Source organism: Humitalea sp. 24SJ18S-53 (assembly GCF_050632385.1).
In the GTDB taxonomy this organism is placed as follows: domain Bacteria; phylum Pseudomonadota; class Alphaproteobacteria; order Acetobacterales; family Acetobacteraceae; genus Humitalea.
This window is the reverse complement of sequence record NZ_CP192599.1, coordinates 1,511,448-1,735,369: the sequence shown is the minus strand read 5'-3', so window position 1 is coordinate 1,735,369 and position 223,922 is coordinate 1,511,448. Positions and strand designations below refer to the sequence as shown.

Annotated in this window: 214 protein-coding genes and 2 riboswitches (2 of these 216 cut by a window edge); of the genes, 104 read left to right on the top strand and 110 right to left on the bottom strand. The window is 69.3% G+C overall.

The genetic code is table 11. From position 1 onward, the window contains the following. Nucleotides 1–792, bottom strand: the 5' portion of a protein-coding gene (locus ACQW02_RS08415) for an NAD(P)H-hydrate dehydratase (RefSeq protein ID WP_431284821.1). 627 nt of this gene lie to the left of the window's left edge; only the first 792 of its 1,419 coding nucleotides appear in the window; the start codon lies at nt 790–792; its stop codon lies beyond the left edge, outside the window. An 83-nt stretch (nt 793–875) separates the two neighbouring features. On the opposite strand from ACQW02_RS08415, the gene ACQW02_RS08410 reads away from it, so the two are divergent. Beyond that, entirely contained in the window at nt 876–2,195 is a 1,320-nt protein-coding gene (locus tag ACQW02_RS08410; RefSeq protein ID WP_431284820.1) for a sulfite oxidase, read from the top strand. 6 nt (nt 2,196–2,201) lie between these two features. Further along, the gene (locus tag ACQW02_RS08405) at nt 2,202–2,735 is read left to right on the top strand and encodes a hypothetical protein (protein ID WP_431284819.1); all 534 of its coding nucleotides are present in this window, start codon (nt 2,202–2,204) and stop codon (nt 2,733–2,735) included. A 263-nt stretch (nt 2,736–2,998) separates the two neighbouring features. Here the strand turns inward: ACQW02_RS08405 and ACQW02_RS08400 are convergent, their stop codons facing one another. Beyond that, the gene (locus ACQW02_RS08400) at nt 2,999–4,063 is read right to left on the bottom strand and encodes a WcbI family polysaccharide biosynthesis putative acetyltransferase (RefSeq protein WP_431284818.1); all 1,065 of its coding nucleotides are present in this window, start codon (nt 4,061–4,063) and stop codon (nt 2,999–3,001) included. Nucleotides 4,064–4,407: 344 nt separating this feature from the next. Here ACQW02_RS08400 and ACQW02_RS08395 point away from each other — a divergent pair, with 344 nt between their 5' ends. From ACQW02_RS08395 to ACQW02_RS08350, 10 genes are all read left to right on the top strand, one after another. Beyond that, a complete protein-coding gene (locus ACQW02_RS08395) occupies nt 4,408–4,857 on the top strand; it encodes a host attachment protein (protein WP_431284817.1) in 450 nt (149 codons plus the stop codon). A gap of 88 nt (nt 4,858–4,945) precedes the next feature. After that, nucleotides 4,946–5,581, top strand: coding sequence for a ParA family partition ATPase (parA, locus tag ACQW02_RS08390; RefSeq protein WP_431284816.1), 636 nt, complete (start codon nt 4,946–4,948; stop codon nt 5,579–5,581). Between the two features lie 10 nt (nt 5,582–5,591). Further along, nucleotides 5,592–6,056 (top strand): CopD family protein, encoded by a 465-nt coding sequence (locus ACQW02_RS08385; RefSeq protein ID WP_431284815.1) that lies wholly within the window; start codon nt 5,592–5,594, stop codon nt 6,054–6,056. After that, nucleotides 6,053–6,463, top strand: a complete 411-nt coding sequence (locus ACQW02_RS08380) for a GNAT family N-acetyltransferase (protein WP_431284814.1) — start codon at nt 6,053–6,055, stop codon at nt 6,461–6,463. Before ACQW02_RS08385 ends, ACQW02_RS08380 begins: the two co-directional genes overlap by 4 nt. Before the next feature lie 147 nt (nt 6,464–6,610). Continuing rightward, entirely contained in the window at nt 6,611–7,486 is an 876-nt protein-coding gene (gene yghU / locus ACQW02_RS08375; protein ID WP_431284813.1) for a glutathione-dependent disulfide-bond oxidoreductase, read from the top strand. Nucleotides 7,487–7,610: 124 nt separating this feature from the next. Further along, nucleotides 7,611–8,780: a YeeE/YedE family protein gene (locus tag ACQW02_RS08370; RefSeq protein WP_431284812.1), complete on the top strand. Its 1,170-nt coding sequence runs from the start codon at nt 7,611–7,613 to the stop codon at nt 8,778–8,780. 69 nt (nt 8,781–8,849) lie between these two features. Beyond that, entirely contained in the window at nt 8,850–9,140 is a 291-nt protein-coding gene (locus ACQW02_RS08365; RefSeq protein ID WP_431284811.1) for a c-type cytochrome, read from the top strand. Next, nucleotides 9,137–10,405: an FCSD flavin-binding domain-containing protein gene (locus ACQW02_RS08360; protein ID WP_431284810.1), complete on the top strand. Its 1,269-nt coding sequence runs from the start codon at nt 9,137–9,139 to the stop codon at nt 10,403–10,405. Before ACQW02_RS08365 ends, ACQW02_RS08360 begins: the two co-directional genes overlap by 4 nt. Beyond that, nucleotides 10,402–10,824: a thiosulfate oxidation carrier protein SoxY gene (locus tag ACQW02_RS08355; protein WP_431284809.1), complete on the top strand. Its 423-nt coding sequence runs from the start codon at nt 10,402–10,404 to the stop codon at nt 10,822–10,824. The genes ACQW02_RS08360 and ACQW02_RS08355 overlap by 4 nt, the downstream gene beginning before the upstream one ends. Further along, on the top strand, nt 10,821–11,150 hold the full coding sequence (locus ACQW02_RS08350) for a thiosulfate oxidation carrier complex protein SoxZ (RefSeq protein WP_431284808.1): 330 nt from the start codon (nt 10,821–10,823) through the stop codon (nt 11,148–11,150). Before ACQW02_RS08355 ends, ACQW02_RS08350 begins: the two co-directional genes overlap by 4 nt. A 182-nt stretch (nt 11,151–11,332) precedes the next feature. Here the strand turns inward: ACQW02_RS08350 and ACQW02_RS08345 are convergent, their stop codons facing one another. Next, the gene (locus ACQW02_RS08345; protein ID WP_431284807.1) at nt 11,333–12,175 is read right to left on the bottom strand and encodes an IclR family transcriptional regulator; all 843 of its coding nucleotides are present in this window, start codon (nt 12,173–12,175) and stop codon (nt 11,333–11,335) included. A gap of 23 nt (nt 12,176–12,198) precedes the next feature. Further along, nucleotides 12,199–13,371, bottom strand: a complete 1,173-nt coding sequence (locus ACQW02_RS08340; protein ID WP_431284806.1) for an alpha-hydroxy acid oxidase — start codon at nt 13,369–13,371, stop codon at nt 12,199–12,201. Nucleotides 13,372–13,519: 148 nt separating this feature from the next. Here ACQW02_RS08340 and ACQW02_RS08335 point away from each other — a divergent pair, with 148 nt between their 5' ends. Genes ACQW02_RS08335 through ACQW02_RS08325 form a run of 3 tightly spaced genes read left to right on the top strand, consistent with a single transcriptional unit; the run spans nt 13,520 to nt 15,714 of the window. Then, nucleotides 13,520–14,503, top strand: coding sequence for a Bug family tripartite tricarboxylate transporter substrate binding protein (locus ACQW02_RS08335; RefSeq protein WP_431284805.1), 984 nt, complete (start codon nt 13,520–13,522; stop codon nt 14,501–14,503). Nucleotides 14,504–14,515: 12 nt separating this feature from the next. Continuing rightward, on the top strand, nt 14,516–15,301 hold the full coding sequence (locus ACQW02_RS08330; protein ID WP_431284804.1) for a fumarylacetoacetate hydrolase family protein: 786 nt from the start codon (nt 14,516–14,518) through the stop codon (nt 15,299–15,301). Beyond that, nucleotides 15,298–15,714 (top strand): nuclear transport factor 2 family protein, encoded by a 417-nt coding sequence (locus tag ACQW02_RS08325; RefSeq protein ID WP_431284803.1) that lies wholly within the window; start codon nt 15,298–15,300, stop codon nt 15,712–15,714. Before ACQW02_RS08330 ends, ACQW02_RS08325 begins: the two co-directional genes overlap by 4 nt. Nucleotides 15,715–15,721: 7 nt before the next feature. Here the strand turns inward: ACQW02_RS08325 and ACQW02_RS08320 are convergent, their stop codons facing one another. The 3 genes from ACQW02_RS08320 to ACQW02_RS08310 form a co-directional block, all read right to left on the bottom strand. Next, the gene (locus ACQW02_RS08320; RefSeq protein WP_431284802.1) at nt 15,722–16,759 is read right to left on the bottom strand and encodes an NAD(P)-dependent oxidoreductase; all 1,038 of its coding nucleotides are present in this window, start codon (nt 16,757–16,759) and stop codon (nt 15,722–15,724) included. A 290-nt stretch (nt 16,760–17,049) separates the two neighbouring features. Further along, on the bottom strand, nt 17,050–18,018 hold the full coding sequence (gene dctP, locus ACQW02_RS08315; RefSeq protein WP_431284801.1) for a TRAP transporter substrate-binding protein DctP: 969 nt from the start codon (nt 18,016–18,018) through the stop codon (nt 17,050–17,052). A 19-nt stretch (nt 18,019–18,037) separates the two neighbouring features. Beyond that, the gene (locus ACQW02_RS08310; RefSeq protein WP_431284800.1) at nt 18,038–18,931 is read right to left on the bottom strand and encodes a DMT family transporter; all 894 of its coding nucleotides are present in this window, start codon (nt 18,929–18,931) and stop codon (nt 18,038–18,040) included. 100 nt (nt 18,932–19,031) lie between these two features. Here ACQW02_RS08310 and ACQW02_RS08305 point away from each other — a divergent pair, with 100 nt between their 5' ends. The 4 genes from ACQW02_RS08305 to metC are packed head-to-tail and all read left to right on the top strand — an operon-like array spanning nt 19,032 to nt 22,430. Continuing rightward, entirely contained in the window at nt 19,032–19,676 is a 645-nt protein-coding gene (locus ACQW02_RS08305) for an NUDIX domain-containing protein (protein WP_431284799.1), read from the top strand. Then, nucleotides 19,673–20,392, top strand: coding sequence for an alanyl-tRNA editing protein (locus ACQW02_RS08300; RefSeq protein ID WP_431284798.1), 720 nt, complete (start codon nt 19,673–19,675; stop codon nt 20,390–20,392). The genes ACQW02_RS08305 and ACQW02_RS08300 overlap by 4 nt, the downstream gene beginning before the upstream one ends. Then, entirely contained in the window at nt 20,392–21,234 is an 843-nt protein-coding gene (locus ACQW02_RS08295) for a sulfurtransferase (RefSeq protein WP_431284797.1), read from the top strand. Before ACQW02_RS08300 ends, ACQW02_RS08295 begins: the two co-directional genes overlap by 1 nt. Continuing rightward, nucleotides 21,231–22,430, top strand: a complete 1,200-nt coding sequence (gene metC / locus ACQW02_RS08290; RefSeq protein WP_431284796.1) for a cystathionine beta-lyase — start codon at nt 21,231–21,233, stop codon at nt 22,428–22,430. The genes ACQW02_RS08295 and metC overlap by 4 nt, the downstream gene beginning before the upstream one ends. A 265-nt stretch (nt 22,431–22,695) precedes the next feature. Here the strand turns inward: metC and ACQW02_RS08285 are convergent, their stop codons facing one another. Together ACQW02_RS08285 and ACQW02_RS08280 are read right to left on the bottom strand one after the other, a co-directional pair. Continuing rightward, nucleotides 22,696–23,034 carry a hypothetical protein gene (locus tag ACQW02_RS08285; protein WP_431284795.1) on the bottom strand — a complete coding sequence of 113 codons (339 nt, stop codon included), beginning with the start codon at nt 23,032–23,034 and terminating at the stop codon, nt 22,696–22,698. Between the two features lie 29 nt (nt 23,035–23,063). After that, on the bottom strand, nt 23,064–24,176 hold the full coding sequence (locus tag ACQW02_RS08280) for an S-(hydroxymethyl)glutathione dehydrogenase/class III alcohol dehydrogenase (RefSeq protein ID WP_431284794.1): 1,113 nt from the start codon (nt 24,174–24,176) through the stop codon (nt 23,064–23,066). Between the two features lie 62 nt (nt 24,177–24,238). Between ACQW02_RS08280 and ACQW02_RS08275 the strand changes: the two genes are divergently transcribed. Next, on the top strand, nt 24,239–25,387 hold the full coding sequence (locus tag ACQW02_RS08275; RefSeq protein ID WP_431284793.1) for a TIGR03862 family flavoprotein: 1,149 nt from the start codon (nt 24,239–24,241) through the stop codon (nt 25,385–25,387). A gap of 121 nt (nt 25,388–25,508) precedes the next feature. Here the strand turns inward: ACQW02_RS08275 and ACQW02_RS08270 are convergent, their stop codons facing one another. The 3 genes from ACQW02_RS08270 to ACQW02_RS08260 form a co-directional block, all read right to left on the bottom strand. After that, entirely contained in the window at nt 25,509–26,435 is a 927-nt protein-coding gene (locus ACQW02_RS08270; RefSeq protein WP_431284792.1) for a Hint domain-containing protein, read from the bottom strand. Between the two features lie 251 nt (nt 26,436–26,686). Continuing rightward, the gene (locus ACQW02_RS08265) at nt 26,687–27,634 is read right to left on the bottom strand and encodes a radical SAM protein (RefSeq protein ID WP_431284791.1); all 948 of its coding nucleotides are present in this window, start codon (nt 27,632–27,634) and stop codon (nt 26,687–26,689) included. A gap of 77 nt (nt 27,635–27,711) precedes the next feature. Beyond that, complete coding sequence (locus ACQW02_RS08260) at nt 27,712–28,293, bottom strand: hypothetical protein (RefSeq protein ID WP_431284790.1); 582 nt, start codon at nt 28,291–28,293, stop codon at nt 27,712–27,714. A gap of 165 nt (nt 28,294–28,458) precedes the next feature. Between ACQW02_RS08260 and ACQW02_RS08255 the strand changes: the two genes are divergently transcribed. Both ACQW02_RS08255 and ACQW02_RS08250 read left to right on the top strand, forming a co-directional pair. After that, a complete protein-coding gene (locus tag ACQW02_RS08255; RefSeq protein ID WP_431284789.1) occupies nt 28,459–29,289 on the top strand; it encodes a transporter substrate-binding domain-containing protein in 831 nt (276 codons plus the stop codon). An 88-nt stretch (nt 29,290–29,377) separates the two neighbouring features. Then, nucleotides 29,378–29,839 (top strand): AraC family ligand binding domain-containing protein, encoded by a 462-nt coding sequence (locus ACQW02_RS08250; RefSeq protein ID WP_431284788.1) that lies wholly within the window; start codon nt 29,378–29,380, stop codon nt 29,837–29,839. Between the two features lie 39 nt (nt 29,840–29,878). Here ACQW02_RS08250 and ACQW02_RS08245 read toward each other — a convergent pair whose 3' ends face one another. Continuing rightward, complete coding sequence (locus tag ACQW02_RS08245; RefSeq protein WP_431284787.1) at nt 29,879–30,358, bottom strand: hypothetical protein; 480 nt, start codon at nt 30,356–30,358, stop codon at nt 29,879–29,881. A gap of 206 nt (nt 30,359–30,564) precedes the next feature. Here ACQW02_RS08245 and ACQW02_RS08240 point away from each other — a divergent pair, with 206 nt between their 5' ends. The 6 genes from ACQW02_RS08240 to ACQW02_RS08215 all read left to right on the top strand — a co-directional run bounded on the left by ACQW02_RS08240 (nt 30,565) and on the right by ACQW02_RS08215 (nt 36,395). Further along, a complete protein-coding gene (locus tag ACQW02_RS08240; protein WP_431284786.1) occupies nt 30,565–31,062 on the top strand; it encodes an ureidoglycolate lyase in 498 nt (165 codons plus the stop codon). A gap of 68 nt (nt 31,063–31,130) precedes the next feature. Next, complete coding sequence (locus ACQW02_RS08235; protein WP_431284785.1) at nt 31,131–32,096, top strand: formylglycine-generating enzyme family protein; 966 nt, start codon at nt 31,131–31,133, stop codon at nt 32,094–32,096. A gap of 206 nt (nt 32,097–32,302) precedes the next feature. Further along, nucleotides 32,303–33,976: an arylsulfatase gene (locus ACQW02_RS08230; protein ID WP_431284784.1), complete on the top strand. Its 1,674-nt coding sequence runs from the start codon at nt 32,303–32,305 to the stop codon at nt 33,974–33,976. 80 nt (nt 33,977–34,056) lie between these two features. Continuing rightward, on the top strand, nt 34,057–34,581 hold the full coding sequence (locus tag ACQW02_RS08225; protein ID WP_431284783.1) for a hypothetical protein: 525 nt from the start codon (nt 34,057–34,059) through the stop codon (nt 34,579–34,581). A 72-nt stretch (nt 34,582–34,653) separates the two neighbouring features. Then, nucleotides 34,654–35,682 (top strand): HAD family hydrolase, encoded by a 1,029-nt coding sequence (locus ACQW02_RS08220; RefSeq protein WP_431284782.1) that lies wholly within the window; start codon nt 34,654–34,656, stop codon nt 35,680–35,682. A 98-nt stretch (nt 35,683–35,780) separates the two neighbouring features. After that, nucleotides 35,781–36,395 carry a DUF1345 domain-containing protein gene (locus ACQW02_RS08215; RefSeq protein ID WP_431284781.1) on the top strand — a complete coding sequence of 205 codons (615 nt, stop codon included), beginning with the start codon at nt 35,781–35,783 and terminating at the stop codon, nt 36,393–36,395. Nucleotides 36,396–36,403: 8 nt separating this feature from the next. Here the strand turns inward: ACQW02_RS08215 and ACQW02_RS08210 are convergent, their stop codons facing one another. Next, nucleotides 36,404–37,351, bottom strand: a complete 948-nt coding sequence (locus tag ACQW02_RS08210) for a Gfo/Idh/MocA family protein (protein ID WP_431284780.1) — start codon at nt 37,349–37,351, stop codon at nt 36,404–36,406. Nucleotides 37,352–37,518: 167 nt separating this feature from the next. On the opposite strand from ACQW02_RS08210, the gene secD reads away from it, so the two are divergent. The 4 genes from secD (at nt 37,519) to ACQW02_RS08190 (ending at nt 42,744) form a co-directional block, all read left to right on the top strand. Continuing rightward, nucleotides 37,519–39,105: a protein translocase subunit SecD gene (gene secD, locus ACQW02_RS08205; RefSeq protein ID WP_431284779.1), complete on the top strand. Its 1,587-nt coding sequence runs from the start codon at nt 37,519–37,521 to the stop codon at nt 39,103–39,105. A 10-nt stretch (nt 39,106–39,115) separates the two neighbouring features. Further along, entirely contained in the window at nt 39,116–40,093 is a 978-nt protein-coding gene (secF, locus tag ACQW02_RS08200) for a protein translocase subunit SecF (RefSeq protein ID WP_431284778.1), read from the top strand. Then, nucleotides 40,093–41,100 (top strand): Bug family tripartite tricarboxylate transporter substrate binding protein, encoded by a 1,008-nt coding sequence (locus ACQW02_RS08195; protein WP_431284777.1) that lies wholly within the window; start codon nt 40,093–40,095, stop codon nt 41,098–41,100. The genes secF and ACQW02_RS08195 overlap by 1 nt, the downstream gene beginning before the upstream one ends. A 375-nt stretch (nt 41,101–41,475) precedes the next feature. After that, nucleotides 41,476–42,744 (top strand): EAL domain-containing protein, encoded by a 1,269-nt coding sequence (locus tag ACQW02_RS08190; RefSeq protein ID WP_431284776.1) that lies wholly within the window; start codon nt 41,476–41,478, stop codon nt 42,742–42,744. A 9-nt stretch (nt 42,745–42,753) separates the two neighbouring features. On the opposite strand, the gene ACQW02_RS08185 is transcribed toward ACQW02_RS08190, so the two are convergent. Further along, nucleotides 42,754–43,923 carry an iron-containing alcohol dehydrogenase gene (locus ACQW02_RS08185; RefSeq protein WP_431284775.1) on the bottom strand — a complete coding sequence of 390 codons (1,170 nt, stop codon included), beginning with the start codon at nt 43,921–43,923 and terminating at the stop codon, nt 42,754–42,756. A 310-nt stretch (nt 43,924–44,233) separates the two neighbouring features. Between ACQW02_RS08185 and dps the strand changes: the two genes are divergently transcribed. Next, a complete protein-coding gene (gene dps / locus ACQW02_RS08180) occupies nt 44,234–44,716 on the top strand; it encodes a DNA starvation/stationary phase protection protein Dps (RefSeq protein ID WP_431284774.1) in 483 nt (160 codons plus the stop codon). 68 nt (nt 44,717–44,784) lie between these two features. On the opposite strand, the gene ACQW02_RS08175 is transcribed toward dps, so the two are convergent. Beyond that, nucleotides 44,785–47,007 carry a heavy metal translocating P-type ATPase gene (locus tag ACQW02_RS08175; RefSeq protein WP_431284773.1) on the bottom strand — a complete coding sequence of 741 codons (2,223 nt, stop codon included), beginning with the start codon at nt 47,005–47,007 and terminating at the stop codon, nt 44,785–44,787. Between the two features lie 72 nt (nt 47,008–47,079). Continuing rightward, a complete protein-coding gene (locus ACQW02_RS08170) occupies nt 47,080–48,372 on the bottom strand; it encodes an Nramp family divalent metal transporter (protein WP_431285877.1) in 1,293 nt (430 codons plus the stop codon). 129 nt (nt 48,373–48,501) lie between these two features. Here ACQW02_RS08170 and mntR point away from each other — a divergent pair, with 129 nt between their 5' ends. Next, nucleotides 48,502–48,945 carry a manganese-binding transcriptional regulator MntR gene (gene mntR / locus ACQW02_RS08165; RefSeq protein ID WP_431284772.1) on the top strand — a complete coding sequence of 148 codons (444 nt, stop codon included), beginning with the start codon at nt 48,502–48,504 and terminating at the stop codon, nt 48,943–48,945. 5 nt (nt 48,946–48,950) lie between these two features. Beyond that, on the top strand, nt 48,951–49,427 hold the full coding sequence (locus ACQW02_RS08160) for a MerR family transcriptional regulator (RefSeq protein ID WP_431285876.1): 477 nt from the start codon (nt 48,951–48,953) through the stop codon (nt 49,425–49,427). A gap of 12 nt (nt 49,428–49,439) precedes the next feature. On the opposite strand, the gene ACQW02_RS08155 is transcribed toward ACQW02_RS08160, so the two are convergent. The 18 genes from ACQW02_RS08155 to ACQW02_RS08070 all read right to left on the bottom strand — a co-directional run bounded on the left by ACQW02_RS08155 (nt 49,440) and on the right by ACQW02_RS08070 (nt 67,679). Further along, nucleotides 49,440–50,261 (bottom strand): hypothetical protein, encoded by an 822-nt coding sequence (locus ACQW02_RS08155; protein WP_431284771.1) that lies wholly within the window; start codon nt 50,259–50,261, stop codon nt 49,440–49,442. A gap of 14 nt (nt 50,262–50,275) precedes the next feature. After that, entirely contained in the window at nt 50,276–51,214 is a 939-nt protein-coding gene (locus ACQW02_RS08150) for a glycosyltransferase (RefSeq protein WP_431284770.1), read from the bottom strand. Nucleotides 51,215–51,236: 22 nt separating this feature from the next. After that, nucleotides 51,237–51,854 carry a 30S ribosomal protein S4 gene (gene rpsD, locus ACQW02_RS08145; protein ID WP_431284769.1) on the bottom strand — a complete coding sequence of 206 codons (618 nt, stop codon included), beginning with the start codon at nt 51,852–51,854 and terminating at the stop codon, nt 51,237–51,239. A gap of 203 nt (nt 51,855–52,057) precedes the next feature. Further along, the gene (locus tag ACQW02_RS08140) at nt 52,058–53,545 is read right to left on the bottom strand and encodes a DUF1254 domain-containing protein (protein ID WP_431284768.1); all 1,488 of its coding nucleotides are present in this window, start codon (nt 53,543–53,545) and stop codon (nt 52,058–52,060) included. Between the two features lie 153 nt (nt 53,546–53,698). Continuing rightward, nucleotides 53,699–54,436 carry a DNA repair protein RecO gene (gene recO / locus ACQW02_RS08135; RefSeq protein ID WP_431284767.1) on the bottom strand — a complete coding sequence of 246 codons (738 nt, stop codon included), beginning with the start codon at nt 54,434–54,436 and terminating at the stop codon, nt 53,699–53,701. 282 nt (nt 54,437–54,718) lie between these two features. Beyond that, the gene (gene era, locus ACQW02_RS08130; protein WP_431284766.1) at nt 54,719–55,639 is read right to left on the bottom strand and encodes a GTPase Era; all 921 of its coding nucleotides are present in this window, start codon (nt 55,637–55,639) and stop codon (nt 54,719–54,721) included. A 27-nt stretch (nt 55,640–55,666) separates the two neighbouring features. Then, nucleotides 55,667–56,377 carry a ribonuclease III gene (rnc, locus tag ACQW02_RS08125; protein ID WP_431284765.1) on the bottom strand — a complete coding sequence of 237 codons (711 nt, stop codon included), beginning with the start codon at nt 56,375–56,377 and terminating at the stop codon, nt 55,667–55,669. Next, nucleotides 56,378–57,160: a signal peptidase I gene (lepB, locus tag ACQW02_RS08120; RefSeq protein WP_431284764.1), complete on the bottom strand. Its 783-nt coding sequence runs from the start codon at nt 57,158–57,160 to the stop codon at nt 56,378–56,380. It abuts the gene before it with no gap. Nucleotides 57,161–57,183: 23 nt separating this feature from the next. Continuing rightward, nucleotides 57,184–57,600, bottom strand: coding sequence for a holo-ACP synthase (gene acpS / locus ACQW02_RS08115; RefSeq protein WP_431284763.1), 417 nt, complete (start codon nt 57,598–57,600; stop codon nt 57,184–57,186). After that, a complete protein-coding gene (locus tag ACQW02_RS08110) occupies nt 57,597–58,982 on the bottom strand; it encodes an FAD-dependent oxidoreductase (RefSeq protein WP_431284762.1) in 1,386 nt (461 codons plus the stop codon). Before ACQW02_RS08110 ends, acpS begins: the two co-directional genes overlap by 4 nt. Continuing rightward, complete coding sequence (locus ACQW02_RS08105) at nt 58,979–59,587, bottom strand: cysteine hydrolase family protein (RefSeq protein WP_431284761.1); 609 nt, start codon at nt 59,585–59,587, stop codon at nt 58,979–58,981. The genes ACQW02_RS08110 and ACQW02_RS08105 overlap by 4 nt, the downstream gene beginning before the upstream one ends. After that, nucleotides 59,584–61,617, bottom strand: coding sequence for a hydantoinase/oxoprolinase family protein (locus tag ACQW02_RS08100; protein ID WP_431284760.1), 2,034 nt, complete (start codon nt 61,615–61,617; stop codon nt 59,584–59,586). Before ACQW02_RS08100 ends, ACQW02_RS08105 begins: the two co-directional genes overlap by 4 nt. Then, nucleotides 61,614–63,242, bottom strand: coding sequence for a hydantoinase B/oxoprolinase family protein (locus tag ACQW02_RS08095; RefSeq protein ID WP_431284759.1), 1,629 nt, complete (start codon nt 63,240–63,242; stop codon nt 61,614–61,616). The genes ACQW02_RS08100 and ACQW02_RS08095 overlap by 4 nt, the downstream gene beginning before the upstream one ends. Before the next feature lies 1 nt (nt 63,243). Beyond that, nucleotides 63,244–63,957: an ABC transporter ATP-binding protein gene (locus tag ACQW02_RS08090; protein WP_431284758.1), complete on the bottom strand. Its 714-nt coding sequence runs from the start codon at nt 63,955–63,957 to the stop codon at nt 63,244–63,246. After that, nucleotides 63,950–64,687 carry an ABC transporter ATP-binding protein gene (locus ACQW02_RS08085; protein WP_431284757.1) on the bottom strand — a complete coding sequence of 246 codons (738 nt, stop codon included), beginning with the start codon at nt 64,685–64,687 and terminating at the stop codon, nt 63,950–63,952. The genes ACQW02_RS08090 and ACQW02_RS08085 overlap by 8 nt, the downstream gene beginning before the upstream one ends. Next, nucleotides 64,684–65,598, bottom strand: a complete 915-nt coding sequence (locus tag ACQW02_RS08080; protein WP_431284756.1) for a branched-chain amino acid ABC transporter permease — start codon at nt 65,596–65,598, stop codon at nt 64,684–64,686. Before ACQW02_RS08080 ends, ACQW02_RS08085 begins: the two co-directional genes overlap by 4 nt. Continuing rightward, nucleotides 65,595–66,473, bottom strand: coding sequence for a branched-chain amino acid ABC transporter permease (locus ACQW02_RS08075; protein ID WP_431284755.1), 879 nt, complete (start codon nt 66,471–66,473; stop codon nt 65,595–65,597). Before ACQW02_RS08075 ends, ACQW02_RS08080 begins: the two co-directional genes overlap by 4 nt. A 6-nt stretch (nt 66,474–66,479) precedes the next feature. Next, nucleotides 66,480–67,679 (bottom strand): ABC transporter substrate-binding protein, encoded by a 1,200-nt coding sequence (locus ACQW02_RS08070; RefSeq protein ID WP_431284754.1) that lies wholly within the window; start codon nt 67,677–67,679, stop codon nt 66,480–66,482. A 272-nt stretch (nt 67,680–67,951) separates the two neighbouring features. Between ACQW02_RS08070 and ACQW02_RS08065 the strand changes: the two genes are divergently transcribed. Further along, nucleotides 67,952–70,123, top strand: a complete 2,172-nt coding sequence (locus ACQW02_RS08065) for an anthranilate synthase component I (protein WP_431284753.1) — start codon at nt 67,952–67,954, stop codon at nt 70,121–70,123. A gap of 59 nt (nt 70,124–70,182) precedes the next feature. Then, on the top strand, nt 70,183–71,199 hold the full coding sequence (locus ACQW02_RS08060) for an alpha/beta fold hydrolase (RefSeq protein ID WP_431284752.1): 1,017 nt from the start codon (nt 70,183–70,185) through the stop codon (nt 71,197–71,199). 272 nt (nt 71,200–71,471) lie between these two features. Here ACQW02_RS08060 and ACQW02_RS08055 read toward each other — a convergent pair whose 3' ends face one another. From ACQW02_RS08055 to ACQW02_RS08040, 4 genes are all read right to left on the bottom strand, one after another. Continuing rightward, nucleotides 71,472–72,503 (bottom strand): magnesium and cobalt transport protein CorA, encoded by a 1,032-nt coding sequence (locus tag ACQW02_RS08055; protein WP_431284751.1) that lies wholly within the window; start codon nt 72,501–72,503, stop codon nt 71,472–71,474. 83 nt (nt 72,504–72,586) lie between these two features. Then, on the bottom strand, nt 72,587–73,561 hold the full coding sequence (locus ACQW02_RS08050; RefSeq protein WP_431284750.1) for a Bug family tripartite tricarboxylate transporter substrate binding protein: 975 nt from the start codon (nt 73,559–73,561) through the stop codon (nt 72,587–72,589). 39 nt (nt 73,562–73,600) lie between these two features. Continuing rightward, nucleotides 73,601–74,959 (bottom strand): MmgE/PrpD family protein, encoded by a 1,359-nt coding sequence (locus ACQW02_RS08045; RefSeq protein WP_431284749.1) that lies wholly within the window; start codon nt 74,957–74,959, stop codon nt 73,601–73,603. Between the two features lie 2 nt (nt 74,960–74,961). After that, entirely contained in the window at nt 74,962–75,984 is a 1,023-nt protein-coding gene (locus ACQW02_RS08040; protein WP_431284748.1) for a Bug family tripartite tricarboxylate transporter substrate binding protein, read from the bottom strand. 202 nt (nt 75,985–76,186) lie between these two features. Between ACQW02_RS08040 and ACQW02_RS08035 the strand changes: the two genes are divergently transcribed. The 4 genes from ACQW02_RS08035 to ACQW02_RS08020 all read left to right on the top strand — a co-directional run bounded on the left by ACQW02_RS08035 (nt 76,187) and on the right by ACQW02_RS08020 (nt 80,710). Continuing rightward, nucleotides 76,187–77,194 (top strand): Bug family tripartite tricarboxylate transporter substrate binding protein, encoded by a 1,008-nt coding sequence (locus tag ACQW02_RS08035; protein WP_431284747.1) that lies wholly within the window; start codon nt 76,187–76,189, stop codon nt 77,192–77,194. A 79-nt stretch (nt 77,195–77,273) separates the two neighbouring features. Continuing rightward, nucleotides 77,274–78,992, top strand: coding sequence for a methyl-accepting chemotaxis protein (locus ACQW02_RS08030; RefSeq protein WP_431284746.1), 1,719 nt, complete (start codon nt 77,274–77,276; stop codon nt 78,990–78,992). Nucleotides 78,993–79,067: 75 nt separating this feature from the next. Further along, a complete protein-coding gene (locus ACQW02_RS08025) occupies nt 79,068–80,033 on the top strand; it encodes a Bug family tripartite tricarboxylate transporter substrate binding protein (RefSeq protein ID WP_431284745.1) in 966 nt (321 codons plus the stop codon). Then, nucleotides 80,033–80,710, top strand: coding sequence for a carboxymuconolactone decarboxylase family protein (locus ACQW02_RS08020; RefSeq protein WP_431284744.1), 678 nt, complete (start codon nt 80,033–80,035; stop codon nt 80,708–80,710). Before ACQW02_RS08025 ends, ACQW02_RS08020 begins: the two co-directional genes overlap by 1 nt. Before the next feature lie 8 nt (nt 80,711–80,718). On the opposite strand, the gene ACQW02_RS08015 is transcribed toward ACQW02_RS08020, so the two are convergent. Then, the gene (locus tag ACQW02_RS08015) at nt 80,719–81,162 is read right to left on the bottom strand and encodes a hypothetical protein (protein ID WP_431284743.1); all 444 of its coding nucleotides are present in this window, start codon (nt 81,160–81,162) and stop codon (nt 80,719–80,721) included. Nucleotides 81,163–81,332: 170 nt separating this feature from the next. Here ACQW02_RS08015 and ACQW02_RS08010 point away from each other — a divergent pair, with 170 nt between their 5' ends. After that, nucleotides 81,333–81,938 carry a nitroreductase family protein gene (locus tag ACQW02_RS08010; RefSeq protein WP_431284742.1) on the top strand — a complete coding sequence of 202 codons (606 nt, stop codon included), beginning with the start codon at nt 81,333–81,335 and terminating at the stop codon, nt 81,936–81,938. A gap of 8 nt (nt 81,939–81,946) precedes the next feature. Here the strand turns inward: ACQW02_RS08010 and ACQW02_RS08005 are convergent, their stop codons facing one another. The 6 genes from ACQW02_RS08005 to ACQW02_RS07980 are packed head-to-tail and all read right to left on the bottom strand — an operon-like array spanning nt 81,947 to nt 88,371. Continuing rightward, nucleotides 81,947–82,867: an NAD(P)-dependent oxidoreductase gene (locus ACQW02_RS08005; RefSeq protein ID WP_431284741.1), complete on the bottom strand. Its 921-nt coding sequence runs from the start codon at nt 82,865–82,867 to the stop codon at nt 81,947–81,949. Nucleotides 82,868–82,883: 16 nt separating this feature from the next. Further along, a complete protein-coding gene (locus ACQW02_RS08000) occupies nt 82,884–84,083 on the bottom strand; it encodes a CaiB/BaiF CoA transferase family protein (RefSeq protein ID WP_431284740.1) in 1,200 nt (399 codons plus the stop codon). Further along, on the bottom strand, nt 84,083–85,048 hold the full coding sequence (locus ACQW02_RS07995; protein ID WP_431284739.1) for a tripartite tricarboxylate transporter substrate-binding protein: 966 nt from the start codon (nt 85,046–85,048) through the stop codon (nt 84,083–84,085). Before ACQW02_RS07995 ends, ACQW02_RS08000 begins: the two co-directional genes overlap by 1 nt. 33 nt (nt 85,049–85,081) lie before the next feature. Then, on the bottom strand, nt 85,082–86,038 hold the full coding sequence (locus ACQW02_RS07990) for a DUF4214 domain-containing protein (RefSeq protein WP_431284738.1): 957 nt from the start codon (nt 86,036–86,038) through the stop codon (nt 85,082–85,084). Continuing rightward, nucleotides 86,035–86,556 (bottom strand): gamma carbonic anhydrase family protein, encoded by a 522-nt coding sequence (locus tag ACQW02_RS07985; protein WP_431284737.1) that lies wholly within the window; start codon nt 86,554–86,556, stop codon nt 86,035–86,037. Before ACQW02_RS07985 ends, ACQW02_RS07990 begins: the two co-directional genes overlap by 4 nt. A 54-nt stretch (nt 86,557–86,610) precedes the next feature. Next, a complete protein-coding gene (locus ACQW02_RS07980) occupies nt 86,611–88,371 on the bottom strand; it encodes an ABC transporter ATP-binding protein (RefSeq protein WP_431284736.1) in 1,761 nt (586 codons plus the stop codon). An 85-nt stretch (nt 88,372–88,456) separates the two neighbouring features. Beyond that, a riboswitch (glycine riboswitch) is annotated at nt 88,457–88,549 on the top strand. A 4-nt stretch (nt 88,550–88,553) separates the two neighbouring features. Next, nucleotides 88,554–88,648, top strand: a riboswitch (glycine riboswitch). 48 nt (nt 88,649–88,696) lie between these two features. Here ACQW02_RS07980 and gcvT point away from each other — a divergent pair. The 15 genes from gcvT to ACQW02_RS07905 all read left to right on the top strand — a co-directional run bounded on the left by gcvT (nt 88,697) and on the right by ACQW02_RS07905 (nt 101,362). Then, nucleotides 88,697–89,809, top strand: coding sequence for a glycine cleavage system aminomethyltransferase GcvT (gene gcvT, locus ACQW02_RS07975; protein WP_431284735.1), 1,113 nt, complete (start codon nt 88,697–88,699; stop codon nt 89,807–89,809). Nucleotides 89,810–89,820: 11 nt separating this feature from the next. Next, entirely contained in the window at nt 89,821–90,189 is a 369-nt protein-coding gene (gcvH, locus tag ACQW02_RS07970; protein WP_431284734.1) for a glycine cleavage system protein GcvH, read from the top strand. Then, nucleotides 90,189–93,101: an aminomethyl-transferring glycine dehydrogenase gene (gcvP, locus tag ACQW02_RS07965; protein ID WP_431284733.1), complete on the top strand. Its 2,913-nt coding sequence runs from the start codon at nt 90,189–90,191 to the stop codon at nt 93,099–93,101. The genes gcvH and gcvP overlap by 1 nt, the downstream gene beginning before the upstream one ends. Further along, a complete protein-coding gene (locus ACQW02_RS07960) occupies nt 93,098–93,664 on the top strand; it encodes an NUDIX hydrolase (protein ID WP_431284732.1) in 567 nt (188 codons plus the stop codon). Before gcvP ends, ACQW02_RS07960 begins: the two co-directional genes overlap by 4 nt. Before the next feature lie 138 nt (nt 93,665–93,802). Next, nucleotides 93,803–94,093: a hypothetical protein gene (locus ACQW02_RS07955; protein WP_431284731.1), complete on the top strand. Its 291-nt coding sequence runs from the start codon at nt 93,803–93,805 to the stop codon at nt 94,091–94,093. A gap of 79 nt (nt 94,094–94,172) precedes the next feature. Next, complete coding sequence (locus tag ACQW02_RS07950) at nt 94,173–94,655, top strand: hypothetical protein (RefSeq protein ID WP_431284730.1); 483 nt, start codon at nt 94,173–94,175, stop codon at nt 94,653–94,655. Nucleotides 94,656–94,661: 6 nt separating this feature from the next. Then, nucleotides 94,662–95,291, top strand: a complete 630-nt coding sequence (locus ACQW02_RS07945) for a ribonuclease HII (protein WP_431284729.1) — start codon at nt 94,662–94,664, stop codon at nt 95,289–95,291. 124 nt (nt 95,292–95,415) lie between these two features. Beyond that, nucleotides 95,416–96,447, top strand: a complete 1,032-nt coding sequence (locus tag ACQW02_RS07940; RefSeq protein WP_431284728.1) for a site-specific DNA-methyltransferase — start codon at nt 95,416–95,418, stop codon at nt 96,445–96,447. A 79-nt stretch (nt 96,448–96,526) separates the two neighbouring features. After that, on the top strand, nt 96,527–96,718 hold the full coding sequence (locus ACQW02_RS07935) for a CsbD family protein (RefSeq protein ID WP_431284727.1): 192 nt from the start codon (nt 96,527–96,529) through the stop codon (nt 96,716–96,718). Nucleotides 96,719–96,826: 108 nt separating this feature from the next. Next, nucleotides 96,827–97,795: a TRAP transporter substrate-binding protein DctP gene (dctP, locus tag ACQW02_RS07930; protein ID WP_431284726.1), complete on the top strand. Its 969-nt coding sequence runs from the start codon at nt 96,827–96,829 to the stop codon at nt 97,793–97,795. 16 nt (nt 97,796–97,811) lie between these two features. Continuing rightward, nucleotides 97,812–98,381: a TRAP transporter small permease gene (locus ACQW02_RS07925; RefSeq protein WP_431284725.1), complete on the top strand. Its 570-nt coding sequence runs from the start codon at nt 97,812–97,814 to the stop codon at nt 98,379–98,381. Next, the gene (locus ACQW02_RS07920; RefSeq protein ID WP_431284724.1) at nt 98,378–99,655 is read left to right on the top strand and encodes a TRAP transporter large permease; all 1,278 of its coding nucleotides are present in this window, start codon (nt 98,378–98,380) and stop codon (nt 99,653–99,655) included. The genes ACQW02_RS07925 and ACQW02_RS07920 overlap by 4 nt, the downstream gene beginning before the upstream one ends. 18 nt (nt 99,656–99,673) lie before the next feature. Continuing rightward, on the top strand, nt 99,674–100,003 hold the full coding sequence (locus ACQW02_RS07915; protein WP_431285875.1) for a carboxymuconolactone decarboxylase family protein: 330 nt from the start codon (nt 99,674–99,676) through the stop codon (nt 100,001–100,003). Between the two features lie 49 nt (nt 100,004–100,052). After that, complete coding sequence (locus ACQW02_RS07910) at nt 100,053–100,553, top strand: hypothetical protein (RefSeq protein ID WP_431284723.1); 501 nt, start codon at nt 100,053–100,055, stop codon at nt 100,551–100,553. Further along, nucleotides 100,493–101,362, top strand: coding sequence for a GDSL-type esterase/lipase family protein (locus ACQW02_RS07905; protein WP_431284722.1), 870 nt, complete (start codon nt 100,493–100,495; stop codon nt 101,360–101,362). Before ACQW02_RS07910 ends, ACQW02_RS07905 begins: the two co-directional genes overlap by 61 nt. 18 nt (nt 101,363–101,380) lie before the next feature. Here ACQW02_RS07905 and clpA read toward each other — a convergent pair whose 3' ends face one another. From clpA to ACQW02_RS07890, 3 genes are all read right to left on the bottom strand, one after another. Then, nucleotides 101,381–103,735, bottom strand: coding sequence for an ATP-dependent Clp protease ATP-binding subunit ClpA (clpA, locus tag ACQW02_RS07900; protein WP_431284721.1), 2,355 nt, complete (start codon nt 103,733–103,735; stop codon nt 101,381–101,383). A gap of 189 nt (nt 103,736–103,924) precedes the next feature. Then, on the bottom strand, nt 103,925–104,344 hold the full coding sequence (gene clpS / locus ACQW02_RS07895) for an ATP-dependent Clp protease adapter ClpS (protein WP_431285874.1): 420 nt from the start codon (nt 104,342–104,344) through the stop codon (nt 103,925–103,927). 319 nt (nt 104,345–104,663) lie between these two features. Further along, the gene (locus tag ACQW02_RS07890; RefSeq protein ID WP_431284720.1) at nt 104,664–105,218 is read right to left on the bottom strand and encodes a phasin family protein; all 555 of its coding nucleotides are present in this window, start codon (nt 105,216–105,218) and stop codon (nt 104,664–104,666) included. A 354-nt stretch (nt 105,219–105,572) separates the two neighbouring features. Between ACQW02_RS07890 and ACQW02_RS07885 the strand changes: the two genes are divergently transcribed. Further along, the gene (locus ACQW02_RS07885; RefSeq protein ID WP_431284719.1) at nt 105,573–106,730 is read left to right on the top strand and encodes a D-alanyl-D-alanine carboxypeptidase family protein; all 1,158 of its coding nucleotides are present in this window, start codon (nt 105,573–105,575) and stop codon (nt 106,728–106,730) included. Nucleotides 106,731–106,780: 50 nt separating this feature from the next. On the opposite strand, the gene ACQW02_RS07880 is transcribed toward ACQW02_RS07885, so the two are convergent. Then, nucleotides 106,781–107,917 (bottom strand): ATP-grasp domain-containing protein, encoded by a 1,137-nt coding sequence (locus tag ACQW02_RS07880; protein ID WP_431284718.1) that lies wholly within the window; start codon nt 107,915–107,917, stop codon nt 106,781–106,783. A 14-nt stretch (nt 107,918–107,931) separates the two neighbouring features. Here ACQW02_RS07880 and ACQW02_RS07875 point away from each other — a divergent pair, with 14 nt between their 5' ends. Then, a complete protein-coding gene (locus tag ACQW02_RS07875) occupies nt 107,932–108,789 on the top strand; it encodes a CoA-binding protein (RefSeq protein WP_431284717.1) in 858 nt (285 codons plus the stop codon). A gap of 4 nt (nt 108,790–108,793) precedes the next feature. Here ACQW02_RS07875 and ACQW02_RS07870 read toward each other — a convergent pair whose 3' ends face one another. Then, on the bottom strand, nt 108,794–109,750 hold the full coding sequence (locus ACQW02_RS07870) for a Bug family tripartite tricarboxylate transporter substrate binding protein (RefSeq protein ID WP_431284716.1): 957 nt from the start codon (nt 109,748–109,750) through the stop codon (nt 108,794–108,796). A gap of 95 nt (nt 109,751–109,845) precedes the next feature. On the opposite strand from ACQW02_RS07870, the gene ACQW02_RS07865 reads away from it, so the two are divergent. The 7 genes from ACQW02_RS07865 to ACQW02_RS07835 are packed head-to-tail and all read left to right on the top strand — an operon-like array spanning nt 109,846 to nt 116,373. Continuing rightward, the gene (locus tag ACQW02_RS07865) at nt 109,846–110,808 is read left to right on the top strand and encodes a Bug family tripartite tricarboxylate transporter substrate binding protein (RefSeq protein WP_431284715.1); all 963 of its coding nucleotides are present in this window, start codon (nt 109,846–109,848) and stop codon (nt 110,806–110,808) included. After that, nucleotides 110,805–111,761 (top strand): NAD(P)H-dependent flavin oxidoreductase, encoded by a 957-nt coding sequence (locus ACQW02_RS07860; protein WP_431284714.1) that lies wholly within the window; start codon nt 110,805–110,807, stop codon nt 111,759–111,761. Before ACQW02_RS07865 ends, ACQW02_RS07860 begins: the two co-directional genes overlap by 4 nt. Next, complete coding sequence (locus tag ACQW02_RS07855) at nt 111,758–112,387, top strand: enoyl-CoA hydratase/isomerase family protein (protein WP_431284713.1); 630 nt, start codon at nt 111,758–111,760, stop codon at nt 112,385–112,387. The genes ACQW02_RS07860 and ACQW02_RS07855 overlap by 4 nt, the downstream gene beginning before the upstream one ends. Next, the gene (locus ACQW02_RS07850; RefSeq protein WP_431284712.1) at nt 112,384–113,574 is read left to right on the top strand and encodes a CaiB/BaiF CoA transferase family protein; all 1,191 of its coding nucleotides are present in this window, start codon (nt 112,384–112,386) and stop codon (nt 113,572–113,574) included. Before ACQW02_RS07855 ends, ACQW02_RS07850 begins: the two co-directional genes overlap by 4 nt. Beyond that, nucleotides 113,571–114,308 carry an enoyl-CoA hydratase/isomerase family protein gene (locus tag ACQW02_RS07845; protein ID WP_431284711.1) on the top strand — a complete coding sequence of 246 codons (738 nt, stop codon included), beginning with the start codon at nt 113,571–113,573 and terminating at the stop codon, nt 114,306–114,308. The genes ACQW02_RS07850 and ACQW02_RS07845 overlap by 4 nt, the downstream gene beginning before the upstream one ends. Beyond that, nucleotides 114,305–115,933 carry an AMP-binding protein gene (locus ACQW02_RS07840; RefSeq protein WP_431284710.1) on the top strand — a complete coding sequence of 543 codons (1,629 nt, stop codon included), beginning with the start codon at nt 114,305–114,307 and terminating at the stop codon, nt 115,931–115,933. Before ACQW02_RS07845 ends, ACQW02_RS07840 begins: the two co-directional genes overlap by 4 nt. Next, complete coding sequence (locus ACQW02_RS07835; RefSeq protein WP_431284709.1) at nt 115,930–116,373, top strand: MarR family winged helix-turn-helix transcriptional regulator; 444 nt, start codon at nt 115,930–115,932, stop codon at nt 116,371–116,373. Before ACQW02_RS07840 ends, ACQW02_RS07835 begins: the two co-directional genes overlap by 4 nt. Here ACQW02_RS07835 and ACQW02_RS07830 read toward each other — a convergent pair. Then, nucleotides 116,370–117,695: an LLM class flavin-dependent oxidoreductase gene (locus ACQW02_RS07830; protein WP_431284708.1), complete on the bottom strand. Its 1,326-nt coding sequence runs from the start codon at nt 117,693–117,695 to the stop codon at nt 116,370–116,372. The genes ACQW02_RS07835 and ACQW02_RS07830 overlap by 4 nt on opposite strands. A 109-nt stretch (nt 117,696–117,804) precedes the next feature. Between ACQW02_RS07830 and ACQW02_RS07825 the strand changes: the two genes are divergently transcribed. The 3 genes from ACQW02_RS07825 to ACQW02_RS07815 all read left to right on the top strand — a co-directional run bounded on the left by ACQW02_RS07825 (nt 117,805) and on the right by ACQW02_RS07815 (nt 122,200). Then, the gene (locus tag ACQW02_RS07825; RefSeq protein WP_431284707.1) at nt 117,805–118,779 is read left to right on the top strand and encodes a Bug family tripartite tricarboxylate transporter substrate binding protein; all 975 of its coding nucleotides are present in this window, start codon (nt 117,805–117,807) and stop codon (nt 118,777–118,779) included. 88 nt (nt 118,780–118,867) lie between these two features. Then, nucleotides 118,868–121,015, top strand: coding sequence for an excinuclease ABC subunit UvrB (gene uvrB, locus ACQW02_RS07820; RefSeq protein ID WP_431285873.1), 2,148 nt, complete (start codon nt 118,868–118,870; stop codon nt 121,013–121,015). A gap of 6 nt (nt 121,016–121,021) precedes the next feature. Then, entirely contained in the window at nt 121,022–122,200 is a 1,179-nt protein-coding gene (locus ACQW02_RS07815; protein ID WP_431284706.1) for an MFS transporter, read from the top strand. Here ACQW02_RS07815 and ACQW02_RS07810 read toward each other — a convergent pair. Further along, complete coding sequence (locus tag ACQW02_RS07810) at nt 122,177–122,770, bottom strand: HAD family hydrolase (RefSeq protein WP_431284705.1); 594 nt, start codon at nt 122,768–122,770, stop codon at nt 122,177–122,179. The genes ACQW02_RS07815 and ACQW02_RS07810 overlap by 24 nt on opposite strands. Next, a complete protein-coding gene (locus ACQW02_RS07805) occupies nt 122,767–124,350 on the bottom strand; it encodes a CocE/NonD family hydrolase (RefSeq protein ID WP_431284704.1) in 1,584 nt (527 codons plus the stop codon). The genes ACQW02_RS07810 and ACQW02_RS07805 overlap by 4 nt, the downstream gene beginning before the upstream one ends. A 125-nt stretch (nt 124,351–124,475) precedes the next feature. Here ACQW02_RS07805 and ACQW02_RS07800 point away from each other — a divergent pair, with 125 nt between their 5' ends. After that, nucleotides 124,476–125,102 carry a tyrosine-protein phosphatase gene (locus ACQW02_RS07800; RefSeq protein WP_431284703.1) on the top strand — a complete coding sequence of 209 codons (627 nt, stop codon included), beginning with the start codon at nt 124,476–124,478 and terminating at the stop codon, nt 125,100–125,102. A 10-nt stretch (nt 125,103–125,112) separates the two neighbouring features. Here the strand turns inward: ACQW02_RS07800 and ACQW02_RS07795 are convergent, their stop codons facing one another. Then, on the bottom strand, nt 125,113–125,787 hold the full coding sequence (locus ACQW02_RS07795) for a hypothetical protein (protein WP_431284702.1): 675 nt from the start codon (nt 125,785–125,787) through the stop codon (nt 125,113–125,115). 112 nt (nt 125,788–125,899) lie between these two features. Between ACQW02_RS07795 and ACQW02_RS07790 the strand changes: the two genes are divergently transcribed. Continuing rightward, entirely contained in the window at nt 125,900–126,424 is a 525-nt protein-coding gene (locus ACQW02_RS07790) for a hypothetical protein (protein ID WP_431284701.1), read from the top strand. A gap of 76 nt (nt 126,425–126,500) precedes the next feature. Here ACQW02_RS07790 and ACQW02_RS07785 read toward each other — a convergent pair whose 3' ends face one another. Genes ACQW02_RS07785 through ACQW02_RS07765 form a run of 5 tightly spaced genes read right to left on the bottom strand, consistent with a single transcriptional unit; the run spans nt 126,501 to nt 133,707 of the window. After that, nucleotides 126,501–126,869 (bottom strand): hypothetical protein, encoded by a 369-nt coding sequence (locus ACQW02_RS07785; RefSeq protein ID WP_431284700.1) that lies wholly within the window; start codon nt 126,867–126,869, stop codon nt 126,501–126,503. 47 nt (nt 126,870–126,916) lie between these two features. Continuing rightward, nucleotides 126,917–129,001 (bottom strand): hypothetical protein, encoded by a 2,085-nt coding sequence (locus tag ACQW02_RS07780; protein WP_431284699.1) that lies wholly within the window; start codon nt 128,999–129,001, stop codon nt 126,917–126,919. Continuing rightward, a complete protein-coding gene (locus tag ACQW02_RS07775; protein ID WP_431284698.1) occupies nt 129,001–131,820 on the bottom strand; it encodes a DUF4159 domain-containing protein in 2,820 nt (939 codons plus the stop codon). The genes ACQW02_RS07780 and ACQW02_RS07775 overlap by 1 nt, the downstream gene beginning before the upstream one ends. 1 nt (nt 131,821) lies before the next feature. After that, nucleotides 131,822–132,679, bottom strand: coding sequence for a DUF58 domain-containing protein (locus tag ACQW02_RS07770; RefSeq protein WP_431284697.1), 858 nt, complete (start codon nt 132,677–132,679; stop codon nt 131,822–131,824). Between the two features lie 2 nt (nt 132,680–132,681). Then, on the bottom strand, nt 132,682–133,707 hold the full coding sequence (locus ACQW02_RS07765; RefSeq protein WP_431284696.1) for an AAA family ATPase: 1,026 nt from the start codon (nt 133,705–133,707) through the stop codon (nt 132,682–132,684). Between the two features lie 284 nt (nt 133,708–133,991). On the opposite strand from ACQW02_RS07765, the gene ACQW02_RS07760 reads away from it, so the two are divergent. From ACQW02_RS07760 to ACQW02_RS07745, 4 genes are all read left to right on the top strand, one after another. After that, on the top strand, nt 133,992–134,501 hold the full coding sequence (locus ACQW02_RS07760; protein ID WP_431284695.1) for a DUF1285 domain-containing protein: 510 nt from the start codon (nt 133,992–133,994) through the stop codon (nt 134,499–134,501). A gap of 47 nt (nt 134,502–134,548) precedes the next feature. After that, nucleotides 134,549–135,169, top strand: coding sequence for a CoA pyrophosphatase (locus ACQW02_RS07755; RefSeq protein WP_431284694.1), 621 nt, complete (start codon nt 134,549–134,551; stop codon nt 135,167–135,169). Continuing rightward, entirely contained in the window at nt 135,169–135,420 is a 252-nt protein-coding gene (locus ACQW02_RS07750; protein ID WP_431284693.1) for a hypothetical protein, read from the top strand. Before ACQW02_RS07755 ends, ACQW02_RS07750 begins: the two co-directional genes overlap by 1 nt. A 62-nt stretch (nt 135,421–135,482) precedes the next feature. Continuing rightward, the gene (locus tag ACQW02_RS07745; RefSeq protein ID WP_431284692.1) at nt 135,483–136,643 is read left to right on the top strand and encodes a CCA tRNA nucleotidyltransferase; all 1,161 of its coding nucleotides are present in this window, start codon (nt 135,483–135,485) and stop codon (nt 136,641–136,643) included. Here the strand turns inward: ACQW02_RS07745 and ACQW02_RS07740 are convergent. From ACQW02_RS07740 to ACQW02_RS07720, 5 genes are read right to left on the bottom strand one after another with little or no spacing between them, the layout of a single operon-like run. Continuing rightward, nucleotides 136,640–137,131, bottom strand: a complete 492-nt coding sequence (locus tag ACQW02_RS07740; protein ID WP_431284691.1) for a YaiI/YqxD family protein — start codon at nt 137,129–137,131, stop codon at nt 136,640–136,642. The genes ACQW02_RS07745 and ACQW02_RS07740 overlap by 4 nt on opposite strands. Next, nucleotides 137,124–138,764, bottom strand: a complete 1,641-nt coding sequence (locus ACQW02_RS07735; RefSeq protein ID WP_431284690.1) for a hydantoinase B/oxoprolinase family protein — start codon at nt 138,762–138,764, stop codon at nt 137,124–137,126. Before ACQW02_RS07735 ends, ACQW02_RS07740 begins: the two co-directional genes overlap by 8 nt. Continuing rightward, nucleotides 138,761–140,827, bottom strand: a complete 2,067-nt coding sequence (locus ACQW02_RS07730) for a hydantoinase/oxoprolinase family protein (protein WP_431284689.1) — start codon at nt 140,825–140,827, stop codon at nt 138,761–138,763. Before ACQW02_RS07730 ends, ACQW02_RS07735 begins: the two co-directional genes overlap by 4 nt. Further along, a complete protein-coding gene (locus ACQW02_RS07725; protein WP_431284688.1) occupies nt 140,824–142,092 on the bottom strand; it encodes a Zn-dependent hydrolase in 1,269 nt (422 codons plus the stop codon). Before ACQW02_RS07725 ends, ACQW02_RS07730 begins: the two co-directional genes overlap by 4 nt. After that, the gene (locus tag ACQW02_RS07720) at nt 142,092–142,880 is read right to left on the bottom strand and encodes an SDR family oxidoreductase (RefSeq protein ID WP_431284687.1); all 789 of its coding nucleotides are present in this window, start codon (nt 142,878–142,880) and stop codon (nt 142,092–142,094) included. Before ACQW02_RS07720 ends, ACQW02_RS07725 begins: the two co-directional genes overlap by 1 nt. A 107-nt stretch (nt 142,881–142,987) precedes the next feature. On the opposite strand from ACQW02_RS07720, the gene ACQW02_RS07715 reads away from it, so the two are divergent. From ACQW02_RS07715 to ACQW02_RS07700, 4 genes are all read left to right on the top strand, one after another. Beyond that, complete coding sequence (locus ACQW02_RS07715; RefSeq protein WP_431284686.1) at nt 142,988–143,944, top strand: 2-hydroxyacid dehydrogenase; 957 nt, start codon at nt 142,988–142,990, stop codon at nt 143,942–143,944. Between the two features lie 5 nt (nt 143,945–143,949). Continuing rightward, nucleotides 143,950–144,909: a 2-hydroxyacid dehydrogenase gene (locus ACQW02_RS07710; RefSeq protein WP_431284685.1), complete on the top strand. Its 960-nt coding sequence runs from the start codon at nt 143,950–143,952 to the stop codon at nt 144,907–144,909. Between the two features lie 76 nt (nt 144,910–144,985). Then, complete coding sequence (locus tag ACQW02_RS07705) at nt 144,986–145,627, top strand: flavin reductase family protein (RefSeq protein ID WP_431284684.1); 642 nt, start codon at nt 144,986–144,988, stop codon at nt 145,625–145,627. Between the two features lie 93 nt (nt 145,628–145,720). Beyond that, nucleotides 145,721–147,391: an ABC transporter permease gene (locus ACQW02_RS07700; RefSeq protein WP_431284683.1), complete on the top strand. Its 1,671-nt coding sequence runs from the start codon at nt 145,721–145,723 to the stop codon at nt 147,389–147,391. A 262-nt stretch (nt 147,392–147,653) separates the two neighbouring features. Here the strand turns inward: ACQW02_RS07700 and ACQW02_RS07695 are convergent, their stop codons facing one another. The 6 genes from ACQW02_RS07695 to ACQW02_RS07670 form a co-directional block, all read right to left on the bottom strand. Next, on the bottom strand, nt 147,654–148,694 hold the full coding sequence (locus tag ACQW02_RS07695) for a Fe(3+) ABC transporter substrate-binding protein (RefSeq protein WP_431284682.1): 1,041 nt from the start codon (nt 148,692–148,694) through the stop codon (nt 147,654–147,656). Between the two features lie 78 nt (nt 148,695–148,772). Beyond that, nucleotides 148,773–149,564, bottom strand: coding sequence for an HpcH/HpaI aldolase family protein (locus ACQW02_RS07690; RefSeq protein WP_431284681.1), 792 nt, complete (start codon nt 149,562–149,564; stop codon nt 148,773–148,775). 50 nt (nt 149,565–149,614) lie between these two features. After that, nucleotides 149,615–151,210 (bottom strand): cisplatin damage response ATP-dependent DNA ligase, encoded by a 1,596-nt coding sequence (locus ACQW02_RS07685; protein ID WP_431284680.1) that lies wholly within the window; start codon nt 151,208–151,210, stop codon nt 149,615–149,617. Next, entirely contained in the window at nt 151,207–152,244 is a 1,038-nt protein-coding gene (locus ACQW02_RS07680; RefSeq protein ID WP_431284679.1) for a ligase-associated DNA damage response exonuclease, read from the bottom strand. The genes ACQW02_RS07685 and ACQW02_RS07680 overlap by 4 nt, the downstream gene beginning before the upstream one ends. A 45-nt stretch (nt 152,245–152,289) precedes the next feature. After that, nucleotides 152,290–153,279, bottom strand: coding sequence for a Bug family tripartite tricarboxylate transporter substrate binding protein (locus tag ACQW02_RS07675; protein WP_431284678.1), 990 nt, complete (start codon nt 153,277–153,279; stop codon nt 152,290–152,292). Nucleotides 153,280–153,302: 23 nt separating this feature from the next. Further along, complete coding sequence (locus ACQW02_RS07670; protein WP_431284677.1) at nt 153,303–153,986, bottom strand: GntR family transcriptional regulator; 684 nt, start codon at nt 153,984–153,986, stop codon at nt 153,303–153,305. 215 nt (nt 153,987–154,201) lie between these two features. On the opposite strand from ACQW02_RS07670, the gene ACQW02_RS07665 reads away from it, so the two are divergent. Further along, nucleotides 154,202–155,923, top strand: coding sequence for an IlvD/Edd family dehydratase (locus tag ACQW02_RS07665; protein ID WP_431284676.1), 1,722 nt, complete (start codon nt 154,202–154,204; stop codon nt 155,921–155,923). A gap of 66 nt (nt 155,924–155,989) precedes the next feature. Here the strand turns inward: ACQW02_RS07665 and ACQW02_RS07660 are convergent, their stop codons facing one another. The 5 genes from ACQW02_RS07660 to ACQW02_RS07640 all read right to left on the bottom strand — a co-directional run bounded on the left by ACQW02_RS07660 (nt 155,990) and on the right by ACQW02_RS07640 (nt 160,097). Next, nucleotides 155,990–156,223 (bottom strand): phage baseplate assembly protein V, encoded by a 234-nt coding sequence (locus ACQW02_RS07660; RefSeq protein ID WP_431284675.1) that lies wholly within the window; start codon nt 156,221–156,223, stop codon nt 155,990–155,992. Nucleotides 156,224–156,374: 151 nt separating this feature from the next. Next, nucleotides 156,375–156,980, bottom strand: a complete 606-nt coding sequence (locus tag ACQW02_RS07655) for a transglycosylase SLT domain-containing protein (RefSeq protein ID WP_431284674.1) — start codon at nt 156,978–156,980, stop codon at nt 156,375–156,377. A gap of 234 nt (nt 156,981–157,214) precedes the next feature. Further along, complete coding sequence (locus ACQW02_RS07650) at nt 157,215–158,444, bottom strand: class I SAM-dependent methyltransferase (protein WP_431284673.1); 1,230 nt, start codon at nt 158,442–158,444, stop codon at nt 157,215–157,217. A 58-nt stretch (nt 158,445–158,502) separates the two neighbouring features. Beyond that, on the bottom strand, nt 158,503–159,375 hold the full coding sequence (locus ACQW02_RS07645; RefSeq protein ID WP_431284672.1) for a metal ABC transporter permease: 873 nt from the start codon (nt 159,373–159,375) through the stop codon (nt 158,503–158,505). Nucleotides 159,376–159,377: 2 nt separating this feature from the next. Next, a complete protein-coding gene (locus tag ACQW02_RS07640; RefSeq protein WP_431284671.1) occupies nt 159,378–160,097 on the bottom strand; it encodes a metal ABC transporter ATP-binding protein in 720 nt (239 codons plus the stop codon). 169 nt (nt 160,098–160,266) lie between these two features. Here ACQW02_RS07640 and ACQW02_RS07635 point away from each other — a divergent pair, with 169 nt between their 5' ends. Then, the gene (locus ACQW02_RS07635) at nt 160,267–161,547 is read left to right on the top strand and encodes a DUF445 domain-containing protein (protein ID WP_431284670.1); all 1,281 of its coding nucleotides are present in this window, start codon (nt 160,267–160,269) and stop codon (nt 161,545–161,547) included. On the opposite strand, the gene ACQW02_RS07630 is transcribed toward ACQW02_RS07635, so the two are convergent. Then, nucleotides 161,544–162,014: a nucleoside deaminase gene (locus tag ACQW02_RS07630; RefSeq protein WP_431284669.1), complete on the bottom strand. Its 471-nt coding sequence runs from the start codon at nt 162,012–162,014 to the stop codon at nt 161,544–161,546. The two genes, ACQW02_RS07635 and ACQW02_RS07630, sit on opposite strands and share 4 nt — an antisense overlap. Nucleotides 162,015–162,171: 157 nt before the next feature. On the opposite strand from ACQW02_RS07630, the gene ACQW02_RS07625 reads away from it, so the two are divergent. Next, a complete protein-coding gene (locus ACQW02_RS07625; RefSeq protein WP_431284668.1) occupies nt 162,172–163,194 on the top strand; it encodes an LLM class flavin-dependent oxidoreductase in 1,023 nt (340 codons plus the stop codon). Nucleotides 163,195–163,443: 249 nt separating this feature from the next. On the opposite strand, the gene ACQW02_RS07620 is transcribed toward ACQW02_RS07625, so the two are convergent. The 4 genes from ACQW02_RS07620 to ACQW02_RS07605 all read right to left on the bottom strand — a co-directional run bounded on the left by ACQW02_RS07620 (nt 163,444) and on the right by ACQW02_RS07605 (nt 167,077). Next, the gene (locus ACQW02_RS07620; RefSeq protein ID WP_431284667.1) at nt 163,444–164,796 is read right to left on the bottom strand and encodes an LLM class flavin-dependent oxidoreductase; all 1,353 of its coding nucleotides are present in this window, start codon (nt 164,794–164,796) and stop codon (nt 163,444–163,446) included. A 128-nt stretch (nt 164,797–164,924) separates the two neighbouring features. After that, complete coding sequence (locus ACQW02_RS07615; protein ID WP_431284666.1) at nt 164,925–165,434, bottom strand: VOC family protein; 510 nt, start codon at nt 165,432–165,434, stop codon at nt 164,925–164,927. After that, the gene (locus ACQW02_RS07610) at nt 165,434–166,102 is read right to left on the bottom strand and encodes a glutathione S-transferase family protein (protein WP_431284665.1); all 669 of its coding nucleotides are present in this window, start codon (nt 166,100–166,102) and stop codon (nt 165,434–165,436) included. Before ACQW02_RS07610 ends, ACQW02_RS07615 begins: the two co-directional genes overlap by 1 nt. A 78-nt stretch (nt 166,103–166,180) precedes the next feature. Further along, nucleotides 166,181–167,077: a LysR substrate-binding domain-containing protein gene (locus ACQW02_RS07605; RefSeq protein ID WP_431284664.1), complete on the bottom strand. Its 897-nt coding sequence runs from the start codon at nt 167,075–167,077 to the stop codon at nt 166,181–166,183. 72 nt (nt 167,078–167,149) lie between these two features. Between ACQW02_RS07605 and ACQW02_RS07600 the strand changes: the two genes are divergently transcribed. Genes ACQW02_RS07600 through ACQW02_RS07590 form a run of 3 tightly spaced genes read left to right on the top strand, consistent with a single transcriptional unit; the run spans nt 167,150 to nt 169,873 of the window. Continuing rightward, the gene (locus ACQW02_RS07600) at nt 167,150–168,154 is read left to right on the top strand and encodes a Bug family tripartite tricarboxylate transporter substrate binding protein (protein WP_431284663.1); all 1,005 of its coding nucleotides are present in this window, start codon (nt 167,150–167,152) and stop codon (nt 168,152–168,154) included. A gap of 13 nt (nt 168,155–168,167) precedes the next feature. Beyond that, nucleotides 168,168–168,854 carry an RraA family protein gene (locus ACQW02_RS07595; RefSeq protein ID WP_431284662.1) on the top strand — a complete coding sequence of 229 codons (687 nt, stop codon included), beginning with the start codon at nt 168,168–168,170 and terminating at the stop codon, nt 168,852–168,854. Then, nucleotides 168,851–169,873, top strand: a complete 1,023-nt coding sequence (locus ACQW02_RS07590) for a C-terminal binding protein (RefSeq protein ID WP_431284661.1) — start codon at nt 168,851–168,853, stop codon at nt 169,871–169,873. Before ACQW02_RS07595 ends, ACQW02_RS07590 begins: the two co-directional genes overlap by 4 nt. A 22-nt stretch (nt 169,874–169,895) precedes the next feature. On the opposite strand, the gene ACQW02_RS07585 is transcribed toward ACQW02_RS07590, so the two are convergent. From ACQW02_RS07585 to ACQW02_RS07565, 5 genes are read right to left on the bottom strand one after another with little or no spacing between them, the layout of a single operon-like run. Beyond that, on the bottom strand, nt 169,896–170,825 hold the full coding sequence (locus tag ACQW02_RS07585) for a 3-keto-5-aminohexanoate cleavage protein (RefSeq protein WP_431284660.1): 930 nt from the start codon (nt 170,823–170,825) through the stop codon (nt 169,896–169,898). A gap of 5 nt (nt 170,826–170,830) precedes the next feature. Continuing rightward, nucleotides 170,831–171,736, bottom strand: a complete 906-nt coding sequence (locus tag ACQW02_RS07580) for a 3-hydroxyacyl-CoA dehydrogenase (RefSeq protein ID WP_431284659.1) — start codon at nt 171,734–171,736, stop codon at nt 170,831–170,833. Next, a complete protein-coding gene (locus tag ACQW02_RS07575; RefSeq protein WP_431284658.1) occupies nt 171,733–174,240 on the bottom strand; it encodes an ATP-binding cassette domain-containing protein in 2,508 nt (835 codons plus the stop codon). Before ACQW02_RS07575 ends, ACQW02_RS07580 begins: the two co-directional genes overlap by 4 nt. 6 nt (nt 174,241–174,246) lie before the next feature. Continuing rightward, entirely contained in the window at nt 174,247–175,122 is an 876-nt protein-coding gene (locus tag ACQW02_RS07570) for a branched-chain amino acid ABC transporter permease (protein WP_431284657.1), read from the bottom strand. Between the two features lie 54 nt (nt 175,123–175,176). Beyond that, on the bottom strand, nt 175,177–176,400 hold the full coding sequence (locus tag ACQW02_RS07565; protein WP_431284656.1) for an ABC transporter substrate-binding protein: 1,224 nt from the start codon (nt 176,398–176,400) through the stop codon (nt 175,177–175,179). A 71-nt stretch (nt 176,401–176,471) separates the two neighbouring features. On the opposite strand from ACQW02_RS07565, the gene ACQW02_RS07560 reads away from it, so the two are divergent. Then, complete coding sequence (locus ACQW02_RS07560) at nt 176,472–177,155, top strand: GntR family transcriptional regulator (RefSeq protein ID WP_431284655.1); 684 nt, start codon at nt 176,472–176,474, stop codon at nt 177,153–177,155. Nucleotides 177,156–177,157: 2 nt separating this feature from the next. Next, the gene (locus ACQW02_RS07555; protein WP_431284654.1) at nt 177,158–177,913 is read left to right on the top strand and encodes an SDR family oxidoreductase; all 756 of its coding nucleotides are present in this window, start codon (nt 177,158–177,160) and stop codon (nt 177,911–177,913) included. Between the two features lie 86 nt (nt 177,914–177,999). Here ACQW02_RS07555 and ACQW02_RS07550 read toward each other — a convergent pair whose 3' ends face one another. Together ACQW02_RS07550 and ACQW02_RS07545 are read right to left on the bottom strand one after the other, a co-directional pair. After that, nucleotides 178,000–178,569, bottom strand: a complete 570-nt coding sequence (locus ACQW02_RS07550) for a hypothetical protein (protein WP_431284653.1) — start codon at nt 178,567–178,569, stop codon at nt 178,000–178,002. A gap of 86 nt (nt 178,570–178,655) precedes the next feature. Further along, nucleotides 178,656–179,732: a hypothetical protein gene (locus ACQW02_RS07545; RefSeq protein ID WP_431284652.1), complete on the bottom strand. Its 1,077-nt coding sequence runs from the start codon at nt 179,730–179,732 to the stop codon at nt 178,656–178,658. A gap of 163 nt (nt 179,733–179,895) precedes the next feature. Between ACQW02_RS07545 and ACQW02_RS07540 the strand changes: the two genes are divergently transcribed. Then, a complete protein-coding gene (locus ACQW02_RS07540; protein ID WP_431284651.1) occupies nt 179,896–180,465 on the top strand; it encodes a fasciclin domain-containing protein in 570 nt (189 codons plus the stop codon). On the opposite strand, the gene ACQW02_RS07535 is transcribed toward ACQW02_RS07540, so the two are convergent. The 6 genes from ACQW02_RS07535 to ACQW02_RS07510 form a co-directional block, all read right to left on the bottom strand. Beyond that, entirely contained in the window at nt 180,452–181,120 is a 669-nt protein-coding gene (locus tag ACQW02_RS07535; protein WP_431284650.1) for a hypothetical protein, read from the bottom strand. The genes ACQW02_RS07540 and ACQW02_RS07535 overlap by 14 nt on opposite strands. 43 nt (nt 181,121–181,163) lie before the next feature. Next, the gene (locus tag ACQW02_RS07530) at nt 181,164–181,496 is read right to left on the bottom strand and encodes a hypothetical protein (RefSeq protein WP_431284649.1); all 333 of its coding nucleotides are present in this window, start codon (nt 181,494–181,496) and stop codon (nt 181,164–181,166) included. 18 nt (nt 181,497–181,514) lie between these two features. After that, nucleotides 181,515–181,823: a hypothetical protein gene (locus ACQW02_RS07525; RefSeq protein ID WP_431284648.1), complete on the bottom strand. Its 309-nt coding sequence runs from the start codon at nt 181,821–181,823 to the stop codon at nt 181,515–181,517. 41 nt (nt 181,824–181,864) lie between these two features. Then, on the bottom strand, nt 181,865–182,323 hold the full coding sequence (locus ACQW02_RS07520; protein WP_431284647.1) for an NfeD family protein: 459 nt from the start codon (nt 182,321–182,323) through the stop codon (nt 181,865–181,867). Beyond that, nucleotides 182,308–183,360, bottom strand: a complete 1,053-nt coding sequence (locus ACQW02_RS07515; protein ID WP_431284646.1) for an SPFH domain-containing protein — start codon at nt 183,358–183,360, stop codon at nt 182,308–182,310. The genes ACQW02_RS07520 and ACQW02_RS07515 overlap by 16 nt, the downstream gene beginning before the upstream one ends. Nucleotides 183,361–183,476: 116 nt before the next feature. Next, the gene (locus ACQW02_RS07510; protein WP_431284645.1) at nt 183,477–183,722 is read right to left on the bottom strand and encodes a hypothetical protein; all 246 of its coding nucleotides are present in this window, start codon (nt 183,720–183,722) and stop codon (nt 183,477–183,479) included. A 103-nt stretch (nt 183,723–183,825) separates the two neighbouring features. Between ACQW02_RS07510 and guaA the strand changes: the two genes are divergently transcribed. Both guaA and ACQW02_RS07500 read left to right on the top strand, forming a co-directional pair. Further along, on the top strand, nt 183,826–185,400 hold the full coding sequence (guaA, locus tag ACQW02_RS07505) for a glutamine-hydrolyzing GMP synthase (protein WP_431284644.1): 1,575 nt from the start codon (nt 183,826–183,828) through the stop codon (nt 185,398–185,400). A 43-nt stretch (nt 185,401–185,443) separates the two neighbouring features. Continuing rightward, nucleotides 185,444–185,791: an ArsC family reductase gene (locus tag ACQW02_RS07500; protein ID WP_431284643.1), complete on the top strand. Its 348-nt coding sequence runs from the start codon at nt 185,444–185,446 to the stop codon at nt 185,789–185,791. Here ACQW02_RS07500 and ACQW02_RS07495 read toward each other — a convergent pair. Continuing rightward, a complete protein-coding gene (locus ACQW02_RS07495) occupies nt 185,788–186,846 on the bottom strand; it encodes an alpha/beta hydrolase (RefSeq protein ID WP_431284642.1) in 1,059 nt (352 codons plus the stop codon). The genes ACQW02_RS07500 and ACQW02_RS07495 overlap by 4 nt on opposite strands. Nucleotides 186,847–187,005: 159 nt before the next feature. Here ACQW02_RS07495 and ACQW02_RS07490 point away from each other — a divergent pair, with 159 nt between their 5' ends. Continuing rightward, nucleotides 187,006–188,052 (top strand): amino acid ABC transporter substrate-binding protein, encoded by a 1,047-nt coding sequence (locus tag ACQW02_RS07490; protein WP_431284641.1) that lies wholly within the window; start codon nt 187,006–187,008, stop codon nt 188,050–188,052. A 47-nt stretch (nt 188,053–188,099) separates the two neighbouring features. Here the strand turns inward: ACQW02_RS07490 and ACQW02_RS07485 are convergent, their stop codons facing one another. Further along, a complete protein-coding gene (locus ACQW02_RS07485; RefSeq protein ID WP_431284640.1) occupies nt 188,100–191,492 on the bottom strand; it encodes a tetratricopeptide repeat protein in 3,393 nt (1,130 codons plus the stop codon). 557 nt (nt 191,493–192,049) lie between these two features. On the opposite strand from ACQW02_RS07485, the gene ACQW02_RS07480 reads away from it, so the two are divergent. Next, nucleotides 192,050–194,923, top strand: coding sequence for a tetratricopeptide repeat protein (locus tag ACQW02_RS07480; RefSeq protein ID WP_431284639.1), 2,874 nt, complete (start codon nt 192,050–192,052; stop codon nt 194,921–194,923). A gap of 230 nt (nt 194,924–195,153) precedes the next feature. Here the strand turns inward: ACQW02_RS07480 and ACQW02_RS07475 are convergent, their stop codons facing one another. The 3 genes from ACQW02_RS07475 to ACQW02_RS07465 form a co-directional block, all read right to left on the bottom strand. Next, a complete protein-coding gene (locus tag ACQW02_RS07475) occupies nt 195,154–197,148 on the bottom strand; it encodes a PhoX family protein (RefSeq protein WP_431284638.1) in 1,995 nt (664 codons plus the stop codon). A gap of 401 nt (nt 197,149–197,549) precedes the next feature. Next, entirely contained in the window at nt 197,550–199,067 is a 1,518-nt protein-coding gene (locus ACQW02_RS07470; RefSeq protein WP_431284637.1) for a PhoX family protein, read from the bottom strand. Nucleotides 199,068–199,114: 47 nt separating this feature from the next. Further along, the gene (locus ACQW02_RS07465) at nt 199,115–201,403 is read right to left on the bottom strand and encodes a molybdopterin-dependent oxidoreductase (RefSeq protein ID WP_431284636.1); all 2,289 of its coding nucleotides are present in this window, start codon (nt 201,401–201,403) and stop codon (nt 199,115–199,117) included. Between the two features lie 80 nt (nt 201,404–201,483). On the opposite strand from ACQW02_RS07465, the gene ACQW02_RS07460 reads away from it, so the two are divergent. Then, nucleotides 201,484–202,563 carry a TauD/TfdA family dioxygenase gene (locus ACQW02_RS07460; RefSeq protein ID WP_431284635.1) on the top strand — a complete coding sequence of 360 codons (1,080 nt, stop codon included), beginning with the start codon at nt 201,484–201,486 and terminating at the stop codon, nt 202,561–202,563. Beyond that, nucleotides 202,563–203,510, top strand: a complete 948-nt coding sequence (locus ACQW02_RS07455; RefSeq protein WP_431284634.1) for a Bug family tripartite tricarboxylate transporter substrate binding protein — start codon at nt 202,563–202,565, stop codon at nt 203,508–203,510. The genes ACQW02_RS07460 and ACQW02_RS07455 overlap by 1 nt, the downstream gene beginning before the upstream one ends. Before the next feature lie 250 nt (nt 203,511–203,760). On the opposite strand, the gene ACQW02_RS07450 is transcribed toward ACQW02_RS07455, so the two are convergent. Further along, nucleotides 203,761–204,648, bottom strand: coding sequence for a LysR substrate-binding domain-containing protein (locus ACQW02_RS07450; RefSeq protein ID WP_431284633.1), 888 nt, complete (start codon nt 204,646–204,648; stop codon nt 203,761–203,763). A 70-nt stretch (nt 204,649–204,718) separates the two neighbouring features. Between ACQW02_RS07450 and ACQW02_RS07445 the strand changes: the two genes are divergently transcribed. Continuing rightward, nucleotides 204,719–205,468 carry a sulfite exporter TauE/SafE family protein gene (locus tag ACQW02_RS07445; protein WP_431284632.1) on the top strand — a complete coding sequence of 250 codons (750 nt, stop codon included), beginning with the start codon at nt 204,719–204,721 and terminating at the stop codon, nt 205,466–205,468. A 58-nt stretch (nt 205,469–205,526) separates the two neighbouring features. On the opposite strand, the gene ACQW02_RS07440 is transcribed toward ACQW02_RS07445, so the two are convergent. The 3 genes from ACQW02_RS07440 to ACQW02_RS07430 all read right to left on the bottom strand — a co-directional run bounded on the left by ACQW02_RS07440 (nt 205,527) and on the right by ACQW02_RS07430 (nt 208,449). Continuing rightward, nucleotides 205,527–206,957, bottom strand: a complete 1,431-nt coding sequence (locus tag ACQW02_RS07440) for an NAD-dependent succinate-semialdehyde dehydrogenase (protein WP_431284631.1) — start codon at nt 206,955–206,957, stop codon at nt 205,527–205,529. A gap of 269 nt (nt 206,958–207,226) precedes the next feature. Continuing rightward, nucleotides 207,227–207,457, bottom strand: coding sequence for a tautomerase family protein (locus ACQW02_RS07435; RefSeq protein ID WP_431284630.1), 231 nt, complete (start codon nt 207,455–207,457; stop codon nt 207,227–207,229). 56 nt (nt 207,458–207,513) lie between these two features. Beyond that, entirely contained in the window at nt 207,514–208,449 is a 936-nt protein-coding gene (locus ACQW02_RS07430; RefSeq protein WP_431285872.1) for a polyprenyl synthetase family protein, read from the bottom strand. Between the two features lie 253 nt (nt 208,450–208,702). Between ACQW02_RS07430 and ACQW02_RS07425 the strand changes: the two genes are divergently transcribed. The 4 genes from ACQW02_RS07425 (at nt 208,703) to ACQW02_RS07410 (ending at nt 211,149) form a co-directional block, all read left to right on the top strand. Beyond that, complete coding sequence (locus tag ACQW02_RS07425) at nt 208,703–208,912, top strand: DUF2007 domain-containing protein (protein WP_431284629.1); 210 nt, start codon at nt 208,703–208,705, stop codon at nt 208,910–208,912. Next, on the top strand, nt 208,909–209,628 hold the full coding sequence (locus ACQW02_RS07420) for a tRNA1(Val) (adenine(37)-N6)-methyltransferase (protein WP_431284628.1): 720 nt from the start codon (nt 208,909–208,911) through the stop codon (nt 209,626–209,628). Before ACQW02_RS07425 ends, ACQW02_RS07420 begins: the two co-directional genes overlap by 4 nt. A gap of 49 nt (nt 209,629–209,677) precedes the next feature. Further along, on the top strand, nt 209,678–210,064 hold the full coding sequence (locus ACQW02_RS07415; protein WP_431284627.1) for a VOC family protein: 387 nt from the start codon (nt 209,678–209,680) through the stop codon (nt 210,062–210,064). Between the two features lie 68 nt (nt 210,065–210,132). After that, nucleotides 210,133–211,149 carry a DUF4892 domain-containing protein gene (locus ACQW02_RS07410; protein WP_431284626.1) on the top strand — a complete coding sequence of 339 codons (1,017 nt, stop codon included), beginning with the start codon at nt 210,133–210,135 and terminating at the stop codon, nt 211,147–211,149. Nucleotides 211,150–211,401: 252 nt separating this feature from the next. Here the strand turns inward: ACQW02_RS07410 and phnE (ACQW02_RS07405) are convergent, their stop codons facing one another. From phnE (ACQW02_RS07405) to phnD, 4 genes are read right to left on the bottom strand one after another with little or no spacing between them, the layout of a single operon-like run. Continuing rightward, a complete protein-coding gene (gene phnE / locus ACQW02_RS07405) occupies nt 211,402–212,205 on the bottom strand; it encodes a phosphonate ABC transporter, permease protein PhnE (protein ID WP_431284625.1) in 804 nt (267 codons plus the stop codon). Beyond that, the gene (phnE, locus tag ACQW02_RS07400) at nt 212,202–212,972 is read right to left on the bottom strand and encodes a phosphonate ABC transporter, permease protein PhnE (RefSeq protein ID WP_431284624.1); all 771 of its coding nucleotides are present in this window, start codon (nt 212,970–212,972) and stop codon (nt 212,202–212,204) included. Before phnE (ACQW02_RS07400) ends, phnE (ACQW02_RS07405) begins: the two co-directional genes overlap by 4 nt. Beyond that, entirely contained in the window at nt 212,969–213,724 is a 756-nt protein-coding gene (phnC, locus tag ACQW02_RS07395) for a phosphonate ABC transporter ATP-binding protein (protein WP_431284623.1), read from the bottom strand. Before phnC ends, phnE (ACQW02_RS07400) begins: the two co-directional genes overlap by 4 nt. Nucleotides 213,725–213,726: 2 nt before the next feature. Beyond that, nucleotides 213,727–214,779 (bottom strand): phosphate/phosphite/phosphonate ABC transporter substrate-binding protein, encoded by a 1,053-nt coding sequence (gene phnD / locus ACQW02_RS07390; RefSeq protein ID WP_431284622.1) that lies wholly within the window; start codon nt 214,777–214,779, stop codon nt 213,727–213,729. A 213-nt stretch (nt 214,780–214,992) separates the two neighbouring features. Here phnD and ppa point away from each other — a divergent pair, with 213 nt between their 5' ends. The 5 genes from ppa to ACQW02_RS07365 all read left to right on the top strand — a co-directional run bounded on the left by ppa (nt 214,993) and on the right by ACQW02_RS07365 (nt 219,652). Beyond that, entirely contained in the window at nt 214,993–215,526 is a 534-nt protein-coding gene (ppa, locus tag ACQW02_RS07385) for an inorganic diphosphatase (RefSeq protein ID WP_431284621.1), read from the top strand. Next, nucleotides 215,526–216,146, top strand: a complete 621-nt coding sequence (locus ACQW02_RS07380) for an acetyltransferase (protein WP_431284620.1) — start codon at nt 215,526–215,528, stop codon at nt 216,144–216,146. The genes ppa and ACQW02_RS07380 overlap by 1 nt, the downstream gene beginning before the upstream one ends. Nucleotides 216,147–216,237: 91 nt before the next feature. After that, nucleotides 216,238–216,648 carry a hypothetical protein gene (locus tag ACQW02_RS07375; protein WP_431284619.1) on the top strand — a complete coding sequence of 137 codons (411 nt, stop codon included), beginning with the start codon at nt 216,238–216,240 and terminating at the stop codon, nt 216,646–216,648. 51 nt (nt 216,649–216,699) lie between these two features. Continuing rightward, complete coding sequence (locus ACQW02_RS07370; RefSeq protein ID WP_431284618.1) at nt 216,700–217,584, top strand: alpha/beta hydrolase; 885 nt, start codon at nt 216,700–216,702, stop codon at nt 217,582–217,584. Between the two features lie 91 nt (nt 217,585–217,675). Beyond that, nucleotides 217,676–219,652, top strand: coding sequence for an elongation factor G (locus tag ACQW02_RS07365; protein ID WP_431284617.1), 1,977 nt, complete (start codon nt 217,676–217,678; stop codon nt 219,650–219,652). A 126-nt stretch (nt 219,653–219,778) separates the two neighbouring features. Here the strand turns inward: ACQW02_RS07365 and ACQW02_RS07360 are convergent, their stop codons facing one another. The 3 genes in view from ACQW02_RS07360 to ACQW02_RS07350 are tightly spaced (at most 23 nt apart) and all read right to left on the bottom strand, a layout consistent with a single transcriptional unit that may run on beyond the window. Beyond that, the gene (locus ACQW02_RS07360; RefSeq protein ID WP_431284616.1) at nt 219,779–220,654 is read right to left on the bottom strand and encodes a hypothetical protein; all 876 of its coding nucleotides are present in this window, start codon (nt 220,652–220,654) and stop codon (nt 219,779–219,781) included. A 5-nt stretch (nt 220,655–220,659) separates the two neighbouring features. Continuing rightward, complete coding sequence (locus ACQW02_RS07355; RefSeq protein ID WP_431284615.1) at nt 220,660–222,546, bottom strand: glycosyltransferase; 1,887 nt, start codon at nt 222,544–222,546, stop codon at nt 220,660–220,662. A gap of 23 nt (nt 222,547–222,569) precedes the next feature. Beyond that, a protein-coding gene (locus tag ACQW02_RS07350) for a class I SAM-dependent methyltransferase (protein ID WP_431284614.1) crosses the window boundary here: on the bottom strand, nt 222,570–223,922 show its 3' portion. The gene runs 1,347 nt beyond the window's last position; the window shows 1,353 of its 2,700 coding nt (coding positions 1,348–2,700); the start codon falls outside the window, past its right edge; its stop codon occupies nt 222,570–222,572.

The window sequence follows — 223,922 nt, the reverse complement described above, 5'->3', positions numbered from 1 at the left end:
CAGCCCAGCGCCGGCGCGGCGGGCGGCGGCGGCGGCCAGGCGGGCGGCGCCGGGCATGGTGGGGCCGGCGAGGATGGTCACGTGTCCGCGGGCGTATTTGTGGGATTCGGGGCCGGGCGTCGGCAGGCGCCAGAGCCAGGGACCGTTGCGCCAGAGGCGCGGGGGCGGACCGACGGCCGGCATGCCGATATCGGCCAGGACCAGATCGCCGCACAGCGCCCGTCCTGGCAGCAGCAGGTGGCCAGGCTTGCGGCGCCAGAAGGTGACGGTCAGTGCGGCGGGGCGGACGGCCCCCAGCGCCCGCCCGGTCAGGCCGCAGAGGCCGGAGGGCACATCCACCGCCACCACCGGCCCGCTGGCGGCGGCCAGGACGGCGGCGACCTCCGGCGCCAGGGGGCGGGTCAGCCCGGCGCCGAAGACGGCATCGACCAGGATTTTGGCGCGGGCGGCCTCGGCGGGGGTGAAGGGGAGGATGGGGCCGCGGTAGCGGGCGGCGGCCTCGGCGGCGGCGGTGCCGGGGCGTGGCGGGGCCAGGGCCGCGACCGCGACCGGCCAGCCGGCCTGGTCCAAAAGCCGCGCCGCGACCCAGCCATCGCCACCATTGTTGCCGGGCCCGGCGAGCACCAGCGTCGGCGCGGGCCGAAAGCGGGCGCGGATGGCGCGGGCCACGGCGCGGCCGGCGGCGGCCATCAGGGTTTCGATGGGCACGCCGGCCAGGACGGCGGCGGCATCGGCCAGGGCGGTTTCGGCCGGGGTCGCCAGGAACTCGATGTCGGGGTGTGGCGTTTTCATGCGGGCAGCATAATCGGATTGCCGCCCCTCCCGCTGCGGGGTGGTCGCGCCTAATGTTCTTTGGAAGAATTGGAGGATCCGACATGTCACGAGAACGCCCCGCGACGGAACGCAGCCTGAACGAGCTGTACCGCGACGACCCGGAACGCGCCGATGCGCTGGCCTGGGGGCGCCGGGGTGCGTTGAAGGGGGCTGCCCTGGCCAGCATGGGTGCGGCGCTCGGCGCCAGCATGCCCTTTGGCGGCAAGCTGCCCACCGGCGTGATCCCGGCGGCCTTGGCCCAGGCGCCGGCGGCGGCCCCGGCCGTGCTGCGGATGGATGGCAAGGCGCCGCTGATCGTGCTGGGCGAACGCCCGCTGGTCGCGGAAACGCCGGAGACCATGCTGGATGACGCGGTCACCCCGACCGACAAGATGTTCATCCGCAACAACGGCCAGATCCCCACGCCCTTCGCCGGCGACCCGAAGACCTGGCGGCTGAAGATCGACGGCGAGGTGAACACCCCGCTGGACCTCACGGTCGGCGATCTCGAAGCCCGCTTCCCGCTGGTCACCATGCAGTTGCAGTTGGAATGCGGCGGCAATGGCCGGTCGGCGTTCAGCCCGGAAACCCGCGGCAACCAATGGGGCAATGGCGCGATCAGCAACGCCGCCTGGACCGGCGTGCGGCTGCGCGATGTGCTGGCGGCGGCGGGGCTCAAGGACACCGCCCGCTTCACCGGTCAATCCGGCGCCGATCCGCATTTGTCGGGGGCGACGGACCGCGCGTCGATCAGCCGCGGCATGCCGATCGCCAAGGCGCTGGACGAGGATACGCTGATCTGCACCCGCCTGAACGGTGCCGCGATCCCCAATATCCACGGCTTCCCCTTGCGCCTGGTGGCGCCGGGCTGGCCGGCCAGCCTGAGCCCGAAGTGGTTCAACCACATGGTGCTGCTGCCGGTGCCGCATACCGGCCAGGGCATGGGCGGGACGTCGTATCGGCTTCCGGTGAACCCGATCGTGCCGGGGTCGAACAATGATGGCGCGAGTTTCGCCGACATGACGTCGATGCCGGTCCGCTCGGTGCTGACCAACATCGCCCATGGCAGCCGGCTGCCGGCGGGGACGCGGGCGCTGGACCTGCGGGGCGCCGCCTGGGCCGGGGACCTGACGGTGGGGGCGGTGCATGCATCGGTCGATTTTGGCGCGACATGGGTGCCGATGACGGTCGCGGCCCCGGCCAACCGCCACGCCTGGCAGCGTTGGGAAGGCCGCGTCACCCTGCCCTCGGATGGGTATTTCGAGGTCTGGTACCGCGCGACCGACAGCCAGGGTCGGATGCAGCCGCATCTGGCGGCGAACTGGAACCCGCAGGGCTACGGGGCCAACCCAATCAGCCGCGCCGCCGTGCTGGTGGGCTGATCCGGCATGCGATTGACGCTGACAGGGGTGGTGATCGGGTTCCTGATCGCCACCACGGTGGGGCTTTTTGGCCAGAAGGCGGGGTTTTGGGGGCGGCCGACGGTCAGGGTCGTGGCGGTGGCGCCGGTGGTTGCGCCTCCGGTGCCTGCGCCGGTCGCGGTTCCCGCCCCGGCCCCGGTGCCTGCGCCAGTGGCGGCCCCCGCACCGGTCCCGGTGGCCGCACCCGCGCCCGCCCCGGTCGTCGCCGCCGCCGCCCCATCCGCCCCCCCCACCGGTGAGGAAACCGTCGATATCCTGCCCGAGGGCCCGGGGCGCGAAGAGACCTTCTTGGCCTGCACCGCCTGCCACTCCACGGCATTGATCCGGCGTTCCGGCTTCAACCGCGAGTCCTGGGATGGGCTGATGGACTGGATGGTGGAGAAGCAGGCGATGAACCCGCTGGATCCGGACATGCGCCGCGTGATCGTGGACTACCTGGCGGCCAGTTTCCCGCCCCGCTCAGCGCCGCGAGGGCGCGGCAATCCCTTCGCGACGCAGTAGCAGGCTGTCGAATAGAGGGGAGGTTGCGCCGTGGAGAGGGCTTCGCCCCCTCCACACCACCCCCACCAGGGGCCGCCCCCCTGGACCGGCACGATGTATTGGTAAAATAAAGGGAGGGGCATGTCGCAACATCGGCGAATGAACTGCCGATGAAGCCCCTCCCTTTATTTTACCAAATCGCGTGGGTTCCAAGAGGCCACTGCCCCTTGGTGGGGAGAGTTTGAGAGGGGCGAAGCCCCTTTCAAAGCGCCACCCCCATGTCTTCAGCCCGACCGCGCCCGCATCGTTGCACGGGTCGCGCCGAATTCGGCTGACGCGATCAGGCGCCGTCGCAGTGTCGCCATGTCGTCGTGCTGTGCCGCGTGCCATTCGGCGACGGCGTCGCTTTCGCAGTCGCGGCCCAGGATGAAGCGATAGGCGATCCGCACGTCCTCCGCCGTCAGCGCCGGCGGCGGCGGCCGCCCCAGCACGTGTTCGCGCAGGAACGCGCGCGCGCGTCCAACCGCCGGCGGCGCCACCCCGCCCCAGGCCGCGGGGCCGGCGCGGCCATAGGCGACGTAGGAAGCCTCAAGCATCGCAGGCAGGGTGAAGTCACGCCCGTAGACCGAGAAATCCAGCCCGCCCGGGCAGCCCAGCCGCCGCGCGAGTTCGGGATAGACCGGCCACCGGCAGCATTCGACGAAATCATCCCGCGGCACCGGGGCGTCGCGCGGCGCGATCCCGGCGCGCAGCAAGGCCGACCGTGCGATCGCGAACAACACCGCCAGCTTCGGGTGGTTGGGCGAATGCATGAACTCCGCCGGCGCATCGGCGGTGATCTCGTCGAAATCATACCCCTTCGGTGCCAGCCAGCTGCTGGCGAAGGCGCGGTCATGCGCGAAGGTGTCGAAATACCCCAGGGCGGCATAGGTGAAGCCGTTGAACAGCCGCAGCAGGCGCGCGACCGGCACGCCCTCGATGAAGCCGGCCATCGCCAGCGCGGAGTGATACGGGCCCATCGGGCCGATGGGGGCGCCGCTGCCCTCCGGCACCAGCACCACCCTGTCCGGATGGAAGCCGCGAAACACAAAGGCCGGCAGGATGATCGCGCGGCGCGCCCGTGGTGCGAGGTGCTCGGTCGCGAGCGGTCCGAACGGCCCGTTCTCGATCGGTTGGGTGAACAGCACGTCGCAGGACGCCAAGGCATCGGCGAAGCCGGCCAGATCGCCGTGCTTGTCGTTGGTGTCGAGCCGCACGACGACGCGATCCGCCTGCGGCGCCAGCACCGCGAAGCTGGTGGCGAAGCCGGCCGCCTGACAATTCCCCAGCACGCCGATCCGCAAATCCAAGGTCTCCAGCAGCCGGCGAAACTGGCGGCCATGCCCCAGGTGGTCAAGGCGGGTGCGGCTGGATCCGGATCGGGTGCAACAGCGGCCGTGCTGATCCGGATCAAGGACAGCCGCCCGCCGGCGCGCCACAGATCATGCCGTCGGTCCACGCCGGAACAGCCCGGCAAAGGCCGTGGAGCATGGTCCGGATCGGCGGGATCGCCGCGGCGGTGAACCATGCCAGCAGCAAGGGTTGGGCCGTTCCCGCCTGACGGCGCACGGCCTGGCCGAAGGGAGGATTTCGAGATGCCCCTTTGCCGGAACACCCCGAACCGTGCCGCGCAACGCCGCGGCGGGCGGCACGCATGACGGGCGCAAGCACGGAATGGATCGTCATCGCCGATGGCGAACACGCGCGCTTCCTGACCCGGACAGCGCATGGGGCGTTCCACACCTTCAAGACCCTGGAATCGGAAACCGCCGGCCTGCGATCATCGGATTTGACCAGCGACGAACCGGGCCGCGCTTTCGAAAGCGGGGATGTCGCGCGCCACGCCATCGCCCCGCGTGAGGATCCGCATCTGCGGGAGAAGCATCGCTTCGCCGCCCTGGTCGCGGCGCATGTGAATGCAGCGGCGGGGGCCGGGCTGTTCGGCCGCCTGGTGCTGGTCGCCCCGATCCGCACGATGACCACGCTGGACAGCGAACTCGACGAACCGGCGTCGACGCGCGTGACCCATCGCATCCGCAAGGACCTGACGAAGGTGCCGGACGGCGACCTGGCGCCGCATCTGCCGCCCTGGCCGGCGGGATAAAGGCTGCGCGCGGGGGTTCGCGTCACTCCGGGCTTCGCCCGGCATGGCGCAGCCCCTAGCATGGCGGTTCGCCGCCGGAGTCGCAGCCATGGCCTTCGTGATCGCCGTCGCCCAGCGCAAGGGCGGCGCGGGCAAATCCACCATCGGGGCCAACCTCGCCACCGCGCTCGCCGAGACAGGTGAGAAGGTGACGCTGCTGGACACCGACCCGCAGGCATCGCTGACCCGCTGGCATGCGGAACGCAGCGCCAATGCTTCGTCCCGCCGCCTGCCGCTGGTGTTCGAGACCTTGTCCGGCTGGCGCGTCGCCCAGGCGATCGACCGCCAGAAGCGCGGCCCGGGCTTTGTCGTGATCGACACGCCGCCGCATGCGGACACGGATGCGCGCAACGCGATCCGCGCCGCCGACCTGGTGCTGGTGCCGTTGCAGCCATCCGCCGCCGATCTGTGGGCGATGGATGCGACCTTGGAGGTGACGGTCGCGGAGCGTCGGCCGGTGATCGTGATGCTCAATCGCCTGCCGGCCTCGGGCAAGCTGCGCGACCAGATCGCGGCGGAGGTCGCGCGTCGTGGGCTGCCGCTGCTGTCGGGCGCCTTCGGCAACCGCACCGCTTTCGCCGCGGCCTTCGCCCTGGGGCTGGGGGCGGTGGAACACGCGCCCAAGGGGGCGGCGGCGAGTGAGGCGCGGGCGCTGGCGGAAGCCATCGCAAGAGAATCGAAATGAAGGAAATCGCATGATCACGGGTCCACTCGCCTTCGCCCTGCATGTCCTGGGGGCGGTGCTCTGGGTCGGCGGCATGGTCTTCGCCATCGTCGTGCTGCGCCCCGCCTTGGGGCTGCTGGCGCCGGCCGACCGGCTGGCGCTGCTGGGGCGCACGCATAAAAAATTCTTCCTGATCGTGTGGCATGCGATGCCGATCACCATCGCCTCCGGCTACGCGCTGATGCTGACCTGGTATGGCGGTTTCGCCGGGGCCGCGTGGCATGTGCACCTGATGCACCTGACCGGGCTGATCATGGCCGGGGTATTCCTGGCGATCTTCTTCGGGCCGTGGCGGGCGATGCGCACGGCACTGGCGGCCGGGGTGCTGCCGGATGCCGCCGCCGCCAACGACCGCATCCGCCAGATGGTCACGGTGAACATGGCGCTTGGCCTGCTGACGGTGGCCGTCGCCGCCTGGGGACGATTTGGCGGGTGATCGTCGTCGAAACCCCGGGCGGGCCGGCTGAAGCCGAAATCCTGGCCGGCCTGATCGCGCACAATGCCGAAGCGACCGGCAGCGGCCAGCGGCATCCCTTGCTGCTGGCGCTGCGGGATGATGCCGGGGCGCTGATCGGCGGGTTGAAGGCCGAGGTGGTGCACGGCTGGCTGTTCGTGGACAACCTTTGGATCGCCGCCGCCGGGCGCGGCCGGGGCCAGGGCGCCGCCCTGATGGCCAGGGCCGAAGCCGCGGGACGTGCGTTGGGCGCGGTCGGTGGGCATCTGTACACCAGCACCTTCCAGGCGCCGGGCTTCTACGAAAAGCTGGGCTATCGGGAGATCGGGCGCCTGCAAGGCCGGCCGGCCGGGCATGACCGGATTTGGATGGCGAAGCGCTGGGGCTGATCCCGGTGCCCCCCGCAAAACTGCGGCCTCGGCATTCGCGCCATGCGCGTATGGGCGGTGGCGGTCGCCACTTTTCGCCCCACATGTGACGCGCGGCGATCGCGCCGCGACATGGCCGATGCCTGCGCACCACCCGGAGCCTGAAGCATGAGCACGAATTCCGACTACACGCCCGACAAGGTCTGGGCCTGGAACAAGGCCAATGGCGGCCGCTTCGCGAACATCAACCGCCCGATCGCCGGGCCGACGCATGACAAGGAACTCCCGGTCGGGCGCCATCCCCTGCAGCTCTATTCGCTGGGGACGCCGAATGGCGTGAAGGTCACGATCATGCTGGAGGAGCTTCTGGCCCTCGGCCACCAGGGCGCCGAATACGATGCCTGGCTGATCAGGATCGGCGAAGGGGATCAGTTCGGCAGCGGCTTCGTCGCCATCAATCCCAATTCGAAGATACCGGCCCTGATGGACCGCAGCGGGCCGAAGCCGATCCGGGTCTTCGAATCCGGCGCGATCCTGATGCACCTGGCGGAGAAGTTCGGCGCCTTCCTGCCGGTGGAACCCGCCGCGCGCGCCGAATGCCTGTCGTGGCTGTTCTGGCAGATGGGCAGCGCGCCCTACCTGGGCGGGGGCTTCGGCCATTTCTACGCCTATGCGCCGACCAAGATGGAATACCCGATCGACCGCTTCACGATGGAGGTGAAGCGCCAGTTGGACGTGCTGGACCGCCGCCTGGCCGAAAGCCCCTACCTGGCCGGCGACGACTACACGATCGCCGATATCGCCGTCTGGCCCTGGTATGGCGGGTTGGTGAACGGCTGGCTCTACGGTGCCGCGGAGTTCCTGAAGGTCGAGGACTATACCCACGTCCGGCGCTGGGCCGATGCGATCGGCGCCCGGCCGGCCGTGCAACGCGGGCGCATGGTCAACCGTGTCAGCGGCGATCCGTCGAGCCAGTTGCACGAGCGGCATGAGGCCAGCGATTTCGCGACGAAGACCCAGGACAAGCTGGCCGAAGTGAGCTGAGGAACGGGAATCCCGCCCCCGTCTTTCCCTCCAGCACCGGCCGTGCTGTGACCGCGCCGGCCCGGATGGGCGACCACGCGGCCGGCCGGCGCGCCGGGGGAAACGCCAGGGGGCAGGTCAAGGCATGGCAGTCGCGGTGAAGCTTGGCCTGGCCGCGGCCATGCTGCTTGTCGGTGCATGGACCCTGGGTGCCATGCAGGGCTGGCGGATGGCGGTGCTCTGGTGTCTGGGGGCCGGGCTTGGGCTGGTGCTGTTCCGTGCCAGCTTCGGCTTCGCCGGCGCCTTCCGCCGCTTGATCCTGGACCGGCGCGGGCTTGGGCTGCGGGCGCAGATGGTCATGCTGGGCCTGGCCGTCTGCCTGTTCCTGCCGGTGCTGGAGGCCGGCAGCCTGTTCGGCACGCCGGTGCGGGGCTTCGTCTTTCCGCTCGGCGTCGCGCTGCTGCTGGGTGCCTTTCTGTTTGGCATAGGCATGCAGCTTGGCGGGGGGTGCGGGTCCGGCACGCTCTATGCCGCGGGGGGTGGGCAGGAGTCCCGCATGTGGATCACGCTCGCCGCCTTCATCGCGGGCGCCACGCTGGCGGCCTGGCAGGGGGAGCTTTGGCTGGATTGGCCCGCCCTGCCCGCGATCTCGCTGCTGGACCGGCTTGGCGCCGGGCGGGCCATTGCCCTCAGCCTGGCCGTATTCGCGCTGGTCTGGTGCGCTTCGGCCATCGTCGAGCAGCGGCGCCACGGCGGCGTGGAAGCGCTGCAGTGGCGTGGGACCGGGCGGATGGTCTGGCGCGGCCCGTGGTTGCTGGTCTGGGGTGCCGTGGCGCTCGCGGTGCTGAACTTCGCGACCCTGGCGATCGCCGGACGGCCCTGGGCCATCACGGCGGCCTTTCCGCTTTGGGGCTCGCGCGGTGTGGAATTCATGGGCTGGGACGAACCGGCCTTCTGGACCTATTGGGAAGACCCGACACGGACCGAGGCGCTGCTGCGTCCACTGGTCGCGGATCGCATCGGGGTCATGGATCTGGGGCTGATGCTGGGCGCTTTTTGCGCCGCGGCGCTGGCGCGGCGGCCGGCGGATTGGCGGCTGCCGCGACCGGGGGCCGTCGCGGCCTCGGTCGTCGGCGGGCTGCTGCTTGGCATTGGCGCGACGCTCGGTTCCGGCTGCAATATCAGCGCTTATTTTGGCGGCATCGCCTCCGGCAGCCTGCACGGCTGGGTCTGGATCCTGCCCGCTTTGGCGGGCAATTGGGTGGGGGTGCGGCTTCGCCCGGCTTTCGGCCTGGACACCTCATCGCCTATTTGACAGATGGGGTTCGTGTTTTATATAAATCCACTCAAGAATAAAACACACACCACATCGCCGAGGACGATCATGCCGACACCGCGCAATGCCCTGGTGCTCCTGATGGCCCTGGCCCCCTTCACAGCTCAAGCCCAGCCCCTGGTCGCGGAAGGATGCGTCGGCTGCCACGGGCCGAACGGGTCCGGCAGCGGCGGCATTCCCGCCCTGGCCGGCCGGCCACAGGCGGAGTTGGTGGCGCTGATGACCGCCTTCCGCGCCAATGAACGCCCGGCCACCATCATGGGCCGTGTCGCGCGCGGCTATACCGACCCGGAGATTGCCGCCGCCGCCGCCCATTTCGCCGGGCAGGCACGGCCATGAGCGTTACCCGACGCAGCCTGATCGCTGCCGCGGCGCTCGCCGCCCCCCTGCCCTTGCGCGCCCAGACCCAGGCCCGGTTGCTGGTCATCGGCGGCGGCTTCGGCGGCGCCTCGGCCGCCAATTTCGCCCGCCGCAGCTTCCCCTGGCTGGAGGTGACGCTGGTCGAGCCCAGGACCCGCTTCGTCACCTGCCCCTATGGCAACCTGGTGCTGGCCGGCACAAGGCAGATCGGCGACATCTCCCATGGCTATGACGGGCTGCGCGCGCGCGGTGTCCGCGTGGTGCACGACTGGGCCACCGGCATCGACCCGGCCGCCAGGCAGGTGCGCCTGCGGGGTGGCGAGACGCTGGCCTATGACCGGCTGATCCTGTCGCCCGGCATCGCGCTGCGCTGGGATGCGCTGCCAGGCTACGACGAGGCCGCCGCCGAACGGCTGCCGCATGCCTGGGTGCCCGGCGATGGCGCCCAGACCCTGCTGCTGCGCCGGCAGTTGGAGGAGATGCCCGATGGCGGCGTCGTGGGCCTGGCCATCCCGGCCAACCCGTTCCGCTGCCCGCCCGGCCCGTATGAGCGGATCAGCATGATCGCCTCCTACCTCAAGCGGCATAAGCCGCGGGCGAAAATCCTGGCGCTGGATGCGAAGGATGCCTTCAGCAAGCAGGCGCTGTTCCAGGATGGCTGGAACGCGCTCTACCCCGGGCTGATCGAATGGGTGCCGGCCAATCGCGATGGCAAGGTCACCCGCGTCGATGCCGCCGAGCGCGTGCTGGAGACGGAGTTCGGCACCCGGCACAAGGTCGATGTGGGCAATGTCATCCCGCCGCAATCCGCGGCCCGGATCGCCATCGACACGGGGCTGGCCGATGCCTCCGGCTGGGTGCCGGTGAATCCCGTCACCTTCGAATCCCGCGCCGCCCCGGGCATCCATGTGGTGGGGGATGCGAATATCCCGGGCCCCATGCCGAAGTCCGGCTATGTCGCCAACAGCACCGCCAAGCAGGCCGTCGCCAGCGCCGCCGCCAGCCTGCGCGGCGAGGCACCGCCGACCGCGATCTATTACAACACCTGCTATTCGCATGTCGGCGAGGATTACGGGATCTCCGTCGTGGGCATCTATCGGCCGAATGCCGAGGGCAGCGCGATCGTGGAGGTGCCGAATTCCGGCGGCGTCTCCCCGCGCGGCGACCTGCCGGACCAGCGCCGGTTGGAGGCGCAATACGCCGATGGCTGGTACGCCAGCATCACGCGGGACATGTTCGGGTGATCCATCGCCGCGCGACCCTGTCGCTGGTGCTGCTGCCGTGGCTGGCGCTGGCCGAGGCCGAGCCGCTGGCCGAAGCCATCCGCGCGCAGATCGGCGATGCCGAGCCCGAGGAGGGCGGCATCGCCCTGCGCACGCCCACGATCGCCGAGAACGGCGGCCAGGTGCCGCTGACCGTGCTGGTGGACAGCCCGCAGACCGCGGCCGAGCATGTCACCGCGATCCACGTCTTCGCCACGCGCAACCCCACCCCCGGCGTCGCGACTTTCCGCCTGACGCCGCTGCTGGCGCGGGCGGAGGTGCAGACGCGCATTCGCCTGGCCGAACACCAGGCCATCATCGTGCTGGCGCAGATGAACGACGGCACCGTGCGGCGCGCCACGGCCGAAATCCGCGTCACCACCGGGGGTTGCCTGTCATGAGCGGCAGCATCGGCACGCCCCGCCTGCGTGTGCCCCGCACCGCGCGGGCCGGCGAGGTCGTGGAGATCCGCACCCTGATCGAACACCCGATGGAAACCGGGCTGCGGCAGGAGGGCGGTCGCACCGTGCCACGCGACCTGCTGAACCGCGTCACCGTCCGGGTGAATGGCGAGACGGCGCTGGTCGCCGAATTGCGCAATGGCACGTCGGTCAACCCGTACCACGTCTTCTTCCTGCGGATCGAACGGACCAGCGACCTGGATTTCACCTGGACGGATGAAGCCGGCCGCATGGTGCGAAGTACGGCGCGGATCATCGTCGCGTAGAAGCGGCCATCACCGCCGGCGGCGAGGCCCGGCACATGATCACGCTGATGCTCGCGGTCAGCCGGCGCCTCGCCCGGGCCGGCAGCACGACGCGCGCTGGCATTTGGGGGCGCGAGACCCCTCGGCCGCGCATGTGACCAGCGGCGAATGCGGCCGGCAGGCTCGCTCGGGTGCCCCGAACGCTACTGCGCGCCGATCTGCGCGGCACAGGCCTTGAGTTCCTCGATGAGGCCGCCTGGTCCCTCTTGCGGGAGATCTTCCCTGGCCAGGATTCGCGTCAGGCTGGCGCGTACCTCACCTTCGCCGCGAGGCGGCAGCGGAACGGCCACGGCGGCGAGGAGCGGATTGAACTGGCCGATGGTCACGACATGACCGTCGCGCCGTATCGCCGTCAGCTTGCTTCGATAGGTCTTCCAGTCCGAGGCCAGGCGAGCCTCGCTGATTTCGGACTGGTGGTTCAGGTACAGCGACCTGACGCGATGCGCCGGCTGGAACGCCAGGATGGCCAGCGACGCCGCGCCGTAGAACAGGGGCAAGGGGAATCCACGGGACCGCAGCAGGCGGATTTTCTGGTGGTCGGCGGTGATGACCTCCGGTCCCACCTTGTGGACGCACAGGACCCGGTCGCCATACAGGCTCGACAACAGGACGACGCTGTTCGGGTTGGAGGCCAGCAGCGCCGGCATCTCGACATGTCCCACCCTCAGCAGCGGGTCGGTGAGGCACATCAGCCGCTCAAGCTCGACGATGCGCGGCCCTAGCGAATAGAGCCCCCCGCCGGCATTCGCGACAAAGCCCACGTCGCAGAGGCCCTTCAGATAGCGATAGGCCGTGGATTTGGTGTAGCCCAGTCGCTCCATCACGTCCTCGACGCGAATGAGCGGCAGATCGGTGGAAAACAGGTCGAAAATGTCGAAGACGCGACCGATGCTGCCATCGGTGCGCGCGTCCGGACCCTGCCTCGGGCCAGGCCGGTCCTCCGCATGCAGCGGATCGGCTTCGGCGCCGACAAGGCTTCCTGTCACTCCATGCTCCTCATTCAGGTCCGTCACGCGGTCGCCGCCGGGCCGGGCGCGTGCGGCATACACAGCACGTCACGCGACAGGGCGTCCACTGTGCGGCTCCCGACCTGCCCCATCACGCGGCGAGTCTCCTCCTTGAGGATGGCCAGGATCTGTTCCGCCCCCGCCTGGCCGCCGGTCGCGACGCCCCAGAGCGGCGCACGCCCCACCAGGACGGCCTTGGCGCCCAGCGCCAGCGCCTTGACCACGTCGCTGCCGCGGGTGATCCCGCTGTCGAGCAGCACGGGAACCCGGCCGGCAACCCGCTCCAGGATCGCGGGTAGCGCCATCACGGGCGGAATGGCGGCATCGAGCACACGGCCGCCATGGTTGCTGACGATGATGCCGTCCACGCCGCATGCGACCGCGGCTTCGGCATCCGCAGGGTGCAGCACACCCTTGATGAGCAATTGCCCCGACCACAGGCGGCGCAGATCGCGCAGGTCATCCCAGCTCAATGAATCCGCCTTGGGCATGGCCTTGCCCATGGGGGCTGCGGTCATCTTCTGCTGCATATCCGTGGGATAATTGCGATAGCGCGGCATGCCCGTCGTCAGCAGGTAGCGACCGAGCACGCCGCAGAGCCAGCGTGGATGCAAGGCGACATCGACGATGTTCTTCGATGTGAAGCGGAAAGGCACGGTGAAGCCGCTACGCAGATTGTATTCGCGGTTGGAGGGCACCGCCGTATCCACGGTGACCACCAGCGCCTTGAACCCCGCCTTGCGGGCACGCTCGACCAAGGCATGCGACATGCTGCGATCCGGCCACATGTAGAGCTGGAACCAGAGATTGCCACCGGCTTCCGCCGCCACGCGTTCCATGGCCGTCAGCGATCCGGTGGCCAGGGTGAAGGGCAGGCCCGCCTTGGCCGCGGCGCGCGCGAGGGCGATCTCCCCCTCGAACCACAAAAGCCCGGCGGCGCCGGTCGGCGCCACGACGATCGGCGCGCTGACCGCCTGCCCGAACAAGCTCGTCGCCGGATCGCGTCCGGACACATTGGCGAGGACGCGCGGCACCAGCTTGATGTCGCGAAAGGCCTGCCTGTTCGCATCGAGCGCGAATTCATCCTCCGCGCCCCGATCGACGAAGTCGAACAGGCCGCGCGGCAGCCGCTGGCGGGCTTTCCGCCGGACATCATGTGCGTTGTAGGCGGGCATCGTGCTCTTGCTCTCCCTGCGTCAAATGCGTTCGGCACCGATCAGGGCTGCAAATATACTCTTTCCTATATATAGGGAATATGTCTATTTCTCCAAGCGCCCAACGACGGTGCGACAGGGATGGAGGATCCGGATGCCGCCTGACACCATGAAACACATTGCGAAAATCGGACGCCGTGCGTTCCTTGGCAGCGCCGCGGCAGCCGCCATCCTGCCGGCCCCGGCCGTGGCCCAGGCCTTTCCCGCGCGGCCCATCCAACTGGTCGTGGCCTATGCGCCCGGTGGCGCCACCGACCTTGTCGCCCGCGTCCTGGCGCGCGACCTGGGGCGCCGGTTCAACCAGCCCGTCACCGTGGACAATCGTCCTGGCGGCGGGACGCTGATCGGCACGCAATACGTGCAGCGCGCGGCGCCCGATGGGCTGACCTTGCTGTTCGGCACCAATGCGCTCGTCAACAACTCGCTGATGCTGCCTGGGCGACCGTATGATGCGGTGACGTCCTTCGCGCCCATCAGCATGGTGTCGATCCAGCCGCTGTTCGCGATGGTGCGGCCGCAGTTGGGTGTGTCGAACATCCGGGACTTCATCGCGCTGGCGAAGCGCCGGCCTGGCGCGCTGAACTTCGCCTCCTCCGGCAATGGTTCCGGGCAGCACATCGCCGGCGAGTTGTTCCGCCAGCAGGCGGAGATCGACATCGTGCACGTGCCGTATCGCGGTGCGGGCCCGGCGTTGAACGATCTCCTGGCGGGTCAGGTGGATGTGATGTTCACCTCGCTGTTTGGCCTGACCGACCATGTGGCCGATGGCCGCCTGCTGCTGCTCGGCAGCAGCGGCACGGCGCGATCCCCGGCGACGCCGAATGTGCCGACGATCGCGGAGCAGGGCCTGCCAGACTACACGCATATCTCCTGGCAGGGCATGCTGGCGCCGGTGGGCACGCCACCCGCGATCATCACGGCGTTGAACCAGGCGATACGGGAGATCGGCGCGACCCCGGCCTTCGCCGAGACGCTGGCCGCGCAGGCGCTTGAAGTCGCGACCGATACGCCCGAGGCGATGCGGGCCATGCTGGTGCATGAGCGCGACGTGGTGGCCCGGATCATCCAGGCGACGGGCATCAAGATCGAATAGGGGACCGCTGCGATGAGATGGCTTCGCTACTCCGCGCCTGGCGTGGACGAGACCTATGGCATGGTCGAGGGCGACCGTATCCGCGAGGTGCGCGGCACACCCTTCGACCAATGGGAGCCGACCGGGCGCATGCACGACCTGGCCGCGGTCACGGTCGCGGTCCCGTTCATGCCCCGCACCTTCTACGCGGCGGGCCTGAACTACGCCCGGCATATCCGCGAAGCGGCGGAGCGGCGCGGCGAGGTGCCGAACCTGCCCGCCAAGCCCGACATGGGGTATCGCGCGGTGAATGCGCTGATCGCCCATGACGCGCCGGTGATCATCCCGTCCGACGCGACCAGGATCCACTACGAGGGCGAGATCGCTGTCGTCATCGGCAAGACGGCGCGCCACCTGTCGGAGGCCGAGGCGCTGTCCTGCGTGCTGGGCTATACCATCGGCAATGATGTCAGCGAGCGGAACTGGCAACGCAGCGACCGCACCTTCTGGCGTGCGAAGAACACCGATACCTTCAAGCCCATGGGGCCGTGGATCGAAACCGACCTCGACCTCGACGCGGCCGAGACGACGGTGCGGCTGAATGGCGAGGTCACCATCCGGTTTCGCACCAATGACATGCTGTTCGGCATTGCCACCTTCATCAGCGCGATGACCCGCTACCTGACCTTGCATCCGGGCGATGTGATCTGGATGGGGACCGACGGCACCTCGCCCGATCTCAAGCCCGGGGATGTGGTCGAGGTCGAGATTTCCGGCATCGGCACCCTGCGCAATCCGTTCATCGGCGAGGCGACGTGACCGTGGATATCCTGTTGCGCGCCGCCCTGGTCACGACCTGCCAGCAGGCCGTGCTGCGTTTCTTCAGCGCGCTGGATGGCGGACGCTGGGACGAGGTGGCGGGTTCGCTTGCCGAGGACGGGGTCTGGCATCGCCAGGGCAAGGCGCTGCGCGGGCCGGATGCGGTGCGCGCGGCGATGGCCGACCGGCCGGCGGGTCGTGTCACCGCGCATCTGGTGCAGAACCTGGTCATCGAACTGGACGGCGAGAGGGCTGCCACGGCGCGCTTCATGGCGCTGACGTTCCGACACGATGGCGGCACCCCCGCGCCGATCGGGTTGCCGCTGTCGATCGCGGCCTATGCGGATCGCATGCGCCGCGACGGTGACACCTGGCTGGTGGTCGAACGCCGCGGGATACGCGTTTTCGGCTGATGCGGCGCTAGGCGCCGATCGTCGCGCGGCGCGCGACGAAGGCCGCGGTGACCTCGGGGTTCATCATCCGGACGGGCGGCTTGCCGGCCGCGGCCAGGACAAAAGCCTCGGCCGCCATGCGGGCGACGCGTTCGCGGCTTTCATGCGTCACGCCAGCCGTATGCGGGCTGACCAGCACCGCGGGATGGGCCAGCAGCGGATGGTCCTTCGGCGGGGGCTCACGTTCCCAGACATCCAGTCCTGCGGCGGAAAGATGGCCGCTGTCGAGGGCGGCGGTCAGCGCCACTTCGTCATGGATGCTTCCGCGGGCGGTGCTGACGAAGATGGCGCCCGGACGCATCGCGGCGAAGGCCCCTGCGTCGAACAAGCCGCGCGTCTCGGCGGTCAGCGGGCAATGCGCCGAGACGATGTCGCTGATCGACAGAAGTTCGTTGAACGCCACCTTCTCGGCGCCGCGTTGCTGGCAGGTGGCCGCGTCCAGGTATGGGTCGTGCACGACGATGCGGCAGCCGAAGGCGACGCGCAGGATCTCGGCCACCCTTGTGCCGACATGGCCAAGGCCGATCAGCCCCACCGTGCGGCCGCTCAACTCACGCCCCAGGAAGGCCTCGCGCCGGACGACCGTTCCGGCGCGCATCGCCACCCCGGCTTCCGGCATGCGCTTCAGCAGGCCGAGCATCATGCCCACGGCGTGTTCGGCGACACCTTCGGCATTGCCGCCGGCCTGGTTCACCACGATCACGCCCGCTTCGGTGCAGGCCGGCACGTCGATCGTGTCGTAGCCCGCGCCATAGCTGGCGACGACGAGCAAGGATGGCATGGTGGCGAGCAGCGCCGGCGTCACGTGCCAGGCAAGCGGCAATTCATCCCGCGCCGCCCGGGCGTAGTAGCCGTGGCACGAGGCCAATGCGGCGCGGACCCGGTCATCCCCATCCGCCAGGTCGATGCGCAGCAGATCGATGTTCGGATCGGCTTCCATGACGTCGATGAAGCTCTGGTGCATCGGGCGTTCGATGTAGCCGACACGAAAGATGGGCTTGGTCACGCTGTGCTGTCCCTCACGATGGGCATGGATGTCAAAGCCGACTCACCATGGCGCCTCGCCACCACGGTGACATCCCTTCGGTTCATGCCGCCTGACGCCCCCCAGTTCCGGCCGGGAGCGGGTGCAGCATATGCTCAAGAATGGCGAAATCCTACAATACGGGAATTATTGAATTTCCACTGGCGGCAAAAGAATCCCGAACGCGCCCGAAGCCCATCGTCCACGGGCCCTGGCAGGCATTCTTCAGCAGCGCGCCGATGGAGAGGCGACGCCCCCCATTTTCCGCACCCCTACCGCCGCTGCGCCTGGTCCAGCAGGTCCGCGCCGGCGGCCCCGGCCGTCCGCGCCCAGGCCTGGGTCACCGGCCCCGCCGCCGCGCGCAGCGCCGCGGCCAGGCTTGCATCGGGTTCGATCTGCCGCACCCCGGCCGTGGCCATGCGCGTGGCGTTTTCGGCTATGCGCGTGTCCAGCGCGCGCCATTGGCGGGTTTCGGTCGCCTGCGCGGCGCGGCCGAGCGCGATCTGCGCGCTGGCCGGCAGCGCCGACAGCGGATCATTGCCGCAGAAGGCCAGGCTCAGCGGCCAGGCCCAGTCCAGGCGGGTGAAATGCGGCAGGCTTTCCCAAAGCCGGGCCCCTGCCCCGCCATCGCCCGACGACAGCACCGCGTCGATGGTGCCCGCGCGCACGCGGGGCAGCGCGTCGGCGAAGGAAATCGCCTCGGCCGTCGCACCGGCGGCGCTGAAGGTCGCGGTCGAGGTCGCATCGAAGGTCCGCACCCGCAGCCCGGCCAGGTCGGCGGCGCTGGTCACCGGGTTGCGCGACCAGATGCCGGCCGGCGGCCAGGGCGTGACATACAGCAGCCGCAGGCCCCGCGCGGACAGCAGTTCGACCACTGCGACGCGCGTCAGCGCCCATAGCTTGCGCGCATCCTCGGCCGAGGCGGTCAGGAAGGGCAGCGCGAAAATACCCAGCAAGGGCATCGCGGGCGCCATCGCGCCGGCGAAGGCATCGGCCGCCGCCACCACGCCATCGGCGACGGCGCGCGGCATGCTGGCGGAGCGCAACCCGCCCGGCGCATCGAACCCCGCGGTCACTGTCAGGTCGCCGCCGGTCGCGGCCTGGGCGAAATGGGCGATGCCTTCGCCGGGCAGGCTGGTCGCCGGATATTCGGTGACGATGCTCCAGGTGGTCGCGGCCCGCACGGCGGGGGCGGCGAGAAGGCAGGGGATGGCAAGGCCGAGGCCGCGTCGATGGATCATGCGATGCAGTCTGGCATGCTCATCGCGCCCGGCCCAACACCATCTCGCGCCACCAGATGAACAGGCCCGATCCGACCAGGATCGCCATGCCGGCCAGATCCCAGCCATCCGGCCATTCGGCCCAGAGCAACGCACCAAGCAAGGTGGTCCAGAGGATGCCCGAATACTCGAAGGGTGCCAGCAAGGTGGTGTCCGACCGGCGATAGGCCGCGGTCATCAGCAATTGCGCCACCGCGGACACCGCGCCCAGGCCGAACAGCAGCAGCCATTGCCGGCCATCGGGCCAGATCCAGCCCGGGATCGCGGCCAGCCCCGCGACTCCGCCGGCGCCGATGGCGAACCACAGCACGATGGCGACGCTATTCTCCCCGGCCTCACCCAGGCGGCGGATCGAGATCATGGCCAAGGCCCAGCCCAGCGCGCCCAGCAGCACGAGGCTGACCGCGACGGGGGGGTAGCTGCCGCTGCTGGACCAGGGTTGCAGCATCACCAGCACGCCACAAAACCCGACGACGACGGCGGACCAGCGCCGCCAGCCGACCCGCTGCCCCAGCAGCGGCACCGACAGCGCGGTCAGGAAGAAGGGCATGGTGAAACCCAGCGCGGTGACCGTCGCCAAGGGCATCACGGCATAGCCGTAGAAGGCGCCCAGCATGCCGAACAACCCGAACAGGCAGCGCTGCACATGGCCCCATGGGTGTTTGGTGCGCAGCGCGGACAGGCCGCCATTGGCCGCCAGCACGGGCAGCAAGGCGGGCAAGGCGAAGACATTGCGGAACAGGATGACCTGCGCGACGGGAATCGCGCCGTCCATCGCCTTCACGCAGGCCGCGGCCAGGGCAAAGGTGCCGGCAGCACCCAGCACGCAGAGGATGGCGCGCGAGGACCGCGCCCTGTCACCACCGCCTGCCATGCCGCCCCCCGTGTCGGCACAGCTTAGCACCCTGGGCGCTGCGCGAAACCGCCCCCGGCCCCATGTTCAGCGGCGGCCGAACGGCGCTAAACATGCGCCAGTGACCGACCGACACCCCAAGGCGCCCCGCGTGCCGGCCCATCCGCTGATCGACCTGCAAAGCGACGAGGTGGCCTATGCCGGACGCTTCGCGATGCAGATCGTGAAGTTCCGTTATCGCAAGTTCGATGGCGCCTGGTCGCGCACGAAAACCTGGGAGTTGTGGCGGCGCGGCGATGGGGTGATGTCCCTGCCCTACGACCCCTGGACCGATCGCGTCGCGCTGATCGAACAATTCCGCCTGCCGGCGCTGGCCGCGGGGCTGGACCCGGTGATGCTGGAATGCCCCGCCGGGCTGCTGGAAGCCCACGAAGACCCGGCCGAGGCCACCAGCCGCGAAACCGCCGAGGAAACCGGCCTGGTGCCCGACCGCTACCTGTCGCTCGGCCGCTTCATGCTGATGCAGGGCGGCTGCGATGAAATCTCCCACCCCGCCATCGCGCGGGTGCGGCTGCCCGACCTCGGGCGCCTGCCCGATGCCGGGCTGGAGACCGAGGATGAGAGCACCCGCGTGATCGTGGTGCAGGCCGAGGAGGCCTTTGCCATGGTCGCCGACAACCGCATCCTGAACATGCCCGCGGCCTTCTGCATCCAGGCCCTGCAACTGCGACGCCCCGTGCTGCGCGCCGAATGGACCCGCCCGTGACCCAATTGCTGTTCCGCGACGATGCCTATGTGCGCGAGGCCAGCGCGACCGTGCTGGCCGTGGGGCCGGAGGGCGTCGTGCTCGACCGCACCCCCTACTACGCCCGTGCCGGCGGCCAGCCGGGCGATGCCGGCACCCTGGCCTGGGATGGCGGCGAGACGTCGGTCGTCGAGGCCCGCAAGGGCGAAGGCGATGCGGTGCTGCATGTCCTGCCGGAAGCCGCCATCCCGCCGCCGGTTGGGTCCATCGTGACCGCGCAAATCAACTGGGCGCGGCGCCACCTGTACATGCGGATGCACACCGCGTTGCATTTGTTGTGCGCGGCGCTGCCCGGCGTCGGCGTCACTGGCGGCCAGATCGGTGCCGACAAATCGCGCCTGGATTTCGACATGGCCGAACCGCCGACGAAGGAAGCGTTGGAGGCGGCACTGAACGCGCTGGCCGCCGGCGGGCATGCCGTGTCCGATCGCTGGATCACCGCCGAGGAACTGGACGCGATGCCGTCGCTGGTCCGCACCCTGTCGGTGCAGCCGCCGCGCGGCGCGGGCTTCATCCGCCTGGTGCGGATCGGGCCGGAGGATGCGCCGATCGACCTGCAGCCCTGCGGCGGCACCCATGTCGCCAATACCGCCGAGATCGGCACGATCCGGGTGACCAAAATGGAAAGCAAAGGGCGGCAGAACCGCCGCGTTTCAATTGTGCTGGAGGAAATCTGATGGGTCCCACCGTCTCGGTCGCCTGGCTGGCGGCCCATATCGCAGAGCCTGACCTCGTGATCTTCGACGCCACCATGTATTTGCCGACCGAAGGCAAGAATGGCGCGGCCGAATTCGCCGCCGCCCATATCCCGGGCGCGCGCTTCTTCGACATCAATGTCGTCGCCGACCAGGACACGAGCCTGCCACATATGGCCCCCACGGCCGGGCGCTTTGCCGCGCTGATGGGTGCGATGGGTGTGACCAACACCTCACGCGTCGTCTTCTACGACCAGACCGGCATGACCCGCGCGCCGCGCGGCTGGTGGCTGTTCCGGCTGTTCGGGCATGAGCAGGTCGCGGTGCTGGATGGCGGCCTGCCGGCCTGGCGGGCGGCCGGGCAGCCGGTCACCGATGCACCCCCTGCCCCGCCGGTGGCCGCGACCTATGTCGCCGACCTGCGTGCCGAACGGTTGAAGGGTATCGGCGATGTGAAACGCATTGTGGCGGATGGCTCGGCCGCCGTCGTCGATGCGCGGGCGCGCGGGCGCTTCGAAGGCACGGCGCCGGAACCGCGCCCCGGCCTGCCGTCGGGGCATATGCGGGGCGCGGGCAATCTGCCGGCGACCGAGATCACCGGCCCGGACGGCCTGCTGCTGCCCGCCGCCACTCTGCGCGCCGCCTTCGCCGCCGCAGGCGCGGATGGCCAGAAGCCCATCGTCACCACCTGCGGCACCGGGGTCACCGCCTCGGCCATCGCACTCGCGGCGGTGGTCGCGGGGCTGCCTGAACCGGCCGTCTATGACGGCTCCTGGACCGAATGGGCCGCGCGCCCGGAAACCGAGAAAGTTGCATCCGCATGACCGAGGACAGGTTTGAGACCCGCATGAGCCATGCCGGGCGCGCGGGCACGCGTGCCTATGGTTTTGTGAACCCGGGCGTGCATCGCGGTTCGACCGTGCTGTTCCCGAATGTCGCGGCGCGGCGCGAAGCGGCCAAGCACCGCTTCGACCAGGTGATGACCTACGGCACCCAGGGCGGGCCGACCCACTACATGCTGGAGGACGTGGTCGCCGAGATCGAGGGCGGCACCCGCGCGCTGATCGTCGGCACCGGGCTCGCCGCCGTCGCGGTGCCGTTGCTGGCCTATCTGAAGGCGGGCGATCACTGCCTGATGCCCGACAGCGTCTATGGCCCGGCGCGCAACCTGGCCGAAGGGCTGATGAAGGGCTGGCACATCGGCACGACCTTCTACGACCCGACCCTGGACGAGGCCGGCATCGCCGCGCTGATCCAGCCGAACACCAAGGTCGTCTACACCGAAGCCCCCGGCAGCCATACCTTCGAGATGCAGGACATCCCCGCCATCGCGCGCGCGGCCCATGCCGCCGGCGCCAAGGTGTTGATGGACAACACCTGGGGCCTGCATCACTTCCAGCCGTTCAAGCATGGCGTCGATGTGTCGATCCAGGCGCTGACCAAGTACCTGGTCGGCCATTCGGATGCGCTGCTGGGCAGCGTGACCGTGAACAACGATGACGACTGGCAGGCGGTGCGCGGTGCCGCCAACGCCATGGGGCATTTCGCCAGCCCCGATGACGTGTGGCTGGGGCTGCGCGGCGTGCGCACCATGCCGGTGCGCATGAAGCGCCAGGAGCAGAGCGGCATCGAGGTCGCGACCTGGCTGGAATCCCAGCCCCAAGTCGCCCGCGTGCTGCACCCCGCCCTGCCGAGCCACCCCGGCCACGCTATCTGGAAACGCGATTTTACGGGTGCCGCGTCGCTGTTCGGCGTGGTGCTCAAGCCGGACTACACCGACGAACAGGGCGTCGCCTTCATCGACAGCCTGCGGCTGTTCGGGATCGGCGCGTCCTGGGGCGGGTTTGAATCGCTGGCGATCCCGACGACGGGGTTTGTCACGCGCACCGCGACGCCGACCGAACTGGGCGGCTTCACTGTGCGCCTGCACATCGGCCTGGAAGACCCGGCGGACCTGATGGCCGATCTGGCGCAGGGCTTGGCGGGGCTGAACGGCGAGGCACCGGCGGCGTTCGACTGAGGGGGTTGAAGTAACGGGGATGTTGCGCCGTGGAGGGGGCTATTCGCCCCCTCCACACCACCCCCAACCAGGGGCCGCCGCCCCTGGACCGGCGGGGTATTGGTAAAATAAAGAGAGGGGCATCACAGGCGTTCGACTGATCGAGGTCACGCGATGCCCCTCTCTTTATTTTACCAACCAGCGTGGGTTCCAAGGGGCCACGGCCCCTTGGTGGGGAGAGTTTGAGAGGGGCGAAGCCCCTTTCAAAGCGCGCCCCCCCGTTACTTCAACCCCGCGCCGGCAACCAGGCGAAGACGGCATAGGCCGCCAGGGTCAGCAGTCCTGGCGGTGTGGCGAAATCGGCCAGCCATTCGGCCAGATCCCAGCCGCGCAGTGCGACGCCCGCCAGGAACTCCAGCACCAGCAGCAGCGCCAGCGCGCAGAGGCCCATCGCCAGCCTGGCGCGCACGGCGAAACGCCGGATGATGCGCGGCGCGATCCAGGCGCAGAACAGCAGCAGCAGCGGCAGTTCCACCAGCAGCGCCCCGATGCGCCCCATCGCGGGCACCAGCAAAAACTCGCGGATGGGGCCGAGGACGAAGCCGGCGGCGAAAGCCGCCAGCATGTAGACGACCGCGCCGCGAAGCGTTGGGCTCAGAACACGACCACGCTGCGGATGCTTTCGCCGGCGTGCATCAGGTCAAAACCCTTGTTGATGTCATCCAGCGGCATGACGTGGGTGATCAGCGGATCGATCTCGATCTTGCCGTCCATGTACCAGTCGACGATCTTCGGCACATCGGTGCGACCGCGCGCGCCGCCAAAGGCCGTGCCACGCCAGTTGCGGCCGGTGACGAGTTGGAAGGGCCTGGTGCTGATCTCCTGCCCCGCCGCGGCGACGCCGATGATGATGCTGGTGCCCCAGCCGCGGTGCGTGCATTCCAATGCCTGGCGCATCACCTGCGTATTGCCGATGCATTCGAAGGAGAAATCGGCGCCGCCATCGGTCAGGTCCTGGATCGCCTGCACGACCTTGTCCCGGCCGACCACGTCGGGGTTGACGAAATGGGTCATGCCGAAGCGGCGGGCCATCTCCTCGCGCGCGGGGTTCAGGTCCACGCCGATGATCTTGTCGGCGCCGACCATGCGGGCGCCCTGCAACACGTTCAGCCCGATGCCGCCCAGGCCGAAAACCGCGACGGTCGCCCCCGGCCAAACCTTGGCCGTGTTGATCACCGCACCAATGCCGGTGGTGACGCCGCAGCCGATGTAGCAAATCTTCTCGAAGGGCGCGTCCTCACGCACTTTCGCCAGGGCGATTTCCGGCAGCACCGTGAAGTTGGCAAAGGTGCTGCAGCCCATGTAGTGCATCACCGGCTCGCCATCGCAGCGGAAGCGCGACGTGCCATCGGGCATCACGCCCTTGCCCTGGGTGGCGCGGATGGCGGTGCAGAGGTTCGACCGCTGCGACAGGCAGGTTTTGCAGCCACGGCATTCCGGCGTGTAGAGCGGGATGACATGATCCCCCGGCTTCAGACTCGTCACCCCCGCGCCGATCTCGCGCACGATCCCCGCACCCTCATGCCCCAGGATGGCGGGGAACAGGCCCTCGGGGTCCGCGCCCGACAGGGTATAGGCGTCGGTGTGGCAGAGGCCGGTCGCCATGACTTCGACCAGGACTTCCCCCGGCTTGGGGCCGTCGATATCCACCATGCCGATGCTGAGCGGGGCGCCTGCTTTCCAGGCGATGGCGGCGCGGACTTTCATGCGATGGAATCCCTTGGCTATCGGCACGATGGATCGGGTGCCGCGCGCGTGGCGTCAAGGCCATGACGGTGCTGGTGATCGGCGCGGGGCCGGCCGGGCTGATGGCGGCAGAAACCATCGCCGCCGCGGGTCGTGCGGTGGTGGTGGCGGATCGCATGCCCTCGGTCGCGCGCAAGTTCCTGATGGCGGGGCGCGGCGGGCTGAACCTGACGCATGGCATGCCGATGCCGGGGTTCCTGGATGCCTATGGCGCGGCGCGTGAACGGATGGCGCCCTTCATTGCGGCGTTTTCCCCGGCCGACCTGATCGCCTGGTGCGAAGGGCTGGGCCAGCCCGTTTTCACCGGCAGCAGCGGGCGGGTGTTTCCCAAGGCGATGAAGGCATCGCCGCTGCTGCGCGCCTGGCTGGCGCGGCTGGAGGGTTTGGGCGTGCGGGTGCTGACGCGGCACGAGTGGCAGGGGTTTGCCGCCGATGGCGCGGCACTCTTCGCCGGGCGGGATCCGATCCCGGCCGAGGCCGTGGTGCTGGCGCTGGGCGGAGCCTCCTGGCCGCGCCTGGGCAGCGATGGGGCCTGGCAGCGGCACTTTTCGGCGGAGGACATCGCCCCCTTGGTGCCGAGCAACTGCGGGTTCCGCGTCGACTGGTCGCCGCATTTCGCCGGGAAATTCGCGGGCTCCCCGTTGAAGCGGATCGCGCTGACCTTTGGCGGCCGTAGCATCCGGGGCGAGGCGATGATCACCGCGGAGGGGATCGAGGGCGGCGCGATCTATGCGCTGTCGGCGGCGATCCGCGATGCGGGCGGCGGGGTCGTGTCGATCGACCTGCGGCCCGACCTGCCTGGGTTGAACCTGCCGGCGGACCGCCGGGGTCAGTCGCTTTCGACCTTCCTGCGCAAGGCGGCGGGGCTGTCGCCGGTCGCCGTCGGGCTGGTGCAGGAGGCGCTGCGGGCCGGGGCGCCGGGCGATCTGCTGGGGTTGGTGAAGGCGCTGCCGCTGCGTTTGGGGGCGCCGATGCCGATCGCGCGGGCGATCTCCTCCGGTGGGGGGCTGCGCTGGGGGGCTGTGGATGATGCGCTGATGTTGCGCGCCCGCCCCGGCGTTTTTGTCGCGGGGGAGATGCTGGATTGGGAGGCGCCGACGGGCGGCTTCCTGTTGCAGGGCTGCCTGGCGACCGGCAGGGCCGCCGGGCTTGGGGTGCTGGCCCGGGGTTGAGCGCTGCTTTCGCGTGATGATCAAAAATAACCATCGCAAATAAAAAATGGCGACACTTTCGGGGCGCCATTCTGAGGTAGGGATGAAACTCTGGTATTATGCGATTATTTAGACACCCCACTCACGCAGCAGCGGCACGATCCCCGGCGAGCAGGACCGCATGGGCGGCGATGCGGGCGCGGATTACCGCCGGCACCTGGCGCAGGCTCATCGCGCGGGGCTGGGGCAGTTCGTCCATCGGGCGGCCTTCGGCACCGTAGAGCGCTGCGAATTCGGCAAAGTTGTCGAACCGGCGGCGCGTGACGTTGTCGATGAAGGTCTCGGTGGCGGCGCCCTCGGCGACGATGATCTCGTGGTGCTCGGTCTCGATGTGGAAGACCGTGAAGCGGTCGCCCAGATCGGCCAGCGGCATGCGGATGATGCTGCTGCCGTTGACCAGGGCACCGGCCTGCACCAGCACGCCGTCGATCAGCATGGCATGATCGGCGGTCACGCCCAGGTCGCGGACGGGCAGGTTGTTGCCCAGCGCGCCGGCGCGGATCAGCACGGGGTGGCGCGTCTCGGTCATGCCGAACATCGTCGAGACGGTCTGGCGCCCCAGCCACATCACCGGCACGGCGCGACCATCGGCCGCCAGGACCATGTCACCGATGGCGAGGGTTTCGACCGCGGCCTGGCCGGACGGGGTGGCGACCAGGGTGCCGGCCATGAAGCAGACGAAGTTGGCCGGCGTCGACGGGGAGGTGAGCGGGTTGCCGACCGGTTCGCCACTGCTGTTCTGGCCCTGCGAGACGACCCGGAACTCGTAGGTGTCGTTCGGCAGCGGCGTGTAGGTCCAGGAGGCCTGCTGGTTCAGCCCGAGGATGTTCGGGAGGTTGACCGTGGTCGTCGCCACGTCGGTCCAGGTCGCGCCGCCGTCATGCGACGTCTGCAGCGTGAGCGCGGCCGTTGGCGTGTCTCCAATTTCAAACGAATTGAAGGTTGCCGAGGCGGTGCCAACATCGTTGTCCAGCGCACCGTTCCTGAAATTTATGAAAAGCAACGGCATCGACCATCTCCCAAAATTCGCAGAAACGCTTCCTGTTTCTACATTTCGGGACGATTAACATCGATGATGAAGCCACGCGAGTTTCATAAGTGATCGTTCACGTATTTTTGTTCACCAAAAAGCCGCACTGTCGGCAGAAAATAGTGTTTTTCGATATTTATATCTTTTTTTATCCGCCGTGAACAAAAAAGGGCCTGTTCCCGACCGTCGCCCTGCGGCTCATCCGCGCAGCAATCGCGCCGCCCCAAACCTTATCGGGAGCAGGCAGCCCCGCCGAGAACACAGAAGGACGCGCAATGTGGATGGTTCAGCGCCACCGGCCGCGCGGCCTCGGCCAGGGTCTGCCCCAGTTCGAACTGCGGCTCGTAGGGGATCAGGGTGCAGGCCAGCACCGCCGGCTTGTCCGCGCCCCGCCGCTTCACGACCATGCGGGTCGTGGCGCACATCACGCTTTCAGGCGCGCGGTGCAGGATGCCCCAGCAGGCCTCGGTGATCTCCGGCACGTCGGTGGTCGCATCCATCGGCGGGAACAGCATCAGGGCGACCGGGTCGGTCGCATCCACCGGGATCTTGGCGGCCGCGAAAAGCGCGGCGTAGCCGGCGCGGGCCGCCTGCTCCGTCTCACCGCCAAAGCCCGCACGACCGGCGATATCGACACAAAAACCTTCCGCGGCCAGCCAGCGCAGCCCGTCCATGGCGATGGCGAAACTTCCCTGCCCCCGTTCGAAATCGTGCCCGGCGGCGCTGTGGTGGTCCAGCGAGACCCGCAGGGTCAGCCGGTCGCCGAAGCGGTCACGCAAGCCGCGCAGGTCTTCCTCATGCTGGCGCATCGGCTTCATCGCATTGGTCAGCACCAGCGCCGAAAAACCGCGCGACAAGGCGTCATCCAGCATGGACGGCAGCCAGCGGTTCATGAAGGGCTCGCCGCCCGTGAAGCCGATCTGGCGGGTCGGGTGGCTGTCGCGGATGATTTCGTCGAGGAAGGCCGCGACCTCGGCCGCGGTGATATAGGCCAGGCGGTCGTTGCGCGGGCTGCTTTCGATGTAGCAGGTGGCGCAGGTGATGTTGCACAGCGTGCCGGTGTTCACCCACAGCGTCTGCAGCCCGACAGGATGCACGACGGCCCGCCGTTCGCCCCTGGCCGTCACCGCCGGGTCGCGGAATTTCAGGGGGTCGAGCGGGCGGGCGTCGAGCGGCATGGGCATCCCTTTGGCGGCGGCTGCGGCGAAACTGGGCCGCGCACCCGTCGCCGGCAAGGCTGCCCCGCCGCTGAGGATCAGCGCGTGCGGGGCTGCCGTGGCTGGACGCGCTGGTAGCCCTCGGGCGGCTGGAACTGGGCGGGGTCCTGCGGCGCGTAGGTCACCGTCACCGCCTCCACCCCGCCGCTGATGCCCCCGGTGGTGCCCTGGCTGCGCAGCATCACCCCATCCGCCGTCAGGCAGATGCGGCCCTGGTCCGCGCCCTCCTGGTAGCGCCAGATGGTGCAGCCCTGGCCGGCGACGCGGTCATTGCCTTCGCGCGTGAAGGTCGCGGCGGGGCTGGGGCCAAGCTGGCGCGACACGACCTGCGGCGGCAGCGGCAGGATGCGTCGCTCCTCCTCGACCACCATGAAGCCGGTGCCGGCGCGGTGGTCGGCGACCGACCAGCCGATCCCCGGCACATCCGTGCGCAATTGGCGCGCGGCCGCGAGCCAGGACATGCGCAGGGTCCCGGGCGGTGCATCCCCGCCGATGCTGCGGTAGCTGACCGCCACATCCCGTGTCGCGACCATGTTGGGTGCGGTCTGGGACGCCGCCGGCTGCGCGAGCATCGCGGCGACCAGGCTTGCCACGGAAAGGATCGGACCCCGGTTTGTCATCGCATCGGCCTCCCCGCCGGCGCGCGCCGGCGGAAGGCCGGGCGCGGTCCCGCAACGGCGCAAAGGTTACGTATCGGCGGCGCCGCCAGGTCGCAAGCATTCCGTCGCCTTCGGGCTGGACGCGGCGTGGCGGATCGCCATCCTCCGTATTGGGAGGACAATGTCATGAAACGACGCAGCCTGATTGCCCAAAGCCTGCTTGTGCCGGGTTTGCTGCCACTGCTGGCCAGGCCCGGGATGGCCCAGCCGCGCGACCCGGCGGCGCTCGCCGAACTGGCCCCCGCCGGGCGGTTGCGGATCGGGGTCGGCATCGCGCCCGTCGGCTCGGCGTTTTGGGCGACGCCGGGGCCGGATGGCGCGCCGCGCGGGGTGACGCTGGAACTGGCCGCGGCACTTGGGACCGCACTCGGCCTGCCGGTCGAGATCGTGCGGTTCCGCTCCTCCTCCGAAGTCACCGACGCCGTCGCGTCCGGCAACCTGGAAGTGGGCTTCATGCCGGTCGATGCGGAGCGTGCCGCGCGCGTCGCCTTCGGGCCGGACTACTACCTGACCACCAGCACCTATTGGGTGCCACCGGGATCGCGCATCCAGACGCTGGCCGAGGTCGATGCCCCGGGTGTGCGGGTCTATGGCGTCGCCGGCACCACCACCATCCGCGGGGCGGCGCGATCGTTGACCCGCACGCAGCCGATCGCCGAGGCCTCGGTCGATGCGATCCTGGCGAAGGTGCCGGCCGGTGAGGTCGATGCCGTGGCGCTGGGGCGGGAATCCCTGGCGACGCTGGCGCCGCGTTACCCCGGATCGCGCATCCTGGATGGGTATTTCCATTCGCTCGGTACCGCGATCGCCGTGCCGCCTGGGCGGCCGAAGGCGCTGGCGCTGGTGACGGCCTGGATGGAGCAGGCCAAGGCCGATGGCACGGTGCGGCGTGCGCTGGATGCGCATGGCATCGGCGGACCGGTGGCCCCGGCCGGATCACGCACCGCCGGGGGCTGACGCCCCGCCCGCGTCGGCGGTGAGAGAGGGCCTGGCTCGCCGCCGAATTGCGCCTATCGTCGCCAACGCATCATCAAAAGGAAACGCCATGCGCCTTCCCCTCCTCTGCGGCGGCTTTGCCGCGGCTTTCGTGGCTGGTGTCCTTGTCACCAAGATCGTGCCGCATGCCGAAGCGCAGTCCGCGCCGCCGGCGATGGCGCCGCAGATCATCAACGTCCTGACCATGACGGATGAGGAGATCGGGCCGCTGATCGGCAGCACCGACCTGCGATCCCGCCCGCTGGTGGTCACCGAATTCGGCACGGTCGGGGTGCAGAGCGGGAATGTCGCGCGGCATTTCCACGCGGAGGCGCATGAGATCCAGTTGATCCTGGATGGCGCCGGGTCGTTCTGGCTGGGCGATCGGGAGGTGCAGGTGCGTGCGGGCGACCTGATCATCATCCCCAAGGGCACGGCGCATGCCGGATCGCGCGCCACCACCGGCCGCTTCCGCGCGCTGGCGATCAAGCTGCCGCCGCAGCGCGCGGGGGATACCGTCCCGGTGCCGTGATCGCGCAAGGGCCGGGGCGACGTGCCCCGGCCGGCCAGGCTACGGCACGATTTCGGAAATGCGCAGTTGCGCCGGCACGCTGGACCCGCGCTGGTAGTGGCCGATCCAGATGTCGTACTGGCCCGACTGCGGGTTGCGGAAGATCAGGCCCGGATCGGTGCCGCGGAAGTCGTCGTTGCAGGCCCATTGCCCGTTCGGCAGGTTGACGACCAAGGTCACATCCGCCCGCGACGTCGCCGAAAGATACAACGGCAGCCCCTGCCCCGCGCGATAGTTCAGCCGCACGTCCGGCGCATCGGCGATGGTGCCGAGGCAGGCCGACCCGCCCAGCCGTTCGGCCGGGATGTTGCCACCGGCGGTGACGTTCACGACAGTGGGGTCGGGCGCGAAATTGGCCGACAGGTTGACCGTGCCAAAGGCGGGCCGGCGATTGAAATTCTGGGCGACGACCGGGCCGATGGCCACGGCGCCGACGGCCAGGGCCGTGATCGCCGCGATGGCGAGGGTGCGATGCTTCATGCGTTCCTTCCTTACCCTTGGTGCAAAATCCGGAATCGGAAATTGTGGCGCCGGGCGACTCTTTTTTTGGCACGGCCGCCAGACGTCCTTAGTTTCAAGCATCGATTGCAGCAACTTGACGGCCGGTAAAAGCGCGCAAAAAGGCACGAATGGCCCGGGATTTGCCTGCCAACTCGCCGTTCCATCCAGCAGGAGACCCCACCCGCATGTCCGACCCCGCGCCGCGCACCATCGACATGATCCCCCAGACCGCGACCACGGCCGGAATCGCCCCCTTCGGGACCTTGATCCTGCCGGGTGAGGATGGCGCGCCCTTCGGCGATGCGGATGCGCAATTGGCGCTCGGCGCCGGCACGCCGCGGTTCTACATCATGCGCTTGGCGCATCGCCCGATGGGGGTGGTCGGCATCACCCGGCATGTGAAGGTGACGCAGGTGCTGGCTTCGGCCGATGGGCAGCCCTGGTTCATCTGCCTGGCGCCGCCCGGTGACGCGACGCAGCCCGATCCCGCCAGCATCGCCTGTTTCCGCATCCCGCCCGGCGTGGGCCTGGCGCTGCATCGCGGCACCTGGCACGCGGGGCCGTATTTCCAGGCGGCGCAGGCGGATTTCTTCAACCTGGAACTCTCCGACACCAATATCGACGACCACCACACGGTCCGGCTGGACCAGGTGTTTGGCTTGCGGCTACGCATCGCGGCCTGACGCGGGGGGCGCCAGGGCAGCGTCGGTGGCCTATGCTCGGCGTCGCCACTGCCACCGGACGGGCTGCCATGCCGGACCCCATGCAAACCACCGGACCCGACACCGCGCCCGCCGGCATGTGCCGCATTCCGGGCGGCGAATTCCTGATGGGCAGCGACCGGCACTACGCCGAGGAAGCGCCCGCCCATCGCGTGCGCCTGCGCGGCTTCTGGATGGATGCGACCACCGTCACCAATGCCCAGTTCGCCCGCTTCGTCGCCGCCACCGGCTACGTGACCGTGGCCGAACGACCGCTGGACCCGGCGATGTATCCCGGGGCCAAGGCGCGCGACCTGAAGCCCGGGGGGCTGGTGTTCCGCATGACGGCGGGGCCGGTGCCGACCGACGACTACCGCCAATGGTGGGCCTGGACGCCGGGCGCCTGCTGGCGCCACCCCGAGGGCCGCGGCACCGGCATCCAAAGCCGCCCCGATCACCCGGTGGTGCAGGTCGCCTATGAGGATGCGGCCGCCTATGCCGCCTGGGCCGGTCGCGCATTGCCGACCGAGGCCGAATGGGAATTTGCCGCGCGAGGGGGGCTGGACGGCGCGGATTTCGTCTGGGGCGACGAATTGGCGCCGGGGGGCGTGCATCTGGCCAATACCTGGCAGGGCGGGTTTCCCTGGCAGAACACCGCCGAGGATGGTTTTACTGGTGCCGCCCCGGTCGCCTCCTATCCGCCCAATGGCTACGGGCTCCATGACATGGCCGGCAATGTCTGGCAGTGGACCACGGATTGGTTCGCGGCACGCCACGCCGCCGATCCGCAGAAATCCTGCTGCACCCCGGCCGATCCGCGCGGCCCGGCGATGGAGGCGTCCTTCGATCCCGATCAGCCGGCCATCGCGATCCCGCGCCGGGTGGTCAAGGGCGGCTCCTTCCTCTGCGCGCCGTCCTATTGCCGCCGCTACCGCCCCGCCGCGCGCCATGCGCAGATGGTGGACAGTGGGATGAGCCACCTCGGCTTCCGCTGCATCCTGCGCGACCCGGCCTAGCCACGGCTCCGTCCGGTCGGCATCGCCGGGGCCTTTGGCGTGTTTTTCGGCGGGGCGCCGCCTGACCGATTCGTTGCAAATCGGACAGCTACGTTTTTGGCATAGCCGCCAATTCGTTCCGTCACGAACAATCGCGCGTTGGAAGCCCGGCCGTCGCCGTCGCCAGCCGGTGCAGAACCGCAAACGACGTACGAGGAACCCAGATCATGAACCCCACCCTCCCCCGAAAGGGGTGGCTGGCCGGAACACTCGGCGCGCTGGCGCTGTCGTGGCCGCTGGCTGCCCAGACTCCCGCTACCCAGCCTCCCGCCACGCCGGCGCCGACCCAGCAACGCCCGAACATCCTGGTCATCATGGGCGATGACGTCGGCATGTGGAACATCGGTGCCTATCACCGCGGCCTGATGGCGGGACGGACGCCGAACCTCGACCGCCTGGCCGCCGAGGGGATGCTGTTCACCGATTACTATGCCGAAGCCTCCTGCACCGCCGGCCGCGCCAACTTCATCACGGGGCAATTGCCGATCCGCACCGGCATGACGACGGTGGGCCAGGCGGGTTCGACCATCGGGCTGCCGGCGGAGGCGCCGACCATCGCGACCGCCCTGCGCGCCCAGGGCTATGCCACCGGCCAGTTCGGCAAGAACCATCTGGGCGACCTGAACCAGTTCCTGCCCTGCGTGCATGGCTTCGACGAGTTCTTCGGCTACCTTTACCACCTCGACGCGATGCAGGACCCGTTCTCGCCGAACTATCCGCAGGCGCTGCTCAACCAGGTCGGCCCGCGCAACCTGGTGCGCTGCACGGCGACCACCGCCGATGACGCGACCGAACAGCCGCGCTGGGGCCGCGTCGGGCGGCAGCGGATCGTGGACGAAGGGCCGCTGCCGCCGCATCCGCGCCCCGGCATCACCTACAACATGGAGACCTTCGACGAGGTCATCCGCGACAACGTGATCCAGTTCATCGATCGTTCGATCGCGGCCAACAGGCCCTTCTTCGCCTGGATGAACCCGACGCGCATGCATGTCGAAACCCATCTGTCGCCGGAATACCAGTCGCGCCGGACCGGTGAGAACGGCTGGTCGATCCAGGAAGCCGGCATGGCCCAGATGGACGACAACATCGGTGCCGTGATGGAGCACCTGCGCGGCCGCGGGCTGGACCAGAACACCATCGTCGTCTTCACCACCGACAATGGCGCCGAGAACTTCACCTGGCCCGATGGCGGCAACACCCCCTTCGCCGGCGGCAAGGGGACCGCGTTGGAAGGCGGCTTCCGCGTGCCGATGATCGTGCGCTGGCCGGGGCAGATCGCGCCGGGCACCGTGCAGAATGGCATCATGTCCGGGCTGGACTGGTTCCCGACCTTGGTGGCGGCGGCCGGCAACCCGAACATCGCGGCCGAATTCCGCGCCGGGCGCAACATCGGCGGGCGCGACTATCGCGTCTATCTGGACGGCTACAACCAGTTGCCGATGCTGCGCGGCCAGGGCGCATCCGCGCGGAACGAGATTTTCTACTTCACCGAAAGCACGCTCTCGGCCACGCGGATCAACGACTACAAGTATCGCTTCACCGATCAGCCGCAGGGCTGGCTCGGCGGCACGGTGCGGGTGGATTGGCCGATCATCGTGAACCTGCGGCTTGATCCGTTCGAACGGATGGGCCTGCCGAATGGCGCGCAGGGTTCGTTGAATTTCTACAGCTTCTTCCTCGACAATTTCTGGCGCTTCGTCTTCGTCCAGCAGGAAGTGGCGCGGTATGCGCAGTCCTTCATCGAATTCCCGCCGATGCAGCGCGGGGCTTCGTTCAACATGGAGGCGGTGAAGGCGCAGATCGAGGGCGCCATCGCGGCCGCGCGGGCGCGGTCCAACTAGCGGCCGCCGCGACCCCTGCCACCCCGCCGGCGCAGCCTATGCGCCGGCGGGTTTTTCTGGTTTAGACAGGACGGAACAACTTGGCCGCATCCGCGATGTTTGCCTTCATCTTCAAGGAACTGCGGGAACTGATCCCGCCGACGGTGTTCTTCGCCGTCGGGTTCAACCTGATGGTGGGCACCGAGCACCTGCTGTTGTCCAACTACCCCATGCAGTTGTTCAACTTCGTGTTCGCGACGACGCTGGCGCTGATCATCGGCAAGGCGGTGTTGCTGGCGAATGCGATGCCGCTGCTGCGTCGCTTCGACGCGTCGCCGCTGATCATGCCCGTGCTGTTCAAGACGGTGGTCTATTCCATCGCAGCACTCATCCTGCAGGTCCTGGAACGGCTGGTGGAATACTGGGTCGGCGGCGGTCACCTGGTGGGGACATTGCGGCACCTGACCGACGGCGTGTCCTGGAACCGCTTCGCCGCCGTGCACCTTTGGACCACGGTGCTGCTGCTGATCTACACGGCCGCCAACGAGACGAATGCGCGGCTGGGTAAGGGCGTCCTGTTCCGGATGTTCTTCGTATCCGACCCAGGCCGGCGGCCCCTGCCCTGAGGCATGCGCCATGTTTTTCGTTGCGCGCATAGTGCATGGGGCAGCAGCATTCCGCCTGGAGAGGACAATGCCATGACCCAACCCTTCTTCACCCTGACGCGGCGCGCGCTGGCCGCCACAGCGTTGACGCTGGCCGCGGCGACCGCGGCCGAGGCCCAGGCCCCGGTCAACGACCCCCTGCCATCCTGGCGCGACGGCGCCGCCAAGCGCGCCATCTTCACCGCCATCCGCCGCACCGTGCGCCAGGGCACGCCCGACTACGTGCCGCCGGGCCAACGCGTCGCGGTCTTCGACAATGACGGCACGCTCTGGGTCGAACAGCCCGTGTATACGCAGTTCACCTTCGCCATCGACCGGCTGCGGGAGATGGCCGGGCGCGACCCGTCGCTGGGCGAACGCGAACCGATGAAGGCGGCCCTGGCCGGCGACATGCGCGGGGTGATGGCCAGCGGCGAAAAGGGCCTGGCCGAGATCATCGCCATCACCCATGCCGGCATGTCGCAGGACGCCTTCAACGACATCGTCACGCGCTGGCTCGCGACCGCGCGCCACCCGCGCTTCAACCGGCCCTACACGCAGTTGATCTACCAGCCGATGCTGGAGGTGATGCGCCTGCTGCGCCGCGAAGGCTTCGCCGTCTGGATCGTCACCGGCGGCGGGCAGGAATTCGTGCGCGCCTTCAGCGAGCCGACCTATGGCGTGACGCTGGATCGCGTGGTCGGTTCGATCGGCAAGACCGAATTCCGCCTGCAAGCCGGCGGCACCTCCGAACTCTTCCGCCTGCCGGCGATCGAGGCGATTGACGATGGCCCGGGCAAGCCGGTCGGCATCGGCCGCTTCATCGGCCGTCGCCCGCACATGGCTTTCGGCAATTCGGACGGCGATATCGAGATGCTGGAATTCACCACGACCGGCCCGCGCGCCGGGCCTGGGTCGGGGCTTGGCCTGTTCGTGCACCACGATGATGGGGTGCGCGAATACGCCTATGATCGTGAGTCGCACATCGGCAAGCTGGATCGCGGCTTCGGCCTCGCCGCGCGCAACAACTGGTCGCTGATCTCGATGAAGAACGACTGGCTGCGGATTTTTCCGGGCGGCTGATGGCGGGGTGCGCGATTGTCGCGCACATCGCCCGGTTCTACGCTGAACACGAAGGAATATCGCGCCAAGGTTCGGGTTGCGCGGGTGATGGGGAATTGATGTTGCGCGGATCTAATGCCTTTCCGCTGGTTGCGATCTCGGCCTCCGTCATGCTCGGTGTCGCCCTCGGGGCCGGGTCCTTGCCGTCCGTCCACCTGCGTGGCGCGCTGCTGATGGGCTGGTGCGCGGGGGCCGCGACGCATGCGGGGCTGCTGGTCTGGCGCCTGATGCGGCTTGGGCCGGACTCGCCGCGCAGCGATGCGCACCAGGTGCTCCAGAACACATGGGGCACGATCGGCGGCGCCGTCGTCGCGGCGCTGGCGGCGCTGGGCGGCGTCGTCTGGGAAATCGGCGGCGGGGCGCCGACCGCGGCCTTCTCCCTGCCGCTCGGCGTTGTCACCATCGCGCTGTCCTGGGCCTTCCTGCATGTGCTCTTCGCGTATCACTACGCGCATGCCTATTGGTCGCTGGGCGGGGGCCTGGCTTTCCCCGGTGACGAGCCGCCCGACGGGTTCGATTTCCTCTACTTCGGCTTCACGGTCGGGGTGACGGGGGCGGTGTCGGATGTGAACAACACGTCCCGCGTGATGCGCCGCCTGGTGCTGGCGCAGACCCTGACGTCCTTCGCGTTCAACGCGGCGATCGTGGGGGCGGCGGTGAACGTGCTGGCCTGACGGGCGCCTCAGCCCGCCGCGATCGCGGCCTCCACCGCCAGGGCCACGGCCAGGGCCCGCCGCCCGGTCGCGCCATCGACGACCAGCGGCGCGCCATCCAGGACCGCGGCGGCGAAGCTGTCGTGTTCGGCCTCCAGGCTGTCATGGTCGGTCCAGCCGCCGCGGTCGATGCCGCTGCCGGGCATGGTCGCGACCGGCTCGGCACCGCCGCGCCGCAAGGTCGCCAAGGTGCGGTCGAGGAAGTTGACCGAGGTTTCCCCCTCAGTACCCAGGATCCGCAGCCGCCGTTCCAAGACGAGCGAGACCCGCGACGCGGTGATGGTCGCCGCGCGGCCGCCCGGGAAGGTCAACCGGGCGACGGCGAAGTCGGGGCGATCGGAGGCGACGGCGGCCCCCACCGCCTGGATATCGGTCGGGGATTCGCCCGCCAGGGCCAGGACGAGGTCGATGTCGTGGATCATCAGGTCCAGCACGACCGAGACATCCAGGCTGCGCGGACGGAAGGGGGCGGCACGAACGGCCTCCCACGACAGGGCACGACCACCGGTTTCGGCGCCGACCACGGCCTGGAACGCGGCGGAGAACCGTTCGATATGACCGACCGCCAGCGGCAGCCGGCGTTCGGCCGCGAGTGCGATCAGCGCATCGGCCTGCTCCAGGGTCGCCGCGATCGGCTTTTCGATAAAGACGGGCTTGCCGGCGAGCAGCGCGGCGCGGGCGAGGTCGAAGTGAAAGGCGGTGGGGGCGGCGATGACGATCGCCTCGGCCGCCGCGATCAGGGCGGCCTGGTCCAGCACGGGGCAGCCGGCCTCGGCCGCGACGGCGGCCGCGCGGGCGGGGTCGGCGTCATGCAGCCCGACCAGGCGGGTGCGCCGGCCGGCGCTGAGTTTCAGCGCGTGGAAGCGCCCGAAATGCCCAGCACCCAGAAGCCCGATGCCGAGTTGCCTGTCCGCCATGCCGTCCGACCCCTATTTCCACGCCGGGGGATAGGCGCCGCGCCGCGCCGCCGCCAGCCCCCGTGGGGTTGCGAACTTGCATCCGACGACCTGCTTCGCCATGTTCCGGCCTGCAAGTCGCCGGGGGCAAGCCCGGATGCTGACGTGTGGGAAAGCCTGACCAACCCATGATGTACTTCGCGCGGTGGAAGATCGCCGCGATCATTTCCGTCTGCGTCCTCGGACTGCTGGTGTGTATCCCCAACCTCGTGCCCCGCTCGGCGATGCCGGAGTGGCTGCCGGCGCGCCAGGTGAACCTCGGGCTCGACCTGCGCGGCGGATCGTATCTGCTGCTTGAGGTCGATGTGAACGCGGTGGTGCGGGAACGGCTTGAGGGCCTGGCCGATGGCGCCCGGACCCGGCTGCGCACCGCCAATGTCGGCTATGTGAACCTGGCGTCGGACCCCGCCCAGCGTCGCCTGACCTTCCGCGTGCGCGACCCCGCGCAGATCCCGGCCGGGATCGCCGCGATGCGCGAACTGGCCAATCCGGTTGACCTCGGCGGTGGCGCCACGGCGCCGGATATCGACGTGACCTCCAACCCCGACGGCACGATCACCGCGACCCTGACCGAGGCGTCGCTGCGGGCGAAGGCCTCCGGCGCCGTCGAACAGTCGATCGAGATCGTCCGCCGCCGCATCGACGAAACCGGCGTGTCGGAATCCCTGGTCGCCCGCCAGGGCCAGAACCGGATCCTGGTGCAGTTGCCGGGGGTCGAGGACCCCAACCGGATCAAGCAACTGCTCGGCCAGACCGCGCGGATGACCTTCCATTTGCTGGATGAGGCGGCGAACCTGACGGCCCCCTCCCCGCCGCCGGGCGTGATGTTCCTGCCCGGCGACCGCGACGGCCAGCGCTATGCGGTGCGCCGGCGGGTCGAGGTCGATGGCGCCAACCTGTCCAACGCCCGCGCCGGGCAGAACGGCCAGACCGGCGAATGGGTGGTGAACTTCACCTTCGACAGCATCGGCACGCGGCGCTTCGCCGAGGTGACCCGGGCCAATGTGAACCGGCCGTTTGCCATCGTGCTGGACGACAAGGTCATCACCGCCCCGGTCATCCGCGAACCCATCACGGGTGGATCCGGGCAGATCAGCGGGTCGTTCAACGCCCGTTCGGCCAATGACCTGTCGGTGCTGCTGCGCGCCGGCGCCCTGCCCGCGCCGCTGACGGTGGTCGAGGAACGGACCGTCGGGCCGGAACTCGGGGCGGATGCGATCCGGGCGGGCATGATCTCGCTCGGCGTCGGGACGATCTTTGTCTTCCTCTACATGGGCCTGGCCTATGGACTGCTTGGCTGGTTCGCGAATGTCGCGCTGTTCGTGAACATCATCCTGCTCTTCGCCTGCCTCAGCCTGCTTGAGGCGACGCTGACCCTGCCTGGGATCGCCGGCATCGTGCTGACCCTGGGCACGGCGCTGGACGCCAATATCCTGATCAACGAACGCATCCGGGAGGAGGTCGCCGCCGGGCGCACGCCGCTGAATGCGCTGGAGACGGGGTTCACCAAGGCCTCCGGCACCATCATGGACAGCAACCTGACCAACCTGATCGCCATGGCCTGCCTCTACGCCTTCGGTTCCGGGCCGGTTAAGGGATTTGCCGTCACCGTCGCGATCGGCACCGTGGTCCAGATGTGGACTGCCACGACATTGGTGCGTTTGATCGTCTCCTTCTGGTATCGCTGGCGCCGCCCGCGCGTGCTGCCGGTCTGAAAGAACAAGAATGTTCGGTTTTCTTGCCCGCCCACTGTTCCGCCTGGTGCCTGACAACACCAAGATCCAGTTCATGCGCGGCCGTATCGCGGGGCTCGTGGTCTCGGCCGTGCTGTCCAGCGCCTCCGTGATCCTGGCGATCACGCCGGGGCTGGAGAAGGGCATCGACTTCAAGGGCGGCATCACGATGGAGGTGCGGACCCCCGGGCCCGCCGACCTGCCGGCCGTGCGCGCCGGGCTGGGCCGCCTGCCGGTCGGCGATGTCGGGGTCCAGCAATTCGGCGACGCATCGACCCTGCTGCTGAGCATGGCCGCCCCGGAGCGGGAGGATCAGACCCAGGCCGCGGTCAGCGCCGTGCGCACAGCGATCGAACAAATCGTGCCGGGCGTGCGCATCCTGCGGGTGGAAGCGGTCGGCAACCGGGTTTCCGATGAATTGTTCCGTGGCGGCATGATCGCCCTGGCGATCAGCCTGGGCGCGATGCTGCTCTACATCTGGTTCCGCTTCGAATGGCAGTTCGGCATCGGCGCGGTCGTGACCCTGATCCTGGATACGACCAAGGTCGTGGGCTTTCTCGCGGTCACCCGGATCGACTTCAGCCTGACCACGGTGGCCGCGATCCTGACGATCGTGGGCTTTTCGGCCAATGACAAGGTCGTCGTCTATGACCGGATGCGGGAAAACCTGCGCAAGTTCAAGACGATGCCGCTGCGCGAACTGATCGACCGCAGCATCAACGAGACCTTGAACCGCACCCTCGGCACCTCGATGACCCTGCTGCTGGCGGCGCTGCCGCTGGCGCTGTTCGGCGGCGATACGCTGGCGGGTTTTGCCTGGACGATGTTGTTCGGGATTGTGGTCTCGGCTTCATCTTCTATCTTCATTGCGGCGCCTATCTTGTTGTTCCTGGGCGATAATCGCTTGCGCCGGGGAACGGACGCGCCCGTCGTGCCAAAGCCGGGCACCGCCCCGGCCCGGCCCGGCTGATGCGCCCGGCGACCGCATCCGGCCGGCGGGCCTGGCTTGCCGGGGCATTCGGCCTGGTGCCGGGCTTGGCCTTGGCACAGGCCGACCGGCCGGAACCGTCGTCCTCCGCAACCACCTCCGCCAAGGGCGGCGCGCGGCCGCCGCGCAGCCTGACCCTGCTGGTCGGCGGCGCCCCGGGCGGCATCGCCGATGTTTGGGCGCGCGGTTTCGCCCCCTATCTTGAACGCCAGTTGCCGCGCGCGACCGTGGGCGTGCAGGCGATAGCAGATACCGGCCCGCTGACCGCGGCGCGGATGCTGGCGGCCTCACCAGCCGATGCGCAGTTGATCGGGGCGGTGTCCGCGCCGGTCCTGCTGGCGCGTGCGATCGAGGCCGGGGATGCGGCCCTGCTCGAACGGCTCGACTGGCTGGCCGGCATCGCCGAGGAACCGGTCATCCTGGTCGCCCCCCCCGCGACCGGGGATTTCGCGGCGCTGCGTGCCTTGGGGGCCAACGCGACCCTGGGCGTGCCGCCATCCGGCACGGCGCCCGGGCTGCTGGGCGATGCCCTGCGCGACCAGCTTTCCATCGGCACGCTGACCTTTCCCTCCGCCGCCGCGGCGCGGCAGGCCGCCATCGCGGGCCATGTCACCGCCGCCGCCCTGACCCTGCCGGAAGCCCTGGCCCCTGTGCGGGACGGCCGGCTTGTCGCCCTGGCCCTGGCCACGCGGGACCGCTGCCCGCTGCTGCCGGATGTGCCGACCCTGACCGAACGCGGCGTGGCGCTGGTCGCGCAATTGCAGCGGGGCTTCGTGCTGCCGCTTGGCGTCCCGCAACGGCAACGCGAACGACTTGCCGCGGCCTTGCAGGCGGCCGTGGCCGACCCCGAGTTCATTGCCCGTGGCCAGGCCGCGGGCTTCATGCCGCGCTTCAGTGGTCCCGACACCTGGCCGGCCGAGGTGCAGGCCTCCACCGCCAGCCTGAGCCGGCGCTGGACCCAGGCCCCCTGGGCGATCGGGCGGGGTTAGATCGGCGGCGTCGCTAGACCGTGATACGCTCGCATTCGCTCACGCGTCACAGTCCAGCTTGTTGTTTTGTCGCGTGATTCAGCCCTGCGGCGCATTTGCGCCTACGGCCATTACGCTCCAGAGGTAAAATCGCGGATTCGGCCACAAGCCGCTGACCGGCCCGGCGCGAAAGCAGCGACCGTCGGACAACCACGCGTCGTGCCGGGTATCGTTTCGGCGACCGGCTTCACCTGCCGCGACCGCACCGCACCATGACGCAATCAAGACCATAAGCGTCCGGCAACCAATTTACTGCGTTTTTCGCGTGTAATGAGACAAGGGCTGGTAGCCCCGGATCGTTCGGCGTAGCGTGTAACCGCTGTCGGAGAATTGATCATGCTGAGGCGCGGCCCTGGAGCGCCATCCCCTGCGCAATTGCGGCCAGTCCCCCTGGCCCATGGGAACGCGCGTGCCGAGGTCCCGGCCGCCACGCTGCTGCTGCTGGCGCGCGACCAGCGCGTGCGCAATGCCGCGCGCGGCGCGGCGCGCCTGCTGCAAGCCGATGCCCCGCACGACATGGCGACGATCCGCGAGGCGCTGGCCCGCGTCATGGCACCCGGCCGGCGCGTGCCGCGACTCGTCATGCAGGAAGGCGACGCAGGCTACGCCTGGCCCGCCCTGCTGGCCCTGGCATTGGACCCCTTCGCGCCGGGCACCCTGGTGCTGGTCCAGCCGGACGACGCCCCGGGCCACAACGGCATCTGCACCGCCAGGGCCGAGGAAGCCCCGATCGCCGCCGCCATCGCGGCCCTGGCCAAACGCCTGCCGGCGACGACTGCCCAGGAGACCGGCGCCCAGGGGACAGGCGTCAACGGGACAAACGCCCACGGGACCGCCGCCCAGGACGCCGACGAATTGCTGCGCGGCCTGCACCGTGGCGAGATCGTGCTGCGCTACCAGCCCATCGTCCGCCTGTCGGATGGCCGGCCGCTGATGCTGGAGGCGCTGGCCCGCTGGCAACGCATGACCGTGCCGCTGCCGCCCGATGCCTTCGTGCCCTTGGCGGAGCGCAGCGGCCTGGGACGCCTGCTGTCGATCGTGGTGGCACGCCGCGCCGCGACCGAGATGGGGGGCCAGACGGAGGGCGCGCGGCTGCCCGTGTCGATCAACCTGCCGCTGGCCGTGCTGCTGGAACAGGATATCGTCGCCTGGTTGCGCCATGCCATGAAGGGCACCGGCATGGCGCCGGCCGACCTGATCCTGGAATTGACCGAGACGACGCCGGTGCGCGACCTGAGCGCGCTGCGCCGCGCCCTGACCCGGCTGCGCCATGCCGGGCATCGCGTGTTGCTGGATGACCTGTCGCTGGATGATGGGCGGCTGCTGCTGATCGGCCTGCCCTTCGATGGGGTGAAGATCGATCGTGATTTCACGGAAGCCCTGCCGCATAGCCACCGCGCCCGCGCCGCGGTGCGGCGCATCGTGCGGCTGGCGCATGCACGCGGCATGACCGTGACGGCCGAAGGCGTCGCTGATGCGCGGCTGTGGCGGACGGTGGCGGCGCTGGGCGTGGATCATGCACAGGGCTGGGCCGTGGCCCGGCCGCTGCCGGCGGCGGCACTCGGGGCCTGGATCGCGTCCTGGGCGATGGTGCAGCCGAGGTAGCCTCGGCCCTCAGTTGCCGTAGGCTTGGCGATAGAGCCCGATGATCGCCTCCGCATCCGGCACCGCGGGGTTGTTGGCGGGGCTGCCGCTGGCCAGTGCCTGCGCCGCCATGGTGGGCAGCAGCGCCGCCCAGCGATCGGCCGGAATGCCGTAGGCCGCCGGGGTCGGCACCCGCAGTTCCTCGTTCAGCGCCCGCAACTCGGCCAGCAGCTTTTCGCCAGCGGAGGTATCGTCGTCGGCCGTGGTGGCGACGCCCATGGCGCGGGCGGCATCGGCGTAGCGCGCGCGCCCGGCCTCCAACCCAAAGGCCGTGACGGCCGGCAGCAGCATCGCGTTGGACAACCCGTGCGGCACATGGAAATGCGCCCCGATCGGACGGCTCATGCCATGCACCAGCGCGACCGAGGCATTGCTGAAGGCCAGGCCCGCCAGGGTCGCGCCCGCCATCATCGCCTCACGCGCCGCCGCATCGGCGGGGTGGTGGAAGACGCGGCGCAGGTTGGGCGCGATCAGCCGCATCGCGGCGCGGGCGTAGTCGTCGGAGAAGATATTGGCGCGGCGGGAGACGAAGGCCTCCAGCGCATGGGTCAGGCTGTCGATGCCGGTATCGGCGGTGGTCCGCGCCGGCAGGCCCATGGTCAGTTCATGATCGACGACCGCTGCCATCGGCAGCGCACCCAGCCCCGCGATCAGCATCTTTTCGTCGCGCGCGACGTCGGTGATGACGGTGAAGCGGGTGACCTCGCTGCCGGTGCCCGCGGTGGTCGGCACGCAGACCAGCGGCAGCGCGCCGCGATCGGCGACGGCGGGCGCCTTGAAGGATGCGATCGGGGTGCCGTCGGGCGCGGCGGCCAGGATGTTGATCGCCTTGGCCGTGTCCATCGGGCTGCCGCCGCCGAAGCCGATCAGGCAGTCGGCGTCGGTCGCGCGCAGGGCCGCCAGCGCGGCCAGCACCACGGTATCGGTCGGGTCGGGCACGGTGTCGCTGAACACCACGGGGGCGATGCCGGCGGCGCGCAGCGGGGCCAGCAGGCGCTCGGCCAGGCCGGAGGAGACCATGAAGGGGTCGGTCACCACAAAGGGCCGCGACACGCCGAGCGAGGCGAGGACCGCGGCGACCTCGGCCACGGCGCCGCCGCCGATGCGGATGATGCGGGGGGCGACCAGGGTGACGGTCATGGGGCGTTCCTCCAGCTTTTTCTCCTCGCGGCTTAGCCCGCGGCGGCGGCGGGGGCTAGACCGCGATACGGTCGCATTCGCCCAAGCATCGCGGTCTAGCTTGTTGTTTTGTCGCGTGATTCAGCCCTGCGGCGCATTCGCGCCTGCGGCCATCACGCTCCAGGCTTGCGGCCCCGGCCCCGGCCGAGGCGACGCGCGACATCGCCACACCGCCAAAAGCGAACGAATGTCATGCTGGCGCGTTGTGGGGGGAGGCTGCATCGCGCGGCCGCTGCGCTACATTCCTTCAGGACTTTCAACAGGAGTTCCCATGGCCAAGCTTCACAAGACCCGCAACGACCTTGGCGCCAATGCCAAGAAGGCCTCGGTCGAGGTGCTGAACGCGACCCTGGTCGATACCATCGACCTGACCAACGCCGTCCGCATGGCGCATTGGACGGTGAAGGGTCCGCAGTTCATCGGGTTGCACGAATTGTTCGGCGGCTTCTACGACGCCCTGGGCAAGACCACGGACGATATCGCCGAACGTTGCGTGCAATTGGGCGGCACGCCGGAGGGCACCACCCAGGCGATCGGCGCCGGGACCAGGATCGCCCCCTACCCCGCCGACCTGACCGACGGGCTGGCGCATGTGGCGGCGCTGGCGGAACGCTACGCAGCCCTGGCCGCGACCGTGCGGGCCGGGATCGACACGACGGATGAAGCCGGCGATGCCGATACCGCCGACCTGCTGACCGGGCTCAGCCGGCAGTTGGACAAGAACCTGTGGATGCTGGAAGCGCACCTGGCCTGATCGGGCGGGGGCCTGACCGGGCGGGGGCCTGACCGGGCGGGGTCGGTGCCGTGGCGGGGGTTTCCCCCCTACCGCGGCACCCACCGCAGCAGGCGCAGCGCATTCAGCGTGACCAGCACCGTCGCCCCGGTATCGGCCAGGATCGCGGGCCACAGCCCGGTGATGCCGGCCAGGGTGGTGACCAGGAACACCGCCTTCAGCCCGACCGCGACCGCGACATTCTGCTTCACGTTGGTCATGGTCGCGCGTGAGAGCGACACGAGGTCCGCGACCCCGGTCACGCGATCCTTCAGCACCGCGGCATCGGCGGTTTCCAGCGCGACATCCGTGCCACCGCCCATCGCGACCCCGACCGAGGCCGCGGCCAGGGCCGGCGCGTCGTTGATGCCGTCGCCCACCATCACCACCGGGCCTTGCGCCCTGAGCCGGGCAATTTCGCGCAGCTTGTCGTCCGGGCGCAGCTCGGCCTTCACCTCCAGGCAGAGCGACTCGGCGATCGCGGTGCCGGTGCGCTGGTTGTCGCCGGTCAGCATCACCGAGCGGATGCCGAGCGCCGCCAGCGCCGCGACCCCGTCGCGGGCATCGGCGCGGGGTTCGTCGCGCAACGCGATCAGGCCCAGCAGCGCGCCATCGATCAGCGCGATGGCGACGGTCTTGCCCTCCCCCTCCAGCCGCGCGAGGTCGGGGGCGAGGTTGCCCAGGGTCACGCCGGCCTCGGCGGCATGGCGGGGGCTGCCGATGCTGATGCGCTGGCCGGCGATGGTGGCGAGCACGGCCTGGCCGGGGATGGCGGCCTGGCCCTCGGCTGCCGGCACGGCGATGCCGCGGGCCAAGACCTCGGCCAGGATCGCCTTGGCGAGGGGATGGGCGGACCCCTGTTCCACGCCGGCCGCCAGGGCCAGCACCGATTCGGCCGAATACCCCGGGGCGGCCAGGACCTCGGTCACGCGGGGCTTGCCGTCGGTCAGGGTGCCGGTCTTGTCGAAGGCGACGGTGCGTGCGGCGCCGAGTTGTTCCAGGGCCGCGCCGCCCTTCACCAGCAATCCTCGCCGCGCCCCGGCCGACAGGCCGGAGGCCATGGCGGCCGGGACCGAGATGACCAGCGCGCAGGGGCAGGCGATCAGCAGCACCGCCAGCCCGCGATAGAGGCTGGTCCACCAGTCCCAGCCCAATGCGAAGGGCGGGACCAGGATCACCAGCAGGGCGACGACCATGGCGCCCGGGGTCCAGTATTCGGAAAAGCGTTCGATGAAGCGCTGGGTCGGCGCGCGGGAGGCGGTCGCGTCCTCCACCATGCGGATGATGCGGGCGATGGTGTTGTCGGTCGCGGCGCGGGCGACGCGAACGCGCAGGGCGCCATCGGCGTTGATGGAGCCCGCGACCACCGGCTCGCCAGGGCCGCGGGCGATGGGGATGCTTTCGCCGGTGACGGGGCTTTCGTCGAGGGCGGAGGTCCCGTCCTCGATCACCCCGTCGCAGGGCACGCGGTCGCCGGGGCGGATCAGCACCAGGTCACCGATCGCGAGCCGGTCGGCCGGGATGGTTTCGCTAACGCCATCGGCGCCGAGGCGCAGGGCGACGCGCGGCATCAGGCTGGCCAGGGCGCGGATCCCGGCGCGGGCCCGGCCGGCCGCGACGTTTTCCAGCAACTCGCCGACCGCGAAGAGCAGCACGACGACGGCGGCTTCCTCGGCGGCGCCGATCACGGTGGCGCCGGCGGCGGCGGTGACCATCAAGGTTTCGATGGAGAAGGGACTTCCGACGCGCGCCAGGGCCAGGGCGCGGCGCCCGAAGGGCACCAGGGCGACCAGGGTCGCGGCGAGGAACAGCGGATAGGTCAGGTTTTTCGGAAGCAGCAGGGAGAGCGCGTAGGCGCCGAGCACCAGCCCGCCGAGCAGCCAGACCAGCTTGGCCTTGCCGGTGGCCCACCAGGGCTTTTCGGCGTCGGCGGGGGAGTCGTCGTGCTGGCCATGGGCATGGGGGGCGTGGTCATGGTCATGGTCATGGTCATGGTCATGGTCGTGATGCGCATGGTCATGCGCGGGCGGGCTTGGCGCCGGCGCCGGGCCGGTCAGGGCCGTCGCGGTGTAGCCCAGGATCTCGACCTGCTTCACCACCGCCTCGGCCGTCGTCCCGCCCGTGGCGAGCGAGGCCGACAGGCGTTCGGCCATCAGGTTCACCTCGACCTCGGTCACCCCTGGCAGGCGTTCGATCGCCCGCGTCACCTTGGCAACGCAGGAGGCGCAATCCATGCCCTCCACCCGCCACGACAGCTTTGTCACCGTGCCCATGCCCGTTACCTCATCATCCGGGCAGGGTATGGAACCTCCAGCGGCTGGAGGTTCAAGGGGTTTTTCGCGGATCTATTCACCGAAGGCGGCGTCGAACAGCAATTTCAGATTCAACCCGACGATCACCGCCGCGGTCGCCCAGCCCAGGGCGATCTGCCAGCCTGGCGCCGTGAAACTTCCCAGTCGCTTGCGGTCCTGCGCGAAGAGCATCAACGGAATGACGGCAAACGGCAGTTGGATCGACAGGATCACCTGGCTGAGGATCAGCAACCGCGCCGTTCCGCTGGCGCCGTAGATCCAGGTGACGATCACGGCCGGGATGATGGCGATCAGCCGCGTCACCAACCGCCGAAGCACCGGCGGCAAGCGAAACCGCAGAAACCCCTCCATGACCACCTGCCCCGCAAGCGTCGCGGTCACCGTGGCGTTCAGCCCGCAGAGCAGCAGCGCCACGCCGAAGGCCGTGGCGGCGATGCCGGCGCCCAACAGGGGCGTCAGCAGTTGGTAGGCCTCGCCGATCTCGGCGACCTCGGTATTGCCGGTGGCGTGGAAGGTGGCGGCCGCGGTGATCAGGATCGCGGAATTGATCAGTAGGGCCAGCGTCAGCGCCAGGCTGCTGTCGATGGTGGCGAATTTGATCGCCTCCTTCTTGCCGGCATCGTCGAGGTTCCAGGACCGCGACTGCACGACCGCCGTATGCAGATACAGGTTGTGGGGCATCACGGTGGCACCAAGAATGCCCATGGCGATGTAGAGCTGCGTCTGGTTCGTCACGATCGACACGGCGGGGACGTAGCCATTCAACACCGCCGCCCAATCCGGATTGGACAGCACGATCTGGATGCCGAAACAGCCGACGATCAGCATGATGAAGCCGAAGATCAGCGCCTCCAGCCAGCGCATCCCCTTGTTCTGTAGCCACAGGATGAGAAAGGCGTCGAAGGCGGTCAGGAAGACCCCATAGAGCAGCGGTATCCCGAATAGCAGTTCGAGCGCGATGGCGGTGCCGATCAACTCGGCCAGGTCGGTCGCGCAGATCGCGACCTCGGCAAAGAACCACAGCGGATAGGCGACGACCTTGGGGAATCGCTCGCGGCAAAGCTGCGCCAGGTCGCGCCCGGTCGCGACGCCGATCCGCACGCAAAGCGCCTGGAGCAGGATGGCCATCAGCGAGGAGGTCAGCGCAACGGCCAGCAGCGTGTAGCCGAAGGCGGACCCGCCGGCGAGCGAGGTCGCCCAATTGCCCGGGTCCATGTAGCCGACCGCGACCAGGTAGCCCGGCCCCATGAAGGCGAAGAGCTTGCGCAGGAAGCCGCCCGCATTGGGGACGGCAACCGAACGATGGACTTCGGGCAGGCTGGGCATGCCTGCCGGAGGCGGCAGGGCCGCCGCTTCGGATGGTGGGGTCACGCATACCCTCCAAAACTTAGTCTTGACTATAACATTGTGAGCGCGCCCTCGCTGATGTCAAGCAAAGGCCTTACACTCCAGCCCATGCCCCGCACCGCCCGTCGTCCCCTGCCCCCGCCCGAGGATCATGCCGCCCGCTTCGCGCAGCAGCGCGAGGCCGACCGGACGGCGATCGCGGAGGATTATGTCGAGTTGATCGCCGACCTGCTTCACGAGGGCGGTGAGGCGCGGGCCGTGGACATCGCCCGGCGCATGGGGGTCGCCCAGGCGACGGTCGCGGCGACGGTCGCGCGGTTGCAGCGCGATGGGCTGGTGGATACCAAGCCTTACCGCGGGCTGTTCCTGACCGAGGCCGGCCAGGCGCTCGCTTCAGCCGCGCGGGCGCGGCATGAACTCGTGGTGCGCTTCCTGCTGGCCGTGGGCCTGGACCAGGAGACGGCCGAGGCCGATGCCGAAGGGCTGGAACACCATGCGAGCGAGAAGGCCCTGGTCGCCTTCGCGCGCTTCCTGGCGGAACGGGAGCGGTGAGCGCGATGTTGTCGATCGGCGACCTGGCCCGCGCCACCGGCGTGAAGCAGACCACCATCCGCTTCTACGAGGCCGAGGGGCTGCTGCCGGCACCGACGCGCAGCGAGGGGGGGCATCGCGTCTATGAGCGGGCGCATCTGGACCGGCTGGGCTTCATCCGCCACGCGCGGGAATTGGGTTTCGCGATGGAGGATATCCGCGAGTTGCTGCGCCTGGCCGATGCCGCGCCGGATGCCCCCTGCGAGGGGGCGGATGCGATCGCGCGGCGGCACCTGGATGCCGTGCGCGACCGCCTGGCACGGCTGCGATCGCTGGAGGCGGAGTTGGTGCGCATGACGGCCTGCGACCACGGGCGGATCGGCGATTGCCGGGTGATCGAGGTGCTGGCCGATGCGGCGCATGGGCATTGCGCCGACCCGGCGCATGGGCGGGGTGATGCCGACCCGGCGCATGGTCGGGGTGACCCAATGCCGCGGGGCTGACGCGGCCCTGCCTCAGGCGGTCATCCCGCCCTTCCGCCAGATACCAAAACCGACCGCGACCACGCCGACCAGGGCCAGGGTGGCGGCGATGGCGGGCACCAGTTCGAAACGCAGCGCCGGCGCGAAGCCCGCGGTCGCGGGCGCTCCGACCGCGGCCAGGCCCAGATTGGCCAGCAGCACCGCCGTCAGCCCCCAACCCGCCGCGAGCAGATACCAGGGATCGCCCCGCCCGGTCCGCAGCATCAGGGCGGCCACGGCACCGATCAGCAGGATGATGATCGCGGAGAGCCAGGGATCGGGGTCCACCCCAGCCACCTTGAACGCCCCCGCCAGATTGACGAAGACCGCCGCCGTCACCCAGCCGGCGAAGAGCCCCAGGAAGGGCCGCAGCACCCAGCGCGAAAACCCGCCATCGGGTAGGCGCCGCGCCTCCGGCACAAAGGCCCAGAAGGCCGCGCCGACGCCGACCGCCAGGATCAGCACCAGATGAATGCCGTTGCTGCTGAATTGCGCGACCAGCATCCACAGGCTGTTCATCGCGAAGGCCAAGGCCAGCGGCGGGCGCAGGCGCATGGTCACCGGGTCCTGCGCCATGCTGGGCATCGCCTGGCGGATCGCCCAGATCAGCGACAGCACGAAAATCGGCGTCCAGATCGTGAAGGCATAGGAGGCCGGGGTGACAGCGGTCAGGCTGGCAGCCGACATGGCGCCGACCGGATGGCCGATGCCGATCACCGGCAGCAAGGCAACGACCGGCTGCGACAGCGCCAGCCCCAGCACGACCCAGGCCAGCTTGGGGGTGGCGGGGTGCGGCGGCGGGAGGATCTCTGACATCGGCGGGCTCCGGTTCAAATGGCCGAGGGCACGGGGGGCAGCTGGTCCAGGCGCGTGTACAGCGCCTCGATCCGCTCAAGCCCCGCCAGGCAGGCGGCTGCACTGGCCAGGGAGGCACCAAGCCGCAAGGTGAGCAAGCCCGGCATGGCGGCCGGCAAGGCCAGGGGATGGTGGCGGCGCAGCCAGCGCAGCGCCCGCGCCGCGTTGCGCCCGGTGCCGTAGCGCAATGCCGAGAGTGGCAGCCCAAGCCCCGCCTGGCGCGCCAGCACGGCCGCGAGGTAGCGGAACACATCCGCCTCGTTCGACGACAGCCGCCCTGCCCGATCCGTCGGCAGCACGCAGACGGTATCGGCGATGCGGCCCCAGGGGTGGCCGGCGGCGACGAGGCCGAGGGCCAGCGCGTAGTCCTGGCACTGGCGCCACTGCCGTGGCAGCGGCAGCACGGCGCGCAAGGCGCTGGCGCGGAACAGACTGGCGGAGGGGTTGGTGCCGAAATTGCGGATCAGCGTCCGCAGCGGATTCCTGGGGATCTCGCAGGCGCCGGATTCGGCCACGGGGCCAAGGCGGCTGGCCTCGCGTTCCTGCATTTCGGCGGCGATGGCGCCGCCATGGACGAAGCCCAGGCCGAAGCGGTCGAGTTCGGCCGCAAGGCGCGCCGTGCCGCCGGGCACCAGCACGTCATCGGCATCGAGCAGCTTGATCAGGGGGAAACGCGCGGCGGCCAGCACCGCATTGGTCGCGGCGAAAAGCCCGCGATTGGGTGGCCCGCCCATGAGGGTGATGCCGAGGCGCTGGGACAAGTCGCGGACGATATCGGGGCCGCTGTCGCGGGAGCCATCGTCCCAGACCAGGATTTCCCCGCCGGTCCGGTCGCGTTCGATCGCCGCGGCCCGGAGGACAGCGGCGATGAACGGGCCCTTGTCGTAGAGCGTGACACAGTAGGAGACGGCCATGCGCGACCGTCCCCGATAGCAATCAGCGCGAGTAGAACTCGACCACCAGGTTCGGTTCCATCTGCACCGGATACGGCACATCGCTCAGCTTCGGCGCGCGCAGGAAGCGGCCACGCATCGCGCGGTGATCGATCTCGATGTACTCGGGCACATCCCGCTCGCCGGACTGGGTCGCATCCAGGACAGCGGTCAGCTGCTTGGACTTTTCCTTGACCTCGATCTGGTCGTTGTCCTTGACGATGTAGGACGGAATGTTGAGGCGCTTGCCGTTCACGGTGATGTGGCCGTGGTTGACGAACTGACGCGCGGCGAAGGGCGTGACCGCCAGCTTCATGCGGTAGATCACCGTGTCCAGGCGCCGTTCCAGCAGCTCGATCAGAGTCTCGCTGGTGTCGCCCTTCCGGCGCACCGCTTCCTCGTAATACTTGCGGAACTGCTTCTCGCCGATGTTGCCGTAGTAGCCCTTCAGCTTCTGCTTCGCCATGAGCTGGATGCCGAAGTCGGTCGGCTTCTGCTTGCGGCGCTGGCCGTGCTGGCCGGGGCCATAGGCGCGCTTGCCGATCGGGGACTTGGCGCGGCCCCAGAGGTTGACGCCGAGGCGGCGATTGATCTTGTACTTTGACTCAAGACGCTTGGTCATGAAGGCATTTTCCCGCGCGGCTCGCCGTCGCGGTCCTCTTCGACAGATGTGTCCCGGTAGTCCGTCCCTGATACGCCTTGCGGTGCATAGGGGGGCGGGCGCGAACCCCGAAGGTCCGTCCACATTCCCAGGAATGACGGGCGTATGACGGCCGGGGGGCCAGAAGTCAATGCACTGCGGGCTGGGTTGCAGCGGCAGGACCGCTACGTCAGTGGCAACCGACGAATGCCGGTTGGCCGCCAAGTCCCTTGCCCGACCGGGAGAATCGAGGGCGGCGTCTCCTTGGGCCAATAGAGGCGCATGACCAGGTAGATTGGGCCGTCGGGCGCCGGCAGCCAGTTGGCTTCCTTGTCCGCGCCTGGCGTCTTGTTCTGGATGTAGAGGGTCAGCGAGCCGTCCGCGCCCTTTGTCATGGACGGGACCATCGGCGCGTTGATCAGGTAGCGGTTGATCGGGTTCTGGATCAGGAGCTGCGTCCTGCCGTCATACATCGTCACCGACCAGAAGGCGTTGACGGGCGGGGTTGCACCCGGCGCGAAGGTCAGCGTGTAGTTGTTCTTGCCGCCATCGAGCGTCTGGCCGTCGGTGTCGATGCGAGTCAGCGGATAGGTCGCCTCCTCCGGATCGTTGCCGTAGATGCCGCCCTGCGCGGCGGTGGCCCGGGTCAGCCAGTCGCCGTTGTAGCGGGCGGCATCGCCGAACAGCCCGGAAACGCGCCAGCCGTTGACGTTGGCGCCGGCCGCCGCAAGCGCCTGTTCGACCTTGCGATGCCCCGCCTCAAGGCCGGCCACGATCTCCTGCTTATGCTCGCGCGGGAGGTCCTTGAAGTCGAAGGTCTTGCCGGGACCGACACCAATGCGCGCCAGGTCGGCGCGGATCGCCGCCTCGTTCGCGGCCGGCGGCCCGAACTGCATGGCGAAGTCGAGGAATTCGAAGAAGTTGCTGCGTGCCAGCGCTGCATTGATCGGCGGGAAGGCGATGGCGGGCGCGGCTGCCGGCGGCGGGCGTCGCAGATAGGCCGAAAGCGGCTGCGCCTTGTAGCCAGCTTGCACGGCCACGACGTTCGGCATGTCGTCCGGATTGAAGAGCTGGGTCCGGTAGAGCAGGAGGGAGAATGCCGTGCTCGACCGGAACACCTTCTTGATGCCCGGCGGTGTTTCGCCTTGCCAGGCCGGCCCGACAACCATGTAGTCGCCAGCCTCGGGGCCCGTCGTCCGCGTTCCGATATAGCCGTAGTTGTAGGTGTTGCCGTCGACGAGCTGCACGGCGTAGTAGCGCGAGCGCTCCACAGCGGGGACGGACAGGACAATCGGTTCCGCCCGAAGGTCCGCCCAGACGATAGAATACGGCGTATCGCTGTTCGGCGTGACGACAGCCGTATCCCGGTAGGTGAAAACGCGGGCTTCGTTGTTGATCTCGTTGAACGGCGCCTTGAACTGCGGGGATGAGCGGTCCACCGCGAATTCATACATGACGCCGTAATTCATCACGATCGGCAGGCCGAAGATGTAGCCCGCCTCGGCGATGCGCCGCGTTTCGGCCGGGCTCGGCCAGGTCGTGCCCGCCTGGGCGCTCGCCGTGACGGGGCGAAGGATGGCCGGCGCCGCCGCCCCCACCGCCGCCGTGGTCAGTACCTGCCTACGCGTTGACATGGCTTCATCTCTCACTGTCTGGCGGCCCGCCTCGATCATTCCGCGCGCCGTGGCAATATTCGCGTCGCCGTTTGCCAGGGCGTCAAGATCGCCAGACGCTTGCCTGATACGATGACGCTATCATTCAGGGCGTCGGCACCGAAAAGACGATTGGATGACCCCCCGCCCCAGGGAGGGGTCAGGCCGGCAGGGTCAGGCCGGGCCGACCAGCCCCGCGACCCGGTCCGCCAGCCTCTGCCGCGCCCCGGGCACTGGCCGGTTGCGGGCGCCAAACACGTCCTTTTCCAGGAAATGCCCGGTCAGGCGGAAGCCGGCCACCCAATCGGCCGGGGTCGAGGCCGCTTCATCATCGCGCAGAAAAGCCGGCAGCGGCAGCAGGCGATCGCGAAACGCCCCTGCCCCAGCCTCCGACACCGCCCGCCCGGTGCGGGGGGAGACATAGGGCAGGTCCACAGCCTCACCCGTCACGGCACAGGAGGTGAGGTCGAGCCCGTAGCCGAGTTCAGCCAGCAACTGGACCTCCCACCGCACGGCATCGGCCACGGCGGCCTCCGTATCGCGCGCCAGGGTCGCGACCAGGGCGACCGTGTCGTGGAACAGCACCGGGTGCGGCTCGCGTTCCGGGAGCGCCTCGGCCGCGATGGCGCAGACCGAGGCGAGGATGGCCAGGGCCAGCGGGTCGTCCATGGCCAGGGCCGCCGCGGCATGGACCAATTCCCCCGACAGCGCGCCCAGGCTGTCCGGCGTGCGGCCCACCCACCGCGCCTCAATCAGGTTCCCAGGCTGCCACAGGGCCGCCTGGCCACGGCTGGCACCGCCCATGACCAGCCCCGCATGGCGGCCAAGTTCCTCGGTCATGACCGAAACAACGGCCCCGCTTTCCCCATGGGGGCGCGTTTCCAACACAATCGCCGGGGCCTCCCAAGCCATCAGGTCTGGCAGGGGGCTGGCATTGGGAGGTTGCGCTTTGAGAGGGGCTTTGCCCCTCTCAAACTCTCCCCACCAGGGGCGGCCGCCCCTGGACCGGCGCGATGTATTGGCAAAAGAAAGGGAGGGGCATCACTGATGCACCCCGCGGGAGGCGCGGTCTCGCCCCTCCCTTTCTTTTGCCAAATCCCGTGGGTTCCAAGGGGCCACGGCCCCTTGGTCGGGGAGGTGTGGAGGGGGCGAAGCCCCTTCCTCGGCGCAACCTTCCCCATTGTCGGTCCCCTGCTAACCGAGGTCTTCCAGGCCCAGCGCGCGGATGCGGGCTTTCTCTTCGTCCCAGCCGGCGCGTTCTTTGACGTTCAGGAACAGGTGGACGCGGCGTTCCAGCAGGGCTTCGAGTTCGGCGCGGGCGCGGGTGCCGATTTCCTTGATGCGGGCGCCGCCGTCGCCGATGACGATGGCTTTCTGGCCGGCGCGGCCGACGTAGATCGTGCATTCGACGCGGACGCTGCCATCGGGCTTGTCGACCCAGGATTCGGTTTCGACGGTGGCGTGGTGGGGCACTTCTTCATGCGTCTGGCGCAGGATTTGTTCGCGCACCGCCTCGGCCGCCATCATGCGTTCGGGCAGGTCGGACAAGTCGTCGTCGGGGAAGAGCCAGGGGCCGGGCGGCATGGTCGCGGCGACCGCGTCGAGCAGCGCCTGCACGCCATCGCCCTTGGCGGCGCTGACCATATAGGTCTCGGTGAAGGGCAGGATCGCATTGAGTTCCGCGATCAGCGGCAGAAGCTTTTCGGCCGGGATGGTGTCGGTCTTGTTCAGCACCAGCCAGGGGGATCGCGCGGCCTTGGCCAGGCCGCCGACGATGCGGCGCACCGGGTCGGTCAGCCCGGCCTTGGCGTCGACGATCAGCAGGGCGAGGTCGGCATCCTGCGCCCCGCCCCAGGCGGCGGCGACCATGGCGCGGTCCAGGCGGCGGCGGGGGGTAAAGATGCCGGGGGTGTCGGTCAGCACGACCTGCGTCGGCCCCTGCATCACCACGGCGCGGATGCGCATGCGCGTGGTCTGCGGCTTGGGGCTGACGATGGTGACCTTGGCCCCGGCCATGCGGTTGACCAAGGTGGATTTGCCGGCGTTCGGCGCGCCGAGGACGGCGACGATGCCGCACCGGGTCGGGAGATTGGGAGCGGGTGTTTGTTCAGACATGCGCCTGCTTTAGGCGCTTGGCCGCGGTTATGCCACGCCCGACAGCCAGGCATTCGCGGCGGCCTGCTCCGCGCCGCGCCGGGTGTCGGCCAGGCCCTGGGCGGTGCGGCCATCGGCCGACACCTCCACGACAAAGGCAGGCGCATGGGCCGGGCCGCTGGCGGAGAGCACCGTATAGACCGGCAAGGGGCGGCCTCGGCCCAGCAGATGTTCCTGCAACCGGCTTTTGGCGTTCAGCGGCGGTGGCGCGTCGGGCGCCAGCATGGCGGCCCAGGCATCGCGGATGAAGGCACGGGCGGGGTCGAGGCCGCCGTCCAGGTAGAGCGCGCCGATCAGCGCCTCCGTGCCATCGGCCAGGACCGTGGCGCGGGTCCGCAACCCGGTGCGGCCCTCGGCGGGGGGGATGCGCAGGGCGGCGGCCAGGCCGATGCGGTCGCCGACCTCAGCCAGGGTTTCGGCCGAGACCAGCAGGGACAGGCGCTTGCCCAGGGCCCCTTCCCGCTCCTGCGGGAAGCGTTCGGACAGCCATTCGGCCATCACCAGGCCCAGCACCCGGTCGCCCAGGAACTCCATGCGTTCGTTGGAATCCAACTGGCCGCGCGTGGCATCGGCCGACGAGCGATGCGTCAGCGCCTGGCGCAGCAGTGCCGGATTGGCGAAGTCGTGGCCGAGGCGCGCGACCAGGGCGGCGACGGCGGGCGCGTCATCCGTGGTCTGTTCGCCGCGCCGCCGGGCCATTCAGCGCACCGCTGTCAGCAGCCGGTTCCAGCGGATCGAGAAGGGCCAGGTCCAGGGTTGCCACCAGACCGCGCCCTCATCCACCGAGAAGAAGATGAACTCGGCACGGCCGACAAGGTTATCGACGGGGATGAAGCCGACCATGTTCTGCGCCCGGGAATCGAGGCTGTTGTCGCGATTGTCGCCCATGGCGAAGACATGGCCCTCGGGCACCAGGAATTCCTGGGTATTGTCGAAGGGGCCGTCGTCCGTGGCCTCCAGGATATCGTGCGCGACCGCCGGTTGGCCGCCGATCGCGGGGATGGTTTCCCGCCAGCGGCGCACGGTGATGCGGGGCCCATCGCCCTCGACCGTATAGGGCCCCAGGTTTTCGCGCCGCACGGCGACGCCGTTCACATGCAGGACGCCCTGGCGCACCTGGATGCGGTCGCCCGGCAGGCCAATCATGCGCTTGATGTAATCGGTCGAGCCATCGCGCGGCAGCTTGAACACAGCCACATCGCCCCGCCGCGGCAGGCTGCCGAAGATGCGGCCCTGGAACAGATTGGGGCTGAACGGCATCGAATGGCGCGAATAGCCATAGGAAAACTTCGAAACGAACAGGTAATCGCCGACCAACAGGGTCGGGATCATCGAGCCGGAAGGGATGTTGAACGGTTCGAAGGCGATGGTCCGGATGCCGATCGCGATCAGCGCGGCGTAGACGATCGTCTTGATGCTTTCGAGCAAGCCACCGGGCTTCTTCTTGACCATATTGTCCAGGATTCCGTGATTCGGGGGCATAGGGGTTCCCGAACCGGCCCCTGTCAAGGAAGCACCGGCAGAGGCGGGTCGGCGGAGATGATGACGATGGCCTCGGCGTAAGGATATTCGTCGGTGATGGTAACCGCGATGCTGGCCACCAGGCCCCTCGGCGTGATCTCGGCCAGGCGCAGCGCCGCCCCCCCGGTCAGCGCCATGGTGGGCTGGCCGGAGGGCAGGTTGACCACCCCCATGTCGCGCCAAAAAACCCCTGCACGGAAGCCGGTGCCGAGCGCCTTGGAACAGGCTTCCTTGGCAGCAAAACGCTTGGCGTAGGTGCCGAGGCGGGTGACCGGGCGGCGTTCGGCGCGGGCGACCTCATGCGGGGTGAAGATGCGTTCGATGAAGCGTTCGCCGTGGCGCTGCAGGGCGCGTTCGATGCGGCGAATGTCCACCATGTCATTGCCGATGCCGAGGATCATCCGGCCGCTCCTTGGCCTGCGAGGCGCCCCAATACCACGGCGGTCAGGAGGCCGTTGCCGGAGAGGTAGCCCCCCGCCTCCGGCCCGCTGACCCCGCAGGCGGCGCCGCCCGCGGCGAAAAGATTGGGGAAGGCGCTGCCATCCGGACGCAGCACGCGGGCGCTGGCGTCCACGGCCAGGCCACCCTGGGTGTGGAACAGCGTGCCGGTGACGCGGACCGCGTGGAATGGCGGCACCAGGGGCGCGCGGCCGGACCAGTCGCGGCCGAAGGCGTCGGTGGCACCCTGGGCCTTGCCGGCATCGACGCTGGCCATCGTGGCAGGCAGGCCGGGCAGGTTCAGGCGGGCCGCCAGGGCTTCGGGCGTGTCGGCCGTGACGATGGCGCCGGCGGCTTCGGCGCTACGAAAATCCTCGAACTGGCGGGCGATGGCGGCGATGCGGGCGTCAAAAATGTCGAAGGCGATGCCGTCGGGTTGGGACAGCACGGCCTCGGCCGATTCCGAATAGCCCTGGGATTCATCCCAGAAACGGTCGCCGGCGGTGTTCACCTGGAAGCCGCCCTCGGTGATGACGGCCCAGGTGATGAGGATGGCGGCGGGATGGGCGACCGAGCCATGGCCCTGGTGGCCGGTCATGTCGCGCAGCCCGGCGCCGAGGGCGTCGCCCCAGCGCACCGCATCGCCGGTATTGCCGGGATGGCCGAAGTAGACCGCCTTGGCCAGGCTCGGTATATAGCGCGCGACCAGCGCCGGATCGCCGCCGTAGCCGCAGCAGGCCAGGACAAGGGCGTCGCAGCCGATGGCCTCTTCCGAGCCATCGGGGCGGCGGGCGATGACGCCGCGAATGCGCCCGTCGGTGTCGGCGACCAGGGTTTCGGCCAGGGCCTCGGTCAGGATCGCGACGCCGGCCCGTTCGGCGGCGGCGCGCAGCCGGTCCACGAGTTCGGCGCCGGAGCGCGACGGCAGCCCGTGCATCCGCCGTGCCGAATGGCCCGGGTAGTCGAAGTCATGGACGACGGAAAACGCCAGCCCATGCCGGTCGGCCAGCCATTCGATGGCGGGCGCGGCGTTCTCGGACACGGCGGCGACCACGGCCGGGTCGGCGCGGTCATGCGCCTTCTTCTGGATATCGGCGGCGAAATGCGCCGGTGCGTCGGCGATGCCTCGGGCCGCCTGGAACCGCGTGCCCGCCGCGGGGATCAGCCCGGCCGACAGGCTGGTGGACCCTTGCGGGACAGGGTCGCGTTCGATCACGAGGGGTTCGGCCCCCGCTTCCTGCGCCGCCAGCGCCGCGCAGAGCCCGGCCGCCCCCGCGCCGATGATCACCACCGGGACATGGGCCGTGGGGCAAAAGCCGGCGGCGGGCAGGAGGCGGGCCGTCATTTCAGTTCGGCCATCGCCTCAGCCACCGTCATCACCCGCGCGATCGGCCAGAGGGCCGCGATGGCGGTTTCGTGCAATTCGGCGCTGAAGGCGGCGCAGCCATCCGACAGCACCGTGGGGGCGAATTCGCGCACATGCGCGTCCCGCACGGTCGAGGAGACGCCGCCATTGGTCACGATGCCGCTGACCACGACGCGGCGGATGCCGGCCTTGCGCAGCAGCCATTCCAGCCGCGACATGTGGAAGGCCGAATAGGCCACTTTCTCGACCATGAAATGCGCCGGCTGCAATTCATCGACCAGCGCCTGGCCCCAGGATCCCGGCGCGAAATCGCCGCGCGTCAGGAAGGGTCGCAGGCGCTTCAGATGCGGGTCCATCATCGGATCGCCGTTGCGGTCGGGCACCAGGGTGAAATGCGTCGAGATGATGCTGCCCCCCGCCGCCGACAGCGCGCGGGCATAGGGCAGCAGTCGCGCCGGCAGGTCGCCGATGTAGCTGTTGGACAGGCCGGCGCGGCCATAAGCGCCGTCCGGATGCAGGAAATCGTTCTGCAGGTCGCAGATCAGCAGCGCCGTCTGGCTGGGGGGAAACATCTCTTCGCTCATGCGGCGCGCTCCAGGATGATATTGCCGAGGCCATCGACGCGGGCGGCAAGGCCGGGATTCACGACCACCGTCGCATCCGGCTGTTCAAGGATGGCCGGGCCCTGCACCACGGCGCCCACCGGCAGGTCCAGCCGCGACCAGATGGCTGTCTCCTGCCAGCGGCCGCCGAACCAGGCCGGGCGAGTGCCGCGGGCGGCTGCGTCCAGGCTGCCGCCGGCGGGGGCCAGGGCCGTCAGGTCGAAGGGCGGGCGGCGGCCGATAGCGGCGGTGCGCAGGGTGACGATGCGCACGGGGATGCCCGGCAGCAGGCGGGAGAAGACGCGGCCATAGGCGGTTTCGAAGGCCGCGCGGACCTGAGCCTCGGTGACCGCTTCGCCCAGCGCCACGGGCAGAGGCACCGCGACGGTATGGGTCTGGCCGGCGTAGTGCATGTCGAGTTCATAGACGACATCGATGCCGGTGACGGGGATGCCCGCGGCCTCGGCGGTCGCGTGGGCGGAGCGGCCTTCCTCGGCCAGGCGCGCGGACAGGGCCGCCGCGTCCAGTCCATCGAGGTTCAGGTTCAAGGTCCGCACCCGGTCATGCCGCACATCGGCGATGATGCAGCCCAGTGCGGAGGTGACGCCGGGGAAGCGCGGCACCAGCGCCGCCGCCAGGCCGCATTCCAGCATCAGGGCACCCGCGTGCAGCGCGCCGCCACCGCCGAAGGGCAGCAAGGCAAAGGCATTCGGGTCGTGGCCGCGTTCGATCGAGACCAGCCGGATGGCGCCGGCCATCTTGGCATCGGCGACGCGCACGATCGCCTCGGCCGCCGACATGGCATCGAGGCCCAGCGGGTCGCCCACGTGTTCCGCAATGGCGGCACGCGCGGCGGCGACATCCAGCCGCGCCAGCGCGCCGCCGATGGGGCGTTCGGCGTTGATGCGGCCGAGCACGATATTCGCGTCCGTCAGGGTCGGCCGGGTGTTGCCCTGGCCATAGGCGACCGGCCCTGGGCGCGAGCCGGCGCTTTCCGGCCCGACCTGCAACAGCCCGCCGGCATCGACCGAGGCGATGGAACCGCCGCCGGCGCCGATGGTGGTGATCTCGATCATCGGGTTGCGGATGACCAGGCCGAAATCGATGGTCGCCTGCGCCGCCAGCGCCATCTGGCCATCGACGACGAGCGACACATCGAAGGACGTGCCGCCGAGGTCACCCGTGATGACGTTCGGAAAACCGGCCGCACGCGCGATGGCGGCGGCGGCGATGACCCCGGCAGCGGGGCCGGACAGGGCCGTGCGCGCGGGGAATTTCTGGGCCGCCGCCGTCGGCATGACGCCGCCGTTGGACTGCACGATATGGAACCGGCCCGCAAAAGCACGCGATGCCAGGGCCGCATCCAGTCGCGCGATGTAGTCGGCGACTTTTGGTTGCAGGTAGGCGTTCAAGGCGGTGGTCGAGGCGCGTTCGAATTCGCGGATTTCCGGGAGGATTTCCGACGACACGCTGACATGCGGGTTGGGCCAGACGTCCCGCACGACAGCGGCGGCGGCGGCTTCGTTGGCGCCATTGGCATAGGCGTTGATGAAGACGATGGCGCAGGCCTCGCAGCCCTCGGCGACCAGTTTCTGGGCCGCCGCGCGGACGGCATTGAGGTCAACGGGCGTGCGGATGCTGCCATCGGCCAGCACGCGTTCCGGCACGCCGATGCGGAGGTGCCGCTCGGCGATGGGCGTGAAATCGCCCCAGAGGCCCCAGGTATGCGGGCGATCGCGGCGGCGCATTTCCAGCACGTCGGAAAAGCCATCGGTGGTGATGACGCCAAGCCGGCAGCCCTTGCGTTCCAGCAGCGCGTTGGTGCCGACCGTCGTGCCATGCACGATGGCCGTCAGGATCGCGGGGCCGCCCACGGCATCGAGGCCGGCCAAAAACCCAGCGGCTTCGTCACCGCGATTGGAGGGAACCTTGGCGACCTGGAATTGCCCGGTCGCGGGATCGAAGCGGAACAGGTCGGTGAAGGTGCCACCGACGTCGACGCCGACGATCATGACTGCAACCCGTGGCGCTTGTCGGCCGCGGCCGCTTCCGGGTCGCGTTTCGCAGGATCACCCCACCCGCCCCCGCCTGGAGTTTCCAGGCGAATGCGCTGGCCCTTTTCAATGCGAACACCGACGATCTTGCTGGCCATGGGGGGTGAGGCCCAGCCGTCCTCGGTCTGCCAGGAAAACTTGTTGAGCGCTGCGGACCCGCCCCCCAACACACCAAACGGCGCGTGCCGGCCGCGTTCGCCAAGCAAAAAAACTTCGGTCACGCCGGAGGCCAGGGCTTCGATTTCATAGATCGCGCCGTAGCCGCCGCGGTGTTCGCCGGCGCCGGCGCTATCGGGGCGCAGCGCCCATTGAGTGAACATCACGGGCGATTGCGATTCCAGGATTTCGGCGGGGGGCATGGTGGCGGTGCTGATCGGGTTATTCGCGTGGTTGAGGCCATCGCTCTGCGGATTGCCGCCCATGCCGCCACCGAAGAAGGAGAACAGCACGAAGCGACTGCCATCGGCGCGGTGCCCGGCCATCGACAGCGCGTTGATCGTACCGAAGGGGGCCGCCGTCGCGCGCGACGGATCGGCCTGGGCCAGGGCGCCGAAGACCACCCCGATGACGCGCAGGATGGTCTCGGTATAGCCACCCACCGGGCGCGGCACGGACACGCCGAGCAGTGACGTGTCGGGAATGTCGAAACCGATCGGCCGCAACACGCCCGCATTCGCCGGCACCATCGGGAAAGCATGCTTCAGCGCGACATAGCAGCAGGCGATGGCGGTGGAGCGCGCGATGTTCAGCGGCCCCTGGCAGGCCGGCGAGGAGCGGGAGAAATCCAGCATCGCCTCGCCGCTGGAAATGGTCATGTCCAGCGCGATGGTCAGGCGTTCGTCGGTGATGCCGTCATTGTCGAGGTAATCCTCGAAACTGTAGCGCCCGTCCGGCAATGCGCTCAGCGTCGCACGCATCAGCACCTCGGCGCGGTCGAGGAGGGCCGCGAAGGCTTCGTCCACCACCGCCTCGCCATGCTCGTCCAGCAGCGCGTGCAGCCGGCGTTCGCCGAGGTCCAGCGCATTCAACTGGCCGTTCAGATCGCCCCAGTTGGATTGCGGCGTGCGCGAATTGGCGGCGAGGATATCGACGATGTCCTGGTCCAACACGCCGTCGCGCACCAGGCGCACCGGCGGCAGGCGAAAGCCTTCCTGCAAGGATTCGGTCGCGCGTGCGTTGAAGTTGCCGGGCACATTGCCGCCGACATCCAGCCAGTGCCCGACACTGGCCAGCCAGCAGAATAGTTTGCCGTTCCGGAACACCGGGCGCACCAGGCGCATGTCGTTCAGATGCGTGCCGCCGAGGTAGGGGTCGTTGAAGGCCCAGGTCTCACCCGGCCGCGCCGGCTGGGCGCGTTCGATGACGGCCTGCACGGCAAAGGACATCGCGCCGACGAAGATCGGCAGGCCCTTGGTGCCCTGCACCAGCGTGTCGCCGGTGGTCGCGTGGTAGAGGCCGTGGCAGGCGTCGCGTGCCTCGGCGATGATCGGGTTGAAGGCGGAGCGATACAGTGTCGCATCCATTTCATCCGCGATCTGTTCCAGACGCCCCTTCAGCACAGCAAGGGTCACAGCGTCGATCATTTCACATTCCTAAATACGCGCGGGCCAGGCCCGCATCGGCACGCACATCCGCCGCCGTACCTGACAGCACGAAGCGCCCCTGTTCCAGCACATGCGCGGCGTCGGCGATATCCAGCGACTGCGCGACATTCTGTTCCACCAGCAGGATGGTCATGCCCTGCCCATTCAGCCGCCGGATCAGGGCGAACATCTCCTCAACCAGCAAGGGGGACAAGCCCAGCGAGGGTTCATCGAGGATCATCAGGCGCGGTTCGGCCATCATGCCGCGCCCGATCGCGAGCATCTGCTGTTCGCCACCCGATAGCGTGCCGGCGGATTGCCCGGCGCGTTCGCGCAGGCGGGGAAAGGTGTCCATCACGCGGGCCAGGTTTTCGCGGCGGCGCGCGCCGGCGCGGCGATAGCAGCCGAGGTCCAGGTTCTCCCGCACCGACAGGTTGGGGAAGATCTTTCGACCCTCCGGCACCTGCACCAGGCCGGCGGCGACGATGGCGGCGGGGCTGGCGCCGGTGATGGGCGCGCCCGCGAAATGGACGGTGCCGGCGCGCGCGCGGACGATGCCGGACAGCACCATGTTCAAGGTGGTCTTGCCCGCGCCATTGCTGCCGAGCACGGCGACGATCCCGCCCTCCGCGACGTCGAGGTCCACGCCCGCCAGCACCGAGGTGCCGCCGTAGCCCGCGACGATGCCGCGCACGGAGAGGATGGGCTCAGCCATTCGCGGCCAGCTTCTGGGCGGCACCGCGGCCGAGGTAGGCCTCGATCACGGCGGGGTCGCGCACGACAGCGGCCGGGGAGCCTGCGGCGATGATGCGGCCCTGGGCCAGGACATGCACGGCTTCGCAGAGGTTCATCACCGCCTGCATCACATGCTCGATCATCAGCACCGTCACGCCGCCGTCACGGATGCCGCGGATGACCGGAATGATGTCGCGGATTTCGGAGGGGTTCAGCCCGGCGAGGACTTCGTCCAGCAGGATCAGCCGTGGTTCGGTCGCGAGCGCGCGGGCCAGTTCCAGCCGCTTGCGCCCGGCGACGGTCAGGGAGGATGCCTGCTTGTCCAGCATCGGCGCCAGGCCGACGCGCGTGGCGACGGCATCGGCGGCAGCCAGCGCATCGGCACGGCGCGGGTGGCGCAGGAAGGCGCCGACAGCGATGTTTTCGCGCACCGACAGGCCAGCAAAAGGCTGCACGATCTGGAAGGTCCGTGCGAGCCCGTCGCGTGCCAGCAAATGCGCGGTGCGGCCGGTCACGTCGCGGCCGTCGAAGATCACGCGCCCGGCGGTCGGCGTTTCGAAACCCGCGATCATCGCGAATAAGGTGGTCTTGCCGGCGCCATTCGGGCCGATCAGCCCGGTGATCGAACTTTTGGCGACCGTAAAGGACGCGGCATCCACCGCCAGCAACCCACCAAATCGCTTCGTCGCCCCCTGCACATCCAGGATCATGTGCGCCGCCACAGGTTGCGGGGTGGGTAGCGCACGACGAGAATCAGCACGACGCCGAACAGCATCAAATCGACGCCGGGGATGCGGCCGAAGAGGTGGCGCGTCACCTCGCCCAGAGCATGCAGCAGGATCGCGCCCATGACCGGGCCGAAGACGGTGCCGGCGCCGCCGATGATGGGGGCGAGCAACGCCTCGACCGAGATCCAGGTGCCATAGGCGATGCTGCTGTCGATGTAGAGGAAGTATTGCGCGTAGAACCCGCCCGCCGCCGCGGTCACCGCCGCCGATAGCGCGATGGCGCGGAGTTTCACGGCAAGCACGTTCACGCCGAGCGCGCGGGCGGCGGATTCATTCTCCCGCACCGCCACCAATTGCGCGCCAAGCCGCGACCGCGACAACCACAGCGACAACAGCAGCGTCGCGACCACCAGCCCCAGCCCGATCCAGTAGAACCCGGCGCGCGAGGCGAACTGGAAGTTCTCGGGCCGCACATCCAGCGGGATCAGCAATCCCGCTGCGCCGCCCGTAAAAGCGGAACTATTCGCCAGCACACGAAAAACTTCCGCAAAGGCCAGGGTCACCAGGGCAAAATACGATCCGCGCAACCCCGCGCGAAAGGCCATCGCCCCGATCGCCGCACCGACGATGGCGCCCAGCGCGATGCCTACGGCGAAGGCGGCATAGGGGTTCACGCCGTAGCGGATTTGCAGGATCGCGACGGCATAGGCGCCAGTGCCGAAGAAGGCCGCATGGCCGAAGGAATACTGCCCGCCAAAGCCGCCCAGGATGTTCCACCCCTGCGCCGCCAAGGCCACAATCAGGGTGAAGACAGCGAAGTTCAGCACCGTGTTGGCAGTCACGAAGACCGGCAGCAGCGCCGCGATGGCAGCGAAGAGCAGGATGGGCTTCATGCGCGCGCGCCGAACAACCCGGTCGGCCGCACCAGCAGCACCAGGATGAAGATGGCAAAAATGCCGATCTGGCCGAGGGATTCGCCGAGATACAGTCCGGACAGGCTTTCCACCACGCCGATGAACAAGCCGCCCAGCAAGGCCCCCGGCACCGAGCCCATGCCCCCCAGCACGACGATGGTGAAGGCCACCAGCACGAAGGCATTTCCCACGCGGGGGTTCACATAGAAAGACGGCAGCAACAGGCAGGCGGCGACCGCAAGGCATGCGGTGCCGATGCCAAAGGTGATCGCGTAGATATGCGCGACATCGATGCCGACCAGCGTGGCGCCGGTGCGTTCCTTGGCGACCGCGCGGATCGCGCGACCAGTGGAACTACGTGCCAGGAACAGGAACAGCAGCAGCGCCACCAGGCAGGCGACGACGAAGCCGATCGCGCGCGGCGCGGGAATCAGCATCGGTCCCCATTCCAGCATCTCGTTCGCCAGCGGGATGCGGACGCTGCGCGTGTCCGACCGGAACACCGCCAGCATCAGGTTTTCCAGCACGATCGACAGGCCCAGGGTCACCAGCAGGATATTGCTGTCATCCCCCCGTGCCGCCGGGCCGATCACCAGCCGTTGCAGCAGATAGCCGAAGCCGAAGAAGACCGGCACCAGCACCGGCAGGGCCCAGTAGGGATCGATCCCAAACGCTTCGTGCAGCACGAAGACGCCGAACATGGCGGCCGTCAGCAGCGCGCCATGGGCGAAGTTGATGATGTGCAGCACGCCATAGACCAGCGTCAGGCCGAGTGCGACCAGCCCGTAGACGCTGCCGGTCAACAGGCCGTTCAGCACGACCTCCGCCACGATCTCCAGCGGGTAGGAGGCCAAGCCGGATCAGCCGGTCACGGGAAAGATCGGCCGGGCGTCGGCAAAATCGTTGGGGAAGATCACCTTGATGTCGCCACCCTGCACCTGGGTATTGACCGGTGCGCCCGACTGGTTCTGGCCATTGACGAAGCGGGTCGGGCCATAGGGCATGATGTGCTTGGTGAACTCGGGGCCGGTCGCGGCCAGCGCCTCGATCACGGCATTCCGGTCGGGGCGGCCGGCGCGTTCCAGCGCATCGGCCATCAACTGCACGGCGGAATAGTTCAGCGCGACGTTGTAGAGCCAGAACCGCCCCATCGCCTCGACCGCCGCACGCACGCGGGCCGTCGCCGGCTTGCGGGGGTCGGCCCAGTGGTTGCAGTCCATGACGGCCTGCGCGGCATCGGGGAATTCGCGCACGAAGCGGAAGTTGGACGCGGCGCCGTTCAGCACAGCATAGACGCCCTTCGGCCGGATCCGGCGCTGCTGCATGGTCTGCGCCAGCAGCACGAATTCGGCGTAGTAGGACGAGGGGATCACGAGGTCCGGGTTCAGCGCGCGGATGCGCAGCGCCACATTGCTCATGTCGCGCGACGGGGATGGATGTGGGATCGTCTCCAGCACCTGGAACCCGAGCTTGGGCAGTTCGGTGTTCATCAACCGGGCCAGGCCCGTCCCAAAAAGCCCGTCCTCATGCACCAGCACCACGGTGCGGGCGGGCTTGCCGGCGGCATCGTTCAGCGCGACCAGGTTTTCCAGCGCCTTCTGGGTCACCATCCCGAAGCCCGGGCCAAAACGGAAGGTATTGCGCAGGCCGCGGGTGACGATGGTATCGGCGACGCCGACATCGACGATATAGGGCAGGTCGTAGCGCGACGCCGCCTGGCTGGCCGCGAGGCAGATCGGGCTGGCGAAGCCGCCGACGACGCCGACGACGCCCTCGGCCTGCATGCGCTCCACCTCGGCCACGCCGCCCTCGGGTGTGCTGCGGGCGTCGCCGAAGACGGGGTCGATGCGCAAGCCGCGGATGCCGCCGGCCTCATTGATCTCGCGGATCGCGATCTCGGCGCCGATCTTGCCGTATTCGCCATCCTGCGACAGCCCGCCGGTCATCGGCTGCAGGATGCCGATTTTTACGGTGCCCGCCTGGGTCCAGCCGGCACGGGGGGCGATGAAGGGGGCGGCGATGGCGGTCGCCATCAGCGTGCGGCGGGTGGCAGTCGACATGGCGAACGTCTCCGGCTGGGTCGTCCATCACATGCCGCGCCGGCGCCCCCCGTGCAAGCGGCGCCTGGTCACCCGGTTGACAGGCGCCCTGCCAGCGCCGCAGGTTGTCGTCATGACCACCCTGCCCCGCACCCTCTGGCGTTGGCGTTGGCCCCTTCCGGGTGGCCTGGGCACGCGCGTTTAGCGTTTAGCCCCGCCGCCCCCTCCGCGGGCGGCCTTGTCAGTTTTCTCCGTCCGCGCGATCCCCCCTCTGCTTCAGGATCCTGCGACCCATGTCTGAAACCTCCGTCACCTACCGCACCGCCGCCGGCATCGCCGTGATGCGACGCGCGACCCGCGTTGCCTATCCCGATGCCGCCGAACCCCTGATTGGTGAGATCGAGGCCCGGCGCGGGGCACTCTTCGCCTCCTCCTTCGAACAGCCCGATCGTTACACCCGCTGGGACATCGGCTTTTCCGACCCGCCGCTGGCCGCGACGGTGCGCGGGCTGGAGGTCACGTTCGAGGCGCTGACCCCGCGCGGCGCCGTGCTGGTCGCGGCGATTGAGGCCGCACTGCGCGCCGACCCGCTGGTCACAGTCCAGACCGGCCCCGATGCCGCGTGCCTGGTCGCCCACCCCGCCCCTGCCCCGGTCGATGATGCCGAGGAAATGCGGTCCCGCCGCCCGACGGCCTTCACAGTGCTGCGCGCCGCCATGGCGGCCTTTGGCGCCCAGGACGACCATCACCTCGGCTTCTACGGAGCCTTTGGCTACGATCTGGTGTTCCAGTTCGAACCCTGCGACCTGGTCCGCCCCCGCGCGCCCGACCAGCGCGACGCGGTGCTCTATCTGCCCGACACCATCCTGGTGGTGGACCACCGGCGGGAGGAAGCGACCCGCTACGACTACGACTTCTGGTATGGCCCGCGCGGCACGGTCGGCATGGAACGCCCGCAGGTTCCGGCCCCCTACGACCCGACACCGCCCGTCGTGTTGCCGCCTGTTCGCGACCATTCGCCCGAAGCCTACCAGGCCAATGTCCGCGCGGCGCAGGAACGCTTTGCCTGCGGCGATCTGTTCGAGGCGGTGCTGAGCCAGACCTTTGCCCGCCCCTGCCCCGTGCAGCCGGGCGAGGTCTTCCGACGCCTGCGCGCCCGCAACCCGGCACCCTATGGCGCGCTGATGAACCTCGGCGACGGCGAATTCCTCGTGTCGGCCAGCCCCGAGATGTATGTGCGCGTCCAGGGCAAGCGGGTCGAAACCTGCCCGATCTCCGGCACCATCTCGCGCGGCGGCGATGCGCTGGAGGATGCGGCGCGACTGAAGATGCTGCTGAACTCGGACAAGGACGAAGCCGAGTTGACGATGTGCACCGACGTCGATCGCAACGACAAGGCGCGCATCTGCGAACCCGGCAGCGTGCGCGTGATCGCGCGGCGCCAGGTGGAGGCGACGCCGCGGCTCTACCACACCGTCGATCATGTCGAGGGCACCCTGCGCGACGGCTTCGACGCGCTGGATGCCTTCCTGACCCATGCCTGGGCGGTGACGGTCACCGGGGCGCCCAAGGTCTGGGCGATGCGCTTTGTCGAGAAGATGGAGAAGACCCCGCGCCTCTGGTACGGCGGCGCGATCGGCTGGCTGGGTTTCGACGGCGCGCTGAACACCGGGCTGACCCTGCGCACCGCGCGGCTGAAGGATGGCGTCGCGCAAGTGCGCGCCGGCGCGACCCTGCTGCATGACAGCGACCCGGCCGCCGAGGATGCGGAATGCGGGCTGAAGGCCTCGGCGCTGCTCGATGCCGTCATCAATGCCGCGGCGCCGCAGAAGGCGGCGGCGGGCAGTGGCGCGAAGCCCCTGGCCGGCAAGCGCGTGCTGCTGGCCGACCACGAGGACAGCTTCGTCCATACCCTGGCCGACTACCTGCGCCAGACCGGCGCCAGCGTCGAAGTCCTGCGCGCGCCGGCCGTGCGGGCGCGGCTGACCAATGGCCATGCGCCGGACCTGGTCGTGCTGTCGCCCGGCCCCGGCAAGCCCACGGATTTCGGCCTGTCGGAAACCATCGATGCGGCGCTGGGCAAGAACGTGGCGGTGTTTGGCGTCTGCCTGGGGCTGCAAGGGATCGTGGAGCATTTCGGCGGCACGCTCGGGCAATTGCCGACGCCCGTGCATGGCAAGCCATCGACCATCCGCGTGCTGCAGCCCGGGCGGTTCTTTGGCGGGTTGCCGAGCCATCTGACCGTCGGGCGCTACCATTCCCTGTTCGGCGCGCCCGAGGCGATGCCGAACAGCCTGACCGTCACCATGGCGACCGAGGAGGACGGCATCCCCATGGCGGTCGAACACGCGAGCCTGCCGGTCGCCGCGGTGCAGTTCCACCCGGAAAGCATCCTGTCCGCCGCCGGCGCGCAGGGGCTGGCGCTGCTGGCGGGCAGCCTGGGGGCCCTGCTGGAAAAGCGCTGACTGACGCTTCCCCGATTGGCCACGTCTGACAAGATGCGGCCAATCGGAGGAAGACACACATGTTCAGGACAATCCTGGCGGCACTGCTGATCGCCACACCGCTCGCGGCCCAGACCACGGGCCCGATCACCTTGGAAAATTTCGGCTCCTTCCATGTCGGCGGACGGGTGGTGGAATTGTCGGGTCGGCCGGTGCGCGAGTATCTGCCGACCGTGGGCGGGGCGCCGCTGCGCATCGACCCGAATGGCGGCCATGTCGTCGGCCAGATGTATGCGCAATTCATGGTGCCGAGTCCGCAGCGCGGGACGGCGCCGCTGATGCTCTGGCACGGCGCCTACCTGACCGGCGTCACCTGGGAAACCACGCCCGATGGACGTGAGGGCTGGCAGCAGTTCTTTGTCCGTCGCGGTTGGGCGACCTATGTCACCGATGCCGTCGAACGCGGCCGCAGCGGGGCGGCAATGTCGCCCGAGATCTGGGCGGCGCCGCTGCACTTGCCGACCTCCAACCCATGGGAGCGGTTTCGCATCGGCGATGGCGCCGGGTCCTTCGCACGCGGCACCTTGCTGCCGGGCAACCAGTTCCCCGCGACGCCGGACAACTACATGTCCTTCATGCGGCAGGTCGTGGCGCGGTATCTCGACACCGATGCCGATGTGATCGCGGCCTATATCGCGCTGCTGGAACGGGTGGGGCCGAGCGTGGTCATCGCGCATAGCCAGGGCGGCGCCTTCGCCTGGCAGGTCGCGCAACAGCGGCCGGATCTGTTCCGCGCACTCGTGCTGATCGAACCCGCCGGCACCGGCGTGGTCGCCGAAGCGGCGCGGGTGAAAGACATTCCGCAACTGCTGGTCTACGGCGACTACGTGGACGCCGATCCACGCTGGTCGGTGATCCGCACCAATGCAAGGCGCTTTTCCGCGGCGGTGCGGGAGGCCGGTGGCACAGTCGATGACGTGGACCTGCCGAGCCGCGGCATCAGCGGCAATAGCCACATGCTGATGATGGACCGCAACGGCGATGCGGTGGCGGCGCTGGTGCAGGACTGGCTCGCGGCGAAAGGGCTCTGGCGCTAGCGGGTTGCTGAAAAACGGGGGCCGGCGCCAGTGGAAGGGACTTCGCCCCCTCCACACCTCCCCCACCAGGGGCCGCCGCCCCTGGACCGGCGGAGTATTGGCAAAATAAAGAGAGGGGCAGCGATCGCCTTTGTTCGGAGGCGCGCCATTGACGCCCCTCTCTTTATTTTGCCAAATCGCGTGGGTTCCAAGGGGCCACGGCCCCTTGGTGGGGAGAGTTTGAGAGGGGCAAAGCCCCTTTCAAGGCGCGCCCCCCGTTTTTCAACACCCTGCTAAAGCCAGCCCTTCCGGCGAAACCGCCAGAACAGCATGCCGCAGACGCTAGCGATGACACCCAGCAGGGCGGGATAGGCCCAGGCCACTTTCAGCTCGGGCATATCTTCGAAGTTCATGCCGTAGATACCGGCGATGGCGGTCGGCACGGCCAGGATTGCCGCCCAGGCGGCCAGTTGGCGCATGGTCTCGTTGGCTTGCGCCTGGCCGGTCAGCAGGCTCGCTTCGAAGGCGAAGGCCAGCACCTCCCGCAGCGCCGCGATTTCATCCTGCACGCGGGTGATGTGGTCGGCGACATCGCGGAACAGCGGCTGCATCGCGGGGTCGATCGCCATCGCCTCGGCATGCTCTAGCCGCCGGCAGACTTCGACCAGCGGGGATGCCGCCATGCGCAGCCGCAGCAGGTCGCGCCGCAGGAGGTACAAGCGTTCGACATCCGCCTTGGCGAGGCGGGAGGCGAGCACCGTATCCTCGATCGTCTCGACCTCTTCCTGCACTGCCTCGAGCACCGGGGCGTAGTTGTCCACGATGAAATCGAGGATGGCATACAGGATGTAGTCTTCGCCATGCGACAGCGTGGTCGGGCACGCCTCGCAGCGTTCGCGCACGGTGCGGTAGGTCGCCGACGCGCCGTGACGGATCGAGACGACGTAGCCGCGACCGACGAACAAATGCGTTTCGCCAAATTCGACGCGGCCTTCGAGCATCTGCGCGGTCCGCGCGATGATGAAAAGGCTGTCGCCGTATTGTTCGATTTTTGGGCGCTGGTGGCGCTTCCCGGCATCCTCCAGCGCCAGGTCGTGCAGGGCGAATTGCGTGCCGACGCGGGCGAGCAAGGCGTCCGAGGGTTCGTGCAAACCGATCCAGACGACGTGGCCGGGCTTCCTGGCCCAGACCCCCGCCTCATCGATCGCGACCTCCGCGATGCGCTTGCCGCCGAGATAGACGTGGGACGCGACGACGCCCGGCTCGAGGCCCGGGCCGGAGGAGGCCGCCGGGGCGGGCGGTGTCGGCTTGGACATGTCGTTCATGGCGCCTGCCTCCGCATGCAGCCCATTGCATGCCGGAGCCTAGCGCATGCGGCGCTGCCTTACGATGACCCTTTCGGAAGCCCCTACCCCGCCGTCACCCCCGCCTGACGCAACACCGGCCCCCAGCGATCGTATTCGCGGCGCACGAAGGCGTCGGTGTCGGAGGGGTTCAGCCACAGGGCTTCCGACGCCAGTGCATCCAGCCGCGTCTTCAGGCTGGCATCGACCAACAGCCGCTTCGTCGTGTCGGCGATGCGGTCGCGGATCTCGGCGGACGTGCCGGCCGGGGCGAAGAGCCCGGTCCAGGAGCGCACGGCGTAATCCGGCACGCCCTGTTCCTGCACCGTCGGCAATTCCGGACGGATGGAAACGCGGGTGTCGCCGCAGACGGCGATGATGCGCAGGCGCCCTTCCAGATGCGCCGGCAGCACGGTCGGCAGGTTCTGGAACGACAGCTTGATCGTGCCCGACAGCATATCGGCCAGGGCCGGTCCGCCGCCGCGATACGGAATATGCGTAAGTTCGACGCCGGTGCGCAGGCGGAATAGCTCCCCAGCCAGGTGGTTCGTGCTGCCGACGCCGGAGGAACCGAAGGCCATCCCGCCCGGTGTCGCCTTGATCAAGGCGATCAGCCCCTGCACGTCGGTGACGTTCAGCGACGGATGCACCACCAGCGCATTCGGCACGTCCACCAGCATCGAGATCGGCGCCAGCGCGTCGCGCACGTCGTAGCCCTGGTCGGGGATGACGAAGGGGTTGATGACGTGGTTGCTGGCCGAGGAGATCAGCAAGGTGTGTCCGTCCGGCCGCGCCCGCACGACCTGCGTCATGCCGAGCGAGCCGCCGCCGCCAGGCCGGTTTTCCACCACGAAGGGCCGGCCGAAGGTTTCCGCCAGCCCTGGCGCCATCAGCCGCGCGACGACGTCATTCGACCCACCCGGCGCCCAGGGCACCAGCAGCGTCACCGGGCGGTTCGGCCAAGGTCCGTCCTGCGCGCGGGCGATGGTGGGCAGGAATAGCGGGGCCGCGAGGGCGGCCAGGCTACGGCGTTGGATCATGGAGCAAGTTTCCTGTGGGTTTTTTCTTCGAAAGGTCGGTCAGGCGGCGCGCCGCGCATGGATCATGGCGATCTCGCCAGGCACGGCGCGGCCGGTCCACAGGTTGTGCAACAGCGCATCCGCCGGCCCCTGCCCGATCACCGGCACCGTCAGTTCCATGAATTTCTGGCCGAGTTGCGCATCGGACAGCGGGGCATCCGGGTCGCCGATCCGGGTCGGCTGAAAGTGCTTCAGCACGCGGCCATCGGCCAGGGTGATCGTGACCGTGGCGCTGCGTCGGCCGGGGAATGCGGCCTCGGCTTCCGGGTCCAGCACCACCGACACGCGGGGCATGAAGCCGCGCAGGACGGGGTCCGCCAGCCGCTCCGGCGTGAAGGCCTCCAGGCGCACGCCGCCGAGGTAAAGCAGGGCGGCGATGCAGTATTGCGCGGAAAAGCGCGCTTCCTGCTCGGTCGCGGCTTCGGGCCGGTCGCAGAGCCCCTTGGTCGCGCCATAGCCCGCGACCTCGATGCTGCGGATGTCGTCAGGGCCGAAGCCATGCGCGTCGCGCAGCACCGACACGGCGTCCAGTGCAGCAAAAATATGGCCGCAGCAGCCGTGGTTCTTGATGGTCATGCGTTCGATCGCGAACCAGTCGTCGAGGCCGACGAAAGCGGTCTCCCACCTTCCGGTGGAATCCGATGTCGCGGCGGCGAAGCCGGCGGGGCCGTGCAGCACGTTGGGCGCGCCGGTGACGCCGGCGGCGGCGGCGATGGCGGCCAATGAACCGGCATCGGCCGCATGGCCTGGGTGCATCGGCTTGCTCATGCCGCTGCCGGCGAAGGCTTCGCGCAGACCGCCCGCCATGGTCGCGGCGGTGGCGATGGCATGGCCCATTTTTTCCGTGTCGCAGCCAAGAAGAAGTGCGACTGCCGCCGTCGCGCCAAAGGTGCCGACGGTGCCCGTGGTGTGCCAGTGCCGGTAGTGGCTGGGGGCCACGGCAAGACCGATGCGGCAGGACACCTCATACCCCGCGATGATCGCGCGCAGCAGGCCGTCCATGTCGGCGCCCGTGTCCTGCGCCGCCGCCACGGCGGCCCCGATCACGGGGCAGCCCGGGTGGTAGCCGGCATCGCGGAAGATGTCGTCGAATTCGACGATGTGACTCGCGGTCGCGTTCAGCAGCGCGGCGTGGCGCAGCGCGCCACGGGTGCCATCGACGTAGCAGATCGCCCGCCCCGGCCCGCGCGACGGCGCCAGCGCCGCCGCGAGCAGGCTGGCCGGCGCGCGGTCGCAGCCGGGGATCAGGGCCGCGAACCAATCGACCAGCGCGCGCCTTGCGTGATGCGCGAGCGCGTCGGGCAAGGGGCGCGTGGCCCAGGACGCACCATGGGCGGCGAGGATGGGGAGAGGGTTCATCGTCAATCGATCTTGATGCGGGCCTCGCGCACAACGCGCTGCCACTTGGTTGCTTCGTCACGGATGAAGGCGCCGGTGGCCTCCGGGTCCAGCCAGGCGGCGTCGACGCCGGCAGCGGCCATGCGGCGCTGCACCGCGGGATCGGCGAGGCTTTCGCGCAAGGCGCCCGACAGGGTGGCGATGGCGGCGGCCGGGGTCGCGGAGGGCACCATGATCGCGCCCCAGGATGTCGCCTCGGCGCCGGCCACGCCGCCCTCGGCCAGGGTCGGCACATTCGGCAGCAGCGGGTGGCGCTGCGAACCCGTGACCGCCAGCGCACGCACCCGCCCGTCCAGGATCTGCGGCGCGGCGCCCGCGACTTGCACCATCATGAAGGGCAAGGTGCCCGACAGCAGGTCGTTCATCGCCGCCCCGCTGCCGCGATAGGGCGCGTGCTGCGCGTCGATGCCGGCGGCCAGGCAGAACAGCGCGGCCGAGGTATGCGTCGTTGCGCCATGGCCGGAGGAGCCATAGGTCAGCGCCCCCGGCTGGGATTTCGCCAGGGCGACGAACTCGGCCAGCGTCTGCACCGGCATGCTGTTGGTGACGACGAGCACAAGGTCGGAGACATAGGTCAGCCCGACCGGCGCCAGGTCCTTCCCGGGATCGAAGCCCATGTTCGCGTAGAGGATGGGGTTGGTGCAGAGCAGCCCGGTCACGCCCATCAGCATGGTATGGCCATCGGGGGCGGAACGCGCGACCTCCGCCCCGCCAAGATTGCCGCCGGATCCGCCGCGATTATCGACCTGGATCGGGCGGCCCAGCACGCTGGCCATGCGTTCGGACACGATCCGCGCGCCGACATCGGTGGATCCGCCTGGCACGAAGGGCACGACCATCCGCAGCGGCCGGTTCGGCTGCCAGGATTGCGCCGCCGCCGGGACGGTAAGGGTCATCGCGGGCACCGCGAGGGCCACGGCCGGCGCGGCCAGCATGGCCCGGCGCGACAGCGCGGTATGGCCCATGGAATCCTTCAGACGCGACATCACCATCCCTCGAACTTGTTGGCCCGCGATGGCGGGCAAATGAATGTTCCGACAAAATCCGCGGCCGCGCCAGCAGGGCGCGCCGCCTGGGCTATGCCGGATGCGATGACGAGCGGCGCAGTGCGGTCTATCGGCACACCCGCTGCACGAGGCTATGCTGTCGTTGCCAGGGCCAAACAGGATGCCCGGCGGGAGATGATGCGTGTCCAACCAAGCCACTACCCCGGCGTTTCCGCGCCGTGCGATCCTGCCGCTCGTCGCGGCTGTCCTCGGCGCGCCGGCGCTGGTGCGTGCCCAAGGCGCCACCTGGTCGCCGGACCGGCCGATCCGGCTGGTCGTGCCCTTCACCCCCGGTGGCACCACCGACATCCTGGCCCGGTTGCTGTCGCCCTTGCTGGGCACGGCACTCGGCCAGACCGTGGTGGTGGAAAACCGCGGCGGCGCCGGCGGGACCGTGGGTGCGGAGATGGTGTCCCGCGCGGCACCTGACGGCACGACGATCATGATGGGCCACATCGGCACCCTGGCGGTGAACCCGGGGCTTTACCCGCGGCTCGGCTACGATCCGCTGACCGGGCTGACGCCGATCGGGCAGATGGCGGTGGTGCCGAACGTGATGGTGGTGAACCCGACGAAGGTCGCGGCGCGCGACATCCAGGCGCTGATCGCCGCCGCCAAGCGCGCGCCGGGCAGCATTTCCTACGGTTCGGGCGGCAACGGGTCGGCGGCGCATATCGCGATGGCGGCCTTCGCCGATGCGACGGGGACCGACTTCCTGCATGTGCCCTATCGCGGCACCGGGCCGATGATCAACGACCTGCTGTCCGGGGCGCTGGACATGACCATGACAGGCGGGCCCGCCGTGCTGCCGCAGGTGCGCGACCGCCGCCTGGTCGCCCTGGGCGTGTCCTCTCTGACGCGCTCCGCGGCGGCGCCGGAGATCCCGACCATCGCCGAACAGGGCCTGCCCGGCTTCGAGGCGACGCAATGGTATGGGCTGGTCGGCCCGGCCAACCTGCCGGCGCCGATCGTCGCGCGGTTCAACACGGAACTGAACGCGGCGCTGCGCGATCCCGAACTGCTGCGGCGGATGTCGCCCGAAGGCGCCGATCCCGCGCCATCGACGCCAGCGGCCTTCGGCACCTTCATCCAGGCGGAGATGGCGCGCTGGGGTGCCTTGATCCGCAAGACGAACATGCGGGCGGACTGAATCGCGGGGGGCCTTCACGGTGCGTTAGGCGCGGCATTGTTACAATTGCTGCGCCCACGCAATGATGAGAGCCCCCCTCATGACAAGCCCCGCCCATACCGTCCCGCCCGCGAGCCTGCTGCAGCGGATGTCCATCCGGACCAAGTTGGTGACATCCTTCGCCATCCTGCTGGTGCTGACCGGCGTGCTCGGCGCCTTCGCGCTGATCCAGGTGCAATCGGTCCGCGCCGTCGCCGTGGACCTTGAGCGGAATTGGCTCGCGAGCGTGGAGGCGATCGGCAACCTCGAAACCATGGCCGGGCGGCATCGCTTTGTCGTGGCCACCCATGCGATGAACAGCGACCCGGCGGTCAAGGCCGAGCGCGAGACGCGCGTCGCCGAGTTCGCGCGCGACGCCCAGGCGGCACAACGCAACTACAGCGCCCTGGTCAGCTCGCCGCGTGAACGCGAATTGAGCCAGACGCTCACCACGGTCTGGCAGGCGTATCTGCAACAGGCCGATGCGGTGCTCGCCCTGTCCCGCCGGAACGAGAATGAAGCGGCCACCAGCCTGATCACCCAGCGCCTGGTGCCGGCCTACCGGACAGTCCAGGACACGCTGGACGCATTGACAAGCCTGAACACGGCGGGTGCCGCCGCCGCGGGCCAGGCGGGTGCCGCCGCTTATGACACGACCGTCACCATGGTCATCGCGCTGCTGGTCGGCGCGCTTGTGATCGGCAGTGCGCTGGCCTTCCTGATCGTCCGCGGCGTCGGCCAGGGCATCGCCAGCATCATGACACCGATGCAGGCGATGGCCGCGGGCGACCTGTCCGTGACCGTCCCGTCGGTGCCCGAGAACACCGAGATCGGCGCCATGGCGGTGACGCTGCGCGCCTTTCACGCGGCCCTCGTGGCCAAGCGCGACGCCGATGCGGCGGCCCTGGTCGAAGCCCAGGCCAAAGCCGACCGCGCCCGCCGCGTCGATGCGCTGGTCCAGACGTTCGAGGCCGAGGCGACCGACGTGCTGCGCATCGTCGCCGCCGCCGCGACCGAGTTGGATGCGACCGCGGGCGTGTTGAACAGCACCGCGCAAGGTGGATCGGAACGCGCGACCTCGCTGGCCGCGGCCTCCGAACAGGCCAGCATGAATGTGCAGACGGTCGCTGCCTCGACCGAGGAACTGGCCGCTTCGATTTCCGAGGTGGCGCGCCAGATCGCGGAAAGTGCCGCCGTCACGCAGCGCGCGGCGGAAGATGCGCGGGCGACGGATGCGACCGTCTCCGGCCTTGCCGAGGCGGCGGGCCGCATCGGACAGGTCGTGCGGCTGATCGGCGATATCGCCGGGCAGACCAACCTGCTGGCGCTGAACGCGACGATCGAGGCGGCGCGGGCCGGCGAGCACGGCAAGGGCTTCGCCGTCGTCGCATCGGAAGTGAAGGCCCTGGCACAGCAGACCGCGAAGGCGACCGAGGAGATCGGCCAGCAGATCGCCCAGATGCAGACCGAGACCGGGCACGCGGTCGCGGCGATGCAGGGGATCGGCCGCACCATCGAATCGCTGAACGGCATCGCCGCCGGCGTCGCCGCCGCCGCCGAGCAGCAATCCGCCGCCACCCATGAAATCGGCCGCGCCGTGGCCGAGGCCGCCGCCGGCACGCGCGATGTCAGCCAGCACGCGAGCGGTGTCACCGAAGGGGCGCAACAGACGGGGGCGGCGGCGACGCAGTTGCGGGCAGCGTCGTCCGAACTGGCACAACGGGCCGAGGGGCTGCGCGGCCAGGTCGGCGACTTCCTGAGCGGGTTGCGCGCCGCCTGAACCCGCGGGCGCCCCGCTTGCCAGGGGCGCCGCGATCCCCGAGTCTCAGCCCGAATTCAGACTGGGATCGCATTGATGACCGACCTTGTTACGCGCCGCGCCGCACTGGCCCTGACCGGGGCGGCGCTGGCGGCCCCAGCCTTGGCGCAATCCTTTCCGACCCGGCCGCTGCGCTTCGTCGTCCCCTTCCCGCCCGGCGGCACCGCCGATGTGCTGGCCCGGCTTGCGGCGCGGGAAATGGAGGCGGGCTTGGGCCAGCCCGTCGTCGTGGAAAACCGCGCCGGCGCCGGTGGCGCGATCGGCAGCGAACAGGTCGCGCGATCGGCCCCGGATGGCTATTCGCTGTTGCTGTCCAACATCGCATCCCAGGCCATCGGCCCGGCCGTCACGCGCAACCTGCCCTATGACCCGGTGCGGGATTTCACCCATATCGGACTGATCGCGGCGGTGCCCTCGGCATTGGCCGTGTCCTCCACCAGCCCCTACCAGACGCTGGCCGATCTGCTGGCCGCGGCGCGGCAGGGGGCGGGGCGCATCCGCTTCGGCTCGAACGGCAATGGCACCTCCTCCCAGGCGAAGCTGGAGATCCTGAAGGCCGCCGCGGGGGTCGATATCACCCATGTGCCCTATCGCGGATCGGCGCCGGCGACGGCCGATGTGATCGGTGGCCAGGTGGAGGGGCTGATCGCGGCGGTGCCCGACATCGGCCGCAACGACCGGCTGCGGCTGCTGATGATCACCACGCAAACCCGCGCCGCCCGCTGGCCGGAGGTGCCGAGTGCGGCCGAGGCCGGCTTCCCCATGCTGGTCGCCAGCAACTGGTTCGGCCTGTCCGGCCCCGCCGGCATCCCGCCCGCCATCGCCGACCGCATCAACGCCGCCCTGGTCGCCGGGCTGAACCGGCCGGAGATGGCCGACCGCCTGCGCGACCTGGGGGCCGAGCCGAACAGCATGACGCGGGCCGAATACACCGCATTGGTCGCATCGGAAGTCCCGCGCTGGGCCGCGGTCGTGTCCAGCGCCAATATCCGCGCCGACTGATGGCAGACGACGACGCCCTGCGCGCGGTTCGCGCCAAACGCGGCTACCTGCTGCCGCACCATGGGCTCATGGCGACCGCGGCACCGGGGCTGCTGGAGGCCTATGACCAGGCCTATACCCAGATCGCACTGACCGCCCGCCACCTGTCGGAACACGACCGCGAATTCATCTGGCTGGCGGTGCTGGCGACGACGGATGAGGGCCTGGCGACGCATCACATCGCCAAGTTCCGCGCGGCCGGCGGCACGGATGCGATGATCGGCGCCGCCTTCACCGCCGCCGCCATGGCGATCGGCGGCCAGGCCTTCGATTTCGCGGCGCGCGACTGGGGCGTGCAACTGGCGCCCTTCGACGCGCGCGCGGCCTATCTGGAAGCCTGCCAGGGCGGCGCGCCCTGGCGGCTGACCCTGCTGGCGCTGCTGGGCGCGATGGTCTGCCGGCGGCGGGAACGGTTGCTCGGCTGGCTGATCGAGGCTGGTTATGAAGCGAGCATCCCGGAAGATGCGATGGCCGAGGCGATGACGCTCGCCATGTTCCCGGGCTCGATCCCCTATTTCGTTCGCGCCTGCGGGGTGTGGCGCGCGTTGATCGTCGCGGGCAGCGTCACCGCCTCACCCCGCTATGCCGCCTGGGCGGCGATGACGGGCCAGGGCGGGTTCGACGAGGCGTCGCAATAGCGGCGGGGTCAGTGCAGCACGCGCGCCACCGGCAGGGGCGCGAGGTGCAGCGGTTGCGCGGGTAGGCGCAGCCCGGCCTCGGCGGTCAGGGCGGCGAAACGCTGGGCGCCGCGGAAGCCTGGGGCGACCATCGCGACCGGCAGCCAATCCGACAGCACATCCAGCGCCGAGAAGGAATCGCCCGCCTGCAACCCGGCGACCAGCCGCAGCATCGCGGCCTCATCCCCCGCCAGGGCGGGGCAATGGCAGCAGCGGACCTCGATCGACCTTTGGGCGTGGCTGGAGACGACCGACATCAGCAGTTCGAACCCGACCGCGCCCGGCGGCGCGACCTGGGCCATGCGGAAGATGTCGCGCCATTCTGGATACAAGCCCTTTGGCCTGACCAGCGGCGCGACCCAGGCGCGCAGGGCGCCGACCACGAACAATTCCGACGCCACCAGGTCCAACACCGGGCGTTCGTTGTCCGGGACCGGGTGGTGTGGGGGGCAGGTGCCGGGCGGCCTCATCGGGCGGCGGCGTGGGCGGCGATGCGCATGGGGGGTCTCCGGGCGGCAAGCTCCTCTTATTGATATTGAGAAGCATTCGCAATACGGTGTCGCGATCCCCCTGGAGCATCCTCATGCCCGATACCCTGCCATTCGCCCTGACCACCATGCTGGCGCGCGCCTCCGTACCGCCAAGGCTGTTGCGCGAGCCGGCGCCGGGACCCGATGCCCTGGACACCGCGGTGGCGGCGGCGTTGCGCGCGCCGGACCATGGCGGGCTGCGGCCCTGGCGCTTCGTGTTCATTTCCGGGGCGGCGCGCGCGGGTTTCGGCGAGGTATTGGCCCGCTCCCTCGCCATCCGCGCGCCGGAAACGCCGCCCGAACGGCTGGAGATGGAGCGCATGAAGCCGATGCGCGCGCCGCTCCTGGTCGTCGCGGGTGCGGTGATCCGCCACGACAAGCGCGGCGTCCCGCCCTGGGAGCAGGAGGCGACGGCCGCGGCCGGCACGATGAACTTCCTGAACGCGCTGGAGGCCTTGGGCTTTGGCGCGGTCTGGTTGTCGTCGCAGGCGCTGCAGGACGACAGCGTGAAGGCCGCCCTGGGTTTCGCGCCCGGGGACGCGCTACTGGGCTGGATCTATGTCGGCACCCCGCCAACCGACCGCCCGAAGCCGGTGCGGCCGGAACCTGCGGGCTTTTCACGCGATTGGCACGGGGTGGCGCAAAACCCCCCCGCGTAACGCCCGCGTCAGGCCAGCGCCGCCAGCGCCACATCCTCGGCGATCGCGGCCCCGCGCAGCCGCGCTTCGGCGGTGGCACCGCCGATATGCGGGGTGAAGGTGATGTTCGGCAGGGCCGCCAGTTCGGCCGGGATCTTCGGCTCGCCTTCGACCACGTCCAGACCCGCCGAGGCGATCACGCCCTCGCGCAGCGCCTTGGCCAGCATGGCGGAATCGATCAACTCGCCACGCCCGATGTTGACCAAAATGCCGCCGGCGCCGAGGGCCTTCATCTCCTCCATGCCCATCGCATGGCGCAGCGCGGGGTCGCCCGGCAGCACCAGCATCAGCACGTCGCTGGCCTCGGCCAGGGCGCGGAGCCCATGGAACAGCGGGAAGCCCAGGACCTCGGCCGAGGGGCGGTGCAGCCCCACGACATTCATGCGCGCGGCCACGGCGCGGCGTGCCAGCGCCTGGCCGATGCGCCCGCCGATACCGGCGATGCCCATGGTCGCGCCGTTCAGGCTGCGGCCCGGGGCGAAGCGGTTGGTCAGCCAGGTGCCGTCGCGGGCGAAGGCATCGGCCGCGACCAGGCGCCGTGCCGCCATCAGGGTCAGCGCCATGCCAAGGTCGGCCACGTCCTCGGTCAGCGCCTCACCCACCGAACGGAAGGGCACACCGCGCGCGGCGAGGGCGGCGAAATCCACCCGGTCGGTGCCGGCGCCCATGGAAACAACCTGCTTCAGCCCGGGCAGCAGGTCCAGTGTCGCGGCGGACACGCCCAGCATCGCATTGGTGATCAGCACCCGCACCCCGGCGCGGGCGGCTTCTGGCAGCTTGGGGATCTCGCCAGGCCCGTTGACCTGGGCAAAGACGCCACGCTCCACCAGGCGCGGGTAGCTGACGCCCTGCAGGACGCTGCAGGCAAGGACGGTGGGCGTGTCGGTCATGCGGTCTTCCATTCAGTCAGCGCAGCACGCCGAGCCCGCGCAGGCGCGCGGCCTCGTCATGTCCAAAAATGTCCTCGTCGTGTTCGCCAAGTCGTGGCGCGGGGCGGAACAGTGCCCCCGGCGTTTCCGACAGGCGCGGCACCATCCCGTGCATCGGCAGCCAACCCATGTCGGCATCCGGCACCTCGATCAGGGATTCACGACCGGCCACGAAATCATCGACCAGCAGCCCGGGCGCATCCTTGATCGGACCGATGGTCACCCCCGCCTTGTCGAAATGCGTGAGCACATCGTCGATGTCGCGTTCGGCGATGAAGCCCGCGACGATCGCGTCCAGCGCATCGATATTGCGCAGGCGGTCGGCGTTGGTGGCGTAGCGCGGATCAGTGACCAGCGCTTCCTGACCGATGCTGCGCAGCAGTTTTTCCGTCATCCCCTGGGTCGAGGCCGACAGGCAGACCCAGCCGCCATCGCGCGTGCGATAGGCGTTGCGGGGTGCGGTATTGGTGCTGCGGCTGCCGGTGCGCTGCTTGGCCTTGCCGGTCAGGCGCGCATTGGCGGCCTGCGGGTCCAGCACCGCCAGCATCGGGTCGAACAGGCTGACATCGACGACCTGCCCCTGCCCCGTCGCTTCCGCATGGCGCAGCGCGATCATGGCGCCGGATGCGCCATAGAGCCCGGCATAGGCATCGCCCATGAACATCGGCGGCAGCACCGGCTCGCGGTCGGCAAAGCCGTTGATCGCGGCAAAGCCGGAATAGCCTTCGACCAGCGTGCCGAAGCCGGGCTTGTGGCGGAACGGGCCATCCTGGCCCCAGCCGGATACGCGCACGATGACCAGGGCCGGGTTTTCCGCCAGCAGGTCGGCCGGGGCCAGGCCCATCGCCTCAAGCACGCCGGGACGGAAGGATTCCACCAGCATCGCCGCATCCCGCGCCAGCGCGCGGACGGCGGCGATGGCCTCGGGGTTGCGCAGGTTCAGGCAGATGGATTTCTTGTTGCGGCACCAGGTTTTCCAGGCCGTCTCGATCCCCTGCACCTTCCAGCCGCGCAGGGTATCGCCCTCGGGGGGTTCGACCTTGATGACCTCGGCGCCGTGGTCGGCCAGCACCTTGGTCAGCATGTTGCCGGCGACCAGGCGCGACAGGTCGATGACCCGCACGCCGGCCAGGGCGCCGGTCGCGGCGGCGTCGAAGGATTTGCGCGGAAGCGGCATCAGTCGACGCTGATCCGGCCGGTGGCGGCGACGCGGCGCCAGCGGGCCAGTTCATTCTGCAGGTAGTCGTGGAAATACTCCGGGCTGCGGGTCTGCGCGACCGCCCCCTCACCGGCCAGGTTGGTGACCAGGCGCGTGTCGGACATGCCTTCGTTCACCGCGGCCGACAGCCGCGCCAGGACCGCCGGCGGCAGCCCGGCCGGCGCCATCATCCCCCACCAGATGCCCATTTCGAAATCAAGGCCCGTCGCCTGCTTCACCGTCGGCGCATCCGGCGTGCCGGGCGGGCGGCCTTCCTGTGTCCAGGCCAGCAGCTTGACCCGGTTGTCGCGGATCAGCCCGCCGGCCGAGGGCAGCGAGGTCACGATGAACTGCACATTGCCGGCCACCAGATCGGTCATCGCCGGGCCCATGCCGCGATAGGGCACGTGCTGGAACTGCAGCCCCGCCGTCTGCGCCAGCAATTCCGTCGCCATGTGGTTGATCCCACCCGGGCCGCTGCTGCCGTAGTCCAGCGTGCGCCCGCCCGCGCGCGCCATGGCCAATAGCCCGTTCATGTCGGTGATCGGCAGTTGCGGTGCGGCGACGATCAGCATCGGTGCCACGGCCAGCAGCGCCACCGCGGTGAAATCCTTGGTCGCGTCATAGGGCGTGCGCTGCACGGCCGAGGCCGTGGCGAAGGACGAGGAATGGATCATCAGCGTATGCCCATCGGGCCGCGCCCGGGCGACTTCGTTCGCGCCGATCACCCCGCCGGCACCCGCGCGATTATCGATCACCACGGGCTGGCCCAGGATCTGCTGCATCCGCTCGGCCAGCGGCCGACCGACCGCGTCATTGCTGCCACCGGGGGCGGCGGGGATAATGATGCGGACAGGACGGTTGGGCCAGTTATCCTGGGCCTGGGCCAGCGCGGGTGCGGCGAGGGTGGCGGCCAGGATGCTTCTGCGTGCGATCGTGGTCATGTTCTTGTCACTCCCAGGCGGATTTGGGCGGCGTCAGCCACGGCGGCCGACAACCACTAGATTCTGGCGTTCCTCGACCGGCAGACCGGGGTCGGGCGCATCCCAGCAATCGGAATACCACGCCACCTCCACCTGCAACCCCGCGGCGCGCATGGCGTCTAGCAATTCGGCCATGGTGTATTCGCGGACGTGGTGGTGGAACCGGGACTCGGGCCCATAGGCCTCCGGGTAGAGCGGTTGCGGGTTCTGCCCCGCGGCGATCAGGCGCCGCACGTTGCGCCGGTAGAAATTCGGCGTCGTGACATAGAGCAGCCCGCCCGGCGCCAGCCCCGCGGCCAGGGCCCGGAACATATTGGCCGGGTTGACCACCATATGCTCCAGCACCTCGCAGAACAGGACCATGTGCATATCGGCGAAGGGCAGTGTCGCGGCGCCGCGCACATCGGTCTTTTCCAGGTCGAGCCTGATCTGGCTGTCGACGATGCCGTCCAGTTCCGCATGATCGAACAGGTCGAGCGAATGCAGCCGTAGGCCGGGTAACATCTGGTGATAGAGCAAGGGGGTGACGCTGGACCCGACCTCCAGCACCCGGCAGGCCGGCCAGTCGGAGCTGTCGCGCAGCAGTGACGCGATGGCATGGGCGTTTTCGGCGAAGCGCAGGCGGTGCACCTCGGCATAGGCGCGCTGGTCGGGGCGCAAGTGTCCGGCAGCGTGCAGGGCCGCGATGGCCTGGTCCAGCGCCGCCAGCGGGTCCCGCCGCCCCTGCTCCAGCGCGTCCGACGCAGGTGGCAGGCTGGGGCCCGGCGGGGGCGCGGGCGGCACGAAGCGGCTCTTGGCCTCTCCGCTACCGGCCAGGATTCGCAGCAGGTCGGCGGGATCGAGCTGCCCGCTCGCGATGGCCGGGACATAATGCGCCAGCCCGCTCTTGTCCGGGCCACGCCCCAGCAGCGCCTCATAGGCCGCGGCGACGAACTCCTCCGCCGATCTCAAAGCCGACGCAGCCCCGCCGCATAGCGCTTCCAATTCGCGACGTAGCCCGCGGCCGATCCCAGCAGTCTTTGGCGCGCCGTCGCGTCGAGTTCCCGCACCGCCTTGGCTGGGCTGCCGACGATCAGGCTGCCGTCGGGGAATTCCTTGCCCTCGGTCACCAGCGCATTGGCGCCGACCAGGCAGCCGCGGCCGATCTTTGCGCCGTTCAGGATGGTGGCGCCCATGCCGATCAACGACCCCTCACCCACCGTGCAGCCATGCAGGATGGCGTGGTGGCCGATGGTGCAATGGGCACCGATGGTCATGGGGAAACCGGCATCGACGTGCAGCATCGCGCCCTCCTGGATATTGGTCCCCTCACCGAGAACGATCGGTTCATTGTCGCCGCGCAGCACCGCGCCGAACCAGATGCCGACGTCCTTACCGAGCGTGACCTGGCCGATGACATGGGCGTCGGGCGCGATCCAATAGGCCTCGGGCAGGTTCGGGGTCAGGTCGTCGAGGGCATAGGCCGGCATGAGTGGTTCCTCCGTTGGGCGCAACATCGCCCAGGCGGCTTGCGCGGGAAAGGGTCAGCCGGAAAACGCCTGCGCCCGCACCAGCCTGGCATAGAGGCCATCGGCGGCCAAAAGCGCCGCATGGGTGCCCTGTTCCACGGCGCGCCCAGCCTCCAGCACCACGATCAGATCGGCATCGCGCACCGTCGCCAGGCGATGGGCGATGGCGATGGTGGTGCGGCCGGCGCGCAGGGTCGCCAGGGCGGCCTGCACGGCGGCTTCGTTTTCGGCATCGAGCGCGCTGGTGGCTTCATCCAGCAACAGCACGCGCGGGTTCCGCAAAAGGGCGCGGGCCAGGGCCACGCGCTGTTTTTGGCCACCCGACAGCCGGCCGCCGCCGGTGCCGAGGGGGGTGTCGTAGCCTTGCGGGAGTGCGGCGATGAAGCCATGCGCCTGGGCCGCGCGGGCGGCATCCTCGACCTCCGCACGCGTGGCACCGGGCCGCCCGCAGGCGATGTTGGCCAGGGCCGTGTCATCAAAGATCACCGCTTCCTGCCCGACATAGGCGATGGCGTCGCGCAGGCTTTCGATGGTGACGTTGCGCAGGTCAGCGCCGTCCAGCAGCAAGGCGCCGGAGGTCGGATCGAACAATCGCGGGATCAATTGGATCGCGGTCGACTTGCCGCCGCCCGAGGGCCCCACCAGGGCGACGGTCAGGCCTGGCTCGGCGGTGAAGGACAGGCCGTTCAGCGCCGCGGCCTCACCCCCCGCATAGACAAAGCCCACGTCGTCAAACACCAGCCGCCCCGGGCCAGGCGGCAAGGGCTGCGCATCCGGCGCAGTCACCACCAGGGCAGGCCGGTCGATCACGCCAAAGACCCGGGCCAGCCCCGCCAGCCCTTCCTGCAAGGCGGCGTTCAGGCTGCCCAGTGCGCGCAAGGGGCGGGCGGCGATCAGCAGGGCGGCGACGAAGCCGGTGAACTCGCCGACCGTGCCGACGCCGGTGGACACGCGCCAGCCGACGAAGGCCAGGACCGCGGCGACGGCGATGCCGCCCAGCGCCTCCAGGATCGGGTCCAGGCTGGCGCGGTTGCGGCCGATGGTGAACAGCGCCTCACGCAGATGGGCGAAGGCACGGGCGGCGCGGGCTTCCTCGGCGGATTCCAGCCGATAGGCGCGGACCACGCGGGCGGCGGCGAAGGATTCGGTCAGCAGGGCGGCGGTTTCCCCGACCCTTTCCTGCATGCCGCCGGAGGCGCGGCGGATCTTCTTGCCCAGCCGCATGATCGGCACCGCCGCGATGGGATACAGGGCGGCGGCGATCAGGCTCATCTGCCAGTCGAGCCAGATCATCGAGGCGACCAGCCCGATCACGGTCAGCACATCGGCCACACCCTGCACGGTCTTGCCCAGGGCCTCACGGATCGCGGCGGCGTCGGCGGTGAAGCGGGCGGCGTTGCGGGCCGGGGCCTCGGCCGCGACCAGGCCGAAATCGGCGCGGGTCAGGGCGCGGAACAGATCGTTCTGCAGATCCTCGATCACCCGCAGCACCACCGATTGCACCGCCAGCGACTGGCCATATTGGGCCGCGGCCTTGGCCATGGTGAGGGCGATGATCGCCGGCGGGATCAGCCAGATGATGTCCCGGTTCCCGGCGGTGAAATGGTCGAAGGATTGCTGGATCGCCAAGGGATAGAGCGAGGTCAGCACCGCGACCGCGATGGTGCAGCCGATGGCCGCGAGGATGCCGCGCGGGTGGGTCCGCACGTAGTGCCGCCAAAGGCGGCGGATCAGCGCGCGGGTTGTCTCGGGATCGGGCAATGCGGGTCGGGCCATGGGCAAGGCGGGTAGCACGATGTCGCCAACGGCCCGAATCAGCGTTGCGCCACGGGGTCCCCTCCGGCATACCGGGCTCACCCGCTGACACCGCGCGGGAGAGAGGGGTGGCGACACCCCCGCCGAAGGCGCAACCGGCCCCCGGAAACGCTCAGGCACAAGGGACCGCGCGGAACAGGGGACTCTGGAAAGCCCGGATGGCGCAAGCCTGATGGCACCGACGGAGCAAGGTGCCACCCGCATGGGTGGGCCGCATCTCTCAGGTACACGGACAGAGGGGGGCCACGGACCAACGCCGGCGCAAGCCGGTGGCGATGGAGCAACCGTGGCCGATTCGAACGAGACGCTTTTGCACACCCCGCTCGATGCCCTGCATCGCAGCCTTGGTGCGCGCATGGTGCCCTTTGCCGGCTATGCCATGCCGGTGCAGTACCCGGCCGGGATCATGGCCGAACACAATGCCACCCGCACGGGCGCGACATTGTTCGACGTGTCGCACATGGGCCAGGCGATGCTGGCGGGTCCCGGCGCCGCCACGGCCCTGGAACGCGCGACGCCGGCCGATATCCAGGGGCTGAAGCCTGGCCGCCAGCGCTACCTGCTGCTGACCACCGATGATGGCGGCGTGCTGGACGATGCGATGGCCGCGACGGTCGCGCCCGACCTGATCTTCCTGGTGCTGAACGCCAGCCGCAAGCACCTGGACATTCCACGCATCGCATCCTTCCTGCCGCCCGATGTGTCGCTGACGCCCCTGCCCGATCGTGCGCTGCTGGCGTTCCAGGGGCCGAAGGCGGCCGCATTGCTGGCGCCACATGCGCCGGCGCTGGCGGCACTGAGTTTCATGGGCATCGCCACGACCACGCTGTTCGGCCAGGAGGTCATCGCCAGCCGCAGCGGCTACACCGGCGAGGATGGTTACGAGATCAGCGTCGCCGCCGATGGCGCCGAGGATTTGGCGCGCGCCCTGCTGGCCCTGGATGGGGTGATGCCGGCCGGGCTTGGCGCGCGCGATTCGCTGCGCCTGGAAGCCGGGCTATGCCTCTACGGCCAGGACCTGGACGAGACGACCAGCGCGGTCGAGGCCGGGTTGGTCTGGACCATCGGCAAGCGCCGCCGCACCGATTGGGATTTCCCGGGTGCGGCGCGGGTGCGCGACGAAATGGCCAATGGCCCGGCCCGCCGCCGCGTCGGCATCGCCATCGACGGACGCCAGCCGGCCCGCGCCGGCACGCCGATCCATTTGCCGGACGGGCCGCAGATCGGTGTCGTCACCTCCGGCGGCTTCGGCCCCGCGGTGAACCGCCCGATCGCCATGGGCTACGTGCCGCCTTCGGCGGCCGTCGATGGCACCGCGCTGCACCTGATGGTGCGCGGCAAGCCGGTGCCGGCGACTGTCGCCCCCCTGCCCTTCCATCCCCATGGTTACCTCCGTTGAAAGGCCCCGTCATGCTGCGCTTCACCAAGGATCATGAATGGGTTCGCCTGGACGGGAAGATCGCCACCGTCGGCATCACCGACCATGCGCAGACGGCGCTCGGCGACGTGGTCTTCGTCGACCTGCCCGAACCGGGGCGTGAGGTCGCCGAGGGCGAGGCCTGCGCCGTGGTCGAAAGCGTCAAGGCGGCGTCGGATGTCTATGCCCCGCTGGCCGGGCGCATCACCGAACACAACCCGGCTTTGGCCGATGACCCGTCGCTGGTGAACAGCGACCCCGCCGGCGCCGGATGGTTCTTCAAGATGGAACTCGCCAATCCCGCCGCGGTCGAGGAACTGATGGACGAGGCCGCGTATCTGGCACTGGTGGAGATGCTCTGATGAACGCGCTGGCCCCGACCGCGCTGTCGCGTTTTTCCGCCCTGTCGGACCATGGCGCCTTCATCGCCCGCCACATCGCGCCGAGTGCGGCCGACCAGGCGGCGATGCTGCGCAGCATCGGCTGCGACAGCCTGGACCAGATGGCCGCCCGCACCGTGCCCGCCGCCATCGCCGGCGCCGATCTTTCGGCGATCCCGGCCGCGGCGAATGAGGCCGAGGTGCTGGCGGAACTCGCGGGCCTTGCCGCGCGCAACCGATCGGACATCCTGTCGCTGATCGGCCAGGGCTACCACAACACCCATGTGCCCCCCGTCATCCTGCGCAACGTGCTGGAGAATCCGGGCTGGTACACCGCCTATACGCCCTACCAGGCCGAAATCGCCCAAGGGCGGCTGGAGGCGCTGGTCACTTTCCAGACCATGATCGGTGACCTGACCGGCCTGCCCGTCGCGAATGCCAGCCTGCTGGACGAAGCGACCGCGGCGGCCGAGGCGGTGGCGCTGGCCCATGCCGCGTACAAGGGCAAGTCGGACACGCTGCTGGTCGCATCCGACCTGCATCCGCAGACCCTGGCCGTGGTGCGGACGCGCGCGGAACCGGTCGGTATCACCGTGGTTGTGGCCGATCCCGATGACATCGTCGCGGCTTGTGCCGCCCAAAAACCCTTTGCGCTGCTGCTACAATATCCCGGCACGACCGGTCAGGTGCGCGACCTGCGCGCCGAGATCGCGGCGGTGCAGGCGGTCGGCGGCCTCGCGGTGGTCGCGGCCGATCCGCTGTCGCTCTGCCTGCTGACCCCGCCGGGTGAGATGGGCGCGGATATCGCGGTCGGATCGACGCAGCGCTTTGGCGTGCCGATGGGCTATGGCGGGCCGCATGCCGGCTACATGGCGGTCAAGGACGGGTTGAAGCGGTTGCTGCCGGGCCGGTTGGTCGGCGTCAGCGTCGATGCCGCCGGCAGGCCCGCGATGCGGCTGGCCTTGCAAACGCGCGAGCAGCATATCCGCCGTGAAAAGGCGACGTCGAACATCTGCACCGCCCAGGTCCTGCTGGCGGTGATGGCGGCGATGTATGCCGTCTGGCACGGGCCGGAGGGCCTGCGCCGCATCGCCGAACGCACCCGCCTGGCCGCCGCGATGCTGGCGGAGGCAGCGCGACGCATCGGTTTCGAACCGCTGCATGATGAGATTTTCGATACCGTGACTCTGGTGGTCGGCGATCGCGCCGATGCGCTGATCGCCGCGGCCCTGCTGCGCGGCATCAACCTGCGCCGCGTCAATGACGCGACCGTCGCCATCAGCACCGACGAGACGGTGACCGAGGCGATTGTCGCGAAGCTGGTCGATGCCATGGCCGAGGTTGCCGGCGAGCCAGCGCCGGCGCTGGACACGCTGACCCTGCCGGCCCCCGGCCCGCTGGTGCGCAGCAGCGAATTCTGCACCGCCGCCGTGTTCCACGCGCATCGGTCGGAACACGCGATGCTGCGCTACCTCAAGCATCTTGAGGACAAGGACGTCGCGCTGAACCGCAGCATGATCCCGCTGGGGTCCTGCACGATGAAGCTGAACGCGACGGCGCAGATGATGCCGATCACCCTGCCCGGCTTCGCCACCATGCATCCCTTTGCGCCGACGGATCAGGCGGCCGGGTATCGCATCCTGGTGGAACGGCTGTCGGCCTGGCTCTGCACCGCGACGGGGTTTGCCGCGGTGTCGTTGCAGCCGAATGCGGGTAGCCAGGGCGAATATGCCGGGTTGCTCGCGATCCGCGGTTATCACCACGCGCGCGGCGACGTGCAGCGCGATGTCTGCCTGATCCCGTCCAGCGCCCATGGCACCAATCCGGCCTCGGCCGTGATGGCGGGGATGCGGGTCGTGGTCGTCGGCTGCGATACCGATGGCAACGTCGACCTCAAGGATCTGGCGGCCAAGGCGGCGCAGCATGGCGACCGGCTGGCGGCGCTGATGGTCACCTATCCCTCGACCCATGGCGTGTTCGAGGAAGGCATCCGCGAGGCCTGCGCCATCATCCATGGCCATGGCGGTCAGGTGTATATGGATGGCGCCAACATGAACGCGCAGGTCGGGCTGACCAGCCCGGCCTCGATCGGCGCCGATGTGTGCCACCTGAACCTGCATAAGACCTTCTGCATCCCGCATGGGGGCGGCGGTCCGGGTGTGGGCCCCATCGGCGTCGCGGCCCATCTGGCGCCGTATCTGCCGAACCATCCGGAGAATGCCGAGGCCGGGCCGGAAACCGGCTACGGCCCGGTGTCGGCGGCGCCTTACGGGTCGGCGGCGATCCTGCCGATCCCCTACGCCTATATCCGGCTCATGGGGCCGGATGGGCTGCGCCAGGCGACCCAGGTTGCGATCCTGTCTGCCAACTACATGGCCCAGCGCCTCGCGCCGCATTACCCGATCCTCTACCGGGGCGCGCAGGGCATGGTGGCGCATGAATGCATCCTGGATTGCCGTGGCTTCCAGGCCAGCGCCGGCGTGATGGTCGAGGACATCGCCAAGCGTTTGCAGGACTACGGTTTCCACGCACCGACCATGTCCTGGCCCGTCACCGGCACCCTCATGGTCGAACCGACCGAGAGCGAGCCGCTGGCCGAGATCGACCGCTTTTGCGACGCCATGATCGCGATCCGCGCCGAGATCGCCCGCGTCGAGGCCGGCACCCTGGATCGCGCCGACAACCCGCTGAAGCACGCCCCCCACACCGCCGAGGAAGTAACCGGCACCGCCTGGCCGCACGCCTACAGCCGTGAGGAAGCGGCCTTCCCGCTGCCTTATATCCGCGCGGCCAAATACTGGCCGCCGGTGAAGCGGGTCGACAACGTCTATGGCGACCGCAACCTGGTCTGCACCTGCGCGCCCCTGGAAGCCTACGCCCAGGCCGCCGAGTGACGGAGCGCGTGCCCGGCTGGGCGGTGCTGTCCGAACGCAGCATCGTCCAGGACCGCTGGCTCGACCTGCGGGCGCAGCGTTGCCAAACGCCCGATGGCGCGGTGCTGGACCCCTTCTATGTCCAGAAGCACCCCGACTGGGTGCATGTCGTGGCGCTGACGCCGGATGATGGGATCGTGCTGGTGCGCCAGTGGCGCCAGGGGTTTGGTGCCTGGCTGACCGAACTGCCCGGCGGCGTCATCGATGCGGGCGAGGCGCCCGACACCGCCGGCGTCCGCGAGTTGCTGGAGGAAACCGGCTTTGCCGGCCAGGACATCCGCCACATCGGCGCCCGCGCGCCAGAACCCTCCAAGTTCAGCAACAGCATCCACACCGTGCTGGTCCTGGGCGCGCAACGCATCGCCGAACCGCATCTGGAACCGGGCGAGACCCTGACGGTCGAGGTCGTGCCGCTGCGCGACGTCATGGCGGCTTTGGCGACGGGCGGCGGCATCGGCAGCGCGACCCATGTCGCCGGGCTGTATTCGGCGATGGCTGCGATCGGGCGCCTTTCGCTGGCCTGAAACGGCCGTCGAATATTTTTCTGCGTGGCCGCGGAACCACAGACGCCGTCACGACGAATCATCATCAGCAGGGTCGCAAAGCCCAGCCCGATTGCCCCGCCATCCCGGCCGGGCTCGCTGATGAGATGGAATACAGTCATGATCCGCACCACGACGCTTGCCGCCGCCCTGATGCTTGCCCTGAGTGGCGTCGTTGCTTCGGCGCAGAGTGCCACACTGGTTCAGAACGGCAACAACACCGACATCGTCTACGCGCCCGGCATGCCCGCGACCCAGTTCGGCGGCGGCATCCTGCGCGGCACGCAGGACGGCATGAACTCGATGCAGACCTACATGGCCGGCGCCTTCAGCCAGGCCCCGCGCGCCGCCCGCCTGGTCGGCAGCGGCGAGAATGTCGAGGTCATCTACGATACCGCCCCGCGCGGCTGAACGGCATGGTGACAGGGGGCTGGCACCCCCCTGTCACGAAGGGCTGGCATCCGCACCTGCTGCGCCGCACAATGCAGCGGTGATCGCACAACCCACCCATCCGCGGCCGGTCATCGGCGTGTTCTCTGGCCCCATCGGGGCCAGCAGGACCGCGCGCCTGCTGGAACTGGCCGCGCGCGACCGCCGCATCGGCGGCGTGGTCAGCCCGCAGGAAGGGGCCACGCGCTGGTTCCGCGACCTGCGGGACCTCGCGGCCGTGCCGATGGATGCCAGCGCCGAGGCGCCGGAGGAGGCGGTCCAGATCGTCGGCCGCTTCCGCTTCCGCGCCAGCGCCTTCCGCTGGGCGGCGGTGCGGATGGAGAATGCGCTCGGCGACGAACGCCTCGGCACCATCGTGCTGGATGAGATTGGCCCCCTGGAACTGCGCGGCCTGGGTTTCGCGCCCTGGCTGCCGGGCTGGATCGACGGATACGCACCCCGCCTGCTGCTGGTCGTGCGCGACAGCGTGGTGCAGGACGTCGCGGATCGGTTTGGCTTCGTGCCGGATTACCGGCAGGGGTAGGCGGCCGTGCCGGATTTCGGGCTGGAACACGCGGCCGGCGGGCTGGTCGCCGGCGTGGACGAAGCCGGGCGCGGACCTTTGGCCGGACCGGTCATGGCCGGCTGCGTGTTGTTTTTCGCCGCGCCCGACGCCGAACTGGCGGTCATGCTCGACGACAGCAAGCGGTTGAGCCCGGCACAACGCCAGTTCGCGCATGACGCCCTTTGGGCCGCGGCCCGTGCCGGGGTGTTGCGCGCCGCGGTCGGCGCGGCGTCGGCCACCGAGATCGCCCAGCGCAACATCCTGGGCGCCACGCATCTGGCGATGTCGCGGGCGGTGGCGCGGCTTGGGCTGCGGCCCGACCTGGTGCTGGTCGATGGCAATCGTGCGCCGCCCCTGACCGTGCCGGTGCGCTGCGTGATCGGCGGCGATGGCATCAGCCTGTCGATCGCGGCGGCCTCCATCCTGGCGAAAGTGACGCGGGACCGCTGCATGGCGCGGCTGGGGGCGCGCTGGCCGGCCTATGGCTTTGCCAGGCACCAGGGGTATCCGACAGCCGCCCACCGGGCGGCGCTCGCCCAAACCGGCCCCTGCGCGCATCACCGCCGCGGCTTCGCGCCGGTGGATGCCGCCTGGGCGGCACAAGGTTCCGCTTGACGCCGCGACTCGGGAGACTCATGGTCGGGTCGGCCGATTCGCATCGGTGAATCAAGGGGTTCGACGTTTGGGCATCGCGCGCGATTTACCGCTGGACGAGATCTTGTGTGGCGACAGCCTGGACATGTTGCGGTCCCTGCCGACCGCATCGGTGCATGCGGTCTTCGCCGACCCGCCCTACAACCTGCAACTGAAGGGCACCTTGCGGCGCCCGGACGACAGCCTGGTCGATGGCGTGGACGACGCCTGGGACCGGTTCGACGATCTCGCCGCCTATGACGCCTTTACCCGCGCCTGGCTTACCGAATGCCGCCGGGTGCTGCGGCGCGATGGCACCATCTGGGTGATGGGTGCCTATCACAACGTGTTCCGCCTGGGCGTGGCGTTGCAGGACCTGGACTTCTGGATCCTGAACGACGTGATCTGGCGCAAGGCCAATCCGATGCCGAATTTCCGCGGCCGGCGCTTCACCAATGCGCATGAGACGCTGATCTGGGCGTCGCGCGAACAGGCCAGCAAGTATCGCTTCAACTACCAGGCGATGAAGGCGCTGAACGACGACACGCAGATGCGCAGCGACTGGTTCATCCCGCTGTGCACAGGCAACGAACGACTGCGCGATGAGGCCGGGGCGAAACTCCACCCGACCCAAAAGCCCGAGGCGCTGCTGCATCGGGTGATCGTGTCCTGCACCGCGCCCGGCGAGGTGATCCTGGACCCCTTCATGGGCACCGGCACCACGGCCGCGGTCGCCAAGCGGTTGGGCCGGCGCTTCATCGGGATCGAGCGCGAACCCGCCTATGCCGCCGCAGCCCGCGCCCGGGTCGCTTCCATCACGCCGCTGCCGGAATCCGCCGCCCTGGCCCTGCCCGCGAAACGCGAACAGCCCCGCCTGCCCTTCGGCAACCTGGTCGAACGCGGGCTGGTGCCGCCCGGCGCCCGGCTGACCGACCGGCAGCGCCGCTGGTCGGCGGAGGTCGGGGCCGATGGCACGCTCCGCTGCGGCCGCGCCACCGGGTCGATCCATGCGGTCGGGGCGGCGGTGCAGGAAGCCCCATCCTGCAACGGCTGGACATTCTGGCATGTGGAGACGGCCGGCGGTGGCCTTCGCGTGCTGGATGCCTATCGGGAAGAGGCGCTCGCCGCCCAGGCCTGATGCCTGCAACCCAGTCGTCCAAGCGGCGTTATCCCTCCACGCCGGCAGTATCGCCGGACGGATGCACAGGAGAGACCCGATGGGCAGCACTGGTGACAAGATCAAGGGCCTGGCCAATGAGGCCGCCGGCAACATCAAGCAGGGCGTCGGCAAAGCAGTCGGCAACGAGAAATTGCAGGTCGAAGGCGCCATCCAGGAAAAGAAGGGCGAGGCCCAGCAGGCCGTCGCCGACGCCAAGGACGCCGTGAAGAAGGTCGTCGACAAGGCGTGATCAGCCCGGGGGGTGGCGCCAGCCGCCCCCCGATTGTCGTTTTGCCACGCTTTCGCTAGGGGTTTCTGTAGCGGCCGGTCAACGGTCGACGCCGGAGGAAACCTTGCGATGATCCGCCTTGCCACGCTTGCCTTGGCCGCATGTCCGCTATTCGTGGGCGCCGCCCAGGCCCAGACCCAGATCACCATCCAGCATCCGCTGCCCTTGGCCAGCCACTACGGCGCCGGCGCCACCGCGCTGAAGGACAGCCTGGAAGCCGCGACCGGTGGCCGCTACCGCGTCACCATCCAGCGCAATGACAATGAGCGCGAGATGATCGAAAGCGTGCAGATCGGCACGCTGGACTGCACCGTCACCTCGACTGGCCCAGTCGGCAATTTCGTGCCCGAAAGCCGCGTCTTCGACGTCCCCTTCCTGTTCCGCAACACCGTCCACGCCCGTGGCGTGCTGGATGGCGACATCGGCCAATCCGTGCTGGCGCGGTTTTCCGCGCGCGGCATGGTTGGCGTGGTCTGGATGGAAAACGGCTTTCGGCACCTGACCAATTCGCGCCGCGAAGTGAATGCGCCGGGCGATGTGCGCGGGTTGAAGGTCCGCACCATGGAAAACCCCGTGCATATGCGCGCCTTCCAGACCCTGGGCGCGCTGCCGACGCCGATGGCGTTTTCCGAACTCGTGCCGGCCCTGCAGCAGGGCACGGTCGATGGCCAGGAAAACCCGATCCCGGTGATCGTGGCGAACAATCTGAACCAGGTGCAGCGCTATCTGACCCTGACGGGCCACGTCTATTCCCCGGCCATCCTGATCTGCAATCCTGGCACCCTGGCGCGCATGACGCCGGCCGACCGCGCCGCCTTCCAGGCCGCGGCCGTCGCCGGGCGCGATGCCAACCGGGCCCGCGTCACCGCCGATGAGACGACCGGCGTCGAGGAACTGCGCCGCCGCGGCATGACCGTGACGGTCGAAGTCGATCGCGCGCCGTTCCAGACCGCGCTGGCCCCGGCCTTCACAGTCTATGAGCGGGAGATGGATGGGGCGCTGCTGCGCCGCATCCGCGACTGGCAGCCGCCGAACTGATCCCGTGGGATCGGCGATGAACACGGGACCGTTGCAGGCCATCGCGGCCGGCACGGTCCTGCTCGTGCTGGCGGCGCTATTCGCCGGCGCGCGGCTGCGCGGGGCCGTGCTGGCGGCCGACCGCTGGTTGACCGGCATCGCCGCCACCGGCGCCTGCCTGGCGCTGGCGGTCGCGTGTTTCGCCGGCATGTGGCAGGTCATCGCGCGCTTCGCGACCGAAACGCCGTCGATCTGGTCGGAGGCGATGGTCCGCACCGCCTTGATCTGGATGGCCTTCCTGGGACTGTCCGTCGCACTGCGCACCGGATCGCTCGTGTCCATCGACGTCGCCCATCGCTTGAGCCGTGGCGCGATCCGCCGGGGGCTGGAGGCCGGCGCATTGGCCGCCAGCGTATCACTGATGGGCGTCTTGTTCTGGTTCGGCTGGACCATGGCCCAGCGCGTAAAATTCCAGGAAATGGCGGGGCTGGAGGTCTCCATTTCCTGGGGCTACGCCGCCGTGCCGGTGGGGGCCGCCTTCGCCATCGTCGGCGCCGTCGCGCATTTCCTCGACCGTCGCTCGGAAGAATTGGAAGCCGCGGTATGAGTGGCGTGATGTTGACGGTGATGCTGGTGCTCTTCGCCGCCAGCGTGCCGGTCGCGGTGGCGATCGGGCTGGCGGCGATCATCGGCATCCAGGGCTGGACCAATTTCCCGCTGATCGTCGCGGCCCAGCAATTGTACGTGGCGCTGGACAAGTTTCCTCTGGCGGCCATCCCTTTCTTCATCCTGGCGGGGAATCTGATGGATGTCGGCGGCATCTCCCGCCGGCTGGTGCAATTCGCGCAATCCATCGTGGGCGGGGTGCAGGGTGGGTTGCCGGCGACCTGCGTCGTCACCTGCATGATCTTCGCCGCGATCAGCGGATCGTCGGTCGCGACCACCTTTGCCGTCGGCACCATCATGATCCCGGCGCTGATCCGGCACGGCTATCCCGTGGGCTTCGCCGCGGCCTTGCAGGCGACGGCGGCGGAGCTGGGGGTGATCATCCCGCCGTCGATCCCGATGATCCTCTATGGCGTCACCACCCAGACCTCGATCCCGGAATTGTTCATCGCGGGGTTCGGCCCGGGGTTCCTGATCGGCGGCGCGCTGATCGCGACCGTGCTGGTCTGGTGCCGCATCGCCGGCTGGGGCAAGCGCGACGGCGATGGGCGGCTGCCTTTTTGGGTCGCGACGCGCCAGGCGGGTTGGGCGCTGCTGATGCCGGTCGTGGTGCTGGGCGGCATCTATGGCGGCATCACCACGCCGACCGAGGCCAGCGTCATCGCCGTCTTCTACGCCATCCTGGTCGGCGTGTTTTTGCATCGGGAGATCAAGCCGCGCGACCTGTACCCGATCTTCCGCAAATCGGTGATCAGCAGTTCGGTCATCATGTTCATCATCGCCTGTGCCGCGGTCTTCTCCTTCCTGCTGAATCGCCAGGGCGTGCCGGACATCGCCGCGGCCTGGCTGGTCGCGACGTTTGACGGCGCGGGGTGGTTCCTGCTCGGCGTGAACCTGTTCCTCTTCGTCGTCGGCATGTTCGTCGAAACCACCGCCAGCATCATCGTGTTGGCGCCGATCCTGGCCGAGGCCGCGCAGCGCTTCGGCATCGACGGGGTGCATTTCGGCACGATCATGGTGGTGAACCTGGCGCTGGGCATGATCACGCCGCCCTTTGGCGTGAACCTGTTTGCCGCGGCCCAGGTGGCGCGCTGCGGCGTCGATGAGATGATGCGCTACCTGGTCATCTTCATCGGCGTCATCTTCGCCTGCCTGATGGTGATCACCTACGTGCCCTGGATCACCCTGACGCTGCCCCATCTCGTGTTCCGGTAAGGATTTTTCATGACCGACATCAAGGACTGGCCCGCCTATAGCGGCGCCCTGCGCGAACAGGGCAAGGCGATGTCCGCCCTTCACCCTGAACTGGTGAAGGGGTTTTCGGCCCTCAGCGCCGGGGCGGCCAAGACCCAGTTCCTGGATGCCAAGACGCGCGAACTGATCGCGCTTGCCGTCGCCGTCACCACCCATTGCGACGGCTGCATCGATGCGCATGTCCGCAAGGCCCAGGCGGCGGGCGCGACCAAGGGAGAGATGGCCGAGGCGCTTGGCGTCGCCGTGGCGCTGAATGCCGGGGCGGCCTTCACCTATTCGCTGCACGTGCTGGACCGCGCCGGCGATTAAAGGCCATGCTTCCCCCCAAGGGCGAAACAATGCCCAGGGAGGACAGTGCATGCGTCGTATCTTCGCGGCTCTGCTGGCGTTGGGGGCGATGATCGCGCCCGCGCAGGCGCAACCGGCCAGGCATTGGGTGACAAGCTGGGCGGCCTCGGTCCAGGGCCCCTACCCCATCGGCAATCCCTCGGCGCAGCCCGACCAGCGCTTCGCCTTCCCGACCCCCGCGACGGGCGCCAATGACCAGAGCCTGCGGCTGATCATCCGCCCCTCGATCTGGGGGCGCGAGGCGCGGTTGCGTTTCACCAATGCCCTCGGCACCCAGCCCTTGACCTTGGATGGCGTGTTCGTCGGCTTGCAGCAGGGCGGCGCCACGGTGATGCCCGGCACCAACCAGCCGGTCCGCTTCGGCGGCGAGGCCCGCGTGACCATCCCGCCGGGTGGCCAGGCCTGGAGCGATCCGGTGGCCCTGCCCTTCGCGCCGATCCCGACAATGCCTTGCTGTCAGGCCGGAAACTGGCGGTCAGCCTGCATGTGGTGGGCACCAGCGGGCCGATGACCTGGCATGCCAAGGCGCTGCAAACCTCCTTTGCGACCGCCCCCGGTGCCGGTTCGCGCGGGGCCGAGGAGGCCGAGGCCTCCTTCCCCCACCCCACCGCCTCCTGGTTCTTCCTCGATGCGCTGGACATGACGGCGCCGGCGGGGACGCCCGTGATCGTGGCCTTTGGCGATTCGATCACCGACGGCACGGCATCCACCATGAATGGCGATGACCGCTGGCCCGATGTGCTGGCGCGGCGGCTGCCGATGAACCGGGTCGCCATCGTCAACGCCGGCATCGGCGGCAACCAGGTCGTCGGCCCCGCCGTCTATTCGCCGCAGGACCCCTTCCCCGGCGGGCCTTCGGCGCTGATGCGGTTGGAGAGGGATGCGATCAGCCTGTCCGGCGTCACCCATTTCATCTGGCTGGAAGGCACCAACGACTTCAGCCGCAACGGCAATGCGACGGCCGAAGCGGTGCAGGAGGGCATGCGGACCGGCGTCGCCCGGCTGCGTGCCGCGATCCCCGGCATCCGGGTGATCGGCGCGACCGTCACCTCGGCCTTGGGCAGCACCAGTGCGGCGCATGGCTTTGCCGAACAGGATGCCAAGCGACAGGCGCTGAATGCCTTCATCCGTGGCAGCGGCGTCTTCGATGCGGTGGTGGAATTCGATACCGCGACCTTGGACCCGGCAACGGGGGGCATGCGGGCGGAATTCGTGCCGGAGTCCACGACCGGCGGCCCAGGCGACAGGCTGCACCCGAACCGGGCGGGCTATGTCGCCATGGGGTATGCGTTTGACCTTGGGGTCCTGGGGCTGCGCTGACGCAGCCCCAGGCCGGGGTTACTCGACCGCTTCGGGTTCCTTCTCCGGCTCGCCATCCGGCCCGGCTTCGGGCTTGGGCAGGGCCGGGGGCGGAGCTTCCGTGTAGTCGAAGGCCAGCGCGCCGTCCTTCAACTGCACTTTTACCGAGCCACCCTTCACCAGGCGGCCGAAGAGCAGTTCCTCGGCCAGCGGCTTCTTGATCGTCTCCTGGATGACCCGCGCCAGGGGGCGAGCGCCATACAGCGGGTCATAGCCACGTTCGGCCAGGTATTCCCGGGCGGCCGAGGAGAGTTCGATCGTGACGTTGCGGTCGGCCAGTTGCGCTTCCAACTGCATCACGAATTTGTCCACAACCCGGCCGACGATTTCCTGCGTCAGCGCGCCGAAGGGCACCACGGCATCCAGGCGGTTGCGGAATTCGGGGGTGAACATGCGCTTGATCGCATCCTCATCCTCACCCACCCGCGTTTCGCGACCGAAGCCGATGGTGGGCTTGGCCATGTCGGCCGCGCCCGCGTTGGTGGTCATGATCAGGACGACGTTGCGGAAATCGACCGTCTTGCCGTTGTGATCGGTCAGTTTCCCATGGTCCATGACCTGCAACAGGATGTTGTAGAGGTCCTGGTGGGCCTTCTCGATCTCATCCAGCAGCAGCACCGCGTGGGGATGCTGGTCGATGCTGTCGGTCAGCAAGCCGCCCTGGTCGAAGCCGACATAGCCCGGGGGCGCGCCGATCAGCCGACTGATGCTGTGGCGCTCCATGTATTCGGACATGTCGAAGCGGATCAGCTCGATCCCCAGCACCTTGGCCAGTTGCTTGGCGACTTCGGTCTTGCCGACGCCGGTCGGGCCGCTGAACAGGTAGTTGCCGATCGGCTTCTCCATGTCCCGCAACCCGGCGCGCGACAGCTTGATCGCCGCCGACAGGGTCTCGATCGCCCGGTCCTGGCCGAAGACCATGGACTTCAGGTCACGATCCAAGGTCCGCAGCGTCTCCTTGTCGTCGGACGACACCGACTTGGGGGGGATGCGGGCGATCTTGGCGACGATGTCCTCGACGTCCTTCAAGGTCACGGTCTTGCGGCGCTTGTTCTCGGGCACCAGCATCCGGGAGGCACCCACTTCGTCGATCACGTCGATCGCCTTGTCCGGCAGCTTCCGGTCGTGGATGTATTTGGCCGAGAGTTCCACCGCCGCCCGGATGGCTTCCGGCGTGTAGCGGACCTTGTGGTGCTTCTCGTAGTTGGTCTTGAGACCCTGGAGAATCTTGACCGCGTCCTCGACCGAGGGCTCGTTCACGTCGATCTTCTGGAACCGCCGGACCAAAGCGCGGTCCTTCTCGAAGTGCTGGCGGTATTCCTTGTAGGTGGTGCTGCCAATGCAACGCATCGTGCCCTGGGCCAAGGCCGGCTTCAGCAGGTTGGAGGCATCCATCGCCCCGCCCGAGGTCGCGCCGGCGCCGATCACCGTATGGATCTCGTCGATGAACAGGATGGAGCCCGGCTGGGCTTCCAACTCATTCACCACGGCCTTCAGCCGTTCCTCGAAATCGCCGCGGTAGCGGGTGCCGGCCAGCAGGCTGCCCATGTCGAGCGCGTAGATCGTGGACTTGGCCAGGACTTCCGGCACGTCGCCCTCGATGATGCGCTTGGCCAGGCCCTCGGCGATCGCGGTCTTGCCGACGCCGGGGTCGCCCACATAGAGCGGGTTGTTCTTGGTCCGGCGGCAGAGGATCTGGATCGTCCGCTCGATTTCGGGATCGCGCCCGATCAGCGGGTCGATCTTCCCGGCCTGGGCCTTCTTGTTCAGGTTCACGCAGTAGTTGGTCAGCGCGTCCTGCGCCTTGCCGCGGGCGGGGCGTTCCTTTTCCTCGGGCTCCTCGCCGGGGCCGTTGCCACCTTCCTTCTGGCCGGTGGGCGGGCGCGCCTGGCTGCGGCCGGGCGACTTGGCGATGCCGTGGCTGATGAAGTTCACCGCGTCCAACCGCGTCATATCCTGCAATTGCAGGAAGTAGACGGCATGGCTCTCCCGTTCGGAGAACAGGGCCACGAGCACATTGGCGCCCGTCACCTCATCCTTGCCGGAGGATTGGACATGGATCGCCGCCCGCTGCACCACGCGCTGGAAGCCGGCGGTGGGCTTGGGCTCGGCGCCGCGATCGGAGACGAGCCCCGCGAGATCCTTGTCCAGGAATTCGCCCAGGTCCCGTTTCAGCCGGTCCACATCCACGCCACAGGCGCGCAGGACGGTGGTGGCGTCGGTATCCTCGGCCAGGGCAAGCAGCAGGTGTTCAAGCGTCGCGTATTCATGTTTGCGGTCGTTGGCCAGGCCAAGCGCCCGGTGGAGCGTCTGTTCGAGGTTGCGGGACAGCATCGGCAGGCTCCCCTGAAGGGCCCACCGCGATCACGCGCCGCGATGGTCCCAGTGTCGTATCTTACGCATGTTGGCGCGGTTCCCTTACTGTTTTAGGCCTTGAAACCGTCATGGACGCCATTCAATGCGTAAAATGTCGGATCACGACCTTGGGAACCCCACCCGGTAGTCCACCTCGAATCGAGCAGCTCACTCTTTTTCGATGGTGCACTGCAGAGGATGCTGGTTTTGCCGCGCAAGGTCCATCACCTGCGTCACCTTGGTTTCGGCGACCTCGTAGGTGAAAACCCCGCAAACCCCGACGCCGCGGCGATGCACATGCAGCATGATCCGCGTCGCCTCGTCGCGGTTCTTCTGGAAGAAGCGTTCGAGGACATGCACGACGAATTCCATCGGCGTGTAGTCGTCGTTCAGCATCAGCACCTTGTACATCGCCGGCTTGCGGGTCTTGGGCCGCGTGCGGACGACGACGCCGGTGCCGAGGCCGTCGCCATCCTTGCCGCCGTCCTTGCCCCCGTCTTTTCCGCCGCCGTCTTTTCCGCCGCCGTCCTTGCCGCCGCCATCCTTGCCGCCGTCCTGGCCAGCCGCGCGCGAAAGGCCCGGGCGCATGCCGGGCGGTGTCTCATCGGGCTCAGCGCCGGGTCCGGCGTGCCTGATCGGGTCTTCGAAGTGTTCGTTCATCGCCTTGCTGTCGGCCTTGCTGTCGGACGCGGTCCACACGCTGTTTCCGGCGGCCAACCCGCCGGGTATCTGCCAGCCCGCGGCCCGTCTTGCGTCGCATCATATCGGGACGCGAGGGGCCGCGGAAAGGGCTGTGCGTGTTTCCGCGTGAATCCGCCATGCCGGCGGCGGGTCAAACACAAAAGCAGCGACGGCCGCAGGGTCACCCCAGCGGCCGTCGCCTTACTCTCGGCAATGAAGCGCGTGATCAGGCCGCGAGCGGCTTGGTCACCTTTTCCATCGCGGCGGTCGCGCGGGCGGTGATCGGGGCGGCGGCGGTCTCGACCAGCTTCAGGGTCGCTTCCTGCAGCTTGGCGGTCTCGCTCATCGCCTTCTCAAAGCCGGCCTTGGCGAAGGCGGACTGCACGTCGGCGGCTTCCTTCAGCGACTTCACGGCGGCGAGCGCCTTGGCACCCTCCATCGCGTGCTCGGCCAGGCCCTGCACCAGCGCCAGGGTCTGCTTGCTCAGGTCCTGCACGCCGGCCATGTAGGTCTGCGTCGCCTTGGTCAGGGCTTCCACGTTGCCACGGCCGAATTCGGCAGCGTCCTGGGCCGCCTTCATCAGGTCTTCAGAGGACTTCGTGGCCTTCGCCACGCCATCTTCGATCGCCGCACGCGCCTTGCTGGCGCCATCTTCAAAAAACTTCTTCGCCTGGACAGTGCTGTCCTGCACAATCTTCTTCGCCTGCTCGGCGCCAGCGGCGGTCGCGTCGGTCGCGATACGGGCCACTTTTTCGGTCGGGGTCGTCTTCGTTTCAGCCATGGTATTCTCCATCACCTTTGGTCTTTGCGGGCGCGGCCGAAATGGCCCGAACCCGTACTGCAGCCAGTTCTTTGCTGCACCGCAGCACGACCCTGATATGCCTGCCCCTCGGACGCGGCGCAAGAATTATTTTGCACTGCACCATGAACATCTCGGGGCGCAGACCCCAAGGCGCCTCCCGACCGACACCAGCCCTGGGCAGCAAAGCCTTGAAGACTCGTGATGTTCCCCGCACGTTCCCGATGACGCGCCGCCGGCGCATGGCTAGGCTGCAACCTGCAGGTGTCCGCTGGGGGCGGATACCGGGGGCATGTCCTGCCCCCGTGGGTGGGGGCTCGCGGGCTTATAATGACCATGCGACGTTTGTTTTTCATCGCCAGCCTTCTGGTTGGCGCCGGATCCGCCCTCTGGGCGAAGCCGGCGGCCGCCCAGATCGGCAGCGCGCGCTACAGCGCGATCGTGCTCAATGCCCGCACCGGAGAGGTGCTGACCAGCGCCAGCCCGGATGAAGCGCGCCATCCGGCGTCGCTGACCAAGATGATGACCCTATATATGGTGTTCGAGGCGCTGCGCGACGGCCGGCTGCGGCTGGACCAGCGCATCGCCATGACCGACTCCGCCGCGGCGATGCCGCCATCCAAGCTCGGCCTGCCGGTCGGCGTGTCGATCACGGTCGAACAGGCCATCCTGGCCCTGATCACCAAGAGCGCCAATGACGTCGCGGCCTTGCTCGGCGAAACCCTGGGCGGTTCCGAATATCAATTCGCGCAGGCCATGACGACGCGGGCCCGTTCGCTCGGCATGTCGCGCACGACCTTCCGCAACGCCTCCGGCCTGCCCGACATCGACCAGATCACCTCGGCGCGGGACATGGCGACCTTGGGTCGCCGGCTGTTCATCGATTTCCCGCAGCGCTACGCCTATTTCGCCACCGTCCATGTCAGGATGGCGGGGGTGCAGTTGCGCAACCACAACCGGATGCTGGACAGCTACGCCGGCGCCGACGGCATCAAGACGGGCTTCATCAACGCCAGTGGCTTCAACATCGTGACCAGTGCCGAACGCGACAATGTGCGCCTGGTCGGCGCGGTGTTCGGCGGCGAGTCCTGGTACGCGCGCGACCTGCACATGGCGGCGCTCCTGGACCAGGGTTTCGCCGCATCCGGCGTCGCGCCGCGCAGCGCGGTGATGGCGGCGCGCCCTGCCCCACGCCCAGCCTTCGTCGCCCGGGCCGAGGCCGCGCCCGCGCTGCGGACGGTCGCCATCCGCCCCACCGCGGCGCCCCCGTCGGCCGCCGCACGGCGCGCGGCAGCGCCGACCGCCGCCCAGCGGCGGGCAGCCACGCGCGCCGCGGCCGCGCCACAGCGCGCGGCACCGGCACGCCAGGCGCCGGCCGCGCGGGCCGCGGCCACGCGTCCGCGGGCGGTCGTTGCCCCGACGGCGCGCGCGGTCGTGCCGCCCCCCCGGCCGCCGCGCCAGGCCGCGGCCACGGGCCGCTCCCCGGCAGGCTGAAACGGAAAGGCCGAGGGAAGCAGGTCCTTCCCCTCGGGCTTTCTACGACCCTACGCCGCCAGCCGCGCCACCGCCGCGACGGCCGCCACCGGGTCGTCATGCAGCGCGACGACGCCCACCGCCGCCAGACGCGCCGCGGCCTCCGCCATCGAATACCCTGCCAGCGCCGTATGTCCGGCGGCGATCGCCACCACCAGCGGCTTGGGCGGGGGCGACAGGCGCAAGGCCTCGGCCAGCGCGTCCACCCGCCCACGCAACGGCCGGGACGCCAGCACCGTGCAGAACAGGATCGCCCGCACCTCTGGCCGCGCCGCGAGTTCATAGGCGATCGCCAGGCGTTCCGCGGAGGTTTCCGCCGGCCCGCCATGGGCATTGTCCATGAAGCAGGCGGCCGGTGCCCCCGCATCGGCCAGCAGATCGACCAGCATCATGCCCAGGCCGGCGCCGGCACTGACCAGCGCCACGCTGCCCCCCGCCAGTTCGACGAAGGAAAACCCCATCGCCGCCGCGCGTTGTTCCAGCGGGGTGCGGGCCGCGGCCTCCAGCACGACCGAGGTCGCGGTGTCGGCCGCGTCGTGCCGCAGCCCGGCCGCGTCGTCGCGCATGATCCGGGCGTCGGCCGCGACCAGGCGCCCGTCCGGCAGCAGGGCCAGGGGGTTGATCTCCAGCAGTTCCAGATCCTCGGCGATCATGACCGTGGCCAGGCGGCGGACCAGGCGTGCGATCTTCACCGCGAGGTCGGTGGGGAAGCCCTGACGCAGCCCAGCGAGGATCACCGACGCCGCATGCGGGTCGCGGGTGGAAAAGCCGATGGCCAGCGGCGGGGGGCCTTGCTCGATCTCCACCCCGCCTTCGGCCGAAGCCAACAGCGCGATGGTCTGGGCCGTGCCGTCGACGCGCAGCGACAGGTAGATCTCGCGCTGGATCGGCAGCGCTTCCTCGATCAGCAGCGGCACGTGGCCCGCCCCGGACGCCCGGACGGCGGCCACCGCGTCCGCGCAATCGCCGGCGCCAAACACCCGCACCAGGCCGCGCTTGCCGCGCCCGCCCTCAAGCACCTGGGCTTTCGCGACGCCGGTGCCCGGCCAATCGGGGGCTGGATCGGTTGCGCTTATCAACGATCCATGCGGCACTGCGATGCCATGGCGGCGCAGCAGCGCCTTGCCTTCGTGTTCCGTCAACCGCATTGGATTCCCCTCAAGTGACCGCATTTTTGCAGGCGTTTCCACGCCGTGTCGTCGTGTTCAACCCGGCCGGGCGCTATGGCCAGGCCCAAGTCGCGGCAATGCGCGCCGCCGGCACGCAGATCGTGGCCGGCATCGCGCCGGGTCGCGGCGGCACCGTGCTGGACGGCGTGCCGCTGTTCGACGATGCCCGCGACATGCCCGAACCGGCCGATGCGGCGGTGCTCTACACCCCGCCCGAGGGGCTGTTGGAAGCCGTCGGCATCTGCGCCGACCTGCATATCCCGACCATCGTCGCCGCGGCCGAATACGCCCCGCTGCATGATGGGCTGGCCGCCGCCCAGGTGGCGCGGGCCGCCGGGTCCTGGCTGGTCGGGCCGAATACCCTGGGGCTCTGTGTGCCCGGGGTCGGCGTGCTTGGCTCCATCGCGCCGGATTTCTGTGCGCCGGGCCGGGTCGCGCTGCTGTCGCGCAGCGGCACGCTGACCCTGGCCATGGCACGGGCGCTGACCACGGCCGGCATCGGCCAGCGCATCGTGGTGAACATCGGCGGCGACGCGGTGATCGGGCGCAACCCAGATGAATGGGTCGCGGCCGTCGCGGCCGATCCGGGTGTCGATGCCGTGGTCTATTGCGGCGAATTGGGCGGCACCAAGGAATACGCCCTGTGCGAGGCGATGCCCCAGAAACCGCTGGTCGCGATGATCGTCGGCCGCCACGCGCCGGCGGGCACGCGCATGGGTCATGCGGGTGCTCTCGCGGGGGCAGAGCGGGAGACCGCCGCCGCCAAGATCGCCGCCCTGGCCGCCGCCGGCGCCCTGGTCGCCGATGGCCCGGCCGAGGTGATCGCGGCCCTGCGCGGCGTGCTGCGGTAGACGATCACTCGGCGCGGATGCCGGTCGCCGCCGCCAGGGCTTTCCACTGCGGGACCTCCCGCGCCATGCGCGCGGCCAGTGGCCCCGGCCCGTTCAGCAGCAGTTCCGCGCCGGACTCCTGCAGCCGTTCCTTCAACAGGCTGCCCGCGACCAGCGGCGCGCAATCGGCGACGATCCGGGCAGCGACCTCGGGCGCCAGGCCACGGCCGCCGAACATGCCGTACCAGATGGTGATGGCGTAGTCGGGCACCATCTCCCCGGCGAAGGGCACGTCGGGCCAGGGGGCGATGCGCGCGGGGCCTGTCACCGCGATGGCGCGCAACCGGCCGTCGCGGACATGCGGCATCGATTCGATGGTCCCCGTCACCAACAGGTCGGTATCCCCGGCATAGAGCGCATTCACCGCCTGCCCCGCGCCGCGATACGGCACATGCAGCAGGTCGATCCCCGCCCGCTGCGCCAGCAGCGCGCCGCCCAGATGCGTCGTGCTGCCGCTGCCGGAGGAGCCGTAGGAGATCTCACCCGGTTTCTGCCGCGCCAGCGCCAGCAGCCCGGCCAGGTCCCGCACCCGCCCATCCGGCTTGGCCAGCAAGGCCATCGGCGCATCCGACACCATCGAGATCGGCGTCAGGTCACGGAACGGATCATACCCCGGATCGCGCACCAGCGCCGGCAGGATCGCGACCGAGGAGGTCGTGAACAGCAGCGTATGCGGGTCATTCGCCTGCACCACCGTCTGGATCCCCAGCGCACCCCCGGCCCCCGGCCTGGTTTCCACGACAAAGGGCTGGCCGGTGCTGCGCGACAGGGTGTCGGCGACGACGCGGGCCGGAACCTCGACCGGCCCGCCCGGGGCGAAGGGGACGATGAAGCGCACGGGTCGCTGCGGCCAGGCGCCCTGCCCCAAGGCCGGTGTTGCGAGGAGCGGGGCGGCCAATATCGCGCGGCGCGTCAGGGACATTTCTTGTTTCTCCCATTTCATTTGGCGGTTCCATTTGGCGGTTCCGTTGACATCATCAACCATTTTGCTAGCCTCGCCAAGATAGGGAGACAAACATGCCAAATCGCCGCAGCCTTATCCTCGCGGGGCTCAGCCTGCCCGCCCTTGGCCGCGGCGCCGCGGCTTGGGAGCCGACGCGCCCGATCCGCCTGGTCGTCCCCTTCGCCGCCGGCGGCCCCGCCGACCTGTTTGCCCGGGTGCTGGCCGAGGCGATGGCGACCCGCCTCGGCCAGCCCGTCGTGGTCGAAAACCGCACCGGCGCGGGTGGGGTCACGGGCGTGGATGCCGTGGTCAAGGCCACCCCCGATGGGCATGTGCTGGCGCTGACCGGGGCCGCGGCCATGGCGATCGCGCCGTCGCTGCCGCAGCCCATGCCCTTCCAGGTCGATCGCGACCTGGCGCAACTCACCCTGGTAGCGCGGGTGCCGGAGGTTCTGGTGGTCCATGCCGGCGATGGCATTCCCGATGTCGCGACCCTGATCCTGCGCGGGCGGGATGGGGCGCTGCAATATGGCTCGGCGGGCGCCGGCAGCATCACGCATCTCGCCTCGGCGCTCTTCGCGCTGGAAGCCGGCATCACCGCCGAACACATTCCCTACCGTGGTGCCGCACCGGCGGTGACCGACCTGCTGGGGCGCCGCTTCGCCTATATGATCGCCGATGTGCCGGTGCTGATCGCCCACATCCGCGCCGGCACGCTGAAGCCGCTGGCGGTGACGACGGGCGCGCGCGTCGCCGCCCTGCCCGACGTGCCGACCACGGCCGAGGTCGGCTTGCCGCGCGTGCTGTCCGACAATTGGTATGGCCTGGCCGCCCCGGCCGGGGTTCCGCCCGATGCCCTGGCCCGGTTGCACACGGCGGCTGTCGAATCCCTGCGCGACCCCGCCCTGATCGCCCGCTTCGCCTCGGTAGAGGCCATCGCGGCACCGATGACGCCGGCGGCGACCTTGGCGTTCATCCAATCGGAACAGGCCAAATGGGCGCCGCTGGTACGACAGACGGGGGTGACGACGCTTTGAGCGCTTTCGGCTTCGCCTCTCGCCTGCCGGCGTTGCTCGGCATTCGCGTGCCGATCGTGCAGGGCGGCATGTCCTGGGCGTCGTCCTCGGCCGCGCTGCCGCTGGCGGTGGCGCGGGCGGGGGGGCTTGGCGTCATTGCCGCCGGGCCGATGCGCCCCGATGCACTGGTCGATGCCATCCGCGAAATCCGCGCCGGCACCGATGCGCCGTTTGCCGTCAACATCCCGCTCTACAACAAGCGTTCCGCCGAATTCCTGGACATTGCGGAAGCCGAGGCGGTGCCCATCCTGATCGTCAGCCAGGGTGGCCCGCGCGCGCATCTGGCGCGCTTCCATGCGCGCGGCGTGAAATGGATCCACGTCGTCGCCGGCCCGGACCACGCGACCAAGGCCGAGGCCGCCGGGGTCGATGCGCTGATCGTCGTGGGTGGCGAGGCCGGTGGCCATCCCGCGCCGGATGAGGTCTCCGCGCTGGTGCTGGTGCGCTCCGTCGTGCGGGCCACCGCCTTGCCAGTGATCGGCGCCGGCGGGGTCGCCGATGGCGCCGGGATCGCGGCGATGTTCGCCTTGGGTGCGGAGGGCGCGCAATTGGGCACGCGCTTCCTGATGACCGAGGAAGCCTCGGTCCACGCCGCCTACAAGCAGGCCGTGCTGGGCGCGGGCATCGCCGATACGCGCCTGGTCGGGCGCGGCGGCCTGCCGGTGCGGCAGATCCGCAACGCCTTCACCGATGCGGTGGATGCCGCCGAACGCGCGGGCATGGGCAAGGACGACCTCGCCACGCTCTACATGTCGCATACGCTGAAGGAAGCGGCCCTCGATGGCGACGTCGCCCTTGGCAAGGTCGAGGCCGGGCAGACCGCCGGGCTGATCGACGACTGCCCCCCCACCGCCCTGGTCATGCAGCGCTTGATCGAAGAAGCCGAGGCCGCGCGCAGAAGGATGATCGGATGAGCGTCGTCGTCACCCATGCCGAGGGCGTGCGCCGCATCGCCCTGGACCGGCCGCAGAAACGCAATGCGCTGGATACCGCGACCATTGCCGCGCTATGCGACGCGCTGGTGGCGGCCGGGGCCGATGCATCGGTGCGCGCCATCGTCATCACCGGCAATGGCCCGCATTTCTGCGCCGGCGCCGACCTGGCCGAGATGCGCGCCAATCCGGGCGACCGCGAACGCTTCGCCATGACGGGGTGGATGATGGATGCACCCCGCACCATCGGCAAACCGATCATCGCCGCGGTGCATGGTTCGGCCCTGGGCGCCGGGGCGGCGCTGGCGCTGGCCTGCGATGCGGTGGTGATGACCGATGATGCCTGCCTGGGTTGGCCGGAGGCCCGGCACAAGATGATGCCGCGTGTGGTGGCGCCTGGGCTGATCGCCCGCGTGCCGCCCGGCGTCGCCTTCGACCTGCTGGCCACCGGCCGCCCCATGCCCGCGCCCGAGGCGCTGCGCTTCGGCCTGGCCGCCCGCGTCGTGCCGCCCGAAGCCCTGCTGACCGAGGCCACCGCCCTGGCCACGGCCGCCACCCTGCTGCCGCCCGAGGCATTGCTGGAACTGAAGAAGATGATCGCCGGATGACACCTCTCGCTGGCCTGCGCATCCTGGATTTGTCGCGGGTGCTGGCCTGCCCCTTTGCCTCGATGATCCTGGCCGAATTGGGGGCCGAGGTGATCAAGGTCGAACAACCCGGCGCCGGCGACGAAACCCGTGGCTTCGAACCCTTTGCCCAAGGGGCGGATGGCGAAACGGTCTCGGGTTACTTCATGGCCTGCAACCGGGCCAAGCGCAGCATCACGGTGAACCTGCGGCATCCGGAAGGCATCGCGATCATCCGCGCCCTGGCCCAGCAATCCGATGCGCTGGTGGAGAATTTCCCGGTCGGCACGCTGAAGCGCCGGGGGTTGGACTGGGCCTCGCTGCACCCGATCGCGCCGCGGCTGGTGATGCTGTCCTGCACGGGCTTCGGCCAGACGGGGCCTTATGCGAAGCGCAAGGGCTACGACACCGTCTTTCAGGCCATGGGCGGCCTGATGTCGCTGACCGGCGAACGCGGTGGCGGGCCGGTCAAGCCGGGCTTGCCGGTGGCCGACCTGACCAGCGGGTTGTGGGCCGCGATCGCCCTGCTGGCGGCGCTGCGCGGGCGGGATGCGACCGGCCAGGGTGCCCATGTCGATCTGTCGATGCTGGAGGGCCAGGTATCCCTGCTGACCATCGCCGCCGCGCGGTTTTTCGCGCTCGGCGAAGTGCCGCCGCGCCTCGGCACCGAACACCCGGGCCGGGTGCCGACCGCGTCGTTCCGCTGCGCCGACGGCCGCTTCCTGCACATCACCGCCAGCGACCAGCATTGGGCGCCGCTGTGCCGGGCGCTGGGGCTGCCGGACGACCCCAGCCTTGCGACGAACGCGGCGCGGCTGGTCGCGCGGGAACACGTCATGGCGATGCTGACCGCCGCGCTTGCGGGCATGACCCGGGCGCAGGCCGTGGCGGCGCTGGATGCGGTCGATGTGCCGAACGGGCCGGTGCTGGCGCTGGATGAGGTCCTGGCCGACCCCCATGTCGTCGCGCGCGGCGCGGTGCAGGCTTTTGACGACCCAGTCCTGGGCAGTTTCCCATCCCTGCGGCTGCCGTTCCGCTTCGATGGCTTCGACGACCCGCAGGCGACGACCCGCCCGCCATCCCTGGGCGAACACACCGACGCGATCCTGGGTGGGTTGGGGTATAATCACGCGCGCATCGCCGCATTGCGGGCCGAGGGGGCCATATGACCGAACCCGTTCTGATCACCATCGACGACGGCGTGATGACGCTGACCTTGAACCGGCCGCAGGCGCGCAATGCCCTGAACCTGGCCATGTGCGCCGCCCTGCATGCCGCCGCCCGTGGCGCCACCGAACAGGCGGTGCGCGCCGTGCTGATCCGCGCCAATGGCCCGGTCTTCTGCGCCGGTGCCGACATCAAGGAACGCCAGGGCATGGGCGATGACGCCATCCGCGCCCGCCGCCTGCGCGCTTTTGCCGCCTATGACGCGCTGGAGAGCCTGGCGATGCCGGTGGTCGCCGTGGTCGAAGGCCCCGCCATCGGATCGGGCGTGGAAATCGCCGCCATCGCCGATTTCATCCTGGCCACCCCCGCCGCATCCTTCCGCACGCCGGAAGCGCTGTGGGGCACCGTCGGCGCGACCCAGCGCCTGCCGCGCATCCTGGGCAAGCGCCTGGCCAAGGACATGATGCTGACCGGCCGCACCCTGTCGGCCGAGGACGCATTGGCGCAGGGCCTCGTCTCCCGCCTGGTCGCGCCCGATGCGGTGGAGGCCGAGGTCGCCGCCATCCTGGCCCCCATGCTGAAGGCCCCCGCCGCATCCCTGGCCATGGCCAAGCGCTGCATCGAGGAAGGCCTGGCGCGCGACCCGCGCGGCGCGCTGGCGACCGAGCTGCTGGCGATCGAGGACAGCCTGGCGGCCGCCGACTGGAAGCGCGCCATGGCCGGGTTCGGCCAATGACCGAGATCTGGGCGCCGCTGCGCATATCCGACCTGCTGGACCGCAACGCGACCCATTTTCCGGCCGCCGAAGCCCTTGTCGCCGGCCCCGTGCGGCTGAGCCACGCGGGGCTGCGCGATGAGGCACGCGCGATGGCGCGGTCGTTGCTGGCGCTGGGGCTGCGGCGCGGCGATGCGGTCGGGTTGCTGTTCGCCAATACCGCCGAATGGGTCGTCGGATTCTACGCGGCGGGGTTGATCGGCTGCATCTCGGTGCCGCTGAACACGCGCTGGCGCGCGAATGAAATCGCCCATGCGCTGCGTCGCGCCGATTGCCGCGCGCTGTTGATGGCCGACCGCTTCCTGCGCCAGGATTTCGTGGCCTTGCTGGCCGAGGCGGAACCCGCGCTGCTGACCGCCCTGCCCGGCACCGCCCTGCCGCTGCTGCGCCACGTCGTCGTCACCGGCACGGATGTGCCCGCAGCCGCGCTGCCGATGGGCGCGTTCCGCGCCGCGGCCGCGACCGAGGCCGAGCTGGAGGCCGCCATCGCCGCGGTCACCGACCAGGACGCGCTGCTGGTGCAATTCACCTCCGGCACCACCGCCTTTCCCAAAGGCGTGTTGCTCAGCCACCAGAACATGATCCGCAACGCCAGCGCCTGCGCGCTGCGCCTGGGCGTGCGCGACACCGACCGCTACCTGAATTGCCGCCCCTTCTTCCATGTCGCGGGCAGCACCTTGTCGCTGCTGGTCTGCGCGGTCACCGGCGCCTGCCTGGTCACCCCCCCGACCTTCGAAGCCGGCGAGGCGCTGCGCCTGCTGGCGACCGAGCAATGCACCGTCACCAGCGGCAACGACAGCATTTTCCAACTGATGCTGACGCATCCCGATTTCATTCGTGACCGGCTGCACCTGCGGGCCGGCTGGGCCGCCGCCGGGCCGCAGACCATGCGCCGCATCGTCGATGACCTGGGCATCCGCGACCTGGCCTGGGCCTATGGACTGTCCGAGGCCTCGCCCAATGTCGTGCTGTCGGACTACCGCGAACCGCTCGACCTGCGCATCGCGGGCCTCGCCCTGCCGCATCCGGGGATCGAGATCCGCATCGCCGATCCCGATACGCTCGCGCCCGTGCCAGCGGAGAGGCGCGGCGAAATCCAGGTGCGCGGCTGGTCGGTGATGCTCGGCTACGTGAACGACCCCGAGGCGACGGCCCGCGCCATCACCGCCGATGGCTGGCTGCGGACCGGTGACCTCGGCAGCCTGACCACTGATGGGCGGCTGCATCTGTCGGGCCGGTTGAAGGATGTCCTGCGCGTCGGTGGGGAGAACGTGGCGCCGGCCGAGGTCGAGGAAGCCCTGCTCGCCCATCCCATGATCGCGATGGCCCAGGTCGTCGGCGTGCCGGATGCGCGGCTGGGGGAAGTGCCGGTCGCCTTCGTCCGCGCGACGGATGGCGCGCTGCTGGACCCCGCCGCCGTGCTGGACTGGCTGCGCCCGCGCATCGCCAATTTCCGCCTGCCGCGCCGGCTTTGGCTGGTGGAGGATTTCGAGACCATCGGCATGACGGCCTCCGGCAAGGTGCAGAAAGGCCAGTTGCGGACCGAAGCGCTGGCGCGCATGGGCGCGGAGGCGCCCGCCGCGTGAAGGAGGCCGCAACCATCAAGGACCTGCTGTCCTACCGCGTGCACCGCCTGGCCAATGCGCTGTCGCGCGGTGCCGCGTCGCGCTACCGGCGGGAGTTCGGCGTGTCGCTGATGGAATGGCGGACGATCGCGTTGCTTGGCGGTTTCGCGCCGATGGCGTTGAAGGATCTGGCGAAGCAATCGGGCCTGGACAAAGGCCAGGCCAGCCGCACGGTCTCGGGGCTGGTCGCACGGGGTTTCGTGCTGCGGGAGGCCGGGCGCGGCGATGCGCGGGAGATCACCTTGCGCCTGTCGCCGGCCGGCGTGGATCTGCACCAGGGGCTGATGGCCGCCGCCCGCGCGCGCGACGCGGCCTTCATGGCCGCCCTGCCGCCCGAGGAACGCGCGCTGCTGGAAGACGCCATCGCGCGGCTGACCGAGGTCGCGCGCAAACAGGCCTAGTCGTGGGCGCTGGCCGGCAGCGCCAGGCCCAGGTTCTGCCGCAGGGTCGTGCCCTCATATTCCCTGCGCACACGCCCGCGCCGTTGCAGTTCCGGCACCACCTGGTCGACGAAATCATCGAGGTCCCCGGGCATCACCGGCGGCATCAGGTTGAAGCCATCGGCCCCGTCCTCATCGACCCATTGTTCCAGCGTATCGGCGATCTGGCTGGCGGTGCCGATCGCCATCAGGAAGCCGCGCGCGGCGGCCGTGCGTTCATACAATTGCCGGATGCTCAGGTTTTCGCGCCGTGCCATGTCGACCAGCACCTGGCGGCGGCTTTGTCCGCCTGTGGTCTCGGGAATTTCGGGCAGCGGCCCATCGACCGGATAGGGCGACAGGTCGAAACGCCCCAGCAGTTCCGACAATTGCGCGATGCCGACGCTGGGATGGATCAGCCCTTGCAGGTCGGCGAATTTCTGTCGCGCCTCGGCCTCGGTCGCGCCGACGATGGTCAGCAGGCCGGGCATGATTTTCAACGTATCCGGTGTGCGGCCATGCTGGGCCATGCGGCACTTCAGGTCGGCGTAGAAGGTGCTGGCCGCGGCCAGGGTCGGTTGCGCGGTGAAGACGACATCGGCGGTTCGCGCAGCCAATGCCTTGCCATCCTCGGATGATCCGGCCTGCACGATGATCGGCCGGCCCTGCACCGAACGCGGCGCGTTCAGCGGCCCGCGCACACCGAAATGCGCGCCGCGGTGATGCAGGAAGCGCAAGCCCTTGGGATCGAAGTATCGCCCGCTCGCCTTGTCGCGGGGAAAGGCATCGGGTGCCCAAGAATCCCACAGACCCATCACGACATCGGCGAATTCGCTGGCACGTTGGTAACGATCGCCATGCGGTGTCTGGCGATCGAGGTGGAAGTTCATCGCCTCCGATTCTGTCGTGGAGGTCACGAGGTTCCATCCCGCACGCCCCTCGCTCAACATATCAATCGAGGCGAACTTCCGGGCGATGGTATAGGGCTCGTTGTAGGATGTGGAGGCCGTCGCCACGAGGCCGACGTGTTTCGTCACCACCGATAGCGCGGCCAGCAGGGTCACGGGTTCGAACACCGCGGCGCGGGCGGTATGGCTCAGCGCATCCAGGTCCCAATCGCGGATGCCGGTGCTGTCGGCCAGGAAGACCATGTCGAAAAAGCCACGTTCCGCCGTCTGCGCCAGGCGCGCGTAATGCGCGAAGCTGAATTCCTGGGCGATATCGGTCTGCGGATGCCGCCAACCTGCCTGATGGTGACCAAAGCCGTGCAGGAAGGCGCCAAGTTTGATCGGACGGGACGACATACGGAATTCCCCATGCTGCGCCATGCCGTGTAGCGTTGTGCTGCGATGCAAAAGAACGGACCCGCGGCACTGGCTTGTCAACCATGCGCGGAGCACGGAAGGGGTTTTGATGCCGACACGTAGACACCTGATCGGCGCGGCCGGCCTGATGGCCGTGGCCGCGCGCGCATCGGCGCAGGGCAGTTATCCGACGCGGCCCGTCAGGCTGGTCGTGGGCGCGCCGCCCGGCGGCGGCAATGACATCGTGGCACGGTTGCTGGCCGAACGGCTTGGTCGCCACTTCGGCCAGAATTTCGTCGTGGACAATCGGCCCGGCGCATCCGGCGCGCGCGCCGCGGAATGGGTCACGCAGCAGCCCGCCGATGGCCATGTGCTGCTGCTGGCCAATGTCGCGACGCATGCGATCAATGCCGTGCTGGTCAAGGATTCCACCTTCGACGCCGATCGCGACAGTGTGCCGGTCGCACCGATCGGCACCAGCACGAATATCCTGGTCGTGACCCCCAGCCTGCCGGTGCAATCGGTCGCGGAACTGATCGCCTATGCCCGCGCCAATCCGGGCAAGTTGAACTACGGCTCCGCCGGGTCGGGCGGCTCGGTCCATCTCGCCGGCGAATTGTTCAAGCTGCGGACGGGCGTGGATATCGTGCATGTGCCCTATCGCGGCGCGGGGCCGATGGTGACCGATCTGATGGCCGGCACGGTGCAACTGGCTTTCGACAACTACCCCTCCTCGATCGGGGCGGTGCGTGGTGGGGCGTTGCGGGCGCTGGCCGTCACCTCGGGCGAGCGCTGGCCGCTGGCGCCGGAACTGCCGACGATGATCGAAAGCGGCGTGCCGGATTTCACGGTCACCACCTGGTTCGGCGTCACCGCGCGCAGCGGCACGCCGGATCCGATCCTGGCCGCCCTCTGGAGCGCCATCGACGGCATGCTGGCCCAGGCGGATTTCCAGCAGGCGCTGGCGGCCATCGGCGCGGTGCCGATGCCGATGGGACGGGTCGATTTCGGGCGCTTCATGACCGGCGAACAGCAGCGCTGGCGGGATATCGTAACAGCCGCGCGGGTCACCCTGAACGACTGAGGTCGTTTCCGAGCAGGCTCCGGTGGCGCAGCCGCCCCGGAGGCCCCACATTGCCGGCATGGATCAGATCATCCCCGCCGAATTGTTCATGCCGCCGCCCCGCCCGGCGCCGCCCTTCACCAAGGCGCTGAAGGTCGTCAGCCCCTACGAACCCGCCGGCGACCAGCCGGAGGCGATCAAGACCCTGCTGGCCGGCCTGGCCGCCGGCGAACGCGACCAGGTGCTCCTGGGCGTCACAGGCTCGGGCAAGACGTTCACGATGGCCAAGGTGATCGAGGCGGTGCAGCGCCCGGCGCTGGTGCTGGCGCCGAACAAGACCCTGGCGGCGCAATTATACGGGGAAATGAAGTCCTTCTTCCCCGAAAACTCGGTCGAATATTTCGTATCCTACTACGACTACTACCAGCCCGAGGCCTATGTGCCGCGGACCGACACCTACATAGAAAAAGACAGCCAGATCAACGAACAGATCGACCGGATGCGGCACAGCGCCACCCAGGCGCTGCTGGAACGCAACGACGTGATCATCGTCGCCTCGGTGTCCTGCATCTACGGCATCGGCTCCGTCGAAACCTATTCCAACATGACGATCAAATTGGAACGCGGCGGGCGGATCGACCGCGACGTGCTGATCAAGGGCATGGTCGAACAGCAGTATCGGCGCAACGACGTCGCATTCGAACGCGGCACGTTTCGCGTGCGTGGCGAGAACATCGACCTCTGGCCCAGCCATATGGAAGACCGCGCGTGGCGCATCACGCTCTTCGGTGACGAGGTCGACAGCATCCGCGAATTCGACCCGCTGACGGGTGAGATCGCGGGCGAGATGGAACGCGTCTCGATCTACGCCAACAGCCATTACGTGACGCCCCGCCCGACGCTGCTGCAGGCGATCGGCGACATCAAGCGCGAGTTGAAGGAACGGCTCGCGGAAATGCATGCCGAGGGCAAGTTGCTGGAAGCCCAGCGCCTGGAACAGCGCACCACCTTCGACATCGAAATGATGGAGACCACCGGCTCCTGCAAAGGCATCGAGAACTACAGCCGCTACCTGTCGGGCCGCCGTCCCGGCGAACCACCGCCGACCCTGTTCGAATATTTGCCGGACAATGCGCTGCTGATCGTGGACGAAAGCCACGTCACGGTTCCGCAGGTCGGCGGCATGTACAAGGGCGACTATTCCCGCAAGGCGATCCTGCGCGACTTTGGGTTCCGCCTGCCCTCCTGCATCGACAACCGCCCGCTGAAGTTCGAGGAATGGGAGCGGTTCCGCCCGGACTCCGTCTTCGTCAGCGCCACCCCCGGCCCCTGGGAAATGGAGCGCACCGGCGGCGTTTTTGCGGAACAGATCATTCGCCCGACCGGGCTGGTCGATCCGCTCTATGACATCCGCCCCGTCGAGGGCCAGGTCGATGACCTGCTGGCCGAATGCCGCACCGTCGCGGCGCGTGGCGGGCGCGTGCTGGTCACCGTCCTGACCAAGCGCATGGCCGAGGACCTGACCGAATACATGACCGAGGCGGGCATAAAAGTCCGCTACCTGCATTCGGACGTGGACACGCTGGAACGCATCGAGATCATCCGCGACCTGCGCCGCGGCGTCTTCGATGTGCTGGTCGGCATCAACCTGTTGCGCGAGGGGCTGGACATCCCCGAATGCGAGCGCGTCGCCATCCTGGACGCCGACAAGGAAGGGTTTTTGCGGTCGGTCACATCCCTCATCCAGACCATCGGCCGCGCGGCGCGCAACGCCGATGGGCGGGTGATCCTCTATGCCGACGTCATGACCAACAGCCTGCGCATGGCGCTGGAGGAAACCGACCGCCGCCGCGCCAAGCAGATCGCCTACAACACCGAACACGGCATCACGCCGCAAAGCATCAAGCGCGATATCTCCGACGTGCTGCAATCGGTCTACGAGCAGGATTACGTCACCGTCCCCGCCAACGAAGGCGACAGCACCACCAACTTCGTCGGGAAGGACCTGCGCGCCGCCATCGCCGATATGGAAAAGAAGATGCGCGCCGCCGCCGCCGACCTGGAATTCGAGACCGCCGCCCGCCTGCGCGACGAGATCAAGCGGCTGGAGGCCCTGGACCTCGGCCTGGTGCCGAACGAGGCCGGGCGGTCCCTGCGCGAGTCCACCCCCTTCCGCCCGGTGCCGATGGGGCCGGGCGGCGGCGGCTGGGACCCGAAGAAGGCCAAGGGCGGCAAGGCACGGCGCGGCAAGGGCTGACGCGGGTTGCCCGCGCGCCGCGACTGGCTGGTCCTGGCGCTGCTCGTCGGCGCGCGAGCGTTGTTCGCGATGCAGTTCCAGTCGGTCGGCGCGCTCGGCCCCGTGCTGGTGGGCGGGCTGGTGGCGGATTTCGCGGCCCTCGGCGCACTGATCGGCGCCTATCAGGTGGCGGGCTGCGTCGTGTCGCTGCCAGGGGGGGCGCTGGCGGCGCGGCTTGGCGACCGGCGCATCCTCTATGCCGGGCTGGGGCTGATGGCAGTGGGCGGGGTGATCCTGGCGGCGGCGCCGGGGGCGACGGTGGCGCTGGGCGGGCGGGTCGTCTCCGGCACCGGCGGCATCCTGTTGAACCTGATCCTGGTGAAACTGGTGATGGACCGTTTCGCCGGCGTATCCCTGCCGCTGGCGCTGGGTTGGATCCTGGCCGCCTGGCCGGCCGGCATCGCCTTGGCGCTGCTCCTGCTGCCGCTGCTGGCCGAGGGTCTTGGCTGGCGCGGCGCCATGGCGCTTCTGGCCGCGATGGCCGCCCTTCTGCTGCTGGCGGTGCCGGCCATCCAGGCGGGCGGGCCGGCCCCTGTGGCGGCGTCCTCCGCCAGGCCGCCCAACTGGCCGGCCCTGCTGGCCATCGCGACGGGCTGGATGGCGTTCAATGCGGCGCTGATCCTGCTGCTCAGCTTCGCGCCGGCCATGTTCACCGCCCAGGATGTACCGCCCGCCGAGGCCGGCCGCCTGGCCAGCCTGGCCAGTTGGGTGGCGACGGTGACGGTGGTGCTGGGCGGCTGGGTCGCAGCGCGCGTCGGCCGGCCCATCCTGCTGCCGGTGCTGTGCATCGGTGTCGGGGCGCTGTGCTGCCAGCTTGTGGCGGTGCTGCCCTCCGGTCCCGCCAATACGCTGGCGCTGATCGGTTTCGGCCTGTTCGGCGGGCTGGCGGGCGCGCCGCTCTTCGCCCTGGCCGCCCAGGTGCTGCCGCCCGCCGCGCGGGTTTTTGGCATGGGGGCCTTCTACACCGTCTACTACCTCGGCGTGACTTTCCTGCCCCCACTCGCCGGCTGGGCGCGGGACATCACCGCCGACCCGGCCGCCCCGATCCAGGTGGCAACGGCGTGCTGCGGCCTGGCAATCGTGTCGCTGCTGGCTTTTGCCTGGCTGCGTTCGCGCCCTGCGTCAGAGCAGCCCGCGCCCCCGTAGCACATCCGCCAGCCCGGCCTCCGACGTGTATTGCCAGGCCGACAGCCCCGCCGCCTGCGCGCCCCGGACGTTCTCGGCCAGGTCGTCGATGAACAGGGTCTCGGCGGGCGCGGCGCCCAGGCGGTGCAGACAGGCCAGGAAACAGGCCGGGTCCGGCTTGGCCAGGCCCAGGCCGCCCGAGGTGAAGATCGCCTCGCCGAACAGCGGGCGCAGTTCCGGGAACAGCCGGTCGATATGCGTGCCGACCAGCGATGTGTTGTTGGTCAGCACGGCGATCGGTGTGCGCAGCGCCGCCACCATCGCCAGCACGCCCGGCCGCGCGGTCATGGCGGCACCGCGGGCGGTCAGCCATTCCTCCTCGGTCAACGGATGGCCCAGCGCGTCGCCACAGGCCGCGAGATAGGCCGCGGCATCCAGGGTGCCCGCATCGGCCGCGGCCTCGATCCCGCCACCCCAGATGGCGGCTTCCACATCCTGTGGCCTGCGCCCGCTGACGGCCGCCAGATGCGCGCAACGCACGTCGCGACGGTAGTCGCAAAGCACGTCGTCCATGTCGAACAGGACCATCATCCGGGCAGCCTCGGCAGCACCAGGGCCGAGTCCTGGGTGTGCAATTCGTAAAAGATCGGCACCGTCTCCATCGCCGTCGCGGCCCGCGGGTCCGTGCCGGTGCCGGGATTGACCGGATAGGCCGGGAAGGCCGCGCCGGCGATCGACAGGCGCAGGCGTTCGCCGGGGGCCAGGGTGATGCAGGTGGGCGTCATCTCGACCACCACGCTGCCACCGTCCGGCACGTGCCGATAGCCACTGGTCAGCACCATCGCGCGCCCATCCGGCCGGACCACCGACAACACGGCCGATACGTCGAAGGACGGCGCATCGGCCGCCATGGCCAGTTCCACCCGCACGACGCCCAGGATGGTCAGGGGTGCTGCCAAGGGCGTGCCGGTGAACGCCAGCACATCGGTGCGCTGGTCGATCTCACTGCGGTCCATCAGCGGCGGGGTCGATGGCACGGGGCGATAGGGGTCGTGGACAAAGCGCTCGGTCGAGGCCGCCGCCGATTGCCCCGACAATGCGCCCTCGCGCACCGCCACCCGGCCATCCCCGGCCAGGTGCAGCCTATGCGGCAGCGTCCGGGGCCAGGCCGGGAAGTCGCGCCAGGCCTTGGTGCCGAGGTCGAACACCCGCGCGCCAACAACCGGCGGCCCGCCGCGCCCCTTCAGCGCCCAGTCGAACCAGGCGATGTGCAGCGCATCCATGTCGCCCAGCGCGGCCGGGCCGAAATCCTGGCCCGACTGGCGCGGCGCCCAGGCCAGATGCGTCCAGGGCCCGATGACCAGCGCCTGCGGCGCCGCGGCGACCCCGGCCAGCGCGTGGTAGCCGCCCCAGGTGCCGGACAGGTTGTAGTCGAACCACCCCCCCGAATGCAGCGCCGGGACGGCGAAGCGCGTGGGGTCGATCCGGCGCGATGGCGACACGCGGCCCCAATAGGGGTCGCCGGGGGGGCGGCTGCGCCATTCCTCGTAATGGTGCTGGTCGGCCGTGCGCGCCAGGATCTCCGGGCAGGCAGGGGTCGTGCCGTCGTAGCGCGGTGCGTTCGTCCAGGCGGTCAGCGCCGCATGGCCCGCGACATCGCCCCGGCGCCGGGCCTCCAGCGCGCCCATCTGCGCCGCCCACCCGCCGCAGCCCGCCATGGCGAAGGCCCCGCCATCGGCGGATTTTTCCGCATACACATCCCAGACCGACATGGATGGCGTGATCGCGCCAAGCGCGGCCGGCGCCTGGGACGCCGCCAGCAATTGCGACGCCCCCTGGTAGGAAAACCCATACATCCCGACCCGGCCGCTGCTGCCCGGCAGGCCGGCGGCCCAGGCGACGGCTTCGGCGCCGTCCTCGGCCTCATTCGCGTAGACGATGAAGTGGCCTTCGCTGCTGCCCGCGCCGCGCACATCCTGCACCACGACGATAAAGCCCTGCGCCGCATACCAGGCCGGATGGGCCAGGGTGACGGTGCTGGCGATGGCCCGCCCATAGGGCTGGCGCATCAGCAGCACCGGATGCGGGCCGGGGCCGGAGGGGCGCCAGATGGACGCATCCAGCCGGGTGCCATCCGACAGCCGCATCGAGCGGGTTTCGCTGGGGGTCATGCCCGGGCCGGGCGGTGGTGCGGCATGGTGTTCGCTCGTGGATCGTGTCCTGGCGGTTTAGGCAATCGCCGTGCCGTCACCGGCCGGGGCTTCCCGTCGCGCCCGCCGCGCCCTACACGGCGCGCGTGAAGACCTCCTGGCCCAATGCCCTGTTCGTGGATCATGCGGCGCTGCGGATCCCCTGGCGCAACTGGGGCGTCGTGGCGCCGGGGCGGCTGTATCGCTCGAACCACCCCCTGCCCTTCCAGATCGCGGCGGCGGCGCGCCGGCATGGGCTGAAGACGGTGATCAACCTGCGTGGCCAGCGGCCAGATTGCGGCGCCGACGCGCTGTCGCGCCAGGCGGCGGCGGACCTGGGGTTGGCCCATGTCGACGCCCCCTTCGAATCGCGCGGGGCGCCGCATAAGGACCGCATCCTGCGGCTTGCCGACATCTATGCGCGGGTCGAGGAACCGATCCTGATCCACTGCAAGTCAGGCGCGGATCGCACCGGCCTGGGCGCGGGACTGTGGCTGCTGCTGAACGGCCGCCCGCCCGAGGAAGCGCTGGCGCAGATGTCGCTCCGCTGGGGCCATGTCGCGGCCAGCCGCACCGGCATCCTGGACGCGTTTTTCCGCGCCTATGCCGCGGCCTGGCCGAAGCCGTTCCTGGACTGGCTGCGCGAGGATTACGACGAGGCCGCCCTGCGTGCGTCCTTCACCAGCCGCCCCTGGGCGGACCGGCTGGTGGATGGGGTGCTGCGGCGGGAGTAGGAGGGCAGCCTTAACCGCGCCCGCGGCGGGGCGCATCCGGCGCGACCGCCCCCGCCGGGCGCCCGGCATCGAAGCCCAAGAACCCCGCATCCGGCTGCGGCGCCCCGCCGTCATTGGCCCAGAGGCGCGGCTGAAGAACGGGCTGCACCACGCTGCCGCGCGGCGCGTTGCGCGGCGGGACCGTCATCGCGGCGGCGGCGGACCGCCCACGGCCCGGCGGCGGGGCGGCCATGTCGGCCCCCAGCGACGGTGTGGCCAGGTTGGCCCCTGTCGGTGCCCGCATCTGCGGCCCCACCGTCCCGCGCGCCGACAGCAGGAAGAACGCGATGTCGTTGCGCCCCTGGTCGACGGCGGCATCGATCGGCGTCAGCCCCAAGGGGTTGCGCGACCCCAGGTCGGCGCCACGCCCCACCGCATCGCGGGCGGCGGCGATGTCGCCACGATTGATCGCATCGAACAGCATCGCATTCGGCGCCAGGTTCTGCCCCGGCTCGGCCGGGATCGGCTGGATGGCGGGCCGCGATGCCAGCCCAGGCAGCGCGACCGGCGCGCTTTGCCGCTGCGGCCCGACCGGCACGCTGGGGTCGCGCGTCGGGGCACGCATGCCGGTCCCCTGGGACCAGGCCGGGTCGGCCAATGCCGGCAGCACGAGGATGGCGAGGAATGGCAGGACACGCTTGTTCATGCCTGGCATCCTAGGACGTCCGCCAGCGCCTCGCCAGCGCCGATCGGCTTGCGCGGGTGCGGTCTATAGGTGCTTCAATGCTCCGAAGAAAAAATTGGGAAGGATGTCGTCCATGGGTGTCGAATTTGCCTCCGAACGCCGCCTGCTGGCGGAAGACGAAATCGCGATGGTGATGCGCAGCCATTTCCCCGAGCTGGACGCCGCCTCGCACGAGGATCTGGTGGGGCTGGCGCAATGGCTGCGGGCACGGCGAGGACGGGCGCGGGACATCGTGCAGGGCCGCCGCCGCATCCAGCGCGGTAAGGCCGACACGCGCGGCACCGCCACGGAAACCGCCAGCGAACGCGGCCTGGCCGCGAAGAAGCAGGTTTTTTCGCGCGGCTTGAAGCGCGTGAACACGCGCCTGGCGGCCCTTTCGGCGCAGGCACGGCGCGAACGGGCGGTGGAATCGATGCGCGCGGCACTGGCGCGCCAGCAGCAGACCCCGGTGCATCACCCAGCGCCTGGCGCGACGGGCCACGCGGGGATGACGCCCAAACGCAGCGGCATGCGCCGCGGCATCATCACCGGCGGGCGTATCGGCAGCACGTCCCAGGCTGGGCGCAACGCCCAGGCGGCACGGGATTCACGCGGCTAAGCCCGTCGCGCTACCAGCAGCCATCACCACGCAGGGTGAAGGATTCGGCACGGCCATCGTGCGGTGGCTGACGCCGCTACCAGCACCCGTCACCACGCAGGGTGAAGGATTCGGCACGGCCATCACGTATCGCAAACGTGATGCCGCAACTGGCGGTGACAACGGTGGAGCCGACATACCCCCCGCCCCCGCGCCAGCCGTAGTAGCCAAACCCGGCGCCAGCACCAAAAGCATAAGGCGCCGGCACGGCGAGCAGGCGCTGCTGGTCGAATTCCAGGAAGCGCCGCCCGTCTTCATCGTAGATCCGCAGCGGCACGCCGAGCGCCGCCACCAGATCCGGTTCGGGCTGGCCGATATAGACCGACAGGCGCTGCGCCAGGCTCGGCCCGGTCGCGCAAGCGGCAAGGATGGGCAGGGCGAAGACAACCGCGCGTAAAGCTTTCATGGCGACGTATTTGGCCCCGCGCCGCCGGCTGCGCAATGATCCGCCCGCTACCGCCCTTCGCGCCGCCAACCAACCAGCAACAGCCCAAGCACCAGCGGCAGCGCCGCCCAGGGCGGCAGCAAGGGCGTCGCGGAGACCCCGGTCACCGTATGGTCCTGGTTCCGCCGAAGCCCGATCCATCCCGGCCCCGCCGCATCGCGCCCGAGCGCCACGCGGCGGATATCCGGGATCAGCGGTTCCACCCATGCCCCCATCCAGCGCACGGCCCCACCGCCGGCCGTCACCGCCGGCCGCAGTCGTGCCTCATCGGCGCGCAGGTCGGCGATCTCGGGCGGGTTGGCGGCGGCGGCGGCGGCGAAGGCGGTGCGGCGCCCGTCGGAAACCTGCCAGACACCAGGCAGCCCCGCCGCCATGTCCTGCGTCGCGCGCCCGCCCGTCCCGGGGCGCAGCACGTGGCGGGTGATGCTGCCATCGGGCGCGGTCACGGTGATTTCGGGCGGCGGGCCGGGTTCGACGCTGCGGCGCACGACCGACAGGGTGCCGCCCTCGATCCGGGCGGACAGGTCTTCTTCTTCGAGTTCCGGCTCACGCATCAGCCAATGCGCGGCGCGGCGCAGCAATTCGGCCTGGGGCCCGCCGCCGTCATGGCCGCGGGACCACAGCCAGATCTGGTCGGACAGCAGCAACGCCACCCGGCCCTCACCCACCCGGTCCAGCACCAGCAGCGGCGCGGCACCAGGGGCGGACATCACCGTGGTGCCGGCGCGGGGTTCGGCGCGCAGCCAGCGATACCACTGGCCCCAGCTTGGCGGCGCGGCATCCTGGTTGGCCTGGGGCAGGCCCTCGGTCACGGGGTGGCGGGCACCGGCTTCGGTCACCTGGGCGCGGAAGGCGCCTTCCGCCACCGCCTGTCCGCCACCCACCGGACGCGCCGGCAGCACCTGGCCGAGAGGCGTCGGGAACAGGCTGGTCGGCCCCGAGTATTCCGGCCCGACCGACATCAGCAGCGCGCCCCCCTGGCGCACGTAATCGGCGATGTTCCGCAGATAGGCCGGCGGCAGCAGCCCACGATTGGCGAAGCGATCGAAGACCACGAGGTCGAAATCGCGCAGCTTCACCTGGAACAATTCGCGCACCGGAAAGGCGATCAGTGCCAATTCGTTCAGCGGCGTCAGGTCGTCTTTTTCCGGCGGCCGCAGGATGGTGAAATGCACGAGGTCGACGTTGGGATCGGCCTTCAACAACCGCCGCCAGGTGCGTTCGCCGGCATGCGGTTCGCCCGACACCAGCAACACCCGCAACCGGTCGCGCACGCCATTGATCGTGACGACGGCACGATTGTTGACGTCTGAGACCTCGCCCTCCCGCACCTCGGCCGAGAGTTCCAGCACAGTCGGGCCGCCGCGTTCGATCGGCACGGTCACGCGGTGTTCGCGACCGACCGGCACGCTTTCGACGCGGGGCGCCTGGCCGTCGCGACGGATGGTCAGGCGGGCGGCGCCATCGGCGCGTGCGACGCCCAGATCCTCGACGACCAGCCGAACCTCGACGCTACGGCCGACGATGCCGAAGCCCGGCGCCTCGATGATGCGGATGCGGCGATCGATTTCGCCCGGCCGCCCGGCCAGCAGCAGATGAAAGGGCGCGCCGGGGGCCGGATCGGTCGGCGCGTCATGCGCCTGGCCATCGGTCAGGGCCAGGATGCCGGCCAGCCGCGCGCGCGGGATTTCGGCCAGCGCGCGTTCCAGCGCGCCCCACAGAAGCGTGCCCTGGGTGCCGGCTTCCGGCACCGCGACGATGCGGGTTTCCAGGTCCGGCAAGCGCGACATGCGCTGGGTGACTGCGGTGCGGGCGGCGGCGATCCGTGCTTCCCGCCCCGCAACGCGGGTGCTGTCGCTTTCATCCACCAGCACGACGGCGATGTCGGGCCGGGTTTCGCGGGTTTCCTCACGCAGGCGCGGGTTGCCCAGCGCGAGCAGCACGGCGGCAAAGGCCGCCGCCCGCCACCACGCGCCACGCGCGCCGCGCCAGACGGCGAAGCCCGTCGCGATCACCGCCACGGCGGCCAACGCGGCCAGCAGCCACCACGGCAAGGCCGGCGCGAAGTCGATGCCGGAGACAGTCTGGTTCATCAGTTGCCCAGCCTTTCGAGGATCGCCGGCACGTGCACCTGGTCGCCCTTGTAGTTGCCCGTCAGCGCGTACATCACGAGGTTGGTGCCAAACCTGTAAGCAAGCGTCCGCTGTCGCGCCCCGCCTGGAATGGTCGCGTAGGGATTCTGCCCACGGGCATCCATCGCCCAGGCGGCCGCCCAGTCATGCCCGCCCAGAATCACCGGGCTGACGCTGTCATTGGCGCGATCCTGTTCCCGCGCCGCCCAGACCTGCCCACCCGTGTAGCGCCCGGGCATCTCAGGCAGCAGGTAGAAGGCACGACGCAGCACATGATCGTCGGCGACCGGGGCCAGCGGCGGCACCGCGAGGTCCCGCGTGATGCGCCGCACCGCCGCCCGCGCCCCGGGCGCCATGCCTTCGCCTGATCCTTCGTCGCGCGTGTCGAACAAGACAATCCCGCCCAGCCGGAAATAGGCGTTGATCGCCGCCGCCGCGCCGGCATCCAGCGCCGCTGCCTCCGGCAGCACCGGCCAGTAGATCAGGGGGAAAAATGCGAGGTCATCCTGCCCCGGCGTCACGCCAACCGGTTCGGCCAGGGCCGCGGCGGTGCGGCGGTTCACGAAATCCGATAGGCCGACGAGCCCCTGGCGCGACACCTCATCGACCTGCGCATCGCCGGTCACGACATAGGCCAGCCGGGTGGCGAGCGCATTCGCCCCCTCCTGCGCCATCGCCGGCGTCGCCAGCAGCAGCAACATCGCCGCCACGCGGCCAAAGACGAGGTAGCCGCGCAAGCCCATCGACACGATCAGGTCCAGTGCCAGCAACAGCAGGGCGGCGGCCAGCAGCCAGGGGCCGAGATCGGCCTCGGCCGGCACGCCGCCGACGGCGCGCACCGGCACGCCGGACGGCAGCGTGGCCATGACCGGCGGCGCGATGCCCGCAGAAAGGTTCAGCGCGCGGCGTTCCGCACCCTCCCCGGCCGCGCCATACCAGCCGGGCGGCGAGCGAGGACCGGACACGGCGGTGGCGATCAGGTTCGATGGGACAGGCCCGGCCGATGGCGGCGGCAGCCCGAGCCGGCCGAACCCGTCCAGAGTTTCCAGCGGCGGCAGGGCGGCATTGCCCTCTGCCCCCGCGACGCCCGCCGATAGCCCGATCACCCGGCGCAGCATGTCCACATAGAGCCCCGACAGAGGCAGGTTCGACCAGGCGGCATTGGCGGTCACGTGCACCAGCACGATGCGACCGCGCCCGCGGGTTTCGGCGGTGACCAGCGGCGTGCCATCGGCCAGCCGCGCCCAGGTGCGTTCCGCCAGGCGCGCGACCGGTTCGGCCAGGACCTGGCGATCGACCAGCACTTCACCCGGCACCGGCAGGCCGGCGAAGGGACTGCCTTCCGGGAAGGGCGCCAGGCGCTGCGGCTGTTCCCAGGACAGCGCGGAGCCCAGCGCGCGTTCACCGGCACGCAGCGGCACGGGCAGCAGCGGGTCGGGGGTTTCGGCCAGTCGTGGCCCGGCAAAGCGCAGCAAGGTGCCGCCGCGTTCGACCCAGGTTGCGACGGTTTGCTGTTCCCGGCCCTCGGCCAGCGGCCTGTCGGCCAGGATCAGCAGCGCGAGGGGCCGGGACAGCAGGCTTTCGACACTGCCGCGCCTCAGTTCCGCATAGGGCTGTAAGGCGCGGTCGAGCCAGAAGACATCGCCTAGCAGCGCCGCATCGGCGCCCTGTTCGTCGCCCGCGATCAGCCCGACCGGCCGGCGGCGAAAGCGTTCGTCCAGCAGCATGACGCCACCAGCGCCGACGGTGCCCTCCAGGTCCAGCCGCACCACGCGGTTACGCAATTCCAGCGGCAGGTCGAGGGCGGCCTCGCCACCCATCGAACCGGCCGGCAGCGGCATGGCGGCGCGGGCCAGGGTGCGGCCTTCGGCGGTGCGGGCCAGAATCACGGCCTCGCCGGCGCTGGCGGCCGGGGTCTGGGCCAGGCGTACGATCAGGCGTTCTGGTTCGGCGCGGGGCGGCAGCAACAGGCGGGTGGGACGCTCCTCGGAGCGCGCGAGGGTCAGCGGGCCCGCGGCCGAAAGCGCGGTGGCGAGGGTCGTGAAACCATCCGGCCCCGTGGGGGCCGCAGCGGGTGGCGGCGCGGGCGCGGGCGTGGCGCGGCCGGCGGGCTGGGCATTGGGCGGCAGCGGCGCGGTCGGTTCGGGCGCGGCCACCGGCACCGGCAGGCCGTGGCGCAGCGCATCGGTCACCCACAGCACGGTGACGGCGCCATCGCCCAGGGCATTGGCGGCGCGCCAGGCCGGCAGGGATGCCGCGGCGGCGGCCGGGTCGGGTGCCCAGGGCTTGGGGCGCAGGGCGGCAAGGCGCGACCGGGCTTCTTCGGCCGGCAGCAGCGCGCCGGGGCGCGGTGCCTCGGCGGCTTCGGTCGGGGCGGTCGTCAGGATCGCGACGCGGCGGCCGCTGCGGGCGGCCGCGTCGATCGCGGCCTGGGCGACCGCCATGCGTTCCGGCCATTCCGGCGCCGCTGCCCAACCGTCATCCACCACGACCAGCAACGGCCCGTCGCCGCCCGGCGCCGCCCCTGGGCCCCAGACCGGGCGCGCCAGCGCGATGATCACCAGCGCCGCCACGATCACGCGCAGCAGCAGCAGCCACCAAGGCGTGCGGGCCGGGGTGGTTTCCGCCGCGACCAGCCCGCGCAACAGGCGCAGCACCGGGAAATCCTGGCGCTTCGGCGCCGGCGGCGTGACCCGCAGCAGCCAGTAGAGCACCGGCAAGGTCAGCAGCGCGCCCAGAACCCAAGGGGCGGCGAAGGCGACGGGGCCAAGGGTCAGCACGTCAGCCAGCCTCACCCGACAGGGAAAGCCACAGGGCCAGCAGGGCGGCCTCGGGCGGTTGGTCGGTGTGATGCGTCATCAGGTTGCAGCCATTGCTTCGTGCCACGGTCGCCAGCCCATCGCGATGCGCCGCGACCCGGCTGGTATAGGCCGCGCGCACGCCTTCGACGCGGGGCATGAGTTCAGGGGCTTCGCCGGACAGGCCTTCGAAGCGAACGCGGCCGGCGTAGGGCAAGGTTTCCTCGGCGGGGTCCAGCACCTGCACCAGCGTGCCGCGCAACCCGCGCGTGGACAAGGCCGAAAGCCGCGCCTGCCAGTCTTCCAGCGGCGCCCAGAAATCGCCGAACAAGACGACGCGGGCGTGGCGCGGCAGGCCCGGGTCCTCGGGCGCACCGCTGGCGTGGTCGAGGTCCTGCGCCAGCCGTTCCAGCGCGCCGCGCCCTGCCAAGGTGCGACCGGCGCCCAGCATCCGCACCCGTTCGCCGCCACGGATCAGCAGGGCGGCCAGGGCCAGCAGCAGCAATTCGGCGCGTTCGCGCTTGGTCGGCCGCGCCGGCGCGCCGCGCCAGGCCATGCCGGCATCATCGGCGCACCACAAGGCGACCGTCTGGGCGGCTTCGGATTCCGTCTCACGCACATACAGCCGGTCGCCGCGCGCCGACTGGCGCCAATCCACCCGTGCCGCGGCGTCGCCTTGGGCGAAAGGCCGGAACTGCCAGAAGGCATCGCCATGCCCCGGCCGCCGCCGCCCATGCACCCCCGCCCGCACCGTCGCCGCGACCCGTTCGGCCGCGACGATCAGGGGCGGTAGGCGGGCGCCCAGAGCCTCGGCGTTGGGGAGGCGGGCGACCATGTTCATGCTCAGCCGATATCCGCCGCCAGGGAAGCGATCAGGTCGGGCAGACGCAGCCCATCCGCGCGCGCGGTGAAGGACAGTGCCATGCGGTGCCGCAGCACCGGCTGGGCCAGGGCCCGCACATCGTCCAGGCTGGGCGACAGGCGCCCGTCCAGCACGGCCCGCGCGCGCGCCGCCAGCATCAGCGCCTGCGCGGCGCGGGGACCGGGGCCCCAGGCCAGGGCGCGCTTCACGGCCTCATTCGTCGTGCCTTCGGGCCGGGCGCCGCGCACCAGGGCCAGGATCGCCTCAAGCACCTTTTCGCCCACCGGGATGCGGCGGATCAGCGCCTGGGCGGCCAGCAGCTCAGCGGTGGTCAGGGCGGCTTCGGCACGGGCCTCGGTGGCGCCGGTGGTGGCCAGCAGCATGGCGCGTTCCGAATCGAGATCCGGATAGGGCACCTCGATTTCGAGCATGAAGCGGTCGAGTTGGGCTTCCGGCAGCGGATAGGTGCCTTCCTGCTCAATCGGGTTCTGCGTCGCCAGAACGTGGAAGGGCGCGGGCAGCGGATGCAAGGTGCCGCCGACCGCGACGCGGTGTTCCTGCATCGCCTGCAGCAGGGCCGATTGGGTGCGCGGGCTGGCGCGGTTGATTTCGTCGGCCATCAGCAATTGGCAGAACACCGGCCCCGGCAGGAAGCGGAAGGCGCGGCGGCCATCGGCGTCCTCTTCCAGCACTTCGGAGCCCAGGATGTCGGCGGGCATCAGGTCGGGGGTGAACTGCACGCGGCGGGCGTCGAGCCCGAGCACGGTGCCCAGGGTCTCCACCAGCTTGGTCTTGCCCAGGCCCGGCACGCCGACCAGCAGCGCATGGCCGCCGGACAGGATGGCCACCAGGGCCTGCTCGATGACCTCATCCTGGCCGAAGATGATCCGCCCAATCCCGGCCCGAACGCGGGCCAGGCGCGCGGCCAGCGCTTCGGCTTCAGCCACCGTCGCGACCGAAAGTGCGGCGCTATTCGCGTTTTGGGGGGCGGTTGCCACTTCAATCATCGCCTTACGGCTCCCTATATAGGCTCCGAACGAAGGGTTCGGGCGCCGGCGTGCCGGCTGGTTCCATCCGCACCCTGATCAGATGGGGCACAGATCACATGGGGGCAACAGCCTCGGGCGCCATGCCCCCCAAGGATGCCAACATGCTTGGTTTGGGGATGCCGGGTCACGCCGAAAACACGCCGCCACACGCAACGGTAGCAGCCACGGCGCCCCCGTTGCCCACGGCGGCGGCAGATCGCCCCCCGGTGCGCCAGCGTGCGCCCATCTGTGGCGATTTTTCGATGCGTATCGCGCGTGACGGAACGTGGTTCTATCGCGGATCGCCGATCGGACGGAAGGAACTGGTCTGTCTCTTCGCCAGTGTCCTGCGACGGGAACCGGATGGGTCCTTCTGGCTCGAAACCCCGGCCGAACGCGGCCGGATCGAGGTCGAGGACGCGCCTTTCCTGGCCGTCGAATTGTTCTGGCGCGATTGTTGTTGCGGTGACGAACCGACCGTGCCGCGGCAATGCCTGACGTTCCGCACCAACCTCGATGAAATGATCACCGCGAACGCGACCCATCCGATCACCGTGCACCTGTGCCCCACCACCCGCCAACCATCCCCCTATGTCACCGTGCGGCCGGGGCTGGAGGCGCGGATCACCCGCGCCGTCTTCTACGAACTGGTGGCGCTGGCGCAGGCAGAGCGAATCGACGGTCGCGACGTGCTGGGCGTCTGGAGCGAGGGGATCTTCTTCCCCATCGACGACCTGCCCGAGGATAGCGAACTGGCGATCGCCGCCGCGTAGCCGCTGCCCTTGCGGCGGCCGGCGGCCGGGCGCACCTGTCATCACGCATGCCATACATCGACGCCGCCGCCCGCCTGACCCGCGCCGAACTCATCCGCCGCCTGGGTGACCCGGCGCGGATGGCGCTGGCGGGGGAAACCTCCTCCGACGACGCGATGGATCTGCTCGCCAATGGGCTGGCGCCGAAGAACGCGGCCGTGCTGGTCGCAATGGTGCTGCGCCCGGACCCCACCGTCCTGCTGACCCTGCGCGCCACCACCTTGAACAGCCACGCGGGCCAGGTCGCCTTCCCGGGTGGGCGAATGGATCCGGGCGAGACCCCCGAAGCCACCGCCCTGCGCGAGGCCGCCGAGGAGGTCGGGCTGGACCCGCGCCTGCCGACCCTGATCGGCCGCCTGCCGCAGCACCTGACCGGCACCGGCTATCGCATCACCCCGGTCCTGGCGCTGTTGGAACCGCCGATCGACCTGACCCCTGCCCCGGCCGAGGTCGAGGAACCCTTCGAATACCCGCTGCACCATCTGCTGGACCCCCGGTTGCCGGAACGCGGCCAGGCGAATTTCCGTGGGCGCGACCGCCAGTTCTGGGTCTGGCCGCATGACCGTCACCATGTCTGGGGGGCGACGGCGACCATCCTGCTGAACCTGGCGCGCGTGTTGCGTGACTGATGCCCTGGCTGTTCGAGTCGCTGCTTTTCGCGACGCCCTTCGCCCTCTGGTTCATCTGGTGGCGCAAGCATCCGGGTGGTGAGCCGACGACGCAGTTACTGGCCGTGGCCGTCCTTGGCGTCGGGCTTGCGATCGCCGGCGCCATTGCCTACGGGCTGCACCGCAGCCTGGAGCCGGGCACCGTCTATATCGCGCCACACATGGCGCCCGATGGACATATCGAACCTGGCCATGCGGAGCGCCGACGCTGACCGACGATCCCCACGACCAGATCCCGCCGCCCGCTATCCTGCGCCACGGCGCGGCAGCGGCGGTGTTGGCCGCCCTGCCCGGTGCGCGGGCCGTTGGTGGCCTGGTGCGCGACGCGCTGGCCGGGCTGCAACTGGCCGATGTCGACGTCGCCGCCCCCTGGCCGCCCGAGACCATCGCCGAACGCCTGCGCGAGGCGGGGCTACGCGTATTCGAAACCGGGCTGGCGCATGGCACGGTCACCGCCGTGCTGGACCATCAACCCGTTGAAGTGACGGCTCTGCGCCAGGACATCGCGACCGACGGCCGCCATGCCGAGGTCGCCTGGACCACCGACTGGCGCATCGACGCCGCGCGGCGGGATTTCACCATCAACGCCATGTCGCTCGATGCCGAGGGGCGGCTTTGGGATTATTTTGGCGGCCGCGAGGATCTGGCGGCGCGGGTCGTGCGCTTCGTCGGCGACCCGGCGACGCGGTTGTCCGAAGACTTTTTGCGCGCCTTGCGCTTCTTCAGGTTCCACGCGCGCTACGGCGGCACGGTACCGGATGCCGCGGCGGTGGCGGCGATCGCGGCGGCGGTTCCGGGGCTGGCGCGGCTTTCGGCGGAACGCGTGTGGTCCGAGATCAAGCGCCTGCTCGACGCCCCCGACCCCACCGACGCGCTGGCGCTGATGGCCGCGACCGGCGTGTTGGGGGCCGTGTTGCCGGAAGCCGCGTTGGTCGCGGGGCTGGACCGCTTGCGGCGGCTGATCGCCGCGTCGCCCGCGCCCGATCCGCTGCTGCGCCTCGCGGCGCTGGTCGGTGAGATGCCGCCGCGCGGCCTCGGCGCGCTGGCGGGCCGAATGCGGATGTCGGGGGATGAGCGGGGGCGGTTGTCGCGGCTGTGCGGCCCACGGCCCGAGGCAAGGCCGGCGCCGGGGCTGAACGATGACGCGCTGCGCCGGATGCTCGCGCTGCTGGGGCGGGACGATGCGACCGCCGAATTGCTGCTGGCCGAGGCCGAGGACGGTCGCGACCGCGCTGCCGATCGCGCCCGCGCGGCGGAATTGCCCGTGCCGGTGTTCCCTCTGCTCGGCCAGGATGTGCTGGACCTTGGCGTACCCGAGGGACCGCGGATCGGCCGACTGTATAATGCCGTGCGCGGCTGGTGGTTCGCGGGTGGCTGTTTAGCCGACAAGGACGCCTGCCTGGCGCGGCTGCGGGACGAGGTTCTGGTCGGCTAGAACCCGCCCGGCGGCACCCGCATGACCGGCGCCGCGGGGCGCATCGCCGCCCGCAATGCCGTGTCCAGCGCGGACAGGAAATTCGAGCGATCGGCCTGCGTCATTCCGGCCGGCCCACCGGTGCGGCCGCCGGTGCTGCGCAGGTGTTCAGCCACCGCGCGCCCCGCCAGCGCGCCGCCGATATTCGCCGCCGTCCACAGATGCCCCTTGGAGGTCAGCGCCCGGGCGCCCTTCTCCAGGCAGCGCGCCGCCAGGGGAATGTCTTGCGTGACGCAGACATCGGCGGCGGTGATGCGTTCGGCGATCCAGTCATCCGCGACATCGGCGCCGTCCGAGACGATCACCCGATGCACCAGGGGATTGTCCGGCAGCAGGATGCCGCGCGCGCCGTTGGAGACGACGTGCACGGGCAGGTTCAGCCGGAACGCGACGCGGAACGCCTCGTCCCGCACGGGACAGGCATCCGCGTCGATGTAGAGTTCAGTCATAGGCCTTGGTTTCGGTGACCAGACCATCGGCGACGTCACGGGCGACCAAGTCCCGGTCACGCGTTCCCGCGGGGCCCATACCGCCGCCGCCGGGCAGCAACAGCCGCAGCCGATTGCCCTTGGCGATGGTCTGGAAACCCTTGGTACGCAGCACGGTGCCATCGGTCAGGCCGACCCAGCCGGCCGCGCCATCGCCACCGCCGGCACGGCCCTTGGGTGCATTCGCAACGCGGTCGAAAATCGCGTTGATGGCGAATTCGGCATCGCCCTTGGCGCCGATTTCCATGATCTGGCCGAAGCCGCCGCGGGTATGGCCGGGGCCGGCGCTGTCCGGGCGCAGTTCCTTTTTCCAGAACACGACCGGGGCGACGTTCTCGGTCGCCTCGACCGGCATGGTCCGCACGCCGGAGGGGAAGGCCGTGCCGTCCAGCCCATCCTGCGTCATGCGCGCGCCAGTGCCGCCAGAATTGAAGGTGATGACTTCAAAATCCGGCAGTTCGGCATTCTGGCCGCTGACCTGCGCACCGCCGCGCAAGGGCGGGTTCCACAGGCAGGAGGAGCCTTCGGCCACGACCCGGTCCGGCACCGCCTGGTGCAGGCAGCCCATCATCAGATCGGGCAGCAACTGCCCCACCACATGGCGCACCGACACCGGATAGGGGCGCGGCGCGTTCAGGATGCAGCCTTCGGGGATGGTGATGTGGAAGGGCGAGAGGCTCGCCCAGTTGTTCGGAATTTCCGGCGCGATCACGACCTTCAGCCCGAAACACGTATAGGCGCGGCAATAGGAGGCCGGGACGTTGATCCCACGCGAGGACAAGCCATCGGTGCCGGCGAAATCAACCTCGATCCTGTCGCCCGCCGCGGTCAGTTTCGCGCGCAGGGTGACGGGCTGTTCGTAGCCGTCGGAGGTGATGGTGCCAGTCCAGGACCCGCGCGGCAGTTTTTCGATTTCCGCGAGGGTGGCGGCCAGGCTGCTGTCGAAGATGAACCCCGCCAGGTCATCCAGCCCGGTCATGGCGAATTCGGCCATCATCTCAACCAGGCGCCGCGCGCCGGCGTCGTTGCAGGCGCAGAGGGAATAGACGTCGCCTTCCAATTCCGCGGGCGTGCGCGTGCCGGCGCGCAAAAAGTCGAAGAAGGTCTCGTTCGCGCGGCCCTGGTCGAAGCACTTCACGATCGGGATATAGAGCCCCTCTTCGAACACCGACCGCCCTTCCGGCCCCATGCCGAGGCCGCCCACGTCGATGACATGCGCGGTATTGGCGAAGAGCCCGACGATCTTGCCGGCGTGGAACGCCGGCGTCACGACAGTCAGATCGTGCAGATGGCCGGTGCCGAGCCAGGGATCGTTGGTGATGTAGTGGTCGCCCGGCTTCATCGTCTCGGCGGGGAATTTGGCCAGGAAGTGGCCGACCGATTCCATCATGGAATTGACGTGGCCCGGCGTGCCGGTGACGGCCTGCGCCAGCATCCGGCCCTTGAGGTCAAAAATGCCGGCCGACAGATCGCCCGCTTCGCGCACCGTGGTGCTGAAGGCGGTGCGGATCATGGTCTGGGCCTGTTCCTCGACCACCGCGATCAGGCGGTTCCATTGGATCTGGCGCTGGATCTTTTCGAGTGCGTTCATCATGCGTGCTCCAGATCCAGGTAGCCCAGCCCATCCATGCGGCACGTCCACCCCGGCCCGACCAGCGTGCTCGTCTCAGCCTCCGCCACGATGCAGGGCCCCATGACGCGGGCGCCGGGGACCATGTCGGAACGGTCGTAGACCGCCCAGGGGCCGACGATACCGGTCACGGTATCGCGCACCTGCTGCGACCCGGTCGGCTTCGGCGCCGGCGCGTCGACCACTTCCGCGACCGGTTCCAACGCCTCGGTGATGGTCGCGACGGTCACGGCAAAAGACAGGATTTCGATGTCGCTGCCCGGCACCGCACGGTCGTAGAAGCGCGCGTATTCGGCCTCATACGCAACGCGGATCGCCGCGGCATCCGACGCATCCAGATCGCGCACCGGCAGCGGCAGCGCGATCTCATGCCCCTGGCCGACGTAGCGCATGAAGGCGATGCGCTTTTCGATGACCTCGGCGCCGAAGGCGCCGAGCGACACGACGCCCCGCGCCTCATCCCGCATCGACCCCAGCAGCGTGTTCACCCCGGCCACATCCAGGCGCGACAGGCGCTGGTACAGGCTGCGGACAACCTCATACCCCACAGGCGCGCGCAAGAACCCGATGGCGCTGCCGACGCCGGCGCCGGATGGCACCAGAACGCGCTTCACGCCGATCTTTTCCGCGACGCGGCAGCCATGCACCGGCCCGCCGCCACCAAATGCGATGACCACGCGTCCGTCGTAGCCCGTGCCGCTTTCGATGGCATGGACGCGGGCCGCATTGGCCATGTTCTCGTCCACCATCTCGACCACGCCGAGGGCCGCCATTTCCGGCTCCAGCCCCAGCGGCACGCCGATCGCATCGGCCATGGCGGTGCGCGCCGCCCCTTCGTCCAGCGACATGGTGCCACCAGCGAAGCGCGCGGAATCATAACGCCCCAGCAGGCAATTCGCATCGGTCACCGCGGGTTTTTGGCCACCGCGCCCGTAGCAGGCGGGGCCGGGCATCGCGCCGGCACTTTCCGGCCCGACCGTGATCCGCCCCATGCCATCGACATGCGCCAGCGAACCACCGCCGGCGCCGATCTCCACCATCTCGATCACGGGAATCCGCAGCGGCAGGCCCGATCCCTTGCGGAAGCGGCCGACGCGCGCGACTTCAAAACTGCGCGACGCATGCGGCGCGAAATCATCGACCAGGCAGACCTTGGCGGTGGTGCCGCCCATGTCGAAGCTCAGCACCCGGTCGAACCCGCGCTGACGCGCACAGAAGGCCGAGAAGATCGCACCACCCGCCGGCCCGCTTTCCACCAGGCGAATGGGGAAGCGCGCGGCGGTTTCGAGCGTCGTCAACCCGCCGCCCGACAGCATCAGGAACAAGGGGCAGGTCAGCCCCGACGCACGCAACCCATCCCGCAGGCGCAGCAGGTAGTTCGACATCAGCGGCTGCACATAGGCATTGGCGACGGTGGTCGAGAATCGCTCCCACTCGCGCATTTCCGGCGAGACTTCGGAGGACAGCGAGATCGCCACGTCGGGCCAGACCTCGCGCACGACCTCGGCCGCCTGGCGTTCATGCGCCGAGTTCACGAAGGCATGCAGGAAGCCGATGGCCAGCGCCTCGACACCCTCCGACTTCAGGAACAAGGCTTGGCGGACGACGGCCTGTGCATCCAGCGGCAGCAGCACCTTGCCCTCATTGTCCAGCCGCTCCGGCACGCCGACGCGCCAGCGGCGCGGCACCAGGGGCTGCGGCAGGGTGATGTTCAGATCGTATTGGTCGTAGCGACTCTCGTTGCCCAGGGCCAGGACATCGCGAAAGCCCTCGGTCGTGATCAGGCCGGTCTTGGCGCCCTTGCGCTCGATGATGGCGTTGGTCGCCAAGGTCGTGCCGTGGATCAGCAACGACACATCGGCGGCCACCATGCCGGCGCGCGCCAGAACGGCGACGACGCCGGCCAGCACGCCCTCTTCGGGTGCATGCGGCGTGGTCAGGACCTTGGTGGTCCAGCGCTGACCGTCGCGTTCCAGGGCGAGATCCGTAAACGTGCCGCCGATATCGACAGCCAAACGCGCACTCATGCAGCAGTCTCCACTAGCCATCGCGTCAACACGCGGCAGGCCGCATCAAAATCTTCCATACGCATCGCCTCATGCGGGTTGTGGCTGCCGTTTTGGTTACGGACAAAAACCATGGCGGCCGGAATGCCCGCCGCATTGAACGCCGCCGCGTCGTGACCGCCGCCGGAGGCCATTTCCAGGAACGGCACCGACCCGGCGCGCGCCGCTTCGATCAGTCCGGCGCGCAGCCCCGCATCCATGGGGGCCGCGACGCTGCCCGTCTCGACACCCAGGTCGAAGCGCACGCCGCGACGAGCCTCGATCTGCGGCACCAGGCGGTGCACCTCCTCGAACAACGCATCGACGCTGGCCGGGGACACGCTGCGGATGTCGAGCATGAAACTCGCCTCGCCGGCGATCTTGGTGAACCCCGCCTCGGGGGATGTCGCCAAGGTGCAGAAGGTGCAGACCATCTTGTGGCCCTGGGCTTCCAGCCGCCCCCAGGCGTCATCCAACGCCACGGCGAATTCCGCCAGCGCGATCGCCGCATCGGCGCGATACCGGCGCGGCGTGCCGCCCGAGTGATTCCATTCGCCATGCACGCGGCCGACGCGGTGGCGCCGGCTGCCGGGGATGCCGGTGACGATGCCGACGGGAATGCCCTCGGCGTCCAGCACCGGCCCCTGTTCGATATGCACTTCGACAAAGGCAGCGGTGTTGTCGGCGGTCAGCACACGCTTACCGCGTTCGACGAAGCCGGGGTCGAAGCCTTCCTCGACCATGTGTTCGGCCAAGGTCCGCCCGGTCGCCATGTTGCGGATGGCCAGTTCGCCCGCGGGCAATAGCCCCAGGGCACCACGGCTGCCGGGGTAGGAGGTCGGGAACCAGGCCCCTGCCTCCTCCGCCCGGATGGCCATGACCGCGACGTCGCAGCGCGGGGTGATGCCGGCGGCGCGCAGCCCGGCGACCGCGGCCAACCCCGCCAGCACGCCCGCCGCGCCATCGAAATTGCCGCCCTGCGGCACGCTGTCCAAATGGCTGCCCATGACGATGCGCTTGGCCGAAGGATCGGCCCCGCGCAGCACCATGTGCAGGTTGCCGACGGGATCGGCCTCGCAATCCAGGTCCAAAGCCTCGGCCGCTTCCCGCACCAGCGCATGCGCCATGCGTTCGCCCGGCCCATAGGCCTCACGGGTGATGCCAACGCCGTCGAACGATTTTGCTCGCAGATCGTCGAACAGCCGTGCGGCCAGCGCCGTATCGGGCGCGAGGTTGGACCTGCTCATCAGACGTGCCGCACCATGCCGCCATCGACGCGGATGATGCTGCCGGTGATGTAGCCGGCGCGTTCGCTGGCCAGGAAGGCACCCATCGGGCCGTATTCATCGGTCAGGCCATAGCGCCCGGCCGGGATGGTCTTGCCGCGCTCCTCCATCACCTGCTCGACACTCTTGCCCTCGCGCTGCGCCTGGCCGGAGGAGGTCTGCCGGGTGCGGTCGGTCACGATCGCGCCGGGCGCCAGGATGTTGCAGGTCACGCCATCGACCGCGACTTCGTTGGCCAGGGTCTTGTTCCAGCCGACGATGGCCGCGCGCAGGGTATTGGACAGGGCCAGGTTCGGGATCGGCTGTTCCATGCCGCTGCTGCCGACCGTGATGATCCGCCCGAATTTCTGGGCCCGCATCGCCGGCAACAGGCGCATGGCGATGTGGATCGGCGAGACGACGATGCTCTGGAACCAGAGGATCAGGTCGCTCTCCTTCATCTCCAGCGCCGTGCAGGGCGGCGGGCCGCCGTGGTTGAGCACCAAGATATCAACGCCACCCAGGGCCGCGATGGCGGCATCGGCCAGGCGGTCCATATCCTCGACCTTGCTCACGTCGGCCGTGATGCCGACCGCCTTCGGGGCGCCCGCCGCGATCAACGCGGCCGCGACCTTGTCCAGGCTGGCCTGCTCGCGGCCGGACACGGCCACGGCGACGCCATCGGCCGCCAGCGCATCGGCGATCGACCGCCCGAGCCCCTTGGACGCCCCCATCACCAACGCGCGCTTGCCCTTGAGACCGAGGTCCATGGTTCTTCTCCCACAAAATTTCAGGGCTTTTGACTGCACCGCCCGCCGCCCCATGGCAACCCGGGCGGGGACAGGTATCCTCACCGCAAATGAGGGAAATGATCGTCATGAAGCATCGCCTTGTCTGCGCCCGCCGTGTGCCGCCCAAGGTCGCGGCACGGATGCGCGCCGAATTCGACGCGGTGCTGCAGGACGACCGGGACCTGACCCATGCCGAGGCCCTGGCCGCCCTGGCCGATCACAAGGCGGAGGCGCTGTTCTTTCATTCCGGCTTCAAGCTGGATGCCGCAACCATCGCCGCCCTGCCCGCCTCGGTCCGGGTCGCGGCGACCGCCTCGGTCGGCTTCGACCATGTCGATCTGGCGGCCGCCCAGGCGCGCGGGTTGATGGTGACCAATACGCCGGAGGTACTGACCGGCTGCACCGCCGACATGGCCTTCTGCCTGCTGCTGGCCGCCGCCCGCAGGCTGGGCGTCTTCGAACGGATGATACGGGCCGATGCCTGGACGCCGCGCGCGATGGGTGAGGGCCTGGGCGTGCGGGTCTGGGGCAAGACGCTCGGCATCGTCGGCATGGGCCGCATCGGCAAGGCCATGGCCCGCCGCGCCCGGGGGTTCGATATGAACGTCATCTACCATGACCTGATGGAGATGCCGGGGGAGGACGCCGAATACGCCCCTTCCCTCGCCGCCATGCTGCCGCGCTGCGATTTCCTGACCCTGCATGTGCCGCTGACGCCGCAGACGCATCACATGATCGACGCCGCCGCCCTGGCCCTGCTGCCGCAGGGCGCCGTGGTGGTGAACGCAGCGCGCGGCGGGGTGGTGGATGAGGCCGCCCTGCGCGCCGCCCTCGCCTCCGGCCATATTTTTGCGGCCGGGCTGGATGTGTTCGAGGGCGAGCCGCGCTTCGATGCCGCCTGGATCGACCGCCCCGAATCCGTGCTGACGCCGCATGTCGCCTCCGGCACCTTTGAAACCCGCGATGCCATGGGCTTCCGCGCCCTGGACAACATCGCCGCGGTCCTGGCAGGCAGGCCCGCGATCGACCCGCTTTGGAGCTGATGCCCATGCCCCGCTTGCTCGTCACCCGGCGCCTGCCCCCCGCGGTCGAGGCCCGGGCCGCCCGCGACTACGACGCCGTGCTGAACCCGCATGACATCCCCTGGACGCGCGACAGCCTGCTGGCCGCCGCCATCGGGGCGGATGGCATCCTCTGCGCCGCCGGCGACCCCTTGGATGCCGGGACCATCCAGGCCCTGCCCGCGAGCATAAAGATCATCGCGACCTTCAGCGTCGGCACCGACCATATCGCGCTGGATGCCGCCGCCGCCCGTGGCATCGCGGTCGCCAATACCCCCGATGTGCTCAGCGTCGCGACCGCCGAGATCGCCATGCTGCTGATCCTGATGGCCGCCCGCCGCGCCACCGAGGGCGAGATGATGATCCGCGCCCGCCAATGGCCAGGCTGGGCGCCGACCCAGTTGATGGGCGTGACCTTGGAGGGCAAGCGCCTCGGCATCCTGGGCAAGGGCCGCATCGGGCGCGAACTGGCCAAGATGGCGCGGGGCTTTGGCCTGGTGATCCACTACCGCAACCGCACCCGCCTGCCGCCGGAACAGGAATTGGGCGCAATCTTCCACGAGGATGACGAGGCCTTCCTGCGCTCCATCGACATCCTGTCGATGCATATCCCGGGCGGGGCCGCGACCCGGCACTGGCTGAGCGCCGAACGCATCGCGCAACTGCCGGCCGGCAGTATCGTGGTGAACACCGGTCGCGGCGGCACGGTCGATGACGCGGCGCTTTGCGCGGCGCTGGAAAGCGGCCATGTGCGGGCAGCGGGGCTGGACGTCTATGACGGCGAACCGCGGCTGTATCCGGGCTACCTCGGCGCCCCGAACATCACGCTGCTGCCGCATCTGGGGTCCGGTACGATCGAGACGCGCGACGCCATGGGGTTCCGTGCGCTCGACAACCTCGACGCCGTGCTATTGCGTGGTGCTGCACCGCCGCATCGCGTGGCTTAAGGATCGTCAAACGCCGTTCGGCCGCTGAACGGACGCCCCAACACGGACGCCCCAACACTGTGGATGACCCCCGACCATGATGTTCGACTTCAACGACATACCCCATGCCGAACGCTACAAGCTGATCGTCTCGACCATCGTGCCCCGCCCCGTTGCCTGGGTGGTCAGCCAGGATGCCGATGGTGTCCGCAATGCCGCGCCCTATTCCTTCTTCAACGGCTTCGCCTCCGACCCGCCGATCGTGGGGATCGGCATCGGGCTGCGCGGCACCGGAAAGAAAGACACGCTGTCCAATATCGAGGCCACCGGCCAGTTCACCATCTGCCTGGTCTCCCAAGCCCAGGCGCTGCAGATGAACATCACGGCGACCGATTTCGGCCCGGAGGTCGATGAGTTGGACGAGGCGGGGCTGGAGACGATCCCCTCCAGCCTGGTCAAGCCGCCGCGCATCGCCGGCAGCCCGGTGGCGATGGAATGCGAGGTCTACCAACTGGTCCCCCTCGGCCTCCATACGCTGGTCCTGGGCAGGATCCTGGCGATGCATGTGCAGGACGACTGCGTGCTGAACGCGGAGAAGCATTACATCGACTCGCCCAAGCTCGGGCTGGTCGGGCGCATGCACGGCCGCGGCTGGTATTCGCTGACGACCGAGCGGATCGAAATCCCGCGCATGTCGCCGGAGGAATGGGCCCAGCATAAGGCCGCCAAGAAGGGCTGACATACGCGCGGGGGTGGCGACGCTGTCCCCGCCAGTTCTGGGGTGGTATCCCGGCTTCGCGACACCCCCGCCAAAAATCCAAGGCCCGGTTTCTTGTCCCTGAGCCTACCCCTGCCCGACCGCGACATCACGCGCCCACCGCTGCGGCGCATACCGCTATGGGCGCGGCTGGGCCTGCCGGTGGCGGGGCTGGTCGCGGCGCCCGTCATCGCCGTGCTGTCGGCCGCGGCGGTCGCCCCTTCGGGCAGCGCCTGGGCGCATGTCCTGCGCGTCACCCTGCCGGGGTATCTGGCCAATACTGCGATGCTGACCCTGTTGGTCGGGCTGATGGTGGCCTCCTGCGGGGCGATCACCGCCTGGCTGGTCACCGCCTGCCGCTTTCCCGGCAGCCGGGCGCTGGATGTGGCGCTGCTGCTGCCGCTCGCGATGCCGGCCTATGTCTGCGGCTACGTCTATACGGAAATCCTGGACGTGGCGGGGCCGGTGCAGAGCACCCTGCGCAGCGTCACCGGCCTGCCCTTCGGCGCCTATTGGTTCCCGGAGATCCGCAGCCTGCCCGGGGCCGCCGTGGTCATGGCGATGGTGCTCTACCCCTATGTCTACCTGCTGTGCCGCGCCGCCTTCATCCAGCAATCGGTCTGCCTGATCGAGGTGTCGCGCACCCTGGGCCATTCGCTGCCGCGCACCTTCCTGCATGTGGCGCTGCCGCTGGCGCGCCCGGCACTGGCGGGGGGCACCGCGCTGGCCCTGATGGAAACCCTGGCCGATTTCGGCACGGTGCAGCATTTTTCCGTGCCGACCTTCACCACCGGCATCTACGAGGCCTGGTTCGGCATGGCCGATCGCGGGGCCGCGACGCGCCTGGCCGCCTGCCTGATGGGCGTCGTCACCTTGCTTCTGCTGCTGGAACACGTTTCACGCGGCGGACGGCGCTTCCATCCGATGACCACGCGCCAGACGCCGCTGCGCCAGGTCGCATTGCGCGGACCGCGCGCCTGGGCGGCGATGCTGGCCTGTGGCCTGCCGGTGCTGGTCGGCTTCGCCATTCCGGCCGGCTGGCTGCTGGTTGCGGCGGTGACGGCCGGCGATCCGCTGGATCCGCGACGCTTCCTGCCCTTTGCCTTCAACAGCCTGACCTTGGCCGGAATCACCGCGGTGCTGGCCGTCATCATCGCGGCGCTGATCGCCTGGGGCGGGCGGCAATACCCCACCCCCGCCACGGGCGTCGCGCGGCGCATCGCCATGCTGGGCTATGCCGTGCCGGGGTCGGTGATCGCGGTCGGCACGCTGGTGCCCTTTGGCCTGTTCGACAACGCGCTGGACCGATTTTTCCGCGCGAGTTTCGGCCTGTCCACGGGGTTGCTGCTGTCGGGCACGGTGGTGGCGTTGATTTTTGCCTACCTGGTGCGGTTCCTCGCCGTGGCCTTGCAGGCGACGGAAAGCGGCTTGTCGCGCGTCAAACCGTCGCTCGCCGCCGCCGCGCGCACCCTGGGCGCGGGTCCGGCCGAGGCCGTGGCACGGATCGAACTGCCGCTGGCGCGCGGCGCCCTGTTGACCGCGGCCCTGCTGGTCTTCGTCGACACGATGAAGGAACTGCCCGCGACCCTGATCGTCCGGCCCTTCGATTTCGATACGCTGGCCGTGCGCGTGCACAACCTGGCGTCGGACGAACGCCTGGCCGAAGCCTCAACCGCGGCACTGCTGATCGTGCTGATCGGGCTGCTGCCAGTGGTGGTGCTGGTGCGGTCGATCAAGGCGAAGTAACGGCGCCTTGAAATGGGAGACCGGCACAGTGGAGAGGGCTTTGCCCCCTCCACACCTCCCCCACCAGGGGCCGCCGCCCCTGGACCGGCGGAATATTGGTAAAATAAAAAGAGGGGCACGATAGGCCCTCGATCAAAGGCGCATCAACGGATGCCCCTCTCTTTATTTTACCAAACGTCGTGGGTTCCAAGGGGCCACGGCCCCTTGGTGGGGAAAGTTTGAAAGGGGCGAAGCCCCTTTCAAAGGGCCGCCCCCCCAATTTCTACCGCCAGCCAGCGCGCTGCATGATCTGCAATGCCTGCGCCGACAGGGCGCCGTATTCGGCGGCGTTCAGCGCATCGGCCTTGAACGGGCCGAAGGCGGCCAGTGCCGGATGCGGGGGCACGTCCTCGACCACCGGGTATTCGAAGTTCCCGTTGGCGAAGAGTTCCTGCGCCCGCGGGCTGGTCAGGTATTCGATGAAGCGCACAGCGCCTTCGCGGTTCGGCGCGGTGCGGACCACCCCGGCGCCCGAGACGTTCACATGCGCGCCGCGATCGGCCTGGTTCGGGAAGATCACCCCGATCCGCTCATACACCGCCTTCTCGGCCGGCACGGCGGAGGCACCGAAGCGCGCCAGGTAATAGGTGTTGGCGATGGCCAGCGACCCCTGCCCGGCGAGCACCGCCTGGAACTGCGGCGTGTCGCCGCCCTGCGGCGGGCGGGCCAGGTTCGCGGCGACGCCGCGGGCCCAGGCCTCGGCCGCCTCGGCGCCGTTGGCGGCGATGATGCTGCCCATCAGCGACAAATTGTAGGGGTGGCTGGAGGAGCGAACCAGGATCTGGCCGCGGAATTCTGGCTTGGCCAGGTCCTCGTAACGCAGCAGGCCGGCGGGCGCGCCCTTCTGCTTGTCGTACATGATGACGCGCACGCGGCGGGACACGCCGAACCAGTAGCCTTCGGGATTCCGCAGGCTGGCCGGCACGCGCGCTTCCAGCACGGCGCTGCGCGACGGCTGCAGCACGCCGGCTTCCTGCGCACGGGCCAGGCGGGCGGCGTCCACGGTGATCAGGACGTCCGCGGGGCTGTTGGTGCCCTCGTTGCGGATGCGTTCGATCAACTGGTCGGCGTCACCCTCGATCAGCCGGACGCGGATGCCGCTTTCGGTGGTGAAGCCGTCGTAGAGCGCGCGGTCGGTGTCGTAATGGCGCGAGGAATACAGATTGACCGTGGTGCCCTGCGCCCGGACAAGGCTGGGGGCGGCGAGCACCAGGCCAAGTCCGGCACCGAAGAGCGGGCGGCGGGAGATTGGGGCGGTGGTCATGGCGCGAATTCCGTTCATGGCGAAGCGGCCGCCTCCATACCGCTAGTGCGAACCATTCGCAAGATTATGAACCCGGCGTCATTTGGACCGCAGGCTGTTCAGGAAGGCCCCGCGCGCGCCGCTGCCGGCCATCAGGAAGGACATGTCCGACCCGCCGAGGATGAAGCGGGCGCCGAGTGCCACATAGGATGGGGCCACGACCTCATCATACACGCCGCCCATGCCCATCACCTTGCCCGCGGCGGCGCAATCGGCGCCGACCTTGGTATAGGCCGCCAGCACATCCGGATGGTCGACCTGCCCCGCGATCCCCATGGTCGCGGTCAGGTCGCCGGTACCGAACAGCAGCACATCCACCCCCGGCACCGCGGCGATGGCGGCGGCATTGGCGACCGCCAGCGGGGTTTCGATCATCACGACCACCAGGACTTCGTCGTTCAATTCCTTCTGCGCCTGGGCGGCACCGGGCGGCTTCAGACCATGCGCATAGGATTGCCCGCCCCAGGACCGGTCGCCGATCGGCGGAAAGCGATAGGCACGGACGATCGCGGCGGCTTCCTCGGCCGTGTCCACATGCGGCACCACGACGCCCAGGGCGCCATTGTCCAGGCAGCGCGTGCCTTCATGCACCGCGTCCTTGCACACCCGCACGATGGGCGTGACGCCCTGGCCGAGTGCGGCGATGCTGATCTGCGTCGCGTCATCGATCGACATCGCCCCGTGTTCCATATCGATGAACAGCCAGTCGAAGCCATTGGCCACGGCGACCGCGCCGGCGGTGGGGCCGCGCAGCACATGCACGCCGAAGCCCAAGGCAAGTTCGCCCGCCAGCAGCCGGGCCTTGGCGGTGTTCGGGGTTTTCAGCGGCATCGGGCGTCCTCCTTGGGTTGCCAGGACCGCATCACGTCCCCCGGCCGGGGTCAACGCACCACAAGGGCGGCCAGGACCTCCAGCCGATCCGCCTCGGCCGCCGGCTTGTCGGCGCGGATGCGGGCGATGCGCGGGAAGCGCATGGCCAACCCGCTGCGATGCCGCGTGCTGGCCTGGGCGGCGTCGAAGGCGACTTCCAGCACCAGGCCCTTCTCCACCTCCCGCACGGGGCCGAAGCGGCCGGTGGTGTGTTCGCGCACCCAGCGGTCCAGGAAGACCAATTCCTGGTCGGTGAAGCCGGAATATGCCTTACCGACTGGCACGAGTTCATCGCCGCGCCACAGACCAAAGGTGTAGTCGCTGTAGTAGGAGGACCGCTTGCCGTGACCGCGCTGCGCATACATCAGCACGCAATCGACGGTCAGCGCCGCGCGCTTCCACTTCCACCACAGGCCTTTGACACGCCCGGCGACATAGGGCGCGTCGGCGCGCTTGATCATGAGGCCCTCGATCGCCGCCGCCCGGGCGCCGGCGCGCTTTTCGACCAGTTCGGCGGCGTCGGAAAAATCGACCAGCGGCGAGACGTCGAATTTTTGCGGCGCATGCGTGGCGACGAAGGCTTCCAGCCGCAGGCGACGTGCGTCGAAGGGCAGGCCGCGCAGATCCTCGGCCCCCTCGAACAACAGATCATACAGCCGCACACCGACCGGATAGTCGCGCTGCATTTTCGGGCTGACGATTTTTCGGTTCAACCGCTGCTGCAGATCGCCGAAGGGCGCGACCACGCCATCGCGCATGACCAAAAGTTCGCCGTCCAGCACACCGGAAAAATCCATCGCGGCGATGATGTCGGGAAAGGTCGCGGACAGATCCTCGCCACTGCGCGACCACAGCCGCCGCCCGCCGGGGCCGGCGCAGGCCTGCACACGGATGCCATCCCATTTCCATTCGGCGCGATGCGTCGCGGCCGTCACGCCCAGAAGGTCGGTGTCGTCCAGGGGATGCGCCAGCATCAGCGGCCGGAACACCGGCGCATCGGCCGCATCGGGGCGCGGCCCCTTCCCCTCCGCCCAAGCGAACAAGGCCAGGTAGGGCGGCAGGCAGGCGTGCCAGGCTTCCTCAACCGCCTCGACCGGTTTTTGCGCCCATTCCGCGAGGGCCACACGGGCAAGACGCCCCGAGGCGCCGACCCGCAAGCCACCCGTCACGAGTTTCACCAGCGCCAGGCGGCCTGACGCGTCCAGCGTGTCCAGCCAGCCCGCCAGGATGCCCGGGATCGCCGCCTTGGGCGCGTTCTCCAGCGTCTCGACGATCTCCGCCAAGGATGGCGGCGGCGTGTTGCGGCGATCGGCCGGTTCCGGCCAGATCAGTGCCACGGTTTCGGCCATGTCGCCCACGTAGTCGTAGGACAGGTCCCATAGCACCGGATCGGTGCGCTCCGCCGCCAGCGCGCGGATCATCGCGGGCTTGGCCACGGTGAAGGACAATTCCCCCATCAGCGCCGCCAGCCCGATGCCGCGATCGGGGTCGGCCTGGGTGGCGAACCAGTCGCGCAGCAGGGCGATCTTGGCGTTGCGCCCCTGGCTGAACAGCAGCCGTTCCAGCAGGTTGGCGAAGGCGGCCAAGCCTTTTTCATGGCTGCTCATGCGGCCTCGGGCGCTTCCTCGTCGCCCCGTCCGACCAGGTGCAGCGCGCGCGCCCGCACCCCGCGGCCGGTCAGCGCATGGGCCAGCGCGTCGTCGCGGCCATGGGTAATCCAGACCTCCGGCGCCGCGACCTCCGCACATGTGGCCAGCAAATCGTCCCAGTCGGCATGGTCGGAGATGACCAGCGGCAGTTCGATCCCGCTCGCCTTGGCGCGCTGCCGCACCCGCATCCAGCCGGAGGCTGAACAGGTCACAGGATCGGCCAGCCGCCGCGCCCAGGGGGTGGCCTCGGCCGAGGGCGGCGCCATCACGATCTCACCCGCCAGCAGCGCCCCCGCCTGGCCGCGTTTTTGCGGCGCCGGGACGGGACGAAGGTCGCCGAGCGGCACGCCCAGTTCCTCATACAGCCGGCACAGCGCCATCAAGGCGCCATGCAGGTAGATCGGCCGATCCCAGCCGGCCCGCCGCAGCAGCGCGATCAGCCGTTGCGCCTTGCCCAGCGCATAGACGCCGATGATGTGGCAGCGATCCGGGAAAAGCCGCAGGCTGGCGAGCAACCGCGCGACCTCCGCATCCGGGTCGGGGTGGCGAAACACCGGCAGGCCAAAGGTCGCCTCGGTGACGAAGACATCGCAGGGCACGGCTTCGAAGGGCGCACAGGTCGGGTCGGCCTGGCGCTTGTAGTCGCCCGAGACCACGATCCGGCTGCCGCGCCAGTCCAGCACCACCTGCGCCGAGCCGAGCACATGCCCGGCCGGCACCAGCCGGATCTCCACGTCATTGACCCGCAAGACCTCGTGCGGCGCCAAGGGTTGCTGGCTGTCGCCGGCACGGTCGGCGCCCATGCGGGCGCGCATGATGGCCAGGGTTTCGACCGTGGCCAGCACCGCCCGGTGCCCGGGGCGGGCATGGTCGGCGTGGCCGTGGCTGACGATGGCACGATCCACCGCGCGGCCCGGGTCGATGAAGAGATCCGCCGGTTCGCAATACAGGCCGGTCGGCGTCACGCGGATCCAGGTGTCGGGGTGCGGCATGGATCGCCATGTGGCGCCCATGCCGTGCCGGGACAAGCCGGGCGGTCAGTCCAGGCGCAGCCCGATGCGCTGGACGATGCCCTGGTACAGCGCGAATTCGCGGTCCAGGAAGGCGCGCGTGGCCGCCGGGCTGCTCTCGGATTCAGGCAGGGTGCCGGTCGATTCCAGCCGCGCCCGCAGCGCCGGTTCGTTCAGTGCCCGGGCGGCGGCCACGCCCAGCGCCTCGGTCACCTCGGGCGGCAGGCCGGCCGGGCCGACCAGCACGGTCCAGCTTGCCATCTCATAGGCCGGCAACGCCGCCTGGGCGATCGTCGGCACGTCGGGGAAGTTGGGATCGCGCGCGCGGGTGCTGACGGCCAGCAGGCGCAGCGCCCCGTCGCGGATCTGGCCCACGATCGAACCCAGCGAGTCCACCGTGTAGAGGCACTCGCCCTTCATCACCGCCTCCGGCCCCTGCGAGCCGCCGCGATAGGGCACGTGGATCGCCTCGGCCTCCGCCAGCTTGGCGAAGTATTCGCCCGCCAGGTGGGAGATGCCGCCGACGCCGGAGGAGGCAAAGCTCCAGCGCCCAGGTTCGGCGCGCAGCTTCGCGACCAGTTCCGCGGTCGTGTTGACGCCGCTGTTCATGCCGACCACCAGCCCCATGGTGCTCAGCCCGAACAGCCCGATCGGCGTAAAGTCCCGCGTCGGGTGGTAGCGCGCGGCCGCGGCACCGGAGGCCGGTGCCACGGCCAGGGTCGAGGCCGATCCCACCAGCAGCGTGTAGCCATCCGGCCGGGCGCGCTTGACGATATCGGCGCCGAGCGCGCTGCCGGCCCCGGGGCGGTTGTCCACGACGGCGCGCCCGCCCTCACCCAGCAGCGGCCCGATCCGGTCGGCCATCAACCGCCCCGCGAGGTCGGTGGACCCGCCCGGCGCGAAGGGCACCACCAGCGTGATGGTGCGGTCCGGGAAGGCCGCCCAGGCGTTCCGCGCCGCTATAGGCAATGCGGCCAGGGCAGCGCCGCCCAGGATCAATTCGCGCTTGGTGATCATTGTGTCTCTTCCCTATGCGATGGTCAGGCGATGCGGGCCGCCGGCGCGTCGTTGCGCGCCAGGTAGTCCCGTTTGCTGGGTTGCAGGTGATCCACGCACAACTGCGCCAGCAGCCAGTTGTCGCGGCCCTGCAGCAATTCGATCATCAGGCCGTGCTGGCCATGCGAGACGCGCAGCGAGTCCGCATCGGCCAGCGTCTTGGCCCGCATCGGCAGGCTGAGCCGCATGTAGTGCCGGATCGTCTCCAGCAGGTAGGCATTGCCGCAGGCGGCGTAGAGCCGGAGGTGAAAGCGGTCGTTCGCATCATGCACGCCGCGCAGGTCCCGCGCCGCCATGCAGGCCGCCAGCTCGGCGTTGATCGCGGTGAGGTCCGCCACCAGCGCTGCCGGCGCCGGCAGCGGGATCAGCAGGGCGGCCTGGCGCTGCACCAACTCGCGCACCTGATAGATCTGGACGACCTGCTCGGGCGTCAGGGAGCGCACCGTAAAACCCTTGTTGCGCTCGCGCACCGCCAGGCCCAGCCGTTCCAGCCGGTCCAGCGCCTGTCGGACGAAGTGGCGCGAGCCGCCGAAACGGGCGAGCAGCGTGTCCTCCACAAGGCGGGAGCCCGGGGCGAGGCGGCCGAAGATGATGTCGTCCTGCAACGCCAGGACCATGTCGGATTCACCGGTGGCATCGTCGGGTGGAACGGCCAATGCCAGCGTCATGATGTCCTCCCCCCCGGGCCACTTTTGGGCGCGCTGAAGATCTTAGAGGATGTAAGCCGACCTAAATTGTCAATAGTCTCGACGTTGGATTGCGAGGAATCGGCGTTACCGCCACGTATCTCTCTGTGTCTTTATTGACAATTTTCACGACACCATGGCAGTGCTGCCTTCGGCCACGGTCGCGACCGGGCGTGCTTCAGCAGGGGGAAACACCAATGACCAGCGGCTTGCGCAAGGGCCTGACCAGCTACGGCGATGCGGGGTTCTCCCTGTTCCTCCGCAAGGCCTTCATCAAGGCGGCCGGCTATTCGGATGACGCGCTGGATCGCCCCATCGTGGGCATCACCGACACGGCGTCGGACTTCAACCCCTGCCACGGCAACGCGCCGCAACTGATCGAGGCCATTCGTCGCGGCGTGATGCTGGCCGGTGGCCTGCCGATGTCCTTCCCGACCATCTCGGTGCATGAATCCTTCTCCCACCCGACGTCGATGTACCTGCGCAACCTGATGTCGATGGACACGGAGGAAATGCTCCGCGCCCAGCCGATGGACGCGGTCGTGCTGCTCGGCGGCTGCGACAAGACGCTGCCGGCGCAGATCATGGGCGCCGCCTCCGCCGGCATCCCGGCCATCGTGGTGCCGGTCGGGCCGATGGTCGTCGGCCACCACCGTGGCGAAGTCCTGGGCGCCTGCACCGACTGCCGCCGCCTCTGGGGCCAGCACCGCGCCGGCAAGATCGACGAGGCGGAGATCGAGGTCATCAGCGGCCGCCTCGCCCCCTCCGTCGGCACCTGCATGGTGATGGGCACCGCCTCCACCATGGCCTGCATGATCGAGGCGATGGGCCTGTCCCTGCCGCTGTCGGCAGCGATCCCGGCCCCCCATGCCGAGCGCTTCCGCAGCGGCGAGTTGAGCGGCCGCACGGCCGTCGCCATGGCCAAGGCGCATGGCCCGGCGCCAGCCAGCCTGATCACGGCGGCGTCCATCCGCAACGCCATGGTCGTGTTGCAGGCGATCGGCGGGTCCACCAATGGGCTGGTGCATCTGGCCGCCATCGCCGGGCGCGTCGGCATCCCGCTGGACTTCGAGGCCTTCGACCAGATCGGCCGCGAAGTGCCCGTGCTGGTCGATCTCAAGCCCTCGGGCGACCACTACATGGAGCATCTGCATCATGCGGGCGGCATCCCGCGCCTGTTGCGGGAACTGGCGCCCTTCCTCGACCTCGATGCCCCGACCGTGACCGGCGGAACGCTGCGCGACTACGCCAACAGTGCCGAGGAGGTGCCGGGCCAGACCGTCATCCGACCCCGTTCGGCGCCGCTGAAATCGACCGGTGGCATGGCCTTCCTGCGCGGCAACCTGGCGCCCGGGGGTGCCGTCATCAAGCACGCCGCCGCGACCCCGGTGCTGTTGCAGCACACCGGCCGGGCCGTGGTCTTCGAAAGCGTGGAGGACATGACCAACCGGGTGGACGACCCCGACCTGGATGTGAAGGCCGACGACGTGCTGGTCCTGCTGAACGGCGGCCCCAAGGGCGCCCCGGGCATGCCAGAGGCCGGCTACCTGCCCATCCCGAAGAAACTGGCCCAGGCGGGGGTGAAGGACATGGTCCGGATTTCCGACGCGCGCATGAGCGGCACGGCCTTCGGCACCATCGTCCTGCACATCACGCCGGAATCCGCCGTGGGCGGGCCGCTCGGCCTGGTTCGCGACGGCGATATGATCCGCCTGGATGTCGAGGCGCGCCGCATCGACCTGCTGGTCGATGACGCCGAACTGGCCCGCCGCGCGGCCGAGCCACGCAACCAGCGCCCTGCGCCTCGGCGTGGCTACGCCAAGCTGTTCCACGACACGGTGACCCAGGCCGACCAGGGCTGCGACTTCGACTTCCTGATCGGCAGCGAGGAAGACGGGATCGTTGCGCCCAAGCCGTAGAGTATTTTCAAGTCAGGTGGACTCACCTGACGACCCGGAAAATACGACAAAACAATGGTCTAGGAGTCAAGGCGATGTGCCCAGCACGACAGGGCTGGTCGCATCGCCGCTCTCGAACATGACCCAGACCCCGGCGCCGATGCGGGGTGACCCGGTGACGGCGCCAAAGGGCGCGCAGACCGGCGCCCAGACGGAAGCCGCGCCGGCAATGGCCGGGATCATCACCTGCACCCTGCCCGCCGCCGTCGGATCGGACGTGCCAACAATCCGCGCGCGATAAACGCCGTAATACCTGGCCATCGAAGGTCTCCCCAGTCACGGGGCATTGGTTCGGTGGACCGGATCCACCCCCAGCCGCGTGGCCAGGCCAGCACAGCGGATGCCTTGTCCGGTTGCAACAACCGAGACGCCGTTCCGTCATCACAGGCGCGGCAACGCCGCGCCGGCGGGGTCAGCGCCCCTCGGCCTCGGCGATTTCCAGCAGGGCGGTGCCGCTGCGGGCCACCCGGGCGGTTTCCGCGCCGCCGCAACCGGCGCCGCTGACGACCTCCGACCCCGGGTTGGACACCTGCATCTTGGCCCGCACGCGGCAGACCAGGCGCTGCGCGGTGCCGCGGCTGCCACCGTTCCAGCGGCGGATCGCCTCGGCCCAGTCGCCGGTGCTGTTGTACTGGGCGCGCAGCAAGGCGCCGCCCCAATCCGTCGCGCGGTAAGGTTCAAGCGGCCAGTCGGACCGCGGCGCATGGACCCGTGCGTTCACCTGCACGCAGCCGGCCATGATGCTGGCGCGGGCGGGCGCGCTGTTATAGAGGCGCCGCGCCTCCTCGGCCGTGTTCGCGTAATGGGAACGCCCGCCGATGTTCAGCGCATAGGCATGGAGCCCGGATTCAGCCAGGGCGACGGCCACGAGAAGCCCATCGGGCAGGCCATGGATACGTTCAGCGGCACGTGCGGCCTGCAGGCATGCGGCCCGCGGCGAGAGGGGCGTGTTCGTTCGATCCTGCGCGACCGCGGGTGCGGCGCCGGCGAAGAACGCAAGGAGGACGAGCCCGAACACCGACCGTGGCCGATGCGCCCCCCGCAGGCGGGAACCCCGGCGAACCGGGGCAAGCGGGGACGGGATCGCCGCGTGACGTCGCCGGTGCGGGAGCACCAGCGGGCGGGGCGCGGTAATCATGATCTTTCGGTAGCAGGGGTTCCCATTCGAACGCAACCTTTTTGGCACGCACGCCCCTGCCCCGCGCGTGTTCAAATTTACTGTTTCCGCCTCAGTTCCGCCGCATTCAGTGCGTTACCGCGCGTTGATCGCAGCCAACCTCCGTTCCTCATCGACAATATAATCGCGGATCACGGGCACATCGTCGCGCTTGTCCGACAGCAGCAGTTGGAACACGAAATTGGACCCGTGCAGGAAGCCGAGTTCCACGGACGCCAGGTAAAAATCCCACATCCGGCAGAAGCGGTCGCCCATCATCGCCACCGCCTCCGGCCGCCGCGCGTCATAGGCTTCGCGCCAGTGCTTGATGGTCCAGTAGTAGTGCAGCCGCAGGCTTTCGCAGTCGTCGCACCACGTGCCGGTCCGTTCCAGCGAGGCAAAGACCTCCGACAGCGCGGGCACGTATCCGCCCGGAAAGATGTATTTTCGAATGAACGGCGCGGTGGTGCCGGGTGGCGACATCCGCCCGATGCAATGCACCAGGGCGAAGCCGCCGGGCTTGGTCAGCCGCTTGATGCTGCGGAAATAGGTATCGAACTCGTCGATCCCGATCGCCTCCATCATCGCGATGGACACCACCCGGTCGTAGGTGCCCTCCAAGTGGCGGTAATCCTTTTCGAGGAAGGTGACCCGATCGGCCACGCCCTCGTCGATCGCGCGCTGCTTGGCCACGGCGCATTGTTCCGGCGACAGCGTGACCGATGTCACCGTCACCCCATAGGTCCGCGCCAGGAAGGTGCCGAGCGCGCCCCAGCCCGACCCGATCTCGGCGATATGCATCCCCGGTTCCAGCCGCAGCTTGGCGCCGATGTGCCGCAGCTTGTCGATCTGCGCCTGGTGCAGGCTGACATCCGGCGAGGTGTAGTAGGCGCAGGAATAGGTCATCGTTTCATCCAGCCAGAGCCGGTAGAAATCGGGCGGGATGTCGTAGTGGTGGCGGATGTTCTTGGCCGCGAGGCCCAGCGGATTGCGCTGCTGGAACCGCCGCAACCCCCGCCACACCCGCCGCAGCGCCTGCTGCACCGGATGCGCCGCCAGCCCCGAACGGTTGATCGAGAACAGGTAGAGCAGGTCGAAGACCGGCGCACCGCCCTCCATCACCAGCCGGCCGTCCATATAGGCCTCGGCGGTCTTGAGTTCGGGGTTGGCGAAGATCTCCCGCTCGACCGCCTTGTCGATCAGGCGGATGGTGACTTCGGGACCGTCCTGCCCGCTGCCGAAGGAATGGCTGGCGCCGGTGTGGTCGAGGACGATCAGGCGCCCCCGGCGGACGAAGCGGCGCAGCAGGTTGGACAGCAGCATCATGGTCGGACGGGTCCTGGCACGGGAACCCCCGCCCTATGCCCCCGCGCGCGGCAAAAACCTACCCCGCCAGGTGCCGCGCCTGTGCGATCCGCCGAGTGATGATGCCATCGACCGGCCCGAACAGCGCCGCCAACACCCAGGCAAACCCCGCGCAAAGCACGATCGCGGCCCCGGAGGGCAGGTCGGCGTGGAAGGACAGCAACAGCCCCCCCAGGCCCGATGCCAGGGCGATGCCGACCGCGGCATAGACCATGCCACCGATGCTGCGAGCCAGGAATCGCGCCGCCGCCGCCGGCAGCATCATCAGCCCGACCGACATCAGGGTGCCCATCGCCTGGGCCGCGGCGATGACATTCAGCGTCACCAGCCCCAGGAACATCAGGTGCCAGGCCCCGCCCCGCGCCTTCACCGCCGCCGCATGGCCAGGGTCGAAGCATTCCAGCACCAGCGGCCGCCAGGCGAAGGACAGCCAGGCCAGGGTAAACGCCGCCGTCCCCGCCATCAGCCACAGGGCCGCGTCATCCACCCCCAGCACGCTGCCGAACAGCAGCCGCGACAGGTCCACAGCGCCGCCCGCGGTCGAGACGATGGCGACGCCGAGGGCCAGGGAGATCAGATACAGCCCGGCCAGGGCCGAGTCCTCTCGCCCGCCGGTCGCGCGGGACAAGGCCCCGGCGCCGACCACCACGGCCAGCCCCGCGATCAGCCCGCCGAGCGACATGGCGGTCACCGACAGCCCGGCCACCAAAAACCCGATGGCGACCCCGGGCAGCATGCCATGGGCCAGCACATCGGCGGTCAGCGACATGCGCCGCAGCACCAGGAACACGCCCAGCGGCGGCGCCGACAGGGCGAGCGCGATGCAGCCGACCAGGGCGCGGCGCAGGAAACCGAACTCGGCGAAGGGGCCGGCCAGAAGCTCGAAACTCATTTTTACGCGGCCTGGCGGCAGGCCTCGGCCGTATCGTCCCAGCCCTCGGCCATGGCGCGGGCGGCGAGGCGGTTGGCGGCGGTCAGCACATCGGCCGTCGGGCCCCAGGCGATGGGTTCGCGCGCCAGCAAAAGGGTCTGCGGGAAGACCTCCCGCACCAGATCCATGTCGTGCAGCACGGCGACGATGGTCCGCCCTTCGCCGTGCCAGGCGCGGATCTGGCGCAGCAGCACGGCGGCGGTATTGGCATCGACGGCGTTGAAGGGTTCGTCCAGCAGGATCACCGGCGCGTCCTGCAACAGCAGCCGGGCAAAAAGCACCCGCTGCAACTGCCCGGCCGACAGGCTGCCGATCGGGCGGCGGGCGAAATCATTCAGCCCAACGGCGGAGAGCGCCCGCACCGCGCGCGCCTTGCCCTCCGGCCCGATGGCGCGGAACGGCCCGCTCTCGGCCCAGAGGCCAAAGAGCACCACGTCCAGGCAGTCGATCGGAAAGGCCCGGTCGATGGCCGCCGCCTGCGGCAGCAGCGCCACGGCGCCGCCGGTCGAAACCCGCCCGTGGGACGGCGCATGCAGCCCGGCGATGGCGCGCAGCAAGGTGGACTTGCCGGCCCCGTTCGGCCCGACGACCGCGGTCAGCGAGCCTTCTTCGAAAGCGCCGGTCAGGTGATGCACCGCCGGCCGCCGGCCATGGGCGACGACCAGGTCATGCAGCCGGATCATGCCATCATCGCCCAGGCGACCAGCAACCCCAACGCCACGATCAGCACCGCCGCCCAGGACAGGCGGGCGCCGGCGGATGCGGAAAGGGCCAGGGGATCGGTCATGCGATACAAGATAACATTCTACCCGAGGTGGGCAAGCACCCAGTGCCCCGTTAGTCTCCCGCCCCATGCAGGGCAGCCCCACGATCGACCCCGACCTTCACCTTCGCCTCGCGCTGCGCCGCCATCGCCGCTTCGCCACCGGGCTTCTGGTCGCGATGGGGGCGCTGATGCTGGGGGCCTATGCGCTGCCGCCCGGGTATTGGGCCAGCCTGTTGCAGGCCTCGGCCAAGGCCGGGCTGGTGGGGGGGCTGGCCGATTGGTTCGCCGTCACCGCCCTGTTCCGCCACCCGCTCGGCCTGCCCATCCCGCATACCGCCATCATCCCGAACCAGAAGGCGCGGCTGGGCCAGGGGCTCGGGCGCTTCGTCGCCAACCATGTGTTTGTCGAGGCCGAGGTGCGGCGCATCCTGCTGCGGCTGGACCCGGCGGCGATCGTGCAACGCTTCCTGGCCGACCCGGTGACCGCGCGGCAGACCGCGCTGGCGCTGTCGGGCATGATGCCGCGGATCCTGGCCAGCATCGACGATGGGCGCGCACGGCGCCTGATCGTGCGGCTGCTGCCGCGTATCGTGACCGGCCCCGCCGCCGCCCGCCTGGTCGCCCGCGTGCTGCGGGCGCTGGTGTCCGGCGGCCGGCACCAGGAAGTCTTTGGCCTGGCGGTGGGGCAACTCAAGGCGGTGCTGGCATCGCGTGAGGACGCGCTGCGCGAGGCCATCGCCGCCCGCGTGCGCGCCGAGGGCGGCGCCCTGGTCGGCTGGATCGCCGGCGCCACCGTCGCCCGGCGCATCCTGTCGTCGCTGAATGCCGAACTCGACAAGATCGAGCCGGATGACAGCGCGCTGCGTGCCTCCTTCGCCGAATGGGTCGGGCATGAGATCGACCGGCTGGAAAACGACCCCGCCCGCGCCGAGGCCATCGGCCGGGTGATGCGCGATGCGCTGGCGCATCCGTCGGTCGCCGCCTGGCTGCTGGATGTCTGGGACCGGCTGCGCGTCGCGATGGCGGCCGATGCGGCCCGGGCCGATGGGCGGACGGTGACCCTGCTGACCGGGCTGATGGCCAATGCCGGGCAATTGCTGGGCGATGACGAGGCGGCGCGGGAGCGGCTGAACCTGGCGATCGAGGCGGTGCTGGTGACCCTGCTGCCCTCCGCCCAGGCACGGCTGGCGGATTTCATCGGCGGCGTGGTCGAGGGCTGGGACACCGCGACCGTGACCGACAAGATCGAACTGCGCGTGGGCCGCGACCTGCAATATGTGCGGGTGAACGGCACGCTGGTCGGCTTCCTGGCCGGGGGCGTGCTGTTCGCGGTGCTGACCGCGATCTTTGGCCATGTGGCGAATTAATAGGCCACGCGGTCGGATTTTTCTTCCCACAGCCTGAACCCCTCGGCCGCTTCATCCGCCAGCAGGCGGCGGATCGGCAGGCGGCGGGCTGCCAGGGGGGCCGCGACCTCGGCATAGATCGCCGCGTCGTCGAAGCCGATTTCCGCCGCGTCGTGCCGGTCATTGCCATAGACCACGGCCGCGACCCGCGCCCACCAGGCGGCGGACAGGCACATCGGGCAGGGTTCGCAACTCGTGTAGAGCACCGCCCCCGTCAGGTCGTGCGTGCCGAGGGCGGCGCAGGCGGCGCGCAGGGCCACGATTTCGGCATGGGCGGTCGGGTCGGAATCGGGGACGACGCGGTTCTGGCCCTCCCCCACCATCACGCCATCCTTGACCACCACGGCGCCGAAAGGCCCGCCGCAGGCGGCGACCGAGGCGCAGGACAGGGCGATGGCGCGGCGCATGGCGGTGGTGTCGTCGATCAAGGCATTTTTTCCCTTCACTGCCAGCGGCTTAAGCACGTGATGTGGCTTTCGGACAAATTGATCCCCTTGGATAAGGGGTTATACGGGCGGCCCTTTCCAACAGACAAGGATTTTATGCCGATCTCGTCGGCTGGCGGCAAAGGCCTACAGTGCCGTCATGACCTTTGCCCTCTCGATCCTCGACCAATCCCCGATCGTCTCCGGGCGCGACCCCGGTGCCTCGATCCGCGAGACACTGGCCCTGGCGCAGGCCGCCGACCGGCTGGGCTACGCGCGCTATTGGCTGGCCGAGCATCATAATTCCGCGGCCCAGGCCGGCACCTCACCGGAAATCCTGATCGCCGCCATCGCCGCGACCACCAGCCGCATCCGCATCGGATCGGCCGGGATCATGCTGCCGCATTACGCCAGCCTGAAGGTGGCCGAGCAGTTCCGCGTACTGGAGGCACTGGCCCCGGGGCGGATCGACCTTGGCCTGGGGCGTGCGCCGGGCAGCGACGGACGCACCGCCTTTGCGCTGAACCCCGACGCCGCCCGGGCCGCCGATAAATTCCCCCAGCAGGTGATGGAGTTGATCGGCTGGACCGGCGACGGGCTGCCCGCGACCCACCCCTTCGCCGCCATCCGCGCCCAGCCCGAGGTCCCGACCCGCCCGCAGATCTGGATCCTGGGGAGCAGCGACTACGGCGCCCAGGTCGCGGCGCATTTCGGCCTGCCCTACTGCTTCGCCCATTTCATCACCGATGGGCAGGGTGCTGCCGAGGCGCTGGCACTGTATCGGCAGACCTTCCGGCCAGGGGTATTGGAACAGCCCTATGCCGCCGTCGCCGTCGCGGGGCTATGCGCCGAGACCGAGGCCGAGGCCTGGCGGCTCTGGCGCCCCCGCGAAGCCTGGCGCCTGTCGCGCGATCGCGGGATCTACCTGCCGCTGATGAACATGGACGAGGCCGCCGCCTGGACCCCCACACCAGACGAAGAGGCCGCCATCCTGCGCCGCCGCCCCCGCGCGCTGGTCGGCACGCCGGAGGCGCTGTTCGCCCGGCTGGGGGCGCTGGCCGAGGAGATTGGCGCCGAGGAAGTCGCGGTGCTGACCCCCTGCCCCGATACGGCCGGGCGAGCACGGTCGGTGACCCTGCTGGCCGAGGCCGCGGGCCGTGCCGAGGCGCGCGCGGCGGCGTAGTATTGGGGAGTTGCGCCGTGGAGAGGGCTTCGCCCCCTCCACACCTCCCCCACCAGGGGCCGCCGCCCCTGGACCGGCGCGATGTATTGGCAAAATAATGGGAGGGGCATCACGGGCGCTCCCTTGATCAAGGGCGCACGATTCCCCTCCCATTATTTTGCCAAATCCCGTGGGTTCCAAGGGGCCACGGCCCCTTGGTGGGGAGAGTTTGAGAGGGGCAAAGCCCCTTTCAAGGCGCCCCCCCCAATACTATGCCGCAGCCACACCCGCCCGTGCCGCGGCGTAGCGGTTCACGTGTGGTTTCAGTCCCAGGTTTTCCCGCAGGGTGGTGCCTTCGTATTCGGTGCGGAACAGGCCGCGGCGTTGCAGTTCGGGGGTGATCATCTCGACGAAGTCTTCGCAGGCTTCCGGCAGGTGTGTCGGCAGCACGTTGAAGCCGTCGCAGGCGTTGGATTCGTACCAGTCCTGCATGCTGTCGACGATGTCGCTGGCCGTGCCGATCATGTAGAGGCCGCCGCCGGTGACCTGCTTGTAGAGTTGCCGGATGGTCAGGTTCTGTGAACGCGCGCGGTGCATTATGCGTTCGGTGCTGCTGCGGACTTCGGCTTCGCGTTGGGGTTCGGGCACGGGCCCGTCGATGTCGAAGCCGCTGAGGTCGCCGAGGGCGGCGAAGACTCGTGCCAGGCCGACGAGGGGGTCGGTCAGGTCTTGCAGTGCGTCGAACTTGGCCTGTGCCTCGGCGCGGGTGCGGCCGACGACGGTGCGGACGCCGGGCATGATTTTCAGATCGTCCCAGTCGCGGCCGTATTTCGCCATGCGGGATTTGACGTCGTCATAATAGGCCTTGGACGAGGCCATGGATTCCTGCGCGGCATAGACGACATCGGCGGTCTGCGCGGCGATCTCCCGCCCCGGTTCGGAGGCGCCGGCCTGGAACAGCACGGGCCGTCCTTGCGGCATGCTGGCGACGTTGAGCGGCCCGCGGACCGAGAAATGCTTGCCCTTGTGGTTCAGCAGATGCATCCGGCTTTCGTCGTAGAACAGCCCGCCGTCCTTGTCGTAGAGGAGCGAGTCAGGTTCCCAACTATCCCACAGGCCCTTGACCACCTCGACGAATTCGGCGGCGCGTTCGTAGCGCGTGTCGTAGTCCAGGTGCTGTTCGCGGTTGAAGTTCTTCGCCTCGGCTTCCGACCAGGAGGTGACGATGTTCCAGCCGGCGCGGCCGCCGCTGATCAGGTCCAAGGTCGCGAATTTGCGGGCGATGTGATAGGGCTCGTTGTAGGTGGTGGAGGCCGTGGTCACGAGGCCGATGTGCTTGGTCAGCACCGCCAGCGCCGGCAGCAGGGTCAGCGGCTCCATCTCCACCAATTCGTAGCCGGACCTGGCGAGCGAGCCGCGCGGTTCATCGCGTTCGCGCAACCCGATGCCGTCGGCGAAGAAGATCATGTCGAACTTGCCGCGTTCCGCCGCCTGGGCGTTGCGGACGTAGTGTTCGAAACGCAACGTGCCGTCGGCCGGCACGTTCGGGTGCCGCCAGGCGGCGGGGTGGTAGCCGAGCCCGCGCATCGACATGCCGAGCTTCATGAAGGGTCGCCGCGCCATGATCAGGCGTGCCCCCGCACTTGGCCGAATTGGTCTTCAAGCATCGCGCCCACCTTCGTTCCGCCGCGCGCTGCCTGTGCAACGCGCGGCAAGAACGGCGCATTCGCGGCCTCTGGTCAATCACGCCATCAGGCCGCGTGCAGCCCGGGCTTGCGCTTCTGCCAACCGTCGAGCCTGGCGCGCGCCGCGTTCCGCGCCGGATCCATCGCCGTGTCGTGCCCCGCCGTCTTGGCGGCCAGTTCGACGACATAGCCGTTGGGGTCGCGGAAGTAGATGGATCGCATGACCCCGTGGTCGGACGGGCCGCGGGTTTCGATTCCCGCGGCACGGCCCTTGGCCAGCATCGGCTCCAACTGGTCCGCGGCGACTTCCATCGCGACATGCAGGTCGAAGTCGTGCTGTTCCTTGAAGTCGAAGGGGCTGTTCGGCACCTCGAAGAAGGCGAGGAAGGAGCCATCCGCCAGCCGGTAGAAGGTGTGCAGCACGCTTGCTTCACGGCCGGTCTTGGTCTTTTCGATCAGGAAGGCCTCGGCCAGCTCCAGGCCGATGAAGTCTTCGTAGAAGCGGCGCGTCTCCTCCGAATCCCGGCAGCGATAGGCGACGTGGTGGAACGCGCGGACGGGGATATCGGCGCGCATCACGCGGCCCTCTGCGCCAGGATGGAATCGCGCCAGGCCTCGAAGCCCGCATGGGCCTGGGGCCAGGACGGGCGCGCCTTCATCGCGGCGATCCAGCGCTGGACGCGGGGATAGCGGGAGAAGTCGAAGCCCACCATTTCCCCGATCGTGACGTAGGAGACGCCCAGGAAGTCGGCCAGGTTGGGTTCCATGCCGCCAAGATAGGGCGCGGCGTCGGTCAGCATGTGGTCGTTGAGGATGCCGAGCAGCCGGGCGGCATTCGTGATGCAGCGGTCCGTCACGGCCTGCTGGACGTTGGCATCGGGGAAGGCGGTGTAGTCCATGACCTTCGGATAGACGACGCCATAGCCCCATTCCCGGTAGAAACCGGTATTGAACCAATCCATCTGCGCGTTGACCTTGGCACGCGCCCGCGGATCGGCGGGATAGGCCGGGGAGCCGGCGATCTCCGCGATGTATTTCAGGATGGCGGAGCCTTCGGTCAGGCGGAAATCGCCATCCTCCAGCAGCGGCACCAGTTGGTTCGGGTTCCTGGCGGTGTAGTCGGGCGCCATATGCTCACCGGTGAGAAGGTTGACCGGTTGCAGGTCGAGCGGCACGCCGGCCTCGGCGGCCAGGGTCACGATGGGGCGGCAGGTGGTGGAGCCGTCGAAATAGTAGAGTTTCATCGGGTGTCTCCTCCTTTTTTGGGGGACCATCGCGCCGCTGCCCCGCCGGTCGCAACCGGAATTTTTGGGCCGCTGGCGTCAGCCGAGCGTGGCGGCGATGTGCCCGGCCACGATCTCCACCAGCCGTTCCGCCCAGACGGCATCGGCGGGCACGCGCCAGCAGCAGGCGCCGAAGGAGAACGGGATATCGGGCCGGAAGGCGCGGCTGGCGCCACCGCCGGCGACATGCACCGCCGCCGTCATCGGATCGACGATGGCGGCACCCAGCCCGGCCTGGACGAGTTGCGCGGCCGAGACGGTCTGCATCGTTTCCAGCACCAGGTGCTGGTCGACCCCCGCCTCGGCAAAGGCGCGGTCGGTGGCGATGCGGGGCAGCGAGCCGGCGACCAGCCCGATCATCGGGTGTCCTGCCAGGTCGCGCGGCCCGAGGGCCCCGGCGCCGCGCGCCAGGGGATGGCCGGCGGGCAGGATCACGCGGCCGACGTGGTCGAATTCCGCGAGGTTCCGCCCCACCTCCGCCGAGGCCGGGATGCCGGTGAAGGCAAGGTCGCATTGCCGGCTGGCCAGCATGGCCAGCGCGGCCTGGGACGGCACGATATGCAGCCGCACCGGCGGGGCACCCGGCAGGGCGCGGAATTCGCTCAGCGCGCGTGGCAGGATGGAAAACCCCAGGGCCGAGATCGCCGCCACGGTCAGCGCCCCGCGCTGGCGCGAGCGGATGAGCGAGGCCGCGTGCTGGATGCGGTCGAGGCCGGTGAAGGCATGCTCCACCTCCCCAAGCAGTTCCAGCGCGGCTTGTGTCGTGGTCAGCCGGGTGCCGCGCCGTTCGAACAGGCGGAGTGCGAGGCGGGCCTCAAGGTCCGCGATCAGCCGGCTGACGGAAGGCTGCGACACGTTCAGCAACCCCGCCGCACGGGTGATGCCGCCGGTGAGGACGACGGCGCGGAAGGCTTCGATCATGCGGAAGGTGATCATGTTTTCATCATAGCATTTGCGGATGAAGCACGGAAAACACGGTATTGGATTTGATGATGACAGGCGTGCGACATGATGGCGACCTGCAATGGAAAAGGCGCCGTGATGCGGAACCCGATGCGATCGCTGCTGCTCGCGGCCGGCCTGGCGTTTTGTGCGGCGGTGCCGGCAAAGGCCCAGACTCAGAACCAGCCCTTGCGCCTGGTGGTGCCCTTCGCGCCCGGCGGGTCGATCGACATCATCGCCCGCCTGCTGGCGCAGCCGCTGTCCGAACGGCTGGGCCAAACCGTGGTGGTGGACAACCGGGCCGGTGCGGCGGGGCTGATCGCGGCCGAGCACGTCGTGCAGTCGCCGGCCGATGGCAATACGCTGCTGCTGGCCTCGGGCGGGCAGGTGACGATCGCGGCGGTGCTGGCGACGAACCTCAGCTTCAACCCGATGCGCGACCTGGTGCCGGTCACGCATGTGGTGAACCTGCCGTATATCGTCGTCGCCGGTCCCGGCCTGCCGCAGCCGGGGTTGCGGGAGATCCTGGCCGTCGCGCGGGCGACGCCGGGGGGTGTGACCTATTCCTCCTCGGGCGCCGGGTCGGTGACGCACCTGGCGATGGAATTGCTGGCGCAGGTGACCGGGACGGAGTTGCTGCACGTCCCCTATCGCGGCACGGCCCCGGCGACGGCGGATCTGATCGCCGGGCGCGTCGGGATGACGATGACGACGGTGGCATCCGTAAAAGCCTATCTCGATCGTGGTGAGATGCGTGCGCTGGCGGCGGCGACGCCGCAGCGCATCCCGGACCTGCCGCAGGTGCCGACGATGGCGGAACTCGGCATCCAGGGCATGGAAATCCCCGTCTGGGTCGGCATGGTCGCCCGCGCCGGCACACCGGCTCCGACCATCCGCCGCCTGGACGACGCGCTGCGGGCCGTGCTGGCCACGCCGGACATGCGCGCCAGGCTGGAACCGCTGGGGGCCGAGGTCGTCGCGACCGGCCCCGCCGCCTTCGGCCAGGTGCTGGTCGAGGATGAGGCGCGCTGGCGGCGCGTTGTTTCGACGGCGCGCATCACCCTGCAATAGAAGGCCTTTCATCATGCGGGACGACACGGGGGGGCTGCTGGCCTTCCTCCGCCGATACGACACGCCGACGGTCTGGAACGCGCTGGCGACTCTGCGCGGCCGGGGGATCGAGGGGTTTACCCGCGGCCCCAGCATCGTCACCGACCCGCAGGCGCCACCGATGGTGGGCTATGCGCGGACGGCGAAAATGGTGTCGAGCGACGAACTGCCGATGACGGCGGCGGAGCGCGAGGCCATCCGCTACGCTTATTACCGCTACGTCGGCGCCGGCGGCATCGTGGTGATGCAGGACTGCGGCAGCCAGCCGGGCCTCGGGTCGATCTGGGGTGAGGTGCATGCCGCGATCCATCGCGGCCTGGGCGTGCTGGGCGTCATCACCAATGGCGCGGTGCGCGACCTGGATGCGCTGGGCGATTTCCCGATCATCGCGGGCAGCATCTGCCTCGGCAACGGCGTCACGCAGATCATCGAAATCGATACGCCGGTCGAAGTGATGGGCCTGCGCGTCAACCCCGGCGAGTTGATCCACGCCGACAGGCACGGCGCGATGACCATCCCCGAGACGTACCTGCCCGCCCTGCCCGGCGCGATCGAGGCGTTGCTGGACAAGGAACGCGTGCTGATCGCGCAGACCAAACAGCCCGGCTTCGATGCCGAGGCACTGATCGCAATCTGGCAAGAAGCAGGCGCACACCGATGAGTTTGAAGATCCTGGTGATCGACCCGCTGTTCGACACCGTGCCCGACCTGGAAACCGCGGCCGCCGGCCCGGATGTGGAATTGATCTTCCGCCGTTCCGTCAACGGGCGGCTGGAGGATGATGCGGATTACGGCATCGCGGATGCGGTGCTGAATTGCCGCAGCGCGCATCGCCTGCCGGCGGATGTGATCGAAAAACTGGTGCGCTGCCGCTGCATCGCCCAGGGCGGCGTCGGCTATGGCCATGTCGACCTGGCGGCCGCCGGCACGCGCGGGATTCCGGTGATCCACACGCCGGACTACGGGACGACCGAGGTCGCCGACCACGCCGTGGCGCTGTCGCTGTCGCTGCTGCGTGGCATCCAGGCCTATGACCGCCGCCTGCGTCGGTCGAACGACTCCTGGGATGCGCGGCTGCTCAAGACGGTGAAGCGGCTAACCGGCTTGCGGGTCGGGCTGATCGGCGTGGGGCGCATCGGCACCGCCGCGGCGCGCCGGTTCGAAGCCTTTGGCATGGAGGTCGGTTACTACGACCCGCATCTGCCGGTCGGGCACCACCTGTCCTTCGGCTGGAAGCGGTTCGACACGCTGGACGAATTGTTGGGGCGCAGCGACCTGCTCAGCATCCACGCGCTGTTGAACGAGGCCACCACGGGCATGATCGATGCCCGCGCGCTGGCGCTGCTGCCGCCGGGCGCCGTGCTGGTGAACACCGCGCGCGGCGGCATCGTGCGGCTGGACGCGGTGCATGCGGCCCTGGTGGATGGGCACCTGGGCGCCGCGGGGCTTGATGTGTTCGAGGATGAGCCGTTGAACCGCGCGCATCCGCTGATCGCGGCCTGGGCCGCCGGCGAGGAATGGCTGGACGAGCGACTGATCCTTACGCCGCATTCAGCCTTCTACAGCACCGCCAGCATCCGCGACATTCGCCGCCTGTCGATGCAATACCTGATGGCCTACATGCGCCACGGCACCTTGCGGACCTGCGTGAACATGGGGGTATTGGCCGCGCGGCGCTGAACGCCGCGCGGCCAGCGCCGCGTCAGAAGCCGACCTGGTCGCCGCCCTTCAGGCTCAGCATTTCGCGCGCTTCGTCCGGGCTCGCGACTTCCAGCCCCAGGCTTTCGATGATCTGGCGCACCAGGCGCACCTGTTCGGCGTTGCTGGCGGCCAGGCGGCCGGGGCCGGCCCAGAGGCTGTCTTCCAACCCGACGCGGACATTTCCGCCCATGGCCGCGGCCATGGCGGCGATCTTCAACTGGTTGGAACCGGCGCCCAGCACCGACCACTGGTAGTTGTCGCCGAACAGGCGATCCGCCGTGCGCTTCATGTGCAGCACGTCATCCGGATGCGCGCCGATGCCGCCTTGCAAGCCGAACACGGTCTGGATGAACAGCGGCGCCTTCACCAGGCCCTGATCGAAGAAGTATTTCAGGTTGTAGAGGTGCGAGGTGTCGTAGCACTCGAATTCGAACCGCGTGTTGTTCCCGGCGCAGGTCGTCAGGATGTACTCGATATCCTTGAACGAGTTGCGGAAGATGATGTCCTTGTTTTCAAGGTAGGCCTTCTCCCAGGGGTGCTTGAACTCCTTGAAGCGGTTGAGCATCCCGAACAGCCCGAAATTCATCGAACCCAGGTTCAGCGAGGCGACCTCGGGCTTGTGGGTCGCGGCGGGGCGGACGCGTTCCTCGATCGTCATCGTCGGCGCGCCGCCGGTGGTGATGTTGATGACGCAGTTCGACGCCTGCTTGATGACGCCAAGGAAGGGGGCGAAGGCCTCGGGCGACTGGTCCGGGCTGCCGTCCACCGGGTTGCGCGCATGCAGATGGACGATGGCGGCCCCAGCCTCGGCGGCGCCGATGGCGGCATCGGCGATCTCGCTGGCGGTGATCGGCAGGTGCGGCGACATGCTGGGGGTGTGGATGGCGCCGGTGACGGCGCAGGTGATGATGACGCGGCGTGGCTTGGCCATGACACTCAGTCCTTTTGCTTGTGGGCACGCAGGGCGGCGAGTTTCTTGTCACGCCAGCGCATTTTCTCGGCGAGGTCAGGGGCCGCATCCCATTGTTCGGCGACGGCGGGGGTGTCGTAGACTGCGGGCGATGGCGGGGCTTCGGCCAGCCGCTTGTAGAATCCCGTGTAGCGCGCGCAGTAGTCGGGGATGCCGCCGGGCGCGTTCAGTTCGATGGTCTCGAACGGCCCCATGAAGGCCCAGCGCAGGCCGAGCCCATCCTTCACCGTCTTGTCCAGGTCCTGCGGCGTGACGTAGCCCTCATCGACCAGGCGGAAGGCTTCGGCCAGGAGCGCGCCTTGCAGGCGGTTGAGGATGAAGCCCTCGATTTCCTTCAGCACGATGATCGGCACCTGGCCGATCTGTTCGTAGATCGCGCGGGCGCGGGTGATGGTGTCCGGCGCGGTGAAGGGCGCGCCGGACAATTCCACCAGCGGGATCAGGTGCGGCGGGTTCACCGGATGCCCGATCAGGCAGCGCGCGCGACCCGGCAGGTCGCCTGCGAAAACGCTGATGCGGATGGCGCTGCTGGAGGAGGCCAGGATCGCGTCGGGCGGGGTCAGGCGGTCGAGGTCGGCGTAGATCGTGCGCTTGATGTCCGGCTGTTCCGGCCCGTTTTCCTGCACCATCACGACGCCGGCGACGGCTTCGGCCAGCGTGCTGGCGGCCGAGATGCGCCCGGCGGCCCCGGCCGGATCGTCGCAGAGCCCGGCCTGGGACAGGTCGATCAGCCCCTGGGCGCAAAGCCCGACGGCGTTCTGGGCCACGCCCTCGGCCGGGTCGAACAGCCGCACGGCAAAACCGCCGCGGGCAAAGATCATCGCCCAGGCGCGGCCAATCAGGCCGCTGCCGACAATCGCTACAGTCTTCACAGCCACAATACCTTCCGTCGCAGATCAAGATCGTCGCGGAGCATCCGGCTTTCGCCGCTCCAGGTCACGCTGCCGCGTTCCAGCGCGACCGTCGTATCGGATAGCGCGAGGGCGAGGTCCAGGTGGTGATCCACCAGGATGATCGCGACCTCATGCCGCAGCTTGTCGAAGGCTTCGAAGAGTTCTTCGGAAATCGCTGGTGAGAGCCCTTCAAAAGGTTCGTCCAGCAGCAGCACGCGGGTATCGCCCATCAGCGCGCGTGCGACGGCGACCATCTGCTGTTCGCCGCCCGACAGGTGATCGGCCGCGACCTTCCAGCGGGTTTTCAGCCGCGGGAAGAAGGTCAGCACGCGGTCCTCCTCCCAATGCTGCCCATTGCCGGTGATGCGCTTCAACCGCCCGAGGCCGAGGTTTTCCTGCACGCTCATCCCCGCGAAGAGCCCCCGGCCCTGCGGCACGAAGCCGACGCCGAGGCGGGAGGCGCGGTCGGCGGATAGCCCGGCCAGGTTGTCGTTCCCCAGTTCCACGCGGCCGGAGGCCGGTGGGGCGGTGCCCATGATGGTTTTCAGCAAGGTGGACTTGCCCGCGCCATTGCGGCCGAGCAGGGCCATCACCTCGCCCTTGCGCAGGGTCAGCGAGACGTCGCGCAGGATGTGGCTCTTGCCGTAGAAGGTATTGACGCGGTCGAGGGTGAGCAGGACCTCCTCCTCCGCCGCCGAGGCGCGCGGCTTGGAGGCGACCGCATGCGCGCCGCTGCCGAGGTAGACGGCCTGCACGCGTTCATCCGTGCGGGCATCCTCGACGCCGCCATCCACCAGGACCTCGCCATCATTCATGACGGTGACGCGATCGGCGATCTGGAAGACGCGGTCGATGTCGTGTTCGACCAGAAGCACGGGAATATCGGTGGACAGGCGCTTGATGAGGTCGCCGACGCGCTGGCGTTCGGCGGCGGCCAGCCCGGCCAGGGGTTCGTCCAGCAGCAGGATATGCGGGCGGGTGGCGAGCGCCAGCGCCATGTCCACCAGCCGCTGCCCGCCGTAGGAGAGCGCGCCCGCCTCCGCCTTCTCGATCCCCGCCAGCCCCATCCAGCGCACCAGCAGGGTGGTGTCGTCGTTGATCTCGGCGATGGCATGGGCCGAGCGCAGGGGTGCGAAGCGGGACGCATGCCGGGCCTGGATGGCGAGGCGGATATTCTCCTCGATCGACAGGCCCGGGAAGAGGTTGGTGATCTGGAAGGATCGCCCCAACCCGGCACGGGTGATCGCGAAGGGTTCCAGCCCCGCGATCTGGCGCCCATCCAGGGTCACGCTGCCGCGATCGGGCGCGAACATGCCCGATAGCAGGTTGAAGGCCGTGGTCTTGCCGGCGCCATTCGGCCCGATCAGGGCGTGCAGGGTGCGGTCGGCGACGGCGAAGGACACGTCCTTCACCGCGTGGATGCCGCCGAAAGACTTTTGCAGCCCCAGGGCGGCCAGAACGGGGCCGGACCCGGAGCCGGGGCGGATGAATTCCGCCGGCACGGGGGTCGGCGGTTCGACCCGCCGCGCCGCCATGGCCGCATCCAGATCCGGCGGCTTCGGGCGGAAGGGTGCGAGCAGCCGCGCGGCGACGCCGACCAGCCCGCTTGGGCTGAACATGATGAAGCCGACGAACAACAGGCCGAAGATCAGCAGCCAGTTCGGCGTGTAGATCGACAGGAATTCGCGGAACAGGATGTAGAACAGCGCGCCCAGCGCCGGCCCCAGGAAGGACCGCATCCCGCCGATCACCACCATCGCCAGCAATTCGCCGGAAAAGGCGATGGTCATCGGATCGGCACTGGCAAAACGGTGGTTGAAGACGCTGAGCACCCCGGCCAGCGCCGTCAGGCTGGCCGAGACCACGAAGGCCAGCAGTTTGTAGCGGTTGGTGTTGTAGCCGATGAAGCCGGCGCGCTGTTCATTCTCGCGGATCGCGACCAGCACGGTGCCGACAGGCGAGGATTGGAAGCGCCACAAGGCGACGCAGGCCAGGAAGGCCACCGTCGCGACGGCCGCGTAATACCAGCGCGGATCGTCCATCAGCCCCGGGCGCTCGATCCCGCCCAGGCCGTTCTCGCCGCCGGTCAATTCGGTCCAGCGGAAGGCGATGGCGTAGAACATCGCCGTCAGCGCCAGGGTCAGCAGCGAGAAATACACCCCCCGCCGCCGCAGGATGACGAGGCCCGCGATGGCGGAGCCGACGCCCACGATCAGCAACGCGCCGACACCAGGTGCCACCAGGCTGCCCGGGAAATACTGCCGTTGCAGGATGGCGGCGGCGAAGGCGCCCAGCCCGAACCACACGCCATGCCCGAAGGACACGAGCCCCGTGGTGCCGACCAGGATGTTCAGCCCCATGGCGGCGATGGCGAAGATGGCGACATCGGTCGCGGTCTTCATGGTCAGCCCCAGCGCATCCAGTGCGAAGGGCAGAAGGATCAAGGCCGCGGCGGCGATGACCAGGGATCGGATGTCGCGCATGGCCGGTTACTCGAATTTCTGGATGCGTTCGCCGAACAGGCCGCGCGGACGCAGCAGCAGGACGAGCACCATGAGGAGGTAGACCGAGGCCTCGGTGGCCGCCGGCAGGAAATAGGCGGCAAGCCCCCGCACGACACCGACGATGAAGGCCGCGGCGACGACACCCCAGAAGGAGCCGAGCCCGCCGATCACCACGACGACGAAGGCGAAGGTCAGGATTTCGGCGCCCATCGCGGGATGCACGCCGGTGATCGGCGCCGTCATCACGCCAGCCAAGGCGGCGAGCCCGACGGCGATGGCGACCACCGCGCTCATGTAGGGTTTCAGCGAGATGCCCAGCGCCGCGACCATGTCGGGGTTCTGCACCCCCGCCCGGACGACGCGGCCAAAGGCGCTGCGCGTCAGCAGCAGCCACAGCCCCAGGACCGAGATCGCGGCGACGGCCAGGATCAGCAGCCGGTAGCGCGAATAGATGAAATCCCCGATCAGCACCTGGCCGCGCAATTCCTGCGGGATCGAGAAGGGCACGGGCGCCGCCCCGAAGATCATGCGCAGGGTCTGTTCGGCGACCATCGCCAGGCCAAAGGTCAACAGCAGCCCCAGGATCGGATCGGCGCGATAGAATCGTCGCAACATGAAGCGTTCGATCAGCAGGCCGAGCATGGCGACCAGGAGCGGCGCCACGACAAAGGCACCGCCAAAGCCGATCTCCGGCGCCAGGGTCACCGTGAGGTAGGCGCCGATCGCGTAGAAGGCGCCGTGCGCCAGGTTCACGATCCCGCCGAGCGAGAAGATGAGCGACAGCCCCAGCGCGATCAGCAGGTAGAAAGCGCCGATGAGCAGGCCATTGAGGACCTGCTCCAGGATGAAGATGATTTGCACGGCCAGGGCCTCCCGTACCAAAGGGGGCCGCGCGCGGCGGCCCCCGTTACGCGGTCAACGGAATGTGCAGGCGTTCTCTTCGGCCGTGGCCGCGATCGCATCCAGCGGTTCGTTCGCGGCGGGCACCGCGGCGCTGGCGCGGAAGATGTCCCAGCGGTTGCGGACCTCACGCGCCGGCAGGGCGGTGATGGCATAGGCTTCCTGCATCAACTGGTGGTCGCGCTTGCGGAAGTAGCCTTCGCGGGACTTGAGGATGTCGGTGCGGCCCTCGCCCTCGAAATACTCGACGATCTTCATGCCGTCGGTGCCGCGGGTTTCGGTCATCGCGCGCGCCATCAGCTTCAGCGCGATATAGTCGCCCCAGGCTTGGTTTTCCGGCGGGCGATTGTACTTGGCGGTGAAGGCGCGGACGAAGGCCTGCGCGTTCGGCGCCTGGATCAGATGGTGCCACATCACCGGCCAGGTGCCGAGGAAGTTGCCCTGCCCCGCGCCCCAGGCCAGCGCCGTGTCGAAGCCGAAGCCCGCGACCGGGAATTGCAGGCCGAATTCGGAATACTGCTTCAGGAAGTTGGTGATCTGCGCGCCGGCCAGGTTGGCGACGACCAGGTCCGGCCGCGCCTGGCGGATCTTCAGCAGGAAGGGCGAGAAATCCGACAGGTCGGTCGGGATCAGGTCTTCCCCGCCCACGATGCCGCCGTTCTCGGCCATGAAGCGCTTGGCGACGCGCAGCAGGTCGTGGCCGAAGGCGTAGTCCGCCGTCAGCGCGTAGAATTTCTTGCCGCGGACCAGCCCCTGTTCCATCAGCGCGCGGCCGACGGTCTTCACATACATCGAGTTCTGGCCCTCGACATGGAACATGAAGCGCTGGCAATCGGCGCCGCGCAGCGCGTCGGAATTGGCACCCGTGTTCAGGAACAGCACGCGTTCGCGGTTGACGACCTGGGCGATGGCCAGGGCCGTCGCGGAATTGATCTCACCGACGATGGCCGCGACCTTGTCGCGCTGGACGAAGCGTTCGGCCTTGGCGCTGCCGGTCTGGGGATTGACGCTGTCTTCCATCAGCAGGTCGAGGCGGCGGCCGTTGATCCCGCCGGCGGCGTTGATCTCCTCGGCGGCCAGTTGCACCGCCTGCACCGCGTATTCGCCCAAGGGACCGAGGAAGCCGGTGCGCGGCGTCAAGTGGCCGATGCGGATGGCTTCGGACTGCCCATAGGAGATGGATGGGGCAGCGAGACCGATGGCAGAGGCGGCCATGAGGCCGCGGCGGGAGAGTGTCATATGTGTTTCCTCCTGATCGGCTGTTGCCGCCGACTGTGATCACGGTTCATACTCGCGCAGGAAACACGCCCTTGTCCAGCACCCAAAAAACAACACCCCCCACGATGGGGGAAACCGTCTATGGCCAGATCGCTGGCCTGCTCACCTCCGGCCGCGTGGCGCCGGGGGAGCGGTTGTCGCTGCGCGACCTGGCCGAACGGCTCGGCACCTCCACCATGCCCATCCGGGCCGCCGTCGGGCGCCTGGCCGAATACGGCGCGCTGGAGGTATCGCCCAACCGGGCGATCCGGGTGCCGGTGATGTCGGGGTCGCGCTTCGCCGAATTGTCCGACCTGCGGCAGCAGATGGAGGGGTTGGCGGCCGAACGCGCCGCCACCGCCGCGACGCCGCAGGACATCGCCGCGATCGCGCGGATCGAGGCCGCTTTCGCCGGTACGGTGGCGCGGGCCAATCCCGATGGCGGGCGCGCGGTGGCACTGAACCGCGACCTGCATTTCGCGATCTATGCCGCCGCCCGGATGCCCTTGTTGTTCGGCATGATCGAACGGCTGTGGCTGCTGGCCGGGCCGGTCCTGAACCTGGACATGCGGGCCGATCCGCGCCGCCTGGCCAATACCCCTGCCCCGCGTTTCCACGCCGCCGCCCTGGCGGCACTTCGCGCCCATGACGGGCCGGCCGCGCGGGCCGCGATCGCCGGCGATATCGCCGATGCCGCCGCCTTCATCCTGGCGCGTGGCGTGTTGAAGGAGGATTGAACATGGATCTCGGACTGCAGAATGCGCGTGTTCTGGTCACCGCTGGGGCGGGCGGCATCGGCCGCGCCATCGCCGAGGCGTTTTGGGAGGAAGGGGCGCAGGTCCATGTCTGCGACGTGGACGAGGCGGCGCTGGCCACCCTGCCGCCGGGCATCACCGGCACGCGCTGCGACGTGTCGGACCGCGCCTCGGTCGCGGCGCTTTTTGCGGGGATCGATGCGCTGGATGTGCTGGTGAATAACGCGGGTATCGCCGGGCCGACGGGGTTGGTGGAGGAGATCAACCCCGAGGATTGGGACCGCTGCCTCGACATCTGCCTGACCGGGCAGTTCAACGTCGCGCGGCTGGCGATTCCGCTGCTGCGACGCAGCAGCAATGCCTCGGTGACGAACCTGTCCAGTGCCGCCGGCCGCTTCGGCTTTGGGCTGCGGGCGCCCTATGCGGCGGCGAAATGGGGGGTGATCGGTTTCACCAAGTCACTCGCGATCGAATTGGGCGGTGCCGGCATCCGGGTGAATGCGATCCTGCCCGGGCTGGTGGCCGGCGACCGCCAGCGCCGTGTGCTGGAAGCCAAGGCCCAGGCGCGTGGCGTGAGTTTCGCCGAGATCGAGGCGCAGGCTTTTGCCTATGCCAGCGTCAAGGATTACGTGACGCCGCGCCAATTGGCCGACCAAATCCTGCTGCTGGCCAGCCCGCGCGGGCGGACCACCAGCGGCCAGGCGATCAGCATCGACGGCGATCTGCAGATGCTGTCCTGAGCCCGGTGGGCCAAGGATCGGGCGGACCGGGCGGCAAGGGTTTTGGTGGCTTTGGGGGGGCGATGGTCATGCGCGTCTCCATTGGCTCAGGCCGCGGGGCTGGCGGGCGCCACGCCGATGGTCGGCGCCGGTTTCCACCACGCCTGTGGCGCTTCCCGCGTGACGATGTCCGCCTGGATCTTTCGGCGTAGGGTCACATCCATCTCGGGGTACTGATCCACGGGGATCTCATCGAGCTGCTTCCTGATCGCCTGGAACGCGGCCTCGAATTCGGGCGACCAGGATCTCGCTGCCTGCAGATCCTCGCACAATCGCCTGGCCTGCGCGGCGATGGCCGAATACCTGGTCATCATGTCCGAGCAGAACTTGCTTTTCTCCGGCCAGTTGTAGGATTGCTTCGCCGCGCTGACGACCAGCGACGCGCCGGTGATGATGCCGCAGGGCAGCGCCATCCAGGGACTTGCCAGGATGCCGAGCCCGGCACCGCCACCCAGCGCTGCGCCCAGGGCAATCAGAAAATCCAGATGCCTGGCGTAATCCGCCACTTTGCTGTTCATCATCCTATAGTATTCAACGTAGTAAATACTATCGAGATAGGCGGAATAGAATTGCCGCACCCGCACCACGGCATCAAAGGCAACGACCTTGTCAGACATGCAAGCAGCCCCCCGGCGCAGATGGGCATAGCGATACTTTGCCGGGAGATTACCGACATCGGCGAGGTCATCGCAACGAGATTGCGTCAGCCGACCCCTGCCCGCTTCAGCGTCGCAAGCTCCGCCTCCATCGCCGCGATCTCCACGCGCAGGCCGGCGGCGTGGACGTCACGCTGCGCGATCTCGCCCGGGGTTTTCAGGTTCCAGGTATAGGTCTCGCTCAGGTTCTGGCGCTTGCGACGCAGCGCCTCGCGCAGCGCCAGGGCGTGGCTGCGGCGGGCGTCGGCGTCCGGGTCGAAGGGTACGACCGCATCGGGCGACGGGGGTGCCGCGCGCAGCACCTCCGGCAAAGGGGCCGGGGTCCAGGACGGGACCACATGGGCCGGCCAGAAGGCGCCGCCGCGGGCCACATCCTCGAACAAGCGGATCAGGGCCGACCAGCGCAGAGCCTCGACCCGGCGGGCGACGTGGCGGCTTGGCGGGGGTGGGCCGCCGCGCAGGATGAAATCGGTGCGGCCACCACCGGGGCCGATCCGCGTCACCACCGCGGCACGGAAGGATTGCGCCGCGACGGTCCCGAATTCCTGGCGCAGGAAGGCCTCCACCGCATCCAGCCCCGGCGCGGGGCCCAGCCCGCCCCGGTGGTGGCGCCAGGCGGCCATCACATCCCGTGCCGCCTGGCGCCGGGCGAAGCGCAGCATGGCGACGGTATGGAAGGCCTCGGCCAGCCAGTCCCAGGCGAAGGTCGCTTCGTAGACCAGGCGGAAACCCGCCTCGTAGCCCGCATCGCGCAGCGGCTGGAACCGCAGCACCAGCCAGGCGGCGGCCAGCGGGCCGATCACCCATAGCCGATCCTGCCATTCGCCATGGCCCTGCCACAGGTCCTGCGCGAGCCAGCCCGCGGCCAGCACCATCGCCGCATCCAACACGCCGCGCAGCAGGGTGACGGCCTTCGCCCCGCGCTTGGCGCGTGACGGCGGGACGGGGCTGCCGCCGCGCACACGGGGCGGCGGTTGGGGCTGGGGGGCGTCCGGGCGGTGGCGCGCGCTGGCGGCGGCGGCCAGCAGCGCCCGCAGGTCTGGCCGGCGCTCCGCCAGGCCCGATTGTTCGATCAGCGCGGCAAGGCGTTGCAATTCCTGGGCGACATGGGCGTCGGCCGCCATCGCTCAGGCTTTGGCATCGGGGGTGGGGCTCTCCATCGGCGCATGCTGCCAGGGGGCCATGAAGCATGCGTAAACCCCGGGTCGCATCGTGCGTAATTGATTGACAGTCGGCGATCCGGCTCTTGATCTGTAACAGCCCAAGGCGGGCGACGGGGAGACAACAATGACGAACCAACGCCACCTGCCGACGCGGCGGGCCTTTGGCGCCTTCGCCCTGGCCGGGATTTTGGCCGCCTGCGCCAGCGCCCCGGTGGTGCAGAGCCAGCCGCAGCGCGGCATTCTACAGATCCTGGCCGACGATTCCAGTTTCAGCCGCTTCACGACCGCCGCTGAACGCGCCGGGGTGGCGCAGGCCCTGGGCGGCGCTGGAACCTACACCGTCTTTGCCTTCACCAATTCGGGCTGGGAGGAACTGCCGGGCTTCCTGCGCGAAAGCCTGATGTCGGACACCGAGCGGCTGCGCCTGGCCGCCGTGATCAACAACCTGATCGTCGATGGCCGCCACACCATCGCCAGCATGGGCGGCCAGGTGCAGACCTACACCACGCGCAACGGATCACGCCTCACGGTCGATCCGCGCCAGGCCGGGCGGATCACGGTGGAATCGGCCGGGGGCGGCGGGCTTGGGGCCGGGGTGGCCAGCGTCGGCCTGCGCTCCGCGCGGCTGATCCGGCAGGATATCGAGGCATCGAACGGCGTCATCCACGTGCTGGACAGCATCATCGTGCCGTGACGGGCTGGACCGGTGCGCCATCGCGCCGGTCCAGCAGGCCCATGTCCAGCAATGGCACGCCGAGGCGGGTGGCCAAATCGCGCGTGGCGATCCCCCCGTCGCCACCGTCGTCGTGGCGCATGACCGGCAGGCTGCGGCCGGGGTCGGTCGCGTGTTCCAGGAACAGCCAGAGCCGCGCGCGACGGCTGCGCTGGCGCTGGCCGACCGCCATCCTGTTCGTGCCATCGGCCCATTGCCCGGGGTCCGTGACCTCCGTCCAGGATTCCAGCCAGGGGCGCAGCCCGGCGTAGTTGCCGATCGGTTCGCGCCAGTGTTCGGCGGTACTACCGGCGGCGGTGCGGCGGTCCAGGGTGACCATGCCCGCGGCGATCTGCGCCTGGCCGCGCCAGGGCAGCAGGCGGTCGATGGCGATGATGGCGGCCATGCCGAGCAGGGCGACGGTCATCTGCGCGGCCTCCAAGGCCTCGACATCGCCAAACGCCAGCGCCGCGAGCATCGCCAGGATCGCGATCGCCAGAATCACCTTCCAGAACGGCAGGATGCGGCCGACCGGGCGGTAGAGGATGGTGGCGCTGCCTGGCCCCGCGATCGTCGGTTCGGGACGGGTGAAGCCGTGGATGAAGAGCGACACGCGGTCGGGCGGGTATCGGGTCATGCCCCGAGGCTGCGCCGGAAGCAGGCCGGGCTGGAAGAAACAATTACGCCTGGGGAAAATCCCGTGGCCGGGCGCGATGACGCCGGCGCCCGCCCGGGGCACCGAACCGCGCCAGGAAGGGGGCGACCGCCAGCAGCGGCAGGGCCAGCAGCGCCAGCAGGGCAACCCGGGCCGCGACACCCCAGCCCAGCAGCGCCGCCGCCATCGCCGTCGCGCCCATCGTCAAGGCGTTCAGCAGCACGGCACACACCCACCAGCGGCGCAGGCGGGCGTGATGGCGGGCGACCAGGGTTTCGGGAACGGGGACCGCGGTTTCGACGACGCCATCCGGGCGCACGTCGTAAAGCCGGCCAGGATCGACGCGGAAAGGTTCCATTCCGCGCCGGACGGGTGGCTAGCGGCGCATGACCACGAAGACCGGGCCCTGGTGGCCCTGCTGCCGCATCCGGCGCACGCGCCACCACATGGCGCCGAAGGCGATGGCACCGGCGACCAGCACGACCGGGATCAGCACGGTCAGCGCCGCCAGCGCCAGCGCGCCCAGCGTCAGGGCCAGCCCGACGCCGGCGACCGCCATCGCGATGCGGCCGACCTTGCCGACGGCGCGGTCGATCGGTGCGGCGCCGCTCGTCGGTGGGTCAACGAAAGTGCCCTCGGGCGTCATGTCGAGGACGACGGGATGGGGACGGCGCGGATCGGTCATGGCAGGCATGTCGTCCGTCGGGGGCGCGTCTTCAAGCGGCGTTACGCAACATCATGTTTCGCTTGTGACGGCCCCTGCTCCGGCCGCACCACCAGGATGGTGCCGTCCACCGCCTCCACCCGCACCCGCGCGCCGATGGGCGGTTGCCCGGGCACATCGCGCGGCAGGCGGGCAGCCCAGTCGCTGTCGCCGATGCGCACGCGCTGGCCGGCGTTGTCCGGCGCCAGCATCACCCCGATCCGCCCCGCCAACCCGCTGTCGGCGGTGTTCAGCCGATGCGTCGGCTTCGGCCGGCCGCGCTTGAGCGAGAAGGTCACCCCGCCGGCCAGCAGCGCCAGGAAGATGACGCAGCTCGCCCAGAACGGCGGATCGAGGGCGGCCTCGGCCAGCCCCGTGCCGATCGCGGCGGTGCCGACCCAGAGCAGGTAGGCGCCCGGGACCAGCATTTCCGCCCCCAGCGCCACCAGCCCGGACAGGGTCCAGATCAACCAGGCAGCCATGGCGAGTCCCTCGGCACGGGCGCCGCACCCGGCAAGGCGCCCATCGGCGGCATCGGCGTCGGTTCCGGCGGCGGCCGGTGCGGGCGATTGCCGGTGCCGGTCGCGCCGCCGCCCGAAGGCGGCCCACCCTTGAGCAATTCCATCGCCTGGATGATGCCGCTGGCAAGCCCGGCGCTTTCCATCGGCAGCAGCACCAGCCGCGACTGGTTGGAGGAGACGATGGACTGGAAGGCGGCGACGTATTTCTCGGCGATGAAGTAGCGCAGGGCGGCCTCGCCAGCCTGGTCGGCCACGTCGGCGATCATCTGGGTCGCGGCGGCTTCGGCCTGGGCCAGGCGTTCGCGTGCCTCCGCGTCGCGATAGGCGGCGTCGCGGCGGCCCTCGGCGGCGAGCACGATGGCGGCCTTGGCGCCCTCGGCGCGCTTCACCTCGGCTTCACGGTCGCCCTCGGCCTTGGCGACGGTGGCGCGGCGTTCGCGTTCGCTGCTCATCTGCAGGTTCATCGCGCGGATCAGGTTTTCCGGCGGTTCGATCTTGCGTATCTCGACGCGGCTGACTTTCACGCCCCAGGGCTCGGTCGCACCATCCAGGATCGCCAGCAGCGAGGAGTTGATGCGGTCGCGGGAGGAGAGAGTCGCGTCCATCTCCATCTCACCAATCACCGCGCGGATATTGGTCATCGACAGGCTGGTGAGGGCCGAGGTCAAATCCTGCACGGCGTAGCCGGCGCGGGCCGGGTCCATGATGCGGAAATAGACGATGCCATCGACCGCGACCGTCGCATTGTCCTTGGTGATCACCGATTGCTCGGGGATATCCAGCACCTGTTCCTGCACATTCAGCCGGCGGCCGATGCGGTCGATATAGGGCACGATGAAATTCAGCCCCGGCGCCAGAAGCCGGGTGAAGGCACCAAATCGTTCGACGGCCCAGACCTCCCCCTGCGGGATGGTGCGGATGCCCTTGCTGACCGTGACAACGGCCAGGACCAGGATGACGAGCAGGACGATCGTGGTGCCGGAAATGGCGAAATCCATGCGCTTGGTCCCCTTGCGAGCGCCAAGCCTACGCGAGACGATGGGCGCTGCTAAGCCACGGTTGCGTCAGCGGGGTCGGGATGGGCGGGGAGGTTGCGCCGTGCAACCGCGCCCCTTCAGGCCAGGGCCACCAACCGCCCAGCGCCAAACAGCGCCCCGGCGCACAGGCCGTTCGCCGCCAGCAGCGGGCCCAGCATGGCCAGGCCGCGGGCTTCGTGCAGCAGCACCACGGCGCGCGGCAGGGCGACCAGCGTGCCCGTGAACCAGCACAACGCCGCCACTGGCACCGCGATCCAGGACACGTCCTGCACCCCGGCCAGGAAGGCCCCCAACACGCCGGCGGCCATGATCAGTAAACCCATGGGAAACGTCCTTTGATCCAGGCCCTTAATATTCGGCACAAAAGTTAACGGCGGCTTTAAGCTCTGCCTTGAAGCGATCCGCCCGTCGTGGTCAAAGCCCGCGATGACACAGACCCCACCGCATGGCCCCCAGGACCGCATCCTGATCCTGGACTTCGGCAGCCAAGTCACCCAGCTCATTGCCCGCCGCCTGCGCGAATCGGGCGTGTATTGCGAAGTCTGGCCCTTCAATAACGCCGCAGCCGAACGAATCGTCGCTTTCGCGCCAAAGGGAATTATCCTGTCCGGCGGGCCGGCGAGTGTGACCGAGGGTGCAAGCCCGCGGGCGCCGGATGCCATATTCGGCATGGGTCTGCCAATACTGGGCATCTGTTACGGCCAGCAGACCATGGCGGCGCAGTTGGGCGGCACGGTCGAGGGTGGGCACGCCCGCGAATTCGGCCGCGCCACGGTCGATATCACCGGCGATTGCGCGATCACCCAGGGCGTCTGGGCGCCGGGGGCACGCGAAGACGTCTGGATGAGCCACGGCGACCGCATCACCGTGCTGCCGCCGGGTTTCCGCGTCGTGGCAAGCAGCGAGGGCGCGCCCTTCGCCCTGATCGCCAATGACGCGCGCCATTACTACGGCACGATGTTCCATCCGGAGGTCGTGCATACCCCGCATGGCGCGGCCCTGCTGCGCAATTTCACGCATCTGGTCTGCGGCTGCACCGGGGACTGGACCATGGCCGGCTTCCGCGCCGAGGCCATTGCCCGCATCCGCGCGCAGGTCGGTTCGGGTCGCGTGATTTGCGGACTGTCGGGCGGGGTGGATTCCTCGGTGGCGGCGGTGCTGCTGCATGAGGCGATCGGCGACCAATTGACCTGCATCTATGTCGACCACGGGCTGATGCGGGCGAATGAAAGCACGCAGGTCGTGGCGACCTTCCGCGACCGCTTCAACATCCGCCTGGTGCATCGCGATGCCAGCGACATGTTCTTGGGCGAATTGGCCGGCGTCACCGACCCGGAGGCCAAGCGGAAGATCATCGGCCGCCTGTTCATCGAGGTCTTTGAAGAAGAGCAGACCAAGATCGGCGGCGCCGACTTCCTGGCGCAGGGCACGCTGTATCCGGATGTGATCGAAAGCGTGTCGGCGACCGGCGGGCCATCGGTCACGATCAAGTCGCACCACAATGTCGGCGGCCTGCCCGAGGGCATGCGGATGCAACTGGTCGAACCGCTGCGCGACCTGTTCAAGGACGAGGTCCGGGCGCTGGGCCGCGAATTGGGTATGCCGGAGGAGATCGTCGGCCGCCACCCCTTCCCCGGCCCCGGCCTGGCGATCCGCATTCCGGGCGAGGTGACGCGGGAACGCGCGGATATTCTGCGCAAGGCCGATACGATCTACCTGGAGGAGATCCGCAACGCGGGGCTCTACGACCAGATCTGGCAGGCGTTCGCCGTGCTGCTGCCGGTGCGGACGGTGGGGGTGATGGGCGATGGACGGACCTATGACCACGCCTGCGCGCTGCGGGCGGTGACCAGCACGGATGGGATGACGGCGGATGTGTATCCGTTCGAGGTCGCGTTCCTGACCCGGGTCGCGGGCCGGATCGTGAATGAGGTGCGGGGGATCAACCGGGTCACGTATGATGTGACGAGCAAGCCGCCCGGGACGATCGAGTGGGAGTGAGGGCTATGCCGGCACAGGACCAGCGCGGGCGAGACGCCTCCCCATGACCCCCACGCTCCATGGCATCAAGGCCTGCGACACGATGAAGAAGGCCCGCGCCTGGCTTGATTCGCACGGCGTCGCCTATCGCTTCCACGACTACAAGACCGCCGGCATCGATGCCGAGACGCTGCGCGGCTGGGCCGCCAAGGCCGGTTGGGAAACCCTGCTGAATCGCGCCGGCACCACCTTCCGCAAGCTGCCCGAGGCCCAGAAAACCGACCTGGACGAAGCCCGGGCCATCGCGCTGATGCTGGCGCAGCCATCCATGATCAAGCGCCCGGTGCTGACCCTGGGCGATGAGATCGTGGTCGGCTTCAAGCCCGAGGTGTACGCGCGGCACTTCGCCTAACGCGGATACAGCCGCCACTTGTATTCCGTGATCGCGAAGGGTCCCGGCACGCCCCAGCCGCGCCCCGATACGTTTTCCGGGGCGGTGTCTTCCTTCAGCAGGGCCACCAGGTCCTGCCGCACGCGCGGGTCGTTGCGGAAATACTGGTGGCCGATCCAGTTCAACTCGACACTGTTGGGCGGCATCGGCTTCACATCGATGCCGCCGATGACTTCGCTGTAGTCCACCACCTTCACATTCGGCGGCAGGTCGGCCGGATGGGCTGGGCCGGCGGTGCCGATCCTGTCGCCGCTATTGACGATCCCGGACACCAGCCAGACCGTGCCGTCGTCGCGGTTCACCGCGATCGTCACCCAATCGGCCAGGTCCGCCAGCGGGCGCAGCGTGCCGCAGGTCGGGCTGGCGGTCCGGCCGGGCAGGTCCAGCACATCGGCCACATCGTCGCCGGCCATGATGATGGCCTGGCGGAACAGCCCGATCGGCGGGCGGTCCACCTGGCCGGCCAGGGCCTGCATGGCGCCCCGGGTCGCGCGGGCGCCCATCGAATGGGCCATGTAGACCGGGCGCGAATCGGCATGCAGCCGGTCGATGGCAAGCAGCAGCCGCACCAGCGCCAGCCCGGCGCCGACCGAATCATTCTGGTCGTCGCGATAGGCTTCCAGCGATCCCTTGCCGTTGCTGGGCCAGGAAAAACTCAGCGGCACCAGGGGCGGCGACCCGTCGGCCTCCAGCCATTCGCACAAGGCGGCGGTGCGCGCGACGGCATCGGCAAAATGGTAGTTGAAGCCATGCACGAAGAGCAGCGGCAGCCCGCCCACCTTGGCGGCGATAGCGAACCAGTCGCGCAACACCTGGTCCAGCCCGGCGTCCGGATCGTCCTTTCGCGCCACTTCCGGCATGCCGGCGATGGGTTCGACCGAGGGGTCGGCATCGGCCTCACAGGCGACCACCCCGGCCCAGAGCCGCCCCGCCGGCGCCGCCGCCAGGTCGCCAAAGGCGATCTTGCTGTCGTCGTAGAAGCGGCTGGTGGCGAAGAAAACGCGGCGGACGGTCATGCCTGGCTCCCACAGGATCGGTTCGCGGCAGCATAGCCGAGGCCGCCCAGGCTTTGGGCAGGGATCGTGGCGGCATCGCATTGGTGCCGCGCAATTCCCCTTGCGCCGGGGGCGGATCGGCCCTGACATCCCGAGGTCTACCGAAATGGAGCCTCTGTCATGCGTGCCTTGCGTAAGTTCCTGCCTGCGCTGCTGCTGCCCGCGGCGCTGCTGAGCCAATCCCTGCCGGCCGAGGCCCAGGCGCCGGGGGTCATCCCCTCCTCCGACATCGTGGGGGCGATCCGGGCGCGCGGCATGCTGAATTGCGGTGTGGCCGATGGCACGGCCGGTTTCTCCGTGCCCGACAGCCAGGGCGTCTGGCGCGGCTGGTCGGTCGACCTGTGCCGGGCGGTCGCCTCGGTCGTGCTGGGCGATGCGAGCAAGGTGCGGATCGTGCCGACGACGACGCAGCAGCGCTTCACCGCCCTGCAATCGGGCGAAATCGACCTGCTGTTCCGCAGCACGACCTGGACCTTGAGCCGGGAAGCCAGCCTGGGGCTGCTGTTTGCCGGCATCGACATGTATGACGGCACCGGCTTCATGGTGAAGACCAGCACCGGGATCACCTCCGCGCGGGGGCTGGATGGCGCGACGGTCTGCGTGTCGCCGGGTTCCACCACGGAACTCAATGTCGCGGATTACTTCCGCACCTCGAACATGCGCTTCACCCCGGTGCTGATCGCCGATATCGAGGCGTTGCGCTCCGCCTTCATCAGCGGCCGCTGCGATGCCTATACGACCGACGTGTCGAGCCTGGCGGCCTTCCGTGCGAGCCAGGGGGCCGCTGCCGCGCAATACCGGCTGCTGCCCGAGGTGATCAGCAAGGAGCCGCTGGGGCCGGTCATCCGCAAGGGCGACTTCCGGTACTTCGACATGGTGCGCTGGACGCTGTTCGCGATGCTGACGGCCGAGGAACTGGGCATCACGAGCCAGAACATTGACACCTTCGCCACCAGCACCAATCCGGAAATCCAGCGCTTCCTCGGCCGCGCCGGTGACCTGGGGCAGATGCTGGGCACCGACAATGGCTGGGCGGCGCGGATCATCCGCCAGGTCGGCAATTATTCGGAAGTGTGGGAACGCAACATCACGCCGATCGGCTGGGACCGCGGGCCGAACCGGCTGTGGAACCAGGGTGGGTTGCAGTATCCGCCGCCGATGCGGTGAGGCGGGTTTCCCCCGGGGGCGATACGCCCGCCCCCGGGGGAGGCTTGTCAGCCGGCAAGGACGCCCGTCCGACGCGGATCGGCGACGTTCTCCCCAGGCGCCAGCCCGCCCAGTTCGGCCCGTAGTTTGGACAGGTCCAGTTGCAGGCCGGCGTCGTCCGGTGCGATCGCGATGGCCTGGACCAGGACATCATGGGCCGTGCCGTAATCCTTGCGCCGCGTTGCGATGACGCTGCGGAGGCGCAGGATGTTCACGCTTGCGTTGGGCGTCAGCGCATGCGCGGTCCCGGCCGCAGCATCCGCACCATCAAGATCGCCGTGAGCCAGGCGCATTTGGGCGAGTTGGAGATGCGCGCCCGCATCATCCGGCGCGTCCCGGATTGCCTGTTCAAGAAGCTGCACCGCCCGCGCCATGTTGTGACGACGTGATTCGATCCAGGCCAGTCGCTGCAAGAAGCGTGTGGTCCGGCCCGTAGCCCTGGCCAGGGCGGCTTCGGCTTGCTCCAGGGCGGCGTCCGGTTGGCCCTGGGCCATGCACAGGCCGGCCAGGTCGAAATAAGGCCAGGGGTCGCCGGGCACACGGGCGATCGCGTCGCGCAAAACCTGCTGGGCGGAGGGCGGGTTGCCGCGCCTGATCTCGATCTCCGCGAAGTGGCGCATGGCGGCAACCGGTGCTTCGGCACTGTGTGCGATCGCGGCCTCGGCCGCCGTTGCCGCGCCGTCCAGGTCGCCCTGTTCGGCCAATAGTTTGGACAGGTCCAGGTGCAGGCCGGCGTCGTCCGGTGCGATCGCGATGGCCTGGACCAGGACATCCTGGGCCGTGCGATGATCCTTGCGCCGCATTGCGATGACGCTGCGGAGGCGCAGGATGTTGATGCTTGCCGTGGGCGTCAGCGCATGCGCGATCCCGGCCGCGGCATCCGCACCATCAAGATCGCCGTGAGCCAGATGCATCTGGGCGAGTTGGAGATGTGCGCCCGCATCATCCGGCGCGTCGCGGGTTGCCTGTTCAAGAAGCTGCACCGCCCGCGCCATGTTGTGACGACGCGACTCAATCCAGGCCAGTCGCTGCAAGAACCGCGTGGCCTGGCCCGTGGCCCTGGCCAGGGCGGCTTCGGCTTGCTCCGCGGCGGCGTGCGTTTCGCCCTGGGCCATGTGCAAGCCGGCCAGGTCGAAATAGGGCCAGGGGTCGCCGGGCGCACAGGCGATCGCGTCGCGCAGAATCTGCTGGGCGGCGGACGGGTTGCCACGCCTGACCTCGATATCCGCCAGGCGGCGCATGGCGGCGACCGGCGCTTCGGCACTGTGTGCGACTGCGGCCTCGGCCGCCGATGCCGCGCCGTCCAGGTCGCCCTGGGTCATGCGCAGCCCGGCCAGGTCATGGTGCAGGCCCGCCTCGTGCGGCTCACGCCGGATGGCGTTTTCCAGCGCGGCCCGCGCCGCGTCGAAATTCTTCCGCCGCACTTCGATCTTGGCAAGCGTGCGATAAAAGGAGCTCAGCTTCGGGCCGTCGATTGCTTTCGCGCGATGCGGATTTGCCTCGGCTGGTGCAGGCCCGGCCGCAAGTCCTTCCGCCGATGCGACGAGGGGCGTGGCCTCGCGTTGCTCGCCCAACGACGATGCAGCGGAACGACGGGACGGGTCCGCGGCGGCGTCATCGTTGTTCTGCAAAGCAGCCGGCCGAACGAAACCAACCGAGGGATCACGCCCCCCGCCCACCGGCTCCATCCCCAACTGGCGCGCCATGCGCTGTCGCGCGGCGGGTTTCAGCGTTTCGTAGTCGTCGAGCAGCAGGCTCAGGCATTCCGGCGTCTGCACCGCGGCGGCTTCTTCCGCGGTCCAGCCCATCTGCTGCTTGCCCAGGCTGTGGATCAGGTTGCGCGTCAGGCGCCGGATCAGCACCCATTCCGTCACCTGGTGCGACAGCAGCGCGATCGTCGCCTGGTCGGCCGCCTGCGCGAACTCCGCCTCCAGCTCCGCCGCCAGGCGCGCGAAGGCCGCATAGCGGATGTTGACGAAAAGCTGGCGTGACGCGCGGTAGTAGCGCGCCGCGCGCCCGGCCAGGCCGCGTTCGGCCAATGCGTCGTCGTCCTCGACGATGATGATCTCCGGCGGCGTCGGCAGGCGCGGCCGTGGTGGCGCCGGCGGGGGTTTTGGCGCGGATGGCTTGGCGTCGTTCGGCGCGGTCGCCTCCTCGATCCGGGGCGCTGCCTTGGCCGGCGGCGGCTTCACCTCGCCGCGGGGCACGGGCCTGGGTGTCGAGGCATCCGTGATGCCAAGCTGCTGCATCAGATCCTGCAGGTCGGCCTTGATCTCCTGCAGGTAGTCTTCCGTCTCCGGCAGCATCGCATCGATGATGCGCTTCAACCAGGATGGGATATGCGCCCGCACGGCCTCGGCGAAGTCGGCGAAATGCACCTGGCGCTGGTCGCCGTCCTGGAAGCGCAGGAATTGCCGATAGACCTCGGGCTGCGCCCCGAAGGAGGCCGGCAGTTCGATCAGCACCGTGCACAGCCTGGCCGCGAAGGTGAAGCCGTAGGTCGGCGCTTCCAGCGCCCAGCGGCGCCCTTCCACCAGCGCATAGACCTCCCCGTCGGAGATCACCGCCCCCAGGCCGACCGGGTTCATCGCCGGCATCGGCCGGGTCGAATCCGCGGCGCGGAATCCGTAGTGCAGGATCAGCCCGGCTGGCGTCACGACCCGTTCCACCCGGTCGAAGAACGCCGCCCCGAGCGGCGGCGCGAAGACGGTTTCAACCCCGGCGACCGCGGCATCGAGCCGCAGTTCGACCCCCTCCGGCAGGCGGAAGAAGCGCCGGCTCAGGCTCTGCATCACCCAGTCGGCGGCGACCGGCGGGTTGTCGGCATAGGGTGCGGCGACCGTGTCCTGGTCGAGCGTGTTGCCCATCAGGATGACCTCGGTCCAGTCGTGGCCCAGGTCGTGTTCGCCCTCGGCCCGGCACAGGGCGGTGACATCGACGACCTCGAGCCCGCCCTGCACCCCCGGGGCGCTCTGCCGCAGACGGCCATAGACGCCGTTGCGCTGGCCGATGACGATCTGCGACACGCGGCCGTCCTGGCAGGAGCGGTACATCAGGCCGAACTTGTTGGACGCGAGCGAGGCGACCTTGGCCCCCATGCCGAAATTGCCGTCCAGCGCCACGGTCTTGAACAGCGAGGAGGACAGGTCGGAGATCTTCAGCAATTCCTCCGGTGACAATCCGCGGCCGGTGTTCCACAGCCGCAGCTTCATCGCGTCGCCGACCGAACAGGCGCTGATGCGGACCTGGGGCGCGGCCCCGGTGGCGCTGCGTGCCGCCTCCAGCGCGTTCACGACCAGTTCGCGCAGCATCATCGTCTTGGGGCAACGCTCGATCGTGGAGGCGACCATGAAGGCCTCATCGGCGATGCGCAGCGGGACGACGACGGTGTTGGGGTGCATCGGCAGCAGGTCTCCAAGTTTCGGCACCTTCGGGATGGGCCCGAAGGACTGGCGTAGCGTCTGTTGGGATTTCTTGGCGCGGCTTTGTAGCAAGCGTTCGCCTGAGCTTTTACCCTGTCCGTGCTTGGCGCGTCCACCGGATTGCCGTGTCGCGGGGCCACGACCACGTGACACGGAGCTGCCCCAAAAATACCACATGGACCGGCGGGTGAGGTGTTTGCGCCGCGACCTGGGGACCGGTCGCCCTTGACTGAGGATCAGGCCGCCGCGGTCCTTCGGGCAAGACGTTGCGCCAGACCGATGGGGCCGGATGTCGCGCCGGTGTATGTTTTATTGCCGGCGCCAATTTTTGCGATGACGGCGCCCGTCGCGCGACGTCCATTTTTGTGGCCCGGCTGGTGGTTTGCGGCCAGCGGCATCGGTGGCCATAACGGCGCCATGTCCATGGAGCCTGCATCGATGCGCGAACAGTACGCCAAGGCCGGCCGCGCGGATCCGCGCCCGGGCCTTCGCATGGCGGGCTCTCTCCGCCGCGCCGCATCAAGGAGCCTGACCGCGTGAGCACCCCGCCATTGGACGCCGCGACCGAGGCCCTGTTCCAGGATCTGCAGGCCCAGCCGCGCGACGCCCGCCGTCGGGTACGCCTGGCGGTCGCCCTGACGCGCGCCGGCGCCCATGAACGCGCGATCGCGGTGCTGGCCGAAGGCCTGGCCGAGACACCGGATGCGACCGAACTCCTGGCGCAGCATTGCGTGGCGCTGCGCATCGGCCGGCGCTTCGACGACGCCGACCACGCGCTGGTGGCCTTGGCCGCGGTCGCGCCCGACCATCCGCGCCTGCATCAAATGCGCGGCGACCTGGCTGTGGCGCACGGCGACTGGGCCGCCGCGGTCGAACACTATGCCGCCGATGTCGCCGCCGCCCCACGGGAAGCCTATCGCCGCACAAGGCTGGCACAGGCCCTGTACCGCACGGGGGCGCATGAACGCGCGATCGCCATGCTGGCCGAAGGCCTGGCCGAGACACCGGATTCGCCGGAATTGCTGGCGCAGCATTGCACGGCGCTGCGCGTCGGCGGGCGCTTCGACGACGCCCACCAAGCGCTCGTGGCCTTGGCCGCGGTCGCACCCGACCATCCGCGCCTGCATCAGATGCGCGGCGAAGTGGCCGCGGCGCGCGGCGACTGGGCCGCCGCGGTCGAACACTATGCCGCCGACGTCGCCGCCGCCCCGCGGGAAGCCTATCGCCGCACAAGGCTGGCACAGGCCCTGTACCGCACGGGCGCCCATGAACGCGCGATCGCGGTGCTGGACGAAGGCCTGGCCGAGGCACCGGATTCGTCGGAACTCCTGGCGCAGCATTGCACGGCGCTGCGCATCGGCGGGCGCTTCGACGACGCCCACCAAGCGCTCGTGGCCTTGGCCGCGGTCGCACCCGACCATCCGCGCCTGCATCAGATGCGCGGCGAAGTGGCCGCTGCGCGCGGCGAGTGGGCCGCCGCGGTCGAACACTATGCCGCCGATGTCGCCGCCGCACCGCGGGAGGCCTATCGCCGCACAAGGCTGGCGCAGGCCCTGTGCCGCACCGAAGCCTATGACCGGGCGATCGCCGTCGTATCGGAAGGCCTGGCCGAGGCACCGCAGTCACCCGACCTCCTGATGCAGCATTGCGTGGCACTGCGGCTCGCCGGGCGGTTCGACGAGGCCGGTGCCGCGACCATGGCACTGGCGCGGGCGCAGCCGGACCACCGGCTACTGCATCAGATGCGCGGTGACCTGGCGTCGGCGCGCGGCGACCTGCCCGACGCGATCCTGCATTACCGCGCCGACGCCGCCGCCGCCCCGCACGAAGCCCATCGCAAGGCACGGCTGGCGCAGGCGCTGGACCGCGCGGGCGAACACACGCAATCGCTCGCCATGCTGGCCGAAGGCCTGCAGGCGGAACCGGATTCACCGGACCTGCTGGCACAGACCTGCGTGACGCTGCGCCTGGCCGGACAGTACGAGGATGCGGCGTCGGCCATCGCTGCCCTTGCACGGGCAAGCCCGGATCACCCGCGCCTGCATCTTCTGCGCGGCGAACTGGCCCTGGTATGCGGCGAGCATGTCACCGCGAATGCGCATTTCCGCGCCGACCTCCTGGCGAACCCGAAGGATGCGGGGCGGCGGATGCGTCTGTCGCACGGGCTGCGGCGCATTGGCGACCTGCAGGGGGCCTTGGCGCTGATGGACGCCGTGCAGGACCCCTCCCCGTCCGAACGCGCCGTGCGCGCCGAAATCCTGATGGAACTGGGCCAGTTCGACGAGGTGGACCAGCTCCTCGACTCCTGGACCGAGGATCGGAACAGCGCGCCAAGATTACGCGTCGCGGCGCAGCGTGCGGCGCTGCGCTACGATCACAGCACCGCCATCGACCTTGCCGAGGCGTTGCTGGCGCTGACGCCGGAGGATTCGCGCGCAGCACTGTTCCGTGCGAAGGCCGCCACCTTCCTGTTCCAGACCGATCGCGCCTGGGAGGCCATGGGCCAGGTCGCCATCACCCCGCCAGGCGGCGGCCCGCCGCGGCGCGGGCGCGGCCGGTTGCGTCACCTCTTTGGCCAGATCATCAACGAACAGCGCCTGTGCCCGGAGGAGACAGCCGTGCTCGCCGCGGCCTCCGGTGCGGGCGGTGTGCATCTGGCGGTCACGGCCGCCCCCTTCCTGCGGGATGGGACGGAAAACATCGGCCCGGCGGTCGCCTTGCTGACCGGGCTTGCGCGTGCCGGACGACTGGCGGATCGCGCTGATCACGACCCCACGGCGGCCGCGATCCCAAGGATCCTCCATCAATACTGGGACGCCGTCGAACCGCCGGAGGAGGTCGTCCACCTCATGGATCATGCCAAGGCGGCGAACCCCGGTTTCGCCTATCACCTCTGGCATGATGCGACGGCCCGCGCCTTCCTGGAGAAGCGGGCAAGGCCGGAGATCCTGCGCGCCTACAGGACGGCCAAGCATGTCGTGATGCGCGCTGATCTCCTGCGGCTCGCGTTGCTCGATGCCGAAGGCGGTGTCTATCTCGATGCGGATGACCTGTGCGTCGGCGCGCTGGACAGGCTGCTGCCGGCGGGGTCGCGCATGGTCGTCTATCAGGAGGACTTTGGCTCCATCGGCAACAACTTCCTCGCCGCGGCACCCGGCGATCCCTTGATCGCGGAGGCCCTGGGCCTCGCGGCGTCAGCGATCCTCAGCGGCGCGTCGGAGACCATCTGGCTCGCGACCGGCCCTGGCCTGATCTCGCGCGTCGTGGCGCGCGCCATCGCGGCCACGCCTGGCCTGGCTTTGCCGAGCGGCCTGCATATTGTGTCCCTGTCGCAATTCCTGCGCGTCATCCGGCCGCACCAACGCGTGAGCTACAAGATCGGCGCGGGGCACTGGAGCCGGAGCATGTGATCCCGCGCCGCATGGCCATCGGCCCGCGGGATCCCCCTGAACGCCGCTGGCTGCCGCGGCGTATATTCACCCTGTCGGCCGGGCGTGCCTGCGCCACCCGGCCGTTTGCGGGGGGGGGGGGGGTCGCTAGACCGCGATGCGTTCGCATTCGCTCACGCATCGCGGTCTAGCTTGTTGTTTTGTCGTGTGATTCAACCCTGCGGCGCATTCGCGCCTACGGCCATCACGCTCTAGGTCCCCACCACCCCGCCGCCACGCTTGACGATGGCGATGACCGACGGCCGCGGCGGCATGCCATCCGCGAAATCCGGCCAGCGGGTGGACGGGGTTTCGAAGGTGCTGCCGCTGTCCTCGCCCGGGTGCTGGATCGCCAGGAACAGCGTCGTATCATCGGGGGTGAAGGTCGGGCCGCAGACCTCGCCGCCGGTCGGCGCCTGGTAGAACAGGCGGGTCAGCGCCCGCCCCGGCCCCGATGTGTCGGCGGCCCAGATGCCATCGGCGATGCCGGCCGCGGAGGGCGCGCCATCGGTCGAAATCCAGATCCGGCCCTTGCTGTCGAAAGCACAATTGTCCGGGCAGGACAGCCAGCCCTGGTCGGTCGTCGCACGGTGGTAGCGGGCGCCGGCATCCTGGCCAGGCTTGCCGGCCAGCAGGAACAATTCCCACCGGGCATTGGCATTGGCGTGATCGACGGCGCGACCGCCGGCGCCGGGGGGCACGATTTCCAGCACATGGCCATGCGCGTTGCGCGGTCGCGGATTGGCGGCCGACAGGCGTTCGGCGGTGCGGTTGCCGTTGTTGGTCAGCATCACATAGACGCGGCCGGTGACGGGGTTGGCTTCCACATCCTCCGGCCGATCCATCGGGGTGGCACCCAGCAGGTCGGCGGCGCGGCGCGTCTCGATGGCGATATCGGCCTGGCTGGCGAAGCCATTGGCCGCCGTCAGCGGCCCCTGGCCATGCACCAGCGGCAGCCATTCCAGCTTGCCGTCGTCGAGGAACTTGCCGACGAAGAGCGTGCCCTCGTCCAGCAGGTCGCGGTTGGCGGCGGGGTTGTTGCGATCCATCGGCCGGGCGGTGACGAATTTGTAGACGTAGTCGAAGCGCTCATCATCGCCCATGTAGAAGACCACGCGCCCATCCGGGTTCACCGCCATGGTGCAGCCCTCGTGCTTGAAACGGCCGAGGGCGGTGCGCTTCACGGGGACCGAGGTGGGGTCATAGGGGTCGAATTCGACGATCCAGCCGAAGCGGTTGGGCTCGTTCGGTTCGCGGTTCAGGTCGAAGCGTGGTTCGAAGCGGCCCCAGGGGTTGGCGGCCTCGGCCACGATGCCATAGCGGCGGTAGGAGTCGGCCTGCGCGCCCGTGGTCGCCGCGGTGCCACCAAAATAGTTGTTGAAGTTCTCCTCGCACGTGATGACCGTGCCCCAGGGGGTATTGCCGCCGGCGCAATTGTTGATCGTGCCGCGCACCAGGCGCCCGGTCGGGTCGGCCGAGGTCTTCATCTTGTCATGCCCGGCGGCAGGGCCGCTGACGCGCATTTCGGTATCGGCGGTGATGCGGCGGTTCAGCGTGCTGTTGGGCACGTAGGACCAGCGGCCATCGACGCGGCGCAGTTCCACGACGCTCATGCCATGGGCCATGCGCTCGGCCGCGGCCTGTTCGGCGGTGACGCGCAGGCGCGCCGCACTGCCCGAACCGACGCCGGCGAACATCAGGCCGGGGTTGGTATACTCGTGATTGACCGCGAGCAGCCCGTGGTCCGACCCGGTGCTGCCCTTGGGCAGCGGGAAGAAGTCCAGGTAGTCGTTGTTGTAGCCGAACTGCGTCGCCTGGCTCGCGGCGGTGACGCGGGCGGGGTCGAAGGCGGGGGCATCGGCCAGGATCGGATCGCCCCAGCGGATCACGGTCTGGATCTCATACCCATCGGCCACCGCGTCGCGTTGGGAGAGTTGCAGCCGCAATTCCGGGAAGGTCAGCGTGGAAGGACCGCCCGTCATCGGCACGGCAGCCTGCGCCAGCGCCGGCTGCGCCGCCGCCACAAGCTGGTCGGCCAGCGTCGCGGCACCCAGGCCCATCAGCGCCGCGCGGCGCGACAGGCGCCGTTCGGCGATCTGCTGGATGGTGTCGCGGGGGGCCGGGTTGCTGCCGATGTCTTCGAGTTCGACGCCGTCGATACCGGCGTGGCGCGCCGCGATATCAGGGGGGGAAAGGCTATCGGGCATGGGGCAATCCTGTGCGTTGTGCGCGATGCAAGAGGGCCGTCGCGCGGCACGCGGAAAATGCCCATCCCCGGCGGCACCGCAATGCGGGCTGCGTGAAGATGGTGTGACAGTCGCAGGCGCTGGGGGCGATGGAAGTATTGGGGAAGTAGCGCCTTGAAAGGGGCTTTGCCCCTTTCAAACTTTCTCCACCAAGGGGCCGTGGCCCCTTGGAACCCACGGCGTTTGGCGGAATAAAGAGAGGGGCGTCATTGGCGTCCCCTTGGTCACGGGTGCTCCATGCCCCTCTCTTTATTCTGCCAATACATCGCGCCGGTCCAGGGGCGGCGGCCCCTGGTGGGGGAGGTGTGGAGGGGGCAAAGCCCTCTCCACGGCGCAACCGCCCAATACTTCTCCCACCCCCGTCACCAGCCGCCCTGGCGTGCCAGCCCCACCAGGGTCGTGCGTGGTGGCAGGTTCGGGTCCAGGGCGGGCCAGCGGGTGGTGGGGTTAGCCCAGGTGGCGCCGGGTTCATTGCCGGGGGTACGGGCGATGGTCAGCAGGGTCGCGCCTTCGGCCGAGACGGCGACGCCGCCAACCGAGGCGCCGCGCGGCACGGCATAGACCGCACGGGCTGCGCCATCGGGGCCGATGCCGAAGAGCGCGTCCGGTTGCTCGCCAGTGCCGCGCCGGTCGGTGCCGACCCAAAGCGAGCCGCGCGGCCCAAAACCGACGACATCCGGGGCGGCCAGCAGCGGCGGGCCGGGCGGTGGCGGCGGGGGGGCGTTGCGGGCGGGGGGCGGGGTGGGCGCGGGCCAGGCGCCGGCGACCAGGCGGCGGCGGGCCATGTCGCGCCCGGCCCAGTCGCCGCCGGAGGTGACTTCGATCACCTCGCCGGCGCTGCCGCCGCTGCCGCGGCAGGCGACGACCAGGCGGGTGCCGCGGATGGCGAGACCGGAGGGGGCGTCGAAGGCGGCGGCATTGGTGGCGACGGCGGATTGGGCGGCGTTCAGCACCGCATCGGCGCCGCTGGGCAGGTCGGCCCAGGCGATGCCGCCGCCGCTGGCCGTGGCGACGGAGAGCGTGCCTTCATCCAAGGCATCCGGCCCGGCGGGGCCGGCCGAGACGAAGCGGAACAGGCCGCCGCCGGCGCGGCGGTCGGTCATGAAGACCACGGCCCGGCCATCGGCCGACAGCGCGGCGGCGGCGTCGCCGTGGTTGAAGCGGCCAAGGGCGGTGCGCTTGACTGGTACCGAGGCGGGGTCCTGCGGGTCCAGTTCCGCGACCCAGCCGAAGCGGTTGGCCTCCGCGAAGCGGCCATCGAGGCCACGCAGGCGGGTCAGCCAATCGGTCGGGTCGCCTTCGGTCAGCAGCAGGCTGCCCCAGGGCGTGGCGCAGCCGCCGGTGATGCCGACCAGGCCCTGGATCGAACCGCCGGTGCGGGGCACGGCGGGGCCGGTGATGCGGCACAGCGTATCGGCGGTCAGGCGGCGGGACTGGAAGCCGCCGTCCACGATGATCCAGCGGGCGCCCTGCCGTTGCAGGTTCAGCAGGGTCGCGCCCTGCATCTGGGCGGCCACGGCCGGGCGGGCGGCCCCGCCGGGCCAGGCCAGGGCGGGATCGACGGTCGGGTGGGCGACGGCCAGCACCGCGCGCGGGATGCCATCGGCGGCGGGGGGCGATGGGATGACGCCGCAGATCCGCCCGTCCCAGCCGAATTGCGAACCGGCGGATTCGGGCGTCGGCGCATTGGGGTCGAAGGGCGGCGCGTCATAGGTGACGCGGTCGCCCCAGCGGACCAGGACCTCCCGCGTCACGCCCGGGGCCAGGGTGTCGTCCTGCTTCAGGCCCCAGCCATTGGGGAGGACCCCGTTGGTCTGGGCCAGGACGGGAAGTGCCGGGGAAGCCAATGCGGCGGCGAGGAGGGTGCGGCGATCGATCATGCGCCGGACCCTGCCAAAGCGGGCGGCCCGGGTCCAGCGACAGCGTGTTACGAAACCGGCGGGGTATGCACCGCGACCGGTGGCAGCGCCCCTTCCCAGGATGCCACCCGCACCAGGCAGGATTGCGCGGCGCAGCCCTGCCCCAGGCGTGACGTGCCGATGTCGCGGGTCAGCACATTGGCATTGCCATGCACGCAGGGGCTGGCCGGATCGGCCGGGTCCATCGGGTCCCACCAGGCGCCGGTTGCCATCGCCACGACGCCACGGCGGATGCCATCCGACAGGCGCAAGCCCGCGGCGGTGCTGCCGCGCGCGTTGAAGACGCGCACCACCTGCCCCGCCATCAGGCCGCGCGCGGCGGCATCGTCGGGGTGCATCAGGACGGGCTCACGGCCAAGAATCTTGTCGGCGGCGGCGATGCGGCCGGGATCCAACTGGCCGTGCAGCCGGGTGGCGGGCTGGTAGGACAGCATGTGCAATTCATCGGCTTCGGCGGCGCCCAGCCATTCGCCGGGTTCCATCCAGACAGGGTGCCCGGGCACTTCGTCGTAGCCGAAGCCGGCGATGGTGGCGGAGAAGAGCTCGACCTTGCCGGAGGGGGTGTTGAGCGGATGGGCCACAGGGTCCGCCGCGAAATCGGCGAATTGGACATAGGGGGTGTCGGGGGATGGGATTTCGATGAATCCCTCGGCCCAGAACTGGTCGAAATCGGGCGCATCGAAGCCGGCCATGCGGGCGCCCTTGGCCCAGCGGGCGTAGAGGTGGCGCAGCCAGGCGTCTTCATCGCGCTGTTCGGTGAAACGGTCCCGGAAGCCGCCGGCATCGGCCAGGTCGGCCAGGATGGCGTGGTCGTCGCGCGCCTGGCCCTGCGCGGGCAGCGCCTTGTGCATGGCGCGGACAAAGCGATCGCGGGAGGAGGAGGCGATGTCGCGCCTCTCCAGGGTCGTGGTCGCGGGCAGCACGATGTCGGCCTGGCGCGCGATCGCGGTCCACCAGGGTTCCTGCACGATGATGGTTTCCGCGCGGGAAAAGGCGCGCGACAGGCGGGCGAGGTCCTGGTGGTGGTGGAAGGGATTGCCGCCGGCCCACCAGATCTGCCGGATGTCGGGCAGCAGGATGTCGCGGCCGTTGTACTGCATGATCTCGCCGGGGCGTTCCAGCAGGTCGGTGACGCGGGAGACGGGGATGGCCGTCGCCACCGGGTTGCGCGTGGCCGGCAGCGAGACGGAGGGCAGCTCCATGCGCGGCGTGCCCATGCCGTTCAGGCTGCCGTAGCCGAAGGCGACCCCCTGCCCCGGCTTGCCGATGCCGCCGAGCATGGCGGCCAGCGCCACCAGCATCCACCAGGGCTGTTCGCCATGTTCGGCGCGCTGGATGGACCAGGTGGCGGTCAGCATCGTCGGCGCGCCGGCGGCCTCCAGCGCCAGGCGGCGGATGGTGGCGGCGGGGATATCGGTCAGGGGCGCCGCCCATTCGGGGGTTTTTGGCGTGCCGTCGGTTTCGCCCAGGATATAGGCGCGCAGTTGCGGCCAGCCGATCGCATGGGTGACCAGGAAGCCGCGATCCTCCAGGCCCGCCGCGACGATCACCTGCGCCATGGCGAGCAGGAAGGCCGCATCCGAGCCGGGGCGGATCGGCACCCATTCGGCCTGCAGGAAATCCGGCGCATCGCCGCGGAAGGGCGAGACATTGACGAAACGGATGCCCGCCGCCGCCGCGCGCTGCATCAGCGGCACGTATTCATGCGCCCCGGCGCCGCCGGCGGTGACGAGGCCGTTCTTCAGCGGCAGCCCCCCCAGGCACAGCATCATCCGCGTATGGACGATGAGGCTGGTCCAATCGGTGACCGGCCCCTGGATCACGTCGTTGGTGCCCAGGATATGCGGCATCAGGGTCATGCCGGCGCCATAGGAGTAATTCGTCACCTGCGCCGTATAGCCGCCGCCGAGGCCGAGATAGCGGTGCAACTGGCTGCGCGCATGATGGAAGCGCCCGGCCGAGGACCAGCCGTAGGAGCCGCCCAGAATCGTGTCGTCGCCGAATTCGGCGCGGACCCGGGCGGTGTCCTCGGCGACCAGGCGTATCGCGTGGTCCCATTCCAGCGGCACCCAGGTATCGCCGCCGCGCTGCGCGCCGCGCCTTTCGCCACGCAGCCAGCCGGCGCGGGCATAGGGGCGGTCGATGCGGGTCTTGTGGTGGACCACATCCGGCATCGATTCCAGCAGATGGCCGGGGTGCGGGTCGCGGGCGAAGGGGCGGGCTTCGATAAGGCGGCCATTGTCGACCACGGCGTCGAAGGCGCCCCAATGGGAGGCGCTGGGGGTGATGTGTTGCATGGCGCTGAGCATGCGCCCCCGGGTGGACGGGCGGCAACCGGGTGCTAGGGTCGGGGCAAGCAAGAAATTTGGAGGACACGATGCCCGAAGCCCCCATGAACGCGCCCTTTCCCATGCCCGCTGGTCCGATCGGTGGCCCGGCCGCCTGGTTCGGGCCGGATATGGACCGGGACCGGTCCTGGGCGATGACCTACACGGGCGCGGAGTTGGATGAGCTGGATGCGGCGATCCATGCGTTTGAATCCTCGGGCCGCGATCTGGGGTCGATCACGGCCGAGAGTTTTCCGCTGCCGCTGCTGAAGCCGAAGCTGGATGCGATGCTGCATGAATTGCTGCATGGGCGCGGGTTTGCGCTGCTGCGCGGCTTCGATGTGTCGCGGTATTCGATCGCGCAGGCGGCGGCGGCCTATCTGGGCGTCGGCGCACATCTGGGCGGTTTTCGCAGCCAGAATGCCAAGGGGCATCTGCTGGGGCATGTGAAGGATCTTGGGCTCGATATCCGCAATCCGACGGTGCGGTATTACCAGACCAATCGGAAGCTGGAATTCCATACCGATAGTTGCGACGTGGTGGGGCTGCTGTGCCTCAAGACGGCGAAATGGGGGGGCGAGAGCCGCATCGCCTCCAGCGTCACGCTGCATGACGAGATGCTGCGCCGCCGGCCGGATCTGCGCGCGGCGCTGTTCACGCCGATGCCGACCGACCGGCGTGGCGAGGTGCCGCCGGGGATGAAGCCCTGGTTCGATGTGCCGGTCTTCTCCTGGCACGAAGGACAACTGACGACGATCTACGCTGGGCAATACATCCGCAGCGCCCAGGCGAATTTCCCGGATTGCCCAAGGCTGACGGCGCTGGAACACGAGGCGATCGACCTGCTGGACGAGATGGCGAATGATCCGGCGATCAACCTCGGCATGGAGTTTCTGCCGGGCGACATGCAGTTCGTGCACAACCACAACATGCTGCACAGCCGCGGCGATTTCGAGGATTTTGCGGAGCTGGACAAGCGGCGGCACCTGCTGCGGCTGTGGCTTTGCCCGAAGCAGGCGCGGCCGCTGCCGCCGCTGTTTGCCCAGCGCTACGGGTCGCTGGAGATCGGCAATCGCGGCGGCATCGTGACGAAGGAAACCACGCTGAAGTTCGTGCTGGAGGCACAGTAGTGCTGCGCCGCAGTCTGCTGGCGGCGACAGCGCTGCCCTTTGTCGCGCGGGCGCAGGGGGCGTTTCCCAACCGGCCGATCCGGGTCATCGCGCCCTTCGCGCCGGGCGGCATCGTCGATGTGCTGGCGCGTCTGCTGGCCGACCGGATGGCGCGCAGCATCGGTCAGCCGGTGGTGGTGGAAAACCGCCCCGGGGCGGGGGGCAATGTCGGCACGGCGCTGGTCGCCCGCGCGCGGGGCGATGCGCATGTGCTGCTGATCGGATCCTCCGGGCCGCTCGCGGTCAGTCCGACGACCGAGGCGAACCTGCCCTATGACCCGCTGACCGACCTGACCCCGATCAGCCTGATCGGCGGCACGCCGCTGGTGCTGGTGGTGCCGGCGGCCAGCCCCGCGCGCGACGTGCCGGGGCTGATCGCGCTGTTGAAGGCGGAAGGGCGCGAAATCCTCTGGCCCACCCCGGGCGTCGGCAGCCCCGGCCTGCTGGCCGGCGAGGCGTTTCGCCAGGCGGCGGGCTTCCCCGCCTCTCCGGTCCACTATCCCGGCAGCCCGCAGGTGGTGCTGTCGGTGATCAATCGCGAATTCCCCTTCTGCATCGAAAACCCGCTGCTGGTCCTGCCGCACATCCAGGCAGGCACCCTGCGTGCCATCGCGACCACGGCCCCGGCCCCAGCCGGGATGTTCCCCGATGTGCCGCTGATCTCCGCCACCCTGCCCAGCGTATCGGCCAGCGGCTGGTATGCGGTGCTGGCCCCGGCCGGGATCGGCGCCGAGGCACAAGCCAAGCTGGCGGCGGAAACCGTCGCCGCGCTGCGCGACCCGGACGTGACCGCACGACTGACGGCGATGGCGATGACCGTCGCGGCATCGGACCCGGCGGCGCTGACGGCGCATATCGTGGCCGAAACCGCCCGCTGGCGCGGGGTGCTGGCGGGGGCGGGCAAGTAACGGGGAAGTGGCGCCGTGGAGGGGGCTATGCGCCCCCTCCACACCTCCCCGCACCAGGGGCCGCCGCCCCTGGACCGACGGAGTATTGGTAAAATAGAGAGAGGGGCATGGCCCGCCTTCGATCAAAGGCGTTCCATTGACGCCCCTCTCTCTATTTTACCAACAGCGTGGGTTCCAAGGGGCCACGGCCCCTTGGTGGGGAGAGTTTGAGAGGGGCGAAGCCCCTTTCAAAGCGCAACTCCCCCATTACTCACCTCCCCGCCAGATGCTCCAGCAGCCGCCGTGCATGTGGCGGCAGCGCGTCCAGGCGTCGGGCGGCGATGACCAGGTGTCGGGTGGCCCAGGTGTCGGCCAGGGGCACGGTGGCGATGGCCATGCGGCGGCGGCAGCGTTGGGCCGCGCGTTCGGGTAGCACGGCGAGGCCGACGCCGGCTTCGACCATGTGGCAGATGGCGTCGAGGCTGCGCAGGCGGATGCGTGGGCGGAGCGGCTGGCCAAGACGTGCGGCATGGGCGGCGAGGTGGTCGGCCAGGGCGGAGCCTTCGGCCAGGCCGACGACAGGCTGGTCGAGGATGGCGGCAAAGGCGATCCGGCGGTGTCGTGCCAGGGGGTGGGCGCGGGGTAGGACCAGCACCAGGCGGTCGGTGCGGAAGGGCCAGGTTTCCAGCCCCTCGGCGCCGGCGAGGTCGGCCAGGATGCCGATGTCGGCCTGGCCCTGGGCGATGGCGGGGGCGACGTCGTGGCTGGGGCGTTCTTCCAGGGAAACGTCGATGCCGGGGTTTTGGGCGAGCCAGGGGGCCAGGGCTTCGGGCAGGTGTTCCTCGATGGCGGCGGTGTTGGACAGCAGGCGGATATGGCCGCGCGGGCCGCCGCGGGCATGGTCGCGCAGGTCACCGCGCAAATGTTCCATCTGGGCCAGGACCAGGCGGGCGTGATGCGCGAGGGCCAGCCCCGCCGGGGTCGGGCGCACGCCGCGCCGGCCGCGTTCCAGCAGGGGCGCGCCCAGGCTGGCTTCCATGCCCTTGACGCGGGTGCTGGCCGAGGCGAGGGCGAGGCCCGCCGCGGCAGCGCCGGCGGTCAGGCTGCCGGCGTCCAGGATCGCCGCGAAGAGGCGCAGGTCGGTGAGGTCGAAATGCATCGGCAGCCTTCGTGCCAGACGGAGGCTGGCTTCGTCCATCCCGCATTGCGTGGGTGGGGGCGGGCCGGCCATGCTGCGCGCCATGCCTGATCACCTGCCCTTCCTGTTTGGCGTTTTCCTGCTGGCTGGCTTCGTGAAGGGGGTCACGGGGCTGGGCCTGCCGACGGTGGGGGTGGGGTTGCTGAGCCTGGTGATGCCGCCGGCGGTGGCGGCGTCGTTTATTGTCGTGCCTTCGCTGGTGACGAACCTTTGGCAGATGGTGGGGGGCGGGGCGCTGGTGCCGCTGTTGCGGCGGTTGTGGCCGATGCAGGCGGGGATCGTGGGCGGCACGGCGGCGGGGGCGATGCTGCTGGGCAGCGGCGGCAGCGGCGCGGTGCTGGCGCTGGGCCTGGCGCTGCTGGGCTATGCGGCCATCGGCCTGTCGCCCTGGGCGCTGCCGCGCGTGCCGGGCGGGATCGAGGCCTGGGGCGGGCCGCTGGCCGGGGGGGCGACGGGGGTGGTTTCGGCCGCGACGGGGGTCTTCGTGATCCCGGCGGTGCCCTATCTGCAGGGGCTTGGGCTGGGGCGGGAGGCGCTGGTGCAGGCGCTGGGCTTGAGTTTCACCACCGCGACAGTGGCGTTGGGCGTGGCGCTGATGCTGACCGGGTCACTGGGCGGCGGGGTGGCCGCGGGGTCGCTGCTGGCGTTGGGGCCGGCGCTGGCCGGGCTGTGGATCGGGCAGCGGGTACGGCGCGCGGTGCGGCCGGAGGTGTTTCGGCGGTGCTTCTTTGCCGGGCTATTGGCCTTGGGCGCGCATCTGGTGCTGCGGGGGCTGTGGTAGGCGCCCCCGCAGATCCAGGCTCTCATGCCGATCGAAGCTCGACCGGCATGGCGCGCGTTCAGACGCTGGATTGGCTCACGAACTTGGTATTCAGATAGGCCTCCAGCGCCTCGGTCCCGCCTTCGGAGCCGTAGCCGCTGTCCTTGACGCCGCCGAAGGGGACCTCGGGCAGGGCGAGGCCCAGATGATTGATGGTCATCATCCCCGTCTCGACCTTCGCACCCAGCGCCTGGGCCGTCTTGGCGGAGCTGGTCCAGGCATAGGCGGCCAGGCCGAAGGGCAGCCGGTTGGCCTCCTCGATCGCCTCGTCGAAATCGCCGAAGGGGATCATCAGCGAGACGGGGCCGAAGGGTTCCTCGTTCATCATCTGCATGTCGCGGCTGACATTGGTGACGACGGTCGGCTCGAAGAAATAGCCCTTGTTGCCCATGCGATTGCCACCGGTCAGGATTTCGCCGCCCTTCTGGCGCGCATCGCCGACCATGGCATCGATCGCCTGCACCCGGCGCTCGCTGACCAGCGGCCCCATGGTGACACCGGCATCCAGCCCGTTGCCGACTTTGATCGCCTTGATGCCGGCCGTGTACTTCTCGACAAAATTGTCGAAGACCTTTTCGTGCACGAGAAAGCGCGTGGGGGAGACGCAGACCTGCCCGGCATTGCGGGCCTTGAACGCCGACATGGTGCGGCTGGCGACATTGATGTCCGCATCATCGAAGACGAAGACCGGCGCATGGCCACCGAGTTCCATCGTCGCGCGCTTCATGTGCTGGCCGGCGAGGCCCGCCAGCATCTTGCCGACCGCGGTCGAGCCGGTGAAGGTGATCTTGCGGATCACCGGATGCGGGATGAGGTATTCCGAAATCTCCGACGGCACGCCGTAGACCAGCCCGATCACGCCCTTGGGGATGCCGGCATCGGCGAAGCAGCGGATCAGTTCCGCCGGCGAGGCGGGCGTATCCTCCGGCGCCTTGATGATGATGGAGCAGCCGGTCGCCAGCGCCGCGCAGAGCTTGCGGATGATCTGGTTGATCGGGAAGTTCCAGGGGGTGAAGGCCGCGACGGGGCCGACCGGCTCGCGGATCACCAGCTGGTAGATGCCTTCGCCGCGGGCGGGCACGATGCGGCCATAGGTTCGGCGGCCTTCCTCGGCCATCCAATCGGCCGTGTCGGCGGCGCCCAGTGTCTCGATGTTGGCTTCGGCCAGGGGCTTGCCCTGTTCCTGCGTCATCACGCGGGCGATCTCGTCGCAGCGCGAGCGCAGGATGTGGGCCGCCTTGCGGATCAGCTTGTAGCGATCGAAGGCCGAGGTCGCGCGCCAGGTCTTGAAGCCCTGGTCGGCGGCGTCCAGCGCCTCATCCAGGTCGGCCTTCGAGGCATGGGCGAGGGTGCCGATCTGCTCCTCGGTCGCCGGGTTCAGGATGGGCAGCGTGCGGCCATCGCTGCTGTCGCGCCACACGCCGTTGATGAACAGTTGCACCTTGATCATGTGATATCCTTTGGCGAGCGGATGCGTGGTCGAGGCATCCTGTTGACGCATGATGGCGGTCGGCACGGCAGCCAGTATCGCGCTGATGGCGCACAGCGCCGGGAGGGAGCGTCGCCGCGGGCGGCGGCGGATGCCCGGTCAAGCCACGACGATGCTGGTCGCCGACTAGACCGCGATGCGTTCGCATTCGCTCACGCACCACGGTCTAGCTTGTTGTTTTGTCGCGTGATTTAGCCCTTCGGCGCATGCGCGCCTACGGCCATCACGCTCTAAAGCGGGTTGTACCCTGGCTTCTTGAACAGTGTGTCGGCCTTGCCGACGATCTCCGGCCGATAGACCGTCTCGGCCCAATCGGCGGGCGCGACGTCTTCGATGCCGACGGACACCGATGCTTCGCTGCTGCCGGCGGAATCCATGATCGCCTTGGTGACCTGCTCGGCGATCTTCGCTTTCTCCAGGTCGGTTTTTCCTGGGTAGAGCTTGACGATGACATGAGGCATTGGCCTGGTTCCTTAATGGGTGGACGCAAACGCGCGTCGTGGCCTTCGCCGGCCTGCTACCGCGCCCGCTCCACCGCAAAGGCCACCGTATCGGCCAGCGCCTGGCGGATCGGCCCGTCCGGGAAGGGCGCCAGGGCGCGGACCGCGACGCGGCCGTAGTCGCGCGCGCGTTCGATGGTCAAGGTGACCGCGTCGTGCCGGGCCAGGATGCGCTGGGCCTCGGCGAAATCCGCATCGGTCTGTTCCTGGCGTTCCAGGGTGCGTTCCCAGAAGGCGCGTTCGGTCGGGTCGGCGGCAGCGAGCGCGATCAGCACCGGCAGGGTGATCTTGCCTTCCCGAAAATCGTCGCCGACGGTCTTGCCCAGCACATCCTGTTCGGCGGCGTAGTCCAGCGCGTCATCGACCAGTTGGAAGGCGACGCCGAGCGAACGGCCGTATTCGCGCAACCCCGCCTGGTCGGTGGCGGAGCGTTCGGCCACCACCGCGCCGATCTCGGCGGCGGCGGAGAAGAGGGCGGCGGTCTTGCCCTCGACCACGGCCAGGTACTGCGCCTCGGTGGTGGCAAGGTCGTTTTGGGTGACGAGTTGCAGCACCTCGCCCTCGGCCAGGGTGGCGGCGGCGGCGGAGAGGATGCGCAACACGTCCAAATTGCCGTCCTCGACCAGGATCTGGAAGGCGCGGGCAAACAGGAAATCGCCGACGAGGACGGAGGGCTGGTTGCCGAAGAGCGCATTGGCGGAGGGGCGGCCGCGGCGCAGGGCGGATTCATCCACCACGTCATCATGCAGCAGGGTCGCGGTGTGGATGAATTCGACACAGGCGGCCAGCGCGATCTGCCGCTGCCCGGTGTAGCCGCAGAGCCGCGTGGTCGCGAGAGTCAGCAGCGGGCGCAGCCGCTTGCCCCCGGCCGCGACCAGATGTGCCGCCAGTTGCGGGATCAGGGCGACGGGGCTGTCCATGCGGGCCACGATCAGCCGGTTCGTCGCCGACATGTCGGCGGCGACCAGGTTGGACAGGCGGGTCAGCGCATCCTCACCCCCGGCACCCTTGGGGCTGGGGGGGAGTGTGGCGGAAGATGTATGCGGCAAAGTATCCAACGAAGATTGAGCCCCCGGCACCCGTGGCGCAACATTAGGTCCGGTGCGCGATCGGGAACATAGGTCCGGTGCCGCAGGCCAGCAAGCTTCGGTGCAGCAAGGCCGAGGCTGGGCAAGGCCTTGAAGCGATGGAGGATGGCGGCGGTTCATGCGAATACTGGCAACGAGTTCGGATATCGTCCGCCTCTCTTTCCTCGAGGCACTGCTGCGGGATGCGGGGATCGCGGCGGTGGTGCTGGACCAGCATATCAGCGCGGTGGAGGGCGGCATCGGCGCCTTTCCGCGCCGGTTGGCGGTGGTCGATGACGACCACGACGCCGCGTTGCGAATCCTGCGCGAGGCGGGCGAGGCCGCTTGACCGAGGAGGCCCTGCTGGGCGGGCGGGTCCGCATCATCCAGGCGCCGGGGGGGCTCAAGGCGGGGCTGGATGCGGTGGCGCTGGCCGCCAGCATCCCCGCCCGGGCGGGCCAGGTCGTGCTGGACGCGGGCTGCGGCGCGGGGGCGGTGTTTTTGTGCCTGCTGGCGCGGGTGCCCGGGGTGTCGGTGGTGGCGGTCGAGCGTGACCCGGAGCTGGCGGCGCTGGCGGTGGAGAATGCCGCGCGGAATGGCTGGGCCGACCGGGTGTGGGTGGTGTGCGGCGATATCGCCGATGCGGGGGTGATCGCGGGGCTGGGGCGACTGCACCACGCCGCCGCCAACCCGCCCTATTGGCCCGCCGGCACGCCGCCGCCCAAGGCGATCCGGGCTGGGGCGACCCATGCGGATGCCGTGCCGCTGGCGGCCTGGGCGGTGGCGGTGCTCGCGCCGCTGCGGCATGGCGGGACGGCCAGCCTGGTGCTGCCGGCCGCGCGCTGGGCCGAGGCCGCGGGCGCGCTGCGTGACGCGGGTGGGGGTGGGGTTGCGATGCGCCCCTTGTGGCCGCGGGCCGGGGTGACGGCCAAGCGCGTGATCCTGGCGACCCGGCGCGGTGGGCGCGGGCCGGATGCGGTGCTGCCCGGGCTGGTGCTGCACGGTGACGCGGGCTGGACCCCGGCCGCCGAGGCGATGCTGCGCGACGCCGCCCCGCTTGCCTGACAGGCCGCGTGGCGGAACACTGGCGCCCATCCCCATAAGGAAACGCCGCATGTCCCGCTTTACCCTCGACCACCTGCACATCCGCAGCGCCGACCCCGACACCGCCGCGAAATTCTATGTCGATGCGCTGGACGCAAAGATCGTCAGCCGCGCGCCGATGGAGGATCGCATCCGCGTGGTGCTCGACCTTGGCGGGCTGTCGCTGTTCCTGGAAACCGTGCCGGCCAGCACGCCGACCCCGCCGCCGCCGCCGTTCCGCGGGATCGAGCACATCGGCCTGGCGGTCGCCGATATCGACGCAGTGATGGCCAGCGTCATGGACGGGCATGGCGCGGTGCTGGTGAAGGGCGTGACCCAGGCGCGGCCCGGCGTGCGGATCGCCTTCTTCGACAGCCCGGAGGGCGTGCGCGTGGAATTGATCGAACGTAGCAGCTGAGACCGGCTTGCCGGCGGCGGCGCGTCGCCGGCATCCTGCCGCGCACCACCACCCGCGCGGATCCAAGCATGACATCCCTGACCAAAGGTTTCCTGGCGCTGGCCGGGGCGTTGCTGCTGACGCTCGGCACGGCCGAGGCGCAACCCCGCCCCGCGCCGGCGCCGACCGATCTTGCCGGGTCGCGCGACCATCCGCTGGTCGGGCGCTACCAGGGCAGCACCATCCGGCTGTCCCGGGTGCGCGACTATGACGAGTTCCGCATGGTCACGGGCCGCGTCACCAGCGCCGATACGCGCCAGCACGGCAGCCGCCGGCATGAGGGCAACAGCCTGGCCGTCGCCGGCCGCGCGGTCCGCATGACCTATGTCCTGCCCGCCTCGGCCGGGCGGTCGGCGCTGGAGGTCGTGCGCAATTTCCAGGAACGCCTGACCGCCCAAGGGTTCGAGATCGTCTTCGCCTGCGCACGCGAGGCCTGCGGCAATCCCTCCGACCTGTGGTTCGCGGTCAGCGAGGCAGTGCCGATCCAGGCGGCCCTCGGCAACAACTGGGGCGACCTCGCCTATGTCATGGCGCGGCTGGTCCGGCCGCGGGAGGGGGATGTCTTCGTCTCGATCCTGGCCAGCCCACGCGCCGGCAATGATCCGCAATTGTCGGTGCTGGTCGATGTGGTGGAGGCGCGGCCGATGCAGACGGGGCAGATCGCCTTCGTCGATGCCTCGGCCATGCAGCAGGCGATCGAACGCAGCGGACGCATCGCGCTCTATGGCATTCAATTCGGCTTCGATTCGGCCGAGATCACCGCCGAATCGCGCCCGACCCTGCAAGAGGTCGCGACCTACCTCCGGGCCAATCCGACACTGTCGGTCGTGGTGACGGGCCATACCGACGCGCAAGGCGCCTTCGACTACAACGTCGACCTGTCGCGGCGCCGGGCACAGGCGGTGGTGGCCACGCTGGCCCGCGATTTCGCCATCGCGCCCGCGCGGCTGACGGCCTTTGGCGCGGGCATGGCGGCACCGGTCGCGAGCAATGCGAGCGACGCGGGGCGGGCTGAGAACCGTCGCGTGGAGATCGTGCGGCGGTGAGGATTGGGGGGTGGTCCTTGAGGTGGCTTCGCCCCCTCAAACTCCCCCACCAGGGGCCGCCGCCCCTGGACCGGCGGAATATTGGCAAGAAATAGGGAGGGGCATGGCGTTCCCAGCGCCAATGGCACGCCGATGACGCCCCTCCCTATTTCTTGCCAAGTATCGTGGGTTCCAAGGGGCCACTGCCCCTTGGTGGGGAGAGTTTGAGAGGGGCAAAGCCCCTCTCAAGGCGCAACACCCCCAATTACTTCACTACAGCAACCGCGCCCGGATCCGTGTCACGGCCAGTTCCGCCAGGATCACGACGACCAGGATCGACAGCAGGATGGTGGCGACGCGGGGCCATTGGAAGAAGTTGATGGCGTCATCCAGGACGACGCCGATGCCCCCTGCCCCGACCAGGCCCAGCACGGCGGATTCGCGCACGTTGATGTCCCAGCGGAACAGCGCGATCCCCCAGAAGGCGGGCTGAACCTGGGGCCAGACGCCTTTCAGCATGCGGGATCCCCAGGGGGCGCCGACGGCCTCCAGGGCTTCGACCGGGCCATGGGCGGTTTCCTCGATCGCCTCGGCCAGTAGCTTGCCGACGAAGCCGATGGAGCGGAAGGCGATGGCCAGGGTGCCCGCCGCGGGGCCGGGGCCGAAGATGGCGACGAAGAGCAAGGCCCAGACGAGCGCGTTCACCGAGCGCGAGGACACCAGGATCAGTTGCGCCACCAGGTTCGCGGCGGTGCTGTGGCAGATGTTGCGCGCGGCGAGCAGAGCGACCGGCACCGCCATGGCGATGCCGAGCAGGGTGCCGAGGGTGGCGATATGCAAGGTCTCGATCATCGCCGCATGGACGGAGGGGTAGTAGTGCGCGAGGTCCGGCGGCCACATGCGGACCAGCAGGTCGGCCATTTGTTCCGGCGCATCGGCCAGGAATTCGGGAATGATCTCGATCGACCGGATCGCCCAGACCGTGGCCGCGACCATGCACAGCCAGAGCATGTAGCGCAGCAGACGCTGACCGAGGCTGTGGCGCACCCAGGCGCGGGGCATTGTCGTGGCACTCATCGCAGCGCCGCCCGGATACGGCCGGAGATGACCTCGGCCAGGAATATCAGCGCGATGATCGACAGCAGGATGGCGCAGACGAAATCATAGTCGAAGCGCTTGAAGGCGGCGAACAAGGTGCCGCCGATGCCGCCGGCGCCGACGATGCCGACCAGGGTGGAGTTCCGCAGGTTGGAATCGAGCTGGTAGATGCAGAAGCCGATGAAGCGCGAGGCGACCTGCGGCAGCACGCCGTAGAGCAGCACGCCGCCTGCCGAGGCGCCCGTGGCGCGCACGGCCTCGACCTGCTTCATGCTGATTTCCTCGATGGCTTCGGCGAATAATTTGGCGATGAAGCCCATCGAGGCGACGGTCAGGGCGGCGACCCCGGCCAGGGCGCCGAAGCCGAGCGCCTTCACGAAAAGGATCGCGACGATCACGTAATGCAGCGACCGGCAGACCGCGATCACCCCGCGCGTCGGCGCCGACAGCCAGATCGGCGACAGGTTGCGGGCGGCCATCAGCCCCAGCGGCAGGGAGACCAGGATGCCGAGCACGGAGGAGAGCACCGCGATCTGCAGGCTTTCCAGCATGCCTTCGACCAGCAACTCCCAGCGGGCGAAATTGGGTGGGAACATGCGGGCGATGAAGCGCCCGCCTTCGCCAAAACCGCGCAGCAGGCGGTCGGCGTCCAGGCCGAGTTGCGTGGAGGCATAGGCGACATAGAGCACGGCGATGCCGACGCCGATCCGCAACGGCCAGTTGGGTGGGAAGGGGTCCGCCCTCACAGCCAGTCCTGCCCGCCGTAGATCTGGTGCAGGTGGTGCGGTTCCAGCGCCTCGGGCGGGCCGTCGAAGACGACGGCACCGCCGCTCATGCCGATGATGCGCACGGCGAAACGCTTGGCGAGTTCCACGTTGTGGATGTTGACGATGACCGGGACGCCGGCATCCCCGGTCAGGCGGGCCATGAGTTCCATCACCTCGACGGCGGTCTTTGGGTCGAGCGAGGAGGTCGGTTCATCGGCCAGCAGAAGCGCCGGCGATTGCATCAGCGCGCGGGCGATGCCGACGCGCTGGCGCTGGCCGCCCGACAGCGCGTCGGCGCGCCGCGTCGCCTGGTCGGGCAGGCCGACGGCGTCCAGCAGGTCGAAGGCGCGGGCGATGTCCGGGGCCGGGTAGCGGCGCAGCCAGGCGCGCCAGAGGGGCACGTAGCCCAGGCGCCCGGTCAACACGTTCTCCATCACCGACAGGCGTTCGACCAGGTTGTATTCCTGGAAAACCATGCCGATGCGGCGGCGGGCATTGCGCAGCCCCTGCCCGCGCAGCCGCGCCAGATCCTGCCCATCCATCAGGATCGATCCCCCGCTGGGTTCCACCAGGCGGTTGATGCAGCGCAGCAGGGTCGATTTGCCGGTGCCGGAGGGTCCGATCACCGCGGTCATCCCGACCGCGGCGATGTCGAGGGTGATGCCGGAAAGCACCGGCTTGCCAGGGGTATAGGATTTTTCCAGCCCCTGGATGCGCAGGATGGGCTCCACGCTTATTGCGGACGCGGCGTGGCGGGTGGCGTGGCGAGGCGCCGTGCCTCGGCTTCCAATTCGCGGCGGCTTTCGATGTCGAAGGCAGCGCGGGTGTAGGGCGCGCCGGCGGCATCGGCGACGACCCGCACCGGCGCCCATTCGCGCAGATAGGTCGCGGGCCAGAAGCGGTCGTTGCCGCCCAGGTCCCGCGACATCGCGGCCGGGAAGCGGAAATCGTAGAAACACTGCCGGATGCGTGCTGCCAGTTCCGGCTGCAGATCATGCGCCAGGGCGAAAGAGGAGGTCGGGAACGGGTCGCTCTGCCAGACCTCGCGCATGTTGGCCCCCTGCACCTGCCCGCGGCCGACCATGCGGTGATAGACGTCCGACGCAACCGGGGCGGCGTCGAAGTCGCCGGCATTCACCCCCATGACGCTGCGGTCGTGCCCGCCGGAATACAGCACCCGGTAATCCGTGTCCGGCGTCACGCCCAGCGCAGGGAACAGCGCCCGGGGGGCGAGGTTGCCGGAATTGGACGTCGCGGAGGTATGCGCCACCCGCCGGCCGCGCAGGTCGGTCAGCGTCCGGATATCGGAATTGGCGCGGGTGACGACGACGACGCGATAGGCCTCGAAGGCCTGTTCATTGCCCTTGATGGCGAAGGGCACCGCCCCCGCCAGGTTGACGGCAAAAGCCGTCGGCCCGGTGGAGAAGCCCGCGATATGCAGCCGGCCGGACCGCATCGCCTCGACCTGGGCGGCGTTGCTGGTCACCTGGAAATAGACGGTGCGCTTGCCGGTGCAGGTCGTCAGGTAGTCCAGCAGGGGGCGGAACTGGCTGGCGTAGAGGGCGGGATCCTCGACCGGGGTATAGGCGAAGACCAGGGTGGACGGGTTGCGCAGCCGCGCGGGGTCGGTCGGCGTATCGGCCACCAGGTCGCGGTTCTCGTCGCAGAAGGCATCGTCCAGCGCGCCGCGATGGCTGCAGGCGGCGGCCGGTTGGGCGGTGGCGGGCACGGGTGCCAGGCTGGGCAGTAGCGCCAGGGCCGTGGCGGCCAGGAGTGGGCGGATCATGGCTTGGTGTTTCCCTTGAAGGCTGTTGGCGTTTCTTCTTGGTGGCGCGGCGGGCGCGATGCCTGCCATTACATTTCCATGACATAGCCGCGGGGTCCAGGCGCCGCGCCCACCTGTGCCCCCGCCTGGGCGGCGGGCGCGAAATGTTGCAAGATGGTGCCCGCGTGCCGCGATAACGGGCCGCATCCTGGCCACCTGAGTTGGAACCTACGCATGAATCTCGACGCCATTCCGATCGGCAAGAACCCGCCCGATGACATCAATGTGGTGATCGAGGTCCAGATCGGCGGCGAGCCGATCAAGTATGAAATGAACAAGGAAGCAGGCACCCTGTTCGTCGATCGCTTCCTGCATACGCCGATGCGCTACCCGGGCAATTACGGCTTCGTGCCGCATACGCTGTCGGATGATGGCGACCCGATCGACGTGCTGGTCGCCAATACCCGCCCGATCGTGCCGGGTGCGGTGATCAACGTGCGCCCGGTCGGCGTGCTGAAGATGGAGGATGACGGCGGCGGCGACGAGAAGATCATCGCCGTCCCTTCGGACAAGCTGACCAAGCGCTACCTGCATGTGAAGTCCTATACCGACCTGCCGCAGATCACGATCGAGCAGATCCAGCACTTCTTCGAGCACTACAAGGACCTGGAGCCCGGCAAGTGGGTGAAGGTGCTGGGCTGGGGCGGGCCGGAGGAAGCGCGCAGGCTGATCCAGGAAGCGGTCGAACGCGCCAAGACCAAGGGCTGATGGCCCCCTGCCTCGTCCTCGGCACAGGCGCGCATGCGGCGGTGCTGGTCGAGGCATTGCGGGCGCAGGGGCTTTGGGAGCCGGTCGGGCTGGTTGGCCCGGCGCCGCCGGGTCGGGAGATGGGCGTCGCCTGGCTGGGTGACGTCGAGATCCTGCCCAGGCTGCGGGCCGAGGGCATCGCGGCGGGCTTCGTCGCCATCGGCGACAATGCCACCCGCCAGCGGCAGGGCGATGTGCTGGCGGGCGCCGGCTTCGCCCTGCCGGTCGCGGTGCATCCGGCGGCCTGGGTGTCGCCATCCGCCAGCCTGGGCGACGGCGCGATGGTGCTGGTGCGGGCGGTGGTCGGCACCGGCAGCCAGGTCGGGCGGCTGTGCATCATCAATTCGGGCGCCATCGTCGACCATGACAACAGGATCCACGAGGCGGCGCATATCGCCCCCGGCTGCGCCCTGTCGGGCGATGTGACCGTGGGGGCGCGGACGTTGGTCGGCGTCGGCAGCGCGGTGCGGCCGGGGATCACCATCGGGCGGGATGCGGTGGTGGGCGCGGGGTCGGCCGTGGTGCGCGATGTCGCCGATGGGGCGCGCGTGGGCGGGGCGCCGGCGCGGGAGTTGCGCTGATGGGCCAGGGGCGCGGGCCCGAATTCGATGGACAGGACGATATCGCATCGATAAATTTCGATAAATAATAATATAATTTAGGGGAACTTCAATGCCTGGGCCATTTTGGGAGCCATCCACCAAGCCCGCATTCCACGGTTATCTAAAATTCGTCGATTTTCAGAACGCCGGATACGATGTTCATGCGACTTTTCAAAAAGACAAGAAAGTGCATGTCTCCATTTATGCCCAAGGTGATGTCAATACCAAATTATCTGCCAACATATGGATGAATGTAACGGTAACCGGTCTGGATTTAGACTTTAGTGACTTCTTCGTCATCAAACACAAAGTTAGCCCCAATTCGGATTTCCCGAAAGTGGACGGCTATCCCAACTACCAGGCGTTTTTTTTGGCCAAATGCAATGAGCAATATGTCAGCCTGATGCTCGGCGGCCCGAAGCCAAAACAGCAGGCCATTGTCCGCAAGATCGTCCAATCCGATTTTCCGGGATTGGGGTAGAGTCGACCTTCGACTGACCTGCGCAATCCCGATCACGCGGACCCACCCGCCATGCCCGATACCGAGATCGACGCGATCCGCGCCCTGCTCGCGGCCAGTCCGCGCGCGGCCGACATGGCCGAACGCCGCGCCCGGCTGGATGGGTTTGGCGCGCGATACCCGACCGCGGCGGATATCCGGGTGCAGCCGGTGGTCGCCAATGGCGTCGCGGCCGAATGGACCACGGCGCCCGGTGCCGATCCGTCGCGCGTGCTGATGTTCCTGCATGGCGGCGGCTATGTCTCGGGCTCGATCGCCAGCCACCGGCACATGGTGGCCGAGGCGGGGCGCCAAGCGGGGGCGCGGACCCTGGCCTTGGGATACAGGCTGGCGCCGGAGCACCCCTTCCCCGCGGCCTTGGAGGATGCGCTGGACGGCTACCGCTTCCTGCTGTCGCAGGGGTTTGCCGCGCGAAACATCGCGCTCTGCGGGGAAAGTGCCGGGGGTGGGCTGGCGGTGGCGACGATGGTGTCGCTGCGGGACGGCGGCGCCCCCCTGCCCGGCTGCGCCTGGCTGTCGTCGCCCTGGGTGGATCTGCAGATGCTGGGGGCCAGCATGGACAGCAAGGCGGCCATCGATCCACTGATCTCGCGTGCCTATCTGCAGGATCTGGCGCGGGCCTACCTGGATGGCACCGACCCCTGGGCGCCGCTGGTGTCGCCCCTGCATGCCGACCTGCGCGGCTTGCCGCCGCTGCTGATCCAGACCGGCACGGCCGAAACCCTGATGGATGACGCGATCCGGCTGGCCGGGGTGGCGGCGGCGGCGGATGTGCGGGTCAGCTTGCAGGCCTGGCCGGACATGATCCACGCCTGGACCCTGTTCTACCAGGATGTCGCGGCGGGACGGCGGGCGCTGGCCGAGGTCGGGGCCTTTGTGCGGGCGGGCCTGGGGTGAAAATCGCCCGCCGGGGGCGGGGTCCACCGTAAAAAGTTCCAAAACGCCACGCGGGTCGGCAAGATCAAAAGCAAATCGGGAGGATAATCCGATGCGCGACCAGCCCAGCGATGTGCCCAGCCGTCGATCTCCCCGGTCCGTGGCCCCCCAGTCCGTGGCCCCCCGCTCCGTGGCGCTGGTGGGGCCGCAGGGAAGCGGAAAATCGACCTTGTTCGAGGCGCTGCTGGCCGGTGCGGCCACCGCCCCCACGCGCCGCAACGACCTACGCGGAACCAGCACGGAATTGCGGATCGCCCATTGCCAGATGGCGGATACGCACTGGGCGATCCTCGATTGCCCGGGGTCCGTCGAGTTTTCCTACGATGTCGATTGCGCCCTCGCCGCCGTCGACCTGGCCGTGGTGGTCTGCGAGGCGAGCGCGGCGCGCGGTGCGAACCTGGCCCCGCTGTTCCGCCGCATCGAGGAGACGGGGACGCCGGCGCTCGTCTTCATCAACAAGATCGACGCGCTGGTCGGGACCGTGCGGGACTGCCTCGCGGCGCTGCAGGCGCAGACCCGGCGCAAACTGGTGCTGCGGCAGGTGCCGATCCGCGAGGGCGACAGGGTGACCGGCTACGTCGACCTGGTGAGCGAGCGCGCCTATCGCTACCGCCATGGCGCGCCATCCGAGCGCATCGACATCCCCGACTTCATGCAGGCGCGGAAAAGCGAGGCGCGTGGCGAGCTTCTGGAGGCGCTGGCCGACCATGACGACGCGCTGCTGGAGAAAGTGCTGGAGGACCTGACCCCCGAGCCCGCCGAGATCTACCGGCCGCTGCATGATGGCGAGGGAAGCGGTGCCGTGGCCAGCGTGCTGCTCGGCTCGGCGGAACACGGTAATGGCATCCAGCGCCTGTGGAAGGCGCTGCGCCATGACACGCCAGTCGCGGCGGACACCGCCGCGCGCCGGGGTGTGGATTCGGCGGGCGCACCGCTGGCCCAGGTGTTCCGGACGCTGCAGGCGGGTCATGCCGGGCGGCTGTCCTTCGTGCGGCTGTGGCGCGGCACGCTGGAGGATGGCGCGACGCTGGGCGGGCAACGGGTCGGTGGCATCTATCGCTTCCCCGGGGGCGAGACCGAAAAACTGCGCCAGGCGGAGGCCGGCGACCTCGTGGCCCTGGGCAGGTTGGAGGGCGTTCGCACCGGGGCGACCTTGGGGGGACCGCTCCTCCCTTTTCCGGCGCCGCCGCCGACGGTCTATGCGCTGAGCATCGTGCCGGAGGAGCGCAACGACGAGGTGCGCCTGTCGACCGGGTTGCAGCGGTTGACCGAGGAGGATCCGGCGCTGACCCTGGTGCAGGATGCGGAGAGCGGCACGACCATTCTCGGCGGCCAGGGCGAGATCCATCTGCGCACCGCGCTGGACCGGCTGATCGCCGCGACCGGGGTCAAGCTGCGCGCGGCGCCCCCGCCGATCGCCTTTCGGGAGACGATCCGCCATGGCGTCGTCCAACAGGCGCGGCTGAAGCGGCAGACCGGCGGACATGGCCAATTCGCCGATGTGAAGTTGCAGATCGCCCCCCGCCCCCGCGGGGCCGGCTTTCATTTCGACGAGAAGGTCGTGGGCGGTGCCGTGCCGAAGCGCTTCATCCCGGCCATCGGCCAGGCGGCGGAGGAGGCGACGCGCAAGGGGCCGCTGGGCCAGCCGGTGGTGGATATCGCCGTCACCCTGCTGGATGGCGGCTTCCACACCGTGGACAGCAGCGACATGGCCTTCGCGACGGCGACCCGCATGGCGATGCAGGAGGGGATGGCGAAGGCCGGCGCGATCCTGCTGGAACCGGTCGAGGCGGTGGTGGTCACGGCGCCGGCGGATTTCACCTCCACCGTGCAACGCCTGCTGACGGCCCGGCGAGGGCAGATCCTGGGCTTTGCCGCGAAGGAGGGTTGGGAAGGCTGGGATGAGGTGCAGGCGCTGGTGCCCGCGCCGGAACTGATCGATTTCATCATCGAGCTGCGATCGCAGACGCGGGGCCTGGGCAACTACGTCCATCGCTTCGATCACCTGGCGGAGGTGCGAAGCCGCTGACGGGTGATGGCCGCAGGCGCGAATGCGCCGCAGGGCCGAATCACGCGACAAAACAACAAGCTAGACCGCGATGCGTGAGCGAATGCGAACGCATCGCGGTCTAGATGGGCGATCGCTCCTATTGCCCTATGCCGCCGCCTCTACCTCGAGCGGCACGGCGTCGACGTCGCGCAGGGCCAGTTGGTCGCGCCAATGGGGGATGGGTGTCTGCGACAGCCGCTCGGTGCCGGCGGCGGCCACGTGGGTTGCGAGCCAGGTCGCGTCGACCATGGCGCAGCCCTGGCCCCGCAGGCGGATCGACAGCGCGTGTTCATTCAGCACGGCGATGGTCTTGGCCTCGAACAACGGCAGGGTTTCGGCGGTCAGCACGAAGCGGCTATGCCACATGGTGCCCTGCCCCGTGCCCTCGCCGGTCAGCCAGCCAAGGATGTTCTGCCGGTATCCGGCATCGAGCGGCGCATCCGCGCGGAATGGGTCGGCCGGATCGCCGCTGAAGAACAACGACCCTTCCGCGACGGACACGAAGGAGCCGAACAGGCGCAATTCCGCCGGCGGTATGAACAGGAACGACGAACGTATCCAGGACTGGGACACCCGGCCGTAGAAACGGACTGGATCATTGTAGCGATCGACATGTCCTATCGCGACCGCCCTGCCCCGCATCGCGGCAAGCATCCGCGTGTCGAAGCGCTCGATATAGGCGGTATAGAGCTGCTGGAATGCCGCCGTGACGAGGTGGACGAAGTCGAATTCCAGGATGCGGTCGCCGAGAAATTCGATGGCGCTGTCCCAGGCGGAAAATTCGCGCGCCGCACTCGATCCACCGATCAGGGTGCAGGCGTCCGCCAGGCGTTCGCGATGGCTTTCCGGCAGGGCGTTGTCGGTGACGATGGTTTCGCGCTGAATGCCCGGCAGGAAGCGCGCGTAGAACAGATCAAGCTCATCAAGCGCGTTGGTGTAGGTCGCGGTGCCGTGGCGGGCGACAATGGTGACGATCCGCATGGCGCTCATTCCTCCTCCGGCGCGGCGGCGCATTGCAGCATCGCCTGTCGCTGGAGCCATCGGCCGCTGCCGTTCACCGCGACCAGGCTGCCGACCAGATCGGTGATGCGCGTCGCGCAATCGCGCCAGGATGGCCCGCTGCCACCGGCGGGGATGGCGGCACCGAAAGGCAGGCCCGCCGGCGGACGGCCGTGCAGGGTGGCCCCCACGGCCGCGACCAGGCCGAACTCATCCGCGAAGGGAACCAGGCGCCCGGGCAGGTCGGCATGGTCCGCGATCTCCTGCCAAAGGGCCGACTCGCGCACGACGACGGTTCGGCCATGCGCCAGGCCATGCACCACGGGCAGGCCGAAGCCCTCGTAGTGGGAGGGGAATACGACCACCGATGCCTCGGCCATGAATGTCGTGATCTCGGCGTCGCTGAGGCGGCCGCTGTTCAGCGCGGTGACCAGGGGCGAGCGCGAGGTCGCGGCGCCGATGACGACGATCCTCGTATAGGGAAAGGCATCGGCCAGCGTGGCCACGGCATGCTTCAGGCCCTTGTGGTCGTAAGTGTTGCCGAAGACCAGGATGTAGGGGGCCGGCGCGGGTTCGCTGCGCAGGACGTCGCAGGTCGCCTCGGCACCGCTCAGGCTGAGATGGGTCACGACCAGCGGGATCGCGGCATCGGGGCGGAAGCGGAACACGAAACGGTCACGCGTGTAGTGCGAGATGAAGAGGAAGGCATCCGCCATCTGCGCCAGCACGCGCCAGCTTCGGTCGAGCCGGTCCGGGGCGGAGTAGATGATATCCCAGGCGATCGTATCGAGCATGTTGAACGCGAGAAACAGCGCGTGGCTGTGCAGTTCGGAGACGGTGTTCACATCCCACGGCTGGTCCAGCCTGATGGCCGCGAGGAAGCACCCCCTTGGTGCGTCGACCTGGATGCGGAAATGCGGGTATCGGGCTTCCAGCTTGTGGAAGCGCGCGGCGGCAAGGGTCGCCAGCACGGTGATGTCCAGCTTCGGCGCACCGACCTGTTCCAGCCCGTCGAGATAGCCGAGAATGGCAATGCCCGTGCCGTTGTGGAAATCCTGCGCGCCGCGGCAGTCCAGCAGGATCCGCACCCGGCCATCGGCGGCGATGCTGGCGGCCAGGACGGCCTCCAGCGCGACCTCGGGCATCGCGGCAAGCCAGGCGCGGGCCCGCAGGGTATCCTGCCGCCAGTGATGATCATGTGGCCCCACGGCGATCGCCGGGAGCGGATAGACCAGCGCCTCGTCAAAGGGGACCGGCACCACGCAGCGATTGCACACGAGGTTGCGGAAGCCGCGGCGACGCAGCGCGACCAGCACCTGCGCCAGCGCCTCGTCGAAGGGGCCGGCCGGGACCGCCTCCGCCGCCAGGACGCCGCGTGGCGAGATCAGCAGCAAGGGCGCCACCAGTTCGGGCGTCAGCACCGTCTCGGGCAGGTAGGGCGCCACGGCCCGCGACAGCATCACCGGCATGGCCCCCTGCGGGCCCGGCAGGCCGACGATCCGGTCGTCGCGGGCGGTCGCGAAACGGGGTTGCAGGGTGCCGATCATCGGATCCGCATCCTGGTACCCGACCAGGGGCGCCGCGGCTTCGTTGGGGGGAATCCAGGCCCCCTGGACCACCAGCAACCCGCGCCGGGCGGCGCCCGCGGCGGAAAGGGCCTGGGCCAGGACCTCCCCGGGGCTGCCTTGCGGGCATGACACGTCCTGATGGTGACCGATCCGGCCATTCGGGCGGGCCAGCGTGATGCGGCGGCCATCGGCGACAAGCCCGGAGCGCCGGCGAAACAGGGCCAGATGCGCCACGATCTCCCTGTCCAACAGGTCAGTGCCGGACAGATCGATGAAGAGATCGAAATTATCAATCACCGGCGACATGCCTGGTGGCATAGGTGCCATCCTCACCGCATTGCCCTTGTCGAGTTTACCTGCCGGTCCGCCAATTCCGCGTCAAGTTCGGAAAAAATCGCCGCGGGCGACAGAAGCTCCGCGATCCGGTCGCGATTGGCGATCACCTTGCGGGCGGCGTTGTCATCTTCGAGCATGCGGATCAGGGCCTCGGCGAAGGCATACCAGTCCGTAACGCATTCGCACAGATCGCGCAGATCCGCCGGCACGCCGTCCAGGCCCGCGGGCCAGGTCACCAGCGGGCGCAGATTGGCGAAGGCTTCCAGCGTCTTGATCTTCACCCCGGTGCCGGCCACGGCCGGGTTGATCACGACACGGGCCTGCGCATAGGCAGCGCCCAGGTCATCGACCAGGCCCAGCCGATGCACGCCCGCCTCCTGACCGGGCACGGCGGCGCCGACAGATCCGACGACGCGCAACTCGGCGCCCGGCACCGCCTGCAAGACAAGCGGCCAGGCAAAGCGCAGGAAGTCCCGCAAGCCCTTCGCGTTCATCGGATTGCCCGAGGCGACGAGCAGCACGACGGGGGCCGCGACCAGGGTCGCGCGTGACATCTCCACCGGCATGTCCACGCCCACGACCACCACCCGGGCCTTCGGCGCGATGCGCCGCAGGTCGTCCGCTTCCTCCGGCTGGATCGCCAGCACCAGGTCGGCGTCGGAGAGCAGGTAGGCTTCCTCGGCTTCCGACATCGCCAGGCTGTCCTCGATCCCATAGGCCTCGACCTTGCGGGCCTTGGTGGAGAAGACGTCGATCGTATCCACGATGGTCAACGCCTCGTCGCGCAGCAGCTTCAGGCCGCGCGTCATGAAGATGTAGTTCGCGATCACGATCCTGGGCGCCAGGGCGGCATCGATCGCGCACATCACCTCGACCAGCGCATCGGCCGAGAAGGTGCGCATCATGTTGAGCAGGCGCACGGCGCCGCCCGTGCTTTCCTGCACCAGGCCCGCGACGTCGCGGGTTTGCCTGCCCTCCAGCGCCGCCACCACTGCCGCCACATCCGGCCGTGCCAGGGAATGCCGGATCTGCCCGTCGCGATGGACGTAGACCAAATTCTCGCAACCCGCCGCAAGGGCGGCCAGCCGCGCCGCATCGGGTTCCTCGCCACCCAGCGGGCAGTAGAGGAACACGACATCCCAGCCCTTGTCGCGCAGCCAGGACAGCACGCGTTCGGTGCGATATTCATTGCCGGCACGCGGCGGGTAGGGCGGCACGTGGCTGAGGAAAACCACCAGCGGCCGATCCGTCGGGGACGGCGGCCGGCCGGTGCCGGCGATCCGCTGCACATGCAGCGTGACCGGATCCATCGCGGAGGCCGCGGCCAGCGGCGGTGCCGCGGGCGC

Excerpts from the sequence above, each read along its gene's own strand:
- ppa (WP_431284621.1), top strand. The coding sequence starts at position 214,993 with ATGAATCTCGACGCCATTCCGATCGGCAAGAACCCGCCCGATGACATC.
- ACQW02_RS08095 (WP_431284759.1), bottom strand. The coding sequence starts at position 63,242 with ATGATCGACGCTGTGACCCTTGCTGTGCTGAAGGGGCGTCTGGAACAG.
- ACQW02_RS07985 (WP_431284737.1), bottom strand. The coding sequence starts at position 86,556 with ATGCCGGCCTATGCCCTCGACGACCTGACCCCGAACCTGCCCGAGGCC.
- ACQW02_RS07880 (WP_431284718.1), bottom strand. The coding sequence starts at position 107,917 with ATGCGGTTGACGGAACACGAAGGCAAGGCGCTGCTGCGCCGCCATGGC.
- rnc (WP_431284765.1), bottom strand. The coding sequence starts at position 56,377 with ATGGCCCGGCGGCGCGGCGAACAGACCACGGATGACGCGCCCGCCGTC.
- ACQW02_RS07500 (WP_431284643.1), top strand. The coding sequence starts at position 185,444 with ATGACCCCCACGCTCCATGGCATCAAGGCCTGCGACACGATGAAGAAG.
- ACQW02_RS08030 (WP_431284746.1), top strand. The coding sequence starts at position 77,274 with ATGACAAGCCCCGCCCATACCGTCCCGCCCGCGAGCCTGCTGCAGCGG.
- ACQW02_RS08050 (WP_431284750.1), bottom strand. The coding sequence starts at position 73,561 with ATGATCCAACGCCGTAGCCTGGCCGCCCTCGCGGCCCCGCTATTCCTG.
- clpS (WP_431285874.1), bottom strand. The coding sequence starts at position 104,344 with ATGCGCCCGGGCCTTTCGCGCGCGGCTGGCCAGGACGGCGGCAAGGAT.
- ACQW02_RS07755 (WP_431284694.1), top strand. The coding sequence starts at position 134,549 with ATGCCATACATCGACGCCGCCGCCCGCCTGACCCGCGCCGAACTCATC.
- phnD (WP_431284622.1), bottom strand. The coding sequence starts at position 214,779 with ATGATCCGCCCACTCCTGGCCGCCACGGCCCTGGCGCTACTGCCCAGC.
- ACQW02_RS07470 (WP_431284637.1), bottom strand. The coding sequence starts at position 199,067 with ATGATCGATCGCCGCACCCTCCTCGCCGCCGCATTGGCTTCCCCGGCA.
- ACQW02_RS07810 (WP_431284705.1), bottom strand. The coding sequence starts at position 122,770 with ATGATGGTCCTGTTCGACATGGACGACGTGCTTTGCGACTACCGTCGC.
- ACQW02_RS07375 (WP_431284619.1), top strand. The coding sequence starts at position 216,238 with ATGCCTGGGCCATTTTGGGAGCCATCCACCAAGCCCGCATTCCACGGT.
- ACQW02_RS07690 (WP_431284681.1), bottom strand. The coding sequence starts at position 149,564 with ATGCCGCTGAAAACCCCGAACACCGCCAAGGCCCGGCTGCTGGCGGGC.
- ACQW02_RS08000 (WP_431284740.1), bottom strand. The coding sequence starts at position 84,083 with ATGCCGCTTCCGCGCAAATCCTTCGACGCCGCCGCGACCGGCGCCCTG.
- ACQW02_RS07595 (WP_431284662.1), top strand. The coding sequence starts at position 168,168 with ATGCGGGACGACACGGGGGGGCTGCTGGCCTTCCTCCGCCGATACGAC.
- ACQW02_RS07885 (WP_431284719.1), top strand. The coding sequence starts at position 105,573 with ATGCGACGTTTGTTTTTCATCGCCAGCCTTCTGGTTGGCGCCGGATCC.
- lepB (WP_431284764.1), bottom strand. The coding sequence starts at position 57,160 with ATGCCCCCGAATCACGGAATCCTGGACAATATGGTCAAGAAGAAGCCC.
- ACQW02_RS07460 (WP_431284635.1), top strand. The coding sequence starts at position 201,484 with ATGCCCGAAGCCCCCATGAACGCGCCCTTTCCCATGCCCGCTGGTCCG.
- phnE (WP_431284625.1), bottom strand. The coding sequence starts at position 212,205 with ATGAGTGCCACGACAATGCCCCGCGCCTGGGTGCGCCACAGCCTCGGT.
- ACQW02_RS07730 (WP_431284689.1), bottom strand. The coding sequence starts at position 140,827 with ATGAGTGCGCGTTTGGCTGTCGATATCGGCGGCACGTTTACGGATCTC.
- ACQW02_RS07865 (WP_431284715.1), top strand. The coding sequence starts at position 109,846 with ATGCCAAATCGCCGCAGCCTTATCCTCGCGGGGCTCAGCCTGCCCGCC.
- secD (WP_431284779.1), top strand. The coding sequence starts at position 37,519 with ATGATGTACTTCGCGCGGTGGAAGATCGCCGCGATCATTTCCGTCTGC.
- ACQW02_RS07715 (WP_431284686.1), top strand. The coding sequence starts at position 142,988 with ATGAAGCATCGCCTTGTCTGCGCCCGCCGTGTGCCGCCCAAGGTCGCG.
- ACQW02_RS07825 (WP_431284707.1), top strand. The coding sequence starts at position 117,805 with ATGCCGACACGTAGACACCTGATCGGCGCGGCCGGCCTGATGGCCGTG.
- ACQW02_RS07525 (WP_431284648.1), bottom strand. The coding sequence starts at position 181,823 with ATGACCGATCCGCGCCGTCCCCATCCCGTCGTCCTCGACATGACGCCC.
- ACQW02_RS07510 (WP_431284645.1), bottom strand. The coding sequence starts at position 183,722 with ATGGGTTTACTGATCATGGCCGCCGGCGTGTTGGGGGCCTTCCTGGCC.
- ACQW02_RS07565 (WP_431284656.1), bottom strand. The coding sequence starts at position 176,400 with ATGACACTCTCCCGCCGCGGCCTCATGGCCGCCTCTGCCATCGGTCTC.
- ACQW02_RS08090 (WP_431284758.1), bottom strand. The coding sequence starts at position 63,957 with ATGGCTGAGCCCATCCTCTCCGTGCGCGGCATCGTCGCGGGCTACGGC.
- ACQW02_RS07705 (WP_431284684.1), top strand. The coding sequence starts at position 144,986 with ATGATGTTCGACTTCAACGACATACCCCATGCCGAACGCTACAAGCTG.
- ACQW02_RS08310 (WP_431284800.1), bottom strand. The coding sequence starts at position 18,931 with ATGGCAGGCGGTGGTGACAGGGCGCGGTCCTCGCGCGCCATCCTCTGC.
- ACQW02_RS07415 (WP_431284627.1), top strand. The coding sequence starts at position 209,678 with ATGTCCCGCTTTACCCTCGACCACCTGCACATCCGCAGCGCCGACCCC.
- ACQW02_RS07585 (WP_431284660.1), bottom strand. The coding sequence starts at position 170,825 with ATGGCCAAGCCACGCCGCGTCATCATCACCTGCGCCGTCACCGGCGCC.
- ACQW02_RS07770 (WP_431284697.1), bottom strand. The coding sequence starts at position 132,679 with ATGAACATGGTCGCCCGCCTCCCCAACGCCGAGGCTCTGGGCGCCCGC.
- mntR (WP_431284772.1), top strand. The coding sequence starts at position 48,502 with ATGCCCCGCACCGCCCGTCGTCCCCTGCCCCCGCCCGAGGATCATGCC.
- yghU (WP_431284813.1), top strand. The coding sequence starts at position 6,611 with ATGAGCACGAATTCCGACTACACGCCCGACAAGGTCTGGGCCTGGAAC.
- ACQW02_RS07765 (WP_431284696.1), bottom strand. The coding sequence starts at position 133,707 with ATGATTGAAGTGGCAACCGCCCCCCAAAACGCGAATAGCGCCGCACTT.
- ACQW02_RS07840 (WP_431284710.1), top strand. The coding sequence starts at position 114,305 with ATGACCGAGATCTGGGCGCCGCTGCGCATATCCGACCTGCTGGACCGC.
- ACQW02_RS08155 (WP_431284771.1), bottom strand. The coding sequence starts at position 50,261 with ATGTCAGAGATCCTCCCGCCGCCGCACCCCGCCACCCCCAAGCTGGCC.
- ACQW02_RS08025 (WP_431284745.1), top strand. The coding sequence starts at position 79,068 with ATGACCGACCTTGTTACGCGCCGCGCCGCACTGGCCCTGACCGGGGCG.
- ACQW02_RS07670 (WP_431284677.1), bottom strand. The coding sequence starts at position 153,986 with ATGACGCTGGCATTGGCCGTTCCACCCGACGATGCCACCGGTGAATCC.
- ACQW02_RS07795 (WP_431284702.1), bottom strand. The coding sequence starts at position 125,787 with ATGAACAAGCGTGTCCTGCCATTCCTCGCCATCCTCGTGCTGCCGGCA.
- ACQW02_RS07910 (WP_431284723.1), top strand. The coding sequence starts at position 100,053 with ATGCGTCGTATCTTCGCGGCTCTGCTGGCGTTGGGGGCGATGATCGCG.
- ACQW02_RS07520 (WP_431284647.1), bottom strand. The coding sequence starts at position 182,323 with ATGGCTGCCTGGTTGATCTGGACCCTGTCCGGGCTGGTGGCGCTGGGG.
- ACQW02_RS08005 (WP_431284741.1), bottom strand. The coding sequence starts at position 82,867 with ATGACCGACACGCCCACCGTCCTTGCCTGCAGCGTCCTGCAGGGCGTC.
- ACQW02_RS08150 (WP_431284770.1), bottom strand. The coding sequence starts at position 51,214 with ATGGCCGTCTCCTACTGTGTCACGCTCTACGACAAGGGCCCGTTCATC.
- ACQW02_RS08280 (WP_431284794.1), bottom strand. The coding sequence starts at position 24,176 with ATGAAAGTCCGCGCCGCCATCGCCTGGAAAGCAGGCGCCCCGCTCAGC.
- ACQW02_RS08410 (WP_431284820.1), top strand. The coding sequence starts at position 876 with ATGTCACGAGAACGCCCCGCGACGGAACGCAGCCTGAACGAGCTGTAC.
- ACQW02_RS07355 (WP_431284615.1), bottom strand. The coding sequence starts at position 222,546 with ATGTCGCCGGTGATTGATAATTTCGATCTCTTCATCGATCTGTCCGGC.
- parA (WP_431284816.1), top strand. The coding sequence starts at position 4,946 with ATGGCCTTCGTGATCGCCGTCGCCCAGCGCAAGGGCGGCGCGGGCAAA.
- ACQW02_RS08240 (WP_431284786.1), top strand. The coding sequence starts at position 30,565 with ATGTCCGACCCCGCGCCGCGCACCATCGACATGATCCCCCAGACCGCG.
- ACQW02_RS08100 (WP_431284760.1), bottom strand. The coding sequence starts at position 61,617 with ATGATCGTCGGCGTCGACGTCGGTGGCACCTTCACCGACCTGTTCCGC.
- guaA (WP_431284644.1), top strand. The coding sequence starts at position 183,826 with ATGACACAGACCCCACCGCATGGCCCCCAGGACCGCATCCTGATCCTG.
- ACQW02_RS07465 (WP_431284636.1), bottom strand. The coding sequence starts at position 201,403 with ATGCAACACATCACCCCCAGCGCCTCCCATTGGGGCGCCTTCGACGCC.
- ACQW02_RS08020 (WP_431284744.1), top strand. The coding sequence starts at position 80,033 with ATGGCAGACGACGACGCCCTGCGCGCGGTTCGCGCCAAACGCGGCTAC.
- ACQW02_RS07575 (WP_431284658.1), bottom strand. The coding sequence starts at position 174,240 with ATGCGCGACATCCGATCCCTGGTCATCGCCGCCGCGGCCTTGATCCTT.
- ACQW02_RS07935 (WP_431284727.1), top strand. The coding sequence starts at position 96,527 with ATGGGCAGCACTGGTGACAAGATCAAGGGCCTGGCCAATGAGGCCGCC.
- ACQW02_RS07725 (WP_431284688.1), bottom strand. The coding sequence starts at position 142,092 with ATGAGCAGGTCCAACCTCGCGCCCGATACGGCGCTGGCCGCACGGCTG.
- ACQW02_RS08250 (WP_431284788.1), top strand. The coding sequence starts at position 29,378 with ATGCGCCTTCCCCTCCTCTGCGGCGGCTTTGCCGCGGCTTTCGTGGCT.
- ACQW02_RS07550 (WP_431284653.1), bottom strand. The coding sequence starts at position 178,569 with ATGTCTGACAAGGTCGTTGCCTTTGATGCCGTGGTGCGGGTGCGGCAA.
- ACQW02_RS08080 (WP_431284756.1), bottom strand. The coding sequence starts at position 65,598 with ATGAAGCCCATCCTGCTCTTCGCTGCCATCGCGGCGCTGCTGCCGGTC.
- ACQW02_RS07475 (WP_431284638.1), bottom strand. The coding sequence starts at position 197,148 with ATGCCCGATAGCCTTTCCCCCCCTGATATCGCGGCGCGCCACGCCGGT.
- metC (WP_431284796.1), top strand. The coding sequence starts at position 21,231 with ATGACCGAGGACAGGTTTGAGACCCGCATGAGCCATGCCGGGCGCGCG.
- ACQW02_RS07645 (WP_431284672.1), bottom strand. The coding sequence starts at position 159,375 with ATGAGTTTCGAGCTTCTGGCCGGCCCCTTCGCCGAGTTCGGTTTCCTG.
- ACQW02_RS08085 (WP_431284757.1), bottom strand. The coding sequence starts at position 64,687 with ATGATCCTGGATGTGCAGGGGGCGACGAAGCGATTTGGTGGGTTGCTG.
- ACQW02_RS08140 (WP_431284768.1), bottom strand. The coding sequence starts at position 53,545 with ATGATCGAGGCGGGCCGCCAGACAGTGAGAGATGAAGCCATGTCAACG.
- ACQW02_RS07360 (WP_431284616.1), bottom strand. The coding sequence starts at position 220,654 with ATGCGGATCGTCACCATTGTCGCCCGCCACGGCACCGCGACCTACACC.
- ACQW02_RS07445 (WP_431284632.1), top strand. The coding sequence starts at position 204,719 with ATGCTGCGCGCCATGCCTGATCACCTGCCCTTCCTGTTTGGCGTTTTC.
- dctP (WP_431284726.1), top strand. The coding sequence starts at position 96,827 with ATGATCCGCCTTGCCACGCTTGCCTTGGCCGCATGTCCGCTATTCGTG.
- ACQW02_RS08330 (WP_431284804.1), top strand. The coding sequence starts at position 14,516 with ATGAGATGGCTTCGCTACTCCGCGCCTGGCGTGGACGAGACCTATGGC.
- ACQW02_RS07425 (WP_431284629.1), top strand. The coding sequence starts at position 208,703 with ATGCGAATACTGGCAACGAGTTCGGATATCGTCCGCCTCTCTTTCCTC.
- ACQW02_RS07740 (WP_431284691.1), bottom strand. The coding sequence starts at position 137,131 with ATGACTGAACTCTACATCGACGCGGATGCCTGTCCCGTGCGGGACGAG.
- ACQW02_RS08045 (WP_431284749.1), bottom strand. The coding sequence starts at position 74,959 with ATGAACCCTCTCCCCATCCTCGCCGCCCATGGTGCGTCCTGGGCCACG.
- ACQW02_RS07365 (WP_431284617.1), top strand. The coding sequence starts at position 217,676 with ATGCGCGACCAGCCCAGCGATGTGCCCAGCCGTCGATCTCCCCGGTCC.
- ACQW02_RS08175 (WP_431284773.1), bottom strand. The coding sequence starts at position 47,007 with ATGGGCACGGTGACAAAGCTGTCGTGGCGGGTGGAGGGCATGGATTGC.
- secF (WP_431284778.1), top strand. The coding sequence starts at position 39,116 with ATGTTCGGTTTTCTTGCCCGCCCACTGTTCCGCCTGGTGCCTGACAAC.
- ACQW02_RS08185 (WP_431284775.1), bottom strand. The coding sequence starts at position 43,923 with ATGACCGTCACCCTGGTCGCCCCCCGCATCATCCGCATCGGCGGCGGC.
- ACQW02_RS08170 (WP_431285877.1), bottom strand. The coding sequence starts at position 48,372 with ATGCCCAGCCTGCCCGAAGTCCATCGTTCGGTTGCCGTCCCCAATGCG.
- ACQW02_RS07435 (WP_431284630.1), bottom strand. The coding sequence starts at position 207,457 with ATGCCTCATGTCATCGTCAAGCTCTACCCAGGAAAAACCGACCTGGAG.
- ACQW02_RS08370 (WP_431284812.1), top strand. The coding sequence starts at position 7,611 with ATGGCAGTCGCGGTGAAGCTTGGCCTGGCCGCGGCCATGCTGCTTGTC.
- ACQW02_RS08260 (WP_431284790.1), bottom strand. The coding sequence starts at position 28,293 with ATGACAAACCGGGGTCCGATCCTTTCCGTGGCAAGCCTGGTCGCCGCG.
- gcvP (WP_431284733.1), top strand. The coding sequence starts at position 90,189 with ATGAACGCGCTGGCCCCGACCGCGCTGTCGCGTTTTTCCGCCCTGTCG.
- ACQW02_RS07780 (WP_431284699.1), bottom strand. The coding sequence starts at position 129,001 with ATGAACCAGACTGTCTCCGGCATCGACTTCGCGCCGGCCTTGCCGTGG.
- ACQW02_RS08065 (WP_431284753.1), top strand. The coding sequence starts at position 67,952 with ATGTCTGAAACCTCCGTCACCTACCGCACCGCCGCCGGCATCGCCGTG.
- ACQW02_RS08160 (WP_431285876.1), top strand. The coding sequence starts at position 48,951 with ATGTTGTCGATCGGCGACCTGGCCCGCGCCACCGGCGTGAAGCAGACC.
- ACQW02_RS07955 (WP_431284731.1), top strand. The coding sequence starts at position 93,803 with ATGATCCGCACCACGACGCTTGCCGCCGCCCTGATGCTTGCCCTGAGT.
- ACQW02_RS08335 (WP_431284805.1), top strand. The coding sequence starts at position 13,520 with ATGAAACACATTGCGAAAATCGGACGCCGTGCGTTCCTTGGCAGCGCC.
- ACQW02_RS07790 (WP_431284701.1), top strand. The coding sequence starts at position 125,900 with ATGGGTGTCGAATTTGCCTCCGAACGCCGCCTGCTGGCGGAAGACGAA.
- ACQW02_RS08385 (WP_431284815.1), top strand. The coding sequence starts at position 5,592 with ATGATCACGGGTCCACTCGCCTTCGCCCTGCATGTCCTGGGGGCGGTG.
- dctP (WP_431284801.1), bottom strand. The coding sequence starts at position 18,018 with ATGATCCATCGACGCGGCCTCGGCCTTGCCATCCCCTGCCTTCTCGCC.
- ACQW02_RS07635 (WP_431284670.1), top strand. The coding sequence starts at position 160,267 with ATGCAGGGCAGCCCCACGATCGACCCCGACCTTCACCTTCGCCTCGCG.
- ACQW02_RS07485 (WP_431284640.1), bottom strand. The coding sequence starts at position 191,492 with ATGCACCCCAACACCGTCGTCGTCCCGCTGCGCATCGCCGATGAGGCC.
- ACQW02_RS07615 (WP_431284666.1), bottom strand. The coding sequence starts at position 165,434 with ATGCGCGCCGATATCCCCGTCCGCGCGTTCCACCACGTCGCCTATCGC.
- ACQW02_RS08195 (WP_431284777.1), top strand. The coding sequence starts at position 40,093 with ATGCGCCCGGCGACCGCATCCGGCCGGCGGGCCTGGCTTGCCGGGGCA.
- ACQW02_RS07640 (WP_431284671.1), bottom strand. The coding sequence starts at position 160,097 with ATGATCCGGCTGCATGACCTGGTCGTCGCCCATGGCCGGCGGCCGGCG.
- clpA (WP_431284721.1), bottom strand. The coding sequence starts at position 103,735 with ATGCTGTCCCGCAACCTCGAACAGACGCTCCACCGGGCGCTTGGCCTG.
- ACQW02_RS08365 (WP_431284811.1), top strand. The coding sequence starts at position 8,850 with ATGCCGACACCGCGCAATGCCCTGGTGCTCCTGATGGCCCTGGCCCCC.
- ACQW02_RS07545 (WP_431284652.1), bottom strand. The coding sequence starts at position 179,732 with ATGGCGGCCGACGCCCATGTCGCCCAGGAATTGCAACGCCTTGCCGCG.
- ACQW02_RS07720 (WP_431284687.1), bottom strand. The coding sequence starts at position 142,880 with ATGGACCTCGGTCTCAAGGGCAAGCGCGCGTTGGTGATGGGGGCGTCC.
- ACQW02_RS07675 (WP_431284678.1), bottom strand. The coding sequence starts at position 153,279 with ATGATCACCAAGCGCGAATTGATCCTGGGCGGCGCTGCCCTGGCCGCA.
- ACQW02_RS07650 (WP_431284673.1), bottom strand. The coding sequence starts at position 158,444 with ATGATGCTGCTGTCCAACCTGCTGCGCCGCTTCGTCCGCCGGGGGCGC.
- ACQW02_RS07685 (WP_431284680.1), bottom strand. The coding sequence starts at position 151,210 with ATGAGCAGCCATGAAAAAGGCTTGGCCGCCTTCGCCAACCTGCTGGAA.
- ACQW02_RS07940 (WP_431284728.1), top strand. The coding sequence starts at position 95,416 with ATGTTGCGGTCCCTGCCGACCGCATCGGTGCATGCGGTCTTCGCCGAC.
- ACQW02_RS08220 (WP_431284782.1), top strand. The coding sequence starts at position 34,654 with ATGACCCAACCCTTCTTCACCCTGACGCGGCGCGCGCTGGCCGCCACA.
- ACQW02_RS08070 (WP_431284754.1), bottom strand. The coding sequence starts at position 67,679 with ATGTCGACTGCCACCCGCCGCACGCTGATGGCGACCGCCATCGCCGCC.
- ACQW02_RS08105 (WP_431284761.1), bottom strand. The coding sequence starts at position 59,587 with ATGAGCGAAGAGATGTTTCCCCCCAGCCAGACGGCGCTGCTGATCTGC.
- ACQW02_RS08230 (WP_431284784.1), top strand. The coding sequence starts at position 32,303 with ATGAACCCCACCCTCCCCCGAAAGGGGTGGCTGGCCGGAACACTCGGC.
- ACQW02_RS07495 (WP_431284642.1), bottom strand. The coding sequence starts at position 186,846 with ATGACCGTCCGCCGCGTTTTCTTCGCCACCAGCCGCTTCTACGACGAC.
- ACQW02_RS08265 (WP_431284791.1), bottom strand. The coding sequence starts at position 27,634 with ATGCCGCTCGACGCCCGCCCGCTCGACCCCCTGAAATTCCGCGACCCG.
- ACQW02_RS07735 (WP_431284690.1), bottom strand. The coding sequence starts at position 138,764 with ATGATGAACGCACTCGAAAAGATCCAGCGCCAGATCCAATGGAACCGC.
- ACQW02_RS07440 (WP_431284631.1), bottom strand. The coding sequence starts at position 206,957 with ATGATCAAGGTGCAACTGTTCATCAACGGCGTGTGGCGCGACAGCAGC.
- ACQW02_RS07855 (WP_431284713.1), top strand. The coding sequence starts at position 111,758 with ATGAGCGTCGTCGTCACCCATGCCGAGGGCGTGCGCCGCATCGCCCTG.
- ACQW02_RS08270 (WP_431284792.1), bottom strand. The coding sequence starts at position 26,435 with ATGCCGTTGCTTTTCATAAATTTCAGGAACGGTGCGCTGGACAACGAT.
- ACQW02_RS07370 (WP_431284618.1), top strand. The coding sequence starts at position 216,700 with ATGCCCGATACCGAGATCGACGCGATCCGCGCCCTGCTCGCGGCCAGT.
- ACQW02_RS08215 (WP_431284781.1), top strand. The coding sequence starts at position 35,781 with ATGTTGCGCGGATCTAATGCCTTTCCGCTGGTTGCGATCTCGGCCTCC.
- ACQW02_RS07890 (WP_431284720.1), bottom strand. The coding sequence starts at position 105,218 with ATGGCTGAAACGAAGACGACCCCGACCGAAAAAGTGGCCCGTATCGCG.
- recO (WP_431284767.1), bottom strand. The coding sequence starts at position 54,436 with ATGGCTTGGGAGGCCCCGGCGATTGTGTTGGAAACGCGCCCCCATGGG.
- ACQW02_RS07870 (WP_431284716.1), bottom strand. The coding sequence starts at position 109,750 with ATGTCCCTGACGCGCCGCGCGATATTGGCCGCCCCGCTCCTCGCAACA.
- ACQW02_RS07610 (WP_431284665.1), bottom strand. The coding sequence starts at position 166,102 with ATGAAACTCTACTATTTCGACGGCTCCACCACCTGCCGCCCCATCGTG.
- ACQW02_RS08235 (WP_431284785.1), top strand. The coding sequence starts at position 31,131 with ATGCCGGACCCCATGCAAACCACCGGACCCGACACCGCGCCCGCCGGC.
- ACQW02_RS07410 (WP_431284626.1), top strand. The coding sequence starts at position 210,133 with ATGACATCCCTGACCAAAGGTTTCCTGGCGCTGGCCGGGGCGTTGCTG.
- acpS (WP_431284763.1), bottom strand. The coding sequence starts at position 57,600 with ATGATCCTCGGCATCGGCAATGACATGGTGGACATTCGCCGCATCGAA.
- ACQW02_RS07450 (WP_431284633.1), bottom strand. The coding sequence starts at position 204,648 with ATGCATTTCGACCTCACCGACCTGCGCCTCTTCGCGGCGATCCTGGAC.
- ACQW02_RS08405 (WP_431284819.1), top strand. The coding sequence starts at position 2,202 with ATGCGATTGACGCTGACAGGGGTGGTGATCGGGTTCCTGATCGCCACC.
- ACQW02_RS07430 (WP_431285872.1), bottom strand. The coding sequence starts at position 208,449 with ATGTCGGCGACGAACCGGCTGATCGTGGCCCGCATGGACAGCCCCGTC.
- ACQW02_RS08110 (WP_431284762.1), bottom strand. The coding sequence starts at position 58,982 with ATGACGGCCCGCCTCCTGCCCGCCGCCGGCTTTTGCCCCACGGCCCAT.
- ACQW02_RS07845 (WP_431284711.1), top strand. The coding sequence starts at position 113,571 with ATGACCGAACCCGTTCTGATCACCATCGACGACGGCGTGATGACGCTG.
- ACQW02_RS07620 (WP_431284667.1), bottom strand. The coding sequence starts at position 164,796 with ATGGCGCGGCGACCCTTCATGAAGCTCGGCATGTCGATGCGCGGGCTC.
- ACQW02_RS08285 (WP_431284795.1), bottom strand. The coding sequence starts at position 23,034 with ATGCTGGCGGCTTTCGCCGCCGGCTTCGTCCTCGGCCCCATCCGCGAG.
- ACQW02_RS08275 (WP_431284793.1), top strand. The coding sequence starts at position 24,239 with ATGACGGTGCTGGTGATCGGCGCGGGGCCGGCCGGGCTGATGGCGGCA.
- ACQW02_RS07665 (WP_431284676.1), top strand. The coding sequence starts at position 154,202 with ATGACCAGCGGCTTGCGCAAGGGCCTGACCAGCTACGGCGATGCGGGG.
- ACQW02_RS08010 (WP_431284742.1), top strand. The coding sequence starts at position 81,333 with ATGCCCGATACCCTGCCATTCGCCCTGACCACCATGCTGGCGCGCGCC.
- ACQW02_RS08395 (WP_431284817.1), top strand. The coding sequence starts at position 4,408 with ATGACGGGCGCAAGCACGGAATGGATCGTCATCGCCGATGGCGAACAC.
- ACQW02_RS08040 (WP_431284748.1), bottom strand. The coding sequence starts at position 75,984 with ATGTCGCGTCTGAAGGATTCCATGGGCCATACCGCGCTGTCGCGCCGG.
- ACQW02_RS08210 (WP_431284780.1), bottom strand. The coding sequence starts at position 37,351 with ATGGCGGACAGGCAACTCGGCATCGGGCTTCTGGGTGCTGGGCATTTC.
- ACQW02_RS07625 (WP_431284668.1), top strand. The coding sequence starts at position 162,172 with ATGACCTTTGCCCTCTCGATCCTCGACCAATCCCCGATCGTCTCCGGG.
- ACQW02_RS08245 (WP_431284787.1), bottom strand. The coding sequence starts at position 30,358 with ATGAAGCATCGCACCCTCGCCATCGCGGCGATCACGGCCCTGGCCGTC.
- ACQW02_RS07535 (WP_431284650.1), bottom strand. The coding sequence starts at position 181,120 with ATGACCCGATACCCGCCCGACCGCGTGTCGCTCTTCATCCACGGCTTC.
- uvrB (WP_431285873.1), top strand. The coding sequence starts at position 118,868 with ATGCCGCCGCCCCGCCCGGCGCCGCCCTTCACCAAGGCGCTGAAGGTC.
- ACQW02_RS07925 (WP_431284725.1), top strand. The coding sequence starts at position 97,812 with ATGAACACGGGACCGTTGCAGGCCATCGCGGCCGGCACGGTCCTGCTC.
- gcvH (WP_431284734.1), top strand. The coding sequence starts at position 89,821 with ATGCTGCGCTTCACCAAGGATCATGAATGGGTTCGCCTGGACGGGAAG.
- ACQW02_RS07605 (WP_431284664.1), bottom strand. The coding sequence starts at position 167,077 with ATGATCACCTTCCGCATGATCGAAGCCTTCCGCGCCGTCGTCCTCACC.
- ACQW02_RS07590 (WP_431284661.1), top strand. The coding sequence starts at position 168,851 with ATGAGTTTGAAGATCCTGGTGATCGACCCGCTGTTCGACACCGTGCCC.
- ACQW02_RS07380 (WP_431284620.1), top strand. The coding sequence starts at position 215,526 with ATGGCCCCCTGCCTCGTCCTCGGCACAGGCGCGCATGCGGCGGTGCTG.
- ACQW02_RS07850 (WP_431284712.1), top strand. The coding sequence starts at position 112,384 with ATGACACCTCTCGCTGGCCTGCGCATCCTGGATTTGTCGCGGGTGCTG.
- ACQW02_RS08055 (WP_431284751.1), bottom strand. The coding sequence starts at position 72,503 with ATGAACGACATGTCCAAGCCGACACCGCCCGCCCCGGCGGCCTCCTCC.
- ACQW02_RS07995 (WP_431284739.1), bottom strand. The coding sequence starts at position 85,048 with ATGACCACGATCGCACGCAGAAGCATCCTGGCCGCCACCCTCGCCGCA.
- ACQW02_RS07760 (WP_431284695.1), top strand. The coding sequence starts at position 133,992 with ATGCGTATCGCGCGTGACGGAACGTGGTTCTATCGCGGATCGCCGATC.
- ACQW02_RS08060 (WP_431284752.1), top strand. The coding sequence starts at position 70,183 with ATGTTCAGGACAATCCTGGCGGCACTGCTGATCGCCACACCGCTCGCG.
- ACQW02_RS08255 (WP_431284789.1), top strand. The coding sequence starts at position 28,459 with ATGAAACGACGCAGCCTGATTGCCCAAAGCCTGCTTGTGCCGGGTTTG.
- ACQW02_RS07490 (WP_431284641.1), top strand. The coding sequence starts at position 187,006 with ATGCGTGCCTTGCGTAAGTTCCTGCCTGCGCTGCTGCTGCCCGCGGCG.
- ACQW02_RS07540 (WP_431284651.1), top strand. The coding sequence starts at position 179,896 with ATGACGAACCAACGCCACCTGCCGACGCGGCGGGCCTTTGGCGCCTTC.
- ACQW02_RS07680 (WP_431284679.1), bottom strand. The coding sequence starts at position 152,244 with ATGCCGCACCCCGACACCTGGATCCGCGTGACGCCGACCGGCCTGTAT.
- ACQW02_RS07805 (WP_431284704.1), bottom strand. The coding sequence starts at position 124,350 with ATGACCCCCAGCGAAACCCGCTCGATGCGGCTGTCGGATGGCACCCGG.
- ACQW02_RS08360 (WP_431284810.1), top strand. The coding sequence starts at position 9,137 with ATGAGCGTTACCCGACGCAGCCTGATCGCTGCCGCGGCGCTCGCCGCC.
- ACQW02_RS07980 (WP_431284736.1), bottom strand. The coding sequence starts at position 88,371 with ATGGCCCGACCCGCATTGCCCGATCCCGAGACAACCCGCGCGCTGATC.
- ACQW02_RS08190 (WP_431284776.1), top strand. The coding sequence starts at position 41,476 with ATGCTGAGGCGCGGCCCTGGAGCGCCATCCCCTGCGCAATTGCGGCCA.
- ACQW02_RS08295 (WP_431284797.1), top strand. The coding sequence starts at position 20,392 with ATGGGTCCCACCGTCTCGGTCGCCTGGCTGGCGGCCCATATCGCAGAG.
- ACQW02_RS08340 (WP_431284806.1), bottom strand. The coding sequence starts at position 13,371 with ATGCCCGCCTACAACGCACATGATGTCCGGCGGAAAGCCCGCCAGCGG.
- ACQW02_RS07600 (WP_431284663.1), top strand. The coding sequence starts at position 167,150 with ATGATGGCGACCTGCAATGGAAAAGGCGCCGTGATGCGGAACCCGATG.
- ACQW02_RS07830 (WP_431284708.1), bottom strand. The coding sequence starts at position 117,695 with ATGTCGTCCCGTCCGATCAAACTTGGCGCCTTCCTGCACGGCTTTGGT.
- ACQW02_RS07710 (WP_431284685.1), top strand. The coding sequence starts at position 143,950 with ATGCCCCGCTTGCTCGTCACCCGGCGCCTGCCCCCCGCGGTCGAGGCC.
- ACQW02_RS07785 (WP_431284700.1), bottom strand. The coding sequence starts at position 126,869 with ATGAAAGCTTTACGCGCGGTTGTCTTCGCCCTGCCCATCCTTGCCGCT.
- ACQW02_RS07660 (WP_431284675.1), bottom strand. The coding sequence starts at position 156,223 with ATGGCCAGGTATTACGGCGTTTATCGCGCGCGGATTGTTGGCACGTCC.
- ACQW02_RS07920 (WP_431284724.1), top strand. The coding sequence starts at position 98,378 with ATGAGTGGCGTGATGTTGACGGTGATGCTGGTGCTCTTCGCCGCCAGC.
- dps (WP_431284774.1), top strand. The coding sequence starts at position 44,234 with ATGGCCAAGCTTCACAAGACCCGCAACGACCTTGGCGCCAATGCCAAG.
- ACQW02_RS08350 (WP_431284808.1), top strand. The coding sequence starts at position 10,821 with ATGAGCGGCAGCATCGGCACGCCCCGCCTGCGTGTGCCCCGCACCGCG.
- era (WP_431284766.1), bottom strand. The coding sequence starts at position 55,639 with ATGTCTGAACAAACACCCGCTCCCAATCTCCCGACCCGGTGCGGCATC.
- rpsD (WP_431284769.1), bottom strand. The coding sequence starts at position 51,854 with ATGACCAAGCGTCTTGAGTCAAAGTACAAGATCAATCGCCGCCTCGGC.
- ACQW02_RS07750 (WP_431284693.1), top strand. The coding sequence starts at position 135,169 with ATGCCCTGGCTGTTCGAGTCGCTGCTTTTCGCGACGCCCTTCGCCCTC.
- ACQW02_RS07530 (WP_431284649.1), bottom strand. The coding sequence starts at position 181,496 with ATGGAACCTTTCCGCGTCGATCCTGGCCGGCTTTACGACGTGCGCCCG.
- ACQW02_RS07695 (WP_431284682.1), bottom strand. The coding sequence starts at position 148,694 with ATGACCACCGCCCCAATCTCCCGCCGCCCGCTCTTCGGTGCCGGACTT.
- ACQW02_RS07555 (WP_431284654.1), top strand. The coding sequence starts at position 177,158 with ATGGATCTCGGACTGCAGAATGCGCGTGTTCTGGTCACCGCTGGGGCG.
- ACQW02_RS07515 (WP_431284646.1), bottom strand. The coding sequence starts at position 183,360 with ATGGATTTCGCCATTTCCGGCACCACGATCGTCCTGCTCGTCATCCTG.